The 168,741-nt window shown below is 63.9% G+C and carries 122 protein-coding genes, 1 tRNA gene and 2 other annotated features (1 of these 125 running past the window's edge); of the genes, 43 read left to right on the plus strand and 80 right to left on the minus strand.

The features are described 5' to 3' along the window. Positions 1-3,663 carry the 5' portion of an AAA family ATPase gene (locus DESTE_RS12305; protein WP_035067953.1) on the minus strand. 594 nt of this gene lie to the left of the window's left edge, so the window shows 3,663 of its 4,257 coding nt (coding positions 1-3,663); it begins with the start codon at positions 3,661-3,663; its stop codon lies beyond the left edge, outside the window. Then, complete coding sequence (locus DESTE_RS12310) at positions 3,663-5,294, minus strand: metallophosphoesterase family protein (RefSeq protein ID WP_035067954.1); 1,632 nt, start codon at positions 5,292-5,294, stop codon at positions 3,663-3,665. Before DESTE_RS12310 ends, DESTE_RS12305 begins: the two co-directional genes overlap by 1 nt. 373 nt (positions 5,295-5,667) lie before the next feature. Here DESTE_RS12310 and dinB point away from each other — a divergent pair, with 373 nt between their 5' ends. Continuing rightward, the gene (gene dinB, locus DESTE_RS12315) at positions 5,668-7,101 is read left to right on the plus strand and encodes a DNA polymerase IV (protein ID WP_084559449.1); all 1,434 of its coding nucleotides are present in this window, start codon (positions 5,668-5,670) and stop codon (positions 7,099-7,101) included. Positions 7,102-7,152: 51 nt separating this feature from the next. Here the strand turns inward: dinB and DESTE_RS12320 are convergent, their stop codons facing one another. The 5 genes from DESTE_RS12320 to DESTE_RS12340 are packed head-to-tail and all read right to left on the minus strand — an operon-like array spanning position 7,153 to position 11,996. Further along, the gene (locus DESTE_RS12320) at positions 7,153-7,926 is read right to left on the minus strand and encodes an aminotransferase class IV (protein WP_035067955.1); all 774 of its coding nucleotides are present in this window, start codon (positions 7,924-7,926) and stop codon (positions 7,153-7,155) included. Further along, positions 7,923-9,656 carry a chorismate-binding protein gene (locus DESTE_RS12325; protein WP_035067956.1) on the minus strand — a complete coding sequence of 578 codons (1,734 nt, stop codon included), beginning with the start codon at positions 9,654-9,656 and terminating at the stop codon, positions 7,923-7,925. The genes DESTE_RS12320 and DESTE_RS12325 overlap by 4 nt, the downstream gene beginning before the upstream one ends. Then, positions 9,628-10,383: an aminodeoxychorismate/anthranilate synthase component II gene (locus DESTE_RS12330; protein WP_035067958.1), complete on the minus strand. Its 756-nt coding sequence runs from the start codon at positions 10,381-10,383 to the stop codon at positions 9,628-9,630. The genes DESTE_RS12325 and DESTE_RS12330 overlap by 29 nt, the downstream gene beginning before the upstream one ends. A gap of 36 nt (positions 10,384-10,419) precedes the next feature. Then, on the minus strand, positions 10,420-11,262 hold the full coding sequence (locus tag DESTE_RS12335; RefSeq protein ID WP_035067960.1) for a purine nucleoside phosphorylase YfiH/LACC1 family protein: 843 nt from the start codon (positions 11,260-11,262) through the stop codon (positions 10,420-10,422). Further along, positions 11,253-11,996 carry a 5-formyltetrahydrofolate cyclo-ligase gene (locus tag DESTE_RS12340; protein WP_035067963.1) on the minus strand — a complete coding sequence of 248 codons (744 nt, stop codon included), beginning with the start codon at positions 11,994-11,996 and terminating at the stop codon, positions 11,253-11,255. Before DESTE_RS12340 ends, DESTE_RS12335 begins: the two co-directional genes overlap by 10 nt. A 347-nt stretch (positions 11,997-12,343) precedes the next feature. Here DESTE_RS12340 and DESTE_RS12345 point away from each other — a divergent pair, with 347 nt between their 5' ends. The 7 genes from DESTE_RS12345 to DESTE_RS12370 all read left to right on the plus strand — a co-directional run bounded on the left by DESTE_RS12345 (position 12,344) and on the right by DESTE_RS12370 (position 17,797). Next, the gene (locus tag DESTE_RS12345) at positions 12,344-13,021 is read left to right on the plus strand and encodes a metallophosphoesterase family protein (protein ID WP_035067965.1); all 678 of its coding nucleotides are present in this window, start codon (positions 12,344-12,346) and stop codon (positions 13,019-13,021) included. Positions 13,022-13,296: 275 nt separating this feature from the next. Continuing rightward, positions 13,297-13,373: transfer RNA gene (locus DESTE_RS12350), tRNA-Met, on the plus strand. Between the two features lie 329 nt (positions 13,374-13,702). Continuing rightward, positions 13,703-13,918: a helix-turn-helix domain-containing protein gene (locus DESTE_RS12355; protein ID WP_035067967.1), complete on the plus strand. Its 216-nt coding sequence runs from the start codon at positions 13,703-13,705 to the stop codon at positions 13,916-13,918. A gap of 70 nt (positions 13,919-13,988) precedes the next feature. Next, positions 13,989-14,159, plus strand: coding sequence for a hypothetical protein (locus DESTE_RS18255; RefSeq protein ID WP_198015357.1), 171 nt, complete (start codon positions 13,989-13,991; stop codon positions 14,157-14,159). 217 nt (positions 14,160-14,376) lie between these two features. Then, positions 14,377-14,643: a transposase gene (locus DESTE_RS12360; RefSeq protein WP_035065287.1), complete on the plus strand. Its 267-nt coding sequence runs from the start codon at positions 14,377-14,379 to the stop codon at positions 14,641-14,643. Continuing rightward, positions 14,637-15,419 (plus strand): IS3 family transposase, encoded by a 783-nt coding sequence (locus DESTE_RS12365; RefSeq protein WP_051384448.1) that lies wholly within the window; start codon positions 14,637-14,639, stop codon positions 15,417-15,419. The genes DESTE_RS12360 and DESTE_RS12365 overlap by 7 nt, the downstream gene beginning before the upstream one ends. 212 nt (positions 15,420-15,631) lie before the next feature. Then, the gene (locus DESTE_RS12370) at positions 15,632-17,797 is read left to right on the plus strand and encodes an AAA family ATPase (RefSeq protein ID WP_245590838.1); all 2,166 of its coding nucleotides are present in this window, start codon (positions 15,632-15,634) and stop codon (positions 17,795-17,797) included. Between the two features lie 296 nt (positions 17,798-18,093). On the opposite strand, the gene DESTE_RS12375 is transcribed toward DESTE_RS12370, so the two are convergent. From DESTE_RS12375 to DESTE_RS18260, 19 genes are all read right to left on the minus strand, one after another. Next, positions 18,094-18,276 carry a hypothetical protein gene (locus DESTE_RS12375; RefSeq protein WP_035067969.1) on the minus strand — a complete coding sequence of 61 codons (183 nt, stop codon included), beginning with the start codon at positions 18,274-18,276 and terminating at the stop codon, positions 18,094-18,096. A gap of 268 nt (positions 18,277-18,544) precedes the next feature. Next, entirely contained in the window at positions 18,545-20,140 is a 1,596-nt protein-coding gene (locus DESTE_RS12380; protein WP_035067972.1) for a cobaltochelatase CobT-related protein, read from the minus strand. Between the two features lie 98 nt (positions 20,141-20,238). Beyond that, on the minus strand, positions 20,239-21,264 hold the full coding sequence (locus tag DESTE_RS12385) for a DUF3150 domain-containing protein (RefSeq protein WP_035067973.1): 1,026 nt from the start codon (positions 21,262-21,264) through the stop codon (positions 20,239-20,241). A gap of 45 nt (positions 21,265-21,309) precedes the next feature. Further along, entirely contained in the window at positions 21,310-21,597 is a 288-nt protein-coding gene (locus DESTE_RS12390) for a hypothetical protein (protein ID WP_035067974.1), read from the minus strand. A 76-nt stretch (positions 21,598-21,673) separates the two neighbouring features. Next, entirely contained in the window at positions 21,674-21,970 is a 297-nt protein-coding gene (locus DESTE_RS12395; RefSeq protein ID WP_156925349.1) for a hypothetical protein, read from the minus strand. 104 nt (positions 21,971-22,074) lie between these two features. Next, complete coding sequence (locus tag DESTE_RS12400) at positions 22,075-23,052, minus strand: AAA family ATPase (protein ID WP_051384449.1); 978 nt, start codon at positions 23,050-23,052, stop codon at positions 22,075-22,077. A 102-nt stretch (positions 23,053-23,154) separates the two neighbouring features. Continuing rightward, positions 23,155-23,514 carry a hypothetical protein gene (locus DESTE_RS12405; protein WP_035067977.1) on the minus strand — a complete coding sequence of 120 codons (360 nt, stop codon included), beginning with the start codon at positions 23,512-23,514 and terminating at the stop codon, positions 23,155-23,157. 2 nt (positions 23,515-23,516) lie between these two features. After that, positions 23,517-24,773 carry a hypothetical protein gene (locus DESTE_RS12410; RefSeq protein ID WP_156925350.1) on the minus strand — a complete coding sequence of 419 codons (1,257 nt, stop codon included), beginning with the start codon at positions 24,771-24,773 and terminating at the stop codon, positions 23,517-23,519. Between the two features lie 70 nt (positions 24,774-24,843). Further along, the gene (locus DESTE_RS12415; protein WP_035067981.1) at positions 24,844-25,557 is read right to left on the minus strand and encodes an ERF family protein; all 714 of its coding nucleotides are present in this window, start codon (positions 25,555-25,557) and stop codon (positions 24,844-24,846) included. 374 nt (positions 25,558-25,931) lie between these two features. Further along, a complete protein-coding gene (locus tag DESTE_RS12420) occupies positions 25,932-28,508 on the minus strand; it encodes an AAA family ATPase (protein WP_035067982.1) in 2,577 nt (858 codons plus the stop codon). Between the two features lie 23 nt (positions 28,509-28,531). Next, entirely contained in the window at positions 28,532-30,580 is a 2,049-nt protein-coding gene (gene brxL / locus DESTE_RS12425; RefSeq protein ID WP_035067983.1) for a BREX system Lon protease-like protein BrxL, read from the minus strand. A gap of 13 nt (positions 30,581-30,593) precedes the next feature. After that, positions 30,594-33,107, minus strand: coding sequence for a BREX-1 system phosphatase PglZ type A (gene pglZ, locus DESTE_RS12430; protein ID WP_035067984.1), 2,514 nt, complete (start codon positions 33,105-33,107; stop codon positions 30,594-30,596). Positions 33,108-33,119: 12 nt separating this feature from the next. After that, complete coding sequence (pglX, locus tag DESTE_RS12435) at positions 33,120-36,644, minus strand: BREX-1 system adenine-specific DNA-methyltransferase PglX (RefSeq protein ID WP_035067987.1); 3,525 nt, start codon at positions 36,642-36,644, stop codon at positions 33,120-33,122. Positions 36,645-36,648: 4 nt separating this feature from the next. Beyond that, a complete protein-coding gene (locus DESTE_RS12440; protein ID WP_035067988.1) occupies positions 36,649-37,188 on the minus strand; it encodes a hypothetical protein in 540 nt (179 codons plus the stop codon). Continuing rightward, positions 37,185-38,249, minus strand: a complete 1,065-nt coding sequence (locus DESTE_RS12445; protein WP_035067989.1) for an AAA family ATPase — start codon at positions 38,247-38,249, stop codon at positions 37,185-37,187. The genes DESTE_RS12440 and DESTE_RS12445 overlap by 4 nt, the downstream gene beginning before the upstream one ends. Then, a complete protein-coding gene (gene brxC, locus DESTE_RS12450) occupies positions 38,246-41,794 on the minus strand; it encodes a BREX system P-loop protein BrxC (protein WP_035067990.1) in 3,549 nt (1,182 codons plus the stop codon). Before brxC ends, DESTE_RS12445 begins: the two co-directional genes overlap by 4 nt. Positions 41,795-41,808: 14 nt before the next feature. After that, complete coding sequence (locus tag DESTE_RS12455; RefSeq protein WP_035067992.1) at positions 41,809-42,420, minus strand: DUF1788 domain-containing protein; 612 nt, start codon at positions 42,418-42,420, stop codon at positions 41,809-41,811. After that, positions 42,420-43,079, minus strand: a complete 660-nt coding sequence (locus DESTE_RS12460) for a DUF1819 family protein (RefSeq protein WP_245590839.1) — start codon at positions 43,077-43,079, stop codon at positions 42,420-42,422. The genes DESTE_RS12455 and DESTE_RS12460 overlap by 1 nt, the downstream gene beginning before the upstream one ends. 6 nt (positions 43,080-43,085) lie before the next feature. Continuing rightward, a complete protein-coding gene (locus DESTE_RS18260; RefSeq protein WP_035067993.1) occupies positions 43,086-44,111 on the minus strand; it encodes a helix-turn-helix transcriptional regulator in 1,026 nt (341 codons plus the stop codon). A 1,627-nt stretch (positions 44,112-45,738) separates the two neighbouring features. Between DESTE_RS18260 and DESTE_RS12470 the strand changes: the two genes are divergently transcribed. Further along, positions 45,739-46,059, plus strand: coding sequence for a CopG family ribbon-helix-helix protein (locus DESTE_RS12470; RefSeq protein WP_245590840.1), 321 nt, complete (start codon positions 45,739-45,741; stop codon positions 46,057-46,059). After that, entirely contained in the window at positions 46,059-46,334 is a 276-nt protein-coding gene (locus DESTE_RS12475) for a type II toxin-antitoxin system RelE/ParE family toxin (RefSeq protein WP_035067994.1), read from the plus strand. Before DESTE_RS12470 ends, DESTE_RS12475 begins: the two co-directional genes overlap by 1 nt. A 52-nt stretch (positions 46,335-46,386) precedes the next feature. Here DESTE_RS12475 and DESTE_RS17670 read toward each other — a convergent pair whose 3' ends face one another. Further along, positions 46,387-46,983: a YagK/YfjJ domain-containing protein gene (locus DESTE_RS17670; protein WP_084559451.1), complete on the minus strand. Its 597-nt coding sequence runs from the start codon at positions 46,981-46,983 to the stop codon at positions 46,387-46,389. Between the two features lie 521 nt (positions 46,984-47,504). Here DESTE_RS17670 and DESTE_RS12485 point away from each other — a divergent pair. Beyond that, a complete protein-coding gene (locus DESTE_RS12485; RefSeq protein WP_035069587.1) occupies positions 47,505-47,747 on the plus strand; it encodes a type II toxin-antitoxin system Phd/YefM family antitoxin in 243 nt (80 codons plus the stop codon). Next, complete coding sequence (locus tag DESTE_RS12490) at positions 47,744-48,121, plus strand: type II toxin-antitoxin system VapC family toxin (protein WP_035067995.1); 378 nt, start codon at positions 47,744-47,746, stop codon at positions 48,119-48,121. Before DESTE_RS12485 ends, DESTE_RS12490 begins: the two co-directional genes overlap by 4 nt. Positions 48,122-48,235: 114 nt before the next feature. Here DESTE_RS12490 and DESTE_RS18055 read toward each other — a convergent pair whose 3' ends face one another. From DESTE_RS18055 to adhE, 16 genes are all read right to left on the minus strand, one after another. After that, entirely contained in the window at positions 48,236-49,306 is a 1,071-nt protein-coding gene (locus DESTE_RS18055) for a hypothetical protein (protein WP_156925353.1), read from the minus strand. Continuing rightward, positions 49,299-50,465, minus strand: a complete 1,167-nt coding sequence (locus DESTE_RS12495; RefSeq protein ID WP_035067996.1) for a tyrosine-type recombinase/integrase — start codon at positions 50,463-50,465, stop codon at positions 49,299-49,301. Before DESTE_RS12495 ends, DESTE_RS18055 begins: the two co-directional genes overlap by 8 nt. Before the next feature lie 461 nt (positions 50,466-50,926). Beyond that, on the minus strand, positions 50,927-51,880 hold the full coding sequence (locus DESTE_RS12500; RefSeq protein ID WP_483814919.1) for an NAD(P)-dependent oxidoreductase: 954 nt from the start codon (positions 51,878-51,880) through the stop codon (positions 50,927-50,929). A gap of 248 nt (positions 51,881-52,128) precedes the next feature. Then, the gene (locus DESTE_RS12505; protein WP_035067998.1) at positions 52,129-52,986 is read right to left on the minus strand and encodes a DUF2087 domain-containing protein; all 858 of its coding nucleotides are present in this window, start codon (positions 52,984-52,986) and stop codon (positions 52,129-52,131) included. Positions 52,987-53,309: 323 nt separating this feature from the next. Then, positions 53,310-53,846, minus strand: coding sequence for a hypothetical protein (locus tag DESTE_RS12510; protein WP_156925354.1), 537 nt, complete (start codon positions 53,844-53,846; stop codon positions 53,310-53,312). 229 nt (positions 53,847-54,075) lie between these two features. Further along, the gene (locus DESTE_RS18060) at positions 54,076-55,482 is read right to left on the minus strand and encodes an ankyrin repeat domain-containing protein (protein WP_156925355.1); all 1,407 of its coding nucleotides are present in this window, start codon (positions 55,480-55,482) and stop codon (positions 54,076-54,078) included. A gap of 8 nt (positions 55,483-55,490) precedes the next feature. Continuing rightward, complete coding sequence (locus DESTE_RS12520; protein WP_051384450.1) at positions 55,491-58,328, minus strand: Tle-like phospholipase domain-containing protein; 2,838 nt, start codon at positions 58,326-58,328, stop codon at positions 55,491-55,493. 70 nt (positions 58,329-58,398) lie between these two features. Beyond that, complete coding sequence (locus DESTE_RS18065; protein WP_156925356.1) at positions 58,399-59,118, minus strand: hypothetical protein; 720 nt, start codon at positions 59,116-59,118, stop codon at positions 58,399-58,401. A gap of 271 nt (positions 59,119-59,389) precedes the next feature. Then, on the minus strand, positions 59,390-60,070 hold the full coding sequence (locus DESTE_RS12530) for an ankyrin repeat domain-containing protein (RefSeq protein WP_035068002.1): 681 nt from the start codon (positions 60,068-60,070) through the stop codon (positions 59,390-59,392). A gap of 163 nt (positions 60,071-60,233) precedes the next feature. Further along, complete coding sequence (locus DESTE_RS17275; RefSeq protein WP_051384451.1) at positions 60,234-61,121, minus strand: ankyrin repeat domain-containing protein; 888 nt, start codon at positions 61,119-61,121, stop codon at positions 60,234-60,236. Between the two features lie 9 nt (positions 61,122-61,130). Further along, a complete protein-coding gene (locus tag DESTE_RS12540; protein WP_051384452.1) occupies positions 61,131-63,965 on the minus strand; it encodes a Tle-like phospholipase domain-containing protein in 2,835 nt (944 codons plus the stop codon). Between the two features lie 72 nt (positions 63,966-64,037). Then, entirely contained in the window at positions 64,038-64,559 is a 522-nt protein-coding gene (locus DESTE_RS12545; RefSeq protein ID WP_035068003.1) for a hypothetical protein, read from the minus strand. Positions 64,560-64,839: 280 nt separating this feature from the next. Beyond that, the gene (locus tag DESTE_RS18070; RefSeq protein ID WP_156925357.1) at positions 64,840-65,601 is read right to left on the minus strand and encodes an ankyrin repeat domain-containing protein; all 762 of its coding nucleotides are present in this window, start codon (positions 65,599-65,601) and stop codon (positions 64,840-64,842) included. 123 nt (positions 65,602-65,724) lie between these two features. Then, positions 65,725-71,427 carry a two-partner secretion domain-containing protein gene (locus DESTE_RS12550; RefSeq protein WP_051384453.1) on the minus strand — a complete coding sequence of 1,901 codons (5,703 nt, stop codon included), beginning with the start codon at positions 71,425-71,427 and terminating at the stop codon, positions 65,725-65,727. A 56-nt stretch (positions 71,428-71,483) separates the two neighbouring features. Then, the gene (locus DESTE_RS12555) at positions 71,484-73,196 is read right to left on the minus strand and encodes a ShlB/FhaC/HecB family hemolysin secretion/activation protein (protein ID WP_084559452.1); all 1,713 of its coding nucleotides are present in this window, start codon (positions 73,194-73,196) and stop codon (positions 71,484-71,486) included. Between the two features lie 448 nt (positions 73,197-73,644). Continuing rightward, positions 73,645-76,356 carry a bifunctional acetaldehyde-CoA/alcohol dehydrogenase gene (adhE, locus tag DESTE_RS12560; RefSeq protein ID WP_198015360.1) on the minus strand — a complete coding sequence of 904 codons (2,712 nt, stop codon included), beginning with the start codon at positions 76,354-76,356 and terminating at the stop codon, positions 73,645-73,647. Positions 76,357-76,856: 500 nt separating this feature from the next. Here adhE and DESTE_RS12565 point away from each other — a divergent pair, with 500 nt between their 5' ends. Next, positions 76,857-77,951: a hypothetical protein gene (locus DESTE_RS12565; RefSeq protein ID WP_035068004.1), complete on the plus strand. Its 1,095-nt coding sequence runs from the start codon at positions 76,857-76,859 to the stop codon at positions 77,949-77,951. Positions 77,952-78,073: 122 nt separating this feature from the next. Here the strand turns inward: DESTE_RS12565 and DESTE_RS12570 are convergent, their stop codons facing one another. The 8 genes from DESTE_RS12570 to ehuB form a co-directional block, all read right to left on the minus strand. Further along, positions 78,074-79,003, minus strand: coding sequence for a 4Fe-4S binding protein (locus DESTE_RS12570; protein WP_035068005.1), 930 nt, complete (start codon positions 79,001-79,003; stop codon positions 78,074-78,076). Next, entirely contained in the window at positions 79,000-79,650 is a 651-nt protein-coding gene (locus DESTE_RS12575; RefSeq protein ID WP_084559577.1) for a 4Fe-4S dicluster domain-containing protein, read from the minus strand. Before DESTE_RS12575 ends, DESTE_RS12570 begins: the two co-directional genes overlap by 4 nt. Positions 79,651-79,723: 73 nt before the next feature. Then, positions 79,724-80,014, minus strand: a complete 291-nt coding sequence (locus tag DESTE_RS12580) for a chaperone NapD (RefSeq protein WP_035068006.1) — start codon at positions 80,012-80,014, stop codon at positions 79,724-79,726. Positions 80,015-80,146: 132 nt separating this feature from the next. Beyond that, the gene (locus DESTE_RS12585; protein WP_035068007.1) at positions 80,147-82,414 is read right to left on the minus strand and encodes a nitrate reductase; all 2,268 of its coding nucleotides are present in this window, start codon (positions 82,412-82,414) and stop codon (positions 80,147-80,149) included. 162 nt (positions 82,415-82,576) lie between these two features. After that, entirely contained in the window at positions 82,577-83,110 is a 534-nt protein-coding gene (locus DESTE_RS12590; RefSeq protein WP_245590841.1) for a hypothetical protein, read from the minus strand. Further along, positions 83,107-83,679, minus strand: coding sequence for a cytochrome c3 family protein (locus DESTE_RS12595; RefSeq protein ID WP_035068009.1), 573 nt, complete (start codon positions 83,677-83,679; stop codon positions 83,107-83,109). The genes DESTE_RS12590 and DESTE_RS12595 overlap by 4 nt, the downstream gene beginning before the upstream one ends. Before the next feature lie 600 nt (positions 83,680-84,279). Continuing rightward, positions 84,280-87,804, minus strand: coding sequence for a PAS domain S-box protein (locus DESTE_RS12600; RefSeq protein WP_035068010.1), 3,525 nt, complete (start codon positions 87,802-87,804; stop codon positions 84,280-84,282). Between the two features lie 94 nt (positions 87,805-87,898). Beyond that, on the minus strand, positions 87,899-88,813 hold the full coding sequence (gene ehuB / locus DESTE_RS12605) for an ectoine/hydroxyectoine ABC transporter substrate-binding protein EhuB (protein ID WP_035068011.1): 915 nt from the start codon (positions 88,811-88,813) through the stop codon (positions 87,899-87,901). Between the two features lie 289 nt (positions 88,814-89,102). Here ehuB and DESTE_RS12610 point away from each other — a divergent pair, with 289 nt between their 5' ends. Next, the gene (locus DESTE_RS12610; protein WP_051384454.1) at positions 89,103-89,870 is read left to right on the plus strand and encodes a tetratricopeptide repeat protein; all 768 of its coding nucleotides are present in this window, start codon (positions 89,103-89,105) and stop codon (positions 89,868-89,870) included. Positions 89,871-89,965: 95 nt separating this feature from the next. Here the strand turns inward: DESTE_RS12610 and DESTE_RS12615 are convergent, their stop codons facing one another. The 6 genes from DESTE_RS12615 to DESTE_RS12640 all read right to left on the minus strand — a co-directional run bounded on the left by DESTE_RS12615 (position 89,966) and on the right by DESTE_RS12640 (position 98,651). Further along, positions 89,966-90,865, minus strand: coding sequence for an NYN domain-containing protein (locus DESTE_RS12615; protein WP_035068012.1), 900 nt, complete (start codon positions 90,863-90,865; stop codon positions 89,966-89,968). 155 nt (positions 90,866-91,020) lie between these two features. After that, positions 91,021-92,313 (minus strand): NAD(P)/FAD-dependent oxidoreductase, encoded by a 1,293-nt coding sequence (locus DESTE_RS12620; RefSeq protein ID WP_035068013.1) that lies wholly within the window; start codon positions 92,311-92,313, stop codon positions 91,021-91,023. Between the two features lie 216 nt (positions 92,314-92,529). Continuing rightward, a complete protein-coding gene (locus DESTE_RS12625; protein WP_245590842.1) occupies positions 92,530-95,331 on the minus strand; it encodes a glycosyltransferase in 2,802 nt (933 codons plus the stop codon). A gap of 249 nt (positions 95,332-95,580) precedes the next feature. After that, the gene (locus DESTE_RS12630; protein WP_035068014.1) at positions 95,581-96,606 is read right to left on the minus strand and encodes a glycosyltransferase family 2 protein; all 1,026 of its coding nucleotides are present in this window, start codon (positions 96,604-96,606) and stop codon (positions 95,581-95,583) included. Positions 96,607-97,065: 459 nt separating this feature from the next. Further along, on the minus strand, positions 97,066-98,010 hold the full coding sequence (locus DESTE_RS12635) for a PP-loop family protein (protein ID WP_035068015.1): 945 nt from the start codon (positions 98,008-98,010) through the stop codon (positions 97,066-97,068). 389 nt (positions 98,011-98,399) lie between these two features. Next, the gene (locus DESTE_RS12640; RefSeq protein WP_051384455.1) at positions 98,400-98,651 is read right to left on the minus strand and encodes a ubiquitin family protein; all 252 of its coding nucleotides are present in this window, start codon (positions 98,649-98,651) and stop codon (positions 98,400-98,402) included. A 400-nt stretch (positions 98,652-99,051) separates the two neighbouring features. On the opposite strand from DESTE_RS12640, the gene DESTE_RS12645 reads away from it, so the two are divergent. From DESTE_RS12645 to rfaE2, 7 genes are all read left to right on the plus strand, one after another. Continuing rightward, positions 99,052-99,420, plus strand: coding sequence for a response regulator (locus DESTE_RS12645; RefSeq protein ID WP_035068016.1), 369 nt, complete (start codon positions 99,052-99,054; stop codon positions 99,418-99,420). Between the two features lie 399 nt (positions 99,421-99,819). Next, entirely contained in the window at positions 99,820-101,646 is a 1,827-nt protein-coding gene (locus tag DESTE_RS12650) for a sensor histidine kinase (RefSeq protein ID WP_035068017.1), read from the plus strand. Beyond that, positions 101,643-102,098: a response regulator gene (locus tag DESTE_RS12655; protein ID WP_156925360.1), complete on the plus strand. Its 456-nt coding sequence runs from the start codon at positions 101,643-101,645 to the stop codon at positions 102,096-102,098. The genes DESTE_RS12650 and DESTE_RS12655 overlap by 4 nt, the downstream gene beginning before the upstream one ends. A 282-nt stretch (positions 102,099-102,380) precedes the next feature. Next, on the plus strand, positions 102,381-103,055 hold the full coding sequence (locus DESTE_RS12660) for a site-2 protease family protein (RefSeq protein WP_035068018.1): 675 nt from the start codon (positions 102,381-102,383) through the stop codon (positions 103,053-103,055). Between the two features lie 396 nt (positions 103,056-103,451). Then, positions 103,452-104,441: a tryptophan--tRNA ligase gene (trpS, locus tag DESTE_RS12665; RefSeq protein WP_035068019.1), complete on the plus strand. Its 990-nt coding sequence runs from the start codon at positions 103,452-103,454 to the stop codon at positions 104,439-104,441. Positions 104,442-104,772: 331 nt separating this feature from the next. Continuing rightward, positions 104,773-105,594: a YkgJ family cysteine cluster protein gene (locus tag DESTE_RS12670; protein ID WP_051384456.1), complete on the plus strand. Its 822-nt coding sequence runs from the start codon at positions 104,773-104,775 to the stop codon at positions 105,592-105,594. 439 nt (positions 105,595-106,033) lie between these two features. Then, positions 106,034-106,576, plus strand: coding sequence for a D-glycero-beta-D-manno-heptose 1-phosphate adenylyltransferase (gene rfaE2, locus DESTE_RS12675; protein ID WP_035068021.1), 543 nt, complete (start codon positions 106,034-106,036; stop codon positions 106,574-106,576). 156 nt (positions 106,577-106,732) lie between these two features. On the opposite strand, the gene DESTE_RS12680 is transcribed toward rfaE2, so the two are convergent. Next, the gene (locus tag DESTE_RS12680; RefSeq protein WP_035068022.1) at positions 106,733-109,336 is read right to left on the minus strand and encodes a PEP/pyruvate-binding domain-containing protein; all 2,604 of its coding nucleotides are present in this window, start codon (positions 109,334-109,336) and stop codon (positions 106,733-106,735) included. A gap of 3 nt (positions 109,337-109,339) precedes the next feature. Further along, positions 109,340-112,174: a sigma 54-interacting transcriptional regulator gene (locus DESTE_RS12685; protein ID WP_035068023.1), complete on the minus strand. Its 2,835-nt coding sequence runs from the start codon at positions 112,172-112,174 to the stop codon at positions 109,340-109,342. Between the two features lie 569 nt (positions 112,175-112,743). Here DESTE_RS12685 and DESTE_RS12690 point away from each other — a divergent pair. From DESTE_RS12690 to DESTE_RS12715, 6 genes are all read left to right on the plus strand, one after another. After that, a complete protein-coding gene (locus DESTE_RS12690) occupies positions 112,744-113,037 on the plus strand; it encodes a DVU0150 family protein (protein ID WP_035068024.1) in 294 nt (97 codons plus the stop codon). A gap of 28 nt (positions 113,038-113,065) precedes the next feature. Continuing rightward, the gene (locus DESTE_RS12695) at positions 113,066-114,118 is read left to right on the plus strand and encodes a sulfite exporter TauE/SafE family protein (protein ID WP_035068025.1); all 1,053 of its coding nucleotides are present in this window, start codon (positions 113,066-113,068) and stop codon (positions 114,116-114,118) included. Between the two features lie 28 nt (positions 114,119-114,146). Next, positions 114,147-114,752, plus strand: coding sequence for a DUF4881 domain-containing protein (locus DESTE_RS12700; RefSeq protein WP_035068026.1), 606 nt, complete (start codon positions 114,147-114,149; stop codon positions 114,750-114,752). 117 nt (positions 114,753-114,869) lie between these two features. Then, positions 114,870-115,112 (plus strand): hypothetical protein, encoded by a 243-nt coding sequence (locus tag DESTE_RS12705; protein ID WP_051384646.1) that lies wholly within the window; start codon positions 114,870-114,872, stop codon positions 115,110-115,112. Beyond that, positions 115,109-115,930 (plus strand): hypothetical protein, encoded by an 822-nt coding sequence (locus DESTE_RS12710; RefSeq protein ID WP_035068028.1) that lies wholly within the window; start codon positions 115,109-115,111, stop codon positions 115,928-115,930. The genes DESTE_RS12705 and DESTE_RS12710 overlap by 4 nt, the downstream gene beginning before the upstream one ends. A 121-nt stretch (positions 115,931-116,051) precedes the next feature. Continuing rightward, complete coding sequence (locus DESTE_RS12715) at positions 116,052-116,462, plus strand: response regulator (protein ID WP_035068029.1); 411 nt, start codon at positions 116,052-116,054, stop codon at positions 116,460-116,462. 520 nt (positions 116,463-116,982) lie between these two features. Here DESTE_RS12715 and DESTE_RS12720 read toward each other — a convergent pair. Further along, positions 116,983-117,915, minus strand: a complete 933-nt coding sequence (locus tag DESTE_RS12720) for an SAM-dependent methyltransferase (RefSeq protein ID WP_035068030.1) — start codon at positions 117,913-117,915, stop codon at positions 116,983-116,985. A gap of 229 nt (positions 117,916-118,144) precedes the next feature. Here DESTE_RS12720 and DESTE_RS12725 point away from each other — a divergent pair, with 229 nt between their 5' ends. From DESTE_RS12725 to DESTE_RS12735, 3 genes are all read left to right on the plus strand, one after another. Then, positions 118,145-119,119, plus strand: coding sequence for an ABC transporter permease subunit (locus DESTE_RS12725; RefSeq protein ID WP_245590843.1), 975 nt, complete (start codon positions 118,145-118,147; stop codon positions 119,117-119,119). Positions 119,120-119,247: 128 nt separating this feature from the next. Beyond that, a complete protein-coding gene (locus DESTE_RS12730) occupies positions 119,248-120,018 on the plus strand; it encodes an ABC transporter permease subunit (protein ID WP_035068031.1) in 771 nt (256 codons plus the stop codon). A gap of 201 nt (positions 120,019-120,219) precedes the next feature. Beyond that, positions 120,220-123,210 carry a PAS domain S-box protein gene (locus DESTE_RS12735; protein ID WP_035068032.1) on the plus strand — a complete coding sequence of 997 codons (2,991 nt, stop codon included), beginning with the start codon at positions 120,220-120,222 and terminating at the stop codon, positions 123,208-123,210. Between the two features lie 196 nt (positions 123,211-123,406). Here the strand turns inward: DESTE_RS12735 and mltG are convergent, their stop codons facing one another. The 4 genes from mltG to DESTE_RS12750 all read right to left on the minus strand — a co-directional run bounded on the left by mltG (position 123,407) and on the right by DESTE_RS12750 (position 130,757). Next, a complete protein-coding gene (gene mltG, locus DESTE_RS12740) occupies positions 123,407-125,791 on the minus strand; it encodes an endolytic transglycosylase MltG (RefSeq protein ID WP_198015362.1) in 2,385 nt (794 codons plus the stop codon). A gap of 17 nt (positions 125,792-125,808) precedes the next feature. Beyond that, entirely contained in the window at positions 125,809-126,237 is a 429-nt protein-coding gene (gene ruvX, locus DESTE_RS12745) for a Holliday junction resolvase RuvX (RefSeq protein WP_035068034.1), read from the minus strand. A gap of 5 nt (positions 126,238-126,242) precedes the next feature. Continuing rightward, positions 126,243-126,953, minus strand: a complete 711-nt coding sequence (locus DESTE_RS18075; RefSeq protein ID WP_156925361.1) for a hypothetical protein — start codon at positions 126,951-126,953, stop codon at positions 126,243-126,245. Between the two features lie 201 nt (positions 126,954-127,154). Next, the gene (locus DESTE_RS12750) at positions 127,155-130,757 is read right to left on the minus strand and encodes an FAD-binding and (Fe-S)-binding domain-containing protein (RefSeq protein ID WP_035068036.1); all 3,603 of its coding nucleotides are present in this window, start codon (positions 130,755-130,757) and stop codon (positions 127,155-127,157) included. A 396-nt stretch (positions 130,758-131,153) separates the two neighbouring features. Here DESTE_RS12750 and DESTE_RS12755 point away from each other — a divergent pair, with 396 nt between their 5' ends. From DESTE_RS12755 to DESTE_RS12765, 3 genes are all read left to right on the plus strand, one after another. Further along, on the plus strand, positions 131,154-132,674 hold the full coding sequence (locus DESTE_RS12755) for an ATP-binding protein (RefSeq protein ID WP_035068038.1): 1,521 nt from the start codon (positions 131,154-131,156) through the stop codon (positions 132,672-132,674). Between the two features lie 330 nt (positions 132,675-133,004). Beyond that, positions 133,005-133,289, plus strand: a complete 285-nt coding sequence (locus DESTE_RS12760; protein WP_035068039.1) for a type II toxin-antitoxin system Phd/YefM family antitoxin — start codon at positions 133,005-133,007, stop codon at positions 133,287-133,289. Then, on the plus strand, positions 133,282-133,602 hold the full coding sequence (locus DESTE_RS12765; RefSeq protein WP_035068040.1) for a type II toxin-antitoxin system RelE/ParE family toxin: 321 nt from the start codon (positions 133,282-133,284) through the stop codon (positions 133,600-133,602). Before DESTE_RS12760 ends, DESTE_RS12765 begins: the two co-directional genes overlap by 8 nt. A 92-nt stretch (positions 133,603-133,694) precedes the next feature. On the opposite strand, the gene DESTE_RS12770 is transcribed toward DESTE_RS12765, so the two are convergent. After that, a complete protein-coding gene (locus DESTE_RS12770) occupies positions 133,695-136,280 on the minus strand; it encodes a carbamoyltransferase HypF (protein ID WP_035068041.1) in 2,586 nt (861 codons plus the stop codon). A gap of 490 nt (positions 136,281-136,770) precedes the next feature. On the opposite strand from DESTE_RS12770, the gene DESTE_RS12775 reads away from it, so the two are divergent. The 3 genes from DESTE_RS12775 (at position 136,771) to DESTE_RS12785 (ending at position 140,826) form a co-directional block, all read left to right on the plus strand. Beyond that, positions 136,771-137,337: a helix-turn-helix domain-containing protein gene (locus tag DESTE_RS12775; RefSeq protein WP_035068042.1), complete on the plus strand. Its 567-nt coding sequence runs from the start codon at positions 136,771-136,773 to the stop codon at positions 137,335-137,337. 13 nt (positions 137,338-137,350) lie between these two features. Beyond that, positions 137,351-139,003 (plus strand): AMP-binding protein, encoded by a 1,653-nt coding sequence (locus tag DESTE_RS12780; RefSeq protein ID WP_035068043.1) that lies wholly within the window; start codon positions 137,351-137,353, stop codon positions 139,001-139,003. A gap of 329 nt (positions 139,004-139,332) precedes the next feature. Next, positions 139,333-140,826: an FAD-binding protein gene (locus tag DESTE_RS12785; protein WP_035068044.1), complete on the plus strand. Its 1,494-nt coding sequence runs from the start codon at positions 139,333-139,335 to the stop codon at positions 140,824-140,826. Positions 140,827-141,044: 218 nt separating this feature from the next. Here DESTE_RS12785 and pal read toward each other — a convergent pair whose 3' ends face one another. From pal to tolQ, 5 genes are all read right to left on the minus strand, one after another. Beyond that, positions 141,045-141,557, minus strand: coding sequence for a peptidoglycan-associated lipoprotein Pal (pal, locus tag DESTE_RS12790; protein WP_035068045.1), 513 nt, complete (start codon positions 141,555-141,557; stop codon positions 141,045-141,047). A 334-nt stretch (positions 141,558-141,891) separates the two neighbouring features. After that, a complete protein-coding gene (tolB, locus tag DESTE_RS12795; RefSeq protein WP_035068046.1) occupies positions 141,892-143,232 on the minus strand; it encodes a Tol-Pal system beta propeller repeat protein TolB in 1,341 nt (446 codons plus the stop codon). Then, positions 143,229-144,257: a cell envelope integrity protein TolA gene (tolA, locus tag DESTE_RS12800; protein WP_035068048.1), complete on the minus strand. Its 1,029-nt coding sequence runs from the start codon at positions 144,255-144,257 to the stop codon at positions 143,229-143,231. The genes tolB and tolA overlap by 4 nt, the downstream gene beginning before the upstream one ends. Before the next feature lie 77 nt (positions 144,258-144,334). Continuing rightward, positions 144,335-144,754, minus strand: a complete 420-nt coding sequence (gene tolR / locus DESTE_RS12805; RefSeq protein WP_007526107.1) for a protein TolR — start codon at positions 144,752-144,754, stop codon at positions 144,335-144,337. 3 nt (positions 144,755-144,757) lie between these two features. Continuing rightward, complete coding sequence (gene tolQ / locus DESTE_RS12810; protein ID WP_035068049.1) at positions 144,758-145,459, minus strand: protein TolQ; 702 nt, start codon at positions 145,457-145,459, stop codon at positions 144,758-144,760. Positions 145,460-146,166: 707 nt separating this feature from the next. Here tolQ and DESTE_RS12815 point away from each other — a divergent pair. From DESTE_RS12815 to DESTE_RS12830, 4 genes are all read left to right on the plus strand, one after another. After that, entirely contained in the window at positions 146,167-147,645 is a 1,479-nt protein-coding gene (locus DESTE_RS12815) for a TolC family protein (RefSeq protein WP_035068050.1), read from the plus strand. A 201-nt stretch (positions 147,646-147,846) separates the two neighbouring features. Further along, positions 147,847-148,242: a Fur family transcriptional regulator gene (locus tag DESTE_RS12820; RefSeq protein ID WP_035068051.1), complete on the plus strand. Its 396-nt coding sequence runs from the start codon at positions 147,847-147,849 to the stop codon at positions 148,240-148,242. Between the two features lie 430 nt (positions 148,243-148,672). Then, positions 148,673-149,248 carry a rubrerythrin gene (gene rbr / locus DESTE_RS12825; RefSeq protein ID WP_035068052.1) on the plus strand — a complete coding sequence of 192 codons (576 nt, stop codon included), beginning with the start codon at positions 148,673-148,675 and terminating at the stop codon, positions 149,246-149,248. Positions 149,249-149,365: 117 nt separating this feature from the next. Further along, positions 149,366-149,593, plus strand: coding sequence for a rubredoxin (locus DESTE_RS12830; RefSeq protein WP_035068053.1), 228 nt, complete (start codon positions 149,366-149,368; stop codon positions 149,591-149,593). Between the two features lie 166 nt (positions 149,594-149,759). On the opposite strand, the gene DESTE_RS12835 is transcribed toward DESTE_RS12830, so the two are convergent. The 3 genes from DESTE_RS12835 to kdsB form a co-directional block, all read right to left on the minus strand. Next, positions 149,760-150,563 (minus strand): tetratricopeptide repeat protein, encoded by an 804-nt coding sequence (locus tag DESTE_RS12835; RefSeq protein ID WP_035068054.1) that lies wholly within the window; start codon positions 150,561-150,563, stop codon positions 149,760-149,762. Between the two features lie 114 nt (positions 150,564-150,677). Next, positions 150,678-151,808, minus strand: a complete 1,131-nt coding sequence (carA, locus tag DESTE_RS12840; protein ID WP_035068055.1) for a glutamine-hydrolyzing carbamoyl-phosphate synthase small subunit — start codon at positions 151,806-151,808, stop codon at positions 150,678-150,680. Then, a complete protein-coding gene (gene kdsB / locus DESTE_RS12845; RefSeq protein ID WP_035068056.1) occupies positions 151,805-152,611 on the minus strand; it encodes a 3-deoxy-manno-octulosonate cytidylyltransferase in 807 nt (268 codons plus the stop codon). Before kdsB ends, carA begins: the two co-directional genes overlap by 4 nt. Before the next feature lie 472 nt (positions 152,612-153,083). On the opposite strand from kdsB, the gene DESTE_RS12850 reads away from it, so the two are divergent. Together DESTE_RS12850 and DESTE_RS12855 are read left to right on the plus strand one after the other, a co-directional pair. Further along, entirely contained in the window at positions 153,084-154,673 is a 1,590-nt protein-coding gene (locus DESTE_RS12850; protein ID WP_035068057.1) for a peptide chain release factor 3, read from the plus strand. Positions 154,674-154,764: 91 nt separating this feature from the next. Then, positions 154,765-155,583: an alpha/beta fold hydrolase gene (locus DESTE_RS12855; protein ID WP_035068058.1), complete on the plus strand. Its 819-nt coding sequence runs from the start codon at positions 154,765-154,767 to the stop codon at positions 155,581-155,583. Between the two features lie 52 nt (positions 155,584-155,635). Here the strand turns inward: DESTE_RS12855 and DESTE_RS12860 are convergent, their stop codons facing one another. The 7 genes from DESTE_RS12860 to DESTE_RS12890 form a co-directional block, all read right to left on the minus strand. Then, positions 155,636-160,255, minus strand: a complete 4,620-nt coding sequence (locus tag DESTE_RS12860) for an ATP-binding protein (RefSeq protein WP_035070349.1) — start codon at positions 160,253-160,255, stop codon at positions 155,636-155,638. Continuing rightward, a complete protein-coding gene (gene hemW, locus DESTE_RS12865) occupies positions 160,248-161,606 on the minus strand; it encodes a radical SAM family heme chaperone HemW (protein WP_035068059.1) in 1,359 nt (452 codons plus the stop codon). The genes DESTE_RS12860 and hemW overlap by 8 nt, the downstream gene beginning before the upstream one ends. Before the next feature lie 97 nt (positions 161,607-161,703). Next, a complete protein-coding gene (locus tag DESTE_RS12870) occupies positions 161,704-162,312 on the minus strand; it encodes a DDE-type integrase/transposase/recombinase (protein ID WP_051384457.1) in 609 nt (202 codons plus the stop codon). A gap of 29 nt (positions 162,313-162,341) precedes the next feature. Beyond that, positions 162,342-162,746 carry a transposase gene (locus tag DESTE_RS17280; RefSeq protein WP_051384458.1) on the minus strand — a complete coding sequence of 135 codons (405 nt, stop codon included), beginning with the start codon at positions 162,744-162,746 and terminating at the stop codon, positions 162,342-162,344. Positions 162,747-162,827: 81 nt separating this feature from the next. Further along, positions 162,828-163,478 carry an epoxyqueuosine reductase QueH gene (locus DESTE_RS12880; RefSeq protein ID WP_035068060.1) on the minus strand — a complete coding sequence of 217 codons (651 nt, stop codon included), beginning with the start codon at positions 163,476-163,478 and terminating at the stop codon, positions 162,828-162,830. A gap of 4 nt (positions 163,479-163,482) precedes the next feature. After that, positions 163,483-164,958, minus strand: a complete 1,476-nt coding sequence (locus DESTE_RS12885; RefSeq protein ID WP_035068061.1) for an Rne/Rng family ribonuclease — start codon at positions 164,956-164,958, stop codon at positions 163,483-163,485. Positions 164,959-165,322: 364 nt separating this feature from the next. Beyond that, positions 165,323-166,414 carry a radical SAM protein gene (locus tag DESTE_RS12890; RefSeq protein WP_035068062.1) on the minus strand — a complete coding sequence of 364 codons (1,092 nt, stop codon included), beginning with the start codon at positions 166,412-166,414 and terminating at the stop codon, positions 165,323-165,325. 581 nt (positions 166,415-166,995) lie between these two features. On the opposite strand from DESTE_RS12890, the gene DESTE_RS12895 reads away from it, so the two are divergent. Next, on the plus strand, positions 166,996-167,901 hold the full coding sequence (locus DESTE_RS12895; protein WP_035068063.1) for a tRNA (adenine-N1)-methyltransferase: 906 nt from the start codon (positions 166,996-166,998) through the stop codon (positions 167,899-167,901). Between the two features lie 366 nt (positions 167,902-168,267). After that, positions 168,268-168,427 (minus strand) — a sequence feature (23S ribosomal RNA rRNA prediction is too short). Positions 168,428-168,438: 11 nt separating this feature from the next. Continuing rightward, positions 168,439-168,741, minus strand: a sequence feature (23S ribosomal RNA rRNA prediction is too short).

A 168,741-nucleotide genomic window follows, 5' to 3' on the forward strand; every position in this document is an offset into this window, starting at 1 on the left:
CTGGCGGGCCGATTCCAGCAGGGCTGCTTCCTGCCTGCGCAGGGCGGCCACGTCGTCGGCGGAGGCCGCCTGTTCGCGCTGTACGCGTAATGCGGCGGCCTTGTCCACCAGTTCCGCCTCCTGCGCGGCCAGCGCGGCAAGTTCCGCGGCCAGTTCGTCGCAGCGGGCCTGCATGGCCTCGCGGTCGGCACTGGCCAGCTCGGCGCGCAGCGCGGCCAGCGGGTCTGCCTGAGGGCTGGCGGGTGCGCCGCCAGGCTCGTCGGCCAGGTCGTCCGGGGCGATGGTGCCCGTGGCAATTTCCGGCAGGGCGGCGGTAAGATGGTCAACCAGATCACCCTTGCGGCGCAGCAGTTCCTGTCTCTCTGCATAGGACGCGGCACGGCGCAGGAAGTCTTCGCCGTCGATGGCGTCACCGGCAGCCAAAAGCTCGTCCACGGCGGTCCTGGCGGCGGCATGGGCGGCCTCCGCCTCGTGCAGTTCCGCCAGCAGTTCCGCGTGGCGGGCGACCAGCCTGTCCCGCTCGGCGGCCATGGTTCCGGCGGCTTGGGCGGCGGTGGCCAGCGCGTCAAGCGTTGCCACGGGATCATCCCCGAGGGCTGTATCGGGCAGGGCGCTGGCGCAGTCTGCGACAATGCGGACCAGCGGGGTTTCCAGCGCGGCCAGTTCCGCGTCCAGCGCGGCGCGGCGGGCGGCCAGACCGGCGGCCTCGTTGTCCAGGCGCAACCAGTCGTCCATGACCGTAAGGGCGTCGCGGGCGGTGGCCGGTGTCAGGTCCGGGGACAGGCCGCGTTCCGCCAGCCATGCGCGCCATGCGTCCGTGGCAGTGCCAGCCGCGTCCGTTGCGGCATGCAGCGCTGCGTCGGCGGCCTGCACGGCGGCAAGGGCCTGCTGTTCCCGTTCGCGCCGGGCGGCCAGTTCCGCCAGCGCCCGTTCGCGCTCCTGCCGCAGGGCCTCGGCGGCGCGCAGGTCCGCCAGCAGGCGGTCCACCCCGGCCAGCAGGGCGGCGGCAGCCTCGTCGGTCATTTGCTGGCCGTCCGCCACATTGGGGCACAGCGGGGCCAGGGCGGGCACAACGCGGGCCGCATCTGCCAGCGCGGTAACCTGCGCCGCAAGGGCCGCCACGCGGGCTGCCTGCGCGTCGGCCTGCGCCGCGCGTGCCACACAGGCCTCCACCCGGTCGAACAGGCCAAGGGTCGCTTCGGGGGCGAAGGATTCCGGGAGGTCGAGCGATGCACAGTGCGCGGCCCAGTCCGCGCGGGCCTGCTGCAGGGCCGCTTCCGCCGTCTCGCGGGCGTGCAGGGCTTGCAGGTGCCGGGTGCGCACCGTGGCGCAGTCTGCCTCGCGGGCCGTCGCCTCTGCATCGGCCCTGTCGCGTCGGGCGCGTTCGTCGCGGGCGCGCTCCAGCGCGCGTTCCGCCATGTCCACGCGGTCGGCAAGGCCAGATACGTCAGGGGCAGAACCGTCAGGGCCAGATCCGTCTGGGGATGCATCGGCATCGGATATTCCCGCCTCGCGCAGCAAGCGAGCGACGTCGGCGCGCAACGCGTCACGGCGTTCGGCCAGTTCCTGATGCCGCGCGGCGAGTTGGGCGGTGCGGGTCGCATGGGCGGTCTGTTCCGCCGCATCGCGTCGGGGCCAGCCCGTTGCCAGCAACGCAAGGCCGCACAGCGCAATCACCGCGCACAGGTACACGGGCGCATGGCCCATGGTCGCGAAGGGGGCCAGCCCGACCAGCCCGGTCAGTCCGATCAGTGGGGACGTGGCGGAAATGTCCAGCATGCCCCGCGCCGCCGCCAGCAGCAGCCCGGCGGCAAGCGTGCCCGCCGCCAGCAGCCCGCCGCCAAGGGACAGCAACGCCAGTGACTTGCGGACCACGGGCGCGTTGGCGGCGTGGTCCCGTTCGGCACGGGCGGCTTCGGTCGTGCGTTCCGCCTCCAATGCAAGCCCGGTGACCACCTGACGCAGGCGGCGCACGGCGTCTGCCCGGCGGTCCAGTTCCTCACGGTCGGGCGCGGCGATGGCCCGTGCGGCCACGATGGCCTGGTCGCGCCGGGCGGAAAGGTCGTCCAGTTGCGCGGCCAGTTCGTCGGCCCGCCGGTTGGCCTCGCGCGTGGCGTCGGCTGCGTCGGTGACGGTGCGGGCGCGGGCGGTCAGTGTCTCGCGGGCGCGGGGCGAGGTGTCGAAGCCGCGCAGGGTGTCCGGGGTCCAGCCGGGGGAAATGTCCGTCAGCGATCGGGCCAGCGCGGCGGCCTGCACGCCCAGTTCGGCGCGCAGCCCCGGCAGTTCCGCCAGCGCGGCCCCGGCCTGCGTGCGCAGGGTGCGCAGCCGTTCGGCCTGGTCCGCATCCGGCGCGGCTGCGGGGTCCACGCCCAGCGCGTCGGCCCGTGTCCGGACCTGGACATGCGCCAGTTCCGCCGCGTGGCGGGCGGCTTCGTGCTCTGCGGCGCGGCGGTCATGCTCGGCGCGGGCCTGGCGCAGGTCGGCGTTGGCGGCATCCAGGGCGGCCTCGTGCGTGGCAATGGCCTCGCGCGTGAACAGCGAGCGGTCGAAGGAGCACACCCGCTCCGGGGTCCAGTCCGCCCCAAGGGCGGCCAGCAGCCGCTCGCGGTCGGCGTGGTTGCGTTCCAGGTCGGCCAGCAGGGCGGGCAGGGCGGCGCGGGCATTGCGGTAGCTGGACTTGCGTTCCAGCAAGGTGCGCAGTTCAGGCGCGGCGGCCAGCAACCGGGCGTCGGGCGTGTGCTGCGCCAGCGTCGCTTCCAGCGTGGCCAGCTGCCCGCGCAGCCTCTGTGCCCGCAGCGCCCGTTCGGTGGCGCGTTCGCGCTCCTGTTCGAAGCGGGCCTTGCCGTCCTGGGGAAAGCGCTCCACCACCATGTCGAGCCGGGCCAGTTGCCCTTCCACCGCCACCAGTTCCTGCCATTGCCGCCATACGCCCAGGCGGCGTTCCAGCGTGCGGTGTTCGGCCTCGCGTCCGGCACGGTCGGCGCGCACCCCGGCCAGCCGGGCGGACAAATCGTCCAGTTGGGCGGACAGGGCGTCGTAGCGGGCGGTATCCCGCTCGTGTGCGCGCAGGCTGGCGCGCAGGGTTTCCAGTTCCTTCAGCGCCTCGTTGAGCGGCGGCTTGCGCCCCTCTGGCAGGTACAGCGCGCCCATGCGGCCCGAAAGATCATCCAGCAACTGGCTGGGCGGACGCAGCCCCTGCCCTGCCCCCGCCCCCAGCAGCACGTTGCGCGCGCCTTCCGCCGAGAGCGAGGAAAATTCCTGCAATTCCGAAAGGCTGAACCCGTAGATGTTGCGGTAGAGGTCGGGCGTCACCCCGTGCAGCAGGGCCGCGGCCAGTTCTGCGTCCAGCGGCGTTCCGTTGGCATCGGTAAAGGTCAGCGTGCCGCCGTGCGCGCCGGGGCGGCGGGTTAGCCGCACCACGCCGCACCGGTCGGTGTGCAGGGTCAGCGTGCCGCCCGCATCCGCCGCGCGGCCCGAAAGGGGCACGCGGTGCGCGGCGCGGCTGCGCGGGTAGCCCGCCAGCATGGCCCGGAAGAAGTCGAGGCAGGTGGATTTGCCCGCCTCGTTGCTGCCGAGGAAGATGGACAGCCCCGGCGGCAACTGCTGGATGGTCTGGCCCGTCAGAACGCCAAAGCCGTCGATGTGCGCGCGCTGGATATACATCAGTCGACCTCCAGCATGTCGCAGCAGATGCGTTCGGCGTCGTCCAGCAGGGCGGCCAGATCTTCGGGTGACAGGGCGTCGGACGGGCCGAGGAAGCGGCGGCCGCGCGGGCCGTCGTACAGCGGGGCGAGCACGGCGGCGGCCAGGGCGCGCAGGGCGGCGGGGTCTGGCTGCTGGGAACTGTCCGGTGCCGGGGTGCCGGGGGGCGCGCCGTCGGATGGGGTGTCAGGCGATACCGCGTCTGCGGTGCCCGCAGGGCAGGCGGGGGCATCGCCCGCAGGCGGTTCCGGCAGGCCCCGTGCGGCGGCGGCCACGCGCAGCACCTCGCCCAGCAGGTCGTCGCGGCGGCGCAGCGCGTCCATGTCCACGTCGGGCCGGGTGTGCAGTTCGATGTCCTTGACCCAGACAAGGGGATCCAGCGAGGCCCCGGCCTCGCGCAACATCTCCAGCAGCCCTTCCACCGCGCCGGGGCGGCGCAGGTGACGGTCCAGCGGGCCGCGCCCGTGCAGGATCACCCGGCACAGGGTGGCCTCCACAGGGAAGCCGGGAGTGCCAGACAGGCCAGACCGGCCAGACGGGCCAGACGGGCCAGACGGGCCAGACAGGCCAGACAGGCCAGACGGGCCGGGCGTCGCATTACCTTCGGCGGCCTGTTCCATGGCCTCCATGATGCGGCCATGCAGGGCTTCCAGCGAGGCCGCGCCGTTGGGCGTGCCCGTGCCATCGGGGCCATTGTCCCCGTTCGCGCCGTCACCGCCAGATACATTAGCGCCGCCGTTTCCATTCGTCCCTATGGCCACCTCCACCACCTGCCAGCGCACCGGGGCCAGGGGGCGAAACTCCAGTTCCACCTCGCCGTCGTCGTGCACGGTGACCAGTTGGCAGCCGCGCGGACCGTCCTCGTTGATGTGCAGCCCCTGCGTGGAGCCGGGGTAGACCACGTGGGGCCGCGTGCGCAGCACCTGCGGCAGGTGGATGTGCCCCAGCGCCCAGTAGTCCAGCCCCGTGGCGGTCAGGTCGTCCAGGGTGCAGGGGGCGTAGCGGCCCGCGTCGCGCGTGCCGGGCGTTGTGCCCACGTTGCAGTGCAGCACGCCGATCTGCGGCACGCCGGGGGGCACGTCCATGTCCTGAACCATACCGTGAACCGTGCCCTGAACCGTGGCGGAACGGGTAAAGCGCTTGGCCAGGTTGCGGCCTTCGCGGTCGGTTTCGTGGCTGATGCCGTGCACCACGGCCACCACGCGCCCCTCGCGGGTCACGGCGTGCGATTCCACCTGCGGCCCGAACACGGTGACCCCGTCCGGCCAGTGCAGCGAGTGCACCCGCGAGGTGAGCGGGTCGTGGTTGCCGTGGGCGATGAACACCCGCACCCCCGCATCCGTCAGGCGGGAACACCCGTCGCGCAGGGCCACCTGGGCCCGCAGGCTGCCGTCCTCGTGGTTGTGCACGTCGCCCGCGATGAGCAGGGCGTCGGGCCGTTCGGCAAGGCACAGTTCCACCAGCCGCTCCCACGCGGTGAAGGTGGCGCGGTGCAGCCGGTCGGCCAGGCGGGGGGAAAGGTCGCGCGAGACGCCCGCGAAAGCGGCGTCTAGGTGCAGGTCTGCGGCATGGACGAAGCGGAACGCTGGCATGGGTGACCGTGGGTTGGGGGTGCTGCGGGAAGCGGAAATTGCGTTTGTGTGGCGCGCGTCCTGCTGTTTTCGGGGCGGATGCGGGGTGCCCGTCAGCAGGGTAGCCCGCAGATGGTGGCCGCAGGATGGTCGTGCGGATGGCGAAATGCCCGTGCGGCAACGGCACCCACCCTGTCTAGCACGGCGGACGGCGGGCCGTCACCGTACCCGCGCCGCAAAGGGCGGCCAGCCCCGTGTGGAGTGCCGGGCCGGATCAGACTGGTCATTGGGTTAGACTTTCCGTGTGGGCGAGACTGCCTGTGGAGCGCACCCTGACGGTCCCGACACCCGCGCCCCGCTTCCGGCCCCGTCGCCCCTCTGCTAGAACATGGGCATGGCGCAACGCTGGATCATGCATATCGACATGGACGCCTTTTTCGCGTCCGTGGAGCAGATGGACGACCCTTCCCTGCGGGGCAAGCCGGTGGCCGTGGGCGGCTCGCACCGGGGGGTCGTTTCCGCCGCGTCGTACGAGGCGCGGCGCTTTGGCGTGCGTTCCGCGCTGCCCATGAGCACGGCGCTGCGGCTGTGCCCGCAGCTGATCGTGGTGCCGGGGCGCATGCGCCGCTACGCCGAGCTTTCGCACCGCATCATGGACGCGCTGCGCGAATTTTCGCCGCTGGTGGAACCGGCATCGGTGGACGAGGCCTATCTGGACGCCACGGGGCTGGAACGGCTGTTCGGCCCGGTGGAGAACATGGGCATGGCGGTGAAGGCCCGCGTGCTGGACGTGACCGGCGGGCTGACCTGTTCCGTGGGCGCGGCCCCGGTGAAATTCCTGGCCAAGATCGCCTCGGACATGAACAAGCCGAACGGCCTGTTCATCCTGTACCCGGAAGACGTAGCGGAATTTCTGCGCACCCTGCCCGTGGGCCGCATACCGGGGGTGGGCAAGCGGTCATTGGACGCCTTGGACCAGTTGGGAGTGCGCAGCGCGGGCGACGTGCTGCGCTATTCGCGCGAATTCTGGGAACGGCGCTTCGGCAAGGGGGGCGTGCACCTGCACGAGCGGGCCAGCGGCGTGGACCCGCGTGAGGTGGAGCCGTATTCCGAACCCAAGTCGGAAAGCGCCGAGAACACCTTTGCCGAGGACACCGCCGACCGCGCCGTGCTGCGGCGCTGGCTGCTGGCCCAGGCCGAACGGGTGGGGACATCGTTGCGGCGGCAGCGGCTGGCGGGCCGCACCATCACGCTGAAGGTGAAGTACGCGGACTTCCGGTCCATATCCCGCAGCCACAGCTTGCCGGAGCCCACGGCGTCCACAGAGACGATTTTTGATGAGGCCTGCCGGTTGCTGGACGCCCTGACCCTGGCGGACAAGGTGCGGCTGATCGGGGTGGGGGTATCCAACTTCGGCCCGGCGCACCACGGGCCGCGCCAGCTCACCCTGCCGCTGGAAATTCCCGGCAGGGGCAAGGGCGGGAAGGGGGCTTGCGAGGACGGGGCGGGTCGGGGAACGACAGACAGGGGGGCTGGCGGTAACGCCGTGGCGTGGGGAGCGGGCACTGCGCGTTCCGTGGGCGTATCCGCAGAGCATGATGAACAGGACGGGCCAGATGCGTTGGAGGGATTGAACGAGTCGGGTGGGCCACACAGACCAGTCGGGCAGAATGCCCCCGCCGTCGCAATTCCCGCCGAATCCTCCCCCCCGCCGGACGAGAACCGCCGCAAGAAACTGGACGCCGCGCTGGACGCCCTGCGCGACCGCCATGGCCGCGAGGCCGTGGTGCGCGGCCGCCTGTTCGGGTTTGATTCCAGAAAAAAGTAGATCGCTGCGGACTGTGCTCTTTCAGGTGGCTGTTTCCGACCGCCCCTTCCTTCATTTCCCCAGCAATACGGAATTGCACCGTTCGCTGGTGGCGAAATCGGGCGTGAAGGCATGCGAACCGATGACCGTGACCGGGCGCATGCCTTGCAGCGAGTTCAGCAGGTAGGCGTGGCGAAAGGCGCGCAATTCTCCGGCGCGCACGGTGCAGTCGCGCACGGGCAGCAGATCGCGCACGGCGGCCAGCGTGGTGCTGGGCAGGCGGCAGCCGCCAGTGGGGGTGCAGAAGCAGTCGCCGTCGCCGAACAATAATGCGGCGGTGGTGGCCTCTGTCACGACGCCGCCTGGCTGGGTGAGCACGGCGTCGTCCTGGCCCAGGGCGCGGGCGGCCCTGCGTTCCAGGTAGCAGAGCATGTAGTTCATGGACTTGTGCAGGGCCAGCGATCCTGGCGTTGCGGGCGGGGCCAGGCGCAGGCTGTAGGTGCGGTCGGGCGCGGGCGGGTCGTAAGGGGCGGCGGTGACCAGCGGGGCCATGGCCGCGTCCTCGTCCTCCAGCGGAACGATGATGTTCACCCGCGCCAGCCGTTCGGCAAGGCCGTTGGCGCGCACCACCTCGGCGATGACCGCCGGGTAGTCCACAGGTTCGGCCAGCAGGCCGAAATACTCCAGACTGGCCTGCAAGCGCGCCAGATGCGCGTCCAGACGGCTGGGACCGTGCCCGTTCCACAGGATGGTCTCGAAGAACCCGGCCCCATATCGGAAGGCCGGACTGCCGATGTCCAGCCGTACCCCGCCCTCGTGCAGCGCGCCAGCCCGCCAGTGGATCATGCGCATACCTCCCGAAAGTTGGCTGCCTTGGCCCATGTTTCTTCGTATTCGCTTTCCGGGTCCGAGTCCACGACGATGCCGCTGCCCGCGCAATGTTCGAAGCTGCCCGTGGCCGCGTCGTGCCAGCCGGTGCGGATGGCGATGGAACAGTCCATGGTGCGGGCGTCGGCGATGGCCAGCAGGCTGCCGCAATAAACCTCTCGGTTGTGGGGTTCACCGGCCTCGATGATGGCCAGCGTGCGCCGCTTGGGGCAGCCGGTCACCGAGCCGCCTGGAAAGGCGGACAGCAAGAGGTCCAGACAGGTGCGGTCGGGCCGCAGGGTGCCGGTGACGTCGGAATGCATCTGCACGAGGCCGCTGCCCGCGCCGCCCACGCGAAAGGTGGCGCAGTGCCGGGCCACGGCCACGCTGCCGTGGGTGCAGTCGGCGGAAATGTCGTTGCGCACAAGGTCCACGATCATGGACAGTTCGGCGCGTTCCTTGGGGGTGGCGGCCAGCAGGCCCGGCAGGCCGGGGTGCCAGACCGGATGCGGCGTACCGGGGCCGAAGGCCAGAGTGCCCTTGATGGGCTGCGACAGCACGCGGGCCGGGCCGCCGCCCGGCGCATCCACGCGCAGGAACCGCTCCGGCGAGGCGGAAACCACGTGGCGACCGCCGATGCGGAACAAGCCGTGGAAAGGCGCGGGGCGGGTGCGCCACAGGTGCAGCGACAGGGCCGCCGGGTCCAGCCCCGGCGCGTGCAGGCCGAAGCGGGTGGACAGGTTGCACTGGTAGGTATCACCCGCGCGGATGCGGCGCAGCACCTCGCGCACGCCCGCCGTGTACCCGGCGCGGTCCAGCGAGGGGGGCAGGGCGGCGCAGCCGGCCAGGGGGGTAAAGACGGCGCAGCCGCCGGGGGAGGTGAAGGTCGCGCAGCCGCCGGGAGTGGTAAGGGCGGGCACGGGGGCGTCCGTCAGCAAACGGGCGCAGCGGGCGGCCAGATCCGGCGGGGCATCCGGGTGGACGGACAGGGACAGCGCGCCCGTGGCAGGGTTCCAGCGGGCCACGGCGTGGTAGCGGCGCAGCAGGGCGTGGGGCAGCACGCGGGGTTTTGCGCTGCGGATGCCGAAGCGCGGCAGGCCGTAGGTGTAGGCCAGAAAGCCGAGGGCTATGTCGTGGTCGGCTCGGGCGGGCTGCCAGAGGTGGGGGGCGGCATCGCGCGGTGGCCCGGAGGGATCTGCACCGAACGGAGCCTGCAAGCCAAGGAAGGCGGCCAGCGCGGCGTCGGTGTGCGGACCGGGTTCGTGATCCGGTGAGATGGCGTGGCGGGGGTGCGCGGGGCGGGATGTGGAACCGGATATGGGGCCGGATATGAGGCCGGATGTGGAACCGGACGCGCAAGTGGGCGAGGGATCGCCCAGGCACAGTTCCTCGCGCGGGGCGATGCCGACAAGGCAGCACGGGCCTTCGCCCTCGCCGCCGGGCCACACCGTCCAGCCGGGGGGCATGGCGGTGTGCACGTGCGGGGCGTCGGGGGCGCTAGTGAAGCCGGAAGGCAGGCCGGAAGCGGTGGCCTCCGCGCTCCGGGCATCCCCCGCGCCGGAATCCGCGCGGCCCGTATCCGCATGGTCTGCATCGACGTGGCAAGGGTCCGGGTGGCACAGCAGCAGGTCCGCTCCCTGCCGGGCGCAGGACAGGGCAAAGGACGCGAAGGCGTCGGCGTCAGCGCAGGCCGAGAGCGTGCAGCGCATGGCGTATCCACCACACCCCGTCCGGGGTGAGGAACGATTCTGGGTGAAACTGGTAGCCCAGCAGGGGCAGGCTGTGGTGGCGGGCGGCCATGACCACCCCCTGCCCGTTGCGGGCCAGTACACGCATGCCCGCGCCCATGACGGACAGGTGCAGCGAATGGTAGCGGGCCACGGTGCGGGCCTGCCCGGCGTAGTGCAGCGTGTCCGGCTTGCCGTGCACGCAGCCTGGCAGCGGCGCGGTGACCCCGCCGAAATGGGCGTTGATGATCTGCAGGCCAAGGCAGATGCCCAGCACGGGCACCGGTACGGGGCGGGGTTGGGCACAGGGGGGAGACGCCGTGGCGGCGGGCGCGGCTGAGGCCTGGTCTGAGGACGGGGTTGCCGCCGTTCTGGATGGCAAGGCTGTGGTCCTCTCGGCGGGCAGGCGGGCCTCTGCCCCTCCATCCGCTGCGTGCGGACCGCGCATCCGCGTGCTCTTACCGCCCAGCAGCGGCCCGTACTGCGGATATTCTTCCGGCGTGCCGGGGCCGGGCGAGATCACCAGCAGGTCCCAACGGGTGGTGGGGCCTGCGAGGGTCGGGTCGCCCGGCGCATGTGGCCAGTCGCCCGTGACTTCGTCCAGCCGATTTACTGGCACGACAGTGGGCACGCAGCCGGTGGCAGCCACCAGCAGATGTTCGAGGTTGCGCGTGAAGCTGTCGTGATTGTCGGCAAGCAGGATGCGCATGCGGTGGTGGTGCGGCGACCGGCGGGTCCGGGCCGATTACCCCTCCATCCAGATGATGGACGCCTGCCGCCCGGTGGTGGCGGCGCGGCGGTAGGAGAAGAAGTCGTCGGCCAGGGTGTGTGTGCACAGGTCCAGCCCGTAGATGCGCTCCGGCAGCAGGCCCGCCTCGGCAAGCTGGTGGCGGGTCAGCGTCCACAGGTCCATGGTGCGGCTGGCCGTGCGGAACCAGCGGGCGAAGTCCTGCCCCCATTCCGTGGCGAAGTTGACGAATTCCGCCGCCGCCGGGCCAAGGCTGGGGCCGCGCACGGCCAGCACCTCTTGCGGGGGAAAGCCGTAGCGTTCGCAAAAGGCGCGTACGCCCGACTGCGGGGAGCCGATGCGGTTGCCCCGCCATCCGGCGTGCAGCGCGGCCACGTACCTGCCGCTTTCATGCGCCAGCAGAATGGGCTGGCAGTCCGCCGTCTTGATCACCAGCCCCACGCCGGGGCGCGCGGTGGCAAGGCCGTCGGCCTGGGTCACCGGGGTTGCGGCCAGCGCGGCGGCCAGTTGCACCGGTTCCGGATCCATGAGCATGGCATCGCCATGCACCTGCCTGGCCTCCACCCATTCGGGCAGGTCCAGACTGGCGGCCAGCGCGGCGCGGTTGGCGGCTACGGCGGCGGAGTCGTCGCCCACCTCGTAGGAAATGTTGCCCCCGGCCCAAGGGCCGTCGGAGATGCCGCCGCGCCGGGTCTGGAAGGCGCAACGCACCCCCGGCACGCCGGGAAAGGCGAAACGGATGCACTGCGGGGTGACGTCATCCGGGATGATGGGGGGGGTGGCGGCGGAGCCGGAACGGGAAAGCGGCGGAAAGGCCAGCGACGGGGTGGTTACAGCCATGTCAGTCCCTCCTCGGTGCACAGTGCGTGGACGGGGCGGTCCCATGGGGCCACGGGCAGCGCCGGTACGATCTGAAAGGCATAGGCCAGCCCCACCAGCGCGGTGCGGGCCATGGCCGGGTGGGCCAGGAAGCGGTCGTAGTAGCCTGCGCCGTGGCCAAGGCGGTTGCCCTGTAGGTCAAAGGCCACGCCGGGGATGACGGCAAGGTCGGGCGCGAAGGAGGACGCGGAACCGGGCGCGGCATCCATGTCGATGGCCGGGCAGCGGGCGGGGTCCGGTTCCGCGATGCCGTAGCGGCCGGGCTTGAGGTCCGCCGCGCAGGCGCAGGGGGCCAGGCACATTTCGTTGTCGCAGTTGGCGGCGGGGGTGGTGGCGCCAGTTGCGGAGGATGCGGGGCCAGTTGCGGAGGATGCGGGGCCGGTTGTGGAGGATGCGGGGCCGGTTGTGGAGGATGCGGGGGACGCGGGCGCAGACGTCACGCAGCGCGGCAGCAGCACCTGCTTGCCGTCCGCCCAGGCGGCATCCAGCAGGCGGGCGGTGGCGGTCTCGTTGCGCACGGCCACGTACAGCAGTACCTGCCGGGCGGCCTGCCACGCGGGCGATGCCAGCAGGGCTTCCTGCGCGGCATGGCCCAGTCGGGCGGCCTCTTCGGGGGGCAGCGCGGCGCGACGGGCCAGCATGGCGCGGCGTAAGGCCTGCCGGGCTTCGGGGTCTGGCGGGTTGGAGTGCGTCATGTGTGTGCCGGAGCAGGTTTCGGGTGTGTGCCGCCTGAAGTGGTGGAACCGGGGACCGAGGAATCCTGAAGCTGCCGTGGAGAGGTCCGGCGGCCACTGGCCTTTCACTGTCGGGCTTCCGCATCCGTCGCGGGCGCGGCGTGGAGGGGGGCCGCAATTGCCGTCGAAACGCCCCGCAGGGTGTTTTGTCAGGTGGCGGGTGCGTGGTGTAGAGTACGGGCGCGGGCGGTACCCCATAGCCATCGGGCGGTACCCCATAGCCATCGGGCGGTACCCCATAGCCATCGGGCGGTACCCGTGCTCCACAGCTCACTCCCCGTCGCGCAATCTAACAAGGAAGGCACCGCATGCAAAGCGCACCCTACTGGATAGCATTCGGCGACATCCACGACGACGTTTCGCCCATCGCCGATATTCCCGGCCTGTCCGGGGCGGCGGGCGTGATCATTACTGGCGACATCACCGTGGTGGGCGGCGTGCGCCAGGCCGAGCGCGTGCTGACGGCCATTGCCGCGCACAACCCGGCCATCCACGCCCAGATCGGCAACATGGACAAGGCCGAGGTGACCGACTGGCTGGACGGGCGCGGCTGGAACATCCACCGTGCCGCGCGCGAACTGGCCCCCGGCGTGGGCCTGCTGGGCGCGGGCTATTCCACGCCCACCCCCTTCGGCACGCCCAGCGAGGTGCCGGAAGCGCGGCTGGCAGAATGGCTGGACGCACTGCGGGCAGAGGCGGGCCGCTGGCCCCGGTTGGTGTTTGCCGTGCATACCCCTCCTGAAGACAGTCTGTGCGACAGGCTGGGTAACGGCGCGCACGTGGGCAGCCCGGCGGTGCGGGCGTTCATCGAGGTTGTGCAGCCGGACGTGTGCCTGTGCGGGCATATCCACGAATCGCGGGCGGTGGACCACATCGGGCGCACCGTGGTGGTGAACCCCGGCGCGCTGGGCGCGGGCGGATACGCCGTGGTGACCGCCCCGGAGGATGGCCCGCTGACGGCGGATCTGAAGGTGCTGCGGGGGTAGGCAGGCCAGTCGTGTCCGTTGTGCCAAATAGGCAGGTAATGACCGGCGCAAAGACGAGGGCTACCGGGCGCTAACGACCGAACCGGCGATTGCGCCGACATGCTGGCGCTGGCGGCAGGCCTTTGTGAAGATTTTTATCCTGTGATACAAACGCGTTGTCGCACATCGACAGTCTTTTTCAGATTTCTTGTTGACACCGGGGGGTGACGGGCATACTTCTAACGCCCCGACGGAAAGGCCTTGCCTACGCCGCCGGACCCGAATTCCGCAGGTGACGCGGGGTGGAGCAGCTCGGTAGCTCGTCGGGCTCATAACCCGAAGGTCGTCGGTTCAAATCCGGCCCCCGCAACCATAAAATCAAGGCTCTTACGGAGAACATCCGTAAGAGCCTTTTTGTTTTTCCAACCCTATTTCCAACCTTGGGATGGCTAATCGAAATCTCGCAGTAGCAAAACCAGGGGCCACCCTGTCACCATACGCATCTGTTAGGAGGCCTCCCGAACTGGGGGGCCTTCTGCTTTTTACCCATTCGGTCGTGAGCCGTGAAGGACAACCCTTGTGGGCACCAAAGTTCGAAACTTGGTGCCCATGACATTTTTCGAGGAATTTGGTTTCTACTGATCTGTTGGGTGCGCAAAGCAGCCCATTTAAGAAAAAGAGCTTTGGTTCAGGAGGATTGCCATGAGCATTGGTGGCGTTGAACGCACAGAGGCCTCGGACACCCAGTGGGTATCGGAAAAAACCGCAGCACAATTGACAGGCTTGAGCGTCCACACGCTGCGTGGGCATCGCCTGCGAAGAAAGGGACTCCCCTACACGAAGGTCGGTCGAGCGGTTCGCTACTCGACAATAGACATTGCCAGCTTCATGCAGGCGCACAGAATCGACTTTTCGTAGTTCAGTGCCCCGCGCTGATATTCAACGCGGTGGCTGGAGCTACTCAATCTCCAACTCATGAGAGGTTCATATGCATCCGAAAGAAGAACCACAAGTTCCTAAGATTCCCAAAGTCGATCTCAATGTCCTTGCCGCGCGTGTCAAGGAAGTCCTTGAGGCATCGCCCGAGTCACTTGCGAAGGTCGAAGAGATCCAGGTTTCGCTGACGCGTTTGGACGTCACAATCATCCCAAAGCGATAGATCGCATGGGCTGGGGGGGATACCTCCCTGCCCATGCAAAGGAGTTCTTATGAAAGAGTTGAGCATTGAAAAAATGATAGAAACTGCGTGCAAAACGAGGCAACCGGTAACTAGTTCCTGCATGCTTGGGGAGCCAGCTTTACATGGTGAGTCTATACTGCCCCCCATTAACAAGGTGGCTCTGTTAAGGTAGTTTTCTTCCATCCTTGGAGGAAGCATGAAACGCCGAGTCTGGGACAGCAAAAGCAAGGCCCGCATTGTGCTTGAGGGATTGCAGGGTCGCTCTGTGGCAAGCATTTGCAGTGAGTATCAAATCACTCAGGGTATGTATTACCGCTGGCGCGACACGTTGTTGGCCAATGCCGCCCTGGCTTTTGAGGTGGGCGCCACTAACCGACGAGAAGAACGCCTTGCGACAGAGAACCAAAAACTCAAGCAAGCCGTTGGCGAACTGACGCTGGAGTTAAAAAAAAACGACTGGTAAGCGGCAAGCGCCGATCCGGCCAGGCCCAGCTTCAGCGCGATGCCGAACTCTTGCCGTTGATCGAGTCCCTGAAAATGGAACATCCCTTTTGGGGCTATCGCCGCGTATGGGCCACCCTTCGGTATAAAAACGGCCTGATCATCAACGTCAAACGAGTGGCACGCCTGATGCGTCTGCATGGCCTTGGGGTGAAGCGCGCAGCCTTGCGGGCAAAGCGCACCCCTTCCGGAAGCAAGCCGCGCCCCGTCCGCCCGTGTCAGTGGTGGGGCATCGACATGACCAAGGTCATGACGGAAGGCGGCTGGGTGTATATCGTGCTGGTGGTGGACTGGTTTTCCAAGAAGATCGTGGGCCACCATGCCGACTACCGGAGCCGGAGCCATGAGTGGCTGCAAGCTCTGGATACGGCTATCCAGACGCACTTTCCCGGAGGCGTCCGGGGGCACGGCCTGAGCCTGATGAGCGACAACGGCTGCCAACCGACAGGAACGGCTTTTATGCGCGACTGCGCGACTCTCGGCATCACGCAGGCGTTTACCAGCTACAACAATCCCAAAGGGAACGCGGATACCGAGCGGACAATGCGTACGATCAAGGAAGAGCTCTTCTGGCTGCACGAATGGCGTAGCCTGGAACACCTCGACCGCGCCCTCTCTGACTGGATAGAAAACTTCAACACCACATACCTGCATTCGGCGCTTGGCTGGAAGACTCCGCAAGGCGTCCATCAGCAGGCAAACAAAACCTGGCGGAATTCTCCCTTAAAGGCCGCTTGATTTAAGGGGGGCATTACAAGTCGCCTGTCATTGACGTCATTCCCACAGGGGCCACTTCGTTACCCCAGCCCAACTCCCCCCCGAGGTGGCAACGGGAGGCCCCATGGGCGCGGCCCAGGACCTCACCAGTCCCTCGCCTGTCATATAACCAAGCGAGCTATCAGACAAATGCGGGCCATGACTTTCCTGAAATATCACCCAAGGTAAGACAGGTGCTGGCCGAGATTGACGGCTCGAATCTGCCGTCGGCCCTCACGTCGGATTCAAATGCGGAAGTATTCAGTTCGCTGGTCGAGTGGGAATTTGCAAGGCTCGCCGCTGACCGTCGCGAGCGCCTGCTTATGGCGCTTGGCATTGAAGTTGACAGGCATTTGTGGCTTCGCCGAGGCGGGAATCCCAAGAGTAACAAGGGGGATGAGAGCATCATTTCCCTGGCGTCTTCAAGCCTGAATAGAGGCCCACTCGAAGCGGCTCAGGTCGTGGGAGGGCTGCTCGGCTTGAAGCCGGAATACTGCTTCCATACGTTTCCGGCTGGGAGCAATACCCATCCCCCCCTGCCAACGCGCACCAGCATCATTGAGGAGTATATCCCGAAGCAACTCAACGTTCGAGGGCGCTCCTGCCAACTCGAAGATGTGGACTATCTGCATGACTTCAGCGGGTTCAAGGAGCAGGCTGTCTGCCGCTATACCAACGGCAATGAAGATTTTTTTGTGCTCGCGAGCCGAGTCGAGAGAGACGGCGAACCTGCACTGCGTATCGGCGCGGCTCCGGCCTCTGCCTGGCTGTATTCACGCACGAAGATGGCGAGATATCGGAAGGCTCCCGTGCTGCTCTGCCTTGATATGCGGGTGGCCATGCACTTCCGGGAGAAGGCACGGGAGGGTAGGCTGCTTGAGCGGGCAGGCATCATTGCCTCTGGATGCTTTGGGGGGGCAACCGCATTTGACGCCCTGCACTACAAAGACCTGGCCGGGCATCCTGTCGTGATTATCCCCGACTCCACTCGCGAGGGGTTGAAGGGGGCTGAAGATTGGGCGAAACGTTGCGTAAGGGAAGGCGCCGCGAGCGTGAGCGTCTACCCGTGGCCCATCATTGCCCCCGGTGTGCCGGCCATTGATGCCTCTTGTCCCCCTGAATCGTGGGAAAAGGAGCTGTGGGGGAGGGCGGTGTACCTTGACCGCATTGAATTGGCCTCAAAGTTTGCTCAGGACGTGTGCCATCTGTCTATTCCGGCTGCGGACTATGGGCGGTGGATGGCGTCCGTGAGCCTTGTGTCCGTGCCTGCGGAGGAGAGCAATGTTCGCGACTTCTCCATGGAGTTCACCAGACTTGACAACATTGTTGATGAGGGGCGCGGCGATGTGCGCGCCTTGACCCTGGGTGTCCTGATCACGCACCGATACACAACGCTGATTTGGGCACCCACTAATGTGGGCAAGAGTTTTGTCGCTATTCAGTTGTCACTTGCCTTGGCAACTGGGGGCACAGCTTTCGGGCTCCCCGCGATGTCTCCCCGCCGAGTTTGCTACCTGGATGGCGAGGCCGGAGAAGGTGACTTCAAGGCCCGTTGCGAGCAACTCCTTCAAGAGAATTCGGATGACCGAGAGAATGTGGGGCAGAATTTGCGCGTGTTGTCCCTGCCAGGCTCGAACATACTGGAAGAGGCATGCTCGCAAAAAATCATCGAACAACTCCGTAACGTGAAGGCTGATGTGCTTGTCATCGACAACCTGCTGGCGTTGGCTCCGAGCGCGGCAAAGAGCAATGCCGATGGACTGTTCAAGTTCGTCCGTGAAGTGCAGCGAGCAGGTGTTGCTGTCGTCATTGTTCATCACTCCGGCAAGGATGGAACAAACTTCAAAGGCCCATCCGATCTCGCCAGTTTGTCCCAGAACGTCATTAGACTGGAGGGGCGCGACCAGTTGGCAAGCCAGGAAGGTCGAAGTGCTGAGGTGGACGAGGCTTGCCGAGCCGGTGGCCTTGTTGTCCGACTGTTCGTCGAGAAATGCAAAGCTTTGCCTCAGCTTGAACAGACAGCCTGCACCTACCACCTTCCGGTAGGTGGTGGATGGCGTCATATCGAGGGCTTCCTCGCAGACGTCGGGCAATCGCCTATGTCTGAAGGGTTGAGCAGCGAGCCGAGGGCCGTAGAGCCCCCCGTTGTTCCCACCCGGGATGTCGACATGGACTCCCTGTCGCCAGACGAGGAAAAGGTGTTCAGTGCGCTGAAAGAGAAGAAGAGCTCCAGGTCTGAATTGGAAACACGGACCGGCCTCAAGGCGGACAAGCTTGGTGGCATACTCCGAAATCTTTCGGACCGAGAGATCATCATAAGGGAAGGGCGCGGCAAGTCCACCTACTACCGTGGTGCGTAGATCTGCTTGCAAGCGATTCCGTCTTGAACGGGTGCCTCAGCATACGGGGCACCCTTCCTTTTTCTGAAATGCCCGGCCATGCGCGGTGCTTTTACCGCGATGCGCCGGGGTTGTGCCGCGAAATGCACCGGTGATTCGGTGGTTATACACCGCAAATCGGTGAAAAATTGAGAGTTAAAAAGAAAAAAATAGTAATGTCAGCATGGTGGGCTAGTGCGTCCGGGTGGGGGTGTGCGCCTGTGGCGTTCCCCTACTCCGTTGTGGGGGGGATGATAGTCTCCCCCCTCCTTCATGGACTACTCCTCTTGGGGACGGCCTTCAGGCAGCGCCAACGGTTCTTCCTCGCAATCGTTCGTTTTCGTGGTGCCTGTCTCCGACAATATGGCAGCAGCGAACACGCCAGCGACACCGGCCAGGCAGCCGCCAAGAAACACCCAGGCCCTGTTCATTCCCTTGTCCTTGAACTCGTGCTCAGTCATCGATGCTCTCCTTGACGACGTTAAGTACCGCGATGGCTATGGCGATGATTGATCCCCAGCTTATGCCCATATTCTTCTCCTCGGGGTGCGGACCTTGGGGCAGTCCGCGAAGAGGACGCATTCCGCAGGGGGCAGAAGGCACCTCTTCCACGGCCAGAACCGGCACAGGTACATCCAGCGCATACGACCTCCTTGTCGGGGTGTTGAAAGAGAACGGGGAGGCGTGGTGCCTCCCCGTTGCTCGTTGCCGGTGTTTTTCGTGTTTGCATCATGTCGCGCGCCTTCCGACCAGCGCGCCCTGCAACAGGCCGAACATTGCCGGGGCAAGTTCGGCCATGGTGTTGATCGTCCGGTGCCGTCCCGGCAGGTGCTGCAGGATGTTCACAGCACCGATGCCGATGGCGTAGACCTCGAAGCCGAGCCGTTCGGCGTGCCGGATGGCTTCCAGGGCGCATGTCGGTGCATCGGGGTCGCCATCGGTCAGCAGCAGGATGAGCTTGCGAGCCTCACGCAGAGGCAGCATTTCCTGCATCACCCACCACAGGGACTCGGCCAGTGGGGTGGTCCCCACGGCTGCCACCTTCAGTCTCGGATGTACCTTCTGGCCGTGCCGCACCAAACGCCCCACGGTTTTCTGTTCCGTTGATGCCGGGTCATGGCTGGCCGGAAAGGCGGTGATGGCCACGTTGATGCCAACGGTCTCAAGGGCCGAAGCCACGGCATGGCAGGCCGTGCTGGCCAGCCTGATGCTCGGGGTCATGGACCCGGAGCAGTCGAGAAGCAGATGCACGGCGGTGTTGATGCCGACGCGCGTTCCCTTGCGCATGAAGACGCGAGCGTCATCCGTCGCGAGCCGGTGGAGCCTGCGCGGGTCGAGCCTCCCACTCCGTGCCCCGTGGGTCCGGCTGACGGTCGCAGCCTGCAACAGGCCATGCAGGCGCGTCCGCAGGGCTGTTGATGCCCGTTTGGCCTCGGCGATGTCGTCGGAGTGCAGGTCCCAGCTTACCTTGTGGGTGACGGTGGCCACGTTCACGGGCAATCCGTCGCTGGCGGGTGCCTCACGCTTCAGGGCCTCGCCAAGGATTGCGCCGAATTCCTGCGGAAGGTCGTCCTCCTGGGCGTGCAACAGGTTTCGTATCCGTCCCCATGGTGATGCCGTGGGCTGGTTGCCATTGCCAGGCGCACCATCCGGGTCGCCCCCGGCCTGACTGGCGTCCGGATTCGTACCTGACGCGGGTGGGGGCGTTTGCGTGGCCTTGCCCAGTTCCGCGACGATGGCCCGCGCATGGGCAATGGCCTCGGCTGTTGATGCGCACGAGGTGCGTACCGCTTCGACAGCGCAGGTCATGCGGGTAAGCAACCCAGGACAGAGTTTGTTGAGACGGCCCGCGATGGTGTCGCGCCGCTTCCCGATGGCGGGCACGTCCCACGCCCGAACCGTAAGCAGCAGCCAGTTCAGGAACAGAACCGCAGGATCGATTCTGGTGCCAGCCACCTTGCCGCCGAAGAAATGGCTGATGAGCCAGTCGAAGTTCCCCCGGCAGCCGGGGAACGCCGTGACCAGCCGGTTCTCCACCCTCCAGTCCTCGATGATGTTCCAGACATGGAGCTCAAAGGGAGTAAGGTTCCCGGCCTTCAGCGCCGTGAAGTCGGTATCCCGCAGGTGGGCGGCCTCATGGTCGATGTACCCACGGGCCAGTGCGAGGAAGGTATCGGGCACGTCCACTGGCAGTGCGGGAAGGTGGATCGCCCTGCCGTCCGTGTAGGCCTCCGTGCCCCCGATGGTCACGGTGACGCCGTATTTCCTGCCGAGTACGCTCGCCACCAGCGGCAGCGAGCGCATCACGGCGCGTGTATCCAGCATGTTGTCCTCCGAATACGAAAAGGCCCCGAAGCGTGGTGCTCCGGGGCCTTTCGTGGCTTGGGGTATGTGGGATCAGGCGGCGTGGCCTGTCCAGCCTCCTACCACAGGCCGCAGTTGGGCAAGACGGGTTGCGGGTCGGGCATGACCTCGCGGGGGATGGCGTCCAAAGCACGGTCGTCCCCAAGGTCGGGCATGTCGTCTTCTCCTTCTTCGGGTTCGTCTGCGGACGCTATCCGTCCATTTCCCGTGTCCCCATCCTGCCGCAACAAGGCATCCAGCAGATCGGACGGGCGATGCCCCTCCATGATCCGCTGCCCATGCTCCATGAGAGCGGATGGATCGCGCAGCAGGGCCACCAGCCCCTGCAACATGAGCAGGTGCGCCCCCTGTATCATGCCCCGCTTGGGCAGATTGGCGAAGGCCGTACCGATGAGGTCGGCCACAGGGGCCACCCTCGGTTCCACGAAGGTGAGTCCGGCCAGTTTCTGGTGGATGGTCCGCAGGGGGGATAGCGCCTTGTGGGTCACTTCGCTGCGGCCCGCGTAGCACTTGTGCCAGGCCTCGGTGGCGGCCTTGGCCACCTCGTCGAACAGGGTCCGGCCAAGCCCTCGCACCTCTTCCGCGAGCCCCTGGGCCACCGGCTCCACATCGCTCTGGGCTGGCGGCACGATGCGGTATACCTGCCAGCGGAAGCCCATGCGGCTGCGCACATAGTCCGCGCTGACGGTGGAGTCGGCGATGATGCGCTCCCACTCGCCGTGCCGGGCTATCCAGTCCCGAACGGCGTCATCGTACCGGGTGAGGAAGGTATCCCTGGCGGCCAGGAATTCGGCCCGAATGCGGTCGAGTTCTTCCACAAGAACGGGGGCTTTTTCCTCCGGAACGCCCCAACCGCCCAGAAAGCGTACGCCGTGGCGGTCGAGCAGGTTCACCGCGCGCGCCTTCAGCGTGCCGAAGATCTTCAGTTCCTCGGGATCGCAGATGCGCTTGCTGCCGAGCGAGGCAAGCTCCTCCGGCGGCAGGTCCGCGCCGCCGAAGTCCGCCGGGGTCAGCTTGCGCCGGGCGGTCCAGATGTTTACGTCGAGGTTGATGGCCATGAGGCAGTTCAGGATGGTGTCGTTCATGTGCGTGCTCCATAAAAGCGGAACGCCCCTCGGGGGAGGGGCGTCCTAGATTCCGTTGTGGAAGTGGTAGTGGTCCTTTTCGATCTTCTCCGCGGCCTGTCGCCACATCTCCTGTACCGGGTCTCCGTCGATGCACCGGCCCCACCCGAGGGTGTGGACCGTGACCCGAGAGGGATGGGGTTCCTCGTCATCCCCGGTCCAGGTGCTGACCTTGAGGAGGTAGAGTTCCGCTTCCGCCTTCCAGTGGTGGCGGACGCCGTTGGTGTGGATATCCCGGACGAGGTGGATGCTGCGGGAGAAGGGGAAGATGCGCATGGCGGATGTCGCTTTCATGAGTGTGTGCTCCTCGTGGGTGCTGTGTAGGTCGGAGTCGTTCCAGAATGCGGAATTGTCGGGAGGGAAATCGCGGTTACGGGAGAGGGCCGTATGACGAGACGAGCCGGTAGCCTTCCTTGAGTTTGCCAAGGGTGCGTGACCGCGCCTCGCGGATGGGGTTGCCCCGGTTGCACCGGGTGATGGCCAGTGCGAGCCGTTGCCCTTGCGTGTTGCGCTTGCCCCAGTGAAGGTCGATGCCATGCTCTTGAATAGTGCAGGACCAGAACTTGCCGCCCGAAGGCGTGTCCTTTTCGAGGCGCAGCCAGGGGGGCGAAGGGAGGGAGGCGAAGAAGGCGGGATCAAGAGACTGACGAGTGAGCAGGGAATCCATGAACTGGAGCACCAGGCCGGTATTGCCCGGGATTCGGGGAGACGCGGCATCCTTGCCGAGGGTGTCCGCAGTGGACGTGTTCGGCGCGGTAGCGGCGTCCCCGTTCACTCCCCCGTGGGGAACATGCGCTGGGCGATCTCGTGGAGGAGTGTGCGGGTTTCCCGTGTGGCCTTGAAGCCGAGCGTCCGGTCGAGGGCGTAGGCCACGGGCTGGATGCCCTGCCGGGCCAGGGGCTGGAACCGCTGGGTCAGGTCGGCCCAGCGGATCAGGGTGCGGGTGGAGAAGGTCACCTCGATGGAGGCGCCATGCGCCGTGCCCGATTCGCCCATGAAGAGACGCCGGACCTCGTTGGCGTAGTCGACCATGGTGCGCCGCAGGGGTGGGGGGAGTTGCGGCGCGATGCGCTCCAGCAATCGTTCTTCCGCTGCGGGTTCGGGGTAGCCCATCTCGCACAGCCAGAACCGGTCGAGGAAGGCAAGGTTCTGGCGCAGGGTGCCCTGGTAGAGGCCCGTTTCGTCGGAACCGCCGTTGGTGTTGGCCGTGGCCGCGAACCGGAACATGGGGTGCGGCGTGACCAGTTCACCGCCATTCTCCGGGATGCACAGGGGCTGGCCGTCGAGGATGCTGTTGAGCCCCGTGGCTGTGGCGGGTTCCAGTAGGTCCAGTTCGTTGAGCAGGAAGAGCCCGCCATGCTTCATGGCCAGAGCCAGGGGGCCGTACCGAAACTCCATAGACCCCTGATGCACGGAAAGGTGGCCCACGAGGTCGGGGAACTCCAGCCTGCCGTGCCCGGTGACCTCGAAGACCGGGTAGTTGAGCCGGGCGGCCAGTTGTCGGATGGCGCTGGACTTTCCGCTGCCGGTGGGACCGAACACGTAGAGCGGATCGGATGCGGTCATCAGCCAAACCACGATGTCTCGCGTGGTTTCGTGGAAGATGTAGTCGGGATCGGTCTTGGGGGTGTATGTCGATGGCTGGCGGTAGCCCTTGATCATGCGGCCCGACGGAGTGCCGCTGAACACGGCGCCGGCGTCGAGATCGACGGGCTGCAACGCGTGCAGGCCCGAATCGGTATGGGGCATGGTGGTGCTCCTTGATGATAATGGGGCGAGGATGTGGTGGCGGTTGCGGCGCTGCCGATTCGGCAACAAGTGGACGGCAGGTAGAGAGGGCAGCGAGGGGGGCTAGCCGAAGTCGATGGTTCGGAACAGGCGCGCGTCAAAGGGATTGTCCCACCAGCCGCCGAGAATCTCGGCATCGTCAACATCCTCGCCGATGCGCAGGAAGAGGTAGTCGTCAACGTCAAGTTCATCCATGACGTCGGTGATGAACCGTACCTCCTCGAAGTCCGCGTACCATTTGACACCTTCCCAGTAGTACAGCACGCCTTCCGAGTCCGGCGCGTCCTGCCTGAGGCCGTTTTGCAGGAACAGTTCGATGTCGCCGGGGTTCGTGGCATGCTGCCGTGCCTCGTTCATCGCCGCATCAAGCCGTGCCCGCCCGTTGCCGGACAGGCACAGGGCGACTTCGCTGTAGTATCCCATGGTCATTCTCCTTTTTTGTTGATGGGGCTGATGAACAGCCGTTCATGGGGCTGGCCGGTCTTGCGGGCTCGCTCCAGGATGTCCGTTGTCGTTTGGGGATCACCGGTCAGGGCTTGCAGTTCCTCCTGCAGGGCCGTCTGGTCGATGGTCTGTCTGCCGGGCATGGACGCCACCCGGAAGCGGTGCCTGCCCGCGGTTATCCAGTCCCGGGCCATGCTGTCGCTTGCCGCCGCGATGCGCTGGAATGCGGTGCGGATGCGCCCTTCAATGGCCGCGATATCGCCTTCGATGGCGAGTTTGCGCTCCTTCAGGCCTGCGAGATGGTCGAGGTCCGCCGCATGGGCGGGGCCAAGGTCCACGGGCATGCCGTCAATCCTCATGGGCCGGAACTTGGGGCAGGTGGCGTTGGCGTCGCACCAGTCGCACAGGGGGTGAAACCCTTGGCAGTACGGGAGGTCGTCAAGCGCCAACTGCCCCGCCTTGACGGCGTTGACGGCTTGCCAGAGGTCGGTGGCCGTGTTGCAGCAGATGCCGAGCATGGTCCGGTTGGGCGTGTACGGCCCGAAGGTCTTGGCGTCGGCCATGGAGATGGAGAGCACCCAGCCTTCGATGGTCACGCCTTCCGGTGTGCCTGGCAGGTCGATGCCAAAGAGCAGACGGGCCGCTTCCGGGAAGGTCTTGCGGGTGAAGACCGGTTGGCCGTCTTCGTCACGCAGCGAGCAGCAGGGGCGATGCCAGGTGCTCTCCAGCAGGCCGATCTGCCCGTAGAGTTGCACCTCGTTGGAGGTGTAGAGGGTTTCGGGCAGGTGCCCGTTGCTCTTGAGCTCCAGCACCCGAATGACGGGCGTCGGGGCTTCGTGGATGAGGGTAATGTCGAGATGGGCCTTGATGGGCACGCCGTGGAAGGATGCGCTGATTTCCAGTTGCGGGATGAGGCGGTGACCGCTTCTGGTGAGCGCGTCGGTGATCCCGGCCTCCTGCCAGTGGCCTCGATGCAGGGGGAGGTGGCGCTTCAGGATGGAATCGACATGCTGAGGCGGGATGGTGTGGGGCTGCGTGCGCGGTGACGCCAGTTTGCGGGCAACCGCCGAGCGCAGGCATTCCGTTGCGGCGCCGATGTCGGACATGCCGACGTAGGTGCTGCGGTCGCCCAGTTGGGTCTGCGTGGTGTGGATTTCTTGCGCGAGCAGGGATTCGGCGAGGAGGCAGAGAGGGGCCGGCAGTGCCGGAGGCATGGGGGATTGCGGGGTATCCGTCATGGGAGGCTCCATCAAGTGGACGAGGTTCCCCCATGGCGGGGGAATCCCCGCCCTTGGCGTGGTGTGTGGATCAGGCGGTCTCGGCGTACCGCCACCAGACCTTGCGCTCGGCGTTCCATTTGAACCCGGCAGCAGAGAGCAGTTGCTTGCGGGCAGACGTGTTGCCCGACGCCAGAGTGCAAAGGCGGCCATCCTGCGCGGTGGCCGTCGAGTAGTTTACCCCATCCAGCCGTGGCAGTGACGCCAGGGCTGGATGTGCTGTTTCTGCGGGCTTGGGCTGTGGTGTCGTCGGTGATTGGGACGGTTGCTGCGCAGGTGCGGCAGCAGGTTCTTGAGGCCGAGGCTGGCGAGGCGTTCTCTGCCGTGCGGGCCTGTCGCGGGATGCTGCCTCGCCGTCGTCATCGTCTTCCGTCACCATGCCGAGCATGGCCGAAAGTGCGTACCGGCGGGCATAGGTCATGGCGCTGCCGTATCCCTGCGGGTCGGCCTTGGGCAGGGGCATGACCAGCAGCGAAGACTGCCACTGGCCGGATTCCGCATGCGTGAGTTTGGTGACCAAGCCGAGGTGCCCGACCTCTGCCGGGACCGGGTACTGGGTCACCCAGATGCCGCTGGCCAGCAGCGCATCCCGGCAGGAATCCATGACTGAGTTGAGGGTGGCGTAACGGGACTTGGCGAACGGGTTCTCACGGTCCTTGATGGCCGGTTGCAGGGTGTGCTGAACGGTAATGAGGGCCTTGGCGAGGTCGGTGACCTCAGGGGAGGTGTACTGAAGGCTGTCCATGGTGTCTCCTTGAAAAGAGAAAAGCCCTGATACACGGGGTATCAGGGCGGTTTTCGGGAATATCTCCCCAGTATCATAGATGTAATGTATATCTGAAAAGATGATGAATGATGCGCCTTACAGCATGGCGGGGCACGATGCCGACTGCCTGTCTAGTCGAGGTAAATGATCCTGAAAACATCGCCGGAACGTACCCTGAACTTCGCCCATGAATCGTTGGCGTATTCGTTCAGTTGGAAGTTCGTTTTGTCCTGGGCCAGAATCCAGGTGAGAGAAACCTTTCCGGATGTAGACAATACTCCTTACCGCTGAAATCATTGTGTGTTTCTATGTGAGCGATGTGCCAGTCGGATGTATGGAGGGCTCTCATGCTGCTACTCATTCACCGCAGAGGCGGGGCGCTTCGCGTATTCTTCACGCCAGTTTTTCAATAAAGTCATGTCGGTCAAAAGATCGTCTGGCTTCGGTAGCTCCACTGGTGATTCTGCTGGCTGTGAGTGTTCAAACCCGGAATATTTGGTCATGAGCGAATCAAGGAGGTTACAGTCCGCGTCCTTCAATTTGGCCAGATCCTTGAGCCTCAACGTATGGACCGGTCGTTGGAATCTTTGAACCACCCCGCACAGCAGATCATTTTCAATAGAGCGCTCCACCAACATCCTGAAGTCGCTGCATATCGACTTCAGCAAGATTTCGGCATGTTCAAATTCGCCGTTCTCGCTCGCCTTCTTTGCATCCTGATATCGCTGATTCATGAGTGTGTTTAGGGCGGATTTGATGTCACTCTGTGAAAGTGGAATGGGGGCTGGCTCTCCGGTACCCCAGTCCGCAGAGCGAATACTCACCACATCGGGCTTGATGGTCTTTTTCTCGGCAAAATGCCTGACCGTTCCCAGCAAGGACAGGCGGTGAGTAAAGACAATGACCTGTTTATCTTGAGACAACTCGATCAGCCTTTGAACCACGGCCTCTTCATAGCTTTGGTCAAGCGAGGATATTGGATCGTCAAAGATAAACGGGGCTTGGTTGCTCTTGCCGGTGACGTCGGCCAAAAATGCCGCAATGGAAACGATCCGTTTTTCTCCCTCGCTCAGAACATCGGCGAGCCCGTTCTGAGAGGCCCCTCGAAGCTGGAGCTTATGAAGGACGCGGCCCTTGGAGACTTTTGATTTCACGAGTTCAACCTTCACCTGAGACGCGCCGAGGGTCTTGAGTTCCGCGTTGAATCTTTGCACGAACGCATCCGTGATCAGAGCTTCTGCCAGCTCCCCTTTCTTCTGGGACAGGGCTTTGGTGTTGGTCGACTTCTTGGCTTCCTGAATCTGGTTCAGTAGCTTCAATCGGGCGACTTCTTCATCAATGGCGGCGCGGTGCTCAGACAACCACTTTCTGGCCTGTAGGCTGTTTAGCTTCTTCTTGATCTCCTCACGATTGTCGCTTTTGGCGTCTTCGTCATATTTTGCCGCGAGTTCACCGAGGCTTTTCGACTGGGCGCTGGCTTTTTCGATCCATTTCGGTGAGATTAGAGGATCGGGAATGGCTTCTTCGGAATCAATTCTAGGGAGCAGGTCTTTTCTAGCCTGCAGTTGAGCAAAGAAATCCGTCACTTGGTTGGCGACTTCATCCTGTGGAATCCCAGCCGCATCGATACGTGTCTTCAGTGTCTCCGATGTCGGTAGCGCCTCGATAGTTTGAGTGGCGGTCTCGTATTCCTTGGCCGCATCCAATGCGGCTTTCTGCATTTCGCCCTTCACGAAATTTTCGAAGGAGACCAGCCGCTCTTTAGCTGCCTGGGTCAAGGTCTGGTGGCACAGGACACAACGGGAATCATCAGCAACATTCGGGTACTCGGCCTCTTTGTAAGCAGCCGATACGGAGTAGTTCCGGGCCGCTTCCCATAACTCTTTCCAGACATCAGAGCCGAGGCCTTCCAACTCGCTTCCAGAGAACACCTTTTCTGCCGCCGTATCTGCCGCCGCCTTCTTGAGAATCGACCTCTTCTTGGCAGCAATGATTCGTCGATAATTCTCGTTTGACAATTGTTTCAGATGCTTTTGGGCATCCTGGACCAGGGTGTCGATATGCTGTTTCTGCCTTCTCAGCTGGTTCGCTTTTTCAGTCGGTGCCTGTTCGGTAAGGCGTTGCTGCAGCGTTTGCATCTCGGTTTCGTCAGTGCTGCCGAACGAACAATGCTTGTCAATATCCTGGGGGCTGGTCTTGGCGCTGATGGCTTCGTACCAGATGCCTTCAGGAGTTACCTTCTTGTCACCCAGGATATTCGGCTTTTTGGACTGGTGCCGGGTGGCCTCGGCGTCCAAGGCCGATGCGACTTTTTCGCATGCGAGGATGAGCGAGCTGAAGAACGATAGAACCGGCGGTTCGTATCTCACCTCGTCTTCGCTGCTGACAAAGACCTTGCCGAACGAGGTGTCGAAAATATCAACGCTATTGAGATCATCGCAGATCCCTTGTCCTGACCACGTGTGACTCTTCGGAATGCCGTCCTGCTCAAACGAAATGCAGGCTTTCTGTACGGCAGAGCCGGGCTTAAAGACGTTGCGGTGGAGGGTACCTGTCTCGCGGGCTCCGCATGCATGTTTGAGGAGTCTGACATAACCGGATTTTCCTGACCCGTTGTTGCCATAGACAATCGTGATATTGCTCTTGCCAAACTCAAGTGGCTTTTTCGGAGCAAGGGCGTTTACTCCTTCGACTCCACTGATTGAACACAAACGCAGGGAGCCTGCTGCGCCCTGGGCGAACGCGGCAGCAGGAAAGGAACAGGTCGTTTTGGACGGCTTACAGTCGGCTTCTTGCTGACACAGGGTTGCGAGCTCAGAGACATCGTTGTCAGTAAGCGCAGACTGCTGAAGTAATCGATTCGCCGCAATCTGGAGCCACTGGGCGCGCTCTGAAAACCATTTGGCCAGTGATGCCGATATCCCGCTCATGTTATTCCCCCTCAGGCTTCCCACTAGTGTTTAATGAACGTCACCTCAAACGCCTTGCATGGGCGGTATTGCTGCAGTCGATTGGCGAAGGCAAAGGCATCGTTCATCTCATAGTGCTGAAAGATGTCGAGGCCGCGATCCAGGGAGATTTTCCAGCCGTGGTCGGTCACGATGTGGCGGGCGTGGATAGTGCCGGTACCGTCGAATTCCCAGGTGAAATTCACGCCAACGCTGCTGGCGGACTCCTTCATCTTCTCGAAGTTTTCCCTTTGTTGTTCGCCTTTGAATTCATCTTCCGTCGTTACCAGATGTACGGACACTTCCTCATCCGGAGCCTTGTGCTTGACCACTGTTTCCAAAAATTCCATGAAGTTGCGCATCTGGTAAAACAGGCGGATGTACGGGTCGGTGACGGTGATTGCGGTCGCGCCCTTGAGATACGGGCCGAGCAGCGTATCGAAGGAAAGGCCCTTCTGGTTCTCCTGGAATGTGAGGTGTTTTTCTTTGAGGGCAGGCTCGGCTGGGGCCAGGGGGGCGGATGGACTTTGGGGCGAGTCCGGTTGCGCAGCTTCCAAGATTTCCCCGTCTTCACTCGCGGCAATGGCCTTGTGGTAGTAGTTGGGGTACTCCTCTTCTTCGAGCGTGGTGACCGGCTTGTCCTGTCCGTCCGTACCTCGATAGGTAAAGCGGACGTTTCCGTAGGTGGAGTCGATGCGCATCAGTTGGTCTTTGACGCGCTTGCGGCCTTCAATCGCGAATCGTAGCAGTTCCTCGACCTCTTCCGTGGTCGCCCCACCATGCGGGAAAAGTATCTTCATCAAGCCGGAGAATGTCTTGTTGATACCATCGCGGTCCCGTGTCGAGATATCGGAGGAGAGGGAGAAGTGCTCCTTGTAGCGGTCCGAGTAATCGTGGTTGCGTAGCGAGCGGAGGATCTCAGCCAGGTAGTCCACCACGAATCCGTAATCGCTGGAGAACATCTCACCCCGAATGATGTCGACCTCCCAGCCGGGGATATAGAAATGAATTCGGTCAAGAAACGCGGAGTCATAGAACTTTTCGGGCAACTCGCAGAACAGGTCCGAGTGCTTGAGCATGTAGGCCACAGTGTGCTGGGTGTTGCCCACGAACACCATGGATGCCTCCGCTCCCAGCGTTTCGACGCCTCGCGAGAAGGACTTATTGGCCATGTAGTTCTTCATGATATCGACTAGGGCCTTGTCCACGCGCTTTTGCTTTCCAGCAAACTCGTCGAAGGCAACGCAATCCCAGTAGCCAACCAGGCCAATTTTTCCGGAAGAATTGTTCACGAACAGTTTGGGAACCGTAACCTCGCCACCGGAGATCAGGATGCCGTGCGGCGAAAACTCAGAGTAAATGTGTGATTTACCTGTCCCCTTGGGGCCAAGCTCGATCAGATTGTAGTTGCGCTCGCAAAAAGGGATCAGGCGGACAAGCTGGGTCAGCTTGCTGCGCTTGCCGAACCTCTCCGGATTGAAGCCGATGCTTTGCACCAGCAGGTCGATCCACTCGTCGGTGGTGAATCGTTTGCGGGCCTCAACGTAACCGTCGAAATCGAAATGTGAGAGTTGGATCGGTTTAAGGCTCGACAGTATCCAAGGGCTGGCATTTTTGTCTTCGGTGAATTCGTACTCGATATCAGCGATACACCACACGCCGCTAACCAGAAGTTTGGGGTAGGCCTTGACCGTAGCTGAGCCTACCAGCACCTTTTTGATGCCGAGATTGGAAAACTCCGCCTCATAGACATCCTTCTTCTCATTCAGGTCAACGCTGATTTTGTCGATGACCTTGTAGCGCCCCTTTTCCTTGATGTTCGAGCGGACCAATCCGGCTTCATTCCGGTGCACGTAATGCTTGGCAAGGATATCCTTCACCGTTTCGATGCCAGTCTGGATGGTAGGTTCATCGCTGGTGGCGCAGTACTGGCCCAGCAGGTATTCCAGTACGTAGGAGGGGACGATGGCGTTGCCCTTGACCGTCTTGACGAGGTCTTTGCGGACAACGAGTCCCGGAAAGTGTGTGTTGATTTTCTGGTCAAGCTTGTTCATCAGTGCCAGTCCCTTAAAGGTCGAAGTCGCTGGTAAATGAACGTCGCATCAAGTACCGGAGCGACTTGTATTCCTTGTAATGCGAAGTCCCGGCGTGCTTCTCCTCCAGTCGCAGAGTGACTTCCTGGCCGTTCGCCTCATCGGCCTTGCGGGTCAGCACAAAGCGCACCTGCAGTTCTCGTTTCCGGGGATTGTCCGCGCTCAGATCAAAGATCAGGTCATGGCTGTCGGAGATCAGGTCGCCTGCCTCGGTGTAGATGCCAGCCCGCAGCACTCGTGGCTGAATCTTGTCCGTCACCGGCCCGGTCTGGTACATGGTCACCGCCAGTTGGCCGGAGGTAATCACCGAACTGGCCCCGCGCAGGATGTCCACCTCAACGGCGGTGACATCGCTCTGGCGCTTCTTGTTAATCTTGAGCACCGGGATCACCACCTCCTGCAACGAGGCCCCGCCATGAACAAAGCGGCTGCCGGAACCCTTTAGCCGCAGGCGGTTGATCGACTTGGGAATCTGCACCTCCACCTCACCGGCAAGGCCAAGCTGCTCGGGGGTGAACTTGTGCAGGCTGGATGCCTCAGTAAGCCCTTTGCCAAGCACGAAGCGGCGGTCCCGGAACAGAATCTGGTCGCCCTCGGCATCGACCCCGGAAAAGTCGCTCTCGTCGATGGCGCGGTTCTGGTAGATGAAGCCATGGTCCGAGGTCACCAGCAAGTTGTTGGCGTTGGCCCCGGTCAGCTTCTTGATCAGGCGAATCAGCTCCTGCAGGGTTTCTTCCACTGCCTCGAAAACCCGTTCCTCGGATTCCCGCTTGTCGCCGGTGGCGTCGATGCGGTTGTGGTAGACGTAGATCACGTCGTGATCACGCACCAGCGCCCGGCAGTCGTCCCCCTTCATGGCCATCAACTCGTCGACCTTGCAGGCGGTAGCCCGTTGACTGATTGCCTGTCCAAGGATCTTGATGCGGTTGGCCGTTCCCTGGGAGCTTTGCCCATCCACCAGCACGGTGCCGGTTTCGTTGTAGGCAATCGCCAGATCCTTGTTGGGCAGAAGCGCCGCCATACCGAGCTGGGTGTAGCTGGGCAACATCGAAAGCGCCGGTTCCAGTTCGGCGCTGTAACGGTCCTCTTGGCGGATTAGGCTCAGCAGTTCATCGCCGACCTCGTAGCGCATGGCATCGGAGATGATCACGCAGACCTTGTTGTCCTTGCGCAGGAACGGCCGGACCCAATGCTCGAAAAACTCCTTCTGCTTGCGCACGGGAAAGGCTTCCCACTTCGATGCCGCATCCACGAAGGTCTGGAAACGGTCGCCCAGCTTCAACAGGTAGTTGTTGGAATAGAGGTTTTCGATCTGATCGGTCAGGCTGCCCATCAGCGATGCCTGTCCCGACATGCGCACATGGTAGGTGAACTTACGGTAGAGCTGATCGAGCAGATACCAGAAGCGGCTGTAGCGCTGCACGCCTTCGGCCAGACTTTCCATGGTCAGATTGGCTTCGCCCAAGGCGTGGGTGAACTGGGCGGCGTAGTCGACCGCCTCGTATAAATGCCGGTATTCGCGATACCAGTGGCCTTGTCGCCGCTGGCGAACCCAGATCGCCACGTCTCCGCTGGAGACCGTGCGGGCTGCCACCGCCCGTACCAGATCACTGATGATCTTCTGGTCGATCAGGCGGAAGTAATCCAGCTCGATCAACTCGCGGAAATCCCGCTTGGCCAAATCCTGTTCAATACCAAGGACCTCGGCGCATTCCCCCGAGAGGGTTTCGAAGCCGCCTTCGAACTGACGGCTGTCCTTCCAGCGCTTGAGAAACACTAGCGCGTCACCGGTCAGCTTCACTTGGTTCTCGGCGCCCCCACCACCCACAGTCATCGCATAGCAGGACTTGAACAACTCGATGGCGAAGTCGCGGATGCCCGGCTCGTCGGACTTGTAACCATAGCAGCGGGTCATCTGTTCCCAGAGGAAACCGTCCAGGCTGCACCGAGCGATCAGTTTGATCTTCTCGTCCCGGCTGTCGGCCAGTTCCTGCAGCAGGTTTTCCACCACCGCATCCATGCGTGGCTCGCTACCGGTGCATACCGCCAGCATCTTCAGGCGAATCTGCCCGGTGGTGTCATCCGCTTTCAGCAGCTTCTTGAGGGTGTCCTTGCGCTTGATCGCCTGAAAGAACTCCGCATGGGCCTGCACCACATCCGTGAACTCCAGGCCGAGCTCCAGTTCGGACAGCCAGATGGCCACCTGATCGGTGCGGAACTCGCCGTGGGCCAATTGTACATCCAGCAGCCAGTTATCCAGATCGGCGGGCTGAGGGCCTTCCCGGTAGAGCAGGAATTTCTGTTCCGGTTGCTCGCGCAGCAGTCGGTACTTGATGCCGTACTCGTTGTTGGTCAGCTTCAGCTTCTCGACGCCGGGCAGTTGAAGCGCCTCGAAATCGTCGCGCAACTCCTGCTTGGAGTCGTACCAGAAGACTATCCGGTGTCGGTCGAAGAGCTTGGTCAGGGCCTGGGCAATGCGGTCTTCCATCAATGGCGCTCCTTAATCCTCTTGCGCATCCAGGCCGACGATCTTCTTCAAGGCCGCTCGGAATTTGGGGTAGTTGACCTTGACGCCATCGTCGAGGTCGATTTCCACTTGCTCGGTGGCCAGCGGGTACAGCACCTCGCGTTCGTACTCTTCCATCTCGGCGATCATCTTGGTGATCTTCTCGATCTCCTTCAGGGCCTTGGTCTTCTCGCCCTGGCTGCTGCTGGCGCTGATGCTGACCGCCTCAAGATGGTTCTTGTGCGAGGTGAGCTTGGTGCGGAACTCGCGCAGGTAGTCGTTAAGCACCACGCTGACCGTATCGGGACGGTAGCGGTGCATGTAGATCAGCGCGTTGAAGCTGCCTTTGGGGCTGGAGAACAGCCAGTAGATGGGCCGCTTCTTGTAGCGTTTCACATGGTCGGTGTAGAACTCGCCAAGGAAGTAGTCGCGGATGGAGTAGTTGCGCTTGCCCTTGATGTTCAGCGCCTGCTCGACGAACCGGAGGTTTTCCTCGTAGTAATCCTCGCCAAACGCCACGCGCAAGAATTTACGGAAGCGCTCGGCGATATCGTCGGTGAACCAGTCGCCATCGAGCATGGGGATGACGTTGTCGTCATCGGCCGGGAAGCTGGGCTCCGGAATCCGCTTCAGGTAATCCTCGATGGTCTCTCCCTGGTTGGCCAGGATCAGGCCCGGTTTGTCCAGTGCATAACGGCCAAACATGCAGCCCACGGCATAGGAGACCATCTCGCGCATGGTGTCGGCCAGCAGCAGCGCCTCCAACTCGTCCTCGCTCTTGTCGTTGCCGTAGCGGTAGTGCGGGTTACAGGTCAGGGTGATTTCGCTGAGGTTAACTTTTTCATTCAGCTCATCTTGCAGGCCGTAGGCGTCAATAAAGATGCGGTTGTTCTCTTGCTCCAGCCGCTGCATCTCCAGCGTCATCTCCCGCCAGTGGGCGCGGAGCTTCTGGTAGGTGGCTTTCATGTTTGACTGACGGTAGTCGGGATTCAGGAGCGGCAGACTGCTGAAGTTCCAGGAGGTTTCGCAGGAGTCCCAGTCTTGGCATGAAAGCCTTACTAACTTCCCTGAGTTGGTCTGGATAGTTTGTGTACGGTCACCAGAATCAATAATTCTGATCTCGCTAATTTGATTGGGGCCAAAATTTACCGAGGGGGCGAGTATTTTTAATACTTCGATACCAACTTTCGAATTAAGGAGCGCCATTGCGGTGTTTTGACTTATTTTATTTCCAAAGGCACACATGCCTGCATTTGTAAATATAAAGCCATCGCCAAACTTCCTGACACTTATAAGATCGGATGAAATAGCACTCCAAGTTATTCCATTCTCAAAGTAATGCCCCATGCCCGTGACTGTACGAGTTACCGAGTTGTATTTCTTCTTGGCAAGCTTTTTTATTTCCTCGCCATCGTTAAACCAGTTCAAAACAGCTTCTTGAAATCCATACCATTTCCTGAATCCACCACCGTGATTTATCGGAACCCATTGCTTGTCTGGTACTGAATGACAAGTAATTTTCGAAAAAGAAACCTCTTGCCACCTGCGAATAAACCTTTCGTTATCCAGAGTCTTCATTCCCTGAGCAGTATCAAGATCATCGCCAAGTCTTGCGCCAGACTCGAATGCTTGAATGGTTGGCTTTGATGCCCAGTACGCTATCGGATGTCCGGGAATTCTAGAAAAGTCATTGGCAAGAGAACGATACAACCAGCCGCAGTTTGGGTTTCGGATTGCTTCGAGAGCCATCGACGACTTTTCTGTCTCTGATTTGCCATCAACAAGTCGAATAAATACACCTTCCTTGTTTGAGATAACGGAATTGCTGCAAACGAATGCAGTTGTTGAAACAACGGAGCCACCAATAGAGTCAAACCCACGCTCACCAATATGCATCATTGAGAGTAGGGTTGCGCGAGACAAAAGCTTGGTTCTGAGAACCTCAAAAGAAGAAAGAAACATCCAGGCTTGCATGTTTATCATCGCAGTCATGCCTTGCTTTAACGCAAGAGCCAACGACCTTTCCATAAACATCGCAAAAAGATCCGACTTCGCATCGGGGTAGTTATCTTTCGACCACGAGCCCAAGCGACCATTCATGCCTCCACTGCTCATATACGGAGGATTGGCAATCACCACATGGTATTTCGGGCTCAGGTAATCGGCCTGCCGCAGGGCTTGCAGCACCTTCTGGTGTGTCATGCTGATAAACAGCTGGCCGGAGACGTTCTTTGACTCCAGAATCCTGAGCATGCCGTCCACGTCGGTGACGTCAGGGCGAATCAGGGAGCCGAAGTTGTCGGCCTCTTCGAACTGGCGCAGGGTGGTTTGCAGCGGCGCGGTAAACAGGTCGCGTCCGACGAAGTCCATGTAGTTCTTCAGTTCGCCCTCGGCGAAGTGGACATTTTCCAGCACGCAGATGTTCGGCTTGACGCCCTTGTTGAAGAAGCGGCGCTGTTTTGCGCGGGCCTTCATTGTCAGGGCAAAGGCGGCCAGTTCCCCGGCGCGCTCGTCGATCTCGATGCCGTAGAGGTTATTGGTGAGGATCTTCTCCGGGATATCGGCGGGCTCGTAGCCTTCCTCCTCGTAGATGGCATAGAGCAGGTCAAAGGCATAGGTGAGCATGTGGCCGGAGCCGCAGGCCGGATCGCAAATCTTGATCTCTTCCGGCTTACTGATGCGGAGGAAATCCGTCTCGGCCTGTTCGGGCTTGATGTAATAGTCCATTTGCTCAATTAGCTTCGAGCCCGGACGGTTGAGCAGCCACAGGCGGCCGAGGGAGTTTTCCACCAGGTAGCGCACAATCCAGTGCGGGGTAAAAAGCTGGGTGGCGGCAGGGATGTTTTCGGGCGTGATCTTCTTGTTCTTCTTCAGGCCGTCAAACACCTCGTCCTTCTTCTCGGAGATGTAGAACTGGTAGAGCCAGCCGATCACCTCGACATCCTCGCAGGCATTCGGCGTCATCGCCTCGCGGGTATAGGCGAGGATGGAATTGCCCGAGAGCAGGTCGTCGGGCATCAGCAGTTCGGTGTAGTCGTCGATGCGCTGGAACAGGAACGGCATTGCCTTGTTCCAGAAGTTGCAGGCGGCCACCACCAGCAGCCGGTAAGCCTCACCCTGCGGGTCGCGGCTGGGGGCTTTGCCATCGAGCAGGGCAAATACCTGTTGCCGGACTTTGGCGTGCGCCATTTCTTCGTCAACGTGGCCCATTTTGGCTTCAGCCAGAATCTCGGGCTGGAACTGTCCCTCGGCGGGAGACACAACGCTGATGCGGGTGTAGCGGTTCACATCCATGAAACGCAGGGCGCAGAAGCGGTTGAACCAGATGTAGGCCACCCGCTCGATGACCTGTTCCTTGCCGTGCCCCTTGATCGCCTCTTCCAGTTTCTTGATGGCCTCGGCACGTTCACGCCGGGCGGCGCTGTTTTCAGCCAGCACCAGTTTTAGCTTGGCGGAGACCTGTTTCAGCAGGCTGCGGCGGGCGAACTGGGCGAATTTTTTTAGTTTTGCGGTTTCCATCTATTTAGGCTCCTCCAGCTGCAGCAGCGGCCAGGCGGGTGACCGGCCACTTGGGGAAGTTTTCATTCCATTTGTCCAAGTTGACGACATGGCAGCTTGAGGCCAGGGCCTGGGCCCAGCGGCGTGATGCTTTGCCCACCGGCAGTTCCTTTTTCAGGGATTTCTGCATCCGGCTGTTCAAAGCGTTGTCAAAGGTGATCAGGCAGACATAGTGAACCGGCTTATCCACCTTCTGCTCGGCATGCCGGTAAAGATAAGAATCTCGGAATTTGTATTTCAGGTAGTTCTTCAGCCACTTGAAGCTGGCTCGTCGCAATTTTGTCTCGTCTTCGGTCGCTGCGCCAAGGACATCGTAAATCGACGGGTCGTCGTAGTCCTTCAGCTCCACGTAGACATAGGCCTCCTCGAACTCAGCGATGATGTCGACGCCTTTCATGGGCGCACCGTGAAATGTGGGCTTTGTGCTGTCCTTTTCGTCAAAGACGAAAGCGTCCAGTGCGTCATTGAAACAGAATTCGAAACCGTCGGCCTCAACGATCTTCATTTGCCGAGGCCTCCCATGTCGTTTTCGATCTCTTGGTTGATAAGAAAGCCAAAAGCCTCGTCAATCGGGTTTGGCGAGATTCTCAGGTAGTCCTCGGTGGAGGCGACTTTGATCTCGGAAGTTTCCGCATCACGGTACAGGCTATGGAAGCGTACGTGGTCGTCTTTGCCCTTGTCCATGAGCAGATCGAACCACTTAAGCAGCACATAGTCGTGGGTCGCCAGAAATATCTGCTGGCCGTTTCGTGACAGCTCCAGCAGGATATGAACGAGCAACTTCATCAACTTGGGGTTCAGGTTGGATTCAGGCTCGTCCCAAAACAGCGGGCCACTGACACCGGGCTGGATCGCGCCGGTTTCCAGAAGACGCGAGAGTATCCCCGCCTTGCGGAATCCTTCGGCCATGGAGTTGGCGGAGTATTCAGTATTCTCGGTTTTGAAGGTGACCTTGCCGCCGCCATAGAAAACGAAACGGCCGCCGCAGATACCTTCGATCTCGGCCATGGCCCATTTGGATTTCTCGTGCAGGTTTTCCAGACGGACCTCGGGGAGATCCAGCAGCAGGCAGATGTCCTGATATGTCTGGTCAAAAGAGAGGCCGTATTTCTCGTACAGGCTGTTGAACCCCTTCATGAACGAGAGGACTTCCTTGGTCGGGATGAATACCGCCTCGGCTTGGTACTGCTCGTAGTTGGCGCGATCTTGGATGGCCAGCGCCTTCGAGTTGTTGAAGAAGGTCGCGGCGATCTTCTGCCCCCCAGCGAACCTCGCCGACAGATAGGCCTGGTCGGTCGCGCCCTGGCGATGCATCTTGCCGAGTTTGTCATCCAGCGGCATGAAAAGGCGCAGTAGCTTGGCTGTCAGAGCCGCTTCAAGCTCATCGTCGCTGGTGTCGGGCTTGTTCTTAAACAGGGGCGCACCGGCGCAAAGCCCATAGGCCGCCTTGAGCAGATGAGTTTTACCGGTGCCGTTCTCGCCGATGATCACGTTGATCTTGGGCGAGAGCTCCAGCGTCAGGTCGGTGAAGACCGTGAGGTTTCTCAGTTCAAGGCGCTCGATCATATCTGAATCCTTTTCCCTTTGCGGATTTCATCCAGCAGCGCCTCTCGCATGGACTTCAGGTAGCGTTCCACGTCGGTCTCGTCAGCCAGCCAGGCCTTGTCGAATGAGACCTTCACCGAGCGACTGGGCACATACTCAATGCGCGGTTCTGGCTTGGCCGGTGGCGTGGGCTTCGTCCCTTCATCCGGCTTGACGAATCCACCGGGTTCCGGCGTAGGTTCTGGTATTGGTGCCGGTTGCGCCCAGGAGGTCATCTGCGAAAGCAGGCGCTGGTAGTCGCTTTCCTCAAACCGACGCAGGGTATCGCGGATGACGGCGATCAGCTTCTGGCGCTCGATGGCCGCATTGAATTCATTGAAAGGACGGGTGATCTGCTCCTGTTGATCACCGTTCAGTGCGCCGAATTCAGCCATGCCGCAGAGGCGGCCTTTGAGGGCGGTGACCGTCTCCTTGGCCTTGGCAATCTCGGTATTGATCTGAGCAGTGACCTTCCCCTGCAGGGTTTCGACTTGCGTCTTCATCTGCTGCATGCGGTTGCCCTTGAAGCATTCCGGATCGGTCAAGCAAGCGACCACCTGTGCGGCTTCGTCGCCTTCGATGTAGGCGAAGTTGGGCTCCTGGGTTTGAACGAACTTGCGGGCGTTATCGAAAATGTCTTTCTGCGGGCCGTTCATGAACTTGCGGACAGGATCGATAACGCTTTCCTTCATAGTGAGCAGCGCGTCTTCCTGGCGGGTGAGTTCGGTCAGGTACCAGGTGTAGGGCTTACCGATCAGCTCCTTGAGCTTCTCAAGCACCGGCATCAGCGTATTCAGGAACGGATACAGGGGAGCTTGGGCAGCAAGCGGGCTGAGCTGACGCATGAGTTCCTGAAGCGCGGCGCCAGCTTCCTTGCCGAGCTCCTTCGCTTCACTGGCCCCGGGGGGGGCATCAAAGAGGTCTCCCAAGAGTTCCTTGAGAGCGCGGACCTGCGATGCAGTAAATTCGACCTGCGGTTCCAGCACCACGTTGCCGTGCCCATGGGTGTTACGCAGTGCCCGTTCCAGCGTGTCTTCTTCGAGAAGGTTGCCGTCGGTGCGAACCTCGATCTTGCCGCGGGCGCACAGGTTGGCCAGGGTACAAAGCACGGCAGCGTAGTGCCAGCCGTAGGGTTTGCGCTCGAATTTCTCCAGGAGGTTTTTCAGCGTGGTACGCACGCCCCCCCGGTTATTACTCTGAATGAACGCCAACAGCTCTTGCTCGGACTCGGCCAGGTTGGTGACGTCGTTACCGAACAGCCCATGCTGCGAGTGCTTGAGGCATTTGGCGATGTCGTTCTCGGTATAGGTGATGCCACGCAACATGCGAAGGTTCGGATAGGCGCGGGAGATGAGCTCGTGGAATCCGCGCAACACCCGGGTCTGCGCATCCTCGGAACCGATCTCAATGTCGGTACCTGCAACGAACAACTTGGCCTTGCCCATCAGGCTTTGAACGCGCTGCTGCAACTCGGCATAGCGTTGCCGGTTCTGGAAGCCCTTGTCGGTCAGGATGCGTTTGACCGCCTCCTGCTGGGTGATCGACATATTCTGGCGGATATATTTCTCCGTCTGCTTGTACATGAGGGTGTCGCGAACTAGGCGTGCGTCCAAGGGCATCAGGACCAGCAGTTCGTCCCGGCCCATGCTCTGCATCCGCAGGATGGACTCGTTTTCGGCATTTTCATGGAACGGGCTGATGACATGGATGGCCAGTTCGTACTCGCGGCCGTGCAGTCGATCGTCAAGTTTTCTGGAGAACGGGTAATCCTGGCCATTCTCGTCGTAGCGGATCTTCCGATGCTTGAGGACATGGTCGAAAACGATCTTCTCAAGCTCGGTGGCAACGTCTGACGACTCCACCTCGGTGTTCTTGATTTCCTGCTCGACGTCTTTTTCCTCGTCGGTCAGGTACTCGTAGAACTCGCCATTGCGCTGCACGTAGGTCTGCTGCTCCAGGAGGCTGAGAGCTTCCTCGACTCGCTTCCTCAGCGCGGGCAGATCCTGATTGAAACCGTCGAGCATCAGGACGCACAGGTTGCGAACGGTTGGCTTGAACTCCTTGACGTACTTGACCAGGAAAAGCGTTTTCAACAGCCGAATCGCAAAGGGACCATCCAGATGCTTTTCTGCCTGGATGATGGCCCGCTGGATATTGGATTTCAGCGCGGTGCGAATGCCTTCGAACATCAGGTCGAAGGTCGCCAACTGGCCGATTTCATGCCCCCCGATCTGGATCGCAACCTGCTGGAACACCCCCAGCATGGAGCGTTCGCCCACCGAGCTGTGCTTGCCCTCGAAGGCGTTATGCTGCGACAGATTCTGAATGGCCGACTGAAACAGCGCGAATTGGTAAGGAATAAACGGATAGCTGTGAATGAAGTGTTCCCGATCCTGGTAGTTCCTGTAGGTTTGCGAACCGTCGGCAAAGTCAAACAGGGTCTTAAAATTGTTGGATTGCGCATGATAGATGCCTGAAAGCAGACGAACGCCTTCTTCGGTTTTCGTCAGCAGACGCTTCTGGATAACCTCCGCCACATCGGCGCTGGTCAGTTTCATGCGGTTGGCGAACCGAGCCTGGATCTTCGAGAAGTCGTTGCCTTGCTGCTTTCCCATTTCGCCGACAACAGTCCCCATATCTTCTTGGGCGGTCACGATGACCCATGCGCGGCCCCTGCATTTGGTGGCCATGCTCTCGGCGATGGTCTGGAGGTTGGTCATTAGCTTGATGTTTTCAGCGATGTACTGACCGACCTCATCGACAAAGAAGTTCAGGCGAAAATCTGGCGATTGTCGCTCGATATACGCATGTACCTGCTCGGCAAAATCTTCGATGGAGACACGGTACTGGCTGCGGTATTTATCGAGTATCCCCATGGCCGATGCTTCGTCACCACCGGTTGCCTGGGCATAGGCTTTAGCAATGCTTTTCCCTTCCAGCAGAGCCTGCTCGCGGCCCATTTGCCATGTTCTGCCTGCTGTGGATTCATAGGCAGATTTGAACTGTTGGTAGATGCCGCGGCTGTCGAGGTCGCGCTCGAACTGGGCGATGTGCCCCTGTTTGCCGTAATAACCGCACATCTCGTCAAAAACCTTAACGAAGACGGCAAGAAGCGCATCGACTTGAGTCTTGCTGATGACGTCCGCTTTCTGGTCGATGTTGAACAGAATGCTTTTTGATGGAATGGCGACGGCTCGTTTGAGATCACCACGAAGGATTTCGTTGTCGCCACACTTGGGCAGGAACAGGTCAAGAGCCGTGGCCCCGTCGATCTGTCGGTTTTCGAGCAAGAGGGCCAGCATCTTCAACAGGTGGGATTTGCCTGACCCGAAGAAGCCGGAAACCCAAACGCCGTTGGCACCTTCGTAGTTGTTGTAAGCGTCCAGAAAGGACTCAAGCCGTTTCTCGACCTCGTTGGTCAGGACGTACTCTTCAATCTCGAGGCGAAGGCTGGCTTCATCATCAGCTTTGATGACCCCTTCTATCGGACGGTCAACTGGCTTGTTAAAAATGGTCTTAAGAGTCATCACGCTGCCCTCGTTTATGCTTCGCAATGAAAAATGTTAAATGCCCTGTAGTACTTGTCATCATGCAGCCTTCCGAAGAGATCGAGCGATGCTCCAGACTCCAGGGAGTGGGTGTAGGCTCCAGGAAAAAACATGACGGTTGGTTTTTCTTTCGCCGTGCTCTGCAGATTGTTTAAAACGTTGTGCGAGCGGATGTAGGGGAATACCTCACCAACGCCGGATAAAAAAAGAACTTCGAAATCCGCGCTTGCCAGTTTGGCAGCAATGGCCGGAACAAGATGCGCTTCGGGGTCAAGTACGCCTTGCAGCAGTTCCTTTAGTTGTTCTTTGGAGACAGAATTTTCCATTTCGACAATATTGTTCCAGATTTCACGTTCTTTAAGGATTTCAATCGAAATGTCATACAGATTGATTTCCAGAATACGAACGCCGTCCTGCTCAAGGCGATTGATCAGTTGGCGCTGGAGTCGCTCCATTTCCACAGATTCTTCTGGCTTGAAAGGACAGATAAAGAACGGAACCTCATTGCCAAGTCCTTGCTTATTGAGAAAACGCTGGCTCGATATTACAGTGAAGAGATGCTGAAACCTGTCCTGCATCGACATTCTGGCTATATCTGCCGTCATCACCTCACCACCTTCACATCAGATTCAAATACAGGGAAGCACAAGGCCTCCCCGTGACTGCCTTGATGGATTAGTTCCCATAGTCGCGGGCTGAGAATGGCTGTCTGTATCATGTTGTTGGCTGTTAGAAGATCGGCTTCGCGAAGTATCTTGAACAGAACCTGTCGCAATTTGCCTCGCGTTGTCGGGGTGATTTCGTCCAGTTCCAGATGCCACTCAGCTTTCCTGTTGAAGAAGGAATCGAAATCCTCGTGGGTTAGATCGCTTTTCAGTGTGATGTAGCGCTCTCGAAGCACTTCAACAGCAAAATCAGCAATGAATTTGTACCGACGGCAAACGGCGAGCCACAGGAGATAAGCCTGCTCCTGATGGGTGCCCTCAACGAGGAATTCAAGTTCGCCTGGGCTCAACGTCTTAAGTCGAGAGGTGACCTCGCGGAAGACTCGTTTGAGTGTATTCAGTGTTCTGGCCTGTAGTAAATTTTCTGCGATAACCTTGTCTCGAACAGGGGGCCAATCGCCAAGGCCAAGATACAGCGTGGCCAGCTTCACCGATTCACGGAGAAAGAGGCCGCCTGTTGTAAAAGCCATGATGTATTTAGTACTATCCATGTAAATTAAGTCCGCTTGATGGAGGTCGACCCCGTTGTCGTGACCCATCTTTTCTCATTTAAAGGCGCCCTTAACTTCACACTCTAAATACAATTCTTTTGCTTCTCCAAGCTCCTGAACAAGCTGCTGTCTCAGATGTTGCGGAGAGATCAGCTCCGCGTGAGTGCCAAAACTGAGTACCCATGACGTTAGCTCGGCTTCGCTTCGTGCTGCAAGCTCAAGCACAACACCTCCGTCCTCTTGCGCTGTCAGCGATTGCTCCGTGCTCCATCTTCTCTCCCGAATGTATGGCGCAACAGACCGATCAAAACGGATGCTGGCTTTGAACGGTTCTTGCGGCATCAGACCGAAAAGTCCCTCTGCCTCGCTCGGGGGCAGAGGGAGGTTGAACGACCTGCGTGTAGGAGTGGCAGATTTGAATCTATGGAGCGCAAGCAGCATGGGATGCACCGGTTCAGGGGTTCCCTTCGGTGTGACTTTCCATGCGGACACATACAACGCCTCACGATACGCGATGATTCGCATGGGGGCGATTTCATGAGTCTTGGGGGCGTCGCGGTTAGCCGCGAGATACTCGATTTCGCATACGTATTTTTTCCGGATCGCCTGCAGCAAGGTGTCAAGAAATCCGTGGAAAGGCGTGTAGTCGATTTCTCCGCGAACCGATACTTGGACGCATGAGTCCAAGGCTTGGCATCGCTGGCTAGGCTCGGGAAGGAGGACTGTGGCTTGCCTGATCGTGCGTGTTACCGAGGTGCGAATCTCCTCAGGAAGCAGGTGCACCACAAGGTCCCGACAAAGGACAAGCTGGCTGATTTCAGCCGGACTCAGCGAAACCTTCGGCTGTTTTTGTGGTGACCGAATGCGATAGAAACAGGTGCGTGAGCGTGTCTCACGCTCAATCTTGGCTTCGTGGCTTAGTTCGATCTCTTCGATGAGCCTGGAGATCGTTTGCTTGGAACATTTGAATATCCGGGCAAGATCCGGAAGGGAGTGCCATTCCCCGGAGAAAAGTAAGAGGCTGAACAAGCCGAGAAGCTTGCGCGAAGGGGAGGCCTCTTGGTTGATCTTGCGGGGCATATATGATTCTCCTAGGCGAAAAATCTCACGAGACGATGCCAAAATATGGAATCAAAGAGAAGTAATTTTGCGAGCGTCTGGAGCCTTATCGCAGGAGATGCGATGGGAAACGCGCCGGACGTGGCCCCCTGCCTTGGTGGCTAACGCTGGCAATAGGGGGCGAGGCGCTGCTGGTGAGCAATGCCTTATCGGGGCTAGCCCCGCACTTAGTCAGCATCGGGAGCAAGGTAAATTATATCAGTATGCTGCGCTTCGCGCCTGGCGTTTTCTGAGCGACATATCGAATTGGAACTCTTGAAAACAACGTCCCATGTCCTGTTTCGTAGAGCTTTGGCCAAAATACCCCTAGCTATTTTGTGTGAGAGGTGCTGCGTGGCAAAAGCGACAGATAAGTGGAAATCCAGCATAACAGAGCGTCTAGAAAAAATTTGCAACAACAATGGAAAGGTGCCGCGCGCAATCGCCCATGCCATTATTACGCGCTCAGCTTGGTGGGAGTTGCATCCATCAGGACCTGTCCGTGCCCCTAACCACGCGGAAAGGATTGAAGAGGAGTCAGGTTCGTGGGTTATTGGCTTTGGCGCGAATACTTTTCTTGTCTCAGTGGCAATATGCCGGTGTTGTTCGCGCATTAAGGAATGGGCACTACGACAACAAGGAAATATTCCCGCAAATTCTTGGGCTGAATTATACTCTTCTCTGAGCGGCATATTGAGGGGTGCCGTATCAAACTATGCCGGCGACGAATATGATGTATATGGGGATTTTTCACAGGATAAAATAATATTTGGCGCTCAAGCAATTAGTATTAACGACTTCATTAAAGCGCTAGGAAAAGAGCTAGCGCTTGATGAAATATACACATTTAAATCTCAATCAAAACTGTACGGGCCGCCTATAGGAAACTTTAAAAGAAATAAAAATATCCCCTTATGGCGCCAATGCCCTTGGTGCAGCGCAGAAGTTGCACCTGGACAGCTTGGCACTCATATGAGTGAAGCTTGCCCCAACAGCCCGGCATCACGCCGATCTAGTTCTCCTGCGCAAAAAAACACAAAGGCCGTCGCGCCCACTACCGCTATCACTTCCAGCCTCCATGAGCGCGCGAGGTGTCCATGGTGCGGCGTTTGGGTTTCCAAGTCCAAGCTAGCAACGCATCAAGCCAGTCGATGTCCGAAGCGCCCATCCCGAACCTAAGGCAGGATCAGGGAGGCTATGCCGCGCATTTACATTCGATAACACCTGGATGTTATGTGTGTTTTTAGCGCCCCGAGCATCCGTCCGCTCCCTATGCCATGCCTCGATAGGCAGTCCGGAGGGCGGCTTGCTCCTTCCAAAAGAACGCACCATCAAGGAAGTCTGGCCAGCTTTCTACTGGAGTTGCCCCTGCTAAGCCGGACACCCTGCGGTTGCTGATGCGCGGATAAATTCTCTGGGGGATTTCATCCGCAAGCCCTTGTGAGGGTGCCTCTCGTTGTAGTCCTCGAACCAGCCGGGAAGCTGGGCGGTCATGAAGAAGGGGCATTTTCCGCTGGGCCAGGTGGTGTGTTGGCTTGCTTGATTTGTTTTTAATCACTATGATTAGCTCGGGGTTAATGTTTTGACCAACGAGGGGGTAGCCATCCTGATGAAATATCAGATGATGGAGTCTGCACAGAGCAAGACTGAGGAGAACGTCATGCCCAAGGCTGAAACTCGCGTGCTGACTGCTCATGTACCTGTGCCACTGGCAGAAAAGGTAGACGAGGTGGCTAACCGTTTGGAACGCTCTCGCGGCTGGATCATGAAGCAAGCGCTCTCATCTTGGATCGCCCAAGAGGAAGAGCGCGACCGGTTGACGTATGAAGCGCTCGCCGACGTGGATGCGGATCGCGTCATCGATCATCAGGCTGTGCAGGCATGGGCGGATAGTCTGAGTACCGATGAACCGCTGTCGGTGCCTCGCTAATGAACCTGAAATGGACCAGCAGGGCGCTTTCCGACCTGGCACGTCTGTATGAATTCTTGGCCCCTGTTGACCAGCCTGCTGCCTCACGGGCGGTGCAGGCATTGGCCAAGGCTCCGACCGTCCTGTTGACCAAGCCGCGCATCGGTGAGCAACTCTTTGCGTTCGCCCCTCGCGAGGTCCGGCGGTTGCTTGTCGGGCATTATGAGATGCGTTACGAGATTCAGGACTCGACAGTCTACGTGCTGCGACTGTGGCATACTAGGGAGAGTCGCTGAAATGGCTTGTATCTGGTCCAGTGTAGACAGTGCCAGGGCATATAACTCCTGATCAGTTGTCAAGGAAGCTCGCTCCCCATTCACGCACATTCAAGGGGGCGTAGCCCTTGGTCCTCGTTTTAGACAGGTAGCTGGCCCACTCCACACAACGACCAATATCCCGTTCATAGCAGGCATCATGACGATCCAGGTGGATGAAGTCAGGGTGCCTGTTGCCGTCTCTGCTTCGGTTGCACTTTTGAAGGAGGCCAGGGTAGTCGATCCCAAGGGCACGCTGCCAGAGTTGGTCTGCCTTCTCCATGTGGTTCCAGCTATGGCATGTGAGGTTGCCATTTAGGAGGAGCATCACGTGGTAATGCTGGTGTTTTTCTCTGGATTGTTCACGTACCCAGACGTACTGGAAGGCTATCCCCTTGCGGGATAAATAGCGTGTAAAGCTGTTGAAAAAGCGCTGAATGTCGTCGTTTCCACGGGATGAATAGAAGTTTCTCGGATATCGTAAGTCAAAGCGGATGAAGAGCACTCTGCTGAATCTACTCGTCATGTATTCAATGCGGTCAATGATGGCATCGAGTATGTCGATACGACAGGGCTTGTCGTCATACGCTTGAACTGGGTAGTCTTTGTAAGTGTTTTCTGTGATAAACATGGCGTACTCCTTTGTTTGGCTATTGAATTAATGAGACGTGTTATTTGTTACACAAAAAGAAGCCGACACTTGTGATGTCGGCTATTACTACGGCTAGCTTTGGCTAGCTGGTTATGTGTTGCTATGGTTTTTGTCGTGTGTATATGTTATATCAAGATGTTTATGTGTTTAGTGTTTATTTATGAATAATGAATATATAATAGATACATAAGAGAGATAATACCATTTTAGCATGTGTGGTTGTGGAATATAAAATCGATATATTTGGTGTTTATGTGTTTAAAATAGATTGCTGATGAAGTTTTGTATGATGATTTTTTGTCAGACTTATTTTTTACATACTATGTATACAGAGATGGTATTCGTCTGACACTGCTGCCGTGTTTGGTGTAACCCCCCACCGAACGGTCGATAGCTATTTTGGGCTTGCTGACTCGTCCGGCACCGGAAGAGCTTTCCTTGACTTCGGACTAAGCTCTAGCTAAGTCTAAATGGACAAGGAGTATCGTATGGAGGTGGCTATGAATATCGTCCCCATGCATCAGGCCAAGAGCTCTCTGTCGCAGTTGGTAAAGCGTGCAGCGGGTGGTGAAACCATTTTCATCGGCAGCTATGGTCGAGCAGAGGCCGTCCTTAAGTCGGCCGCAAGTGCTAAGCCTAAAAAGCGCCTTGGTCTTCTGAAGGGCAAGCTGAAAGTCCCCGACGATTTCGACGCTCCTCTGCCGCCGGAACTTCTCGCGGCGTTTGAAGGGAGCGAGGAATGAGACTGTTGCTGGACACCAACGCGCTGCTCTGGGCGTTGACCGATTCCCCGCGCATTGAGCCTGTGCGGGGGCTGCTGCTCGCTGATGAGAACGAGGTCTTTGTTAGTTCCGTGTCTTGGTGGGAGATCGCCATCAAGACACGCATCGGCAAACTTGATGCCGAGTTGTCCGTGCTTCGTGCTGCAGCGCAGGACAGCGGCTTCCTTGAGCTTCCCCTGCTTGGTGCGCATGCGGAGATGCTGGCGATCCTTCCAAGGCACCACAACGACCCCTTTGACCATATGCTGGTCTCCCAGGCCATGGCCGAACCCATGCGGCTGATTACCGGCGACACGGTACTCTCCAGTTACACGCCGCTGGTGCTCCAAATTTGAAGGTGTGAGGGGGGCACTTGCCCCTATCGTGTCCAGCAAGGAACCGGACAGCCGATTGGGTGGGCAAGGGATCATGGCGAGTACGGGCTGCAGGGCGTGCCGTGTGTGTCGCCCTTAAGGTAGGCGTGTTATGCGTTGTTTTTTAGTTGTAGTGTTGACTAGCTTTTGTAATGCCCCTGCATCTATTGATTCCTTTGCGGTCTGATAGTGTTTGGCTGCTGATCTTGAGCAGCTTTCCAGTTGTGAGCATGCTTCACAGTGGGAGTATTCTGTACATCCTTCTTGGATGGTTTGGGGTTTAATTGTTTTCCCTAATTTGAGGAAAGCAGCTGTCACGTCTAAAGTGTCGCGTTGTATGGTGTCCCACATGAGTAGCCCAAGAAGTCTATTATATCTCTCTAGTGGTACGTTTTTCATCTGTGTTGGTGTAAAAAATGTGTTGAGATAGTGCTTTGTGTGTTCGTTGGTATGTGTAGAGCTATCTTGTTGTTCGCATGCGAATAGTGAGATTATGGACGTTATCTTGTGGATTGTTGCGTCGATATCGAAGTCTTTTTTGTACGGGTCTATATAAATCGCAATGTGTCCTGATACGTCTAATTCGCTATCTATAAGTGTTTGATGGGAAAATGGAGATTCTGCATGTAGTGAATCAGATAGTAGTTTTTGTGTGATGTCTCTTTTGAAAAATATTTCTTCTATATTTTTGTGTATGTTGTGTTCGCTTATTGATTCCATTGAATAGTCTTTTTTATTAAATATATCAATACGTGTTGCGTATACGCCGTGGTTTAGGGAAATTTCTGTGAGTTCGGAAAGAAGATGCTTTCCGTATGGGTCGTGACTGATTTCACTGTAGAGGTTGTCCAGGTCGTTCGTGGCATCGTCATCCAGTATTGTTGAGTGTTTTTGGATGCGTAGATTGATTATGTGGCTGTATAAATCATGTTCTGCGCCATAATTAAAGAAGGCATGTCTATCTATAAGTGAGTCAGCATGGCTCTCGTGATATCTATCTTGTAATCTATTTCTTAAAATTTCCTTGAGGAGTGAGACATGGTCAACGCACTGTGTATAGGAAGTGTTGGTGAGGATGTGGCGCATCGCGTATTCGTTGCTAAAAAAAGCAAAGAGTTGCATATTGTATCCATCGAGAATTATTTTATTCTTTTTGGTCTCATGCATGGCTTTTCCGTTCAAGTGTGTTGAGCGTTTGTGAGATAGTGTCCTTGGCTGCTTCCGCAGCCCTTTTAAGCGCATCGTCTCTGAGGTGGGCATAGCGCTGTGTCATGGCAGGGCTTTTATGAGTCATTAACTTCTGCAGCTCGTACATGCTGACTTTTCCAGAGCTGGCCAGCATGCTTGCATACACATGTCGTAGACCGTGAAATGGACGAAAGTCCTCTGGGAGGCCCGCTTCTTTTTTGATTGCGTCGGCCTGCTTCCGGATATCAACCAGTCTTCCACCACCCTTGCCTGGAAAAACGTAAGTGCTGATCAAGCGCGGAATCGACATCAGCACTTCGCGTGCGAGGTCGTTGAAGGGGATGCGCTCGGATTGTCCGGACTTCGCTCCCCTGCCATCATCGTTTCCAACAAGATTGATGAAGCCTCGTTCCCAGTCAATATGCTCCCATTTTAGGCTGAACATTTCTCCTCTGCGCATGCCAGTGTATAGGGCGAGCAACATCATGTTGCCAGCCTTTTTGTGTCTTGTTTTCGCAATAGCATCAAGAAGCGAAATCAGTTGCTCTGGTGAGAGGTCTTCTGTTCTTTCATTGTTAAGGCGTGGCATTTCGAATTGAACAGCAATTTGTGATTGAAGTATCAATCCTTTTTTGACGCCAAATGATATAATTCGACGTAGTAGTTCTAGAATGTTCCTGATTGTTCCGGGCTTCTTCCCGGATTTTGTAAGTGTCAGGCGTAGGTTGTCGACATGTGTCGTTGTGATCTCTTCAGGCTTCAGGCTCTTAAAGGCGTTCAGGTGGACAGTGAACCTGTTCTGGTCGGTTGTAAGTCCTTTGAGGCTTTCATTCCGGCGTTTGTATTCTTCCCAAAGGCTGTGGATTGTCCACTCCTTGGCGGAAAGGACGCTTTTTTCCGCTTCACGGGTCTCTTTTCGGGTGAGGCGTTTGCCTTCAAGTAGTTGGCCGCGGATTATCGAGGCTCTGGCCGGGGTCATGTCGTCGGCGTATTGTCGGCCAACCTTTGTCTCGATGAGCTTTCCATCTCGTTTATAAACTGCGTAGTATACGCGCTCGATGCCGTTGCCGCCTGTTCGTACGGTTTCACGGTAATAGACGCCTGGGTAGGCCGTCTTGATTCGCTTCGAGGGGGGCATGCTTTCTCCCTTGGTAGGTGGGGTGGGGTAGGGGTATTTTCCAACCCTATTTCCATCCTGTAAAGCAAAATCCAACCAGATTTCCAACCCGAGCGCTCATGCTGGTGACGAATAAGAAGCAATACAAATCAAAAAAACTATTTAATTCTAGCATAGTAACTAACCAAGTGGTGTTTTGTTTGATATGGCTTGCTGTTAAGCTCTTGGGCTCATAACCCGAAGGTCGTCGGTTCAAATCCGGCCCCCGCAACCATATTTGAAGGCCCTGAAAGGCAACTTTCAGGGCCTTCTTGCTTGTTCTGCGCGTTGTGTTGGTTTTTTGCTGTATTTTTGCAAGGTTGCACGGGGTGCGGGGAATACTGCTCCAATCGCCGCAAGATGTGCGGAGGTTCTCTCAACTCTTTCGAGTGGCGAGGCCCCTTGCCCGGTGGCAGCCTCCCCTGTATCCCAGCCCACTCGCGCTACGCCCGGAACAGCTTCACCACGCTGGTCAGGTTGGCGTCGCCAAGGCCCTCGGCCATGCCGCGCTGGAACACTTCGCGCGCGGCGGCGATGGTGGGTGCGGCATCGGGCGAACCGGCGGCTTTCATCGCGTAGCCGAAGTCCTTTTCGATCAGTTCCACCGGAAACATCACGGGGGCCTCGCCCGAAAGCAGCGCGCCAATGGCCCGCTGGGCGTACGGGCTCCACACCGCCGTGCCGGCGATGATGCCCATGATCTTGTGCACGTCCGCGCCATTGTGGTGCAGCAGGCCGATCAGTTCGGCGATGGCGGTTACCTGGACGCCCAGCAGGGCGTTGGTGGCCAGCTTGGTCAGCGCGCCCGTGCCGATTTCGCCCGCGTGGTTCACCGCGCTGCCCATGGCCAGCAGTACCGGTTCGGCCTTTTTGCAGGCCTCTGCGCTGCCGCCCACCAGAAAGATGAGCTGCGCGGCGTCGGCCTGCGGCAGCGACCCGGACACCGGGGTTTCCAGCAGGGTCACGCCCCGGTTGGCCGCCTCCGCGCCCAGCTTCTTGATCCAGTCCACCGACAGCGTGGAACTGTCCATGGCGATGGCGTTGGGTCGCAGGCCCGCGAAGGCGCCGGTTTCGGCGTCCAGCCAGACCTTGGAGGACGCGTCGTCGTCGCGCACCATGGCCAGCACGAAGTCCGCCCCGGCGGCGGCATCCTTGGGATTGGCGGCCTGCGTGGCCCCCAGGGCCAGCAGCGGTTCCGCCGCTTTGGCGGTGCGGTTCCAGACAGTGACCTGGTGTCCGGCCTTCAACAGGTTGGCGGCCATGCGTTTGCCCATGGCTCCAAGGCCCAGTATGGCGATATGGGACATGATGTGCTCCTTGGTTGCGATGCCGGTTGGCCGTCCCGATCTGGGTGGACGTTGTGGGACATGAGCGGACGGGCAGACGGTAACGTACACGTGTGCCGCGCCTGCCGCAGGGGACGACGACCTTTGTTCAGTATAGGACGCCTGACGCGTTTTACAATACGAAAAGGCGGACCGTGCGGCCTCGCCCCGTGTGCAGGGGTGAGGACGGACGGTCCGCCCTGTTTGAATGAGGCGGGGCAAGGGGAAGCTGTGCGGCGCAGTCGTTGGGATGGCAGCGAAGAGGGGGCGCGTTGTTCCGGACGGACCGGGTGTCCTTGCACCCTGCGCGGGCTGTGTCCCTATGCCGCAGTCACGCCGCGTCCAGCGGGTGGGGCGGGCGGGTTGTGGACTGCCCGCCGCGCGTGCCGCTCTCGGTCGCGCAGGTGCTGGAGCAGGGCCAGGGCCTCTTGCGGGGGGCGCTGTTCCACGCGGCGGTACTGGCGGCCATCCGGGGTGCGGGTAGCCATGCCGAGATCGCACAGCCAGCGGCGCAACAGGGCATGGTCGCCGAAGTGATGGCAGGCGCGCAGGGCGTCGTCCATCTGGGCGCCGGTCAGCACCTGCCCGGCGGGCAGGCGCGACCATACCCACCACAGGCAGAGCCGTTGCAGGCTGACCTTGCCTGGCCAGCGGGCCAGCAGCCCGTCCGCCCCGAAGTGGCGGGCGGCACGTTCCACGCGGCGCAGGTCCACGGGTGCTTCGGGCGCGGCGGGTTGCGGCGCGGCAAGGCGATCCAACCGTTCCTGCGCCGCGAACTGGGCGCGGTAGTGCTGGAAGTTGCGGTAGCCCACGGCGCGGACCAGCATGTTCAGCAACTGGACATGGCTGACATGGCTGACGGGGCTGACGTGGCTGACGTGGCCGGTGGAGCGGGGGCTTGTACGGGCCGGACCGTGCGCGCCCGAAGTGAGGGGCACGCCCGGTGCGCCCGGTGCGCCAGTTGCACCAGTTGCGCAAGCCGCGCCGGGGGCATTCGCGGAAACGCACGCGGAATCAGCGGCGGAACCGCCAGTGGGGCTGCCAGTGGCATCGTCAGCCGGGCGGCGGTCATGGCCTGCCAGATGCGACGACATGGCGCACGCCGCCAGTTCGCGTTGCAGCGAGCGGGCCAGCGCGGAGACGTCCTTGGCGATGAAGGGAAAGCGGGGTCTGGACATCACCTATCCTCTCGACGTGCCGATCCGGATGGGGTGTCGATGGTCACTGGCTTTCGACGCGCGGCACGAGGCAGGTGCGTGTCGGGATGGAGAGAGGGCAGGTTTAGCTTCCCGCAGGGGGACAGTGACGCCTTGGTGAACTGCCGACCAGATCTGCGTTTACACCGGGGTGCGGGGTTTTTCAAGCAGGGGGCATTACTCAGGCACCGGGGCGAACGCAGGGGACGAGGCCGCACCACATTGGGCGGCCCCGACGGAACATGTGAGCGTTGTTCGCATCTCCCTGTATGCTGTACCAGCAAGGATGGAATTGCCAAGGGTGGCTACTGTCTGGGGGTGTAGGTGATGCGCTTCATGCGCTCGATGGCGCTGGTGATAGATGCTTCGTTGATGGGCCACGCCGGAGTGCCCCTGTCCTTGTTGCTGGCGCGCCACGCCTGGTAGACCTTGACGTAGGATGAGCCCACGTGGCTCATGTAGAGAAAGCCGCTTTCTGTGTCCTTGCCGTTCTTCACCAGCGGATCGACAAGGGCGGCGCAATGGTAGGTCATGACCACGCTGCCACCTTCGGCGCTGACGAGCTTTGACTTTGCCTGTTCCTTGCAGCCCAGCGCCAGCGCATTCAGCGACTCCGCGATGAACCGCTTGAAGTCGTAGTCTGGAAGATGCCAGCCGTAGACTCCGTACAACATCGTCCAGCTTTCGAAATCCTGATCCTTCGGAATCTGTTCGAAGGTGAAGGTGTCCTTGGTCTGTTCTCGCGACGCCTTGAAGTTGCCGACATCCTTGGGCGAGGTGATCCAGTGCGGTGCCGGATAGGTGAGCAGCCCGTTGTAGATGGTCATGGTTTGCATGATCATGGGCGCGACTTGGGATGAATACTGCCCGTTGCCACTGGCGGATGCCGAAAACGGCTTGGCATTATTGCCGTTTTGGCTGTCCGATGCCGCTGCAAGGGTGAGGCTCGCGCCGGAAATCAGCAAAGCCAGCGCAGCGGCAGTTATGAACACGAGCATGTTACGGCTTGAGCGTTGCGACATCGGAATTCCCTTGAAAAGATAGGGGAGGTGTGTTGGCAAGACATGAGGCCTACGGCATGGGCGTCACGTTCATGCCAGGCTCCAGCCTGATCCGCTCGACGCCTTGCAGGGCCGCCGTGCGATAGCGTTCTGCATCAGCGGGCGAAGCCTTGCGCCACCCCTGATACACGGTCACGAAGGTGCTCTTGAGCACGCCCAGGTACAGGTAGCCTTCCTGCTGCTCGCCTTCGCCGCAGCGCAGGTGCAACACGCGATGGTTCGCCGCATCCTGCACGACGTCAATCTGCGCGTTCTTGCCGCAGGCAGATGCGTATCCCTCCTGCACGGCCTTGCTGAACTGGAGCCATGTGTTGCCGGGGGCGTACAGGGTGGAAATGCCAAGGGAGCTCTGCCAGCGGTCGAAGTCCTGCCCCTTGGGCACGTAATCGTATGCAAGGAAACCGGCTTTCTGACGCATGCGCGAATGGGTGTTGCCGGTGGTGGCGTCTGCACCCTGAAGCCAGAACGGCACGGGGTATGTGAGGGAAACCTCATGCATGCTCACAGATTCGGTGTCGCTCACGCGAGGTTGAGGCTTCGCAGGCGTGTCGGACTGCTGGATTTGCGCTTCGGCGAAGATATCCGGCGGCGTGGTGTCCAGAACGGCGGGGCGGATCGCATCCTGCGGGATGGTAAATGTTGCCCCGCGCTTTTCAAGAAAATCTATGCAGCGCCAGAACCACATGTATTTCTTGCTGTGTGGTTGTTTGTGGTTGGAGGATGTATTGAATTCTGTCTGCATGTATCTGATGATGTCGTGACCGCGATTATCCTTTTTTGAATAATCTACACCATTCTCAAGGAGGAAGAGGGCGAGCTTGTAATTTTCTTGCGTCGTAGCGCTCATTGCATATGTCCTGCCAAACCAGTCAATATAATACATGTCGCCACCAGCTTTCAGCAATGTGGCAAACGCTGGTATGCAAACAGGGCAGAGAGCGTCTTCCATCGGTGGCGATTTGTATTTCCCCACTCTCAGATTGGGGTCGCCTTTTCCGATATCTATGGTCATCTCCAGGTATTCAATGCCAATATTTGGAGTTTCGCGTACGACAAAGTGCATGAGCGACTTGTCAAATGCCGAATCTTCTCGACGCCATATCTTGTTCGGATTTGCGCCGAGCTCAAGCAGGCGACGAAAACCTTCCTTGTTGGGGTGCAGAACCACCCATGCGGGCACGGTAACAGCATACTCCCCCGTAGCGTTGGGATCCGCACCAGCGGCGACCAGCTTGTTCATGGCTGCAATGTCTCCCTTTTCTGCGGCCTTGGCCAAGGCTTGTGCCTGCGGGTTGCCGGGAAACATGTCGCTGGCCGTCATGTACAGCATCGGCTTGGGCCTGCTTGGCTTTCCGGCGGCGCTGCACGCGGTAAGCGTGAGGAAGACCAGAAGCATCACCAACAGCATTTTGTACACGTCCACTCCTAGTTCTTTATTGCTGGGCCAAAGGCATTGAGCATTCCGTCCAGGGTATGCCAGCTTCCGCCGTCCACGAGGATTCTCTGTCCAGCCGCCGTTGGAACTACAAGGCTGAACAGGTCCTGAATGTTGGAGAGTACATCTGCCGTGCTCATGTATGCCTTTGTTTTATTGTTCAAGTCGATTTTCGCATCGGCTACGCTTTTGGGATCATTTCCGACAATCGCGGCGATGGTATTGTCATGCAGCCCGGCGGCGTTGAAAGTGTACGCTTCCTTCACGAATCCCTTGGCCGCCAGTGCCGAGGCTAGCCCCCCGCCAAGGGAATGCCCGGTGGCGACAAGCGTGGCTCCGTCCCTGTCTGCAACTCTACTCAATGTCTGCGAGAGCAGGGCCACGCTTTGATACTGATCGCCAACCTTGCCGAAGGCCTGCGCTATGCTGGACTGCCAGTCCACTTTTGACGTCAGGTCCGTTCCGCGAAAAGCAACAACGTATTTCTTGTCAGCTTTGTTGTAAAATACTGTTGCTTCAAAGCCATTGCGCTCATCTTTAAGCATTTCACTTTTTATTCCGATAGCGTCCAGTTGATCCGCAGACATCTTCTCATACCCGTTCACATTCTCGCACTGCCCTTCCCCGTAGGCGCACTTGCTCAGTGTGCCGTACAGACGCCCCTTTGCCTTCTGTTCTTCCGTCAGGGGCTTGGCAGTCATTGCATCGGCCAAGGTCGCCACAATCGCGCCCATGGCGGCCATTGTGGGGTCCTCGCCCGTAATGGCGGCGGCAGCAGCCCCGGTAGCGCCAGCAAGCACGATCTCAATGGTCTTGTCCAACTCCGCAGTACTGATCAGCCCAGCGGCATAACTGCTGAACGCCGTTCCCAAGGCATCCGTGAAGGCGGTTTCAAGCGCCTGACCTTTCACGATGGTACCGACGGATGCCTTTACGGCAGCCACGGTCAAAACCCTTTTGACAAGGGTGTAGTCCTGAAGCGTGGGCTTCATGTAGTCCAACGTTCCGGCCAGCACCATGCTGGCCAGCAGGGAGCGCGCGCCGTCCTCGGAAACGATGGAGTTCAGGGTATCCTTGAAGTCACCGCCTGCGGCGGCATTGGCAAGGCCGGTCGCCATCTGCGAGCTTAGGGACACGAATGCGGCTGTCAGTGCAGTCTGCATTGCCAACGTTGTTGCTGTGGCGGCTTTTCCTGTCGCGACAACGATAATCGCCGCCTTCCCCGCAATGGTGCCGGGCGCCAGCCCCATCATACTCATGCTCAACTGCGACGCCGCGCCATACGTCGCCACCGAGGCGGCAATGGCGATGACCAGCATGGCCGCCGGGCCAAGGCCGCCGTCCTTGTGGTCCCACGTGTCGTACACGGCCTGCACGGCGCGCCAGTCCACGTCGTCGCGTTCCAGCAGCCCGGCCATCCATTCCAGACCGGGGGTTTTCGCAAGCTGGCGCACATCGGCGCGGGCATCGCCGGTATGGTGGTATTCCACCGTCACGCCGTCCCTGGCGGTGATGGATATGTTTTCGCCCGATTCGATCAGGGTATGCAGCACGGTTTCCGCGCTGGTGCCCTTGTCGCGTGACGACCAGGTAAGCCAGCCCATGTCCGAGGAGACGTGCCGCTCGTAGCTGAGTTCCTTGTCCGTCAACAGGGCCACGCTGCCCTGTTCCGCCTTGATGTCCACGCCGCCTTCCGCCCGCAGGTGGGACGCCTTGACCGTCACGTCGCCAGTGCGGGATTCCACCAGCACGTCGCCCTTGGCGTCCAGTTCGCTGCGCACCACGTCGATCTTGCGGGTTTCATCCAGCGCCATCTTTGAAGTGAAGGCGCCTTTCTTCTGTTCGTCGTCCTGCGCGTAATGCTGGTCCGTTACGGATGTGACCAGCACGTCGTCGGCGGCAGTGACCGAGATGTCGTCGCCGGACGTGAGCCGCGACCCGGAAATGGTCGCCGCCCCCTTGCCCGACGTGCCCGCCTCCATGGTCATGTCGCCGCCGGATTCCAGTTGCGAGGCCACGTTGGTGGTATCCTGCCGCACGGCGGTGTGCGACTTCTTTCCACCAAACAGCCCGCCGCTCTTGCCGCTGCTGTGGTCGTAATAGTCCACGGTGTCGGCGGCAGACGTGACGGAAACACCGCCCCCGGCCTTCACACTCAGGTCATCCCCGGCCTTCATCTGGCTGCCATGCACGGTGACGCTGCCGCCCGCGTCCACGGTCAGGCTGCCGCCCGCCGTTATGCTGGCCCCGTGGTTGGTGGTCACGTCCGTGTGCGATCTGGACCCCTTGCCGGTGGTCTTGGCGTGGGTTTCCAGCGCCTGCGTGGACACGATGACAGAGTTGCCCGCCGCAAGCTTTGCATCGCCCCCGGCGGCCATGTCGGAGCCGAACACGCCAATGTTCTTTCCGGCCACCACGGTCAGGTCGCCGTCGGCGGTGATGGCGCCCTGCTTGCCGATGTGGGTGGCGGTGACGGTGGGCGAGGTGAAGGTGACGGTGTCAGATGCGGAGATCACGTCGTTGACGGCGGTAAGCGACACCGTGTCGCCATGCACCGTGCCGCCCGCGTTCAGGATGGAATCCGTGGCGGCCAAGGTCACGTCCTGGCCGGACATGGTTCCGCGCGTGTTGAAGATGGTGTCGGCGGTGATGGTCAGGCCGTTGTCGGCCACCAGCACCCCGGCGTTCTGCATGTCGCCGGTGGCGGTGACGGTCACGTCCTTGCCCGCGATCACCGCGCCGCCCGCCGCGATGCGGTCGAGGCTGGAACTGCCCAGGTACACCACGGGCACCAGCACGTCCTCGCCGTTGACCTGCCGCGTTTCCATCCACACGATGTCCCGGTCCAGCGCGGCGATCTGCTCTGCGGTAAGGGCGATGCCTTGTTGTTGTGGGTTACTACTGCCTGGGGGTGTAGGTGATGCGCTTCATGCGCTCAATGGCGCTGGTGATGGAGGCATCGTTGATGGGCCACGCCGGAGTGCCCCTGTCCTTGTTGCTGGCGCGCCACGCCTGATAGACCTTCACGTAGGACGACCCCACATGGCTCATGTAGAGAAAGCCGCTCTCGGTGTCCTTGCCGTTCTTCACCAGCGGATCGACAAGGGCGGCGCAATGGTAGGTCATGACCACGCTGCCACCTTCGGCGCTGACGAGCTTTGACTTCGCCTGTTCCTTGCATCCCAACGCCAGCGCATTCAGCGACTCCGCGATGAACCGCTTGAAGTCGTAGTCCGGCAGGTGCCAGCCGTAGACGCCATACAATGTGGACCATTCTTCAAAAGCTTGATTTTTTGGAATTTGTTCAAATGTGAACGTATTTTTTGTCTGATCACGAAACATTTTGGTATTTCCAAGATCTTTGACATCAGAAATCCAGTGCGGGGCTGGATACACAAGATTTCCATTGTAGATAGTCATTGTCATCATAATTTCAGAATTTTCTTTTATTTTTTGTTTTTCTGCGTTTTGCGCGTTGGGCGCAGCGGATGACGATGCCATGCTATCTGTCATGGATTTTGCGAAAGCAGAGTCTGTAACGATAGGCACGAGCAGTATGCAGGTATAAATTATGAAATTTATGGTCATTAGCTGTGTGTTGAATAAAATTTTCAGCATGAATATTTCCTTGTGGTGATCCTCGTTGCATTTGCATTTACGTTGTGCAGCAATAGTTCGTTATACAAATTGCGCAGGTCATTATCTTTTTTCAGACCTGCAAAAATGTCCGGCGGTTCGATACTCAGCTCGGCAGGCCGTGCCGACTTCGGCGTGAAGGTGAAGGTTTCGCCACGCTTTTCAAGAAAGTCTACACAACGCCAGAACCACATGTACTGTGATGTTTCATGATTAATGGCGTATATTTTTTCATCTTTTATGTGGTATTGTATTATTTTTTTAGATTGTGGCCACTTGGAGTCTTTCTCTGGTATTCCGCGCCACTTAGCAGGAGGTAAAGTGTTGCCTTGTAGTTGTTGGAGCGGGCTGTTTCTAGCACAAGGTAAAACTTAGACATGTGCGACGTCGTAAAATTTATATCCACGCCCGCATTGAGCAGGGCTGCAAAAGCATCAAGATTATTAGGGAGTGATGCCTCCCAGATAGGTGTTCTTCTAAATTCACCGACCTCCAGATTTGGATCGCCGTGACCGATGTCGATGGCCATCTGTAAGTATTCAGCCCCGATGTAGCCCGACCGTGCTGCCGCACGATGCATGAGCGAGTTTTCCTGTCCGTCTCCTGACGTTGTGATCTTGTTAGGGTCCGCGCCCAGTTCAAGCAGACGCCGGAATCCCGCCTTGTTCGGATGGTACAAAAGCCAGACAGGTACGGTAACGCCGTAGGTGCCAGTGGCGTTGGGGTCTGCCCCGGCGGCAATCAGCTTGTCTATTGTTGCTATGTCCCCCCTTTCTGCGGCCTTGGCCAAGGTTTGCGCCTGCGGATTGTCGGGAAACATTTCGCGTACGCTCATCCGTTGCAGCGGCATTTGGTCGGGCCTTCTTGCCGCTCCGCAGCCCACGAGCAGCAACGACGCCAACACGACAACGACGAGCAATCTGAAGATGTCCATATCCGGCTCCCTAGTTTGCAAACGCTTCGCGCATGCCTGCGATGCCGTGCAGCCCGCCACCGTCCACGAGTACCTGTTTACCCATGGTGTTCGGCACGAACAGGCGCCGCATCTCCTGCGTCCCGCGTTTTGCTGCCCCCTCTTGGCCAAGGCGGTGCGGCCATCAATCAGCGTCTACCCCGGCTTTTCGCAACCCGGCGAAAATGTCCGGCGGCTCGGTGCTCAGCACGGCAGGCCGTTTCGATTTCGGCGTGAAGGTGAATGTTTCTCCGTGTTTTTCAAGGAAGTCCACACAACGCCAGAACCACATGTACTGTGGAGAGTTATCGCTGGTGACATATCGCGCGTCATCATGTATTTGATATTGCATTTGTCTTATAAGGTCGTACCCGCTAGGTGTTTTTTTCTTGTAGTCCGCGCCGTTTTGCAGGAGGTAAAGAGTTGCTTTGTAGTTGCTGAATCTGGCTGTTTGTAACACCAGATAGAATTTTGACATGTGCGACGTCGTGAAATTAATATCCACGCCTGCCCTGAGCAGGACTGCAAACGCATCAATATTGTTAGGGGGCAATGCCTCCCAGATGGGCGTTCGTTTGAATTCGCCGATTTCTAGGTGCGGATCGCCGTGTCCGATGTCGATGGCCATCTGTAAGTATTCAGCCCCGATGTATCCCGATCGTGCTGCCGCCCGATGCATGAGTGAGTTTTCCTGTCCGGCTTCCGACCGAGTGATCTTGTTGGGGTCCGCGCCCAGTTCAAGCAGGCACCGGAATCCCGCGTTGTTCGGATGGTACAAAAGCCAGACAGGCACGGTAACGCCGTACGTGCCGGTCGCGTTGGGGTCCGCCCCGGCGGCAACCAGCTTGCCCATTGTTGCTATGTCCCCCTTTTCTGCGGCCTTGGCCAAGGCTTGCGCCTGCGGGTTGCCGGGAAACATTTCGCGTACGCTCATCCGTTGAAGCGGCATCTGGTCGGGTTTCCTTGCCGCACCGCAACCCATGAGCAGCAACGGCGTCAGCAAAACGATGAGGAACAGTTTGAGCAGGTCCATTTGGGCTCCTTAGTTTGCAAACGCTTCACGCATGCCTGCGATGCCGTGCAGCCCACCACCGTCCACGAGCACCCGTTGACCCATGGTGTCCGGCACGAACAGGCTGAATATATCCTGCAGATTCGTCAGCATGTCACCCCGGCTGACATAGGCGGTAGTAATTGCATTTCCACCTGCGCGCCATTTGGCTATTTCAGCAGGTGTTGTCGTTTTCGCGATCGTGCTGATGGTATTGTCATGTACGCCAGCGGCATTGAACGTCACGGCACTATTCACAAATCCTCCGGCTGCCAATGCGCTGGCCACGCCACCGCCAAGGGAATGTCCTGTAGCTATGAGTGTGCCACCTTGGTCTGAGGCATACTGCTTCAGATCTTGTATCGCTTTTGCTGCGCCCGAATACTGCCCGCTCTCCATGCCGAAGGCCTGGAGAGCATCTTCGCTAAGGTCTTTGACGGAGTCCGTTCCACGGACCACGACGACATATTGCTTGGGGTCTGTCTTGGAATTGCAGAACACGAAGGCGTGCAGGCCGGATTCATTGTTTTGCAACGGGCTCAGGTCTATGTCTCTTTTTTTCAATTCTGTGAGATCCTGCTCGGAAAGAGGTTTGAAGTCCTCGGTCCCTTGGCAGCCATTTTCATAGGAGCAGTCACTAAGCTCCGAGAATATGCGGCCCTCTTCTTTCTGCTCTGCGGTAAGCGGCGGAGCCGCAATGGCATTGGCAAGGGCCGCAACAATAGAACTCATGGCTCCCATCACGGGGTCTTGGCCAGCAATGGCGGCAGTGGCCGCACCAGCAGCCCCGGAGAGCACGATTTCAATGGTCTTGTCCAGTTCGGCAGCGCTGATCAGACCCGTCGCATAACGGCTAAAAGCAGTGGCAACAGCGTCAAGCAATGCGGTTTCCACCCCCTGTCCGTTCACGATGGTGCCAACTGAAGCCTTCACTGCCGCAACGGTCAATATCTGACCGACCATCCCGTAATTCTTGACTGACGACGCCATGGTATCCAGCGTTCCTGCCAGAATCATGCTCGCCAGCAAGGAGCGCGCGCCGTCCGCGGAAACGATGGACTTCAGCGTATCCTTGAAGTCACCGCCTGCGGCGGCATTGGCAAGGCCGGTCGCCATCTGCGAGCTTAGGGACACGAATGCGGCTGTCAGTGCAGTCTGCATTGCCAACGTTGTTGCTGTGGCGGCTTTTCCTGTCGCGACAACGATAATCGCCGCCTTCCCCGCAATGGTGCCGGGCGCCAGTCCCATCATACTCATGCTCAACTGCGACGCCGCGCCATACGTCGCCACCGAGGCGGCAATGGCGATGACCAGCATGGCCGCCGGGCCAAGGCCGCCGTCCTTGTGGTCCCACGTGTCGTACACGGCCTGCACGGCGCGCCAGTCCACGTCGTCGCGTTCCAGCAGCCCGGCCATCCATTCCAGACCGGGGGTTTTCGCAAGCTGGCGCACATCGGCGCGGGCATCGCCGGTATGGTGGTATTCCACCGTCACGCCGTCCCCGGCGGTGATGGAGATGTTCTCGCCCGATTCGATCAGGGTGTGCAGCACCGTTTCCGCGCTGGTGCCCTTGTCGCGCGATGACCAGGTAAGCCAGCCCATGTCCGAGGAGACGTGCCGCTCGTAGCTGAGTTCCTTGTCCGTCAGCAGGGCCACGCTGCCCTGTTCCGCCTTGATGTCCACCCCGCCTTCCGCCCGCAGTCGGGACGCCTTGACCGTCACGTCGCCGGTGCGGGATTCCACCAGCACGTCACCCTTGGCGTCCAGTTCGCTGCGCACCACGTCGATCTTGCGGGTTTCATCCAGCGCCATCTTGGAGGTGAAGGTGCCCTTCTTCTGTTCTTCGGAATGCGCGTAGTGCTGGTCCGTGACGGAGGTGACCAGCACGTCGTCGGCGGCAGAGACCGCTATGTCGCCGCCGGACGTGAGCCGCGAACCGGAAATGGTCGCCGCGCCCTTGCCCGACGTGCCCGCCTCCATGGTCATGTCGCCGCCGGATTCCAGTTGCGAGGCCACGTTGTCGGCGGCTTGAAGCGTGGTGGTGTGGGATTTCTTGCCACCGCCGAATCCGCCGCTTTTGCCGCTGCTGTGGTCGTAATAATCCGTCGTGTCCGTTGCGGAGGTGACGGAAATGTTCTCCTGCGCTGCTATGCTCAGGTCATCCCCGGCCTTCACCTGGCTGCCATGCACGGTGACGCTGCCGCCCGCGTCCACGGTCAGGCTTCCGCCCGCCGTCACGCTGGCCCCGTGGTTGGTGGTCACGTCCGTGTGCGATTTCGATCCCTTGCCGGTGGTCTTGGCGTGGGTTTCCAGCGCCTGCGTGGACACGATGACCGAGTTCCCCGCCGCAAGCTGTGCATCGCCCCCGGCGGTCATGTCGGAGCCGAACACGCCGATGTTCTTCCCGGCCACCACGGTCAGGTCGCCGTCGGCGGTTATGGCCCCCTGCTTGCCGATGTGGGTGGCGGTGACGGTGGGCGAGGTGAAGGTGACGGTGTCCGACGCGGAGATCACGTCGTTGGTGGCGGAAAGGGCAACCTTGCCGCCCTGCACGGTGCCACCGGTATTGAGTATGGAATCCGTGGCGGCCAGGGTCACGTCCTGGCCGGACATGGTTCCGCGCGTGTTGAAGATGGTGTCGGCGGTGATGGTCAGGCCGTTGTCGGCCACCAGCACCCCGGCGTTCTGCACGTCGCCGGTGGCGGCGATGGTCACGTCCTTGCCTGCGATCACCGCGCCGCCCGCCGCGATGCGGTCAAGGCTGGAACTGCCCAGGTACACCACGGGCACCAGCACGTCCTCGCCGTTGACCTGCCGCGTTTCCATCCACACGATGTCCCGGTCCAGCGCGGCGATCTGCTCTGCGGTAAGGGCGACGCCGATGCTCAGGAAGGGCGGTTATTGTCTCGGCGTATAGGTGATGCGTTTCATCCGCTCGATGGCGCTGGTGATGGATGCTTCGTTGATGGGCCACGCCGGGGTGTCCCTGTCCTTGTTGCTGGCGCGCCAAGCCTGATAGACCTTGACGTAGGATGAGCCCACGTGGCTCATGTAGAGAAAGCCGCTCTCGGTGTCCTTGCCGTTCTTCACCAGCGGATCAACAAGGGCGGCGCAATGGTAGGTCATGACCACGCTGCCGCCTTCGGCACTGACGAGCTTTGACTTCGCCTGCTCCTTGCAGCCCAGCGCCAGCGCATTCAGCGACTCCGCGATGAACCGCTTGAAGTCGTAGTCCGGCAGGTGCCAGCCGTAGACGCCGTACAACATCGTCCAGCTTTCGAAATCCTGATCCTTCGGAATCTGCTCGAACGTGAAACTGCTCTTGGTTTGTTCGCGCGACGCCTTGAAGTTGCCGACATCCTTGGGCGAGGTTATCCAGTGCGGTGCCGGATAGGTGAGTGTTCCGCTGTAGATGACCATGGTTTGTATGATCGTAGGGACAGCTGTGTGGTTCGCATCAGTACCGTTGTCATCTTTGGCTGTGCCATGGACTGGCTGCCTCCACACTCCAGAGTCATCCTCCGCTGATTCCGAATGCGCAGAGTTGGCACAACATGTGGCGATCAACATGATCTGGACCAATACAGCACATGTCGAAATCCTATAAACTATCTTCGGAAGCATAATTGTAACTCCATTAAAATCATAAATATATTTCAATATCCACCCGGACCGCCTGCATTCCCCTGCCTTCTTTTGTTCATGGTTCGAGAGAGCCTAATCCAGAAAGTATATCTGGAGGGCTTTGATCAAGAAGGGGGGGGCGCTTTGTTTTTTTTGTGAACACAAAAGATTCACCATGCTTTTCAAGAAAATCTACACAGCGCCAGAATGACATATATCCATAATAGCCAGGAGTTGTTGCAAATGGTTCATCGTGCGTTATGACCCTCTGTATGTATAGCGATAAATTGTCATTGTATAGTGTTTTTGTAGTATAATTTGCACCTCTATGCAGTAAAAATAATGTCGCTTCAAAGTTCAGTGCGCTGGAAGTCAACATAACAAGCGGTATTTTTGATTTGTATCCTTTGTAGTCAATGCTTACGCCATGTTCAATAAAAACACCAAGTGCAGCGCTAAGCCAAGGTGCTACGGATAAGTCGACGGGTGTCTTTCCGACACTTCCAACTTTTAGATAAGCATCACCGCCTCCAAATTGGATGACATCCTGAAGATAGCCAGGGCCGATGTCGCGGGTCATTCTGACGGTCCAGTGTATGAGTGAACTGTCATTCCCGTCGTTTGATTTCCATATCTTGTTCGGATCAGCGCCCAACTGGAGCAGGTGGCGAAATCCTGCCTTGTTCGGGTGATACAGCACCCACGCAGGTACTGTGACGCCGTACGTCCCCGTAGCGTTGGGGTCCGCCCCGGCGGCAATCAGCCTGTCCATTTCCGTCGTATCACCACGTGCCGCAGCCAAGGCTAGTGCCTGTGCCTGTGGATCGTTGGGGAACATGTCACGCGCGCTCATTCGCCATAGAGGGAGCTGGTCAGGGGGTCTTGCGCTTCCACATGCAGCAAAAAATAGTACTACAACGATGCAGAGTGGTAGTTTTATTATGAAATACATGGCATGTACCTATTTCCCGAATGCCGCATTAAAGGCCTCGATTCCATGCAAGCCGCCGCCGTCGACCAAAATTCTTTCCCCTAGTGTTGTTGGTATAAATAGCTTTAGAATGTCTTGAAAATTGTTAATCATATCGCCACGGCTAATATACGCTTTAGTTATTGAATCCGCATGCGACCTTGCGCCCACAATATCTTCATAATTTTCTGATTTTATTATTTTTGAAATCGTACTGTCATTAACTCCGGATGAGTTGAACGTAATGGCGCCATCTACCAGCCCAGCTGCTGCCAATGCACTAGATATTCCACCACCAAGAGAATGTCCTGTAGCGATCAATGTCATGTTCTGGGAATGTGCATAATCTTTCAAACCCTGAATAGCCAGCGCAGCATCGGTGTGTTGCTCACCTACAAGGCCAAATAGCTCAGCCGTGTTTGTCGCCAAATCTCCTGGGTCAGTCAATTGAGAGCCCCTGATCACTACCGCCAATTGATTTTCATTAGAGTTATAAAATATAAATGTTTTTAATCCTGATTTATTGTTTTCCAATGCGGAAATGTCTATGCCTCTGCTTTGAATGTCATCAATTTGCTCTGTAGTTAGTTGCTTGAACTCTTCAGTACCAGTGCAATTGTTTTTGTATGAACACTCGCTAAGCTCAGAGAACAATGCTCCCTGCTTTTTCTGCTCTTCGGTAAGCGGGGGTGCAGCAATGGCATTGGCAAGGGCCGCAACAATAGAACTCATGGCTCCCATCACGGGGTCTTGGCCAGCAATGGCGGCAGTGGCCGCACCGGCAGCCCCGGAGAGCACGATTTCAATGGTCTTGTCCAGTTCGGCAGCGCTGATCAGACCCGTCGCATAACGGCTGAAAGCAGTGGCAACAGCGTCAAGCAATGCGGTTTCCACCCCCTGCCCGTTCACGATGGTGCCCACTGAAGCCTTTACGGCCGCAACGGTCAATATCTGACCGACCATCCCGTAATTCTTGACTGACGACGCCATGGTGTCCAGCGTTCCTGCCAGAATCATGCTCGCCAGCAAGGAGCGCGCGCCGTCCTCGGAGACGATGGACTTCAGGGTATCCTTGAAGTCACCGCCTGCTGCGGCATTGGCAAGGCCGGTCGCCACCTGGGAGCTCAAGGATACGAAACCGGCGGTCAGGGCCGTACACATGGCCAGAGTTGTTGCAGTGGCGACTTCTCCTGTCGCGACAACGATAGTCGCTGCCTCTCCAGCAGCAGTGATGCCGGGCGCCAGCCCCATCATGCTCATGCTTAACTGCGACGCCGCGCCATACGTCGCCACCGAGGCGGCAATGGCGATGACCAGCATGGCCGCCGGGCCAAGGCCGCCGTCCTTGTGGTCCCACGTGTCGTACACGGCCTGCACGGCACGCCAGTCCACGTCGTCGCGTTCCAGCAGCCCGGCCATCCATTCCAGGCCGGGAGTTTTCGCAAGTTGCCGTACGTCGGCGCGGGCATCGCCGGTATGGTGGTATTCCACCGTCACACCGTCCCCGGCGGTGATGGATATGTTTTCGCCCGATTCGATCAGGGTGTGCAGCACGGTTTCCGCGCTGGTGCCCTGGTCACGCGACGACCAGGTAAGCCAACCCATGTCCGAGGAGACGTGCCGCTCGTAGCTGAGTTCCTTGTCCGTCAACAGGGCCACACTGCCCTGTTCCGCCTTGATGTCCACGCCGCCTTCCGCCCGCAGGTGGGACGCCTTGACCGTCACGTCGCCAGTGCGGGATTCCACCAGCACGTCGCCCTTGGCGTCCAGTTCGCTGCGCACCACGTCGATCTTGCGGGTCTCATCCAGCGCCATCTTTGAAGTGAAGGTGCCTTTCTTCTGTTCGTCGTCCTGCGCGTAATGCTGGTCCGTTACGGATGTGACCAGCACGTCGTCGGCGGCAGAGACCGCCATGTTGCCGCCGGACGTGAGTTGCGAGCCGGAAATGGTAGCCGCGCCCTTGCCCGACGTGCCCGCCTCTATGGTCATGTCGCCGCCGGATTCGAGTTGCGAGGCCACATTGGTGGTGTCCTGCCGCACGGTGGTGTGCGACTTCTTTCCGCCGAACAGCCCGCCGCTCTTGCCGCTGCTGTGGTCGTAATAATCCACGGTGTCGGAGGCGGCAGTGACGGAAACACCGCCCCCGGCCTTCACACTCAGGTCATCCCCGGCCTTCATCTTGCTGCCGTGCACGGTAACGCTGCCGCCCGCGTCCACGGTCAGGCTGCCGCCCGCCGTTATGCTGGCCCCGTGGTTGGTGGTCACGTCCGTGTGCGACTTGGAACCCTTGCCGGTGGTCTTGGCGTGGGTTTCCAGCGCCTGCGTGGACACGATGACAGAGTTCCCCGCCGCAAGCTGTGCATCGCCCCCGGCGGTCATGTCGGAGCCGAACACGCCGATGTTCTTCCCGGCCACCACGGTCAGGTCGCCGTCGGCGGTGATGGCGCCCTGCTTGCCGATGTGGGTGGCGGTGACGGTGGGCGAGGTGAAGGTGACGGTGTCCGACGCGGAGATCACGTCGTTGACGGCGGTAAGCGACACCGTGTCGCCATGCACCGTGCCGCCCGCGTTCAGGATGGAGTCCGTGGCGGCCAGGGTCACGTCCTGCCCGGACATGGTCCCGCGCGTATTGAAAATGGTGTCGGCGGTGATGGTCAGGCCGTTGTCGGCCACCAGCACCCCGGCGTTCTGCACGTCGCCGGTGGCGGTGACAGTCACGTCCTTGCCCGCGATCACAGTGCCGCCCGTCGCGATGCGGTCAAGGCTGGAACTGCCCAGGTACACCACGGGCACCAGCACGTCCTCGCCGTTGACCTGCCGCGTTTCCATCCACACGATGTCGCGGTCCAGCGCGGCAATCTGCTCTGCGGTTAGGGCGACGCCGATGCTCAGGTTCAGGTCTTCCCGGACGGCGAGGGCGTTGTCCATCAGCGCGCGCACCTGGTCGGTGTCGCTGGTGACGGAGGAACTGAGGAACCGGCGGCCCGTCAGGTCCAGCACCTGTTCGCGGATCAGGCGGTTTTCGTACCACGCATCGCCCAGCCGTTTGCGGGCCAGGTCCGTGGCGTCCAGCCCTATCTGGCCCATCAGGTAGTCGGAGCCGAGAAAGGCGTTCAGGTCGGTGAAGGCGGGGTTGGTCTCGATCTGATACGGGTGCGTCGGGTCCAGGTTGGTCACGAACGTGCCGCGCGCGGGCAGCGCGTCGATGACCGCCGTGATGTCGTCCACCGTGCGCGGCAGGGTCGAAGGGTCCGGGTCCTTGAAGATGCCGTTGCGCTCGACGATGCCGTTGGTGGCGTGCGCCACGTTGATGGACACCGCGCCGCCCGCGTCCAGCGTGCCATAGGCGTGGTCGAAGGCGGTCAGGACCAGTTCCGTGTCGGAGCCCTGGTTCACGTATCGGGGCGAGGAGTGGTTGTTGAACTTGGCCCGGCCCCACAGCACGGACGAGCGTTCGTAGATGTCGCGCCCCACGTTCTCGAACGTGTCTGCCGTGATGGTGATGTCGCCCGTGGCGGAGGAAATGACGCTGACGTTGTTGGTTACGTCGCCGCCATCGATGGTGATGCCGCCGTACGCCAGCATGCGCGCCCCGGCGTCCTTGCCGGTGTAAGTGTCTCGCGTTGTGGTGGCCGTAAAAATGACGCCGTTGGTGTTGGCGGGGGCCTGCTTCACGAAGAAGGCGTAGCCCTGGCTGGCGATGCCCTCCACTTCGGCCACTTCCGCAATCTGCCCCGGTGTCAGGTAGTCGGGGTCTGCAACAAGCTTGGCGCGCGTGGCGGCCACTGCGGCCAGAAGCTCGCCGCGCGAAAACACGTTGCGCGAGGGATCCAGCCCAACCGAGGCCACCATGGCGGCCTGCGCCACGGTGAGGTAGCCAGAGTTCTTTACCTTGTTGTCCGGGGCCTTGCCGGTGATGAATTCGAAATAACCCCAGCAGTTGTCGTTGTCGTCACCGTGTTGCCACCACATCCCTTCCTGGTAGGAGACGTATTCCGCACCTTCCACCAGTTGGAATTGGGTGTTGTCGTTGCGGAACGTGTCGGCCCGGAAGGTCAGGCTGCCGTCCAGCGATTCGATGTAGGCGGATTCATTCAGCAGGGCAGCCATGCGGGAACCGGCCGTGGCCCCCTCGAAGGTCATGTCGTTTCTGGCCAGGATGGACCCCGCGTTGCGCAGCGTGCCTGAAACGCGGAACAGCCCGGTACCGGCGGAATGGAAGGTGCCCGTGTTGGTCACGCTGGCTGCGGCAACGGCCATGTCGCCGTTGGACAGGACGGCGCCGTCATTGGTCACCGCGCCGGAGACCTGAAGCTGCGCGGTCTTTCCGGCATGCAGGGTGCCGGTGTTGGTCACGCCTGCGGCCTCTATGGTCAGGTCGTCGTTGGCCAGAATCGAGCCGTCGTTGCTCACCGTGCCGGTGGACCGGATTTGGCCGGCGCCCGTGGCATGGATGGTGCCGGTGTTGTCCACGCTGCCCGAAGATATGACAAGTTCCTCGCCGCCAAGGATGGAACCGTCGTTGGTCACCGCGCCGGAAACCTGAAGCTGCGCGGATTTGCCGGACTGGAGGGCGCCCGCGTTGGACAAAGCATCCGTGGCAACGTCCATACGGCTGTCGGCGGCAACAAGGTTGCGGTTGTCCAGCTTGCCGCCGGAGATGGTGATTGCGTCCGCCCTGATCAGGGCGGCATCGGCGGGCGCGGTCTTGTCCACAAGCACCGTGCCGTGGGCGGACAGGTTGGCGGCGTTGGTGGCGCTCACCGTGCCGGACACGGCCACGGAATCCCCGCCGGAGGCCATGGACAACGTGTTGCCAGACGATGCCGTGCCCCTGATTTCGATCCTGCCCTGTGCGGTCAACGTCAGGTTGTCGGTGGCCTGGGTGATGCCCTGCATGTTTACGCCGACGCCCTGCTCCGTGCCCACCAGGTTGATGCGCCCGGCGTACATGCCGCCCAGAGCCGTGGAGTCGATGGCTACGGAGGGCGCGGGTGCCGCGTCGGGCGCTGCGGGCGTGACCGTGCCGGTTGCGGGATCGTAGGTTCCCTTCCCGGCGATGATGTCGAGCCGGTTGGCCTGAATTTCCGCGTTGATGCGCGCCGTACGGCTGACGATCTCGAAGGCGTCCAGGTTCGTGACATTGATGCCCGCGCCGTCGACCAGCACGTCCCCGCGCGAGACGTCGAGTTGCACGTTGCCCCCGGTCACCCTGGGCACGCCGGTGGTCACCGTGGCCTTGGGCGTGCCGATGAACCCGCCGCCGTTGATGGTGACGCCGTTGGGGTTGGCGAAGATGTATTGCCCGCCGCCGAAGACCTCGGTGTAGCCTTCGATCAGCGACCGGTTGGAACTGGTCACTTCGTTCAGGATCAGGCTTGCCTTGCGCCCGTCGGTGAAATTGGGGTTGTTGGCAAGCACCCCGCCCAGTTGGCTGACGCCGGGCTGGTTGCTGTTGTTGATGATGACGCCCTTGGGCTCCACGTTGAAGTCGTGGAACATGTTGTGCGAGACGCCGCCGCCGTTGGGCCGCACGATGTTGACCACGGGCACGCCGTTCTTGGCGGCATCCATGCCGGGCCGGTTGGCGGCGGGCGCATCGGGCGCGGGGCGGATGCCCTCGGCCATGGCGGGCGGGCAGACCAACAGGACAACAAGAACGGAGCAGAGCAGCTTGCGGAAGCGTTCGTACATGAAAGGCCCTCCCCAGGGCTTCCGGTGCGAAAGGCGGGCGCGTTCGCGCGCCGTCCCTAGAACGTGAGCATCAACGAAGCGTAGACATCCAGGTCGTCGCGTTCGACATAGCCGGGTGCGTCCAGCGGCTTGGACACCGCCAGTTCCGCATGCACGTCGCCCCCCAGCAGGCGCGCGCCGACAACGGCGCCCTGCACGGAGCCACGCTCGTATTCCTCGCGGGAATCACGCTGGATGAACCCGGCGTCGTAGCCGACGTAGAACTGGGCGTTGGTGAACCGGGCGGTCAGCAGGGGGTCTTGCAGGTCCAGCGGCAGGCTGATGGCCAGTTCGTTGCGGGCATAACCGCCGCTGTCGCCGTCCAGGCTGTCCTCGTGAAAGCCGCGCACCGTGTACCGGCTGCCGATGCTGGCGCGTTCGGCGCTGTACAGGGTGTCCGGCGACCACTGCCCCCACACGCGGGTACTCCAACTGAACTGTTGGTCCAGCAACTGGAATGGCCGGTAGAAGCTGGCCGTGGCCGTATACTTCTCGAATTCCGCCTTGGGCACGGTCAGCGGGTCGTCATCCGGGTCCGAGTGCGCACCGAACAACGGCACGCCGCGCCGGAATTCGCCACTCAGCGTTGCCACGCCGCCAAGGGCGCGGTGGGTGTGCGTGGCGGATGCCGAGAACGCCGAAAGCACCTGGCTGCTGGCCTTCAGTTGCACCCCGGCAAGATAGTTGGAGGTGTCCCGGACAAGGACTCCGGCCCCGAGGGAGGTCTTGCTGTCGGCATCGCGGTGGATCACGCGGTCCACCGTCAATGTCGAGGTGGTCGTGTCACCGGCGCTGGAAAAGTCCATGGAGGAGCCGTCAAGCATGTTCCGGTACGAGAACCGGCTGAGGCTGCCGGTGACGGTCCAGTACCCCACGGCAAAGGAGTAGAAGGCGGAAAGACTCTGGCTGTCCTGATGCTCTCCCGCGGTCATGGAATCGTAGTCCGCGTTCATGTTGAGCGAAAGCAGGTCGTTGCTGTGCAGCAGATTGTCCTTTTCGAAACCGAGCAGGTACTGCAATTCGCCCGTGGATTTCTGGCCGGAATTGTCCAGCCCGGCGCTGGCGCGCCACGTCTTGCCAGGCGTGTTGGCAATGCGCACGCGGCTCATGCCCGTGGCGGAACCGGGCACAAGCTCCATGGTCGCATCGTTGGAGGGCAGGCGGTTGAGTTGGTCCAGCCCCTGTTCCAGGTCGCGGATGTTCAGCGCATTGCCGACAACCCCGGGAAAGGCCAGGCGCAACTTCTGCCCGGCAAAGGGCACATCGTCCGAGAACTCGATGCCCTCGACCTTTCCCTCGATGATCAGGATGATCAGTTCGCCGCCGGAGAGGTCCTGCTGCGGCACTGCCGCGCGGGTAGTGACGTACCCTTTGTCGACGTAGGCGTTGGTGATGTCGCGGACAAGGTTGTTGATGTCCGCCAGGGTAAGGCAGCGCCCCAGATACGGGGACGTGAGCGCGCGTTGCTCGCGCTCGGAAAGAAGGGTCGCTCCGTCAAGCCGGATGCGCGCCACCTCGAAGCAGCGTGCGTCCGCCTCGCCTTCAGGGGCAGGTGGCGGGGCGAGGGGGTGCTCGACAGGCGGAGTTTCCAGGCTTTCGCGGTGTCGTCGTTCCAGTTCCTGCCTGCGTTGCTCTTCGCGCTGTTGCAGGATCTGTTGCTGGCGGATTGCCTCGTTGGGCGAGGCGGCCCGGCAGGGTGACGCGGACAGGAAAAGGCACAGAAACAGCATTGGCGCGCATAGCAATGCGCGCCGGAACGGGTGAGGTGTCATCGTCTCCCCTGGGGCCGGATGCCGCACCAGTTTCCCCCAAGTGCGTTCCGGCATAGCCTATTGGTTCCTGCGAACGTAGATATGTGAGCACATACTTTTGTGTTTTGAGAAATGTCAAGGAGCATCTATATTTATTTACATGTCTTATATAAGACATGTGCAGCACTATAGATTTCGAGTGGGGTGAAAATCTTTTTTCGATTGGCCTATGGAATATATTGCGCAGTGACAGGGTAAGGTCGCAGGGGCAGGACGATGGAAGAAATCCGGGTTGTTTGCCCATCATGTTGCCCAGAAAACACAACACGGGGCATGCTACCAAATGGTGCATGCCCCGTGCATTCGTGGTGCTGTGGCGGTACGTGTGCGCCGCCGCTCAGCTTGTTCCTGCTCTTTCCTTCCCCGGCTACTTCACCGTCAGCGACGCCAGCGGCTCGCCGTAATACGCCTTCAGGTACAGTTCGCGGATTTCGGCGATCAGCGGGTAGCGCGGGTTGCCGCCGGTGCATTGATCGTCGAAGGCCTGTTCGGCCAGCAGATCCACCCCCGCCAGAAAGTCCGCCTCGGCAATGCCTGCCTCGCGCAGCGAGCCGGGAACGTTCAGGTCGGTCTTCAGCTTCTCTATGGCCTGCACCAGCCGGGCCACCTTGCGGTCGCGGGCGTCGCCGCAGCCTTCGGTCAGTCCCAGCATGTCGGCGATGCGCGCGTAGCGCCCCTTGACGAAGGGGTAGCGGTACTGCGGCATCAGCCCCTGCTTGGTGGGGGTGTCGGTGGCGTTGTATTCGATGACGTGTGAAAGCAGCAGCGCGTTGGCCAGGCCGTGCGGCATGTGGAACGCCGCCCCCAGCTTGTGCGCCATGGAATGGCACACGCCAAGGAACGCATTGGCAAAGGCCATGCCCGCAATGGTGCCCGCATAGTGCATCTTTTCGCGGGCCATTACGTCGCGCGCGCCATCATTGTAGGCCCGGCGCAGGTACTTGAAGACCAGCCGCACGGCCTCCAGCGCGTTGCCATCGCTGAAGTTGTTGGCATAGGTGGAGGTAAAGGCCTCCACCGCGTGGGTCAGGGCGTCCAGCCCGGAATGCGCGGTGAGCGTCCTTGGCATGTCCATGACGAATTCCGGGTCCACGATGGCCATGTCCGGCGTCAGGGCATAGTCGGCGATGGGGTACTTCATGCCCGTGACGTCGTCGGTGATGACGGCAAAGGGCGTCACCTCCGACCCGGTGCCCGAGGTGGTGGGCACCGCCACCATCACCGCCTTTTTGCCCAGTTCCGGAAAGGCGTAGACCCGCTTGCGGATGTCCATGAAGCGCAGGGATATTTCCTCGAACTTCAGGTCCGGCTGCTCGTACATCAGCCACATGATCTTGGCGGCGTCCATGGGCGATCCGCCGCCGAGCGCGATGAACATGTCCGGCTGGAAGGCGCGGATGGAATCGAGCGCGGCGTAGGTGCCGGTCAGGTCCGGGTCTGGCTTCACGTCGCTGAACACCCGGAACTGGATGCCCAGCTTTTCCAGCACGCTGGTCACCTTGCCCACGTGCCCCAGGTCTTCCATGGTGCGGTCGGTGACGATGAAGGCGCGCTTTCTGTCGCGCATGTCTTCCAGCGCCAGGCGCAGCGCCCCCATCTTGAAGTAGATTTTCGGGGGCACCCGGAACCACAGCATGTTCTCGCGCCGTTCGGCCACGGTCTTCACGTTCATGAGATGCTTCACCCCGATGTTTTCGCTGACGGAATTGCCGCCCCACGAACCGCAGCCCAGCGTCAGCGAGGGCGCCAGCTCGAAGTTGTACACGTCGCCTATGGCCCCCTGCGACGAGGGCATGTTGATGAGCGTGCGCCCGGTGGTCAGCACGTTCTGGAAGTGGACGATGCGCTCGTGGTTGGCTTCGTCGGTATACAGCACGGAGGTGTGCCCGGCCCCGCCCAGTTCCACCAGGCGCTGGGCCATGTCCACGGCTGTGGAAAAGTCGGGCGCGCGGTAGAAGCCCAGCACCGGGGAAAGCTTTTCGTGCGCGAACGGGTCCAGCGGGTCGATGGCGTCGCGCTCCGCAATGAGGATCTTGGTGGTCGGCGGCACGGTGATGCCCGCCATGGCCGCGATTTCGGCAGCGCTACGCCCCACGATGGCCGCGTTGAGCTTGCCGTCGGTGAACACCACGCCCGCCAGGGCCTCCGCCTCTTGCGGCGTGGCGAAATGGCAGCCGCGCGCCGCAAATTCCGCCTTCACCGCGTCGGCTGCCGCGTCCTCCACGATCACCGCCTGCTCCGAGGCGCAGATCATGCCGTTGTCGAAGGTTTTCGACAGGATGACGGAGTTCACCGCCATCTTCACGTTGGCCGTGGCGTCCATCACCACCGGGGTGTTGCCCGCGCCCACGCCGATGGCGGGCTTGCCCGAGCTGTAGGCGGCATGCACCATGCCCGGCCCGCCCGTGGCCAGGATAAGCGCCACGCCCCGGTGCTGCATGATCTGGCGGGTAAGGTCGGGCGTGGGCGCTTCCACCCAGCCGATGACCCCGCGCGGCGCGCCTGCGGCCACGGCGGCCTCGTGCACGATGCGCGCGGCCTCTACCGTGGATTTGGCGGCGCGCGGGTGCGGCGCGAAGATGATGCCGTTGCGCGTCTTCAGCGCCAGCAGCGCCTTGAAGATGGTGGTGGAGGTGGGGTTGGTGGTGGGAATGATGCCCGCAATGACCCCGATGGGCGCGGCCACTTCGCGGTAGCCGTAGGCCGGGTCGTCGCGGATGACCCCGCAGGTCTTGTCGTCCTTGTACTTGTTGTAGATGTATTCCGAGGCGAAGTGGTTCTTGATCACCTTGTCTTCCAGAATGCCCATGCCCGTTTCCTGCACGGCCAGGCGGGCAAGGTGGATGCGCTGCGCGGTGGCGGCGGCAGCGGCGGCGTGGAAGATGGCGTCCACCTGCTGCTGGGTGAAGTTGGCGAAGGCGCGCTGCGCCTCGTTGACGCGGGTGACGATGTCGTCAACGGAGACGTTGTTTGGCGAGACGTTGTTTGGCGGGATGTTGTCTGGGGAAATGTCGTTCCGGGAGATGGCGTCCGGCGTGGTGGCCGGTTCCGGGTGCTGTGCGGTGGGCTTCTTGCTCATGGGGGCTCCTTGCCGACGGGAAGGGTGCGCCTGCCCGGCGGATGGGTTCCGGCGTCCGTTGCGCCGCTTGCGGGTTGCCCGTGGCCGCCGCCGTGTCGGGATGGGCGGAGGCTGCGTCTATATTTGCGCATGCAACCACTCTTGGGCGAAGGCGTCAAGACCGGCATGGTCCGGAATGGGGGCGTGCTGGCGGGTGCGGGCTTGCCAGCGGGGTGTGAAGTGACCATTTTGTGAATTGCGGTCGCTACGGGATGTTTTGCAAGAAACAGACGTGAAGATTCAGGTGGATACGGCGTACGCACTGTTGCGAAAGACTTCCCGCGCGCAAGGCGCGTTCCTCTTCCCCCTCGACGGACGGTCACGGGTTTGGCATGGTAGGGGTGTGAATTCACGTTTTCGGCAATCAGTAGCGCATGCATCCGGCCCGTCAGGCGGGATGCATGCGGTTTCGGGCGGCCACGGGCCATCAGACGCGGCAACGAAACAGCCAGGGAGGCCACATGAGCGACCATCAGACAGCGCAGCCGGACGTCACGGCGATTCCGGGCGCGGTGGTGCAGTGCCTCCATCCGGACGGCAGTCCGGCAGAGGTGCTGTTGGAAGATCGGGTGGAACTGTTTACCCCGGCGGGCGTGCTGGTGCCCCAGTATGAGCCGGAAGACCCCCGCAGGCAGCGGGTGCAGCCGGTGGAATTGCACCCCGGCGGCGGGCTGAAGGCGGTGTCGTTGCAGGAAAGGGCGGTGATCGAAACGCCCGTGGGGCCCATGGCGGCGGAGCGGGTCACCTTTCACCCCGGCGGCCAGTTGCGACGGGTGTTCCCGCTGGACGGCAAGATTTCCGCCTACTGGAGCGTGGAGAACGAAACCGCCCTGGCCGGGCCGCAGCGCATGGCGACGCCCATCGGCGTGGTCAGCGCGCGAATCATCTCGGTACACTTCTTTCCGTCCGGGGCGCTGCGCAGCGTCACCCTGTGGCCCGGCGAGCGGGTGACCATCACCACCCCGCAGGGTCCGGCCAGCGTCAGCGTGGGGTTTTCGTTCCACGAATCGGGCGCGTTGCGCTCGTTCGAGCCGGACGCCCCTTTCGAGGCAAAGACCCCCGTGGGTACTGTGCTGGCCTTCGACACGGACCCCGAGGGTGGCATGGCCGCCGACCTGAACTCGCTGCAATTCGACGAGGCGGGCAACGTGACCGCCCTGACCACCGCCACCGACAAGGTGGTGGTGACCTGCAAGGCCGTGGCGGATGCGGGACCGGGCGGGAATGGCGGGGCCGGGAGCGGAGCCGAAGGGATTGGTGCCGCCGGCAATGGCCTGAACAGAACTGATGCTGGCGCCTGGCCCGCCTGTTGTCCGGACTGCGCCCGCTGGGTCGCCGCCACCGGCAGGCAGGTACGTCAGCCCGGACGTCTGGCCCTTGGCCCCGGCTTTCGGGAAAGCCTGTGCGGCACCACGCCCACCGACCTCGTCCCCCTGCGCATGGGCTTCACCGCCGACGCCGTGAGCCTGGACGGCCACGCCTTTTCCCGCGCCGGGCACGGCTTTTCCGTGCTGCGCGGGCTCATGCCCGTGGCGCGCACCACCTATTCGTGCTGAGGGAATGTTTTAAGAAAGCTTGCGGGGAGGGGACCCTTTAAAAAGGGTATCCCTCCCCGGCCCCCTCCCCCCCCAAATTTTTTTAGGGGTGGGGCAGGGGGGCGAGCGGATGCTGCTTTGCCTCAGACTTCCGGCGGTTCCCGGAAGCCCAGTCGCAACGCACCGCCGCGCGCGGCGCAGGCCGTGGCGCAGTCGCCGCAGTTGGTGCATTCGCTGCGCGGGGCGCGGGTGGGGATACGCGGGTCCAGGCCCAGGGAGCAGGCCCCGGCGCAGGCGCGGTCATTGGCGGCGCAGGTGCAGCGGCGCATGTTGCGGCGGATGGCCAGCGCGCCCGGCCATAGCCGCGCGGCCAGGGACAGCAGCACCGACTGCGGGCACAGGTACCGGCACCACAGGCGGGTGCGGGTGCGCCATTCCGCCGCCAGCAGCGCGATGATCAGTGCAAGGCCCACCCACGGCCAATCTCGTGCGTCGGGGGCCGGATAGGCCAAGGCCAGCAGTTGCAGGGTGATCTCTCCGGGCAGGGAAAACCGGTTCAGCAACGGTGCGCCCGCCAGTGCCGTCAGGGCCAGCCCGGCGGCGACCAGGCCCGCCCGGACGGGGAAACCGCCCCGCGCCGCAGAAGAGAATGCAAGGCGGGACGCTTGTTGGCTGACGGTATGTTCTGCATCTGCGGCAGCGGTCCGGCTGGCGGACAGGCCGGCGCTCCGCGCGCCGTGCCCGGTTTTCGCGCCTTTCCTGCGCCGGGCGTGCACCAGTTCCGACAGCAGCCCGTAAGGGCAGCCCCAGGAACAGAACACCCGGCCCAGCACCACGGCCACGGCCAGCACCAGCAGCCCACCCAGCAGAAGGCGCATGCCGGGCAATGCCCCGGCGGCCAGCACCTGTGCGGCGGCCAGCGGGTCGGCCAGCGGCAGGCCCCATGCCTCCAGCGAGAACAGCGTGCCGGACACGCCGTGGAATCCCTTGCGGTTCAGCCAGGGCAGCGCCGCGAACAGGGCCAGCACGGCCCACTGCGCGGGACGCCGCCAGCGTGCGTGCCACGGTTTCATGCCAGGTTCCCTCCGCGTCCGGGCGTGGCGTCGGCGGCGTCAGCCTTGCCTGCCGCCGCCTGTTGTCCAGCATTCTCATCCCTGTACGACGCGGCCCTGCGGCCCGCGTCTTCATCCATGTACGACGCCGTCCTGCGTCCGGCGACTTCATCCATGTGCGACGCCGTCCTGCGTCCGGCGTCGGGTCGCACCACGATGGCGTCCACCGGGCAGACGTGTTCGCACACCCCGCAGCCCACGCAGGCGTCGGCCACGGCGGGCATGTCGCCGCCTTCCAGCACCATGGCCGTACCGCGCAGCGGGCATTTGTCGTAGCAGGTGCGGCACAGCACCGTGCCCACCCAGTTGTGGCAGCGGTTCTTGAGCAGCACGGCCATGCCCATGTCCGCCCGCGCCATGTCGCGCACCGGCCGCAGCGCGCCGGAAGGGCACACCGGCGGGCATTTCATGCACAGCCAGCAGGGAACGGATTTGGCATGGATGTACGGCGTGTTGCGCACCTGGCCGAAGAACCCGGCCATGCGCCCGGCAGCCATGCGGATGGACCCGTAGGGGCAGGCTTCCGCGCATTTGCCGCAGTGGATGCACCGGGTGCGGAATTCCGCCTCGGCCCGCGCACCCGGCGGCCGCAACAGACCCGACGTCATGAGGCCCGACGCCATGCCGCCGGACGCCGGGAGTGCCCCCCCACCATCCGGCGATTTGGAGGATGTGGACACCTCAGGCGCTCCGGTGCCTGGGTTCCCACGGCGGACACTTGATGGCGCCGCCATCGGCCAGTTCGTCCTCGTAGGTCAGGTAGGCCAGGTCCACGGACAGCACCCCGTCCCACGCCGCCAGCCGCTTGAATTCCTGCTCCATGCGGTCCGAATCGGCCTCCAGCACCGCCACCATCCGCCCCGGAATCTCGGCGCGGTGCGCCTCGGCAATGTGCGGGTCCACCGACAGCCGGGTCCATACCGCTTCCGCCGCGTCCGTGTCCGTCTGCACCAGAATGCCTGCTATGGCCATGATGCGTTCTCCGCTGGTGAGAATTGAGCCTTGGGGAGAAGCTCTATTCGTTGAAAAGTTTGGGGGGGAGGGGTCCGGGGAGGGAGACCCTTTTCAAAGGGTCCCCTCCCCGGTTCATTCCCCATCCGTGAATCAAGCCTTGCGTATCCGCGCCGCGCATATCTTGTATTCCGGCTCGCGCGAGATGGGGTCTGTCGCGTCCAGGAACAGCTTGTTGACCAGCTTTTCCCGGTCGAAGAACGGCACGGCGATGAGCCCGGTGCGGCACACGTCGCTGACGCGCGCGGGCATGGTCAGCTTGTCGCGCCGGGTTTCCACCACGCAGGCGTCGCCGTGGGCGATGCCGAGGCTTTTGGCGTCGTCGCCGTTGATTTCCACGAAGGCCGAGGGGTTGGCCTTTTGCAGTTCCGGCACCTTTCCGGTCATGGTGGCGGTGTGCCAGTGGTCGATGACGCGCATGGAGGTCAGGTACAGGGGGTAGTCGGCGTCGGGCTCTTCCGCCGCGCCCTGGTAGGGGCGCATCCACAGGGCGGCCTTGCCGTCGGGCCTGCCGTAGAAGAAGAGCTTGTCCGGATGGTCTGCGGGCACGATGGGGTCTTCGCCGCGCACGTAGCGCAGCCGGGTGCCGGGGTGCTTTTCGTCCGGGCAGGGCCAGATGAGGCCCGATTCCTTGCGCAGCCGTTCGCGGGTCATGCCGTAGAAGTTGTAGGTGGTGCCCTTGCTGACGGTGCGCCATTCCTCCCACACGTCGGCGGCGTTGCGGAACTCGACCAGCTTTGGGTCCACGCCCACGCGCCTGGCGAACTCCACCAGGGTGTTCACGGTGGGGCGGCAACCCTGCGGCGGCTCCACGGCCTTTTCGATGAGCGCGTAGCGGCGCTCGCCGCAGCCGTACACGCCGTCACGCTCGCACCAGAAGGCCGGGGCCAGCACCAGGTCGGCGTAGCGCAGGGTGACCGCGTCGGGGAAGGCCTCGATGACCGCGATGAACGAGTCCGGATGGCTCATGGCCTTGTGGACCTTGTTCAGGTTGGGCAGCGTGTGGGCGGGGTTGGTCTCGCAGATCAGCAGGGCCTTCACGTCGCCCCGGCCAAGGGCCTCGAACAGGGCCACGGTGTGATAGCCGGGGTCGGGCGAGATGGTGCCTTCGGGCAGGCCCCACAACTGCTCCATTTCGGCGCGGTGCCTGGGGTTGGCGATGGCGCGGCCCGCAGGCAACAGGTGCGACAGCGCGCCCGCGTCGCGCACGCCGCCGCAGGCGTTGGGCTGGCCGGTCAGTGAGAAGGGGGTGGCGCCGGGGCGGCAGATCTGCCCGCTGATCAGGTGCAGGTTGTGGATCAGGTTGTTGGCCCACACCCCGCGCACCCGCTGGTTGATGCCCATGCACCACAGCGACATGGTGGCGGGCGATTCCGCGAACAGGCGCGCGGCCTGCCATATCTGCTCTTCCGGAATGTGGCAGATGGCGGCGGCTTTTTCGGGGCGGTAATCTTCAAGAAACGCCTTGTAGTCGTCGAAGGTGCAGTCCTTGCCCTGGTTGTCCTTGAAGGCCACGTACTTGCCCCAGAAGCGGGCGTTGTCCAGTTCCTCGTGGATCATGACCCAGGCCATGGCGTTCATCAGGGCCAGGTCGGTGCCGGGGCGGAAGGCGATGTGCAGGTCGGCGATGCGCGAGGTGTTGGTGCGGCGCGGGTCGGCCACGATGATCTTGACGCCGGGCGTGGCCTGCTTGCGCCGCGCGATGCGCCGGAACAGCACGGGGTGCGCTTCCGACGTGTTGGACCCGATGATGAAGAAGCACGAGGCCTGGTCGATGTCCTCGTAGGTGCCCATGGGCTCGTCCTTGCCGAACGAGGTCACGTAGCCGCCCACGGCGGACGCCATGCACAGGCGGGGGTTGCCGTCCACGTTGTTGGTGCGCAGCCCGGCCTTGAAGATCTTGCTGGCCAGGTACGATTCCTCGGTCAGACACTGCCCGGAGCCGTAGTAGGCCACGGACTTGGGACCATGGGTGTCGATGGCGGTGCGGAACTTCTTCGCCAGCAGGTCCAGCGCCTCGTCCCAGCCGATGGGTTCCAGCGGGCCGCCCTTGGTCTTGCGCGCCATGGGGCTGGTGACCCGGTCGGGCGAGTTCAGCACCGGGATCAGCAGCGCGCCCTTGAGGCACAGCAGGCCCTTGTTGTGGTTGTCCGGGTCGCCCTTGATGGCCACGGCCTTGCCGTTCCTTACGCCCACCAGCACACCGCATCCGGTGCCGCAGTATCGGCATACGCCCTTCACCCAGGTGTCGGGCTTTTCGTCCTGCTGGGCGGCCGATGCCGACAGCGGCGCGCCGCTGACGGCGGCCAGCGCGGCGGACAGGGCCATGTAGCGCAGAAAGTCGCGTCTGGAGCATTCCATGGTTGTCTCCTTGCTATGGGGTCATGGTTGCAACGCAGGTTTTTTGTCCGCGGGCAAGGAAAACAAGCCTGACATCAGGGAGTATACGCTTGTGGTATTCGACCTGGGGGCAGGCGACGTTTGACGAAGCCAGCGGGCAAAAGGACGCGTTGCGGGCATGCCCTAGTCCAGCGTGGTCTTTGTGGTGGCTTGCCGGTTGACGTAGGCGTCGCCGTGCATGGGATTCTGATGGTTGGGATGGCACGTGGAACAGTTGCCGCGCGTGCCGAATTTGGCCTCCATGCGGTCCATGCTGGGGGCATGGCAGCGGGCGCATATTTCCACGCCGGGCGAGCGGTTGAAGGCGATGGCCCCCTTGCCGTCGGGCTGGCCGTGGCAGGTCTGGCAACGCACCAGGGTGATGCCGTGTTTGCCCTCGTACCAGTCCTGGGCCACGCGGGGCGTGGATTTTACGTGGCAGCCGTAGCAGTCGCCCATCTTTTCGGGCGCATCCAGGTGCCTGGCCGCCTCGCAGCGCACGCCGGGAAAGGCCAGGCGCACGTACAGAAAGAACGCGGCCACCAGCAGGGCCGCGCCCGCCAGCACCACGAACACGCGGTTGCGCAGCAGCGGGTGGGCCAGGAAGGAGGTGGGCCGTGAGGCCGGAGTGGTTCCCGTGGGGTCGGGCTTCATACCTGGCGTCATACCGGGTTTCATGGGCGTGCCTCCTTGAGCTTGGCGGCGAATTTGGCGTTGGCGGCAAGGCGCTGGTCGAAGCGCGGCAGGTGCGCCATGTTGCGGTGGCAGCCCGCGCAGCCGCTGCGGGATATGCCGTTCTTGCCCTCGTAGTTTTCGTGGGCCAGGCGTCCGGTTTCGGACACCGCTCCGTCGTTCTTGGCGTTGCGGGTCAGGTCCTGGTGGCAGGCGCGGCAGTTGGCGTCATCCACGAAGCGGCGCGCCATGGGCTGCATGGCGGCGCGGTCCATGTCCTCGCCTTCGCCGCCGTAGTGGGCCCAGATGTCCTTCACCCCCAGGTACGTCTTGGCGGCGACCATGCGCACAAGGCCCGTACCGGGGATGTGACATTGCGAGCACCCGATGGGTGCGCCCTTGGCGTCCTTGGCGTGGGGCGAGGCGTCCAGTTCCGTCTGGTAGACCTTCATTTCGTGACAGGACATGCAGAACGCGGTGGTGGACGTGGCCTTCACGCCATAGGCACTCGCGCCGAGGGCAACCACGGCCAGGCCCACGGCCATGATCCGGAAACTTCGGGAACGGGGTGGCATGCGCATGCCTCCGGCTGAGGGTTGGGGGATTGCGGACCCCATTGTGAAAGAATGCACAGCAAGAGGCGGGCCAGCGTGCAAGTGGTCGCTAACATGCCGTAACCACGCGAGTTCACGCTGAAGGTGTGCGCGGCGCAGTCATGTTTTCATGAATTGCTGTCAGCTATTTCTGAAAATTCGTGTTTTTCGTACAGGCGAGGGGGCAGAGGAAGGGCCCGTGCACGGGGGCGGGGCGCAGGGGCAGAAGGCGGAGGGAACTGGCCGACCGCACGAGGCGTGGCCGAGGGGACCGTTGTGGGAGGGTGCGCGATGGGGGGCCATTGCGCCGCAACGCGTCAGGTCACGTCGACCGCGTCAAGTCATGCCAGCGTACATGGACCACATGGACCACATGGACCACATGGATCGCACAGGTCGCACAGGTTGCACAGGTCGCACAGGTTGCACAGGTCGCACAGGTCGCACAGGTTGCACGGACGGCCGGGAATGGCGCGAATGGCGCAATGGCACGGACGGCGGGGAGGGCAAGGGTCACAGGGGGCACATGGGGGCGACAATGAACCGTGCGGCCCCCAGCCCAACGGGAAGGCGAGGGGGGGGCTATTTCGAGGAACCGTGCCGCGCCTGCATGGCACGCAGGATGGCCTGGCGCAGCACGCTCATTTCCACGGGTTTCGACACGTAGTCGTCCATGCCCGCATCCAGGAAGGATTCGCGGTCGCCCACCATGGCGTGGGCGGTCATGGCCACAACGGGGATGGCCGCGCGGGCGGCGAAGGCCGGGTCGGTGCGGATGGCGCGGGTGGCCGTCAGCCCGTCCATGACCGGCATCTGCACGTCCATGACCACGCAGTCGAACGTGGCCTGGTGCAGGGCGTCCAGCGCCTGCTGGCCGTCGGTGGCCAGGGTCACGGCCATGCCCGACTTTTCCAGCATGCGTCGCACGGCAAGCTGGTTCACGGCGTCGTCCTCCACCAGCAGCACGTGCAGCACGCTCTGGTCTTCGGGGCGGGTGTCGTCGGCGGGGTCCGCGTGCTGCGCTGCCGCTGCGCTTCTGGCCGTGGCGTGGCCCTTGCCGGGTTGCGCGGCACGCCTCGGCAGGGCGGAAACATCGGCATGTCGGGAGGGCATGGCCATTGCGTTGCCGCCGTTCCCGGCGGGACTGGCGGTTCCGTCCGCTGCATCCGAGCCGCTCGGGCCGGGGCCATCCTGTCCGCGTACAGGCGCCTGGAGCGCGTCGGAGGCATCCCACAGGGCGCCGAAGGGCAGCGAGATGAAGATGGTGGTGCCCGCCCCCGGCGTGCTTTCCAGCGAAAGCTCGCCGCCCATCAGGGCCACCAGCCGCCGCACGATGGACAGGCCCAGGCCCGCGCCGCCGTGCCGCCGCACGTGCGAGCCGTCCAGTTGGCTGAAAGGTTCGAAGATGCGTTCCAGATGCGATTCCGGAATGCCGATGCCGGTGTCGCGCACCTCCAGCAACAGGTGCAGATGGTCGGGCCGGGCTGCGGGAGTGTCGCCAGCCGTGCCCCCGGCCACACCTTCTGCCGGGTTCCCGGTCGGGCGCGGAGCCGAGGGCAGGCCCAGCGGGGTCAGTTCCACGGTTACCGAGCCGGTATCGGTGAACTTGATGGCGTTGCCCACCAGGTTGAAGGCGATCTGGCGCAGCCGGGCCTCGTCGCCCATCAGCCGCGGGGGCAGGCGCGGGTCCAGCCGGATGTCCAGTTCCAGTTCCTTTTCGCGCGCGGGCAGCAGGAAGATGTCGCGGATGGACGCGGCCACCCCGTCCAGCGCGAAGGGCGCGGCGCGCAGGGCCAGCCTGCCCGCCTCCACCCGCGAAAGGTCCAGCACGTCGGACAGCAGCTGGGTGAGCCGCCGGGCCGAGGTGATGGCGCTGGTCAGGTAGTCCTGCTGTTCCTCGTCCAGGGTGGTGGTCTGCAGCAGTTGCAGCATGCCCAGGGCACCGTTGAGCGGGGTGCGGATCTCGTGGCTCATGTTGGCCAGGAATTCGGATTTGGCCAGGTTGGCGGCCTCTGCCGCGCCCTTTTCGCGCAGCAGGGCGGCCTCCGCCTCCTTGCGGGCGGTGACGTCCACGGCCATGCGGATCACCGCGCGGCGGCCATCGGGCAGCGAACCGAGCGGGGCGGAACTGAAGTCCCACACCCTGGCCGATCCGTCGGCGCAGATGACCGGGTGTTCGCCGTCGGCCCTGCGTGCGCCCAGGGCGTACAGTGTGTCGGTATCGCTGGCGGGGTGTCCGGCGCCGCCTTCTGCGGATGCGCCCGCCCTTTCGCCCTGTTGTCCGCCCGGTTGTCCGCCCTGTTGTCCGCCCTGTTGTCCGTCCTGTTGTCCGCCCGGTCGTTCGCCCAGTCGTCTGCCCTGTCCGTCGGCAGGGAGCGCACCGGCGGTGGCATCGGGAACTGCGCCGGGCAGCGCCGCGCCGGGCCCGTCTGGTCGTGCGCCCTGATACGCATCGGGCCCATGCACCGGCTCGCCGTGCATGGCCAGTTCTTCCCAGCGGGTCAGGGTGGGCACGTCGCCGGGGGTGTAGCCGGAAAGTTCGCACCAACTGCGGTTCAGGGCCAGCACGGTGCCGTCCTCGTCGTGGATCATCACCGGCACGGGCGCTTCCTCGATGGCCGCGCGGAACTGCCGTTCGCTGGCCAGCAACTGGCGGCGTGCCGCGTATTGGGCACTGACGTCGGTGAACACCAGCACCGCCCCGGTGATCTCCCCGGCGTCGTCGTGGATGGGGGCGGCGCTGTCCGCGATCTGGTATTCCGCGCCGTCGCGGGCCAGCAGCAGGGTGTCGTTGGTCAGTTCCACGACCTTGCCGGTGCTGACCGCCTGCGCCACCGGATCGGCCACGGGTTCGCGCGTGCGGCCCGCGACGATGACGAACACCTCGCCGATGTGCCGCCCCCGGGCGGAGCCGAAGGGCCAGCCGGTCAGCCGTTCGGCCACCGGATTCATCAGGGTGATGCGCCCGGCCCGGTCGGTGGCCATCACGGCGTCGCCGATGGAGCGCAGGGTGACGGCCAGGTTTTCGCGGCTGGCGCGCAGGGCTTCTTCTGCCTGGCGGCGGGCGGTGATGTCGGAATGGGTGCCCACGAAGCGCAGGGGCGTGCCGTCTTCGGCAAGGGACATCACCTTGCCCCGGGCCAGCATCCAGATGTACGAGCCGTCCTTGCGCCGCATGCGGTATTCCGCCTGGTAGGTGTCGGTGGCGCCGGAAAGGTGCATGTCGATGGCGGCCTGCGTCCGCTGTCTGTCGTCCGGGTGGATGCGGCCCTCCCATTCGCGGGGCGAGGTGCCGATTTCATGTTCCTCGTAGCCCAGCAGTTCCTTCCAGCGGGGGGACAGGAACAGTTCACCGGTGGGGATGTTCCAGTCCCACACGCCGTCGCCGGGGCCTTCCAGGGCGAACTGCCAGCGCTCTTCGCTGTCCACCAGGGCCATTTCGGCGGTGCGGCGGCGGTCGGCGGCAATCTTGAACAGCAGGGTGAGCCCGCACAGAAAGAACATCCACAACACGAAGACCACGCGGGTCAGGCGGCTCTGGCGTTCGGCGCCGTCCACGAAGCGGGAGAACACGCTGCGCTCCAGCGCATCGCCCAGCCGGTCCAGTTCGGTGAAGGCGCGGCGCTGTTCCAGCACCAGCAGGGGGTGCTCCCCCAGCGGGGCGGAGAGCCGGGCGTTGGTGGAGCGGTTCAGGGCGCTGATGCCGTCGGCGTAGATGCGCAACTGGGCCACCAGTATTTCCGGTGCGTCATCCTGAAAGGACAGGATGTCCCGGATGCCTGCAATGCCGGGAACGGCACTGCCCCCGGGGGCCAGCAGTTCTTCCACGGCATCGTACAGCCTGCCCGCCCCCTGTTCGAAATAGGCGCCGTGGATGCCGGGCGGGATGTCGACGTCGCCCGCCAGCTGGCGTTCTGCGGCCAGTTGGCCCTTCAGCAGGTCGGCCCTGGCGATGCGCAGCGCCTTCACCACCGGCAGGAAGCCGCGCAGGCTTGCGTGCCAGCTGTGATTCACCCACAGCAGCAGGATGCCCGAGCACACCAGCGCCAGGATGCCACCGGCGAGGGCGATGTTGCGGCTCTGCGAGATGGCGGTGCGTCGGGTCATGCGGCGGGTCCTGTGGGTGTGACGGCTGTGATGGGCGCGCGCGTGGGCGTACGGGGGGCGTGGCGCAGCGGGAACGGCGCAGGGCTGCGCCGGGTCACGGGCCGAGCCCGTCCCCGGTTTGTCCGGTTTGCCTGGCTTGCCCGTCCGGCGTTTCGGGGACGGACCAGGGCGGAAGGGTGGACGTGTCGAAGCCGAAGGGCCGCACCAGTGCAAGGTGCTCCGGTGTGCCGATGAAGGCGCGCAACTGTTCGTTCACCCTGTCCGCAAGGGGGGCGTCCTCCCTGCGAAAGGCAAAGGCGCACAATCCGGCCACGGATTTGCCGTCGATGATCGGTTGGGTGAAGGGCCGTGCGGCCTCCAGTTCGTCGGGGTGCTGGCGGGCCAGTACGGTCACCGTGGGGCCGGAAAGAGCCAGACCGTCCACGCGGCCCTTGCGCACGGCAGTCACGCCCGCGTGCGCGTCGGTCACGGTGAACAGCCGTTCGGCGGGCATGCCCAGCAGCAGCAACTGGCGGTGTTCCACCGCGCCGTCCAGCACGGCCAGGGATACTTCGCTGCGTTCGGCCAGCGATGCATAGTCGTGCAGGCCGCGCGGGTTGCCGCGCCGCACCAGCAGCCCCTGCCCCACGGAACTTGTGGGCAGCGAAAAGGCCACGCGGGCGGCCCGTTCGGGCGTGACGAACATGCCCGCCGCGATCATGTCGATGTGCCCGGCCAGCAGGTCGGGGATCAGGGCATTGAAATCGCCGAGCACCCAGCGCACCCGCGTGATGCCCGCGCGGGCCAGCGCGGCGCGGGCCACTTCCGGGGCCTCGCCGGTCACGGTGCCTTCCGGGGTACGGTAGGCGTACGGGGGTTCCAGGGCGTAGCCCACCCGGATGGTGCCCCCACGCCATGCCGTATCGTCCGGGTCGGGCAGTTCCAGCAGCGCGTAAAGCAGTGTTGTCACCGCGCAAGCCAGGGCGATGACGCCGAGCAACGAGGGGGCGGGGCGGGGAAGTCTGGGCATGGGCTGCGTGTCCTGTGGTGCGGCGCGCGGGTGCGCCGACCAGAGCCGGTATTGCCGTCGCTGTGCCATATGCCAGCGTAGCGGAACATTATTCTTTGCCGCAGGATGGCCCGGCGTCAATTGGGGGCTGCCGCACCCTTGCCGGTGCTTTCCCATGGGGCAGGTAGGGTTAGCCCGCCATGTGCGGCACGGAAGCCCGCAATGGTCTGCAACGGCCTTGACACGGCGGGTAAGGAAATGAAGTATGCGACAATCCACTGCCCGGGGAGGGCAGGACACCGGACGCGCCATGGCGCGCAGCAGGGGAGCACCCGTGCACGACGAACAATATCCGATCATACTTGGCGTCTACTCGTTGCAGCAGGACGCCGTGGTTGGCATAGGCGGCACCGCGTCGCAGCAGCGCCAGGTCACCTATTGGTATGCGCGCAAACTGGATGCAGCCACCTGCGAAGTACAGCCTCTCAACGTGCATCATGTACCGTCGGGTATTCGCAAGCCGATGGAAGAGCTTGATTTTCTTCGCAACTACATGCCGGAGCCACTGTACTACAAGAATCATACGGTGCCCGCGCTGACGTCACTGCACCGCAAACTTGTGGAAGGTGAGGCCTGCCTGGCGGAACTGCGTCTGGACGATGCGGAAAAAGCGTTCATCAAGGCATTGATGATCGACGACCTGAACGTGCCCGCCAACTTCGGCCTGGGCGAGGTGTACGCGGAAAAGAAGGACGCGACCCGGCTGCGCAAGGTGTTGAATCTGCTCATGGGCAGTGATGAGGCGTTCCTGATGGAGCACAGGGTGCGCTTCAACAGGTTCGGCATCAGCCTGCGCAAGAACGGGCACTTCGACGATTCGCTGCGTTTCTACCACAAGGCGCTGGAGTGCCACGAAGACGAACACCTGCATTTCAACATTGCGCGAGTCCACTTCGACAAGGGTGACACCGGCGCCTGCGTGCAGCACCTGACCAGGGCCCTGGCCATGCGCCCCGATTTTACCGAGGCGCAGCGCTTTCTGACCTTTTGCGGCGGCCAGACCTGCCCCGGCATGTAGCCGGGCAGGAGCGCTGGCCCGCGCGATGATGCAGCAGGACGACGAAGGCCGCCGCGTGATGTGGCGGCCTTCGTGCGTTGTGGGGGAGGGGGGCGTCAGCCTCCGTTCCTGTTCCGGATGTATTGCGTGATGCCGCCGCGAGGGGTGGCCCTTTCCGCCAGTTCGAAAAAGCCGGAAAGGGCGCGGACGAGACCCCCGAATTTGGCGTAGCCGTACATGCGGGAATCGAACTGCGGCTGCATCTGCAGGATGTTGCTGGCCACGCTGCTGAGCATCGCCCATCCATTGTCGTCCGATGTGGCTTCAACGGCCAGTTCGATGAGCCCGACGGGTACGGGTTTCTGTTTCTGTGTGCCCTTGCCCGGCTGCGGGATCCTGGCGGGAGCGGTTGCGGCTTTTTGCTGTGCTTTGGCGGGCAGTGGGGGTGCCTGCCTGGCCGCAACCTTGGGGGATATTTTTGCGGCGGCGGGTGCCGCTGCGGCAGGTACCGTGGGGCGCAACGCCCCTGGCCGGAGCAGTTCGGTATAGATGAACCGGGTGCATGCCCTGACGAAGGCTTCCGGGGTCTTCTGTTCGCCGAATCCGTAGACCACCAGTCCTTCCTCGCGCAGGCGGGCGGCCAGCCGGGTGAAGTCGCTGTCGCTGGACACCAGGCAGAAACCGTCGAAGCGCCCGGTGTGCATCAGGTCCATGGCGTCGATGATCAGGGCGCAGTCTGTGGAGTTCTTGCCGTTGGTGTACTGGAACTGCTGGATGGGCAGCAGGGAATGGGCGTGCAGCATGTCCTTCCAGCCGGAAAGCGTCGGCCTTGTCCAGTCGCCGTATATCCGGCGTACGCAGGCCACCCCGAACCGGGAAATTTCGGCCAGCAGGGCCGGGGTGATGGCAGGCTGGGCGTTGTCCGCGTCGATGAGGACCGCAAGTTTCCGCTGGGCATCGTCAACGGGGGACGGGGCGGCGCAGGCAACTCGCTCTTGTGCGGTGGTTGGCGGCATGAATGCCTCGCATCTTGAGGGGTAACATGTATGCATCCACCTATCACGGAATGGGGGGGGCAGGAACAGGGTGCGATTGCGCGCGTCAGAAGAGGGGGCAAACCGGGCCGGATCATACCAGGGCTGGCCTTGCGCTGTCGATGCGTTGGGCCGGGTCAGACGGTGGCGTCCCACGGACATTCGCCGGGTTGGGTGCCGTCCTGCGGCAGGTGGCGCTGCATGAACCGGGTGTCGATGGCCCGCTTGAGCAGGAAGGCCGCCCGGCCACCGAAGCACAGTGCGCCGCCCCACAGCGGGCGGTGCAATACCCCCGTGCCCGCGCCGGTATCCAGCACCAGCAGATGGCTGGGCCGGGGGATGTACGGGGAAGGAAGCGGCAGACCTGCTGACCGGGGCACGTGCGCCGGGCCCCGCGCGTGTTGGTCCAGCCGGGCCGCCAGATTGGCGGCCAACACCGGTCCCTGGCGCACGGCGTGCACCCCTACGCGGGGCAACGGGGCCGGGGTGAAATGAATGCAGTCGCCCCCGCCGAACAGATCCGGGTGGGCGATGGACTGAAGGTGCGCATTCACCGCAAGCCCGCCGTCTGGACTTACAGGCAGATTGGATGCGGCGAACAGTGGCGACGGGGTCACGCCGGTGGCCAGCAGCACCATCTGCGCAGGCAGGCTGCGGCCATCGTCCAGCTGCACACCGTCTGTCGTGGCTTCCACGGCCCGCGCACCCTCCATGATGCGTACCCCGCGCGCGGCGGCCAATGCGCGGCACAGGGTGCGTGCCCGTTCCGGCAGGCCGGGCAGCAGCCCGCGCCCGGCCACCAGGGTGACCGAATCGCCGTCGGGAACGGCGGGAGCGGCGTTGCCCCTCGCCCGGGCAATACACACCGCCGCGTTGCAGGCCACCTCCAGCGCGGCAGGCCCGCCGCCTGCCACCACCACATGCACCGGGCCATGCGCGGTCAGACGCAGCAACGTCTGTCGGGCGCGGTACAGGTTCTCGATGGGTTTCACGGGCAGCACGGGTGGCGTCGGCAGGGACAGGGGCGCGGCGTCGTGGTCGCCACTGGCACCGTTGATATCAGCCTTGCCCGGCCCGCCGGCATCCCCCGGCAGGGTCTGGGCCACCAGCGACCCCACGTTGCACGAGCACACGTCATACTCCAGCCGCAGGCCGGAGGCGAAGTGCACGGCGTGACCTGGTGCATCAATACGCACCGCCGCGTCGGTGACAAAGGTGCCCTCCGCCGTTTCCACCATGCGCTGCACCGGCAGGGCCATGGCCTGCGGGGGATACGTGCCGCCCAGCACGCCGGGGCCCATGCCGGAATAGTAGTGGCAGGGGCCGGGCCCGGCCACCGTCACCGCATGGCCGCGCGCGACAAGTGCCGGAATGGCGCGGATGGTGTCGAGGTGGGCGTGTCCCGCGCCAAGCAGCAGCAGGCGGGCCATGGTGTCTCCTTGAATGGCGTGGGAAATGGCTGTCCCACCGTAGCAGCGGACGCCGGGCGCGGCAACGCGACGGTCGATGCGGCAAGGCCGTTCCGCATGCGTTGTCCTTTCTCCTTTCCCGGTGCCCCGGCAACGCGACCGCCCCGCACTCCATGCGGAATGCGGGGCGGCGTGCGGGATGGGACGGGGTGCGGAGGCTACGGAAACGTTGTCTGGCTATGCGGCGTTGCGGTCGCGGTACATGGCCCACTGCTGCAGAAAGGCCGCCTCGAAGGACCGGCTTTCGGCGTAGGCGCGGGCATCGGTGCGCATGGTGTTCAGCCTGGCCGGGTCGGCGGCCATGTCCAGCATGGCCTGGGCCATGGCCGTGGCGTCGCCTTCCGGCACGATGGCCCCGGTGCGTCCGGGTAGCAGGTTTTCCTGCGGCCCGCCCTTGTCGGTGACCACCACCGGCAGGCCGGAGGCCTGCGCCTCCAGCACCACGTTGCCGAAGGTGTCGGTGCCGGAGGGAAACACGAAGATGTCCGACGAGGCGTAGGCGTTGGCCAGGTCGTCGCCGGTAAGGTACCCGGTGAAGGTCACCGGCAGGCCGCGCAGGGTTTCTTCCAGTTCCGCGCGGGCCGGGCCGTCGCCCACCAGCACCAGCCGCAGGTGCGGGGCGCGGGCGGCCACCAGCCGGTAGGCGTCGGCCAGCACGTGCAGGTTCTTTTCTCGCGACAGACGCCCCACGTACAGAAAGCGCACCGGCTGGGCCGCGTCGTGCGCCGTCGTTCGGCCCGGACCTGCGGCGCGGGCCGCTTCGCTGTTCAGGAAGGTGCGCGGCAGGGTCACGGTGTTGCCGTCGTACCGGTTGAAGAACCCGTTGCGGCGGGCCGGGGTGAAGGTTTCGGTATCGATGCCGCGCGGGTAGAAGGCGATGCGTTCGCGCGCGATGCCCCGTTCCGCCAGTTCGTCCCCGGTGGCGTGCGAGGGCACGTACACCCGGTCCATCTGGTTGTAGTACCAGATCATGTAGCGCCACATGGCTTCTTCCAGCCCGGCGTCCTCGGTCAGCATCATCACGTATTGCGGGAAGGCGGTGTGGTAGGTGGCGTGGATGGGCAGGCGCAGGATGCGCGCCGCCGCCAGCGCCACCAGCCCCACCGGGCCGGGGGTGGCCGAGTGCAGGTGGGTGAAGCCCTGGCGGTAGCAGTGGTCCAGCATCTTCAGCACCGGCGGGTAGTACAGGGCAAGGCCGGGGTACTCAGGCATGGCGAACGAGCCGATGGGCGAAAAGGTGAACACGTCGGAGCGGTCGGCCAGTTCCGGGTCGGCCACGCCTTCCGGGGCGCAGGTGATGACCTGCAACCGCTTGTCGTTGCGGCGGGCGATGTCCAGTTGCATCTGCAGGGTGCGGGCCACGCCATTGACGTCGTAGAAGGTGTCGGTGAAGTGGCCGACGTTCAGGCGGCCCGTGGCGTGCCATTCGTCCGGGTCCGTGACATTGGAAGCATGGGGAGCATGGGCGGCATGGAGGCGGTCGCCGGGCATGGTGGCAGCCTGCCCCGGCGTGCCCAGCGCCGCTTCTGCCTCGTGCGGCAGGAAGTGGTCGCGGCAGGCGCGGGCAAAGGCCCGGTCCTTGGTGAACAGGGTGTACCCCACGAAGTACGGGGCCAGGATGGCGTAGAGCGACCCGGCGGAGCCCACCACGTTGAACACGCTGAACAGGTCCGCGCCCATGGCGTTGTCCAGCAGGGTGTCGGCGAAGGTACGCAGCACCTTTTCCGAGGCCTGGTCGGCAAAGCGCATCCAGGCCTGTTCGGTGCGTTCGCCGGTGATGTCGGCGGCGGGGCTGTCCAGCAGCCCGCGCAATTCCGGGTCGCGGCGGATGATCTCTGCCGCTTCGGTTTGCAGGTGGTCCTGCACGGTGCGCGAGGTGGACGCCGAAAAGGACAGCCGGGGGCGGCGATACCCGATGAGGCCGTGCAGCCTGGTCAGCAGGCCGCCTTCCGGTTCCGGCGCGCCGGTCAGCACCCTGTCGGCAAAGCGCAGCACCGTGTCGCGGTTGACGTGGCGGGCCAGGCCGAAGCGCTGCTTATAGAACTGGTAGGCGATGGAATACAGGTTGTGGGCCATGGTCACCGGGGTGGCGGCGCTGCCGTGCGGCGTGCCCCGCCCTTCCATCACCCCGCGCAGCGCGTCGCGCACGCGGCCATGCCCCACGCCGGAAACCCCTTCGATGATGGTGTGGCTGCGGGCGATGTTCAGCGAGGAATGGTCGTCAGACCCGGCCATGAGGTGCTTTACCCACGCCCGTTCCATGCGCGGGGTCATGTCCTGCCGGTCGGCCATGGCGTCCATGTCCGCCGGGGTCAGCCCCTGCACGATGGCCCGCAGGATGCCGTTCTGAAAGTCGTCGCGCGAACCGTTCAGCTCGAACACCCGAAAGAGCAGCAGCAGCCGTTCCATGTGGTCCAGGGTCAGCCGCTCGTTCAGCGAGTACATGGCGTGGGCGCAGGCATGGGGAATGCCCGACACGGTCAGGTAGTCCACGAGATCGTAAATGTTTTCGCGCAGGCGGGTGATGTCGGCGTGGTGGGCCTCGGTCAGGTCCCAGGCTAGCACGTGGATCTTGCAGCGGTCTTCGGGGAAATAGGCGGTGATTTCCTCGCTGACGAAGGTGTGGTCGAGGTGGGCTATTTCAAGGCTGCCCGCCAGGGTGTTGTGGTCGGTGATGGTGACAAGGTCCATGCCCCGGCGGCGGGCGATGTCGTACAGCGCTTTCGGGTCGGTGTAGCTTTCCGCGCAGCCCAGCTTTTGCAGTATCCACTGCGAGGGGCGGGTGGAATGGCGCGAGTGCACGTGCAGGTCGATGGAAAGCGGAGGGGACTGGGACGGGGCAGCTGATGTGGACGGCGACGGGGACGGCGATGTGCCCGATGATGTGTTGATGGCTGCGGATTCCTGCGTCTGGCCGGAACGGGTAGCGGATTGGCGTGCGGCGGTACGGGACGCGGAACGGGGTGCGCCAGTGGCCATGAAGTGCGACCTCCTGCGGGTTCCGGGGCCGCGCGGGCGGTGCGAGCGCATTGGCGCGGCGGCGGGTTGGGCGATTCTGGAAAGAGTCTACAGATCGCCTGTCGGTGATGCAGGAGGAATGCGCCCCGGCGGTGGCGCATGTGTGTCGGTGTGGTGAATCTTGCGGACGGTTGGGTGACGTTGCGGCGGCGGGGGTTGGAAGGAGGTGGGCGAGATCAAGACAGGGGGATGCTGTGGGGGGCGCTCGCCTCACGCAGCCAGAATGTAGTCCCGGCCTTGCACGTAACCCGCGCCGTCAAGGAAGGCGGTCAGTTCTTCCGCCGCGCCGTGTCCGGCAAGGTACGCCACCAGAAAGCCTTGGCCGGGCGCGGGCATGGCCTCGCGCCCCAGCACGGGCAGGCCGTCCACCCGGTTGCCGATCTTGCGCGGGTCGATGTCGATCCACGCGCGCACCGTAATACCCTGCTCCATCAACTGGCGCGCCCGGCGGCGGCTGGTGCGACCCGCGCCCACCACCCATACCTCGGGGTGGTGCGGGTTGTGCCGGGCCAGCCAGCGGGCCAGGTACAGCCCCTTCAGGGTGTAGAAGCCGTCTTCCGCGTAGTTGGGGTGGGTGCGCGAAAGGCGGTCCGGCGGGTCGTTCCAGGTCAGCAGGGTGTGCGGCAGCTTGGCCATGGCCACGCCCGCGTCCATCCAGCGCAGCCACAGTTCGTAGTCTTCCGGAAAGGGGCCGTCGAGGTACGCGCCGTGCAGGCCGGGAAGTTCCGCGCGGAACATCACGGAAGGATGCGCGAAGGGCGATTCGCGAAAGCGCGCCAGCGCGATGTCCGTGGGGTCCAGCAGGGTGTTCACCCAGTCCACGTGCCGGGCGTAGCCGCCGCAGCGTTCGCGGTCGCCGCCGAAGTCCACCCGGCAGCCCACCAGTCCGATGTGCGGGTGCGCGTCCAGATAGGCGCATTGCAGGGCCAGGCGTTGCGGGTGGCAGGTGTCGTCGGCGTCCATGCGGGCGATGTAGCGGCCACGGGCAAGGGCAAGGCCGTGATTCAGCGCGGCCACGATGCCGCCGTGGGGGATGCGCGCCGGGCGGATGCGGGCATCCAGCGCGGCAAAGGCGGCGAGCAGGTCGGGGGTGGCGTCGGTGGAGCCGTCGTCCACTGCCACCACCTCGAAGTCCGCGCCGGTTTGCGCCAGCAGGCTTTTAAGCGTGGCGGGCAGGGTGGCGGCGGCGTTCCAGACGGGCAGCACGACGCTGACGGCGGGGCAGGGCTGGGGCATGGCGGCGCGGGTTGGGGGTGGAGGGGGAGTGCGGGAAGGCTATTGTTTGCGCGGACACGCTGCTCGCGGAATCCGCGCGTTGCGGTCGTCATCCGTAAGGCTCTCAAGCTCGCCTAACGGCTGTCGCCTTTTGCCGCCGTGCGGCGTTGAATCAAGTTTTTTGATGCTCACGTACATGAGTACAGCGCTGCTTTCGCCATCCGTAAGACTCGCGCGTTGCGCTCGCCTAACGGCTGCCGATTTCCGCTCAAAAAACGTGATTCGCCTTGCACGGCGGGCAAAACTTGTAATTCCTTGCATCTTGCCCGCACCAGCCCCCGCGACGGAAAGACCGTCGCGGGAATAAGGAAGAAAGGCAATCGGCACGTGGGGGCGTTTGTGTCGCTGATGCGGATTCAGTCCGAGAGGCATTGAAAAACGGGGAAGGAGACAGGTACTCCTCCCCCGTTTCTGCCTCTACTATTCCACCCCTTCCGCGCCGTCTGCCCCATCCGCCCCGACGGGCTTGTCGCGCAGGGCATCGCGGATGCGGCATACCCCGCACACCTCGTTGGAGGTGGGGTAGCCGCATTGGGTGCAGCCGCTCAGGTCCACGCCGTCCTCGTTGTCGGCACGGGCGAACACGGGGCGGCCCCGTTCCAGAAAGCCCTGGTAGAAGTCCAGCTTGCGTCCGGGCATTTCTTCCTCAAGGTCGGTCCACAGCTTCTTGTAGAAGGTGAAGCTGGCCCCGCCGGAATACGGGCAGGGCGCGTAGTGGTGTTCGATGCCCATGAGGAAGGCGTAGTTGGCCGTCTCGAATTCCGAAAGCCGCCACAAGGGCTTCACCTTGCGGGCAAAGCCGCCGTCGGCGGCAAGGTCCGGGCCCTGGTCGCTCAGGTAGGCCACGTCCCAGCGCAGGGTGTTGCTGAACAGCCGGGCGATTTCGTCATCCAGGTTGTGGCCGGTGGCCAGCACGGTGAAGTTTTCGTCCAGCGCGGTCTTGTTGAAGAAATAGCGCTTGATCTTGCCGCAGGCCGAACATATCGGGCGATTCAGCCGGGCCTTCACGTCGGGAATGGCCAGCCCCTCGGCCCCCATTTCCTTCACGATCAGGTTCAGGCCGTGCTTTTCGCAGAAGCGTTCCACCACGCCGCGTGCGACGGGCGAGGAACCGGGAATGGCCAGGTCGATGTGCAGGCCTGTGACGTCGTAGCCCTGCCGCGAAAGTTCCAGCATCAGGCTCAGCGAATCCTTGCCGCCGGAAAGCGCGACCAGGATGCGGTCGTCATGGGTGAACAGTTTGCGTTCCTTGATGCCGCGCTCCACCTGCCGGGTGAAGAACAGCAGGAAGCATTCGGCGCAGAATCCGGTATGATGGCTGGGCAGGGCGACGACGGCCGTCTCCTTGCAGCGTTTGCATTTCATGGCGTGTGATCCTTTCGGGGTTGCGGTGCGTGCGGTGCCCATGGTGAAGGGCGCCGGCCACAAGCCTGGGGAGTAAAGACGGTTCCAGTCTGTCGGAAGTGAAGGCGCGCCGCGTGCGGAAGGGCTGTTCCCAAATCAGGATTTTCGTTCGTTGGCGAGTCTTCGAGCTTTACGGATGAGGACCGCAACGCGCTCTTACCGTATTCGACCGAGCCTTAGCCGTTAGGTGAGCTTGCGAACCTTACGGATAAGGACAGCAACGCTATGGCAGGCGACGTTTGACCTCGTTGCGCACGATGTCCGTAGGGCTCGCAAGCTCGCCCAACGGCCACGCTTCGCGCCCTTCGGGTCGGAAGCCAACGGGCGAAAGGACGATTTGGGGACAGTCCTTACCCGCTGGAAGTGACTATACGGATCAACAGCTCATCATCCGGCAGCACTTCGCGGTCGGGGGTCAGCAGGCCGCCGTCGCGGGCCACGATGGCCGTGGTGGGGCGGATGCCCAGCTTGCGCAGCACCTGCAGCACGGTCTTCTCGCGCGGCATGGTCAGCAGCTGTTCCTTGGGTTGCAGGCGCACCGTGATGGTGCGCGGGGCGAACGTGCGGCGTTCGCGGGGGGTGGTTTCCGGGGTGTGTTCCATGGTCCCGTCTCTTGGTGAGGGTTCGTGGGAGGGCGCGACCGCAACGTTTTCCACGGCGGCGCCCGGGCCGCGTACCGGAAGCGCACCATACCCGTTTGCCCCCCGATGGCAAGGCGCGGCATTCAGGCCGCCGCTGGCGCCCGACGGCAGGCCGGGCGGTGGGACGTCGTCGCCATTCCTTGCACGGGCGTGAAGATGCCATGCCGTCCGGGCGGGTTGCTTGTCTTCACCGCGTGCCTGTACTATTCTTGGCAAAGGTCCGGGGACAGCCAGACATCCGCGTGCCCGCGAGGGCACACCACCCGAGCTCCCTGCGCCCCTGTGTTCGTTGCGGTACGGCGCGGCGCCCCGCAGCCCTCGCCCTCATCCCCCCAGCGTCCCGAGCCTTCGGAGGTGAACCATGTCGGCCAAGAAGATTCTTGTCGTGGACGATGAAAAGCACATCCGCATGCTGTACCAGGAAGAACTGGAGAGCGAAGGCTACACCGTGGCCGTGTCCGACGGGCGAGAACCCATCCTCGATGTGGTGGCCCGCGAAAAGCCCCTGGTGGTGGTGCTGGACATCAAGCTGGGGCCGGACCTTTCGGGGCTGGACCTGTTGCAGGAAATCCGCCGGGGCGAACCCACCCTGCCGGTCATTCTGTCCACGGCCTACGATTCCTTCCAGCACGACCTGAAGTCGGTGGTGGCGGACTACTACGTGGTCAAGTCCGTGGATCTCACGGAACTGAAGGCCAAGGTGGCGCTGGCTGTCGAAAAACGCGCCTAGCGCTTTTATCCCCTCCTTCCGTCCTCATCTTCTCCGCACCGGCTGGTGGCGGCGCTCCCGCCCCGCATTCCTCGCGCAGATGGCATGCCCCTTGCTTTTACCCTGTGGGGCGGGTTTTGGCTTGCGCGATATTGCGCGATAGTCACGCCGTGCAGCCGTCACGCGGATTGCGTGCCGCGTGCGCCTGCCCGCGCTGCCCGGCGCGGCCCGCCCCGTTTTAAAAGCCCGCGCGCCGACGCCAGTCTGCCCGTGCGTGCCCGTGCGTGCCCGTGCGTAAAGGCCCAATGGCCTCAACGCGCCGCCTGCGCGATTACGTGTTGCGCTGCCGGGGCTGCCCGGCCCGGCGGCGTCGCGCCTGTTCCCTGCCCGCACCGCCCGGTGCCAACCACAGAGGTGCCCATGCCGGATTCCCTGTTCCCCGTCGGCCGTCGCGTCGCGCTGAACCGGCTCATCTACATGGGCATCCTTGTGGCGTCGGTACTGCCGCTGGTGCTTATCCTCGGGGTCATGAACCTGCACCTCGGGGTGTCGTTCCGCGAAATGGTCTTTGGCCAGGCGCGCGAAATAGCCGACCGGCACAGCCAGAAGATCGACGACTTCCTGCACGAACGCCTTGCCAGCGTGCAGATGCTGGTGGAGGCGCAAGGCGCGGGCCTGCTGGACCCGGCCAACCTGAACCGCAAGCTGGAAGCCATGCGCAACGCCTACCGCGGCGTGTACGTGGACCTGGGCATGGTGGACGATGCGGGCATCCAGCGGGTGTACGCCGGTCCGCACCGTCTGGAAGGCACCGACTATTCGCACGAGAACTGGTTCCTGCAGGCCAGCGCGCGCGACGTGTTCATCAGCGACGTGTTCATGGGGGTGCGCAAGTCGCCGCACTTCATCGTGGCCGTCAAGCTGATGGTGGACGGCAGGGCATGGATACTGCGCTCCACCATCGACTTCGCCAGCTTCGTCTCGCTGGTGGAGGACATCCGCGTGGGGGCCACGGGCCAGGCCTGCATCATCAACCGGGGCGGGGCGTTCCAGACTTCCGGGGGACGCCATTCGGCGGGCGACGGTGCGCAACTGGCGGAATTCGCCCGTCGGGTGTTCGGCGGCGGCATAGCGGGCATGGATCAGGACCGTGCCTTCGAGGAAGGCGACATGGTCTACGCCATGTCGCGCCTGAAGGGCGGGGACTGGGTGCTGGTGTTCCAGCAGTCCTCGCGCGAGGCGTTGCAGGGCCTGCACGCCGCCCAGCGCACCCTGTTCCTGGTGCTGGGGCTGGCCTCCATCGCGGTGCTGGTGCTGGGCATGTTCCTGGCCCAGCGCATCATTGAACGCATCGACGGGCTGGAGCGCGAAATGGCCGCCCTCAACGCCCAGGTGGTGGAGGCGGGCAAACTGTCGGCCCTGGGCGAGATGGCGGCGGGCATCGCCCACGAGATCAACAACCCCGTGGCCATCATGATGGAAGAGGCGGGCTGGATAGAAGACGTGCTGGGCGAATTGCAGGAGCAGGACGCCGTGCGCGAGATAGGCGACAGCGCCCGCCAGATCCGCACCCAGGGGGTGCGCTGCCGCGACATCACCCACAAGCTGCTCAGCTTCGCCCGCCGCTCCGACCGCGAGGTGCACGCGGTGGACATCAACGCCATGGTCACCGAGATGGTGGAGCTTTCCGGCCAGAAGGCGCGCACCGTCAGCGTGCATGTGGTGGTGGCCCTGTCCGAGGGGCTGCCGCCGGTTGCCGCCTCGCCCTCCGAGTTGCAGCAGGTGTTCCTGAACCTGTTCAACAACGCCTTCGACGCCATGGAAGGTTCCGGCGGCACCCTGAAGGTGGCCACCCTGATGAGCGACAACGGCATGGTGGCCGTGAACGTGGCCGATACCGGCCCCGGCATGCCGGAGGCCATCCTGCAACGCATTTACGATCCGTTCTTCACCACCAAGCCGGTGGGCAAGGGCACGGGCCTTGGCCTGTCCATATGCTACGGCATCATCAACAAGATGGGCGGCGAGATAAAGGTGAGCAGCATCGTGGGGGTGGGCACCACCTTTCAGGTGCTGCTGCCGCCGTTCGACCCGGCGGTGCATGCGGCGCAGGTCGCCCAGGGCGTGGGGTTGCTGGCTGGCGGCGGGCGTCTGGCTGCGGCCTGCCCGACGCCGGTTCCGTCCGGCGCAAAGCCCGCACCCCCCGGCGCCACGCCCCCCGACGGGGGAGGCAAGGATACGGCATGAGCGAGATCCATTCCAACACTGCGCCGCCGGGGACGCCGCCCTGCGCGGAATCCGGCCCCGGGCCCAGAGACGCAAGGGCACCCGTCCGGCTGCTGCTGGTGGACGACGAGGCGGGCTTCATCCGGGTGATGCAGAAGCGTCTTTCCCGGCGCGGCTACGTGGTGGACACGGCGGGCAGCGGGGCAGAGGCCCTGCGCGCCCTGCGCAACGCCATCTACGATGCGGCGGTGTTCGACCTGAAGATGGACGACATGGACGGCTTCGAACTGCTGCGGGTGGTGCGGCGCATGGCCCCGGAAATGGCCGTGATCATGCTGACCGGCCACGGCGGCGCGGAAGAGGCCCGCGAGGGCATGCGCCTGGGCGCGGCGGGATACCTGCTGAAACCCTGCGAGATGGAGGAACTGGTCTGCGCCATAGAACGGGCCCTGGGGCGCGGCGCGCCGGGGTAGTTTCGCGCGGTCGGGCCGCCGGGCATGCACCCGGGAACCGTCTTATCCGTTCAGTACGTTGCATCACTCCCGGGCCACTTCGAGGCCGTGGCCCGCGACGGCTTCAGCGGCCTCGGTCGTGTTCGGTGGGTTTCGCGGGCACGATTGTCCGAACGGGCCGAACGGGCCGAACGGGCTCGACTGGCGCAACTGGCGCAACTGCTCAACTGCTCAACTGGCGCAAGCCCCGCGCAGCCCCATCCCCCTTGCCCTGCCCCCGCCTTCGTGGTAGCCGCAGGGGTCATGTTCGATACCGATCTTGCCGTCAATATCAAGCGACTGGCCGTCGCCTTCGTGCCCATGCTGCTCGGCATGGTCTGCCACGAGGTGGCGCACGGCTGGGCCGCCTGGAAGCGCGGCGACCCCACTGCCAAGATGCTGGGGCGGCTGACCCTGAACCCGCTGCCGCATCTGGACGTGATGGGCTCGCTGCTGTTCGTGTTCACCGCCCTGACCAGTCCGTTCATTCTCGGCTGGGCCAAGCCCGTGCCGGTCAACACCCGGCATTTCCGGTCGCCCCGGCGCGACATGGCGCTGGTCTCGTTTGCCGGTCCGCTGGCCAACATCGTGGTGGCCGTGGGCTTTGCCGTGGCCTACCGTCTGCTTACCCTCGCCATGCCCATCTCGCAGTGGGAAGGCAACGGCGTGTACGAATTCTTCCTGAACATGTGCGCCGTGGGCGTATGGGTGAACTTCACCCTGGCATGGTTCAACCTGACCCCCATCCCGCCGCTGGACGGCAGCAACATCCTGGCCGGGTTCCTGCCGCGCAAGCTGGCATGGCACTACTACAGGCTGGAGCGCTACGGGCTGATCCTGGTGGTCATCCTGCTGGCCACCGGGATGCTGTTCAAGGTGGTCTGGCCGCTGGTGCAGATGTCCGTGGATATTGTCTCGGCCATCGTGGGCATCGGGTAGGGGCTGTTTCCAAATAGTCCTTTCGCCCGTTGGCTGTGTCAAACTTCGCCCGCCATAGCGTTGCTGTCCTTATCCGTAAGGTTCGCAAGCTCACCTAACGGCTAAGGCTCGGTCAAATACGACAAGAGCGCGTTGCGGTCCTCATCCGTAAGGCTCGAAGACTCACCAACGGCTGAGGCATGCTCCCTCATGACAGGCTCGTTTTCCTTGCCAACGAACGAAAATCCTAATTTGGAAATAGCCCCAGGTTCGCCCTAAGGCCCGCCAGCCTGCCCCGCGCCGGTGCGGTTTGCGTCGCCCGGCGCGCCTGTTTTGCATAATTCCGCACGCCGCGCGGCCTCGCCGCCTGCGCGGCATGCTGCGACATCCCATTCCCTCCCGGAGGAACCACAGATCATGACCACCCCTGACAAGCGCACCGTTTCCGGCATGCGGCCCACCGGGCCGTTGCACCTTGGCCACTACTTCGGCGTGCTGAAGAACTGGGTCGAGATGCAGCATGAAATGGAGGCGTTCTTCTTCGTGGCCGACTGGCACGCCCTGACCAGCGACTACGCCGACCCCAAGCGCATCCGCGAGTTCGTGCCCGAACTGGTCACCGACTGGGTGGCCGCAGGCCTGGACCCGGAAAAGTGCGTGATGTTCCAGCAGTCGCACATCAAGGAACACGCGGAGCTGCACCTCATCCTGTCCATGATCACCCCGGTGAGCTGGCTGGAGCGCAACCCCACCTACAAGGAACAGAAGCAGGAAGTGGTCAACAAGGACCTCGGCAACTACGGGTTCCTGGGGTACCCGGTGCTGATGGCCTCCGACATCCTGATCTACCACCCCAAGTGGGTGCCCGTGGGCCAGGATCAGCTGCCTCACCTGGAGCTGACCCGCGAAATCGCGCGCCGCTTCAACTTCCTGTATGGCGAATATTTCCCCGAGCCGGAAGCGCGCCTGACCCCGGCGGCCAAGTGTCCCGGCCTTGACGGTCGCAAGATGTCCAAAAGCTACGGCAACGCCATCTACCTGCGCGATACCATGGAGGAAATCACCCCCAAGGTACGCGGCATGTTCACCGACACCAACCGCCTGCGCAAGAGCGATCCCGGCAACCCCGACGTGTGCAACCTGTTCCCCTACCACGAATTGATGGCCAGCCCGGAACAGCAGGCCGAAATCCGCCAGGGCTGCACCTCTGCCTCGCTGGGCTGCGTGGACTGCAAGAAGATCTTCCTCGAAAACCTGGGCGCCTTCCTGGGGCCGCTGCACGAGCGCCGCGCCGCCCTGCTGGCCAACCCCAAGGGCATTCAGGACATCCTGGAGGCCGGGGACACCCGCGCCCGCGCCGAGGCGTCGAGGATTATGGGTGGCGTCCGCGACCGCCTCAACTTCTAGGCGGCACCGCCACAAGGTGCCTTTTGCCCTCTGCCTGCGTCGGAACGTCTTTGGATTCCGGTCGAGTACGATAAGAGCGCGCTGCGGTCGCCATCCGTAAATGCTCGAAGACTCGCATAACGGCTGCCGCACTCCCTTCATCCAAAGGCGTTCCTCCTTGGCAGAGAACAAAATGCCCTCTTGTGACGGCGCCGCCTGTTGCCGCAATGTCGGGTACTTTGTTTGGCGGAGGATGGCCGAATCCCATTGATCATGATGGGTGTGCTTCGGCTCACTCGAATTCAAAAGATGACCGCGCCGGACATCCGACGCACTGCCAAGCGAGGCGACGATGACCGGCGAGACGAGCAACTGTAGCGGATGTGCCCCGGCAGGTACGGAAGTGGCGCAGGGCGACGAGACCCAGGCCTTTCTGGAAAGCCTGCCGGAACTGCATGCGGGCCAGACCTTTCAGTTTGCCTGCCATCCCGGCGTGCGTTGCTTCAACGCCTGCTGTTCCGACCTGAACATGCCGCTCACGCCGTATGACGTGTTGCGGTTGCGCCGCAACCTGGGCATGGGTAGCGAGGCATTCATCAATACCCACGCCCGCGTGGGCCAGTATCCGGACACCGGCTTTCCCGCCCTGTTCCTGCGCATGAGCGATCACCCGCTGAAGCTGTGCCCCTTCGTCAGCGATGCCGGGTGCACCGTGTATCCCGACCGTTCCGGGGCCTGCCGCACCTATCCGCTGGGCCGCGCCACCAAGGAAGACGAGGCGGGCAACGTGGTGGAGCAGTTTTTCGTGGTGCGCGAGGAGCACTGTAGGGGCTTCGATGAAACGGGCCAGTGGTCCAGTGGCACATGGCTGGCCGATCAGGGGCTGGAGCCGTACAATGCCTCCAACGACCGCTACATGCGCCTCATGGCGCGCTGCAAGCGGCGGGGCACGGCCATCAGCCCCAAGCAGGCCACCATGGTCTTGCTGGCGTGCTATCAGTTGGACCGCTTTGCCGATTTCATCCAGGGCGTGAAACTGTTCGACCGGCTGGAGATGGATGCGGCCCGCCAGCAGCAGGTGCTGGACGACGAGGAAGCCCGGCTGGATTTCGCCTATGACTGGGCGGAACTGGTGCTGTTCGGTGATTGCGCGGCCCTGCGCATGAAAGGATAATCAGAGTGTTGCGCACCCCTCGTGGGTGCGTGGGTTGAAACTCCAGGTTGGCAGGCTTGTTCTTGTAGAGCGCCTCGTCGCACCCCTCGCGGGTGCGTGAATAGAAACATGCATTGGGCGTTCGGAACCGGGCAGTTCGACAGCCGCACCGCTCGCGGGGGCGTGGATAGAAACCTGGGTGCCTACGCCCAAGGCCAGCGCATGCCGGTCGCACCCCTCGTGGGTGCGTGGGTTGAAACTGCGCGTCCACAGTGACTATCTGGCTCTTTTCCGTCGCACTCCTCCGGTGTGCGCACCACGCGGCCGCGTTTGGGTGTTGAGGCGGCCCATTTCCGCCCCGTTTCCTCAGCGTCATCGTCCCCGCGCCCAATGTTCAACCAATGTCCAATGCACGCCCGGCGCATGTCCCATGCCCTCCGGGCGGCCTCCGGAGCCATCCATGGACACCTCCCGGCCTGACCTGAGCCATCCCGCCGTGGTGGACCGCGCCGCGCTGCCCGGCCTGCTGGCCCCCCGCCGTGCCGCCGGGCAGCGGGTGGTGTTTACCAACGGCTGCTACGACATCCTGCACCCCGGCCACGTCGACCTGCTGGCCCGCGCCCGCGCCGAGGGCGACCTGCTGGTGCTGGGCCTGAATTCCGACGCCTCGGTGCGCCGCCAGGGCAAAGGCGCCGACCGTCCGGTGAATCCTTTCGTCGTGCGGGCCTACGTGCTGGCCCATCTGGCCAGCGTGGACCATGTGGTGGAGTTCGACGAGGACACGCCCCACGCGCTCATCGCGGAAATCCAGCCCGACGTGCTGGTCAAGGGCGGCGACTGGACCGTGGACCGCATCGTGGGCCGCGACATCGTGCAAGCCCGTGGCGGGCGGGTGCTCAGCCTGCCCCTGCTGCCCGGCTTTTCCACCACCGGACTCATCCGGCGCATTCGGGCCGGGCTGTCGGCAGGCGAGAAAGAATACCCGCAACCTCCTTTCGGGTGACAGCGAAGGGTTCATGCGCGTTTCTGTCGGGCTCTATGTGCAAAACACCCCGATATTCCATGGGAATATCGGGGTGTTTTTGTCTTTGCGCAAGGTTTTCGCGCAGACGTTATCGCGCCGTTTGCGTTTTGCGTGATTGTTTTGCGTCTGCCTGCCCTAGTGGTAGCGGCCCTGCAGGAAATTATCCGCGAAGCGTTGCACCGCCGCCTCGTCCACCATCAGCATGTCCAACTGGCGGGTGACGATGAGCAGCCGCCCCAGTTGCACCAGCCGCTCGGCGATCTGCGGCGCCGCGAACTTCTGGTAACGGGCCGTGACCATGTCGCCACGTACCTCGACGTGGAATCCGATGGATTCCAGAATGATGCCGATGCAGCGCACCCGGCGGTTCTTGCGCGTTTCGTCCGCTGCCCCGCCCTTGAACTGGAAGGTGATGTAGTTCTTGTTCATGGTCTGGCCGCAGTAGGCGTCCAGCACCCCGTAATGGTAGCCCACACGTGAACTGAAGTTCAGGTATTTGTCGGAGATCAGCGCATAGCTGCGGTCGCCGAAGCGCTGCCCGTGCATGGTGGGCGGCTCGATCATGTGGCGGCTCATGACGGACAGAAAGCCGCTGACATCCACCGGGCGCGGGCCGCTCTGGTGCACGTCCGGGTCCAGCATGCCGCCCAGCAGGGCCTTGAACGGGGCGGATGTCACCTGTTCCGGCCACACGTAGGGACCGTCGACTTCGGCCAGCCCTCCGCCCAGGTCGATGACATGCAGGTCAAGCGGTACACGGGCCTTCATTTCCACGGCCACCGCCCCGGCATCGGAGACGGTGTCCGACAGCTGGAACATGTGGGCATAGGACAGCTCGTGCACGAAGCGCATCACGTCGTGGATGGTCCGGCATGCGGCGGGGGTGAAATCGTTGGCCTTGGGGTCGTGCAGGTTGAGGGGCGAGATCAGCGCGGCGACCTGCTTGAGCAGGTTGTGGATGGGCGTGTCGCGCAGGCACACGGCGCGTTCCTCGCGCAGGGGCAGCAGTTCCTCTACCCGGCCCTGGTAGACCCGGCAGGAAAAGGCATCCACGGTCACCTGCGCGCCCACGGGGAGCGCGGCTATGGCTCCGGGCGCGTTGACGATGGTGGGCACGCCGAATTCCCGCGCCAGCGAGGCCATGTGCCCGGTAATGCTGCCCGCCTCGGCCACGATGGCCTGGGCGCGCTGCATGACCAGCACGTATGAGGGCGAGGAGTGCGTGGCCACCAGTATGCCCCCTTCCGGGAACAGGGCCAGTTCCTCGGCGTTGGCGGGCTGCACCACCGGGCCGCAGCCCACGCCGGGGCAGGCGGGTTCGCCGCCGTGCAACAGCACCGGGTAGCCTTCGATGCGCGGGGTGGTGCGCGCTGCACCGCTCGGGGTGGTGGTCAGCGGGCGGGCCTGGAGCAGCAGCAGCCGCCCGGCAGGGTCCAGCGCCCATTCCACGTCCTGCGGCACGCCATAGTGCGCTTCCACCCGCATGCCGATACCGGCCAGTTCGGCGGCCTGGGCGTCGGTCAGACAGGGAAGGTCGCGCTGGGGTTCGGGCACGTCCTCCTCGCGCAGGCGGCCATCGTCGCCGGGGGCCAGGCGGTGCGCCTTGCAGGCCACGTTGCGTGACAGCGGACGGGGGGCATCCTGGCGGCTGAACAGCCAGGTGTCCGGCTCCATCTCGCCGTCCACCACTGCGGCGCCCAGCCCCCATGCGGCGTTGATGACCATGGAATCGGACAGCAGGTCCACCGGGTGGCGGGTGAACAGCACCCCGGCGGCTACGGAATCGACCATTTCCATGCAGGCCACGGCCATGGCGCTGGCGTCCAGGGTGATGCCCTGATGCAGCCGGTACACGATGGCCTGGGGCATGAACAGGCTTGCCACCACCCGTTTCCATGCGTCCACCACGCCGTCGCGGCTGACGTTCAGCACCGACAGATACTGCCCGGCAAAGGAAACGTGGCTGTCCTCGCTGAGGGCGCTGGAGCGCACGGCCAGCCGCAATGGGGCGTCGGCGCCTTCTGTTCCGGGTGCCCCGAAGGCCTCGTCGCAGGCGGTCTGCAAGGCGTCCACCACATCCGGCGGCACGCTGGCGGCCACGAACAGGGCCTGGATGTCCTCGGCCACGTCCAGCACGCTTTCCGGATCCTGGGTATCCACATCGCGCAGACGTTTGCGTATTTCGCCCATCAGCCCGTCATGTTCTATGAAGGCGTAGTAGGCGCGGGTGGTTACGGCAAAGCCGCGGGGCACCGGCACCCCCACGCGCGAGGTCAGTTCGCCAAGGTTGGCGCACTTGCCGCCCACCCAGTCCACCATGTCGCCGTTGATGGCGGCAAAGGGCAGGGCGTAGGCCTCCACCGTGGCCTGGGGGCGGCTTTCCAGCAGTCCGGTGATGTTGGCGTTGATGCGTTCCACCACGCCGGGCAGGGTGGGGTACGCGCCATCCGAAATGGCATTGAGCGCGGTGGCCATGCGCATGGCGTGGAACACCGCCCGCGTGGCTTGCGAGCGCAGCCACGTGGCCCCGAACAGGGTGCACCCCGCGATCTTCTCGTCCATGTCGGCGAGAATGCGCGCCAGTCCGGCGTTGGAGTCCAGCAGGTCCTTGAAGTGGGCATAGCGGGCGCGGAATACCCGCATGACCCGTTCGCGCGATTCGGCGTCCACGGCGCGCCTGCGGCCAAACAGCCCGCGCAGGCGTTCCAGCAGAGAGACAGGCGGCGGCGCGGCCAGCATGGTCTACCTCCGTGGCGGTACCGGCACGCCGCCATCCGTCAGCACGTACCGGGTGGCGGGGCCCTTGCCCACCTTGCGGATGAAGCCCTTGCGCACCATGTCCTGCAGGTCGTACTGCGCCGTGCGCACGGGTATCTCGTTGCCCACGATGTCCTGATACTGGGTGCGGGTGATGCCGCCGTTGCGGCTGATGAACTCCCAGGCGGCACGTTGGCGCGGGTTCAGTGTGGAGAGGGGCGGCACGGCCCCGCCGTCCTGCCCGTTGCGCATCTGGCGTCCGTTGCCGGGGGGCATGCCCGCGCGGTCGTTTCTGCCCTGCGCGCCGTGCTGGGCGGCGCCCGATCTGTCCGACCAGTCCTGCCCGCCAGTGCCGGGGCCGGTGGCCACGATGCGCCCGCTGACCGGGTCGTAGATGGTGCCCGTCTGCGCGGACATGGGCGCATTGCCGGATGCGCCGGGCATGCCGTACGCCGCCTGCGCGCCATACGGAACCGCATGGACGGCGCCGTCACCGGGGTAGGGCGCGGTGGGCTGGCCATGCCCCTGGGGCATGACGCCCTGCGGGTGGGCGGGCTGGCCCGTGTGCGCAGGTGCCGGACTTGGCGGCAGCAACGCCCCGTGCGACAGGGTGGGGTCCAGTTCCGCGCCAAAGCGCAGGTCTTCGGCGTACAGGGTGTCCCCTTCGGCAAAGGCCACCGCGCGGGTGATGCAGTTCTTCACTTCGCGCACGTTGCCCGGCCAGCCGTAGGCCAGCAGTTTTTCCAGCGCCCCGCGCGAAAGGCCCATGGCCGGGCGCTTCAGGGTTTGCGCGGCCTGCTTCAGAAAGTAGTCGGCCAGGGCGGGGATGTCCTCGCGCCGATCGCGCAAGGGGGGCGTGTTGATGGTGATCACCGCCAGCCGGTAGTACAGGTCCTCGCGGAAGGCGCCCTGCCGGGCGCATTCCTTCAGGTCCACGTTGGTGGCGGCAATGATGCGCGCCTCGAAGGGCGTTTCGTCGTCGCTGCCCAGGGGACGGATGCGCCGCACCGACAGGGCGCGCAGCAGGGCCTGCTGCACCTTGGGCGAGGCGTTGCCGATTTCGTCGAGGTGCAGCGTGCCGCCGTCTGCGGCCACGAAGGCCCCCTTGCGCTCGCCCCGCGCCTCGGAAAAGGCTCCCTTCACGTGCCCGAACAGGGCGTCCAGCAGCAGGTTTTCATCCAGCGCCCCGCAATTGATGGAAATGAACGGCCCGCCCGCCCGGTCGCTGGTCATGTGGATGGCCTCGGCGGCCAGTTCCTTGCCGGTGCCCGTTTCGCCGATGATCAGCACGTCGGCCTCGACACCGGCGGCCTTGCGGATCATCCCGCGCAGGCTGCGCACCGTTTCGCTGGTGCCCACGATGCCGGGCATGGTGTCCTGCGGCGAAAGCTGGCTCTGTGGCTGCTGTTGCGCGATTTCCGTGTCCAGGCAGACCCGCTGCCGCCGCCGGGTGGACTGGATGTGTTCCTCGCGCAGGCGCAGCTCCTCGTTGCGAGCCTGCAAGGCGGCCAGCATGGCGTTGGTGGTCTGGCGCAGGGCTTCCGCCTCCGGGTGCACCCGGCCCATCTCTATGGGGGCAAGGTCGCCCGATTCCAGCTTGCCGCTGGTTTCCTCGGCGATGCGGTGCAGCGGCCCGGCAATGCCGCGCCCCAGCATGCCCAGGATGAATGCGGCCGCCGCGCTGGCGCACAGCCCGAACACGAACAGCGCCCCGTACATCTTGTAGGACGCGGCCATGGCCAGGAAGCTGGTGTCGGTGTACGCGATGCCGCCCACCACCACGGTATTGGCGTCGGGCCCTTCGCTGAAGGTGACCGGCGCGTAGCTGATGTAGAAGGCTCGGTTCATGGGCGAAGGGTCTTCCAGCATGGTGCCCAGGCGACTCTGGCCGGAATTGCCGGACTGCACATCGGTGACCATGCCCCAGTATCGTTCCTGCTCCGGGTTGGGGCGGAAGGCCGCCTCGAAGCCGGAACGGCCGAAGTCGCCGCGCATGCCCGAACGCACCGTGTCGGTGGACAGGTCAAGGTTGGGATGTTCCGGCGATTCCGACTGGAACAGGATCCACCCGTGCGCGTCGAAGAAGAAGCTGCGGTGCTTCTCCGTCTCTTCCGGAAAGATGTACAGCGGCGACCGGCGCGATGCGTAGACCGACAGCACGTTGCGCAGGGCCAGCATGTCCACCGACAGGGTGAGCAGCCCGGTCTGGTTGCCCGCGGCATCCAGCACGGGCGTGGTCAGCCGCAGCACGTGCATGGACAGCCCCTGCACGGTGCCCGCCGTGGGCACCGAGGGGTAGACCACCTCCGTGGGGGCGGAAATGCGCACGAAGCCGGGCTTGGGCTCTTGCGCGTTCTGGCGGGTAAGCGGGCCGAACCGGGTGGCCAGGGCCTGTTCCAGCGGCACCATCCATACGTCGCGTCCGGTGTTCAGCAACACCAGGCGATTGTCCGGCGTGGCCCCCTGATAGGCGATCTCGCGGTACAGGGTGCCCATGGTTTCTGCGCGGGTGCGCAGATGGTGGGCCAGCGAGGCAGGGGAGATGTCGGTGCGGGCAAGGTACAGCAGTTCACGCCGGGCCTGCTGGAGCACCTGCTCCATCTCGTGGGCCTGGGCCAGGGTGGCCAGCAGTGAACTGCGCCCCAGCGCGTCGTGCAGGAAGTTCTGGGAGATGCGGTGGGATATGACCCCGCTGATGACCAGCAGCAGCATGAATGCGGGCAGCGCCGCGAAGAGCAGCCGTTTGGCGATGCTCCATTCCGAGAAATTACCTTCCAGGCGGAACAGCGTGCCGAGCAGCGGCGGCCGATAGTAGCGCATGCCTTCTCCCTGCCGTGGGTGCGGGGCGGTGGCCGCCCGTATGGGACCGGAGCGCCGGAATGCCGGGGTGGGCGACACCGGTGGCTTCGTCGTTTCAGGCCGCCGGGGCGGGCGTCTTTCCTGCGGCGGAAGGTCCGCTCCGAGCCGCCACGCCCGTGCATTTCCACTGCATTCGCATGAGGTGTACGCCTTTGCTTATGCGCGTTTCGCCCGTCTTTCGCAACTGGCGGCGCGAAAGGGGCGTGGCTGCGCGGGGGCGGCCCGTTCCTTTTGCGATGGCGATTGAGAAATTTTGTACAAGTCTTTGCGCAATCGTGCAAGCGCAACTTGCGCGAAATGAAATTTATTACAAAATATTACCATGTTAATTTGACTGGCACGCGGGTTGCTATGCCCAGATCGCGCGGCAACTGCTGCGCAATGCACAGGACGAAAACCGCACTCCAAGGGGGGGTGCGGGTGGACGCAAAGGCGGACTCCGCCGCTGGACGGGATCGCTTGAAGCGAGGACGGGCCGGAGGCGGCAGTCGAAAAGGGCGGCAGAGCTGCCCGCAATCTGGAGGATGCACATGAGAAGGATCAAGACGCTGTTCATGTCGCTGCTGACGTTCGTGCTGGCCATTCCCGGCCTGGCGCTGGCCGCAGGCGGTGGCGGCGCACCCGTGGTCATCGTGGCCGACACCCGCAAGCTGGACGGCGTGATGGCCTGGTGGGCCAACCTGTACAACGAGAGCCACGTCCAGTTCACCACCCTTACCATCATCCTGATCCCGCTGGTGGGCGTGATCTTCGGCGTGATCGCCGACATCGTGATGAACTGGATCGGCATCGACCTGAAGTCCCGCGAACTGGCCGAGCACTAGGCCGCGTCCGCACCAAAGGAGAACAACGATGGAATGGCTCTATATCCTCATGCCCATCGCGGGCGTTAAGATCTTCTGGCCCGGCCTGATCATTCTCGGCGTGGGCGTCGGCATCATCGGCGGCTTCTTCGGCATGGGCGGCGCCTGGATGGTTACCCCCGGCCTGAACATCCTCGGCTTTCCCATGGCCTTCGCCATCGGGACCGACATCGCCCACATGGCGGGCAAGTCGCTCATTTCAACCATGCGCCACGGCAGGTTCGGCAACGTGGACTACAAGCTGGGCCTGATCATGCTGGTCGGCACCGTCGTGGGCTTCGAAGTGGGCGCCCAGATGGTCATGTGGCTCGAGCGTGTCGGCAACGTCGAAAAGGTCGTGCGCTGGATCTACATCGCCCTGCTGACCCTGATCGCGTGGATGGTCTTCCATGACGTGGCCAAGCGCCGCGAAAAGGAACGCCAGGCCGCCGCGCGCGGTGAAACCCTGGCCGCCGGGGCCACCGGCGTCGAGTGGCACAAGGCCCTGCACAAGATCAAGATTCCCCCCATGGTGCATCTGCATGAAGCCGGCATCTACTGCTCCGCGTGGCTGCCCATCTTCGTCAGCTTCGCCACCGGCTGGCTGGCCGGCATCCTGGGCATCGGCGGCGGCCTCATCCGCATGCCCGCCCTCATCTACCTCATCGGCTGCCCGACCCACGTGGCCGTCGGCACCGACCTGTTCGAAGTCATGATCTCCGGCCTGTACGGCGCCGCCACCTACACCTACAAGGGCCGCACCGAACTCGTCGCCGCCATGATCATGCTGGTGGGCGCTTCCGTGGGCGCGCAGGTCGGCGCCGTGGCGACCAAGTACATCAAGGGTTACGGCATCCGCATCGCCTTCGGTCTCGCCGTGGTCGGCTGCGCCGTCTCCATCCTCATGAAGCTCGTGCAGCCCTGGGTGCCCCAGTTCAAGTCCGCGCTGGACACCGGCGCCACCGTTCTGGTGCTGGGCCTGGTTTCCGGCATGTCGCTGTACATCTTCGTCCGCATGGTTCAGGGCGTGAAGATGGAACTGGCCCGCAAGAAGGCCGCCTAGCGTACCGCACGAGAGAAGGAGAAAACATATGAGACGCTTTCTGCTGATGCTGCTCGTGGTGGCGCTGCCCCTCGGCCTCGTGGGCTGCGGCGAATACGGCAAGGTGGACCAGGGCCGGGTGATCGCATACGACAAGAACGCGAAAACCGTCACCCTGATCCAGGACAAGGCCATGGAGCCGCTGAACCCGGACTACTCCATCCTGCCTCCGCATACCTACAAGCTGCCCACCGACCCCGCCGAAATGGGTCCGGAACCCCGGGCCGGGCAGCGCATGAAGCTGGATACCAAGGCCAACATCATCCGCATCTTCAACACCAAGACCCAGGCGTTCGAAGACATCGCGTTCAAGATGGTGGACCTGCAGGAGAACATCGACCGCAACCATCCGCTGGTGTTCGACAAGGCCACGGAAACCGCCAAGAAGTTCCCCATGGTGGACCGCGACAAGAAGACCGTGACCATCTACTCCGGTCGCCAGAAGATGCTGTGCACCATCTCGCTGCCTGACGAATACTTCGCCCTGCCCGATGCCACCTGGGATGCCGGCGACGAAGTGCGCGTGTACTACAAGGCCGAGGGCGTGTCCCTGCGCTTCATGAACATCTCCAGAACCGACATCTTCAAGAAGTAGCCTGACGGCGGCGGGGCCGGACACGGTCCCGCCGCTTCCTCCCCTTCCGCCCCGCCACCCACCCCACGGGGAGCGCTGATGGCGGGCCGGAACGGGCGGAAGAAGCCCGAGGACAACATGACAAGGAGCGACACCGTGGAAGACCAGATGGATTACGCAACCACCGTGGCCCACAAGCTGCTGGTACTGACCATGAACCTGCTGGCCATCGCGGCGGTGTGCGCGGGCATGTACCGCGCCTCGTTCGTGCCGGACGAGTTCACCCCGGTGTTCTTCAAGACCTTCTTCGCGGTGCTGGCGCCTTCGCTGGTGCTGGGCTGGTGCGCCAAGCGCTGGCTGCGCGCACGGGGCCAGGCGTGACCGGATCGGTACACCTGGCGCGCCTGCACCAGCGTTCCGGGCGGGTGGCGCTGCTGCTGCTGCTGGTCTGCGCGCTCAGTCTCGTGGACGGGCTGGTGGGCAGGATGCAGCAGGGCTTCAACCGCACCGACGCGCTGCCCGGCGGCGAATATCCGGTCAGCGGGCCGTTGCCGCCCCGTACCGAAGCCATCGAGGACATGGTCATCGAGGGCGGCACGGATGACAGGCAGGTGCGCCTTGTGCCCTACGAAATCTATTCCGGCTACTGGCTGGGCGGAAAGATGTGGCGCGGCGCCATCAAGGTGGGGGCCAGCCCCGCCTCGGGCGAATACGTCATTCGCGTGCACGACAAGTACGGAGAAAAGCAGAACCCCACCCTGATCTTTGCGGTGGTGGTGTGGCCCGACGAGGCCACCATGAAGGCCAATTCTCCGGAACGGCTCACCCGCTGGTTCGGCGTCAGCGCCTTTGGCCTGTCCGCGCTGGTGCTGCCCTTCGCCCTGCTGGCGGGGTTCGGCAACTTCATGCTGGGCCGGGCCTGGAACCGGGCGCTGCTGGCCGAGCGCAGCGCGGAAATCTACAAGCTGCTGCCCGCGCCGGACGGCGGCGGCAAGGACGTTACCTTCGGGCTTGGCGTGCAGCACGGGGCCAGCCCCGGCATGCGCTGCCGCATCAGCCGTCCGGACGGCACGCCCGTGGGCGAGGCCCGGGTGGTGGAATGCACGGCGCGCGATTGCGTGGCCCGCATACCGCATGGCCTGAACGTGCAACCCGGCGACGTGGTGACCCTGCCCGACATCGTGGCTCCGCCCGTATAAACCCGCGCGCGTGAACTCGGGAGTGGCGTTTGCCGGATTGGCAGGGCTGGCGCGTTGGCAGACTGACGGACTGACGGACTGACGGAACTGGTGGGACTGGCGGGAAGGCCCGGAGGAGAGCATGGACTGTCCGGAATTGCTGAAAAGCTGCCGCATTCTGCTGGTGGACGACGAGGACGGCTTTCGTGATGCGCTGTTGCGCCGCATGCGCAAGCGCGGCGTGACCATGGATGGCGTGGCCAGCGGCCGGGACGCGCTGGATTGGCTGGCCCGCCAGACGGTGGACGTGGTGATCCTGGACATCCAGCTGGGCGACATGGATGGCCGCGACGTGCTGCGCGAAATCCGCAAGTCCGGCGGTGAAGACCCGGCGGTGATCATCCTGAGCGGGCACGCTTACACGGATATCGCCCTGGACGCCATGCGCGCCGGGGCCAGCGACTACCTGCTCAAGCCCTGCCCGGTGGAAGAGTTGCTGGAGCGCATCGAGACCGCGTTCGAGCAGGTGTTGGAGCGCCGCGCCGCGCAGTGAGGGCTGTTTCCCAATGGTCTTTCCGCCTGCTGGCTTCGTCAAGCTTCGCCCAGCATTTCAGTCGAATACGATAAGAGTACGCGCTGCGGTCGCCATCCGTAAGGCTCGCAAGCTCGCCTGACGGCTGCCGCACTCCCTCATGCCAGGCTTGCTTTCCTTGCCAGCAAACGGAAATCCTGCTTGGGAAAACAGCCCTCAAGAGCCAAGAGCGAGCGGAACAAACGGCAAGCGTGGGAGTGAATTTTGCCGGGCAATCCCGGCACGGCGTGCACCCGCCGCAAGTGTCCCACGACAGCATACGCCCATCCCCCTCGCAGTCCGGGGCGGAACCTTCGCAGCAGACGGTTCCGCCCCGGACTCACGTTGTGGGGGGAAATGGCGCAGGAAAAGGCCCTGCCAGCAGGCACGGGCAGCGGCCTCGGATGGGGCAGGTGACGTTTTGGATGGAGGCGGGGCGTGGATGCGGGAAGGGGATGGCCCCAGGGCGCGGATGCTGGTCAGGGCGCGGCAACGGCCCGCGTCAGTCGCGCAGCAGCACCCAGGTCAGCTCGTGCTTGTTGTGGGCCAAGTGCAGCAGGCGCGACCCCGGCACGGCCGCAAAGGCACGGGCCGTGGCGTGGTCCGTCTCTGCCTGGAACTTCAGGGTGCACACGAAGTTGCGGCACTGGCCCAGTTCCAGCCAACGGCCCACGGTGGCCAGCAGCCTGTCGGGGTAGCAGATCACGTCCGAGAACAGCCAGTCCACGGCCCCGGCGTGGCGCGGGTCCAGCCCGAAGGCGCTGCCGGTACAGAAGTTCACGTTGGGGTGGGCGGCGATGTGCGGAGCGATGTCCGCCTTGTCCACGCTGAACACGCGCGCCCCCAGTTCCGCCAGCACCCAGGTCCATCCGCCGGGGCAGCTGCCCAGGTCCAGACACAGTTCGCCGGGGCCGGGGCGTTTGCCGATGAGCGTGAACAATTCCCACAGCTTCAGGTAGGCGCGGGTGGGCGGCACGGTGCGGTTTTCCTCGAAGCGGGGTTCGCCGTCGGGGAAGGGGCTGGTGCAGCGGGCGGATGCCAGCACCAGGTCCGGCTCCCACAGGGTCCATGAACCCAGCGGGGCGGTGGGCGGCGCATCGCCGAATGCCACGGGCCGGGCGGCCACGCGGGGCAGTTGTTCCTGAATCAGCGCGGCCCGGCGGTGGTGCCCGGTGGCGTGCAGATGCCAGTTGCGCTGGATGGCCTTCAGCTTGCGGGCCGCATCGCCGATGGAGGCCACGGGGATGGCCACGGGCTCCAGCCAGACGTTCTGCGCCCATGCCGCAGGACGGGGCGGACCTTCGGCCACCACCAGCCTGTCGCGCACCTCCAGCACGCGCGCGCCATGCAGGTCCTCGAGCTCGTGGACGAGGTCGTCGGTGAACCCGGCGGCGGCGACATAGATGGTGCGGTCGTCAAGGTGGGGGGCGGTCATGTTCGTGTCCCTGCGAAGGTGAAGGCGGTATGGGGGTGCGGCGGCGTGGGCGTGCCTGTAGCGCGGCGCGGCCCATATGGCAAGGGCGGCCCGCCCGGCCATCCGTGGGCGTCTCCGCGTCTGCACCACCGTGCTTGCACCCGGCCCCGCAATGCCTGTACAGGGCAGTATCGTCGCAACTTCGCATCCATTGTCATAACCCGCTGCCGGAACAGCCACCGGAATCGTCATGCCTCCGCCCAACCGCCATTCCGACGGCGCGCCCTCCCCGCGCCTTCCCGTGTCTGCCTCTGTGTCTGGCTGCGTGCCCGTTGGCGCATATGGCCGCCGCCTGGCGGCCCTGTGCCCATTGTTGGTGCTGCTGCTGCCCTTTCTGGCGGGCGTGGGGCTGACGGCGGTCCAGTCGCTGGGATGGCTGCTGCCGATCCAGTACCTGCCGGAACAGGCCGCGCAGGGGCTTTCCGCGCCGGACACCCTGGCGGGGTGGCGGCAGCTGGCGCAGCCGCACATGGCGGGTTCGCTGCTGCTGGGGCTGCGCGTGGCCGGGGCGGCGGCCCTGCTTTCCGTGGCGGGGGGCGCGCTGCTGGCCTACGGGGTGTGGCGGTTGCCCGCCCGCATGCAACTGGCGGCGCTGGTGTTCCGGGTGCCGCTGGTGCTGCCGCACATCGTGGTGGCCTTTCTGGCCATCGTGTTCTGGAGCCGTTCCGGTCTGGTGTCCGCCGCGCTGCATCAGGCCGGGATCATCGGCGGACAGGCGCAGTTTCCCGCGCTGCTCTGGGGCGGCGACGGCATGGGCATGGTGCTGGCCTACACCTACAAGGAACTGCCCTTCGTCATGCTGCTGGCCGTGGCCTCGTTGCGGCGGCTGGACCCGCGCCTGATCGAGACGGCCCGCATGCTGGGGGCCGGGCGTTGGGCCGTGCTGCGTGACGTGGTGGTGCCGCACCTTGTCCCGGTGCTGCATGCCTCGTTCCTGATCCTGTTCCTGTATGCCTTCGGCGCGGTGGAAATTCCCCTGCTGCTGGGCGAATCCACCCCGGCCATGCCGGGGGTGGCGGCCTACGACCTGTACTTCCTGCGATCGCTGGAAGACCGCCCCGCAGCCGCCGCCCTGCTGACCCTGTTGCTGCTGTGCTGCGCCGGGTTCGTGGCGGCCTACGTGCGGTTGGTGGCGGGCCTGCGCGGACGGGAGCGCCAGTTGTGACCCCCCGCGACGGCAACGATCGGGCCGGACTGCCGGTGGATCGGGCTGGTTCGCGCCCTGATTCGCGGCCTGATTCGCATTCGGGTGCGCTTCCGGGATCCCGCCCCGGTTCCCGCCCCGGATCCCATATGTTCCTGACGTTGCTGTGGCTGCTGTTCGGCCTGCCGCTGCCAGTGCTGGCCCTGTGGGCCGCCGCGCCCGGCTGGGCCTGGCCCGACCTGTGGCCCGCCGCCCTTGGCGGGCGCACGGCGGCCTTCGTGCTGGCCCACCGGCAGGCCATCGCCGGGGCGCTGGCCTCGTCCACCCTATACTCGCTGGCCGTGGTGGCGGTAACCCTGTGCGCCTGCCTGGCCCCGGCGCGACTGCTGGCCTTCGGGCGGTTCCGGGGGCGCGCGGCGCTGGAGGGACTGTTGCTGGCTCCGGCCCTGCTGCCTGCCATGGGCTTTGCCCTTGGGCTGTACGGCACCCTGGTGCGCCTTGGACTGGCGGATACCCCGGCGGGCGTGGTGCTGGTGCTTTCGGTGGTGTCGTATCCGTACATGCTGCGGGCGCTGGCCTCCGGTTTCGAGACCGTGGGGCCGGACTATGGCCGGTGCGCCGCCAACCTGGGCGCCGGGCCATTGTTGCGCCTGCTGGCCGTGGAACTGCCGCTGCTGCTGCCCGCCGCCGTGGCGGGCGGGTCGGTGGTGTTTCTGGTGGCCTTTTCCGACTATTTCCTGGTGCAGCTGGTGGGCGGTGGGGTTGTTCCCTCCTTCACCGGGTACCTGTTCCCGGTGTTGCAGTCGCCGGACAGGGGGCTTGCGGCCATGCTGTCGCTGGTCTTTCTCGTGGTGCCCGTATCGCTGTTCGTGCTGGTGGAGGGGGTGGTGCTGGCCGTGTACCGGCGGCGCGGCATGTAGGGGGGGAGCGCGGAAACGGAAAGTGATGCCTTGCCGACGTCATTGCGCGTGCAATCCTTGTCGTGGCGTGGTATGCTGCATCATGGGCCTGTACTCGCCGTTCTGGACGGGGAGTGTGTCCCCCTGCAAAGGGGATCACCACGGGCGCAAGAGTCCGGGGCGGCGCGGATGACGGCATGAATCGGGCCGCAAGGGGGGCGTATGGATTTCATCAACATCGGCGAACGGACACGGAACCGTTGGCAGCAGTCGCTGGACACCCTGGCGCGGCTGCTGGGCATTCGGGCGGCGGCCATCATGCGGCGGCACCCGGGGGGGCTGTCGGTGCTGTTGTCCAGCAACACGGCGGGCAACCCGCTGTTGCCGGGCATGCGCATCGCCACCATGGCAGGCGGCACGTACTGCGACGCGGTCATCGAGGCGGGACAGCCGGTCTACGTGCAGAACGCCCTGGACGACCCGCGCTGGCGCGACAGCCCCATGGTGCAGGCGGGCTTTGTCGCGTATCTGGGCTATCCCCTGCTGCTGCCCGACGGGCAGCTGTACGGCACGCTGTGCCTGCTGGAGACGCGCCAGTGGCCCGTTTCGGAGGTGCACCGGGGCATAGTGGAAGATTTCCATGCCCAGGTGGAGGAAACCCTGGCCCTGGCCTACGAGAACGCCCTGTTCGGCGCGCAGCAGGACACCCTGCCTTCTGCCGCGCTGACCGTGAACACCCATGGCCAGGTGGTGCGGGTCAACCGCCGCTTTCCGAAGTTGTGGGGCATCGATGCGGATGCGCCCGGGCTGGTGGGCCGTCCGCTGGCCGAGGTGCGTACCCTGCTGGCCGACCGCTTGAGTGACCCTGCCGCCATTACCAGCGTCCTGCCCGATGGCGAGGCGGGCCCGGCGACATTTTCCGCACCAGACGCGCCGGGCGCACTGGCCGTTCCGTCGCGGATGCCGAACGGAGCAGGTGGGCACCCGGTGTTGCTGGCCGATGGCCGGGTGCTGCGGTGTACCCATCGGACCCTGCGCGGCGAGTACGGGCGGGCCTGGGGGCGTGTGTGGCTGTTCGAGGACGTCACCGCGGAAGTGCGCGGCCAGGAAGCCCTTGAGCGCAGCGAGGAACGACTGAAGCTGGCCCTGGACGCCGCCAGCGAGGCCCACTGGGACTGGAACTTCGAGACCGGCGAACTGTATTGCAGCCCCCGCTATTACGAGATGCTGGGGTACGTGCCCGGTGAATTCGAGTGTACCCATTACGCCCTGCGCGACCTGATGCACCCCGACGACCTCGGCGAGGTCACGACCGCCCTGTGCCTGCCGGACCCGGCGGTATCGGATGCGGTGACCACCTGCGGCGTGGGCCAGTTCGAGGTGCAGTTCCGCCTGCGCACCAAGGACGGCGGCTGGAAGTGGATGCTGGCGCGGGGGCGCGTGCTGGCCCGGCGCGCGGACGGTTCGCCCGCGCGGGTGGTGGGCACGCACATGGACATCTCCGCCGCAGTCAGCCAGCAGCTGGCGCTGGGCCGCAGCGAGGAACTGTTCCGGGGCATTTTCAGCACCGCCTCGGTGGGTATCGTGCTGCTGGATCGCTTCGGCCTGCTGATGCGGGTCAACGATGCCTGCGCGTGCATGCTGGGTTATGGCGTCGACGAGATGCGCGGCCAGCACTTCAGCCGGTTCATGCACGTCGACGAAACCCCGGTGGCCGCCACCACCCTGACCAGCCTGCTGGATCGCACCCAGTCCGCCAGCCGCCTGCAACATCGCCTGCGCCACAAGAACGGCGGCTACCTGTGGACCGACATCAGCGCCTCGCCGCTGGAAGGGCCGGATGGAGAGGTGGAAGCGGCCCTGGCCATCATCGTGGACATCAACGAGCAGCGCGCGGCCCAGCAGGCCCAGGAAGACAGCGAGCGTCGCTACCGAGCCCTGTTCGAGAACGCCCAGGTGGGCATCTTTCGCACGCGCATCGCCGACGGCAGATTCCTGGAGGCCAACAGCCGGATCATCGAAATGTACGGATGGACGGACCGTGCGGAATTCATGGAAAAGATGCGCTCCACCGAATGGTACGTGGACCCGGAGGCGCGTGGCCGCATGGTGACTACGCTGCTGCGCCGGGGGGAATTCCGCAACATGGAGGTGGAAATGCGCCGCCGCGACGACTCCACCGTGTGGTTCGAGTATTCCGGCAAGCTGGATGGCGACACCATCATCGGGGTGGCCCAGGACGTCACGCAGCGCCGGGCGGCGGAAGCGGCGCGCCAGCGGTCCGAGGCGCACTACCGCCTGCTGTTCGAGGCCGCCGCCGACGCCATCTTCCTGCACGACACCGAGGGGCGCTTCCTGGACGTGAACGAGGTGGCCTGCCGTCGCCTGGGCTACACCCGGAGCGAACTGCTGGCCATGTCCCCGAAGAAACTGGATGCCGAGGAATTTGCCGAGCAGGTGGAGGATCGCATCCGGCAACTGCGCGAGGAAGGGTCGCTGACCTTCGAATCGGCCCACCGCACCCGCACAGGCAGTGTCCTGCCCGTTGAAATTCACGCCAAGCTGCTCGACTTCGACGGCAAGCCCGTGGTGCTCAGCATCGCGCGGGACATCACCGACCGCAAGCGGCTGGAACAGGCCCTGATGCGCGAGGCCACCACCGACCCGCTGACAGGTATCCGCAACCGGCGACAGTTCTTTGCGGATGCGGAGCGGGAAATGGGCCGTGCCGTGCGCTACGGCCACCCGCTGGCCGTGCTGATGCTGGACCTGGACCGCTTCAAGCGCGTCAACGACCGCTTTGGCCACCATGCGGGTGACGCCGTGCTGCGGGGCTGCGTGCAGGCCTGCCAGCAGGCCCTGCGCGATACCGACATACTGGGTCGGTTGGGCGGCGAGGAATTCGCGGCGGTGCTGCTGGAAACGGACATGGACGATGCGCTGGCCGCCGCCGAGCGGCTGCGCCGCGCCGTGGAGGAAATGGACGTGCCGTTCAGCGGGCAGCAGTTGCGCTGCACGGTGAGCATTGGCCTGGCCCTGCGCGGGGCGGGAGACAGCGCGCTGGACGACATCCTGCGCCGGGCAGACTCCGCGCTGTATGCCGCCAAGGAAGCGGGTCGCAACCGGGTGATGCTGGCGCGCCCCGTCAACGGCGGCGTGGAGGACCAGAATCGCCGCTGGAGCAGCGGCGGGGTGCTGCGCGGCGACGGTTGATAGGGGCAGGCCCTGCCCCAGCGGGGGCGGACCCTGCACATCCGGCGCGTTGGCGAGGATGGCGAAAGAATACAGAGCGGGCGCTTTCCGGAGGGTTTCCGGAAGGCGCCCGTTGCGTTGTCTGCGTTGCGGAAATGGGCTGTGTAGGCCGTGGGAATGACTGCGTCGGTCGCCGGAATGGGCCGTGGCGTGCGGATTATGGCGAGCGGGTGGCGTTGGCGGCGGGTGTTTCCACGCCGGTCGGGGCCGAGCCTGCCGGAGCTGAACCTGCCGGGGGCGGGGTGTCTTGGGAATTGGCGGGGGCTGGCTGCGCTGCCGTGGCGGTGGGGGCTGTTGCGCTTGCGGCGCCAGCAGGCGCGGTGTTCGCCGTGCCGCCTGCCGTGCTTTGTCCGGTCAGGGGAGGCGGGGCGGATTGGGCGGCCTCGCGCGGGGTGACGGGGGCACGGACACCGGCGTTTGTCGGCACGGTGGCGTTGGCCCCCGTGCTTGCGTTTCCGGCGGGTGCGGTACCACGCGGCAGGGGTGCCGGGGCCGGTTTGACGGCATTCGCGTCCGGTACGCCCGGCGCCGCATCCCCGGCTGTGCCCGTGCCGGGCTCGGCGGCCTTGTCTCCCGCACTGGACGTTGTGTCCTTGTCCTGCATCTTCGGGGCGTTGCCCGTCGTGCCAGTGGAGGCAGGGGTGCCGGTTGCGGCTGCGGCGTCCGTGGGGTTCACGGGCGTGGCGGGCGTGCCCTGGGTTGTGGCCTGGTCGGCCCCTCTGGCGCGCCCGCCGCGCTGGAAGCGGTTCACGGCGCGGTTGTGTTCGTCCAGCGTGGCGCTGAACTGGTGCGAGCCGTCATTGCGCGACACGAAGTAGAAATAGCCGTGCTTTTCCGGCGTGGTGGCCGCACGCAGCGATTCCAGCCCCGGTGAGCAGATGGGGCCGGGGGGCAGGCCGGGGCGGCGATAGGTATTGTACGGGTTGGCGGCGTCCTGCAGGTGCGGGCGGCGCAGGTTGCCGTCAAAGGTGTCGCCCAGGCCGTAGATGGTGGTGGGGTCTGCCTGCAACAGCATGCCGGTGCGCAGCCGGTTGGCGTACACCCCGGCCACGCGCCCGCGTTCCGAGGGTTGGCCGGTCTCCTTTTCCACGATGGAGGCCAGAATGACCAGTCGCCGCAGTTCGTCGCGGGCGGGGCGGCCATCGGGCCAGACCTGCGCGGCGCGCCGCCAGAAGGTATCCACCATTCGCCCGGCCACGGCGCGGGCCGATTCCCGGTCGGGCACGGGCGGCTTCTTGATCAGGTAGGTATCGGGAAACAGAAAGCCTTCCGCCGTGTCGAAGGGGATGCCCCAGTGGCGCAGAAAGGTCGGGTCGGTGATGACCGCGCGGAAGTCCTCCACGGTGACGAAGCCCTCGACTTCCAGCAGGCGGGCGGTTTCCCACCAGGTCAGCCCTTCACGCAGGGTGATGCGCGACAGCACCGGCTGTCCGTTCACCAGTTGGTCCAGTACGCGGAAGGGCGTCCAGCCGCTGTGCACCAGAAAGCGTCCGGCCTTCAGCGAGGTTTCCCAGCGGTGATAGTGGGCCAGCAGCTTGAAGCGCCAGTCGCTGGCCACCGCGCCCTTGTCCGTCAGCTGTTTCGTCACCTTGTCGAAGGTGGCGCCGGGTTCCACGTCCACGTAGACGTCCGCACCCGGCGAGGCGGACGGGGTGTGCAGGAAGCGCCAGGCGTCATAGCCCGCATAGCCGCACGCCAGAAGTGCCAGCAACACCAGCGTGGCCAGCACGCGCAACAGGATGCGCACCACCGGGCTGCCCGGAGTGGGGCTGGCGGGGGGCGGTGTCACGGATTGGGCGGTCGGGCCGGTTAGGGATGCCGGGTCAGCCGGGCCGGTCGGATTGGGCGGGCCGGTCGGGCTAGCCGGGCCGGTCGGATTGGGCGGGCCGGTCGGATTGGGCGAGGCGGCGGATGGAGTGGTCGTTTCGGGGGAGGATGCGGACGGTGCAGGCGCGGGGGCATCTGCGGAGGCAGTGGGTGATGCTGGAACGGACGCCGCAGCTTCCGAGGCGGGTTGTGCCGGGGGCGTTTCCGTTGCGGCGGTGGAGGTGCCAGACTCCGAAGGAGTCGAAGTGCTGGACTCGTCCTTGGAACCGGTGCCCTTTGGCGCGGCTACGGGCGCATCGGGTGACACGGCGTGAGCGTCCTTGGGATCAGGGAGAGCAGGGGAAGCGTTGGAGCCTGGGGCCTTAGGGGCTTCCGCGACGTGCTGGGCTGACTCCGCCGGTTCGACCGCTGGCACTTCTGCCGAGTCGCCCGCCTGAGCGACAGGGGGGGCGGCTGTGTCCGACGAGTCGGGCCCGCCGGACGTTGCGGTCGCGGCGGCACTGTCGCCGGAGCCGGATGCCTGTGCGGCGTCGGCGGGGCTGGCCTCGTCGGGCTTGCGTTCGCCGTCCGGCTGTTGCGGGGTGGAAGCAGCGGTGGCCGCGACAGGCGCGTCAGCAGCCACATCGGGGGCCACGGGTAGCGCGCCCTGCTCCTGTGCGGATGTCGGTGCGGAGGCGGGGGAAATTTCCGGAGATGCTTTGGGGGTGTCGCTCATGCGGTGATGCTATCCGGTCAGGCGGGGGTCCGCCGGGATTCTGGCAGGTTGAGGAACGATTGCAGGATGCGCACGGCCGCCTGCTGGTCCACCACGGCCTCCAGCGCCCTGCCGGAAAGCCCGGCGTTGCGCAGGTCGTCCTCGGCCTCGTAGGAGCTCAAAAACTCCTCCATGAGGTAGACGGGCAGGGTGGTGCGGCGCTTCAGCCGTTCCACGAAGTTGCGCACCTGCCGGGTGGTCAGGGTGTCCGTGCCGTCGTGCAGCAGCGGCAGCCCCACCACGTAGGCCTCGGCGCGCTCTTCCTCGGCCACGGCCAGCAACTCGGCAAAGAACCGGTCGCGGGTGGTCATGACGATGGTGCGGCGCGGAAAGGCCATGCTGCCGCCCGTGTCGCTGGCCGCAACGCCGGTGCGCTTCGTGCCGTAGTCTATGCCAAGGTACTTCATGTATGCTAGTCAGCTTTTTCGTATTTAAGTCGTCTTTGTACTAATATTTCTATATTATTCATGATGTTGGTAATTTCTTTGAAGAATTTTTTCGAGGCTTCAGACATCATTCTGTGGTCTCTGTCTTCAGTGCCAATTTCTCGTTCGAGAATGCAGCTCCATATCATGTCAGAAGCTTTAACAAATTCTGCTTTCAACGGTTCGCTGAGGAAGATTTTATTCCTGTTGATATAATCATGGAATTCAGCACAATGCTTCTTTGCAAGGTGGGTATCTCTTCTTATTGATATTTCGTAGTATACATTGTTTTTATTTTTATCTGCTAGCCGTATTTTTTCTTTTGCAGTTTCTGGGAAGTCTAATCCAGAAAGAGCCTCTTCCAATTCTTCTGAAGTCATTTTGTTAAAATCTGGGTACATCCGTAATTGTCGGAGTACGAGCTCTGCGTGTGATATAGCGTCTATGAATTTTTCCCATGCAATGGGTATGATCTCAAATTCCTTTTGATGTATTTTTGATATCCTGTTGAACAGAATTGCTATTTCGTTTTTATATGTTTCGATTTCTTTTGCGTGATCATGCCTGAGCTTTTGCAACTGCTTTTCAAAAATGCTTTCTATCCAGCGTTTGCCAAAAAACCTCAATATGACGAGCGTTATCGGTACGGATACGCCTATGTAGCTGAGCAAGGTGATGGCAATGTCGCGATAGTCCATGATGAGCCGACCTTTTGGTTGAAGGTCTTAGGACACAAAAAACAAGGAGTTACTCACGGGCTTCGGGGTATGTTGCACCCAAGTAGAAGGGAGACGTCAACTGAAAAGTTTGAAGGGGTGGAAGGGGTCCGGGGGAGGAGGGGAAACTTTTCAAAGTTTCCCCTCCTCCCCCGGTTCGTTCTTTCAGTCTTTCGTTTTTTCTTACAAGCCGCCGTCATCCACCACGCGCACTCCACCCTCGTCTTTCGCCTGGTCGGCGGCCTTGCGCAATATCTTGCGCCAGTCCGCGCCCTTGGCCAGTTCCGCCAGCCATTCCAGGGTATGCAGCACGGGGCGCTTGTCCTTCAGGGCCAGCATGGTGCGCTTGATGCCCACCTTGCACGAGGGGCAGCCCACGATAACGGGCGCGTTGTCGGCGTAGGTCATGAAGTCCGCCTCAAGGCGCATCCGTTTGCGGGCACGCAGCTTGTTGTAGATGGCGGGCGAGGTCATGGCGCCCATGCCAGATTCGCCGCAGCAGCCGGGGTTGACGCGGACCTTCGCGCCGGTGAAGGCAGCCACGGCCTGCGCGTAGATGTTCGCGGCCTTGCCCTTGTGCACACCCACCCATTCCGCATGGCACGAGGGATGGTAGAGCACCTCGGTTCCGGCAGCGGGCTTTTCCGCACCCGTAAGGGCGTTGGCGGGCAGACGTTCCAGCAGGAATTGCACCATGTCCTTGTGGAGCATGGCCGGGGCGTTGCCTTGCGCCCCCAGCAGTTCGTGCCGCTGGATGCCGTCGCGGCACGAGCCGCAGGCGGTGATGACGTGGGTGACGTTGAGCCCCGCCGCGCGCGCCTTGTCCAGTGCGGCCCTGATGGCTTGCACGTTGTGGTCGCGGTTGGTGGCGAAGGCGTTGTCGGCCCCGGCGGACAGCAGGGGATAGCCGCAGCACAGGTGCTGTTCCGGCATGACCACGGCCACGCCGGATTTCAGCATCAGCATCAGCCCGGCCAGGCCGATGTTGCGGTAGAACAGCCCGCCCCCGCAGCCGGGGAAGTAGAACACCGCTTCCACGGGTTCGCCGGTGGCCGCCGCACGCTGTCTGGCGCTGGCGGGCACGAAGATGCCGCCCTTGCCCAGGTGCAGGGTTTCCGCAAGGTTCTTGTAGCCCACTTCCGGTCCGGGACCGGCGAACAGCGGGCTTTCGAAACGTTCGCGCCACCCGGCGGGCACCAGGCCCACGAAGCGGTTCTGGAAGCGCTGGCCCATGGATGCGGCCTTGGCCGCGCGCGGCACGCGCGATGCCGGATCGGCGGACAGCCATTCCAGCACCTTGCGTTTGATGGGGTGGCCGCCCGCGTTTTCCGATTCCAGAAAGGCGCGCATGGCCAGGGCCACGCCGGACGAATCGATCTTTACCGGGCAGACCGAGGTGCAGCGGCCGCAGCCGGTGCAGTGCTCCATCATGGTGCGCAGTTCGCCCAGCAGGAAGGGATCGGGCCGGCCCTTGTTGACCTGCGAATAGTACACCGCCTCCACCAGCGCGCCGAGGGCGATGTTCTTGTTGCGCGGGTGGTATTGCAGCGACTGTTCCGGGTAGAACATGGGGCAGACCTGCTTGCACTTGCCGCAGCGGGTACAGATCTGCACGTTGGCCAGCAGCTGGATGAGTCGTTCCTTGTCGGGCAGGCCGCTCTGGCGGATGTCCTCTATGAGCCGGTTGAACGAGAAGGTGAACGGGCGCACCGGCAGTTCGCGCTGGGTCAGCTTGGCGGGGTTCAGCACGTTGCGCGGGTCCACGCGCTCCTTGAAGGCGCGCAGGGCGTCCATCTTCTCCTTGCGCAGGAAGGCGATCTTGGTGATGCCGATGCCGTGCTCGCCAGAGACTTCGCCGCCCACCTCCTGGGCCTTGGCCATGACGCGGTGGGCCACCTGCTCGGCATTGTGCAGCATGACCGGGTCGTTGGAGTTGACCGGGATGTTGACGTGACAGTTGCCGTCGCCCGCGTGCATGTGGCTGGCCACCTCGATGCGGGTGGCCTGCATGTGGTCCTTGATGCGCTCTATCTTGCGGGCCAGGTTGGGGTGCGCGTTGGCCAGTTCGCCCAGAAAGACCACGGCGCGGATCTGCATTTCCTCGTCCGAGATGTCCTTGGCCGAAACCTCTCCCTTGGCCACCTTGGAGGCGTAGGTGAATTCGCGGTTGAACTCCCTGTCGTCCAGCGGCATGCCCGCCAGGCGTCCCACCTCTTGCAGGGCGGAACGGTAGGCGGCGGCCGCGCATTCCAGGTTCACCTGCTCCAGGAAATCAGCGAACTCGGGCACGCCGTCGATGGGGATGACCACGTCCTCGTTGATCTTGAAGCCGGAGGTGCGCCGGGCGATGGCGGACAGCTTGTGGCGGTCTTCCCAGAAGATTTCGGCTTCCTTCTCGTCGCGCGCGGCAAAGATGTCCGCCCCGTCGTAGGGGTTCACGATGTCCAGGATCTGGTGCACGGCGCGGTCCAGGTGGAACTCGTCGTCGCCATCCAGTTGCACGATGAGCACCGAGATGGGGTCGCCCTCGTACTCCGAAGACTTTTTCTTGTATTCTATGGCCTTGACGTACTTGGAGTTGAACTCCTCCAGGGCCGACACCTTCACGTGGTCGCCTTCGCGGCGGATGGTGTCGCGGTAGCCCACCACGTCCTTGATGACCTGCATGGCGCTGTTCATGGAGCGCCCGAAGAATTCCAGCACCAGCACGCGCGAGTGGACCGGCTTCTTGTGCAGCACGAAGCAGGCCTCGACGATGATGCCGTCAACGCCTTCCTTCTGCATGCCGGGCAGGCCGCCCAGGGTCTTGTTGGTCACGTCCTTGCCAAGGCCGGGCAGGCGGATTTCCTCGCCACGCAGGGACACCACGTTGCGCACGCCGCCGCTCAGGTCGCGGATTTCGAAGGTGGCCGTCTCGTCGGGCATGATCTTGTGGCGCGGGTGGTCCACCCGGGCCACGTCGATGATCTCGCCGGTGGGGGTGACCATGCGCCACGAGAGCAGGTTGTCGAGGGTGGTGCCGTATTCGAAGGCAAAGGGGCCGCCCGCGTTTTCGGCAATGTTGCCCCCGATGGACGAGGCCAGCTTTGAGGCCGGGTCCACGGTGAACAGCAGGCCCTTCTTGCCCGCCGCCGCGATGGCGTCGTTGGTGATGACGCCCGCCTCGCAGCACAGCACCTTGTTCTGTTCGTCGATGCTGACGATGCGGGTAAGGCGGCCAAGGCTGAGGATCACCGTGCGCTTGCGGGCAGGCACGGCGCCGCCGGTCAGGCCGGAACCGCCACCGCGCGGAATGATGGCGAACTTCAGCTCGTTGGCCAGCTTGACCACGGCGCTGACCTGTTCGGCGGACGCGGGGCTGACCACCAGCATGGGCAGTTCCATGCGCAGGTCGGTGGCGTCGGTGGAATTTTCCACCAGCGCGCCGGGGCGGGTGTCTATGCACTCGCGCGGCATGACGGCGGCAAGGCGCTTCACCAGTTCGTCGCGGTAGGCCACCTCGGCCTCGTGCGCGCTCCAGAACATGGTGATGCCTTCGCCGATGCTGGTGGCGTAATGGTGGGCAAGTGCCGCCTTTTCGCCCTCGAAACGCGCGCGAACGCTCGCTTTCACCGTTTCCGCGTCGATGAACGGGTTGTATACGACGAGGAACAGTTCTTCCGCGATTTCGATGGCGAGGTGGCGCACGGACTCGGGCCAGTCCTCGAATTCGTCGAGATTGATACGCAGGATACGATTGACGACGAAATCCGCGGATATGGAGATATGCGGGCCTTTATGGGGCATGGGCGGGCTCTCTCTCGGGTTGCGGTGAGAGGAAGCCGCTGACTATAGGCGCGCGAGGCCCGGTTGGCAAGTTGAGTGAGCGCACGATGTTTCGGCGGGGGGCGGTACCGGCGTGGCCGGGAGCAGCCGGATGTGCCGGCAGGCTGTTCATCGGAAAAAAATATGCGCGGTGGTGGCGGCACAATGACAGGCTAGAATCAGGAGAATGACGCTATGTTTGCATGAATAAACTCTATTGTATGATAGAGTGTTGTGTGCAGTTTGTGCATGCGAACAGTGTAATGATGCTGTGTTGCCCGAGCTGTATTAACTGTAAGATCAATCAAGTGATTGTAATTGACTCTTTGTCGCGTTTGGTGTGTAGCATGGTGCATGCTCCCAGAAAGGAGGAATGCCATGCCGCACGCACTGCCACGCGCCGATGTCATGGGACGCCTTGCCGCGGACAACCCGTGGTGGGCCGACGAGCTTGCCCGCCCCTTTGCGGCGGATCTGCCGCAGCGCGACCACTTCGCGCCATTCTTCGAACTTGCCGCCGACTGTGCGCTGCACCGGGCCGTGGTGCTGATGGGGCCGCGCCGGGTGGGCAAGACGGTGCTGTTGCACCAGGTGGTGGATACCCTGCTGCAACAGGGGGCCGAACGCCGCCAGATACTGTTCGCCACACTGGACGCCCCGGCCTACACCGGCATGGAACTGGCCGACTTTGTGGAACTGGCCGCCGAAATGTCGGGCCTGGACCCCAACCGCCCCGGCTGGGTCATCTTTGATGAAATCCAGTACATGGCCGACTGGGAGCGCGGGCTGGACACCCTGGCCGCCCGCTGGCCCGCGCTGCGCTGCACGGTGTGCGGTTCCGCCGCGCCCGCCCTGCGCCGCATGGGCGATGCCGAGGCGGCGGGCCGTTTTGCGGTGTACATGCTGCCGCCGCTGTCCTTCGCCGAATTTCTGCGCCTGTCCGGCGGGCAGCGCCGCGACATGAAGCAGTTGTTCACGCCCGAACGCATGGACGAACTGAACGAACTGCTGGTGCGGTACATGAATTTTGGCGGCTACCCGGAAGCCGTGGTGTCCGAGCGGGTGCGCGCGGACATGGCGCGTTTTCTGCGCAGCGAGATCATCGACCGGGTGCTGTGCAGCGACATGCCCGGCCTGTACGGCATCTCGGACGTGCAGGAACTGAACCGCCTGCTGGCCGTGCTGGCCCTGAACAGCGGGCGCGAGGTGACTCTGGAGGATCTGCGGGGCGAATCGGGCATCGCGGTGAACACCCTTAAGCGCTACCTCGACTATCTGGAGGCGGCCTTCCTGGTGGTGCGGCTGCGGCGCATCGACGATGCGGGCCGCCGCTTCCGGCGCGACCGCAGCTTCAAGGTGTACCTGGCCAACCCCTCCATGCGCACGGCGCTGTTCGCGCCCATCACCGGCCCGGACGACCCCGGCCTGCAACCGTTGCTGGAAACCGCCGTGGTGGGGCAGCTCTTGTGCAGCCCGGCCCTGTCCCGCAACACCTGCTACGCCCGCTGGGACGGCGGCGAGGTGGCGCTGGTGGGCCTGCACCCGGTGCACGGCAAGCCGGTGCTGGCCTTCGACATTCGCTGGAGTGACGAGGGCATCGCCGCCGGCCAGAAGAACGGCAACGGTCGCTGCGGCGCGTCCGCCGGGCCCGCAGCCACCACCCGCGCCGCGCGCAAGGCGGCGGGCAACGGAAACGGGGCGCAGTTGCGGCCCCTGTTCGAGTTTGCCCGGCGGCACAACGTGCGCAAGTCGTACGTGACCACCCGCACCACCTTTACGGTGGGGGTGCAGGGAGCCACGGAATTTTCCTACCTGCCTGCGGGCATGCTGGCCTTTACCCTGTCCAGCCAGGCGGCGGAGCGGATCTTCGCCAAGCTGGTAACGGCGGACTGCGGGTAGGCACGGAGCCGGGCAGGGAGATATCCCGGGAAAGGGACAGGCAAGAGCGGAGTGCGGATGCCCGCCGCCCCACAGCGACGGTGTGGCGGCGGCGGGACGAACGCACGAGTACGGGGCGGTGCGCTTGGTGGAGCTTCTGTGGGGAAGCGAGACCGCAGGCGCACCGCCCGCTTTTTTTCGGGGGGGGAAAGGGAAAGGTGGGTAGCCGTGGCATGGCTGACTGCGTCACTGCCGGGTTGCCCCTCTTCCCTTGTGCTCGGCCACGTCTCCATTGACTCGGTACCTGATTCTGGCTAAATTTGGTCATATGAAAGACCTGACGGAGGCACCATGCGCCTGAGTGAAGACATCAAGTCCATCAGCTACGTGAAGGCCAACACCGGAAAGGTGCTGGAGAAAGTGAACACCTCCGGCCCCATGATCATTACCCAGAATGGCGAGGCTTCCGCCGTGCTCATGGGGGTCAAAGACTATGACCTTCTGACCGAAGGCATCGCCTTGTTGAAAATCCTTTCCATGGGCGAAAAGAGCCTTCAGGAAGGCTACGGGGTTTCGGTTAATGACGCCTTTGCCCACATCCGGGCCAGGATACGAGAGGCCAAGGCCAATGGCTGACGTTGTCCTGACGCCGGAGGCCATTGAGGACATCCTGGAAATATACGGCTACATCCTTGAGCGCGACGGCAAGGAGCAGGCCGAGTCCATTCTGGGCCGACTGGAAGGAAGAATTCGCGAGCTTGCAACGCTTGCGCTGCGTGGCAAGTTTCCTGAAGAGCTTGTGCTGTTCGGCAACAGAAAAATCCGCGAGGTGCAGGAAGCGCCCTGGCGGATTTTTTATCGCCCCGAGGGCGAGAAGGTTTTCGTGCTTGGCGTGCTGGATGGGAGGCGGTCACTCAGGGAAATGCTCGAACAGCGCCTGCTGTCGTGACGCCACGAAGGCGGGTAAGGTGTTCATTCCCTGAAAGAGCGGCTGCGCCCCCCTGCGAGTTTCAGAAGAGAAAAAGGCGAGGGTGGCGGATGCTATCCCCGCCCGGCCAGCACCCGGCGCGCCCAGGCGGCCTGCCCCAGCGAGATGCAGCCGTCGCCGGGGGGCAGTTCCGCGTGGGTCAGCACGGTCAGCCCGCGCGCCGCAAGGGCCTGCGGCAGGCGCACGGACAGGGTGAGATTCTGCATGGCTCCGCCGGACAGGGCCACCACCGGCACGTCCATCACCCCGGCCACGGCGGCGGCCATGTCGGCAAGGCCCGCCACCAGCCCGGCGTGAAAGCGGCGCGATACCTCTGCGGGAGTGGTGCCGCGCGCCCAGTCGTCGTGCACGGCGCGGAACAGCGCATGCGTGTCCAGCACCAGTGTTTCGCTGCCGTCTCGTGCGCCGCGCAGGGGGCAGGGGTAGGCGTGGGCGAAGAAGGAATCGTGGCTGCCGCCATGCGGAGCTATGGCATCCTGCGCGTGTTCCAGCCGGATGGCCGCCTGCCCTTCGTAGGTGACGGTGTCGCACAGCCCCAGCAGGGCGGACACCGCGTCGAACAGCCGTCCGCAACTGGAGGTGAGCGGGGTGTTGATCCCGCGTTCCAGCAGGCGCGGCAGAAAGGCGGCGGCCTGGGCGTGGCCGCGCAGCCACGGCCAGGGGCGTGCGCCGTCCGCTGCGGGTTCGCGCAGGCCCAGTTGCCACAGCAGTCCCTGCGCGATGCGCCACGGTTCGCGGATGGCGGCCTCGCCCCCCGGCAGGGGGATGCGGGCCAGCCGCCCCAGCCGCTGGTGGTCCAGCGCCACGTTGTCCACGTACAGCATCTCGCCCCCCCATACCGTGCCGTCGTCGCCGTGGCCGGTGCCGTCCAGCGCCAGCCCCAGGGCCGGGCCGTCGTGCCGGTTTTCGGCCAGTACGGCATGGATGTGCGCGAAGTGGTGTTGCAGCGTCAGCACGGGCAGGCCGCTCTGCTGCGCTTCCGCCGTGGTCATGTAGTCTGGGTGCAGGTCGCGCACCACGGCCTGCGGGGTCACCTGCAGGATGCGCGGCAGGTGCGCGGCGATCTCGCGGTGAAAGCCCAGGGTTTCCAGGTTGTGCATGTCGCCGATGTGCTGGCTGACAAAGGCCTTGTCGCCCCGGGTGACGCACAGGGTGTTCTTGAGTTCCGGCCCCATGGCCAGCACGCACGGGCCGTCGCCTTCCAGAAACACGGGGCGCGGAGTGAAGCCGCGCGCCCGGCGCAGGAACTGCGGCGCGCCGGTGGCCGGGTTGACCCGCGTCACCGAGTCGTCGGTGCGGATCAGGATGTCGCGGTCATGCAGCAGGAACACGTCGGCGATGGAGGGCAGGCGGCGTAGCGCTTCCCGGTTGCCGAGGCAGATGGGCTCGCCGCCCGCGTTGCCGGAGGTCATTACCAGCGCGGGCACGCGGCCTTCCGGCAGCAGCGCCCCGTACAGGCGCAGCAGCACATGGTGCAGGGGGGTGTAGGGCAGCATTACCCCCACGAAGGGCGTGTCCGGCGAAACCTGCGGAGAAATGGGGGGCAGGATGCGGGGAGCATCGGGGGCGTAGCACCGCGGGGCGTCGCCGTCAGGCCGGGCCGATAGCTCGTCCTGCATGCCGCCCGCCAGCCCGTCCAGCGCCCGGCACAGCACGATGGGCCGTTCGCGTCCGGCCAGCAGGGCCTCTTCTTCCGGAGAAACGTGCACGATGCGCCGGGCGGCGGCGAGGTCCGGCACCATGATGGCCAGCGGCTTGTGGGGGCGGTGCTTGCGGCGGCGCAGTTCGCCCACGGCAACATCGCTGGCCGCGTCGCAGGCCAGATGGAACCCGCCCAGCCCCTTCACGGCGGCGATGCGTCCTGCGGCCAGCGCCTCTGCCAGTGCCTGGATGGCCGGGGTGCCTGTGGGGCGGCCCGTATCATGTGCGTCAGAACGGCCCGCGTCATGTTCGGAGCCGGGCGAGGCCAGTGGGGCCAGTGGGGCCAGCGAGGCCGGTGGGGCCAGCGAGGCCGGTGGGGCCGTTTCCGGCGTCGGGCCCTGCGGCGCGCCGTCCACGTACCACACGCGCGGCCCGCACACCGGGCAGGCGTTGGGCTGGGCGTGAAAGCGCCGGTCCAGCGGGTTTTCGTACTCTGCGGCGCATTCCGGGCACAGCGGAAAGCAGGCCATGGAGGTCTTGTCGCGGTCGTAGGGAATGAACCGGGTGATGGTGTAGCGCGGCCCGCAGTTGGTGCAGTTGGTGAAGGGGTACAGGTGGCGGCGGTTGGCCGGGTCGTTCATGTCGGCCAGGCAGTCGTCGCAGGTGGCCACGTCGGCGCTGATGAGCACCTCGTGTCCCGCACCCCCGTCACCGCTGGCGACTATGCGGAACCCGTCCTCGCCCTGCACCACGGGGATGTCCTGGTGCGTGCACGAAACCACCCGGGCCAGCGGCGGCAACTTGTGGGCCAGGTCGTGCCCGAAGCCGTCCACCGATGCCGCAAGTCCTTGTACTTCTATGAACACCCCGGCGGCGGTGTTGCTGACCGTGCCGGTCAGCGCGTGGTCGGCGGCGATGCGGTACACGAAGGGGCGAAACCCCACCCCCTGGACCTGCCCGGAGACGGTGAACTTGCGGCGCACGAGATCGTCTGGCATGCGGCGACCATAGCGGAAGACCTGCGGCGTGAAAAGGCGTGCGGCGACGGGGACGCCAGGGGCGTACGCACGATGGCTGACCACGCTGCGGGCCGTGCCGGGGCATTGCGTACCACGTTTTCCTTCCGTCCGCGCCCGCAGCCGTTGCGGCAGGCGCCAGCATGGACTGGTTGTCATGGGGGCGGCGCTCTTATAAAGTGTCGCACCGGTCGCGCCGCGCCGGGTAGGTCTGCCCGCATTGCGTCACGCGGAACGGACAACTCCGGGGGGCCGCGGCGCGACCGGTGCGCAACCGGTACGCGACCGATGCGCGACCGATGCGCAGCTGGCGTGCAGCTGTTCGGGCGCGCAGTCCGGGGTATTTTCCTTGTACAGCGTGCGCCGGTCGGATAACTAGAACGATTCCCACAGCATTCCGCCGCCCCGGCTGGTCCAGACTGGTGCAGACCGGCGGCTGGGGTGCACAATCAATCCGCTTCAAGGAGGAGCCATGGGCGCTGACAAGCTTGGCGCGCGCGTGCGCAAGTACAGGGAAGACCGCAGCCTGAGCCGCGAGGAACTCGCGGACGCCGCCGGTCTCAAGACGGAATTCATCGCCGCCCTCGAGGACGACAACCTGTATCCGTCCATCGGGCCGCTACAGAAGCTGGCCCGCGCCCTGAACGTACGCCTTGGCACCTTCATGGACGACGCGGTGAGCCGCGACCCCATCGTGAGCCGCCAGGGCGACCGCGAGGCGGACCTGACCATGCAGAAGGCGCGCAACAAGTGCGCGGCCTTCCGCTTCCACTCGCTGGGCAAGGGCAAGAGCGACCGCAACATGGAGCCGTTCTTCATCGAGATATGTCCGGAGCCCGCAGAGGACCGCAAGCTGTCCTCGCACCAGGGCGAGGAGTTCATCCTGGTGAACAAGGGGTCCATCCGCGTGGTGTACGGCAAGGAAGAGCATCTGCTCGGACCGGGCGACAGCATCTACTACAACTCCATCGTGCCCCACTACGTGGGCGCCGAAGGGGACGCCCCGGCCGAGATATACGCCGTGATCTACTATCCCTAGGAGTGGAAGGGGCATGGACGAATTCGCAGTGCGCGAACGGACCCTTGGCCAGATACTGGACGAGACCGTTGCCAAATATCCGGACAACGACGCGGTCGTCTACGTGGACCGCGACTACAGGCAGACCTACCGGCAGTTCGCCGATGCGGTGGACGAACTTGCCAAGGGACTGATGGCCCTTGGCGTGCAGCACGGCGAAAAGGTGGCCGTGTGGGCCACCAACGTGCCCCACTGGGTGGCGCTGCAGTTCGCCACGGCCAAGATGGGCGCCATCCTGCTTACGGTGAACACCAACTACCGCGAGCACGAGATCCGCTACCTGCTCACCCAGTCGGAGTGCGAGAACCTGTTCATCATCGACGGGTTCCGCGACCACGACTACGTGCAGACCATCTACAACATGATCCCGGAACTGAAGACGCAGCCGCGCGGGCAGTTGCGCTGCCCCTCGCTGCCGCACCTGAAGCGGGTCATGTTCCTGGGCGCGGAAAAGCACCGGGGCATGTATTCCGTGCCCGAGATCGTCAGCATGTCGGCCATGGTCTCGGACGAGGAATACGCCGAGCGCCAGCGCGCCCTTTCCCCGCACGACGTGGTGAACATGCAGTACACCTCGGGCACCACCGGGTTCCCCAAGGGGGTCATGCTCACCCACGTGAACATCGGCAACAACGGCTACTGGATCGGCAAGAACCAGCACTTTACCGAAAAGGACCGCGTGTGCCTGCCGGTGCCGCTGTTCCACTGCTTCGGCTGCGTGCTGGGGGTGCTGGCCGCCATCAACCACGGGTCCGCGCTGGTGATTCTGGAAAGCTTCAGCCCCATGCACGTCATGGCATCCGTGGACCAGGAAAAGTGCACCGCCCTGTACGGGGTGCCCACCATGTTCCTGGCCGTGCTGGAGCACAAGCTGTTCGAGCGGTTCGACTTCAGTTCGTTGCGCACCGGCATCATGGCCGGTTCGGTCTGCCCGGAACCCTTGATGCGCCGGGTGGTCGAAAAGATGTACATGCGCGAGATCACCATCTGCTACGGCCTGACCGAAGGTTCGCCGGTGATGACCCAGAGCCTGGTCACCGATCCCTTCGAACGCCGCGTGCAGACCGTGGGCCGGGCCATGCCGTGCATCGAGGTGCGCATCGTGGACCCGGAAACCAACCAGGAAGTGGAGCGCGGCGCCCAGGGCGAGGTGGTCTGCCGGGGCTACAACGTGATGAAGGGCTACTACAACATGCCCGAGGCCACGGCCTCCACCATCGACCCCGAGGGCTGGCTGCATTCCGGCGACCTTGGGATCATGGACGAGGAAGGCTACGTAGTCATCACCGGCCGCATCAAGGACATGATCATCCGGGGCGGCGAGAACATCTACCCCCGCGAGATCGAGGAGTTCCTGTACGGCATGGACGGCGTGCAGGACGTACAGGTGGTGGGGGTGGCCAGCCGCAAGTACGGCGAGGAAGTGGGGGCGTTCATCATCCCCAAGCCGGGGGTGGAGATGGCTCCCGAAGACGTGCGCGACTACTGCCGTGGCCGCATCGCCTGGCACAAGGTGCCGCGCTACATCAGTTTCATCGACGCCTATCCCATGACCGCCAGCGGCAAGATCCAGAAGTTCAAGCTGCGCGAGATGGCGGCGGAGCTGTTTCCCGAAGCCATGAAATAACAGCTGGTGGGGCTTTTTGCCCGTTGGTTGCCCTGTGTGTTCGGTGCAATTCGTGCGGCCAGTGCGGTCGCGCTGTGCCTCGGGGCGGCGAACGATAAAGGCCATAGCCCACAGATTGACGACAACGCCCCCGAAGCCCGTGTTTCGGGGGCGTTTTGCGTGCGGCTTGATTTCCACTGCGGTTCCGCGCAGAGTGAAAGAGACCGGAAAGGTATGCCCTGTCGGGGATATCTGCCCGTATGCGGGAGCTGTATCCCGTGTATCGGGATGGCTTGCCTCATTCATGGTTGATCCATGTACTTATGGCCACGGAGCATGAAGGAACCCGCATGTCGCTGGAAGCGGACGTACTCGTTGCCGGGGCCGGTTTTGCCGGTCTGCGAGCGGCCATAGCCGCTGCCGTTTCGGGGCGCGGCCTGCGCGTCATCGTGCTGGCCCCGCACGAAGGGCCGGGCGGCTCGTCCTTTGCGGGCCATGCGGGTTCGCTGGGCGTGCTGGCCCCTGCCGACGACGAGGAGCGCGACGCACTGCTGGAACGCGCCCTGGCCATCGCCCACCCCGGTACGGCGGACCCGGCGCTGGTGCGCCTGTTGCTGGAGCAGGGCGAGGCCCGCCTGCGCGAACTGGAGCAATGGGGCGTGCCGCTGGCCACGGGCCAAGGTGGCGCGCGGTTGCGGCGCAGCGCCTGCTTTTTCCCCGAAATGGCCGTGGCCGCCGTACTCCCCGACTGCACGGCGGCCCATGCCGCCATGCTGCGCGTGGCCGTGGCCGCCGGGGTAGAGGTGTTGCCGGGCTTCACCCTTGCGGCCCTTGGCGTCGAGGGTGGCCCACCCGGCAGCGCGCTGTGCCTGGACCCGGTGGGCAACGTGCTGCCGGTGCGCGCCCGGTCCGTGGTGCTGGCCGTGGGCGGTCCTGCCTCCCTGTTCGCCTGCGATGCCTCCGGCGCCGGGCAGGCCGGCACCGGCCAGACGGGAACGGGGCTGGGCTTTGCCCGCGATTGCGGCGCCCGCATCGGCAATGCCTCGTTCCTCCAGTTCCTGTGGTACGAGGGCGGGCAGCCCTTTCCCTTTCTGTCCGAACGGGCGCACGAACTGGAAGCGGCCGGACTGGACGGCGTGCCCGTTGCCCTGCCGCGTGAGCTGCGCCCCCATGTGGCCAGCCGGGCCACCCATGCCCCGTGGGGGTGGGGCCTGCCTGACGCCGCGCTGGACGCCTGGCTGCTGGCCCGCATGACCCCGGCGGGTGTGGTGCCGGTGCGCTACCACGGCGAGCGCGAGCCGCGCCTGCTGTCGCTCATGGCGCAGGCGGGCAACGGCGGGGCGCTCATCGACGCGGACGGACGCACTTCGGTTGCGGGGCTGTTCGCCTGCGGTGAATGTGCCACCGGCATGCACGGGGCCAACCGCATCGGCGGGGCCATGGTGCTGGCCACCCAGGTCTTCGGGCACAGGGCGGGCATTGCGGCGGCCCTGCACGCCCATTCCGCGCTGTTGCCCCCGCCGCCCACCGCGCCGGAAGCAGCGGAGCACCAGTCCGCGCGCCACCCGTTGCGCCTGCGCGAAGCCATGCAGCGCCATTGCCTGCCGGGCATCCCCGGCGAGGCGTTGCAAGCGGCGCGCCCCGGCGCCACGGGGGCTGCCGGGGCCGAACGGCAGCGGCAGGAACTGGAGCTGTTCGTGGAGCGGCTGAAGGCGCTGTTGCTGCTGCCTGCCGTGGATTTGCTGGACCGTGCCCGCGTGTTGTCCTGCCTGACCGTGGCCGAACACCGGCTGCGCCGCCTGCGTGCCGAGCGCGAGGCCATGGCGCAGCCCCCTCTGGCCTGACCGCTCCATTTACCCTCCCGCTTGCGTGCGGCTGCCATCGGACCCGCCAGTGGCGGGTGCATGTTCACTGGCGGGGGCAGCAGCGGGATGCATCCCGGCTGTCGGAAGGGGAAGGGCGCGTTGGTCTCGTGGTGCGGTTGCGCACGGTCTTGCGCCGCAAAAAAAGGAAGGCCGCCCCCGCGAACGGGAGCGGCCTTGAAATCAGGCGGAAACGGAAACTACTTGATGATCTTGAACTCGCCGCGGCGGTTCTTGGACCAAGCAGCTTCGGTGTGACCTTCCACGGCGGGACGTTCTTCGCCGTAGCTGATCATTTCCAGCTGACCGGCGTTCACGCCGGACATCACCAGGTACTCGTAGGCGGCGCGGGCGCGACGTTCGCCGAGGGCCAGGTTGTATTCCTGGGTACCACGTTCGTCGCAGTGGCCTTCCACCAGCACGCGGATGGAGGGGAACTTCTTCAGCACGTCGGCCTTCTGCTTCAGGACTTCCTTGGATTCGGCCTTCAGGTCGAACTTGTCGAAGTCGAAGTAGACCTTGGCGTCGGTGATGATCTGCTGGGCCCGGGCAAGGGCTTCCAGCTGAGCACGACGGGCCGAATCGTCTTCGGCGGCCATGGGGGCGCCGGCGGATTCGGGGGTGGCGGCGACCTGCTTCTTGGCGCAGCCAAAGCCGGTGGCGAGGACAAGGGCCAGAGTCAGGACAAGCCCAAAGCGCTTTGCGGTGTTCATGTGATTCCTCCTAGACAGCTCTTCGCTCCAATAGAATTATGCAGAGAACGGTTCCTTTCCTTTATCCCTTTCCGTCGGCTTCGGCCGCAACCCTAACACCCCCGGAATGGGACAGCAGTAATGGTATCTCTACGCCGTTTTTTGTCAAGATGGGGGATTGCGGTATCTCCACTTTCCCCCACGATTTTTTTGGGTTCGGTCCCCCGGAAGGCGGGGGTGTCCCCTTCCGGACGTTCCACGAAGACGTGCGCTGGCGAGAAACGTGAAACCACACGCGACGGATTTCCGCCGCGTGTGGTGCGTGTCTATTCTCCGCGCTCGCTCGTGCCGCGGCCTAGTCGGGAATCATGCCCCAGTCCGGAAACGAGGCATCGCCCGTGCCCGTGGGCACCCGCTTGGCATCGCCGCCGTGCCGGGTGATCAGGTAGATCTGCTTGGCGCCGCTGCGGGTGGAGGTGAACGCCAGAAAGTAGCTGTCGGGCGCGAAGGACGGTGTTTCGTCGGTGCCGGGGCCGAAGGTGACCTGCCGTTCCGACTGGGTGACCATGTCATACACGAAGATGCGGTGGCCGAAGTCGGTCATGCGGGCAAAGGCGATCAGCGTGCCGTCCGGGCTGATGGACGGGGCGGTGTTGTAGTTGCCGCTGCGGCTGATGCGCGTCACCTGGCCGGTGGTCAGGTCCTTCAGGAATATCTGCGGGCCGCCCAGGCGGCTGGAGCAGAAGGCCATCTTGGTGCCGGTGGCGTCGAACGAGGGCGAAACGTCGATGGAGGCGCTGTCCTCCAGGGCGCGTTCCTTCTGGAACACGTGGTTCAGCAGGAAGATGCCGGGGTTCTTGCCGGTGGAAAGGCTGACCGCCACCTTGTTGTCGGGCAGGAAGGCGGGGCCGATGACGGTATTGCCCGGAAACTTGATGCGCTGGGTCTGGCGGGTCAGGCGGTCCCATACGCCAAGGGCGTGGGTGCGGTCGTCCATGTGACTGAACACGATGAACCGCGCGTCGGGCGACCACGAAGGGGACAGGGCCTCGCCCGGCAGGTTGGTGATCTGGCGCAGGTCGCGGCCGGTGGGCTTGCTGAGCCACACGTCCTTCTTGTTCTTGCCGCCGGACTTCACGAAGGCCAGGGTGGACTTGAAGAATTCGCCCCGGCCCGTCAGGGCCTTCATGAGGTCGGAGCAGAACCGGTCGGCCACGTCGGGCAGCTGGGTTTCCTGAATGTCGTAGTAGCCCTTGCCGAACACCAGCTTGCCGGAATACGCCTCGTACACGCGCAGTTCGACGAAGGGCTTGCCGGGGGCGTCGCCCTGGGGCCAGCCCGCCGTGACCACAAGGTCGGTGCCCGCGATCTGGAAGCGCTTGAAGTCGATGTCCGGGGCCTTGTAGCTTTGCAGCACCGTGCCGCCCAGGATGGCCTTGGGGTCGGTCAGGCGCAGGAACGGCAGAAAGCTCAGGTTCTCGCGGATGATCTCGTTCAGCTTTGCGCCCTGTCCGGTCACCGGCGTGCCGGGGATGGGGCCCAGCGGGTCGGCCAGGGCAAGGTTCAGGCTGCCCTGGCCGGGGCCGTAGATGTCGATCTGCACGGGGCCGGCCGCAAGGGCCGGGGCCGCCAGCGCGCAGCACACGATGAGGCACACTGCCGCCAGAAGGCGGTGGATGGCATGATGCTGTCTCATCTCTTTCCGATCATTTCCTGAAGGTTGAAGTTGAGCACAAGGTCCTGGAATTCCGCACTGGGCGGCGGCGGCAGAATGCCGGTCTTGCCCAGCGCCTTCAGGGTCGACGAGTCGAAGTCGGCCCGGCCCGAGGACTGCTCCACGCTGAAATCCTGTATCTGACCGTTGGGAGCCACCTTCACCCGGACCCGCACCATGAGGTTCTCGCGGTTGGCAAGGGCGGGAAATTCCCAGTGGCTGCGCACGATCTGCATGACCTGCATGGTGTACACGCCGGCAATGCCGACGCCGCCGGAGCCTTCGCCCCCGCTGCCGTCGCCGCCGCCCGCCGCGCCGCCGCCCCCGCCACCCTTGACGGTGGCCTGCAAGGCGGACAGGGCGTTGGCCACGTCCTTGGCGCCAGCCGCGCCGGAGGTGACGCCCGCGCGGGTCTTGCCCTGTTCCGGCGCGCCGCCGGCCTTGGTCTGCACGTCGGCCAGGGCCTGCTTCAGCACGTCCTTGGGGTTGGGAGCGGGCTTTTCTTCCTTGGCGGGCGCGGCAGGTGCCGCGGGCTTGGCCGGGGCCGCCGCCGTGGCGTTCTTGGAGACGTCCTTGGGCGGTTCCGGCTTGGTCTGCTTCTCGTCTTTCTTTTCGCTGATGGCCTTGGCGTCGGGCTTCGGCTCGGGCTTGGGCTCGGGTTTCGGTTCTGGCTTGGGTTCCGGTTTCGGCTCGGGCTTGGGCTCCGGCTTCGGTTCCGGCTTGGGCTCTGCCTTGGGCGCGGCTTTTTCCTGCACCTCGGGCGTGGCCACGGGCGCGGCCTTGGGCGACGACGCCGTGGGCGCGGGGGCAGGGGCGGCCTGCGGTTGCGCGGGGCCGGGCGCCGGGGCGGGCGGGGCCTTGGGTCCGCCGGGCGCGCCCAGGCTTACCAGGTCCACCTGCACCACGGGCATGTCCAGACGCACCGGCGGTGACGAGGGCCAGAAAAAGACCACCAGCACGATGGCGCAGTGCAGGCTGAGCGACAGCAGAAAACTTGTGTAGCGCATGTCGTCCCCGGCCTACCGCGCGGCCTTGCCGCGAAGGATGTGGAACCGGACCGTGCCGTCCCTTCGTGATGACGGGCTCATTTCTTCTTCGGGTCCTCGCGTTCCGCCACGACGCCGAGCTTTTCGATGCCCGCCGCCTTGATGTGCCCCATCACGTCCACCACCACGCCGTAGGGCACGGCCTTGTCGGCCTGGAGAAAGAGCAGCTTGTTCTTTTCCTTGACCAGGCGTTGCAGGTAGCCTTCCAGTTCCTCGATGGTCACCTTGTACTCGTCGAGGTACATCACCCCGTCCTTGCGCACGGTGAGCAGCAGGTGGTCGCTGTCCGCGGGCAGCACCTGCACGGTGCGCGTCTGGGGCAGGTCCACCTCGAGGCCTTCGGTCATCATGGGGGCCGTGACCATGAAGATGATGAGCAACACCAACATCACGTCCACGAAGGGCGTGACGTTGATTTCGGCGACGAAGCCGCCCTTGTTGCCGACGGAAGCGCCCATGGGCTAGCCCCGGTCCGCGGCGCGGTCGGCAGTGGGACGGGCCGCGCCGCGATGGGCGTTGATCTCGCGCTGCACGCGGTTCAGGAACGCGCCTGCGAAGTTGACGAGCTGCACTTCGATGCTGCTGATCATGCCCAGAAAGACGTTGTAGCCCACGGTGGCGGGAATGGCCACGAACAGGCCGATGGCGGTTGCGATGAGCGCTTCGGAGATGCCGGGGGCCACGGTGGCGAGCGAGGCGCTCTTCATCTGGCCGATGGCATGGAAGGACGTCATGATGCCCCACACCGTGCCGAACAGGCCGATGAACGGGGCGGTGTTGGCGGCGGTGGCCAGGAAGGACAGCGAGGCGGAAAGACGGGTCATCTCGTTGCCCACGCCCTGGCGCAGCGAACGGCGCACGTTGTCGGCCACCACGTCGCCCGAGCTGCCCGCCTCTTTCAGGCGGTTGAACTCGGCCACGCCCTGCTGGGCCACGTGGTACAGGGGCGAGGCGGCATCGCCGCCCAGAGACTGCACGGCCTCGCGCAGGTCGCGGGCCTTCTGGAAGCGGTCCAGCCCGTCGGCGGCCTTGCGCTGCGCGGCTTTCAGGGCAAACCACTTCTGGAACATCAGCGTCCAGCTGCCGATGGACATGAGCACCAGAAGGACGAGAACGAACTTGGCCACCAGGGTGGCCTGGGCAAGAATCGAAAGAATATCCATGACGTTGGGTGTCTCCACCGGGTGTTGAGTTGTGCCGTGCGGCTGGCGGGGCGCGCTGCGCCGTTGCGCCATGCGTGGCCGGGACGTGCGGCGTGGTGCGGCGTGGTGCGGCACGTCGGGCCACGCCGTTTCGCGGGCGCGTCCGGCCACATGGGGCCGCGCCCGATCCTGCCGGGGCAACCAGGCCATGCCGGGTCATGTCGGGCCACATCGTTTCGCGGGCGCGTCCGGCCACATGGGGCCGCGCCCGATCCTGCCGGGGCAGGCCAGGCCATGCCGGGTCATGCCGGGTCATGTCGGGCCACACCGTTTCGCGGGCGCGTCCGGCATCCCGCCCTCCATTTAGACGTCTAGAGACAATGATGCAATGGGATTCAGGGGCTCCGGCGCGAAAAGGGGCGTACTTTCCGGGGGGCGGTTGCAAAGCGGCGTGGGGCGCGGCATGCCGGGCCGCCGTACTGGCGGGCGACGGCAACCGTCCGTGCGTATGCGCACCGCGCATGGGCCACATTCCCGCGGCGCGGCACGAAGGGGGGAACGGGCCGCCGCAGCCTCTGCCGCCGGTTGTGCAAGGGACACCCCCGTGCGGCATGGGCGGATGCACATTGTTGCAAGTGGGCCCGGCCCCGGCTACACTCCGCCGCGTATCGAAACCGGCATGCCGCCGGGCACATTTCCCTGTCACGCCGTCTCCGTCAGGAGTATCCATGCACCGCACCCCTGCCGCCTGCCTGCCGACGACGCAGCGCCGCACCTGCCGCCTCGCGCGGGCGATTCTTCCTGTCCTGATGCTGGGCGCAGCCCTGACCGTGTCCGTGTTGGCCGCGCCTGCCCTGGCCGCCGACGCGGGCATGCCGGGGGCGACGCCGGGCGGCATGACCGTCGGAACGCCTTCGCCTGTTCAGCCTGCTTCGCCCGTTCCGGCGGACGCCACCGCCAGGGAACGGGAATACGACATGCGCCGCGCCGTGGAAGCGGCCCTGCGCGACAACCAGGGCGTGGTGGCCGCCCGCGCCGGGCGCGACGCGGCGGAAGAAGGGCGCAAGTCGGCGCGCGGGGCCTTCGGCCCGGCCGTGTCCACCAGCTACGGGTACGACCGCCTGAACGAAAAGCCCCGCTCCATGTCGCGTGAACTGGACGACGACACCTACACCTGGACCGTGGGCGTCAGCCAGCCGCTGTTCACCGGGCTGCGGCTGCTGTCCACCTATCAGAAGGCCGCGCTGGAAACCGAGCGCCAGGCCCTGACGCTGGACAAGTCGCGTCTTGATCTTGTGGTGCAGGTGCAGGAAGCCTTTCTGGCCTATCTGCAGTCGGGCGAAAACGTGCGCAGCGCGCGCGACGCCCTGAACCGCCTGCTCGAACAGGCCAAGGTTACCCGCGCCTTCTACGACGTGGGGCTGCGTCCGCGCCTGGACGTGTTGCAGGCCGAAGTGGACGTGACCAACGCCGAATCGCTGCTGATCACCGCCGAAAACAACCACGCAACCCAGCGCGCCCGCCTGAACACCCTGCTCACCCTGCCCGTGGGCAGCGACACCGACTACGTGGGCACGCTGGTGCCCGTGGGCTTCGACATGACGCTCGAACAGTGCCTGGAACGCGCCTACCGCAACCGGCCCGACGTGCGCATAGCGGGCAAGGCCGTGGAAATCGCGGGCAAGGACGTGCGCATCGCGGACAGCGGGCTGTACCCGCAGGTGTCGGCCAACTTCAATTGGGCCACGGATGGCGATCATCCGGACGTTTCGGGCAGCACCCTCAGCCCCACCGGGTTCAGCCAGTGGTCCACCGGGCTGAAGGCCGAATGGAGCGTGTTCGAGTGGGGCAGGACGTGGTATTCCGGCCAGCAGGCCCGCCAGGTGGAAACCCAGGTCCGCGCCGAAGAGGCCAACCTGCACCACGAGGTGGCCTATGAGGTGCAATCGCGCCTGCTGACCCTGACCGATTCTTCCAAGCGCATCGCGGTGGCCACCAAGGGGCTGGTCCAGGCCGAGGAGGCCTATCGCGTGGCCGTGGCCCGTTACCAGGCCCAGGTGGGCACCAACACCGACGTGCTGGATGCCCAGGCCAAACTGACCGCCGCCGAGGCGGCCCTGACCGGGGCCAAGGCCGACTACCTGGATGCGTTGTCCAAGCTGTGGGCGGCCATGGGCGAACTGAAGCCGTCCCTTACCGACGGCTAGGGCACAAAGACCGGTGCCGCCGCAAGGCGGACCGGGCTGGCGCCCATATCCGGAACATTTCAGGGCCGCTGGGGAAATCCCGGCGGCCCTGTTGCGTGCGCGATGCCGGTTCGTCGGCACAGTGCGCCGTTTTTTTCGCGCGGGTCTTGACATGCGGGCACACAAACAGTAACCATTACCAATAAACAACGTGAGGCCCGCATGACTCAGCAGCAACAGACCCGCATGACCAAGCAGCGCATGGTCATTCTTGAAGAATTGCGCAACGTGCACAGTCATCCCACGGCGGATGAGGTGTATGGCATGGTCCGGCAGCGCCTGCCGCGCATCAGCCTGGGCACGGTGTACCGCAACCTCGACCTGCTGGCCGAATCCGGCGACATCCTGAAGCTGGAATCGGCCGGGTCGCAGAAGCGTTTCGACGGCAACGTCACCCCCCACCAGCATGTGCGTTGCACTCAGTGCGGCCGGGTGGGCGACGTGATGGAACCCGTGCGCCTGCCCGATATTTCGGGCGCCCGCGCCCCCGGCTTCATCATCCTTTCCGGACGCATCGAGTTCGAAGGGGTGTGCGAGGCCTGCGCCTCGAAGAACTGAGCCGCCGCGTTTCCCTTTGCCCGTGGCATCCCGCTGACTGCATGTTCACTCTTGTGCCGGGGGAGTGAGGATTGTAGGCTTACGCCGTGGAGTCCGGCATGCTGCGCGCAGCATGACGCCCAACGATATGGTTTGAGCGCACGAACTGCCCAAGGGGGCGCAGCACCCGTTGGCGGCGCAGGCATCACAGCGGCGGGCATCCGTTCCACCCGCCCCGGCATATTTCGCACCCGGCATGCCGCCCGGCAGGGCCACGCCCCTTGCCTTCGCGCCTGCAGCGCTCGTGCTCCTGGCCAGCGCGGCACGGTTTCGGCGGCCCCCCGCATGCGGGGCGTCGGTGACATTTTACGGCGCACGTGGCCGTGCGGCCCGGCGCCATCAGGCTACCTCCCCATTCACCCGGAACCAACGACAACTCTAAGGAGCAGTCATGAAGGCCCTGAAAGGCACCAAGACCGAACGCAACATCCTGACCGCCTTTGCCGGCGAATCGCAGGCCCGCAACCGCTACGACTATTTCGGCGCCCGCGCCAAGAAGGACGGATTCGTCCAGATCGCCGACATCTTTGCCGAAACCGCCAGCCAGGAAAAGGAACACGCCAAGCGCCTGTTCAAGTTCCTGGAAGGCGGCGAGGTGGAGATCGTCAGCGCCTTCCCGGCGGGCGTCGTCGGCGATACCCACGCCAACCTCATCAGTTCGGCAGCGGGCGAAAACCACGAGTACACCGAGATGTACCCCTCGTTCGCGCGCATCGCCCGCGAGGAAGGCTTTGACGAGATCGCCAAGGTGTTCATGAGCATCGCCGTGGCCGAAGAATTCCACGAGCGTCGCTTCCTGGGCTTTGCCAGGAACGTCAAGGAAGCTCGCGTGTTCGTGCGCGAGTCGTCCGTGGTGTGGCGCTGCCGCAACTGTGGTTGCCTGCACGAAGGCACCGAAGCCCCGCACGTGTGCCCTGCCTGCGCCCACCCGCAGGCCCACTTCGAACTGCTGGGCATCAACTGGTAAATCGGAGCACTCCGGTCGCGTCAGGCCTGTCACGATTGACAGGCCTGACAGGGCTATCCGCGTGACCGGCGCGCCAGGGCAGGATACGGGGCCGAACTCCGGGGGGAAGGAGGCGCCATGGCCGATCCCAGGGACATGTGGCGTTGCCAGACCGTCAACTGCGGCTATGTCTACGACCCCGACCGGGGCGACCGGAAAGGCAAGGTGCCGTCGGGCACGCGTTTCGAGGATCTGCCCGACACCTGGCGCTGCCCGGTGTGCGGCGGCAGCAAGCGCTGCTTCCGCCCCATGGCGGGACCTGGATCAACCGCGCAGCCGGACTGCGAACTGCCCACGGCCAGGTGACGGGGGCAGGGCATGCGGACCGACGGTCACGCGCACGACGATGAATGAACGAAGGCCCGTCGGGAAATCCCGGCGGGCCTTTTCGTGCATTGTGACCGACAGTTGGGCAGTTGGGCAGTCTGTGCGGTGGTGGCGGCGAGTGCGACCGTTTCCGCTATCTGCCCGCCTACTTGCCCATTTGACGGGTGGCGAATTCCAGCATCTTGCGCGCCTCGTCGAAGTCGGGCTTCAGTTGCAGCGCGGCCGAGGCGGCCTTGGCCACCTTGTCCCACTTGCGCCAGTCCACGTACAGGCGGCCGATGTTGAAGAACAGGTTGGGGTCGCGCCCGGTGTACTGGGCGGCCTTGAAATAGTACTTTTCCGCCACGTCGAACTTGCCCATCTTGCGCAGGGCCATGCCGATGCGGTTGTACAGGTGGACGGATTCCGGGCTCTGGTCCAGGGCCTGGGCCAGGTAGTCGAAGGCTTCCTCGTACCGGCCCGACTTCAGGAACCGCTCGCCGATGTCGCCCTTCAGCGCCGGGTCGTCGCTGAATTCCACCACCAGTTGCCGGAACACGCCGTTGGCGGCGTCGTAGTCCTTGTCGTCCAGCAGCTTCTGGCCGCGTTCCAGTTCGGCCAGCTTGCGGGCTTCCAGGGCCTTGATGTGCTCCTGCGCCTCGTTCACGGCGGCTTCGTTCACCGCCTTGACCAGTTCGCGCACGGTGTCCAGCACCTGACGCTCCGAGCCGGGCGTGTAGTCGATCTTGAGCGGAAAGACCTTGCGCAGTTCCGGATCGTTGTCGAGGTAGGACGAGGCATCGGCCAGCATGCGCTCGAATTCCTCGCGCTCGGCCTTCATCAGCGGGTTTTTCAGCACCAGCACCAGCGCCTCGTGAAAGGACTGGGCGGCGGGCATGACCTTGCCCTGGCGCAGCAGGGTGCGCACCTGGGTAAGCAGTTGTCGTGCCTTGGTGAGATCGTTGGACATGCATCGCCCCCGGAATGGCGTGGCGCGGAAAGGGGCAAGACCCCGTATGCGCAGGGGCGCGGCGTGCCAGTCCGCGCCCCTTGCGTCAGATCTTCAATCTGGTGGCGGCAGCCCCTAACGGCCTACTGCGTCCCGCACCATCCCCCTGAACCGGGCAAAGAAGTACCGGCTGTCGGTGGGGCCGGGGCTTGCCTCGGGGTGGTGCTGCACGGCCAGGATGGGTTTCGTCTTGTGGGCGAACCCTTCCAGCGTGCCGTCGTTCAGGTTCACGTGGGTTATTTCTATGTCGGGCAGGTCCCCGATGTCCACGCAGAACCCGTGGTTTTGCGAGGATATTTCGATGTGCCCGGTCACCAGGTCCTTGACCGGCTGGTTGCACCCGTGGTGGCCGAACTTCAGCTTGTGGGTGGTGCCGCCAAGGGCATGGCCCAGCAACTGGTGGCCAAGGCAGATGCCCGCCACCGGCATGCGTTCGGTCATCACGCGGATTTCGCGCACTTCGTCGGTAAGGGTGGCCGGGTCGCCGGGGCCGTTGGACAGGAACACCGCCTCGGCGCCGCTGGCCGCCACCTGCACCGCCGTGAACGACGGCGGCACCACCAGCAGGTCGAAGCCCTGGTCGGTGAGCAGGCGCAGGATGTTCCACTTGATGCCGTAGTCGTACACCACCAGGCGCGGGCCGGGGCCGGGCCAGGCGTACGCGCCGTCGGCGGCCAGTTCCACCGGCTGGGGGCGGGCGCCGTCCCAGCGGTAGGGCACGGCGGGCGCCACCTTGGTGACCAGGTTCTGGCCTTCCATGGTGGGCAGGGCACGGGCGCGGCGCACCAGTTCCTCGCGGTCGTCCGTCTCGGTGGAGATGATGCCGCGCATGGCGCCGTTGATGCGCAGGTGGCGGGTAAGGGCGCGGGTGTCGATGCCCTCTATGCCCATCACCCCGTGCTGCACCAGATAGTCGGGCAGCGACATTTTTGCCCGCCAGTTGGAGGGCGTCTTGCAACATTCCTTGACGATGAAGGCTTCAACATGGACCTTGCCGGATTCCATGTCCTCGGCCGTCACGCCGTAGTTGCCGATGAGAGGGTAGGTCATGCAGACCATCTGCCCGGCGTACGAGGGGTCCGTCAGGACCTCCTGGTAGCCCGTCATCCCGGTATTGAAGATGACCTCGCCGCCCGATTCGCCGCGACCGGTGAACGAGCGCCCCTCAAGTACGAAGCCGTCTTCCAGGGCCAGGAAAGCTCTCATCCTTCGTTCTCCCCAAGCAGGTTGATGATGATGCCGATGTCTTCGGGCCGGTCCACTCCGTGGGTACGGCAGGTGGTGGGCACGACCCGGATGGGAATGCCGTTTTCGAGCAGCCGCAGCTGCTCCAGTTTCTCGCGCCGCTCAAGGGAAGAGGGCGCCAGTTGCGTGAAGGCGCGCAGGGCCTCCAGCCGGAAGGCGTACAGCCCGACATGGCCGAGATAGGCCGGGCCTCCTTCACCTTCGTGCGCGCCGCCGTCCCGTGCGAAGGGAATGGCCGCGCGCGAAAAATACAGCGCGTCGCCGTTGGCCGCCGTGACCACCTTGACCCGATCCGGGCTGGCGGCCTCCGCCGCGTCGATGGTCATGGCCAGGGTGGCCACGCGCACCCGCGCGCCGCCCTCTGCCGCGCCGAACGGGGCCACCAGTTGGCTGAGCATGCGCGGGTCCAGCGCGGGTTCGTCGCCCTGGATGTTCACCACCACCGCGTCGTCGGGCAATGCCGCGCCATCGGTCATGCCTTCGGCGCGCCCCAGCAGGCAGGCCGCCTCGTACACCCGGTCGGTGCCGCTTTCATGGTCGGACCGGGTCATGACGAAAGGCACATCCAGCCGGTGGGCCGCTTCCGCGATGCGTTCGTCGTCCGTGGCCAGCACCACCTTGCGCAGTTCCGGGCAGCGGGCCGCACGCTGATACACATGCCAGAACATGGGCATGCCCGCGATGTCGGCCAGCGGCTTGCCGGGAAAACGGGACGAGGCGTAGCGTGCGGGAATGATGCCGTAGCAGGTGGGGAATGCCGTCATCTCGTCGGGTGGCCCTGTGGCCTGCGGTTGGGGTGCGGAGCCGTTGGGGTGATGCTCCGGGCGCGAAACTTTCGGACAATAACCGAAAATATCAAGCCGGGAAAGCGTCTTGTGCAAATTGCCGCATCAGTCCGGAATGGCTGACGAAAATGTAAAACGGGCGGGATATCCCGTGCCGTTTCCCCGTGCTTGCCGCTTCGTGGGCGTGCCGCGTACGCCAGGTCCGGCGGTTGACCGCTCTCTTCAGGTGTAGCATAATTCCGCTTCTCGCGCGGGCAAGGCCCGCCCCCCTTTTTTGTCGCGCCGCCCGCATTTTCGCCCCGCCAGTATCCGCCCTTGGGGCGGCCCCGTTCACCGGGCAGCCGGGCGTTTCACATTTCGGGGCATCTCCCGGCGCACGGGCAACGCCCGGCCGGGCGGCACAACGCCGAATATCCCGCATTCATCCCAGACCCATTCGAGGATCATTGCCGTGAGCAGCAGACTGGAACGCGAGGCCGCGCGCCGCCGCACCTTCGCCATCATCAGCCACCCCGACGCGGGCAAGACCACCCTGACCGAAAAGCTGCTGCTGTTCGGCGGGGCCATCCAGATGGCCGGTTCGGTCAAGGCCCGCAAGGCTTCCCGCCACGCCACCTCGGACTGGATGGCCATGGAGCGCGAGCGCGGCATTTCCGTGACCACCTCGGTCATGCAGTTTCCCTACCGCGACCGGGTGGTGAACCTGCTGGACACCCCCGGGCACCAGGACTTTTCGGAAGACACCTACCGCGTGCTCACCGCCGTGGATTCGGCCCTCGTGGTCATCGACGCGGCCAAGGGCGTGGAAGCCCAGACCCGCAAGCTGATGGACGTGTGCCGCATGCGCGCCACCCCGGTCATGACCTTCGTCAACAAGATGGACCGCGAGGCGCTGCACCCGCTGGACGTGATGGCCGACATCGAGCAGCACCTCCAGATCGAGTGCGCCCCCATGACCTGGCCCATCGGCATGGGCTCCAGCTTCAAGGGCACCTACGACCTGCTGCACAAGCAGCTGCACCTCTTTTCCGCCACCCACGGCGGGCGCATCCAGTCGGGCATCGTCATCCACGGCGCGGACGATCCGCAACTGGACGAATACCTCGGCGACCAGGCCGAGCAGTTGCGCATGGACCTGGCCCTGCTGGAAGAGGCAGGCACCCCCTTCGATGAGGCCCGCTACCTGAAGGGCGAGCTGACCCCGGTGTTCTTCGGCAGCGCCATCAACAACTTCGGCGTGCGCGAGATGCTGGACATGTTCGTGGAATTCGCCCCCGGCCCGCAGCCGCGCCCGGCGGCCACCCGCGTGGTGGAACCCGGCGAGGAGGCCTTTACCGGCGTGGTTTTCAAGATACAGGCCAACATGGACAAGGCCCACCGCGACCGCATGGCCTTCCTGCGCATCTGCTCCGGCACGTTCACGCGGGGCATGCGGCTTAAGCACCACCGCACCGGCAAGGACGTGACCGTGGCCAACGCCACCATCTTCATGGCGCAGGACCGCACCGGCGTGGAAGAGGCCTTTCCCGGCGACATCATCGGCATTCCCAACCACGGCACCATCAAGATCGGCGATACCTTCACCGAATCGAAGGAAGTGCTGAAGTTCGTGGGCATTCCCAACTTTGCGCCGGAGCATTTCCGCCGGGTGCGCCTGAAGAACCCGCTGAAGGCCAAGCAGTTGCAGAAGGGTCTGGAGCAACTGGCCGAGGAAGGCGCGGTGCAGCTGTTCCGCCCGCTGGTGAACAACGACTACATTCTGGGCGCGGTGGGCGTGCTGCAGTTTGACGTGATCGTGGCGCGGCTGGCCGACGAGTACGGCGTGGACGCCGTGTACGAGGGCGTGGGCACGCATACGGCGCGCTGGGTGCATTGCGATGACAAGAAGATCTTTGCGGATTTTCAGGACTATCATCGCGGCGAGCTGGCCGTGGATGCGGAGGGCGCGCTGGCGTATCTGGCGCCCAACCCGTGGCGGCTGGAGTCGGCCATGGAGCGCTATCCGAAGGTGGAGTTTCGGACCACGCGCGAAATCAGCTAGGGTTTGGCGATGCGGGTTTGACAAACTGCAGTTTTCTTGTAGCCTCCAATATTGTGGCCCCATCATTTGGTGCAACGGAAATGGAGAAGCTATGCTGGACCTGCAGAGTGCATCGATTGTTGATGGAAATGTAGTAAGATGGGGGAAGTGCGGAGAAGGAGAGCCTCTTGTCGCCCTTCATGGAACGCCGTTCTCCTCTCAGGTGTGGCGCAGAATAGTGCCTCATTTGACCGATGTTTTTACAGTGTATTATTTCGACATGGTGAGCTATGGGCAGTCGCAGATGCGGGATGGGCAGGATGTGTCGCTGGCGGTCCAGGGCAAAGTGCTCTCTGCATTATTCAGCGAATGGGGGCTGGAGCACCCGCATGTCCTCGCACATGATTTTGGGGGAGCCACAGCCCTGCGGGGTTATTATCTTCACGGACTGCGTTACGCCTCCCTCACAATTTTCGACGCAGTGGCTCTTGCCCCTTGGGGATCTCCATTCGTGCAGCACGTGCGCAAGCACGAAGGGGCGTTTTCAGGGATGCCGGACTACATGCATGACGCCTTGTTAAGGGCGTATTTGCAAACAGCTGCATGCAATTCCCTGTCTGCGGAAGCGATGGATGTGTATAGTGCCCCATGGCGGGGCCCGGTGGGTCAAGCGGCCTTCTATCGTCAAATCGCGCAGATGGACCAGAAATACACGGACGAGATACAGCCCCTTTACGGCAGGATGGACTGCCCTGTCACTGTATTGTGGGGCGACCACGATGCCTGGATTCCGTACGGGCAAGGGGAAGCCTTGGCTTCGCTGCTTTCCGGTCGTCCCTGCATTCCAATCCGGAACTCAGGGCATCTTGCCCAGGACGATCGCCCCGAGGCGATTGTGGCGGCAGTGCTGAAGCAGGCAGCAGCCGACTAAAACCCCCGCATATGCGCGCTGGCGGCGGGCATCCCTTGCAGGTGCGCGCGCTTTACGCGCTGCTTTGGCTGCTTCCACCGTTCCGTCTCTCGCGGTAGCGCGCCACCTGCCGCTCGATGGCCGCGAACAGGGCGTCGCGGTTCACCGGCTTGGCCACGAAGTCGTCCATGCCCTCGGCCAGGAAGCGGTCGCGATCGCCCTGCATGGCGTGGGCGGTCAGGGCGATGACCGGCACGTTGGCCCAGGCGGCCCCCTGCGCCGCCGCCTCGCGGATGCGGCGGGTGGCCTCCAGCCCGCTGACCACGGGCATCTGCACATCCATCAGCACCACGTCGAAGGGGGGACGTTGCATTCCGCCGTCGGCCGTGGCGTCCGGGGCGCAGCCCCCACGCAGGCGGTCCAGGGCCTCCTGTCCGTCGATGGCCAGGTGCACCTCGTAACCGCGTTCCTGCAGGAAGAAGCTCAGGAATTCGCGGTTCAGGTCGTTGTCTTCCGCCAGCAGCACGCACAGGGGGCGGTCCGCTTCCTCCGCGTCGTGCGCATCGGTCCCCTGTGTTCCCGGTGCCACCTGTTCCGAATGCCCCGAAGTCTCCGGACGGGCCGGACCGCCTGAACGGTTCGGCAGGTTCGGGCCGGTCAGGCGCAGGTCGGTGGGGTCGGCGGCGCCCTGCGGAGCGTCCTTGTCCATGGGCAGGGTGAACCAGAACCGGCTGCCCTGGCCGGGCGTGCTGTCCACCCCGATGTCGCCGCCCTGCAGGCGCACGATGTGCCGCGAGATGGCAAGGCCCAGGCCGCTGCCGCTGTGCCGCCGGGTGTGCGAGCCATCCGCCTGCGAGAAGCTTTCGAACAGCAGGGGCAGCTTGTCCGCCGTGATGCCGGGGCCCGTGTCCTGCACGGTGAAGCGCAGACATCCGCCGGGCCGGGGACACCGGGCGTTGCGGTGCACATCCACGTGCACGCTGCCCGTGTCGGTGAATTTTACGGCGTTGCCCGCCAGATTCACCAGCACCTGGCGCAGCCGCAGCGGGTCGCCCTGCAACCGGGCGGGCGCCCCGGCGTCGATGTGCACGGTGAGTGACAGCCCCTTGCGCTCTGCCTGCACGGCCAGCGGAGCCAGCGCATCACTCACGGCGGCCCGCAGGTCGTACTCCACCTGGTCCAGTCCCAGCCGTCCGGCCTCCATGCGCGAAAAGTCCAGCAGATCGTTGATCACGTGCAGCAGCCCCTCTGACACGTTGCGGATCATGGAAAGATAATGGGCCTGCTCGCTGTCCTGCGCAGGTGGCATCGTGTCGTGCAGGCGCGAGAGCGCCACGTCCACGATGCCCAGGATGCCTGAAAGCGGGGTGCGCATTTCGTGGCTGATGTTGGCCACGAACTGGCTCTTGAGTTCATTGGCGCTTTCGGCCTCTTCCTTGGCCCGCTGCAGGGCCTGTTCCGCCTCGTACAGGCGGCTGATGTCCTGGAAGGCGCCACGTGCCCGCACCGGCCTGCCGCCCGGCCCGCGCTGCACCACTGCCTTCATCTGCCCCATCATGCGTCGCCCCTTGGCGGTGCGCAGGGGAATGTTGTCCCAGAAGATGGATTCCGGTTCGTCGGCGGGTTCGGTGAGCATCCGCTCGAACTGCGTGACGTAGTCCGGGGCGTAGATGTGGCAGCCTTCCAGCGGACGGGGCAGCGGGGTGCCCGGCTCCACTTCGAGCAGGGCGTACAGCCCGGGCGACCAGTAGGCGGCCGTGTTGCCGGCGATGTCGAAGTCGAAGCTGCCGATCCCCGCGATGAGCTGGGCTTCCAGCAGCCGGGCCTCGCTGTCGCGCAGGGCTTGTTCCACCTCGTGCAGGCGGGTGATGTCCTGAAAGGTGCCGCGCATGCGTACCGGTGCGCCGTCCGGCCCGCGCTGCACCACGGCCTGCATGTGCGCCACGCCCTTCCGGCCGCTGGTCGTGACGTAGGACACGGTTTCGGAGTGGATGGTTCCCGCCGCGTGATCGCGTGAGGCCAGCAGCCCGTCGAACCAGTCGGTGCGCTCCGGTGAATGGACGGCGCTGCCGCGCGAGGGGGGCGGCGGGGGCTGGGACGGGTCCAGTTCCAGCAGGGCGTACAGGCCGGGCGACCAGTAATCGGTCCTGTCGTGCACCAGATCCAGGTCGAAGCTGCCCATGCGTGCGATCTGCTGCGCCTCCTGCAATCGGGCCTCGCTGTCGCGCAGGGCCTGTTCGGCCTCGTGCAGGGGGGTGATGTCCTGGAAAGTGCCCCGGATGTGCTCGGGCAGGCCGTCCGCGCCGTGGCGCACCATCAGGTGCAGGCGGCCGAATCCATGCCGCCCGGTGGCGGTGACGTAGGGGAACGAGCGCAACGCGGTGGTTTCCGGCCTGTCCGCCGGGGTGGCCAGGAACGCTTCGAACCAGGGGGCCGTTTCCGGCGCGTGGCGGCGGAAGGCCTCGCCCGGCACCAGCGGGCCGTCGTGCGGGTCCAGGTCCAGCAGGCGGAACAGCCCCGGTGACCAGAACGCCTCGCCGTCGCGCAGGTTGACCGAATAGCTGCCCATGCGGGCGATGAACTGGGCCTCGTTGAGCCGGGCTTCGCTGTCGCGCAGGGCCAGTTCCGCCTCGCGCAGGCTGGTGATGTCCTGAAAGGTGCCCTGGGCGTGCAGGGGCAGGCGGTCCGGCCCGCGCGTGACCCGGCAGCGAAATTGTCCCCAGCCCTGCCGCCCGGCCAGGGTGCGGTAGGGAAAGACGCGTTGCAACTCGGTCACCGGCTCGTCCGAGACGATGGCCACGTGCTCGTGGTACCAGCCCAGTTCTTCCGGGGCGTGGATGGCGAACACCTCTGCGGGGGCTGGGGGCGGCAGCGCGGGGTCGTGGCCGAGCATTTCGTACAGCCCGGCGGACCACACGAACGCCCCGGTGTCCATGTGCAGTTCAAAGCTGCCCATGCGGGCGATCTGTTGCGCCTCCTGCAGCCGGGCCTCGCTGTGGCGCAGGGCCAGGCGGGCCTCCTCGCGCTGGGTGATGTCCTGCAGCACGGCCATGCACCGGGCGGGCATGCCGGTTTCGCGGTCTTCGTGCAAGGGGCGCAGGCGTACCTCGTGGATGCGCTCGCCCACGGCCATGGTGAAGGTGACCTCGCTGCCCGCCAGGGCCACCTGCAGCTGTTCCTCGAAGGGCAGGGCCATCTGCGGGGGCAGTACGTCGGAGGGGGTGGCTCCCTCCATCTGCTGGCGGGGGAGCATCAGCCCTGCCAGCCCCAGTCCGTCGGCCAGCAGGCAGCGCATGCTGCCGTCAAAGAGCATGATGGCGCCGCCGGGATAGTTCTCGGCAAGGGTACGGTAGCGGGCCTCGCTGTGGCGCAACGCGGTTTCTGCCTCCAGCCGTTGGCCGCGCTGGCGGCTGGCCGACCAGGCCAGCAGCGAGACGGCCATGCACAGGGCCAGGGACATGCCCACGTTGGCCACCGTCTGCCTGCGCCATCCGGACAGCACCAGATCCAGCGGGGTGTGCATGGTCATGCGGAAGGGAAAACTGCGCAACTGGTGCACGGCCACCAGCGCGTCGTCCGTTTCGACGATGCGCATGCCGGGAACGCTGATGCCCTTGCCGGACAGGGCATCGGACGGGCTGCCGTCGAACGGGGACGACATTTCCGGAGGCAGCGTGGTGCGGCGCGCCGTGTAGGCCCGATCGGGAGAAGTGCGGGGGCCGTTCCCCGACGTGCCGGGCCTGCCCGTCCCGCCGGTCTCCGACCCGCTGGTGGCGGACATGCCCGATGGCGTACCCGGTGCATTGTCTGGCGAGCTTTTCGGCACGAGGCCGGGTGCAGCGTCTGGCATGACGTCTGGCATGGCGCCTGACATGGCGTAAGGCCAGGCGCCGCTGGCAACGGCCACCGAGGCGCGCACGCAGGCTGCGTCCGCGCCGGGAGGCCACACCACCAGGGGGGAGGAGTCCTCGTCAAGCAGCACGGAGCATTCCGTTTCACCGGGGTCGTAGTCCTGATAGCGGTCCTGGAAGGAGAGCGGGTTGACCAGGGCCACCAGCATCCCGGCAAAGCTGCCGTCCGACCCGGAGACGCGGCGGCTCAGCAGCATTCGGGGCGGCGTGTTGCCGTGCGTGCCGGTGAGCGGCATTTGCAGCCGCAGCAGGTTGAAGTCGCGCAGCAGATCGCGGTGGGTGGGCAGCACCACGCGGCGTAACAGGGGGTCTATGCCGACGGGCAACGGAGCGGTGGCGGCCAGCACGGCCCCGTCCGGGGCGAGCAGGGCCAGTTCCATGGCATGGGGGCGCAGCAGGTCCAGCCGCTGGTGAAGTTCGGCATCGATCTCGTGCAGGCGGAGGGCTGCGTGGTGGGCCATCTCGTCGGATAGATCGAGGGCCAGCGCCGTCAGTGCAAGGTCCAGGGTCTGGAGCAGTCCGTCCACGTGCTCGCCTATCAGGCGCAGTTGTCCTTCCAGGCGCAGGCGGGCCATGTCCATGTAACGGTCGCGTTCGCGCAGCACGTGGGTGACGCTGGTTGCCACCACCGCCGCCAGCACCACCAGCAGCACCCAGCCGAGCATGCTGTCGCCCAGACGCCCCGGCGGGATGCGCGGGCGCGTGCCCGCCCCCTGTGCGGCAACGCGGTGTGGGCGGGGGCGCAACCCCTCGGACGGCGGTGGCGCGGGGGCGTCAGCCATGGCTGCGCCCGGCGGGGGAAGCAGGGGGCGGTGACGGCGGGGCCGCGGGGTCAGCCGCATCCGTCGGGCCGTCCGGCCTGGCGGTGACCTCCGCGGCGTGCCCGGCATCGGGTCCGGTGACCTGCCCCGCATCGGGTCCGGCGGCCTGACCGGTGACCTGACCGGCATGGGGCAAGGGGGGAGCGGGTGTTGCCACGGGCAGGGCCATCAGCGCCTCGGTGTCCTCGAACAGCCGTTCAAGGATGGAGTTGGAAACCAGCATGCCGCTGCGGGTCAGCCGCAGGTAGCCGTCGCGGATGCGCAGCAGCCCTTCGCGGTGCAGCAGGTGCACCAGCCGCTTGTGGTCGCGCAGAAAGTCGCGCCCGGTCAGCTCGCGATAGGCCTTTACCCGCAGGCCGCGCGCCGTGCGCAGGCGCAGCATGATCAGTTCCAGCACCCGCGTCTGCGGGGTCAGCCGCTCGGCCTCGGTGCCCACGCGGCCTTCGTCCACCTGGCGGGTCCACGCGGCGTGGTCCTCCGGGTTGTTCCAGCGCAGGCCCCCCAGCGTGGAAGCCGCCGACGGGCCAAGGCCAAGGTAGTCCTCGCCTTCCCAATAGCCCAGGTTGTGGCGACACTGGAAGCCCATGCGGGCAAAATTGGAAATTTCGTAGTGGATGTAGCCTTCGGTTTCCAGCAGTTCCGCGCCGTCCATGAACATGGCGGCCTGGGCGCGCTCCGGGGGCAGGTCCAGCCTGCCGGTGACGCAGTCGTCCTCCAGCGGGGTGCCCGGCTCCAGGGTCAGCCCGTAGCAGGACAGGTGGTCGGGCCGCAGCCGCACCACCTCTTTCAGCTGCCGCATCCACTGGCGCAGGGTCTGGCCCGGCAGGCCCCAGATCAGGTCCATGCCCACGTTCTGGAAGCCCGCCGCGCGCACGGCGCGGAACGCGTCCAGGGCTTCCCGCGCCCGGTGCGGCCTGCCCAGGGTGTGCAGCATGGCGTCGTCCAGGCACTGCACGCCCATGGACAGCCGGTTCACCCCCACCTGCAGCAGGGTGCGCAACTCCGACGGGCGGGTCAGCGATTCCGGGTTGCCTTCCATGCTGATTTCCGCGCCCGGCTGCACCGCGAAGGCCTTGGCCACCCGGTCCAGAATGGTGCCGATGGTGCGCGCGGGCAGCAGGCTGGGCGTGCCCCCGCCGAAGAATATCGAAGTCACCGGCGTGCCGCCCATGCGGTCGCCCCACAGGGCCAGTTCGCGCAGCAGCGTTTCCACGTAGTCGCGCACGGCCGACGCCGCCCCCATCTCCAGCGAGTGGAAGGCGCAGTACCGGCACTTGCGGCGGCAGAAAGGTACGTGGATGTACAGCAGCATGGTGGTGTGACCAGCTCCGTCCGGGAAGAGAACCGGGGAGGGGACCCTTTGAAAAAGGGTCTCCCTCCCCGGACCCCTCTGTAATGCCCCCCTTAAATCAAGCGGCCTTTAAGGGAGAATTCCGCCAGGTTTTGTTTGCCTGCTGATGGACGCCTTGCGGAGTCTTCCAGCCAAGCGCCGAATGCAGGTATGTGGTGTTGAAGTTTTCTATCCAGTCAGAGAGGGCGCGGTTGAGGTGTTCCAGGCTACGCCATTCGTGCAGCCAGAAGAGCTCTTCCTTGATCGTACGCATTGTCCGCTCGGTATCCGCGTTCCCTTTGGGATTGTTGTAGCTGGTAAACGCCTGCGTGATGCCGAGAGTCGCGCAGGCGCGCATAAAAGCCGTTCCTGTCGGTTGGCAGCCGTTGTCGCTCATCAGGCTCAGGCCGTGCCCCCGGACGCCTCCGGGAAAGTGCGTCTGGATAGCCGTATCCAGAGCTTGCAGCCACTCATGGCTCCGGCTCCGGTAGTCGGCATGGTGGCCCACGATCTTCTTGGAAAACCAGTCCACCACCAGCACGATATACACCCAGCCGCCTTCCGTCATGACCTTGGTCATGTCGATGCCCCACCACTGACACGGGCGGACGGGGCGCGGCTTGCTTCCGGAAGGGGTGCGCTTTGCCCGCAAGGCTGCGCGCTTCACCCCAAGGCCATGCAGACGCATCAGGCGCGCCACTCGTTTGACGTTGATGATCAGGCCGTTTTATACCGAAGGGTGGCCCATACGCGGCGATAGCCCCAAAAGGGATGTTCCATTTTCAGGGACTCGATCAACGGCAAGAGTTCGGCATCGCGCTGAAGCTGGGCCTGGCCGGATCGGCGCTTGCCGCTTACCAGTCGTTTTTTTTTAACTCCTAGCGTCAGTTCGCCAACGGCTTGCTTGAGTTTTTGGTTCTCTGTCGCAAGGCGTTCTTCTCGTCGGTTAGTGGCGCCCACCTCAAAAGCCAGGGCGGCATTGGCCAACAACGTGTCGCGCCAGCGGTAATACATACCCTGAGTGATTTGATACTCACTGCAAATGCTTGCCACAGAGCGACCCTGCAATCCCTCAAGCACAATGCGGGCCTTGCTTTTGCTGTCCCAGACTCGGCGTTTCATGCTTCCTCCAAGGATGGAAGAAAACTACCTTAACAGGGCCACCTTGTTAATGGGGGGCAGTATACCTCCCCCCCAAACTTTTTATTTGGGTGAATCGTTCCCCGAAACGGGGTCAAGGGGGCGCGGCCCCCTTGCGGGGTGCGGGGCGGAGCCCCGCTCTTCCTTCACGCCCGTAGCCTTGGCGAAGTCGCGGGCAAAGCGTTCGGCCTCGCTGTACAGGCAGCCGCAGTAGTTCTGGCGGTGGATGCCCCATTCCCTGGACGTGTCGATGCCTTCCTGCCAGCCGGTGCGGAAGTCGCGGTACAGGAAGGGCACGGAGTCATCTGGACTGACGGCGGCGATACCGTGGCCCACCTCGGCGATCATGTCGTGGCGCTGGCGGCGCGAATAGAGCAGGCTGGTGGTGAAGGCGTCGTACCCGCCGCGTGCGGCGATGGCGTGGGTGCGTTCCAGGCGGGTGGCGTAGCACACCCGGCAGCGCACGCCGGGTTGTTCGCGCCAGGCCATCTGGCGCATCCAGGCGGCGGGGTCGTACTCGGCGTCGCGCCAGATGACGGGCAGGTCGAGCCGCCGCGAGACTTCTTGCATGGCCTCGCGGCGGCGCAGGTATTCCTGCACGGGGTGGATGTTGGGGTTCAGGAACAGGGCCGTGACCTCGTGTCCCTCGTCGCGCAGCATCCGCACCGTGGCGATGGAGCACGGCCCGCAGCAGACGTGCAGCAGGACGCGCATGGCGTTACCGGGCGGGCCTGATGTCGAGATGCACGCCGAACTGGCGTTCCAGGTCGAGCAGGCGTTCGCGCTTGTGGTTCAACAGGTGCATGGCAAGCTCGGCCCCGGTCTCGAAGAGGAAGGTGGGCGTGCCGTGCGGCAGGGCGCGCAACTGGCGGTGGATTTCGCGCAGGGCCTGCAGCGACTGCCATTCCATGTTGCGGCGCAGGCCGGACCCCTTGCAGCAGGGGCAGGTTTCCATGGTGATGGACAGCGCGGACGAGCCGGTGCGCTGGCGCACCACCTGCAACAGGCCAAAGCGGCTCATCTTGCCCACGTCGTGGCGGGCGCGGTCGTTCTTCATGGCGTTGCGCAGGATCTTTTCCACTTCGCGCCAGTGGTTGCGGTCGCGCATTTCGATGAAGTCGATGACCACCTGGCCGCCGATGTCGCGCAGCTTGAGTTGCTGGGCGATGGTTTCGGCCGCTTCCATGTTGGTGCGCAGGGCCATGGATTCGAAATTGGTCTTGCCGGAGATCTTGCCCGAGTTGATGTCGATGGCCATCAGCGCCTCGGTCTGGTCGAACACCAGCCGTCCGCCGGAGGGCAGGGTGACTTCGCGCGCGTATATCTGCTCCAGCTGGCGCTGGATGCCGAAGCGTTCCCACAGGGTGCGGGTCTGGTCCTTGTAGACCTTGACCAGGCTTCCCTTGCGCGGGAACAGCAGCGAGGAATATTCCTCGATGAGCGTGGCGGTGTGCTCGTCATCCACCCACACCTCGGCCACGTCGTCGCTGAGGTAGTCGCGCACTGCGCGAGAGGCCAGGTCCGGTTCCTTGTAGATCAGGCAGGGGGCGGATTCCTCGGTGCCCTTCTTGCGGATGTCCTTCCACAGGCGCTTCAGGAATTGCAGGTCGCGCTGCAGGGTGGTCTTGCTGGTGCCCGCGCTGACGGTGCGCACGATGACGCCAAGGCCGGGGCCGGGGTTCAGCCCTTCCAGCATCTCGCGCAGGCGGCCGCGTTCCTCGTCGTCCTCCACCTTGCGGGAAACGCCGATCTGCTCGCGCCCGGGGGTGAGCACCAGGAAACGCCCCGGCATGGACAGGTAGGTGGTCAGGAACGCGCCCTTGCTGCCGGTGGGTTCCTTCACCACCTGCACCAGCACTTCCTGCCCGGCCTTCAGCACCTTCTGCATCAGCGGGTACTTCTTGCCCTTGGTGGCGTCGTGCGGGGTGTTGTAATACTCGGGGTGCACCTCGTCGATCTGGAGAAAGCCGTTCTTTTCGGCCCCGTAGTTGACGAAGGCAGCCTGAAGGTTGGTATCGACGTTGTTGATGATGCCGCGGTAGATGTTGCCCTTGGTCTTGGCCTGGTGGACCATCTCCACGTAGTATTCCTTGACCTGGTTCTCCTTGGCGCCTTCCTCGGCAAGGGCGACTTCCACCTGCTCGCCGGGCAGCACGCTGATGAACATCCTCAGCTTGCTCTTTTTCGTTGTCATGCAATCCTCTGCGGAAAAAAGTGTAAAATTCAAAAATTTGCAACACGTTGCCGTGCCTGCGGCGCGCCCGGTCGGATTCCCGGTGGGATTCCGCACGGGGTGCGCAGCGCAACCGGGGCGGTGCGGACGCGGGGTGCGCGTCTCTTCCCGGAACTGGGCGGGACGGGTTGGAACCGGGGCGCGCATCGGCGCGCATCGGTGCGTCCCGCTTTTCCGGGTCGGGCGTTGTGCTGCCCGTGCACTTCCGGTGCGGCGGAATACCGTTCTGCGGCATTCCCTGCGGTGGCCCGTCTTGCGACACCCCCGGTCGGGGGCCCCAGACAGGGGCGGGCCGTTGCGTCGCCGCGACAGCGGCCGCCTGGCACTACCCGTTGCGGGGTAAACGCCCGGCGTGGAAAATTTCGCCATCCGTATCGCGCGGCAGGGCCGTTTCGGCCACGGGGGCGCATGCGCCCCGCGCCGTCAGTCCGTCCAGCGCCTTCCGTACCGCGTCCAGCGGGGCCCCCAGGGCCTTCGCCAGTTGCGGCGCGGTCTGCGGCCTGCGCGTTATGGAACGCAGTACCGCCTCTTGTAGAGCCTCCGCGCCCATGCTGTGAAGGACGGGGGGCACGGGGGCCTCCGCGTCCGTCGTGTTTGCCGCACGGCAGGAACCGTCATCCGGTACCGTCACCGTGGGGCCGTGGCCAGCCGGTGCCGTTTGCGGACACCCGGCGGCCATGTTCAGCTCGTCGCTCCAGAGGGACAGCACGTCCCTGCCCACGGGCAGGGCGCGCGGGCTTGCACCCGGTCGCGACAGGGTGGTCACGTCCACCCGGTGGGGGGCCAGCTGGCGCACGTAGTCACGCAACAGGGCGAGGTTGTCCGCCGTGTCGTTGATGCCGCGCGCAAGCAGCACCTCCAGCCAGATCCGCCCGCCAAACCCGCGCGCGAACCCCAGCAGGCCGTCGGCCACGCCGCGCGCGGTCACGCCCTTGCACGGGCGGTTCAGCGCGCGGAATTCCGATTCGACGAGCGAATCCAGCGAGGGCAGCACCACGTCCGCCCCGGCAAGGTCGGCGCGCACGTCGTCCCGGTGGAGCAGGGTGGAGTTGGTCAGCACCGCCACGGGCACACCGGGCAGAATGTCCCGGCAGCCCGCGATGATGCGGGCAAGGTCGCTGTTCAGGCAGGGTTCGCCCGAGCCGCCCAGCGTCACGTGGTCCACGAGCGCGGCGGGGTTTGTGCCGCCTGGCGCGGGGCCATGCTTCGCGGTTTCGGCGTCGCGCCAGCGGGCCAGTTCGTCCAGCAGCACGGGGGCCGGGACGTAGGGCGCCCGCTCGCAGGTGTGCACGTCGGTCGTGCCCACTTCGCAGTACAGACAGTCCATGGAACACACCCGACCACCAAGCAGGTCGAGGCCGAGCGAACGGCCAAGGCGGCCTGAGGCCACCGGACCGAACACGTGGGCAAGGGGCATGTTGTCCAGAAAAACGTCCTTGTGCGAGAATGCGTGCGGGTGCCTGATGCTCGGCGCGGCGTGGGCCGCACCTTTCACCGTGGGGTGTATCAAAACGGGTTTTCAGGAAAAAAGCAAGCGGGGGCGGGAAACCGGTGGGGTTCTCTGGCCTTTTTGCAGGGCCCCGGCATGTGGCGCAGGGACAGGGACGCGCACTAGCACGCGCCGGAGTGCCCGTCCATTGTAATGTTGCAGGTCCCGGCGGTGCCTCGCCGGTACCCCGGTGGTGCGCCTGTGGTGACCGTGCGGGGTCCTGCATCATGGAGCGTCCGGTCGATAGGCGAATCGGGTGCGCGTGCGAAGCCGCGCGTTTCCACCCCGCCCCCGCGCGCGCCAGTGGCGGCACAAGCCCCAGTTGCGCCGTGGCGGCAGGCTGGCCCCCTTCTTGACACCGCCCCCCTGTCCCGATAGGCCCTTCGTTCCATAGGGCCGGGACCGGGTTTGCCATTGGCGGCGGACGCGGCCCCGGGCGCGCGCAGGGCGCGCGCCGCCCGGCTTCGCGCGTGCGGGCCGGTTGCCGACAACCCTCAGGAGGAATCCCCATGCCCGCATACGGAGATCTGGTCATTCTGCAAAGCCCGCGCGGCAAGCGTTACCTGCGCCGCGTCGAGGAAGGCAACGACCTGCACTGCCAGGAAGGCGTGCTGCCCATGGCCGACCTGGCCGCCGCCGAATACGGCACCGAAATCCGCACCCGGCAGGGCGTGCCCTTTCGCGTGCAGCGCCCCACCATCACCGACCTGGTCAAGGGCGTGAAGCGCCAGACCCAGATCATCTACCCCAAGGACATCGCCTACATCTGCATGCGCCTTGGCGTGGGCCCGGGCCGCACCATCATCGAGGCGGGCTCCGGCTCCGGCAGCCTGACCGTGGCGCTTTCGTGGTTCTCCGGCCCCACCGGTCGCGTCTGCACCTACGAGGCGCGCGAGGAATTCTACAAGCTCTGCCGCCGCAACCTCGACTGGGCAGGGGTTGGCCAGAACGTCACCCAGTTCAACCGCGACATCATTGATGGCTTCGAGCAGACCGACGCCGATGCCCTGTTTCTGGACGTGCGCACCCCGTGGGACTACCTGCACCACGTTGTCCGCGCCGTGAAGCCGGGCGCCGCCCTGGGCTTCCTTGTCCCCACCGTGGACCAGGTGTCCAAGCTGCTGCACGGCATGGAAACCGGCCCCTTCGACGACATCGAAGTCTGCGAGATCCTGATCCGCCGCTGGAAGCCCGTGGCCGACCGCCTGCGCCCCGAAGACCGCATGATCGCCCATACCGGGTTTCTCATCTTTGCCCGGCACCAGGAACGCTCCGATGAATGGGATTCGTTCCGCACCCTGGGCACCCGTGAACGCAAGCAGGAAGCCGCCCGCCAGGAACGCCTGGCCGCCGCGCGCGGCGCAGTTGATGCCGCTGATGCCGCTGCCGACGACGACGCCGGGTTTGAAGAATAACACTAGAGTATAACGGGGGAGGGGCACCCTTTGACGCTCTGCGGTCCTCATCCGTAATGCTCGAAGACTCGCATAACGGCTGAGGCAAAGGGTGGCCCCTCCCCCGTACCCCCGCTTTGCTGTCGCCATCCGCGCTTTGCGGTCCCTATCCGTAAGGCTCGCAAGCTCGCCTAACGGCTAGGGCAAGGTTCGCGCAAGCGCTCACCTAACGGCTACCGCTCCCCTCCCAGACTTTTTGATTGGGTGGCGATTTGCGCAGGCTGGCATGTGTTGCTATCTGCATGTCACCCCAATTGAAAAGCTTTGAAGGGATGGAGGGGGGTGCGGGTACCCTCAGACTGCATACACCTCTGGTAGATAGTAACCGACCTGTCTCACGACGGTCTAAACCCAGCTCACGATCTCCTTTAATAGGCGAACAACCTCACCCTTGGCCGCTGCTGCACGGCCAGGATGGAAAGAACCGACATCGAAGTAGCAAGCTGCCGGGTCGATATGTGCTCTTGCCGGCAACAACTCAATTATCCCCGAGGTAACTTTTCTGTCATTTTTGGCCCGCACCAAGCGGGAATCACAAAAGTTCGCTAGAACCGACTTTCGTCTCGTCATCCACTACTGTGCTGAATAACGTCAGGCTGACTTATGCTCTTACACTCTTCAGTAGGTTTCCGACCCACTTGAGTCAACCTTTGTGCGCCCTTGATATCTTTTCAAGGGCGTCCCGCCCCAGGCAAACTGCCCACCTATCGATGTCCTCCGTTGGAGTTAGGATCGTAATTTCAGAAGGGTAGTGTCCCAATGGCGACTCCACCAATGCTGGCGCACCGGCTTCGACGTCTC

Source organism: Nitratidesulfovibrio termitidis HI1 (assembly GCF_000504305.1).
GTDB lineage: Bacteria > Desulfobacterota > Desulfovibrionia > Desulfovibrionales > Desulfovibrionaceae > Cupidesulfovibrio > Cupidesulfovibrio termitidis.

Bases quoted from the DNA above. Each gene is read 5' to 3' on its own strand.
- pglZ (WP_035067984.1), bottom strand. From the start codon at position 33,107: ATGGAAGACCGCATTGCCCAGGCCCTGACCAAGCTCTTCGACCGACAC.
- dinB (WP_084559449.1), top strand. From the start codon at position 5,668: ATGGCGCAACGCTGGATCATGCATATCGACATGGACGCCTTTTTCGCG.
- DESTE_RS12655 (WP_156925360.1), top strand. From the start codon at position 101,643: ATGAGCGAGATCCATTCCAACACTGCGCCGCCGGGGACGCCGCCCTGC.
- DESTE_RS12470 (WP_245590840.1), top strand. From the start codon at position 45,739: ATGAAATATCAGATGATGGAGTCTGCACAGAGCAAGACTGAGGAGAAC.
- DESTE_RS12380 (WP_035067972.1), bottom strand. From the start codon at position 20,140: ATGCTGGATACACGCGCCGTGATGCGCTCGCTGCCGCTGGTGGCGAGC.
- DESTE_RS12565 (WP_035068004.1), top strand. From the start codon at position 76,857: ATGAGCGACCATCAGACAGCGCAGCCGGACGTCACGGCGATTCCGGGC.
- DESTE_RS12610 (WP_051384454.1), top strand. From the start codon at position 89,103: ATGGCGCGCAGCAGGGGAGCACCCGTGCACGACGAACAATATCCGATC.
- mltG (WP_198015362.1), bottom strand. From the start codon at position 125,791: ATGAGCGACACCCCCAAAGCATCTCCGGAAATTTCCCCCGCCTCCGCA.
- DESTE_RS12895 (WP_035068063.1), top strand. From the start codon at position 166,996: ATGCCCGCATACGGAGATCTGGTCATTCTGCAAAGCCCGCGCGGCAAG.
- DESTE_RS12585 (WP_035068007.1), bottom strand. From the start codon at position 82,414: ATGGAATGCTCCAGACGCGACTTTCTGCGCTACATGGCCCTGTCCGCC.
- DESTE_RS12630 (WP_035068014.1), bottom strand. From the start codon at position 96,606: ATGCCCCAGCCCTGCCCCGCCGTCAGCGTCGTGCTGCCCGTCTGGAAC.
- DESTE_RS12885 (WP_035068061.1), bottom strand. From the start codon at position 164,958: ATGACAACGAAAAAGAGCAAGCTGAGGATGTTCATCAGCGTGCTGCCC.
- DESTE_RS12330 (WP_035067958.1), bottom strand. From the start codon at position 10,383: ATGCGCATCCTGCTTGCCGACAATCACGACAGCTTCACGCGCAACCTC.
- rbr (WP_035068052.1), top strand. From the start codon at position 148,673: ATGAAGGCCCTGAAAGGCACCAAGACCGAACGCAACATCCTGACCGCC.
- DESTE_RS18075 (WP_156925361.1), bottom strand. From the start codon at position 126,953: ATGGACTATCGCGACATTGCCATCACCTTGCTCAGCTACATAGGCGTA.
- DESTE_RS12335 (WP_035067960.1), bottom strand. From the start codon at position 11,262: ATGGCTGTAACCACCCCGTCGCTGGCCTTTCCGCCGCTTTCCCGTTCC.
- DESTE_RS12345 (WP_035067965.1), top strand. From the start codon at position 12,344: ATGCAAAGCGCACCCTACTGGATAGCATTCGGCGACATCCACGACGAC.
- DESTE_RS12570 (WP_035068005.1), bottom strand. From the start codon at position 79,003: ATGAAACCGTGGCACGCACGCTGGCGGCGTCCCGCGCAGTGGGCCGTG.
- DESTE_RS12640 (WP_051384455.1), bottom strand. From the start codon at position 98,651: ATGGAACACACCCCGGAAACCACCCCCCGCGAACGCCGCACGTTCGCC.
- DESTE_RS12670 (WP_051384456.1), top strand. From the start codon at position 104,773: ATGACCGGCGAGACGAGCAACTGTAGCGGATGTGCCCCGGCAGGTACG.
- DESTE_RS12455 (WP_035067992.1), bottom strand. From the start codon at position 42,420: ATGACGGCAGATATAGCCAGAATGTCGATGCAGGACAGGTTTCAGCAT.
- DESTE_RS12725 (WP_245590843.1), top strand. From the start codon at position 118,145: ATGCCTCCGCCCAACCGCCATTCCGACGGCGCGCCCTCCCCGCGCCTT.
- DESTE_RS12400 (WP_051384449.1), bottom strand. From the start codon at position 23,052: ATGCCCCATACCGATTCGGGCCTGCACGCGTTGCAGCCCGTCGATCTC.
- DESTE_RS12405 (WP_035067977.1), bottom strand. From the start codon at position 23,514: ATGGGATACTACAGCGAAGTCGCCCTGTGCCTGTCCGGCAACGGGCGG.
- DESTE_RS12715 (WP_035068029.1), top strand. From the start codon at position 116,052: ATGGACTGTCCGGAATTGCTGAAAAGCTGCCGCATTCTGCTGGTGGAC.
- DESTE_RS12310 (WP_035067954.1), bottom strand. From the start codon at position 5,294: ATGCCAGCGTTCCGCTTCGTCCATGCCGCAGACCTGCACCTAGACGCC.
- DESTE_RS18260 (WP_035067993.1), bottom strand. From the start codon at position 44,111: ATGCCCCGCAAGATCAACCAAGAGGCCTCCCCTTCGCGCAAGCTTCTC.
- DESTE_RS12580 (WP_035068006.1), bottom strand. From the start codon at position 80,014: ATGGCCATAGCAGGCATTCTGGTGCAGACGGACACGGACGCGGCGGAA.
- DESTE_RS12835 (WP_035068054.1), bottom strand. From the start codon at position 150,563: ATGTCCAACGATCTCACCAAGGCACGACAACTGCTTACCCAGGTGCGC.
- DESTE_RS12620 (WP_035068013.1), bottom strand. From the start codon at position 92,313: ATGGCCCGCCTGCTGCTGCTTGGCGCGGGACACGCCCACCTCGACACC.
- DESTE_RS12775 (WP_035068042.1), top strand. From the start codon at position 136,771: ATGGGCGCTGACAAGCTTGGCGCGCGCGTGCGCAAGTACAGGGAAGAC.
- DESTE_RS12700 (WP_035068026.1), top strand. From the start codon at position 114,147: ATGAGACGCTTTCTGCTGATGCTGCTCGTGGTGGCGCTGCCCCTCGGC.
- DESTE_RS12440 (WP_035067988.1), bottom strand. From the start codon at position 37,188: ATGAAGATCGTTGAGGCCGACGGTTTCGAATTCTGTTTCAATGACGCA.
- DESTE_RS18255 (WP_198015357.1), top strand. From the start codon at position 13,989: ATGCATCCGAAAGAAGAACCACAAGTTCCTAAGATTCCCAAAGTCGAT.
- DESTE_RS12590 (WP_245590841.1), bottom strand. From the start codon at position 83,110: ATGAAACCCGGTATGACGCCAGGTATGAAGCCCGACCCCACGGGAACC.
- DESTE_RS12635 (WP_035068015.1), bottom strand. From the start codon at position 98,010: ATGAAATGCAAACGCTGCAAGGAGACGGCCGTCGTCGCCCTGCCCAGC.
- adhE (WP_198015360.1), bottom strand. From the start codon at position 76,356: ATGAGCAAGAAGCCCACCGCACAGCACCCGGAACCGGCCACCACGCCG.
- DESTE_RS12830 (WP_035068053.1), top strand. From the start codon at position 149,366: ATGGCCGATCCCAGGGACATGTGGCGTTGCCAGACCGTCAACTGCGGC.
- DESTE_RS12615 (WP_035068012.1), bottom strand. From the start codon at position 90,865: ATGCCGCCAACCACCGCACAAGAGCGAGTTGCCTGCGCCGCCCCGTCC.
- DESTE_RS12730 (WP_035068031.1), top strand. From the start codon at position 119,248: ATGTTCCTGACGTTGCTGTGGCTGCTGTTCGGCCTGCCGCTGCCAGTG.
- DESTE_RS12355 (WP_035067967.1), top strand. From the start codon at position 13,703: ATGAGCATTGGTGGCGTTGAACGCACAGAGGCCTCGGACACCCAGTGG.
- kdsB (WP_035068056.1), bottom strand. From the start codon at position 152,611: ATGACGGCATTCCCCACCTGCTACGGCATCATTCCCGCACGCTACGCC.
- DESTE_RS12890 (WP_035068062.1), bottom strand. From the start codon at position 166,414: ATGCCCCTTGCCCACGTGTTCGGTCCGGTGGCCTCAGGCCGCCTTGGC.
- DESTE_RS12880 (WP_035068060.1), bottom strand. From the start codon at position 163,478: ATGCGCGTCCTGCTGCACGTCTGCTGCGGGCCGTGCTCCATCGCCACG.
- DESTE_RS12645 (WP_035068016.1), top strand. From the start codon at position 99,052: ATGTCGGCCAAGAAGATTCTTGTCGTGGACGATGAAAAGCACATCCGC.
- DESTE_RS12595 (WP_035068009.1), bottom strand. From the start codon at position 83,679: ATGCCACCCCGTTCCCGAAGTTTCCGGATCATGGCCGTGGGCCTGGCC.
- DESTE_RS12410 (WP_156925350.1), bottom strand. From the start codon at position 24,773: ATGACGGATACCCCGCAATCCCCCATGCCTCCGGCACTGCCGGCCCCT.
- ruvX (WP_035068034.1), bottom strand. From the start codon at position 126,237: ATGAAGTACCTTGGCATAGACTACGGCACGAAGCGCACCGGCGTTGCG.
- DESTE_RS12505 (WP_035067998.1), bottom strand. From the start codon at position 52,986: ATGTCCAGACCCCGCTTTCCCTTCATCGCCAAGGACGTCTCCGCGCTG.
- DESTE_RS12860 (WP_035070349.1), bottom strand. From the start codon at position 160,255: ATGGCTGACGCCCCCGCGCCACCGCCGTCCGAGGGGTTGCGCCCCCGC.
- DESTE_RS12685 (WP_035068023.1), bottom strand. From the start codon at position 112,174: ATGCGCTACTATCGGCCGCCGCTGCTCGGCACGCTGTTCCGCCTGGAA.
- DESTE_RS12385 (WP_035067973.1), bottom strand. From the start codon at position 21,264: ATGAACGACACCATCCTGAACTGCCTCATGGCCATCAACCTCGACGTA.
- DESTE_RS12855 (WP_035068058.1), top strand. From the start codon at position 154,765: ATGCTGGACCTGCAGAGTGCATCGATTGTTGATGGAAATGTAGTAAGA.
- DESTE_RS12495 (WP_035067996.1), bottom strand. From the start codon at position 50,465: ATGCCCCCCTCGAAGCGAATCAAGACGGCCTACCCAGGCGTCTATTAC.
- DESTE_RS12755 (WP_035068038.1), top strand. From the start codon at position 131,154: ATGCCGCACGCACTGCCACGCGCCGATGTCATGGGACGCCTTGCCGCG.
- DESTE_RS12705 (WP_051384646.1), top strand. From the start codon at position 114,870: ATGACAAGGAGCGACACCGTGGAAGACCAGATGGATTACGCAACCACC.
- DESTE_RS18055 (WP_156925353.1), bottom strand. From the start codon at position 49,306: ATGCATGAGACCAAAAAGAATAAAATAATTCTCGATGGATACAATATG.
- DESTE_RS12720 (WP_035068030.1), bottom strand. From the start codon at position 117,915: ATGACCGCCCCCCACCTTGACGACCGCACCATCTATGTCGCCGCCGCC.
- DESTE_RS12760 (WP_035068039.1), top strand. From the start codon at position 133,005: ATGCGCCTGAGTGAAGACATCAAGTCCATCAGCTACGTGAAGGCCAAC.
- DESTE_RS12600 (WP_035068010.1), bottom strand. From the start codon at position 87,804: ATGACCCGACGCACCGCCATCTCGCAGAGCCGCAACATCGCCCTCGCC.
- DESTE_RS17670 (WP_084559451.1), bottom strand. From the start codon at position 46,983: ATGTTTATCACAGAAAACACTTACAAAGACTACCCAGTTCAAGCGTAT.
- tolR (WP_007526107.1), bottom strand. From the start codon at position 144,754: ATGGGCGCTTCCGTCGGCAACAAGGGCGGCTTCGTCGCCGAAATCAAC.
- rfaE2 (WP_035068021.1), top strand. From the start codon at position 106,034: ATGGACACCTCCCGGCCTGACCTGAGCCATCCCGCCGTGGTGGACCGC.
- pglX (WP_035067987.1), bottom strand. From the start codon at position 36,644: ATGGAAACCGCAAAACTAAAAAAATTCGCCCAGTTCGCCCGCCGCAGC.
- DESTE_RS17280 (WP_051384458.1), bottom strand. From the start codon at position 162,746: ATGAAACGCCGAGTCTGGGACAGCAAAAGCAAGGCCCGCATTGTGCTT.
- DESTE_RS12445 (WP_035067989.1), bottom strand. From the start codon at position 38,249: ATGATCGAGCGCCTTGAACTGAGAAACCTCACGGTCTTCACCGACCTG.
- DESTE_RS12820 (WP_035068051.1), top strand. From the start codon at position 147,847: ATGACTCAGCAGCAACAGACCCGCATGACCAAGCAGCGCATGGTCATT.
- DESTE_RS12320 (WP_035067955.1), bottom strand. From the start codon at position 7,926: ATGATCCACTGGCGGGCTGGCGCGCTGCACGAGGGCGGGGTACGGCTG.
- DESTE_RS12870 (WP_051384457.1), bottom strand. From the start codon at position 162,312: ATGCGTCTGCATGGCCTTGGGGTGAAGCGCGCAGCCTTGCGGGCAAAG.
- DESTE_RS12415 (WP_035067981.1), bottom strand. From the start codon at position 25,557: ATGGACAGCCTTCAGTACACCTCCCCTGAGGTCACCGACCTCGCCAAG.
- DESTE_RS17275 (WP_051384451.1), bottom strand. From the start codon at position 61,121: ATGGACCTGCTCAAACTGTTCCTCATCGTTTTGCTGACGCCGTTGCTG.
- DESTE_RS12390 (WP_035067974.1), bottom strand. From the start codon at position 21,597: ATGAAAGCGACATCCGCCATGCGCATCTTCCCCTTCTCCCGCAGCATC.
- DESTE_RS12420 (WP_035067982.1), bottom strand. From the start codon at position 28,508: ATGAGCGGGATATCGGCATCACTGGCCAAATGGTTTTCAGAGCGCGCC.
- DESTE_RS18070 (WP_156925357.1), bottom strand. From the start codon at position 65,601: ATGTTCCCCAACGATCCACAGGCACAGGCACTAGCCTTGGCTGCGGCA.
- pal (WP_035068045.1), bottom strand. From the start codon at position 141,557: ATGAACACCGCAAAGCGCTTTGGGCTTGTCCTGACTCTGGCCCTTGTC.
- trpS (WP_035068019.1), top strand. From the start codon at position 103,452: ATGACCACCCCTGACAAGCGCACCGTTTCCGGCATGCGGCCCACCGGG.
- DESTE_RS12520 (WP_051384450.1), bottom strand. From the start codon at position 58,328: ATGGAAACGCGGCAGGTCAACGGCGAGGACGTGCTGGTGCCCGTGGTG.
- DESTE_RS12765 (WP_035068040.1), top strand. From the start codon at position 133,282: ATGGCTGACGTTGTCCTGACGCCGGAGGCCATTGAGGACATCCTGGAA.
- DESTE_RS12735 (WP_035068032.1), top strand. From the start codon at position 120,220: ATGGATTTCATCAACATCGGCGAACGGACACGGAACCGTTGGCAGCAG.
- DESTE_RS18065 (WP_156925356.1), bottom strand. From the start codon at position 59,118: ATGCTGAAAATTTTATTCAACACACAGCTAATGACCATAAATTTCATA.
- DESTE_RS12530 (WP_035068002.1), bottom strand. From the start codon at position 60,070: ATGGACATCTTCAGATTGCTCGTCGTTGTCGTGTTGGCGTCGTTGCTG.
- DESTE_RS12540 (WP_051384452.1), bottom strand. From the start codon at position 63,965: ATGGAAACGCGGCAGGTCAACGGCGAGGACGTGCTGGTGCCCGTGGTG.
- DESTE_RS12360 (WP_035065287.1), top strand. From the start codon at position 14,377: ATGAAACGCCGAGTCTGGGACAGCAAAAGCAAGGCCCGCATTGTGCTT.
- brxL (WP_035067983.1), bottom strand. From the start codon at position 30,580: ATGAACAAGCTTGACCAGAAAATCAACACACACTTTCCGGGACTCGTT.
- DESTE_RS12510 (WP_156925354.1), bottom strand. From the start codon at position 53,846: ATGATCATGCAAACCATGACCATCTACAACGGGCTGCTCACCTATCCG.
- carA (WP_035068055.1), bottom strand. From the start codon at position 151,808: ATGAGAGCTTTCCTGGCCCTGGAAGACGGCTTCGTACTTGAGGGGCGC.
- brxC (WP_035067990.1), bottom strand. From the start codon at position 41,794: ATGACTCTTAAGACCATTTTTAACAAGCCAGTTGACCGTCCGATAGAA.
- tolQ (WP_035068049.1), bottom strand. From the start codon at position 145,459: ATGGATATTCTTTCGATTCTTGCCCAGGCCACCCTGGTGGCCAAGTTC.
- DESTE_RS12550 (WP_051384453.1), bottom strand. From the start codon at position 71,427: ATGTACGAACGCTTCCGCAAGCTGCTCTGCTCCGTTCTTGTTGTCCTG.
- tolB (WP_035068046.1), bottom strand. From the start codon at position 143,232: ATGAGACAGCATCATGCCATCCACCGCCTTCTGGCGGCAGTGTGCCTC.
- tolA (WP_035068048.1), bottom strand. From the start codon at position 144,257: ATGCGCTACACAAGTTTTCTGCTGTCGCTCAGCCTGCACTGCGCCATC.
- DESTE_RS12680 (WP_035068022.1), bottom strand. From the start codon at position 109,336: ATGCTGGCCGCGCCGCCGCCTGTCTCTCTGCTGGAACGCCTGCGCGGG.
- DESTE_RS12750 (WP_035068036.1), bottom strand. From the start codon at position 130,757: ATGCCCCATAAAGGCCCGCATATCTCCATATCCGCGGATTTCGTCGTC.
- DESTE_RS12545 (WP_035068003.1), bottom strand. From the start codon at position 64,559: ATGGTCATCTACAGCGGAACACTCACCTATCCGGCACCGCACTGGATA.
- DESTE_RS12785 (WP_035068044.1), top strand. From the start codon at position 139,333: ATGTCGCTGGAAGCGGACGTACTCGTTGCCGGGGCCGGTTTTGCCGGT.
- DESTE_RS12475 (WP_035067994.1), top strand. From the start codon at position 46,059: ATGAACCTGAAATGGACCAGCAGGGCGCTTTCCGACCTGGCACGTCTG.
- DESTE_RS12695 (WP_035068025.1), top strand. From the start codon at position 113,066: ATGGAATGGCTCTATATCCTCATGCCCATCGCGGGCGTTAAGATCTTC.
- DESTE_RS12395 (WP_156925349.1), bottom strand. From the start codon at position 21,970: ATGGATTCCCTGCTCACTCGTCAGTCTCTTGATCCCGCCTTCTTCGCC.
- hemW (WP_035068059.1), bottom strand. From the start codon at position 161,606: ATGCTGCTGTACATCCACGTACCTTTCTGCCGCCGCAAGTGCCGGTAC.
- DESTE_RS12575 (WP_084559577.1), bottom strand. From the start codon at position 79,650: ATGACGTCGGGTCTGTTGCGGCCGCCGGGTGCGCGGGCCGAGGCGGAA.
- DESTE_RS12485 (WP_035069587.1), top strand. From the start codon at position 47,505: ATGAATATCGTCCCCATGCATCAGGCCAAGAGCTCTCTGTCGCAGTTG.
- DESTE_RS12340 (WP_035067963.1), bottom strand. From the start codon at position 11,996: ATGACGCACTCCAACCCGCCAGACCCCGAAGCCCGGCAGGCCTTACGC.
- DESTE_RS12490 (WP_035067995.1), top strand. From the start codon at position 47,744: ATGAGACTGTTGCTGGACACCAACGCGCTGCTCTGGGCGTTGACCGAT.
- DESTE_RS12555 (WP_084559452.1), bottom strand. From the start codon at position 73,196: ATGCTGTTTCTGTGCCTTTTCCTGTCCGCGTCACCCTGCCGGGCCGCC.
- DESTE_RS12690 (WP_035068024.1), top strand. From the start codon at position 112,744: ATGAGAAGGATCAAGACGCTGTTCATGTCGCTGCTGACGTTCGTGCTG.
- ehuB (WP_035068011.1), bottom strand. From the start codon at position 88,813: ATGCCCAGACTTCCCCGCCCCGCCCCCTCGTTGCTCGGCGTCATCGCC.
- DESTE_RS12325 (WP_035067956.1), bottom strand. From the start codon at position 9,656: ATGCGCTGCACGCTCTCGGCCTGCGCTGACGCCGACGCCTTCGCGTCC.
- DESTE_RS12375 (WP_035067969.1), bottom strand. From the start codon at position 18,276: ATGACTGAGCACGAGTTCAAGGACAAGGGAATGAACAGGGCCTGGGTG.
- DESTE_RS12780 (WP_035068043.1), top strand. From the start codon at position 137,351: ATGGACGAATTCGCAGTGCGCGAACGGACCCTTGGCCAGATACTGGAC.
- DESTE_RS12770 (WP_035068041.1), bottom strand. From the start codon at position 136,280: ATGCCAGACGATCTCGTGCGCCGCAAGTTCACCGTCTCCGGGCAGGTC.
- DESTE_RS12460 (WP_245590839.1), bottom strand. From the start codon at position 43,079: ATGGGTCACGACAACGGGGTCGACCTCCATCAAGCGGACTTAATTTAC.
- DESTE_RS12815 (WP_035068050.1), top strand. From the start codon at position 146,167: ATGCACCGCACCCCTGCCGCCTGCCTGCCGACGACGCAGCGCCGCACC.
- DESTE_RS12650 (WP_035068017.1), top strand. From the start codon at position 99,820: ATGCCGGATTCCCTGTTCCCCGTCGGCCGTCGCGTCGCGCTGAACCGG.
- DESTE_RS12660 (WP_035068018.1), top strand. From the start codon at position 102,381: ATGTTCGATACCGATCTTGCCGTCAATATCAAGCGACTGGCCGTCGCC.
- DESTE_RS12625 (WP_245590842.1), bottom strand. From the start codon at position 95,331: ATGGCCACTGGCGCACCCCGTTCCGCGTCCCGTACCGCCGCACGCCAA.